A 230,686-nucleotide genomic window follows, 5' to 3' on the forward strand; every position below is an offset into this window, starting at 1 on the left:
TCTTGTCACCAAAGCCGACATTGCCGGGATTGATGCGATATTTGCCCAGCGCCTCGGCGCAGGCGGGGTGATCTGCCAGCAGCTTGTGGCCGATATAGTGGAAATCACCCACCAGCGGCACATCGATGCCCATGGCCAGCAGCTTTTCATGAACATGCGGCACGGCGGCTGCGGATTCATCGCGATCCACCGTGATGCGGACAATCTCCGAGCCTGCCCGGGCGAGGGCGGCCACCTGTTTCACGGTGGCGATAATGTCCGCCGTATCGGTATTGGTCATGGACTGGACCACGACCGGCGCACCACCGCCCACCATCACCTGACCCACCGGCACACCCACCGTGACCTTTCGCGCGGCGGGGCCGGCCTCCAGCAATTCTACCGGCACCACGGGGGCAGGGGCAGCAGTGGCGGAAGGGCTGTGGTCGGTCATGAAGGATCCTCGTGGAGGAAATGTCGGGCGGCTGCGATCTGGCGCCACATGCTTTCGAGGTAGGACGCGGATGCGGCAAGGTCAATGGCAAGCTGCAGCATTTGCGCCGGGTGCAGGGCACGGCGCTTGTGGCGCAAGAGGTGCCCGGAGCCTTCTGCACATATAAGAGCTGCTGTTGGAGCAGGTGCGGCCCATCGCCGGGAGACATTCCCTCGCAGGACGAGAGCCTCCCCATTGCCGCCCATGTTTTTGACCCGGATCCGGGCTTGCGCAACCAGTTTCACGCGTTCGATTGCAAGAGGCGGGGCCGGTATGGGATCTGCGATGACGCGCCCCGGCACAGGGCCACCCGCTCGGGTGAGCGGGGGGCGGCAAGGTGCGGCAAAATGCAAAACGCGCCACCCCGTGCGGGGCGGCGCGTGAGATCGCGCGTGGTGCAAGCCGTCCCGGCTCACAGACCTTCAAACAAAGCGGTGGAGAGATAGCGCTCGGCGAAGGAGGGCACGATCACCACGATCTGCTTGCCAGCCATGTCCTCGCGTGAGGCAATCTCGATGGCGGCGGCCACAGCCGCGCCGGAAGAAATGCCACCGGCGATGCCCTCATAGCGAGCCAGGGCGCGGGCGGTATCGAAGGCGGTCTGGTTGCCCACGGTCACCACCTCATCAATGATGGAGCGTTCCAGAACGGCGGGCACGAAGCCTGCGCCAATGCCCTGGATCTTGTGTGGGCCGGGTGCGCCGCCGGAAAGCACCGGGGAATCCTCCGGCTCCACGGCCACCATGCGCAGGCTGGGCTTGCGCGGCTTCAGCACCTGCCCGATGCCGGTGATGGTGCCGCCGGTGCCGACGCCGGAAACCACGACATCAACCTTGCCGTCCGTGTCGTTCCAGATTTCCTCGGCGGTGGTGTTGCGGTGGGCCTCAGGGTTGGCCTTGTTGCGGAACTGCTGCGGCATCACCGCCTTGGGCAGTTCCTGAATCAGCTGCTCGGCCTTGGCCACCGCGCCCTTCATGCCCAGATTGGCGGGGGTGAGGATCAGCTCGGCGCCCAGCAGCGCCAGCATCTTGCGGCGTTCCACGGACATGCTCTCGGGCATCACCAGAATGAGGCGATAGCCGCGCGCCGCCGCAACGAAGGCCAGCGCAATGCCGGTATTGCCGGAGGTGGGCTCCACCAGAACCGTGTCGGCATCCAGGGCGCCCTCACGCTCCATCGCTTCGATCATCGCGACGCCGATACGGTCCTTCACGCTGTTGAGCGGGTTGAAGAACTCGAGCTTGGCGAGAATCTCGGCCTTTGCGCCGCGCAGGGCGGGCAGGCGTTTCAGGCGCACCAGCGGCGTGTTGCCAACCGTTTCGGTGATGGAATCATAAATCCGGCCACGGCCCGGACGAGGGGCCAGAGAGGATGTCGTGTCGGCCATCGGTATTCTCCTGAGGATGCTCTGCCCTGCGCCATTCTCCCCTTCAGCGGGGGGCGGTGGCGGTTTCAAATGGTGAAATCGATACGCTCATGGTCGGAGCCATGGCCCTGATTGTCCGCCGCACGGCACAGATCCTCAAGGGTCACCGTATCGAGGGCGGTGTCGAAGGTGTTCTCGGCGGCGGCGACAGCAGGCTGCACCACTTCGGTGACGAGGGTGGGCAGGATGATGTCCTTTTCCTCTTCCGCCCCTTCGGCCACCCGCACGATCTGCGCCACGGAAACCCGGCGGCGCTCGCGTGCAAGCTCATAGCCCCCGCGCGGGCCACGCACGCCCTTGAGAACGCCGGCATGCACCAGCGCCTGCAGGACAGGCTCCAGCCGGCGCGGCGGCAGCCCGTGGCGGGCCGCCAGGGCCTTGGCGGCAACAGGTGCTCCGCGGGAGTGAATCGCCACATCCACAACGGCGGCAATGGCGAGAAGGCTCTTGTCGGATAAACGCGGCATGGGCTGTAGCTGCTTATAGAAATTACAGTCCGGTAAGTCCTGTTGAACCAAAACCACCGGCTCCGCGTGCAGTTTGGTCCAGATCTCCAGATTTTTCCAGCATTATTTGCGTCACGGGTGCGACCACAAGCTGTGCGATGCGCATGCCTCGCGTGATGGGAAAGACTTCCGGCCCGTGATTGATGAGGATGACCTTGATCTCGCCGCGATAGTCGGCATCCACGGTGCCCGGAGCGTTGAGCACGGTGACCCCATGCTTCAGCGCCAGCCCGGAGCGCGGGCGCACCTGCCCCTCAAATCCCGTGGGCAGCGCCAGGGCAAGGCCGGTGGGGACGGCCAGAAAGCGGCCCGGCTCCAGCAGCAGGGTTTCACCCTCGGCAAGGGCGGCGGCCAGATCCAGCCCCGCGGCCCCGGCCGAAGCCTGCGCCGGCAGGGGCAGCCCCTCGCCATGCGGCAGAAGGCGGACGGGGACGGTGAGAGGGGAGGTGCTCATCAGGCTTGTCCTTCCAGCAGGGTGGCGATGCGGGCGGCCAGACGGCGGGCGACCTCCGCCTTGGAGGCGGTGGGCCAGTCCTCGACCTGCGCCGGGCTCACCAGATGCACGGTATTGGTGTCGCCCCCCATCACCCCATGGGCGGGGGATACATCATTGGCGACGATGAGATCGCAGCCCTTGCGGGCCAGCTTGGCGCGGGCATGCTCCACCACCTTTTCCGTTTCGGCCGCAAAGCCGATGACCAGATGCGGGCGCAAGGTGGGGTGGCGGGAAATGGTGGCGAGAATGTCCGGATTTTCGACCAGATGCAGGGCCGGGGTGCCCTGTGGCCCCTTCTTGATCTTCTGGTCGGCGGCATCGGCCACGCGCCAGTCGGCCACCGCGGCGGTGAAGATGGCGACATCCACGGGCAGGTTGCCTTCCACGGCGGCGAGCATCTCGCGGGCGCTTTCCACATGAATGGTGTGGACATTTGGAGGGTCCGGCAGATCGACCGGGCCGGACACCAGAACCACCTGCGCGCCCGCCGCCGCCGCCGCCGCCGCAATGGCGTGGCCCTGCTTGCCGGAGGAGCGGTTGGCGATATAGCGCACCGGATCGATCGGCTCATGGGTGGGGCCGGAGGTGACCAGAATGCGCCGCCCTGTCAGCGTGGCGGAACCCACATGGGTGAAATGGCCCTCGATCGCCGCCAGAATTTCCATCGGTTCGGCCATGCGCCCCTCGCCAAACTCGTCCCGCTCGGCCATGGCGCCGGCATTGGGGCCGATGCGGGTGATGCCATCCGCCTCCAGAATCGCCAGATTGCGGCGGGTGGCCGGATGCGCCCACATGCGCGGATTCATGGCGGGCGCGATCAGCACCGGCTTGTCTGTGGCGATGAGGGCGGTGGAGGCCAGATCATCGGCGATCCCGTGCGCCATGCGGGCCATGAGGTCTGCTGTTGCCGGGGCCACCACCACCAGATCAGCCTCGCGCGAAAGGCGGATATGGCCGATATCATGCTCGGCGGTCAGGTCGAACAGATCGGTGAAAACCCGCTCGCCCGTGAGCGCGCCGACCGTGAGCGGGGTGACGAACTGCTGGGCGGCGGGGGTGAGAATCGCCCGCACGCTGGCGCCGCGCTCTTTCAGCCGGCGCACCAGCTCCAGACATTTGTAAGCGGCGATGCCACCGCCAATGATGAGGAGGATGCGTTTGTTGCGCAGCATCTGTCTGGCTCCTGCTGAGGATTGGCGGGCATGCCCGATGGTCCGGTTTCGCCATATAGCCATGCGCGGGCGCTGAGGCCAGCACGGAACAGCGCCATGCGTCCACCGCCGGATGCGGGGCGGGGCAGGATGAAGGCGGGTTCCGCCCCTTCGCGGGATATGAGGCTGATTCCCGAAGGCGGGCGCAAAAGGCTGTGGAGTGAAAGGCCGTGGGCTGCCGGAATGGGGCGCGGGGCTGCGCCGAGGCGGGCATGTTCATCTGTCCGGCATTGGTGCACGGGCGGGGCGGGTGCAGATGAGGGCGCGGGGTGTCGTTTCAGCCGGATGATGGGAGCAGGCGTGCTGCTCCCATCCTGTTCTCACCAGAAGCCGGGGCCGTAGGGGCCGCCCCAGGGACCCATGTCATAGGAGTCCTGGTTCATCATGGCGGTCATTTCTTCCTGGTTCGCGATATTCTGCTGGAACCGCATCTGCTGATAGGCCTGGAAGTTGGCCTCATTGCCATAATAGAGGCACTGGCAGCCCTTCGGGTCCGCATAGAAGTAGCGCGGCTGGCCACCCTTGGAGAGTGCGAAGATCTGGTTCGGCGGGTATTTCTGCAGGGCAGCAAGCTGCTGCGGCGTGGTTGCCTGGCGCATGTTGAAGCCGGCCGCGGCGAGCATGTTCTCTTTGCTCTGGGTGGCCGTGACGCAGGCGCCCAGACCAATGCTCAGGACCGCCAGCGCAGCGATGGTAGCTGATTTCACGCGGATTTCTCCTCTCTGCGGTCAACCCTGACCGAATGGTAAAACTCTGCCCCTTCTCCGGCGCCGAAGCAACTGTAATGGCGCGCTGCAGACGGGAAAACTCTGCTTTGGAGCGGATATAACCAGCCTGTTCTGGCAGAAGCAGCGTATCGGCCAGAAACCCCGGTTCTTTTTACCATGCATTGATCTCGGGCATATTCAGCCGTGGCGTTGCCCATTGCGTGTGTCACAATGGGCCGCCGAATACCCAGCCGCGAGATGGAAGGGGCGAAGTATTTCTGGCATGAGGAAGATCAGCGCGGGATGGAACATCTCACATGAGACCAGTAGTGGATTCGGGTGCACTGCGGTTGACCAGATGGGGTCGTGAATTCGACGATTCCGGCACCGAATCCATGTTCCGGGCGAACCGTCTCGACGAGAACCGGCTTCAGGCGCGCAACCTGTTCCGGGCGGTCACCGTGCTCAGCCTTGTGGGGCTGGCCATGCTGGCGGTGTTCCGCGTCACGTTTCCCCATGTTCACCCGCTCGCCATTGTCGGTCTGGCGCTGGCTCTCGCGGTTTCCCTCGCCGGCATGTACGGGCAGGGCCGGGCGCAAACACCCGCGCAGATGGAGTGGGTGTGCGTGGGCTGGGAGTGGGGCATGGCGCTGGCTGTCGTGCTTCTCATCCAGTCCCATGACATGCGCGCGCTGTTCCTCGTCCTGCTGTTGCCGACACTGGTCTATATGGCCTTGCAGACCCGGTTCCGGCTGTGCGTGGGGTGCGGTGTCGGCATCAGTCTTCTCCTGCTTTATGCCTATCAGGGCACGCCATGGGCCGGGCAGTGGCAATGGGGCGTGGCGCTGACTGTCCTGCTGCTGAACATCTCGCTCATCTATTGCGCCGCCCGCACCAACCAGTTGCAGCGCTTGCGCTGGGCCTCGCTGGAGGCGGAATGCTGGGCGCGGCAGCGCCAGCGGGAAAGCGAGCGCCAGCTTCAGGCGGTCTTTCAGGCCGTGCCCTTGCCGCTGGTGGTGACCCGGCTCTCGGACGGGCAGATCCTGCGGTTCAACGAGGCGACGCTCAGCTTCTATGGAGGCAGCGCCTCGGCCCTGCGCAGCCTGAACGCCTGCCACACCTATGTGGATCAGGGCCGGCGCGCCGCCCTCATGGCCCGGCTTGAGGAATTCGGGCGGATCACCGATTTCGAGCTCTCGCTCAAGCGGGCGGATGGACAGGTGCGCAATGTTGTCATTGCCGCCGCCCCGGTCGAGCTGAATGACGAGGGCTGCCTCGTCTCGGCCCTGATCGATGTGACCGAGCGCGTGGCCGTGGAACAGCAGGTGCGCCATGCCGCCCAGCATGATTCCCTCACCGGCCTGCCCAACCGGGCCGCTTTTCAGGAGCGCCTGCAGGCGGTGCTGGCCAACCGGGGCGGCGCATGCGGGGTCTGCCTGCTGCTGGTGGATCTGGACGGGCTGAAGGATGCCAATGACTCCCTTGGCCATGATGCCGGAGACGCCGTGCTGTGCGAGATTGCCCGCCGTCTTGTCCGGCTGGCGGGCGAGGGGGCGCTGGTGGCGCGGCTGGGCGGGGATGAGTTCGTCATCATGCTGGAGGCGCGCGATGCCCTGCGGCAGGGCCAGCGGCTGGCGCATGCGATCGTCAGTGACCTGCGTCGGCCCTTTGCCTATGCCCGCCACCATGTCTCAACCCGCGCCAGTATCGGCATCGCCTCCTGCCCGGAGCATGATTGCAGCTATCGCGAGCTGATGAAGGGCGCGGATCTGGCGCTTTACGCGGCCAAGCAGCAGGGACGGAACCGCTATATGGTCTACACGCCGGATATGCGCCAGGCGGTGCAGGCGCGTATCAACCTGCTGCGCGCCATGGTCGAGGCGCTGGAGCGCGACGAGATCCAGCCCTATTACCAGCCCAAGATCAATCTCGCGACCGGCCGGCTGGAGGGCTTCGAGGCGCTGGTGCGCTGGCGGCGCAGCAAGACCAATGTGCTGACCCCGGCCTCCTTTGAGCTGGCGCTCAGCGACCCGGAAATGTCAGTTCTGCTCAGCGAGCGGATTGTGGAGCGGGTGACACAGGATGTGAGCGGCTGGATCAGCGCGGGTTATCCATGCGGGCGCATCGCCATCAATCTGGCCGCCGCCCAGTTCTCCCAACGGGATCTGGCCGCCAGTCTGCTCGGGCGGTTTCGCGCCGGGGGGGTGGACCCTTCCTGCTTCGATGTGGAAATCACCGAAACCGTGTTTCTCGGCCGCGATATCGGGCAGGTGCGGGCCACGCTGCATGCCCTGCGGATGATGGGCGTGGGCGTGTCCTTCGATGATTTCGGCACCGGTTATGCCGCTCTTGTCCATCTCAAGCAGTTGCCGATCGATGTCATCAAGATCGACCGCGGCTTCGTGAAGGATATCGAGCGCGATCCGTTTGATACGGCCATTGTGCGTGCGGTGATCGACCTTGCGCGCGAACTGAGGATGGCGGTGGTGGCAGAGGGGGTGGAAACGGCCGGGCAGGCGCGCTTCCTCGAGGATTGCGGATGCGATGTGGCGCAGGGCTATCTGTTCTACAGGCCCATGCCCGCCGCCGATGTGGTGGCCCTGTTGATGCAGGAAGGGGAGGCGGCGGCGCGGACCCGCCGGGCCCTGTTTGCCTGAAATTCCGGCCGGCGGAACAGATGCGTGCCCGGAAAGCATGAGTGCACTTGATTTTTACTGCCGTGCCTCCGATATCCAGCCGGAACGTCTTCGAGCGAAGCGGGCATCGGTTGCGTGAGAGGGCGTGACCATGGGGCATGCGGGCATCTTCCGGCCATATGGTATTGGGGATGCCTGATCGATGACACGGAATGCAATGCTTCCCGGTGCGGGAAGCTGAAACAAGCCAAGGGGAAAACCGGATGAGCGACCAGACGAGCGCGACCCAGACCGGCAATGCGGCGGAGGCAGCCGCCAGGCCGTCCGAACAGGTTGCCCAGGCCGAGGCCGCCACCGAAACGCAGGCTCCTGTGGAGGAACTGCATCCGGCCGAGCTGGAAAGGGCGCGGCTGGAGGAAGAGGTGGCCAGCCTCAAGGACAAGTGCCTGCGCGCATTGGCCGAGGTGGAGAATGTGCGGCGCCGTGCCGAGCGTGAGGTGGCTGACGCCAAGACCTATGGCATCGCCTCCTTCGCGCGCGATGTGCTGACCGTGGCGGATGATCTGGCACGGGCGCTGTCCGCTGTGGATGATGATGCCAAGGCCAATGCCGAAGGCCCGCTGAAGGGGCTGATCGAGGGGATCGAGCTGACCGAGCGCGGTCTGGGCCGGGCACTGGAAAAGCAGGGTGTGCGCAAGGTGGACCCGAAGGGCGAAAAGTTCGATCCCAATCTCCATCAGGCCATGTTCGAGGTGCCGGACCAGAGTGTGCCGAATGGCACGGTGGTGCAGGTTGTGCAGTCCGGCTATCTCATTGGCGAGCGGGTGCTGCGCCCGGCCATGGTCGGTGTCTCGCGCGGCGGGCCCAAGGCCGAGGCGCCCAAGCCTGAAGCCCCTAGGACCGACGCGCCCGGCGCCGATGCCTTCAAGCCCGATGCGCCGGCCGATGGTGCCAGCGGGGAAAACGAAGGCAAGGTCTGATCCTGGCGCCTTCAGGGCCCTGGAGTTCCGGCTGTTTTCAGGCAGCCTTGTCGATGATGCAGACGGGCCGGCTCACCGGCCCGTTTTTCTTTGGCGCCCTCAATCGTGCCGGTCCCTTGTCTTGACCCCCGCCGGTGCAGACCCGACATAAGTCAAGGCGCGCCACACAGCATCGCGGCCCGCCCAGCACAGGAGCGAAGACATGACCGGTTCGTCCGCTTACACAGTTCCGAAGGTCTGGACATGGGAGAAGCCCAGTGGCGGGCATTTCGCCAGCATCAACCGCCCTGTCGCCGGCCCTACCCACGAGAAGGACTTGCCGGTCGGCAGGCATCCGCTCCAGCTTTATTCCTTGGCGACGCCGAACGGGCAGAAGGTCACCATTCTGCTGGAAGAGCTGCTGGCGCTGGGCCATGCCGGGGCGGAATATGATGCCTGGCTCATCGATATTGGCAAGGGCGACCAGTTTTCCAGCGGCTTTGTGGAGGTGAATCCCAATTCCAAGATCCCGGCGCTGATGGACCGCTCGGGTGAAAAGCCGGTACGGGTGTTCGAATCCGGCGCGATCCTGCTGTATCTGGCGGAAAAGTTCGGTGCATTCGTGCCCACTGACCCGGCGGTACGGGCCGAGTGCCTCTCATGGCTGTTCTGGCAGATGGGCAGTGCGCCTTATATTGGCGGCGGGTTTGGCCATTTCTTTGCCTATGCGCCGGAGAAGTTCGAATATCCGATCAACCGTTTCTCCATGGAGGCCAAACGGTTGCTGGATGTGCTGGACCGGCGGCTGGCGGAAAGCCCCTATCTTGCGGGCACCGATTACAGCATTGCCGATATTGCCGCCTTCCCCTGGTATGGCGGGCTGGTGAAGGGCTGGCTCTATGAAGGCTCGGCCGAATTCCTTTCGGTGCAGGACTACACCCATGTGCTGCGCTGGGCGGATGCCATAGCCGAACGCCCCGCCGTGCAGCGCGGGCGCATGGTCAATCGCACATCCGGCCCGCTGGAGCGCCAGTTGCGGGAGCGTCACGACGCCAGCGATTTTGAGACCCGCACGCAGGACAAGCTGGAAAAAGCGCGGGACTGAACGGAAAAAGCCCCGGCATACGGCATGCCGGGGCTTCCATGTTCAGGCGGGCACGGCTTCCCAGGCCGGGAAGGGGTCTGGCAGATATTTCAGGGCTTCCGGATCAAACCGGGCCGGTTCATCCGGGCCGATGAGGCAGGCATCAAGCGCGGCGCGCATGGCGGCCTCATCCAGGGCGATGCCGATGAACACCAGTTCCTGCCGTCTGTCACCATAGCCGGGCACCCACTGGGAGCGCAGCCAGGAGCGCCAGTCCGGGTGGGTTGGCCAGTGCTCCTGCGGAATGCTCGCCCACCAGCGGCCGATATGGCCCGTCTGGCAAATGGCGCCGGCAAGGCTCATTTCACCCACGCCCTTCGGGCGGGTGGCCAGCCAGAACAGGCCCTTGGCGCGCACCAGACCGGGCCATGTGCGTGCCAGAAAAGCGTGGAACCGGTCCGGATGGAAGGGCCGGCGGGCGCGATAGACGAAGGAGGAAATGCCATATTCCTCCGTCTCGGGCACATGGTCCCGGAAGCCGTTCAGCTCCTTGAACCAGAGCGGATGGGTACTGGCGCGCTCGGGGTCGAACAGCCCGGTGCCCAGCACATCTCCCAGCTCCACCCTGGAATAGTCCGTCTCGATGAGGCGGGCATCCGGGTTCAGGGATTTCACCACCCCACGCACCGTGGCCCGCTGTTCCGGCGCAACCCCGGAAACCTTGTTCAGCACGATGACATCGGCAAACTCGATCTGGTCGGTCAGCAGGTCCACCAGCGTGCGCTCATCCTCTTCCCCCGCCACCTCGCCCCGGTCGCGCAGGAAATCGCGCGAGCCGAAGTCCTTCAGCAGGTTGGCGGCATCCACCACGCTCACCATGGTGTCGAGGCGGGCAATGTCGGAGAGGGAGAAGCCCTCCTCATCGCGAAAGTCGAAGGTCGCGGCCACGGGCAGCGGCTCGGCGATGCCGGTGGATTCGATGAGCAGATAATCGAAACGCCCTTCAGCGGCGAGGCGCTTCACTTCGGTCAGCAGGTCATCGCGCAGGGTGCAGCAGATACAGCCATTGGTCATCTCCACCAGCTTTTCCTGGGTGTGGGAGAGATTGGCCCCGCCGGAGCGCACCAGCTCCGCATCAATATTCACCTCGCTCATGTCATTGACGATGACCGCCACCTTCATCCCCGCGCGATTGGAGAGGATATGGTTGAGCAGGGTGGTTTTTCCTGAACCGAGAAAGCCGGACAGCACTGTCACAGGCAGGCGGGTATCCCGCATCATACATCCTCCGGGCCATGATGAGCCGGAGCATGCGGCAAGGGTCATCAGCGCCCGCGCCCGCTCCGGCGATAGCAAATGATATAATGTATCATTATGGAATTCGTAAAGTCCTGAACTGAAGGTGCGGGATGCTCCAGCCCTTCTGGCTGCATGTCAGAGGAAAAGTGCCGGGATATGGAGACAGGCGCGGGTTCAGGGCTTCCGGCGGGCGGCGGCTGGCCGGAAGGCGTGCCCTGAAACCGGATGGGGAGGATCAGGCTTCCGGTGCCTCGGCGAAGATGCGGTCCACCAGTGCCTGCACCCGGGCGAAGGCGGCCTCGGCCCCTGCGGCGACCCGGGCCTCGCTCGGGCTATCGATCTCCGGTCCATCGAGCGCGGCCGTGAAGGTGCGCCAGTGCAGCCCGCGCCCTTCCGGAGCGGCGGCCAGATGGCGGGCACCCATGGTTTCCGAAAGCCCGAGCCCCGCCGCCGCCTTCAGCAGGAAAGCCGCGCCAAGATTGGAGCCTTCCGCCACATACAGCCAGCCCAGGGCGGTGGGAATATCCACCTGCTGGCCATCGAAGCGGGGCGGGCCATCGGCCTCGGGCAGGGGGATGCCGAGATCAGCCAGATCCTGCGCGATCAGCGCAAGACGGCGGCGACCGTCCAGATCCGGCAGGATGCCGTCCAGTTCCCGGTTGGAATAGAGCGCATCAATGTCGCGATGGAACAGATACTGCACCTGGAGGAACAGGCCATAGCGCGCGCGGCTCTCGAACGGCCGGCCGGCCATGATGGACTTGTCGAGCCTTGAATGCGTGTCATGGGTCAGCTTCTTGAGCGCCAGTGCACGCTGCGTGGAGGGCTGTTCGAGGGTTTCGGTGGTCATGAGGCAATCCTCGTCATCTCGGGGCAGGCCGTTGCAAAAAGGATCAGACTGACCGTGAAACATGTTCAGATCAGGTGGCGTTCGGATGGGACCGATGGCTGCGTCTGAGTATCGACAAGGGGATACAGGCCTTTTCATGGATGGGCAACATGGCTGGCCATGTTGTCCATCCGGCTGCGGCGGGAGAGGATCCTAAAAGCGCGGAGCGCTTCAGAAACCCAGGCGCTTTGAGAGCTTGTGCGCATAGCGGATGACATCGGCACCCAGCTTGTCGATCTGGGCATCATCGAGATGCGGCGCCAGAACCGAGATGGCGAAGCCGCCAATGGCCCGCTCGCCCGAAAAATCGAAAATGGGTGCGCCGATGCACACCATGCCATCGCGCACCTGCTGGTCATCCACGGAAAAGCCGCGCGCACGCACCTGATCCAGCTCGCGCTCCAGCGTGTCGAAGTCGCTCACGGTGCGTGCGGTCAGCGGGGCGGGCAGGCCGCGGGGATAGAGCGCGCGCACCTCCTCATGCTCCATCGTGCTCAGCATGGCCTTGCCGGTGGCGGTGAAGGCGGCGGGCAGGCGCATGCCGATTCGGAAGGTGATTCCCAATGGATCATCACCATGACGCGATGCAATATAAACAACATCCGCACCGTCGAGGATCGTCAGGGTCAGTGTTTCGACGCGCAGTTCCGGTGTCTCTTCCCAGAGTCTCGAAAACTCATCGACAATATCGGAGCGGGAAGCAAAAGCATTCGCCCACCGCATCACATGGCTGCCGAGCACGAAACCTGAATCGCGCCGTCGCAAAAGGCCGAGATTGACGAGGGTCGAGCACAGGCCGTGCGCCGAACTCTTGGGAATATCGAGAGAGCGGGCGATGTCCGCCAGCCCGACAGGGGAGCTGCTGCGTGCAATCAGGTCCAGGATAGTCACAGCCCTGCTGACGGCCGGAACATCCTTGGCGGCGCTTTTGTTTGGTGTTGGCACGCTTCACCTCCAATGGCGTCCCTCCCAGCTTTTTGAGCGGAGGGGGATGGCTTTTGCATTCTTCTCGATACATAATACAGAACGTCATTCAGTATATCGAATGACAACAATATAAATGTGGATTCCAGACGCATATCAGGGTGTGGAAATCTAGGAGGACGTTCATGCGCCTAACTTATCTCATGTCATCCTTGGCGTGTGCCGCCATTGTGGCGGCAACCCCCGCCCTTGCACAGAATGCGGCTGAGAAGCCGTTCAAGATCGGCGTTCCCACCTTCCTTTCCGGCGCTGCCGCCGGCCCCTTCGGCATTCCCGCAAAGCATGCGGCTGAAGTGTTCGCCGCCGCCGCCAATGCCGGCCAGCTGCCTGCCCCCTATGACAAGCTGGGTTTTGGTGGCCGTCCCGTCGAGCTGGTCGTGATCGATGAGGCCGGCGGCACCACCAAGCAGGTGTCCGAGTTCCGCAACCTGGTGGAACAGCAAGGCGTTGACATGGTGGTGGGCTACACCTCTTCCGGTGACTGCCTGGCCGTTGCCCCCGTTGCCGAAGAGATGAAGACCCTGACCCTGCTGTTCGATTGCGGCACCCCCCGTATCTTCGAAACGGCAGACTATGAATATGTCTTCCGCCCCGTCGCCACCGCCACCATGGATAATGTCGGCGCGGCTCTCTACGTCTCCGAGAAGCTGCCCGAGTTCAAGACCTACGCTGGTATCAATCAGAACTATGCCTGGGGTCATGACGCCTGGGCCGACTTCGAGGGGACGCTGAAGTCCACCAAGGAGGGCACCAAGCTCACCACCTCGCAGATGCCCAAGCTGGGCGCCGGCCAGTACAATGCGGAAATCTCCGCCGTGCTCGGCTCCAAGCCCGATGTGGTGCATTCCAGCTTCTGGGGTGGCGATCTGGAGGGTCTGATTCTCCAGGGCGCGCCGCGCGGCCTGTTCAAGAATTCCGTGGTGGTGCTCACCTCCGGTGAAACCGCCCTGCACCGTCAGGCCAAGCAGATTCCCGATGGCACCATCATCGGCGCGCGTGGCCCCAACGGCATCTTTGCCCCGGACAATGCCTATAACCAGTGGTTCCGCAAGGCCTACAACGAAAAGACCAAGGAACTGCCGAGCTATCCTTCCTACCACATGGTGCAGTCCCTGATGGCCGCGAAGCTGGCCTATGAGAAGGCCCAGGGTGGTGACGCCTCCAAGGTGCCCACCAGGGAAGAAGTGGCGCAGGCGCTGAAGGGCCTGTCCTTCGAGGGGCCCTCCGGCAAGGTGGAGATGAGCCTCGGCAAGGGCCATCAGGCCGTGCAGGAAATGGTCTATGGCCGCGTCAAGAAGGACGATGCCGGCAACATCACCTTCGTGGATGTCGTGCGTTATCCCCCGGAGCGGGTGAACCCCCCGGAAGGCGTGACCTCCGCGGACTGGATCAAGGGCGGCCTGAAGGCTCCCAACTGATCGTCCCGGCTTGAAGTTCCTGCCTTCCCGGTCTCCGGCCGGGAGGGCAGGCCCGGAGCGTTCCAATATGTCAGGATCATCGTGAAACGATGACAGGTCCGCGTCACGGCGCGTGCCCTCCCAGCAGATCGAAGCTTTGCCGCCATCAGGCGGAAATCACTTCACGGCTGCACAGCCCGTGCTGCGGGGCGCCTTGCGCCCGGCGCTCACCGCACTCCCGAACGAGCAGGACATGAACGGACTTCTCGGCGCCGTCATAGACGGTATCCTTTATTCGGCCTGGCTTTTCATTATCGCCGTGGGCCTGACGCTGATCTATGGCGTCATGAAAATTCTCAACATGGCGCATGGCACCTTCTATGCCATCGGCGCCTATGTTGCGGTTACCTTTCTGGGCTGGTGGTTCGCGCAGGACCTGCCGGCACTGGGCATCATTCCGGTGATGCTGCTGTCCGCCCTTGGCGCGGGCCTGGTGCTGGGGCTGGTGGTGGAGCGTGGCTTCCTCAAGCATTTCTCCGGGCGCGACCCGGTGGTGCTGCTGCTGGTGACCTATGCGCTCTTCCTCATTCTGGAAGATGTGATCAAGCTCATCTGGGGCGTTGACCCCTGGATTGCCTCCGAGCCGCTGTGGATCTTCGGACAGGTGGATATCGGCGACCTGACCTATCCCACCTACAATCTCTTCATCGTGGCCGTGGCCGCGGTGGTCGGCATCCTGCTCACCTGGTTCCTGCAGTTCACCGCCAGGGGCAAGATGCTGCGCGCGGTGATCCATGATCCCGAGGTGTCCCGTTCCATGGGCATCAATGTCGGGCGCTGGAACCTTGTGGCCTTTGTCACCGGCTCGATCCTTGCGGCCCTGGGCGGGGCCTTCACCGCGCCCACCATTTCCGTGGTGCCCGGCATGGGTGTCGAGGTGGTGGTGATGATGTTCGCCGTGGTGGTGATCGGCGGTCTGGGGTCCATTCCCGGCACCGTGGCTGGTGCGCTCATCGTGGGCTTTGTGCGCTCCTTCGCCGTTCACTACTGGCCGGAAGTCGAAGTCTTCAGCGTTTATGCCGTCATGGCGCTGGTGCTGGCGATCCGCCCGCAAGGTCTGTTCTCGGGCGTGGAGTTGCGCAAGATATGAACCGCACATTCACTTTCCTGCCCCCGCTCATCGGATGCGGGGTCCTGCTCGCGGTCATTGCCTGGCTGCTGCCGAGCTGGAATTTTGTTCTGGCCATCGGCATGGCCAAGGGCCTGCCGGTGCTGGGTCTGGTGCTGCTGATGCGTGGCGGCCTCGTCTCCTTCGGGCAGGGGCTCTATTATGCGCTGGGCGGCTATACCGTCGGCCTCGCCTCCCAGTTCTGGGGCGTCAAGGATGCCGCGGTGCTGCTGGTGTGCGCTGTCGTGTTCGCCGCTGTGGTGGCCTTCATCATCGGCCTGCTGCTGTCGCGCTACCGTGACATCTTCTTCGCCATGCTCAGCCTGGCCTTCTCCATGCTGCTCTACGGCATTCTGGTGAAGAGCACCGATCTGGGCGGCACCGACGGCTTCAACATTCATGGCGTGACCCTGTTCGGCCTGCCCCTGACCGGCGCGGACCGGATGAACGGCTTCCTCCTGCTCATCGTCATCGGCGTGCTTGGGGCCATCAATCTGGGCCTGTTCGCCTCCACCGCCTTCGGGCGGCTGCTCTCCGGCGTGCGTGACAACGAGATCCGCGTGGAATATCTGGGCGCCTCCGCCAACCGCGCCGTGCTCATCGCCTATATTCTGGCGGCTGTCATGGCGGCGCTGGGTGGCGCCATGAGCGGCATCATCGTGGGCCATATCGACCCTGAAATGGCGTTCTGGGCAACCTCCGGCGAGTTTGTGGTGATTGCCATTCTGGCCGGCACGGGTGGCGTGATCGCGCCCTTCCTGGCCGCCGTGGTTCTCGAGGTGGTGCGCTCCTTCGCCTATCAGTATGCCCCCAATACGTGGCAGCTGGTTCTGGGGCTCATCATTCTCGCCCTCATCCTGTTCCTGCCCCAGGGCCTTTCCGGCCTGATGCGGCGTGGCCCGCGGGCGGCCAATGCGGGAGAGAAGTCATGACAAGCCCCATCATTGCCGCCAAGGGCCTGCGCAAGCGCTTCGGCGCGGTGGTCGCAGCCAATGACGTGAATGTGGACATCATGCCCGGCACCATTTCCGGGCTCATCGGCACCAATGGCGCCGGCAAGACCACCTTCATCAACATGATCACCGGCTATCTCCAGCCGGATGAGGGCTCCATCCTGCTGAACGGCCAGGAAATCGTCGGGCGCTCCCCGCGCGAGATCACCCGTCTTGGCGTGGCGCGCTCGTTCCAGATTCCCCAGCTGTTCGACTCTCTCACGGCGATCGAGAATCTCGCGCTTGCCGAGTCCGCGCTGGAGAGCAAGGGGATTGGCGGCTTCGCCATCCTCTCGGACAAGGCGCTGGAGAAGAAGGCCGGCGAGACACTGGAGCGGTTCGGTCTGGAACGGTTCGGCCATGCGCTGGCCGGCACCATGCCGGAAGGCGTCCGCAAGCTGCTGGACATCGCGGTGGCGATGGTCGGCAGCCCGAGCGTGCTGTTTCTGGATGAGCCCACCAGCGGCGTGTCCAGCGAGGAGAAGTTCCCGATCATGGACCGCGTCATTGCGGCCACGCGGGCAGACAATGTCAGCGTGCTGTTCGTGGAACACGACATGGAGATCGTGCGGCGCTATTCGGATCGCGTGCTGGCCTTCTTTGAAGGGCGCGTGCTGATCGATGACAAGCCGGACGTGGTGATGAACGATGAGCAGGTGCGCACCCTCATCATCGGCGAGGACAAGACCCATGGCTGAGGCGACCCCCCTGCTTGAAGTCAAGGATATCGACGTCGCCATCGGGCAGGTGCAGATTCTGCGCAAGGTTTCCCTTGCCGTGCCGCAGGGCGCGATGGTGGGGATCATCGGCCGCAATGGCGCGGGCAAGACCACCATCATGCGCGCCATCATGGGCCTGCTGCCGCTTCTGTCGGGCAGTGTGCGCTTTGAGGGCACCGAGATCTCCGGCGAGCCGGCCCACAAGCGTGCCGGGCGCGCCATAGGCTTCGCCCCGGAAGACCGCCGCCTCATTCCCGAGCTGACGGTGGAGGAAAACCTGCTCCTGCCATCCTGGGCCAACCACCACAAGGATGCGCAGGAGCGGCTGGAAGACACCTTCCGCCTCATTCCCGAGGCGCGCGAGTTCCGTCACCGGCGCGCCCTCCAGCTTTCGGGCGGCCAGCAGAAGCTGGTGGCCATCGGCCGCGCCCATATGGTGGGCACCAAGCTGCTGATGCTGGATGAACCGTTCGAGGGCGTGGCTCCGGCCCTGTCCAAGCGCATCGCCGAGGTGGTTGCATCCCTGCGTCCGCTGGGGCTTTCCGTGCTGCTCTCCGGCGCGGATCTCCAGCATGCGGGCGGCAATCTGGATCGGGTGTATCGTATAGATCGCGGACAGGTCGAATCCGGGTCCGGGAGCTGAGGTCATCCCGGCTCTTCCGGCCGTTTCCCCGGTTGCATGATCAGGGAAACGGCTCACATTTCAGGTTGTCGCATTGGAATGACGGGAGCGTTTGTGTCCCCCGCCTGAAAATGCGCCGGCCATTTTCCCAGGATGCAGTTCTGAACGGATACGGACATGAACGATTTCATCTTCAGCACGACAAAGACCATCATTTCCCGCGTCGGCGCCGCAGCGCAGATCGGCGAAATCGTGAAGCCGGTTCTGGGTGCGCGGATCGTGCTGGTGACCGATGCCGGCCTGCGCCGGGCCGGTCTGCTGGATGCAGCTCTGGCCTCCCTCGCCGCCCACAATATCGCTGTCGAGATCTTCGATGACGTGGTGGCGGACCCGCCGGAGAAGAATGTCCTGTCCCTCATCCAGATCATCAGGGACCACAAGGCGAGCGGTGTTCTGGCCATTGGTGGCGGCTCGCCCATGGATGTGGCCAAGGTGGCGGCTCTTGTGGCCGGCAGCGGCGAGGCGCTCGCCGATGTCTATGGGGTGAACAAGGCGAAGGGCCCGCGCCTGCCGCTGGTTCTGGTGCCGACGACAGCCGGAACGGGCTCGGAAGTCACGCCGGTTGCCATCATCACCACCGGTGAGACCACCAAGTCCGGCGTTGTCTCGCCCCTGCTGCTGCCGGATATCGCGGTGCTGGATGCCGAGCTGACCGTCGGTCTGCCCCCGGCTGTCACCGCCGCCACCGGCATCGACGCGATGGTGCATGCCATCGAATCCTACGCTTCCGCCTCGCCGAACAACAATCCGGTGTCGCAGGGGCTGGCCCGTCAGGCGCTGCGTCTTCTGGGCGCGAATATCCGCGAGGCCACCTTCAACGGCCAGAACCGCGACGCCCGTGCCGCCATGCTGCTTGGCGCGCTGTTCGCCGGGCAGGCTTTCGGCAATTCCCCGGTCGCGGCGGTGCATGCGCTGGCCTATCCCATTGGCGGGCATTTCCATGTGCCGCACGGTCTTTCCAATGCCCTGGTCCTGGCCCCGGTGCTGCGCTTCAACCTGCCCAAGGCCGCCCATGTCTATGCCGAGATCGCGGCAGATGCCTTCCCGGAGCTGGCGGATGTGAGCTTCGACAATCGCGGTGAGGCTTTTGTCGAAAAGCTGGCCGAGCTGGGCCGTGAGCTGAAGGTGCCGCAGGGCCTGCATGAAGTGCAGATTCCGCGTGATGCCCTGCCCATGATGGCGCGGGACGCCATGAAGCAGACCCGCCTTCTGGTGAACAACCCGCGCGAGATGACGGAAGCCGATGTGCTCGCCATCTATGAAGAGGCATTCTGAGGCGACACCATCGCCCCAGCCCTGAAACCCGAGACTGATCATTGCGCCCCGGCGCTCGTCTTGGCCGTCGCGACGCCGCGCCGACCGTAACCAGGACATGACACATGACCGCTAGTGCCAGAAATGAGTTTCTCCGCGAAGCTGTACTGATTGACGGCGTATGGAGCGGGGCCGATAACGGCGCGACGATCCCTGTGAGCGATCCGGCCACAGGGGCCAGCCTTGGCACCATTCCCAATGCCGGTGGTGCGGAGACCGAACGCGCCATTGCCGCCGCACAGGCCGCCTTTCCCGCATGGTCCAGCCTGCTGGCGGGGGAGAGGGCGGCACGGCTTCAGGCCATGGCCGAGGCCATTCGCGCCAACCGCGATGCGCTGGCCAGCCTGCTGACCAGCGAACAGGGCAAGCCGCTGAAGGAGGCCGTGGGCGAGGTGATGATCGCCGCCGCCTATATCCAGTGGTTCGCCGAAGAGGCCCGCCGGGTCTATGGCGAGGTCATCCCCTCTCCCTGGCAGGACCGCAGGATTCTGGTGACGCGGGAGCCGGTGGGTGTGGTGGGCGCCATCACGCCGTGGAACTTCCCCTTCTCCATGATCGCCCGCAAGATGGGCGCGGCGCTGGCGGCGGGCTGCACCATTGTGGTGAAGCCTTCCGAGTTCACGCCCTATTGCGGTCTGGCCTGGGGTGTGCTGGCCGAAATGGCGGGCATTCCCAAGGGGGTAGTCAATATCCTCACGGGTGATGCGAAAGCCATTGGCGAGGCGCTCACCTCGAACCCCATCGTGAAGAAGATCACCTTCACCGGCTCCACCCGCGTCGGCAAGCTGCTGATGGCGCAGGCCGCCGGCACCGTGAAGCGCGTATCCATGGAGCTGGGCGGCAATGCCCCCTTCCTGGTGTTTGACGACAGTGATCTGGACCGGGCGGTGGAAGGTGCGATTGCCGCCAAATACCGCAATTCCGGCCAGACCTGCGTGTGCACCAACCGCTTCTATATACAGGCCGGCATCTATGACGCCTTCGCCGAGAAGCTGGCGGCGCGCGTGCAGCAGATGAAGGTGGGCAACGGTTTCGATGAGGGGGTCGAGCAGGGCCCGCTCATCAATGAGGCCGCTGTCGAGAAGGTGGAGCGCCATATCGCCGATGCCGTCGCCAAGGGTGGACGGGTTCTGGTGGGCGGCAAGCGCGATGCGCTGGGCGGCACCTTCTTCCAGCCCACGGTGGTGGCGGATGTGAAGCCCGGCATGAGCGTGCTGAAGGAGGAAACCTTCGGCCCGCTTTCCGCGCTCGTCCGGTTCGAGACGGAAGAGGAGGCCATTGCCGCGGCCAATGACACCGAGTTCGGCCTGGCGGCCTATCTCTATACCCGCGACCTGGCCCGCGCCTTCCGCGTGAGCGAGGCTCTTCAGTATGGGATGGTGGGCATCAATGAGGGCATCATCACCACCGAGGTTGCCCCCTTTGGCGGCGTGAAGGAAAGCGGCATGGGCCGCGAAGGCTCGCTTCACGGCCTGGATGACTATCTGAACATGAAATATCTCAGCATTGGCCTGTGATACCGGATGCGCCGGCCTGAACGCCGGCGCATCCGGTATCCGGCGCGCTCATGCCGTGTTCTGCGCGATGGCATGAGATGGCGCCAAGCAGAAGGCGTTTCTCCGGTGCCCTGATGCGGAGAAACGCCTTTTTCTTGTCCGGGCCTTCCGGGCCCCTCCCGGCCCCCTGCCGCATCTTCTGGCTGGCATGATCTTTCACCGGCCGGATGGTGAATGCAGGAGGGCTGTGCCGGCATTTGCGGGCAAGCCGGCACGCGGCGTATGTCGCTAGATGCCCGGATCGAAACGCCTCTCGCCCGCGCGCCGCTCCTCGCCGTTCCAGTCTGTGGAAGCTGCGGAACAGACGCGGTTGCGCCCGCTCTTCTTGGCCTCATAACACGCCGCATCGGCGCGTTTCAGGGCGGCGTGAAGATCCTCGTCCGGCGCGATCTCGGCGACGCCGAAGCTGGCCGTGATCCTGCGCTCATCCAGCCCCTCGAAGGACATGGCGGCAAGCTGCATGCGCAGATGCTCGGCAAACCGGGTGGCGCTGAACAGGTTCTGGCGTTCCAGCAGCAGCACAAATTCCTCGCCGCCGAAACGGGCGACCACTCCCGGTCGATCCAGAATCCTGGAGGCCAGCCGGGCAAAATCGCGCAGGACCAGATCGCCCGCCGCATGCCCGAAATCATCATTCACCGACTTGAAATGATCGAGATCACAGAAAACCAGCGTTAGCGGCCAGGCGCGGCGACGGCACATGAGCATGTCTGCCCGGGTCTCGAAAGCGCGCCGGTTGGCAAGGCCCGTCAGCGCATCCGTTTCGCCTTCACGCCGGAACTCCTCGATGATGTCCGCCGCAAGGGCGGCCAGAAACGTGAGGGCAAGAGCAAAGCCGGAGATGAGAATGGAGAAGTTCAGGATCTGCCAGAAAGGAGATTGTTTGAACAGCACAGTCAGAAGGGAGACATCCGCGCCATCCTGCCGCAACTGGTCAAGGCGCAGGAGATCTTCCGAAATGGGGACCGTCAGCGCCGTGCGGATGAAGAAATGCACGCCGAACAGCAAGACCGCCCAAAACAAGATTTTGTCGATCAACCGGCCTGTTTCATGCCGGCGCATGCGCGCGGCCACAAGCAGCAGGATGAAGCCATAGCCGAAATTCTGCGCATAGATGCGCACAATCAGGTTTCGGTCCACATAGAAGAAATACCATGTCAAAAACAGGATGAGGCCGAGAATAAGGTAGAAAATGACATAATTTATGCTTTGTCCGGACCTGACGAATATACCGCGGATCATCAGGAGAACGGAGAATGCATAGACTGACCCTGAAATGAGGGTGTTGGGCCCCGGAGCTTTGGGAATGCCGATGATTTGTATCAGTGCGGCTATGGCATAGGTAAAGAAGGCGCCGGCAAAGAACAGCGCATAATGGTGCCGACGCTGGTATATCCATGCCACCAGAAAAACCGTAGCCACAATTATGGCAACAGCCGGTCCTGTGAAGATATAAAGCTGTTCCTGCTCCTGCGTCATGCCCGCCTGGCCCCCAACAGCTCGGTACCACCTCTTGGACTTCCCGCCCGGCATTGTCTGCGGCTTTAATTGACTATCCTGAAAAGTCAACCGGATGAAAAGCGCGGGCCGCCTTCCTGAAGCCGGAGTGGGGCTGATTTCATTCGTGCACAGAAATGGTTGTCATATTTCTGTGCCCTTCTGTGGTTTGGCGAGATTTTTGGAGGGGTGGAAAGCATTCGGGAGGTATTCATATGTAGCTATATCCGGCAATATAGCTGTGCCCCCAAACCATCCTGCTGAGGGTAGGGCTGAATCTGCCGCTCATGGCGATTCAGGAGAGGCAGATGGCTGGATCCGGGCTGCCTTGTCCAGGGGGCAAAACCGGGCGCGGCCAGACAGGGCAGGGGCGGTGCCATGCGCAGGCTGCGCACAAAATGTGAAGCAACTGGTGCGTGGCCGTGGTGGCGGCTTTTGCAGGGCCGTGCATCCCGCACGCGGATGCCCATATGGAGTCGTGCAGGGCAAGCACCAGTGGGCTGATAGGGATCCGGCCCTGATTATGCAGATGGCGATCCTCGCCCCTCTCATGGGCGGCAGGGCGCCATAGGGCGGACGGCCTCTGGGTCAGGCGGCTTCTCTATCGATTGGGGAGTTTGGTCAGCCTGTTTCGGGATCGCCCACCAGCGGCTTCAGCAGGGGGACTCGAACAGGTGGCCAAAGAAAGCGGCCTCTTGCATTGCATGCCGCGCTCGGGCTTGTAGCGAGATCTGCTGGCTGGCGATGGGCCGGAATAACCTGACCTCATCCATATGCTCCGAAGGAGCTTTAGCACTTTTCTGATGATGATCCACAGATCACCGAAGTGATGGTGGGCACACTAGGGCTCGAACCTAGGAACTTCTGATTAAGAGACACAGGCTCATCTGATTTTTCGCATTCTGCGGAACCGGGAATAGCTAATGACATGCGTATCTACATTGAATAATCACATATAATTATATATCACCTGTTTATTGAGGTTGGGGGCATCGGAAGAAACCTGCTCGTATCTTTCCAGATTCCCAAGCGGGTTCCCATGCGATTTACGGAAAAAACGCTGAGCTCTTTTGCTCTGCCAGATGGCGTTACAAGCAAGATCTGGTTCGATGATGAGCTCCAACAGGCGTAGTTTCCGTATGTAGTTCAAAAGTCCTATGTGGATCACTCCAGTCTCCCTATTGCTCAAGGCGTATGGGGAAGGACACACATAGGCCAACTCTCAATGGAAATACCCATCCAATCCGGATCACTTCTCAGCGGAAATCAGCAATCATACATTAAGCGGCTGAAAAAATTGATGAGGAGTAGCGACATAGCGGCGACGCATGATAGCCGCCCGCTCCTCAACCTTTGATGCCGAAGCCTGAATGTGATCTCGCAATGCCAGTTCTGCACCGATCTCGTCTCTGGCTCTTATCCGAAGGAAAATGCGGATATGCTCCTGCATGAACGGCTCATATTCCGGCATGTCGATACGAATGCCCATGATCTGCTTGCTCAATGCCAGCAGGCACTGGGTTCGGCGCAGCACATCCACAAAAGTCGTGTTCGAGCAGAAATCCAGACAGCGCACATGCAGGTCCAGCTCCAGCTCATACAGCTCTCCAGCAGTAATGGCGGGATAGCGGTCCAGCACTGTTTCATGCCGTTTAATCATCGCATCAACCAGCAATGGGGGAATATGCGGCACAGCCAGCCGCAATGCTTCCGGCTCAAGCAGTTCACGCAGGCGGTAGAGTTCCAGAATACGCTGCGTGCTCAACGGCACCACAATCCAGCGTAGGCTGGAGTCCTTTTCCACAAGACCCAGAGGTTCCAGATGCAGAAGCGCATCGCGCGCGCTGCTGCGGCTGACCCCATAATGGCGTGCCAGTTCAACCTCATTGATGCGGACCGCACCAAAGAAGGCCTGATAGATAATGGTCGCCTCAAGCTCGTTGATGAAGGTTTGCCAGGAAAATGCCACATGGCTTTCAGGCAGGTCGATCAGATCCAGAACCTGATCCAGCAGCGTCCGGTCTGGCAGGGTTCCGACGGGGCCAACAATCAGGCCGCGCCCACCAAAACGATGGGCCAGACCGTCTTTTTCGATCATAGCCAGTGCCTGCCGCACCGGAGCGCGCGAAACGTTCAGCCGTCCGGCAACCGGCCCTTCAAGGATAACCGTTCCGGGAGGAAATACCGAGCTGCGGATCGCACGCGCCAATGTCTCGTGAACTATTTCATACAGTTTTTTTTTACGACACATCGCCCTGTTCCAGCATCACTGCTTCAAGCCTCACATGAAATACTGCGGTGCATGCGCACCGAAAAACAGGGCCTGAAGGTTTTTTCCGTACCGGTATCCGGCCCTGAAAACACGCTTCTACCACCGCGAAAAAGCTGAAACCTTGCCGGAAAATGCAAGGGCCCGCTCCTGTCCCGGCTTTCTACAGGACCACGCTTGGCCTGGCACATGTGTTCCATACGGCTGAAACATCTTTTTTGCCAGACCTCGGCCTGCAACATAAGCGTTCCTCAAAAAGCAAAATACGGGCAATGACCGATCATCTGGTGTCAGGGAGGCAGGCCTTCCGGCAGGCTGACAGCCGCTGCAGAAAAAGGCAACGGCTGTCAAAAGCGGCTCAGGGCTGTGTCATGCTGCCATCAATCCGCCGCCAGATATGAAGCGGGTTTGCATCTGCAAGAGATTCGGGCAGAAGGTCTTGCGGCATATCCTGATAGCAGACTGGACGCAGGAAGCGGTTGATGGCCAACGTGCCGACAGAGGTGGTGCGGCTGTCGGATGTGGCGGGGTAAGGGCCGCCATGCACCATGGCGTGACACACCTCCACACCTGTTGGCCAACCATTGAACAGGATACGACCCACCCGGCGCTCCAGCGTGGGCAGCAGTTGGCGCACGTCTTCATGGTCTTCCGGCTCGACATGGACGGTGGCGGTGAGCTGGCCTTCCAGATTGGCAATGCTCTGGCGCAGCTCCTCAAGGCTGGCGCAGCGCACGAGCATCGAGGCCGGGCCGAAGACTTCCTCCTGAAGACCACGATCGGCCGCAAAATCGGCGGCATGGGTTTCAAAGAGTGCACCCTGTGCCTGATTGGGACCCGAGGGCGACTGCCCGCGCGCAACGAGCCTGGCTGAGGAGTTCTCTTCCAGCCTTGCAACGCCACCTGCATAGGCCGCATGAATGCTGGGGGTGAGCATGGTGGTGGCTGGAGCTGCCGCCAGGGTTTCCACCGAAGATTCAAGGAAGCGCTCCAGATCAGGTCCATCCACGGCCAGCACAAGGCCGGGATTGGTGCAGAACTGCCCAGACCCCATGGTGAGCGAGCCGATGAAACCCTTGCCCAGAGCCTCGGCCCGCTGCGCAAGTGCGCCCGGCATAAGGATGGTAGGGTTGATGCTGCTCATTTCGGCATAAACCGGGATCGGTTCCGGCCGGGCTGCGGCAGCCGCCATCAGGGCCGTGCCACCCCGCTGCGAGCCGGTAAAGCCCACGGCCTTGATGCGTGGATCCTCAACCAGCGCCGTGCCAATGGCATTGCCATTGCCGAACAGCAGCGAGAAAACGCCCTCCGGCAGACCACAGGCTGCAACAGCATCGCGGATCGCCAAACCGACCAGCTCGGACGTGCCGGGATGGGCGCTATGGCCCTTCACCACCACCGGGCAACCGGCAGCAAAAGCAGAGGCGGTATCGCCGCCGGCAACAGAGAAGGCCAGCGGGAAATTGCTGGCCCCGAATACAGCCACAGGCCCAAGGGCAATGTGACGCTGGCGCAGGTCTGCACGCGGCAAGGGCTGGCGTTCCGGCATGGCGGGATCAATCTGCGCCACCAGCCAGCTTCCCTCACGCACCACATTGGCAAACAGGCGCAACTGACCAACGGTGCGTCCGCGCTCGCCTTCCAGACGCGCACGCGGCAGGCCGGTTTCCTGCATCGCACGCACAATCAGCTCATCGCCGGTCTTCAGGATATTTTCGGCAATAGTTTCCAGGAAAACCGCGCGTGCCTCAGGCGTGGTCTCGCGATAGATATCAAAGGCAGCATCGGCCAGTGCACAGGCCTGCTCCACTTCAGCCTTGCAGCCACCGCCAAAGACCGGCTCCAGCTCCTCGCCAGTGGCCGGATTGATCGCATGAATGGCGCTGTGCGTGCCACGCACACGGCGCGCACCAATCAGCATTTCCCCTGTCAGTATGGACATGACGTTCTCCTCAGCGGCCCCAGCGCAGCACCAGCGGATCAAGCCCGCGCGCGATCTCGAGAAGTCCCTTGCGGACTTCAGGAGAAACCGCCGGGAAGGGCGCGCGGATCGCATCTGAGGCAATCACGCCGCCTTCCTTCATCAGGATCTTGGCTGTGGCAAAACCGGCCTGCCGGTTCTCATAATTGATAAGAGGCAGCCAGCGCGCATAGGCCGTCACGGCCTCATCCCCGCGCCCCTCACGATAGGCATCGACAATGGAGCGCATGCCATCAGGATAACCACCGCCTGTCATTGCACCGTTGATTCCGGCATCCAGATCCGCCATCAGCGTGATGCCTTCCTCGCCATCCCACGGCCCAACAATGGCATCACCACCCGCCGCGATCAGGGCGCGCAGCTTGTTGGCAGACTGGGGCACCTCGATCTTGAAATAGGAAACCTGCTCGATCTCCCGCGCCATGCGCGCCAGCAGCGCCACGCTCATATTGGTGCCGGACATCGGCGCATCCTGGATCATGATCGGGATATTGATCGCGTCCGAAATGGCCTTGAAATAGGTATAGATGCCCTCATCATTCACGCGCAGCGTGGCGCCGTGATAGGGCGGCATGATCATGACCATGGCCGCACCGGCATCCTGAGCGGCCTTGCTGCGGGCCGCACAAACCGCGGTGGAATAATGGGAGGTGGTGACTATCACAGGCACCCGACCTGCCGCCGCACCCAGAACGGTGTGCATCACCTCATCACGCTCGGCATCCGAAAGCGCAAACTGCTCGGAATAATTGGCGAGCGCACACAAGCCGTTGGAGCCGGCATCAATCATGAATTCAACGCAACGGCGCTGGCCCTCCGGGTCGAAGCGACCATCTTCATGAAAAATTGTGGGAACGACAGGGAAAACTCCCGTGTACGGGGTCGTCATGACAGTATTATCCTCCCGAGAATATCAGTCATTGCTGCGCACTCACGGCGCATTTCCAAAACAGGTAGAAACACCGTATCCACACCAGCCGGCATGAAGCACGTGTGCGACATGGCTTCACTGTCCGCAGGGACAGAATCGGGGGCGTTTCACTGCAAATGGCTTGAAGGCGTATTCAGCATTGTTTCCGGGATGTCCCGGAAACAATGCTCATGTCACAGCGCCAATCTGCCAGGGCACAAACTCGTTGTCGCCATAGTCAAACTGTTCTGACAATGTCTTCTGCCCCGATGCGACAGAAAGGATCATGTCGAATATGCGTTTCCCGGCGGCATTTATGGTGTCTGTACCACCAACAATGTCACCACAGTTGATGTCCATATCTTCCTTCATGTGCTCATACATGACGGTATTGGTGGCAATCTTGATTGTCGGCGATGGCTTCCAGCCAGAGACCGACCCGCGCCCGGTTGTGAAGCAGACGATATTGCAGCCGCCCGCCACCTGGCCTGTCACCGCCACCGGGTCGTAACCGGGGGTGTCCATGAAGACGAAGCCCTGCTCCGTCACAGGCTCGGCATATTCATAGACCGCATTCAGTGGCATGGAGCCGCCCTTGGCCACCGCACCGAGTGACTTTTCAAGAATGGTGGTCAGTCCACCCTCCTTGTTGCCATGCGAGGGATTGTTGTTCAGCTCCGCCTTGTTGCGGGATGTATAATCACGCCACCACTCAATGCGCTGAAGCAGCTTTTCCGCCACTTCGGGGGAGCGGGCACGGCGGGTCAGCAGATGCTCGGCCCCGTAAATCTCGGGGGTTTCAGACAAGACGGTTGTCGCCCCGTTCCGTACCAGGAGATCTGATGCCACCCCCAGCGCCGGATTGGCGGTGATACCTGAATAGCCATCAGAGCCGCCGCATTCGAGCGCCACCCTGAGCCGTGACAGCGGCAGAGGAACACGACGTGCGGCATTCACCTCCGGCAGCATTTCGCGAATGATATTGCAGGCGGCCTCAATGGTTTTACGGGTGCCGCCAAGCTGCTGGATTGTCATGGTGCGAAAGCGGTTTCCTTCCTCAAGCCTGTAGTGCTCGACGATGGGGCGGATCTGGTTTGTCTCGCAGCCCAGACCAATCATCAGGATGCCGCCAAAGTTTGGATGGGTCGCATAGCCCTTGATGACCCGCGTCAGATATTCGTAGCCCTCACCCTTGGTATTGATGGCGCAACCGCCGCCATGAGTCAGCGCCACCACGCCATCCACATTGTCAAAGCCATTCAGTCCGCCCTCGCGGTTGAAATGCTCGGCGATGTAGCGCGAGACCGTGGCCGAGCAGTTCACCGTGGAGATGATGCCGATATAATTGCGCGTGCCGCCGCCACCAATGCCGCGATCATAGCCCATGAAGGTGGCGCGTTCGGCTTCCGGCAAGAGCGATGGACCCTGACCATCCACGCAAAATTGATGTGCCTGATGGCTTTCCACCATGGCAAGATTTTGCAGGTGAATGTGCTGGCCGGGCGCAATATCGCGGCTGGCCACACCAATCACCTGCCCGAATTTACGGACCTCCTCGCCTTCGCTGATGTGTCGCAGGGCAATCTTGTGGCCGCGCGGAATCATATCGGCCGCCATGATGCCCGCAACGCCAATAGCTTCACCGGCCTTTATGGTGCGGCGTGCAACACCCACGCTGTCGGCGGCGTTCAGGAGGATGACGGAATTATCCTCTGGTGACATTTCGAGCCTTTTAAAATGACTATTGTGGGCACTATACAATCATGTTAAAAAGGGCTCGTCAAGGCTATCTCATTGACATATATCGCCTGAACTCCGGCGCAAAATAAAAAACGGGAGGAGAGGGACCTGTGCAATACGACTTCGATTTCAGTTTCATTGCCAATTTTTGGCCCGAACTGGCGCGTGGTGCGCTGAAAACACTGCTTTTGTCGGGTGTATCGATCGTTTTTGGCTTTCTCTTTGGAACAGGCGTTGCCGTTGCCAGAGTTCACGGAAATCGTACATTGTCGACGATAGCCACATGCTATGTGGAGCTGATCCGGAACACGCCGCTTGTCGTTCAGGCCTTCTGGCTGTTCTTCGGGCTGGCCGCGCTGGGCCTGCATGTCCCCGCCTTTCAGGCCGCGATCATCACTCTGGTCATCAATGTCTCGGCCTATACGGCTGAAATCAGCCGCGCGGGGCTGGAATCAATCCCCAAGGGCCAGCGTGAGGCTGCCGATTGTCTCGCCCTCAGCCGCAGGCAGGTTCTGTTCCATATCGAGCTGCCGCAGGCGATCGAGCGTGTTTATCCGGCGCTGATCAGCCAGTTTGTGCTGATGATGCTTGCCAGCTCGATCCTGTCACAGATTTCCGTCGAAGAGCTGACAGGTTCAGCCTATGGGATTCAGTCCATTACATTCCGGGGTTTCGAAATATACATCGTTGTGGCTGTGATCTACCTGATCCTGTCGATCCTGATGCGTCTGGCAATGGAGATCGGGGCGAATGTCGTCTTCACCCGTCGCCGTCGCCTTGGCACCTACCTTTGAGCGGCAGGAAAATATCATGGGTGCTTCTCTCTCCTTCGCTCATTACCTCCTGATCCTCGAAGGCGCAGGCTGGACCATCGTGCTGTCGCTGATGGGTTTTATCGGCGGCACCATTGTGGGCCTCCCGGTTGCTGTCGGCCGCATCTCGGACAACAGGATCCTGCGTCGCATTCTGGCTGGCTGGATCGCGCTGATACAGGGCATTCCGCTGCCGGTGCTGATGTTTCTGTGCTATTTCGGAATCTCGGTCGCGGGCTACAATGTACCGGCCCTGATTGCCGCAGGCGTGGCCATGACCACCTATTCAAGCGCCTATCTGGCCGAAATCTGGCGGGGCGCACTGCAATCTGTACCGACCGCGCAATGGGAAGCGGCAGAATGTCTGGCCATGACACGCCTGCAGCGCATGATACATGTCATCCTGCCCCAGGCTGTCAAAATATCGATCCCGCCAACCATCGGATTTCTTGTCCAGATCGTTAAAAACACATCCTATGCTGTAGTCATCGGATTTGCGGAGCTGACCTATACAGCGCGCCTTATAAACAACTCTACATTCAAACCGTTCATTGTATTCAGCGTAATCGCCGCGATCTATTTTGTGATCTGCTATCCGCTGTCACATTATTCACGTCGCCTAGAGCGCAACCTGAAACGCGCCTGATAGGAAACCGGTCATGGCCAGCACTGCCAACTCCAACATTGTTGAATTCCACAATGTCCGCAAACTCTATGGCGAGCTTGAGGTGCTGAAAGGCGTCTCATTCTCGGTTCCCAAAGGCAGCGTGGTGGCGCTGATCGGACGCTCCGGCTCCGGCAAATCCACCGCCTTGCGTTGTGTGAACGGGCTCGAGGCTATTCAGGGCGGAGAACTGCATGTCTGCGGTCGCCGTCTGCATGAGCCGAACGTGGACCTGCGCGCCCTGCGCAAGGATGTCGGCATCGTTTTCCAATCCTATAATCTGTTTCCGCACAAAACAGTTGAAGAGAACATCACCCTCTCGCCCCGCCTGACAAAGCGCCTGTCAAAAGCTCATGCCCGTGAAATTGCCGAGCGCGTACTGGCGGAAGTGGGTCTTTCCGACAAGGCGAAAAGCTACCCGGAGCAGCTTTCGGGTGGCCAGCAGCAGCGCGTCGCTATTGCGCGCTCGCTGGCGATGGAGCCTGAACTGATGCTCTTTGACGAGGTGACTTCAGCACTTGATCCCGAACTGACAGGCGAAGTGCTGAAGACCATCGAGTCACTGGCGAAGGCTGGCATGACAATGATTCTTGTCACGCACGAAATGTCCTTCGCCAAGCGCGTCGCCAATCAAATCATCTTCATGCATCAGGGCGTCATCTGGGAAACAGGCGACGGCACGATGTTTGACGCCCCGCGGACACCGGAACTGCGGAACTTTGTCTCAAACGGCCTTTGACCGTTCATACAAGAATATAAACGGAGGATACCAATGAGGACCTTTTTTGTCGCGACCGTTCTTGCCGCAACAACCATGCTGAGCCAAACCGCCATGGCCGATGCCCTGGCAGACATCAAGGAGCGCGGCACCATCCGCATTGCCATTGATCTTGGCGCACCACCCTATGGGCAGCTTGATGCCTCGGCCAAGCCGTCCGGTTCAGATGTTGAAGCCGCCAACATGCTGGCCAGGGACCTTGGCGTTGCCCTTGAAATTGTGCCGGTGACCGGCCCGAACCGTGTGCCTTTTCTTTTGACGAACAAGGCAGATGTTGTCATGGCCTCGTTCTCCATCACGGATGAGCGCAAGAAGGTTATTGATTATTCGGCTCCCTATGGCGTGGTCCCAACCGTTATTGGTGCACCAAAATCCATGGATGTTCCTGACTTCGCTGCGCTTTCAGGAAAAACCGTCGCCGTGGCCCGAGGCACCACCTCTGATCAGGCTCTTTCCGCGGGCGCTGCAAAGGTCAAGGGCGTCAACATTGTGCGCTATGAGGACGATGCCACCACCAATACCGCTGTCGCCACGGGCCAGCAGGATCTGATCGCGGCGGCGGCCTCAGTTATCGGGCAGGTGAATATCGCTAATCCTTCGCGCAATCTGGAAATCAAGTACATCATGAGCTCGGCTCCTTATGCCATCGGCATTCGCAAGAATGAGCCGGAGCTGAAGAACTGGCTGGACAAATGGGTCTCTGAAAAGACCAGGTCGGGAGAGATCAACGAGGTCTACAAGCGCCACTTCGGCATTGATCTTCCAGAAGAATATCGCGCAAATTGATTTTTATTGGAGCGTTTCTCTACATGAATAAGAAAAAGAAACGCTCCAAGTTATTATGACATGTTGATAAATGTCGTAGACAGATACTAGTGCAGTCGACATCTACAGATATGGGATTTCCGCGGTTTTTTCGCAGCCAGTTTCCAGATGATGACTGTTCTTGATCTTGTTGAGGCGCCGCTCGACCATGTTGCACAAAGTGTAGATGGTCATGTCGATGGACAGGGCACGCAAGAGCGCTGCACCATATCACCCCTGTTTCGCGATCATGGTGAAAAATCCTTTCGCAAACTGATCTAGCGCGGCAGGATTGCGCTCCAGCTTGGCGCGGAGCACTGCTCCCTCCCAACCAATCCAGAAAAAAGCGGCGAGACGCGCGCAATCGGCATGTGCGTCAATCTCCCCTGCATCCCTTGCATCCTCCAGACAGCGGGCGGTTCTCGCCTCCCAATCGGAAAAAACCGCGGCCAGACGATCGCGGAACATATCCGGAAGAGTGGCGATCTCCTGTCCGAGATTACCCACCAGGCAGCCCCTGCGATAATCAAAACGCGCCATGCCGGTGCGCGCATCCTCGATAAAGGCGCGTAATCGGGCGAGAGGTGGCAGGCTCTCATCCAGAAACCAGCGATCAAGCTTCCGTGCAAAATAAGCGGCATAGGCATCCACCAGTGCCAGGCCAAACTCCGCCTTGCCGTTGAAATAGTGGTAGAATGAGCCCTTCGGAACGCTTGTGACATTCAGGATTTCATCGACACCCACAGTGTGAAAGCCCCGCTCCGTCAGCATTGCGAGGCCTTCGCGCAGCAGCCGCTCGCGCGCATCCGCCATCAGGGTCTCACCACGTGGCGGCCGGCCGCGCCGGCGAGGACGATCCTGAGGGGTGGGGATGGCGCGAGGGCTCATGAATGTCTCAGGCTTTCCGGCTCGGCATCAACCACGCCCCATGGTGTAGAATTCCGCATTCGGCCGCATGCTGGTGACGTTTGCAAGCCGGTTCGACAGGCCAAAGAAGGCGGAGATGGCGGCAATGTCCCAGACATCCTCCTCATCAAAGCCATGTGCCCTGAGCGTCTCGATATCGGCATCGCCGACCAGTTGGGCGGATTGGCTGACTTTCATCGCAAAGTCCAGCATGGCCTTCTGCCGTGCCGTGATATCGGCCTTGCGATAGTTGATGGCAACCTGATCAGCGATCAGCGGGTCTTTGGCGCGGATGCGCAGGATGGCACCATGCGCGACCACGCAATACTGACACTGGTTCACATTGGAGGTGGCCACAACGATCATTTCGCGCTCGGCCTTGGTCAGATTACCCGGCTTGTCCATCAGGGCGTCATGATAGGCGAAGAAGGCGCGGAACTCATCCGGACGGTGCGCCAGAGTGAGAAACACGTTGGGGATGAAGCCGGACTTCTCCTGTACAGCCTCGATCCGCTCGCGGATATCGGCCGGCATATCGGCAAGGCTGGGAACAGGAAAGCGGCTGACGGGAAAATCCTCTGACATGTGCAATCTCCTGGAATGACGCGCTTTTTTTCACTCGATGAGGCGACTGGATAAAAGAGTGCTGGTAGTTGTGGTGCTGCTTATTCCCCCGCCATCAAGGGAACAATGATCCGGATAAGGATATGCCCTTCCAGCAGGTGGTCCATCGCAGGAATGCATCATCGGGCACCTCCCACACACGAGGCATCTGTCCGGCCTCGCTTTTCTCGATCAGGATCGCTTCGAACATCAGCGGCCCCATTCTGCCTTGACGGAGGCGCTGACAATGGCTCCTGCATGGAATGAATTAATAGACTTACCGGTCTATTAATTCAACAGATCGGATAGGACCTTTGGTCTGGCGCCCCTGTGTGACGTGGAGGGCAACTGGATCCGATACGTATTTTCAGGGTCGGTGGAGAATGCATTCAGAAGAGCGGTTATTTTTATCGAGCTCTTGATAATTGCGCCGCGCGCCAGGCCAGCGGCACAAGGATGAAAGCGACGGCGGGCAAAACAAGCCAGTTCACCGTGTTCCATCCAGAATTGTGAAGCAGTGAACCTGCAAAAAATGAGGCGTAGGCCACTGTGCCGAAAGCCATGAAATCATTTGTACCCTGCGCCGTGTTGCGTTCATCTGCTGAACGGCAATCCGCCACCATCGCGGTTGCGCCAATGAAACCGAAATTCCAGCCGATACCAAGCAGGATCAAGGATCTCCAGAAATGCGCGATGTCGAGCCCACCGAGTGCCATGCCGGCAGGGATGCCGATCAGCAAAAGCCCGATACTCAACCGGCAGGTGGTGCGCGATATTCGCGCTTAACAGGCGCATAGTCGCTTTCTGTCCTCTGCGGCCATCTGGGCCACGGAGTTTGAGCCTCCGTGGGACTGGCGCAGGAAGAGGCGGAAGTGACAAGGAAGACGCTGCCTCACTGGTGCCGGGCCATAGGGTAGCCGTCCTGATCGCTATAGGCGTGATTCTTGCCGCGCTGCCATTCCTGCCGCTGGTTGCCCAGATATGGCGGGCAATCGTGGAAGGCCGTTTCAGGCTTGGTGCGCCACGCATTTGCTCCCATCACATCGAAGGGTGACAGGGTGCTCAATCTGACCAGGGAAGAGGTATTGGGAGTGTTTGCCTGTTTGTCCGGGCAATATCCGGTCAGCCAATTTGGCGAGGCTTCAAAATGTGACGGATATTTCCGTCCAAGTCATTTCCACACATCACTGAAGTGATGGTGGGCGCACTAGGGCTCGAACCTAGGACCCGCTGATTAAGAGTCAGCTGCTCTACCAACTGAGCTATGCGCCCATCACCCCAGCACAGAGGCTTGCCGAAGCAGTTCCGGTGCCGGGAGATGTGTTCTTCAGGTCGCCCCGAAGAGGGTGCTCATGTAACAAGCCGTTTCCCGGCTGGCAAGGGGGTGGGAAAAGTTTTCCACACCCCGATGAAAAAATCAGCGCGGCTTCTTTTCGTCCTTCAGGCTGCCGGGAATGATGAGGCTTTCCACGCGCCCGCCCTGAAAGCGCGAGACGCCGGTTTCAAGGTTCACCACCAGCTTGCGGCCGCGAATGACATTGGGCCCCTGTGTGAGCACCACGGGGTTGCCATCCATGGTCACTGTATTGGTCTTCATTTCAAAGATGCCGGTATCGCCGCTGGCGGTCTGGTCCTTGGTGCGCACCACGACGCCGCCCTTGGCCTCCAGCTTGCGAATCTGGCCGGACTGCATCGGCTTGCCATCCTCGGGCTTGGCGGCATCGCCGTCATAATAGACCACGAGATCCTTTGTCCGCAGCGTGGTATCGCCCTGCTGCACCACCACATTGCCGGAGAAGACCGCCATCTTGCTCTTGTCCTGCACCTCGAGCCGGTCGGCATTGATGCGCACCGGAGCATCGCGGTTCTGCGCAAAGCCCTGAAGGGCATTGGGCACATTGCTGCCCTGCTGGGCAAAGGCCGGGGCGGCCATGACAAGGCAGGAGAATGTTGCCGCAAGGGCCATCATGCCGCGATAGGAAGAGATGCTCATGGGTACGGCACCGGTTTTAGGGGTGGAAGGGGAGCATAAGCCAGGGGAGGGACATCTGCCTCGGACTCGGGCGCAGGCTTGCGTGGGGGAAGGGGCACCATGGCCATGTCGTGGGGTGCCGCGCTTTCCATCATGTCAGGCTCCATGGCGGCGGGAAGGCCGGAGAAAGCCGCATGGGGCAGGGCCGCCATGGCGGGTGCAGATGACGCCGGGGGCGGGGCATTCATCGCGCCGTCGGAAGAGCCGGCTGGCCCGGGCGCGGCCGGTGCCGGGGCGGAAGATGGCGCGGAAGGAGCAGGGGAGGCGGCCGGGGCGGAAGGCTTCTGCCCGGCCCCGGTCGTTGCGGGTTTGCCGGAGGAGGTGTCGGAGGCGGCCTCACGCAATTTGGAGGGCACGAAATCCACCTGCACATGGCCCTCGAAAATGGCCTTGTCTCCACTTTCCAGAACGGTGAGGGAGTCTGCCGTCAGCTTGGCATCGTCAAGATAGGTGAAGGTCACCGGCATGTCGGATTCCAGCTGCCCCTTCTTGACATTGATGGTGGCGCGCCGCAGCAGCCCGCCATAGCCGCCATTCATCGCCACCTTGATATTGTGGGAGAGATAGATGACCTGCGACTTGATGTTCACCGTTCCATAATCGGCCGCGAGCGTGGCCCAGCCATCGTCGGCCAGATCCATGCGGGCCTCGAGGCCGGAGAGCTTGAGATGGTCCGGCTTTTCCAGATCCTGCGAGGCGGTCTTCGCGGTGACGCTGTAGCCGCGCTCATCATCCGTGAAGCCGGAGAGATTCGGAAGCTCCATGGTGAGGCTGGTGCCGGCCAGAGTCAGGCGGCCGATATCAACAGAGGGGAGTTCATCGGTCGAGACATTGGAGATCACGGCATTTGCGCCGATGCCCAGTGCGGTCACGATCACGATGACAGGAAGCGCGCGCTTGATCCAGCGCACCCGCGTGCCATGGCGGGTGGCAGCCTGGAAATCCGGTTGCGAGCTGGAGGCGAAGCGCAGATCGGCTTCCTGATGCGTTTCAAGTTCTGGCGGCACGTGTCGGTTCAAGACCTCTGTTCTGGTGGCCGCGGGCTGCACTGAACCCTTGAGCCGCGTGGCAAGCTCCAACAGCAGGCTGGCATGTCCCCACGCCCCTTGCGCGCAACTTGTCCGAAAGCCCCGTCTGGCGCAAGGGCCTGTTTCCCTCATCGCGCCCAAAGGCTGATGGCGTGGCGCGCCGGCCTTGTGCCGTCTCCAGGCGGATGATGCCATTATATGGGGCGGCTTATGTCATGCTCAAGGCGGCGGGCGCAGGCGGGGCCTATTGCCCGTCCAGCAGGCGTTCGAGATAGTCCAGCTCCTGCCGGGGGCGTCCGGCATCCTCCAGCCGGCGGCGCAGTTCCTCCAGAACGCGACGGGCGCGCTGGGCATCCACCTCATCGGGAACCTTCACGGTAAAATCGTCGCCCATGCCGGCCTGTCCGCCAAGGGGGCGGCCCATGGGGTCTGTCTGCCCGCCGGCGCTGCCGCCACCGCCCTGCTGGCCTTGCGCCATGGCCTGTGCACCGCGCCGCAGGGCCTGAAGGGCGCGGCCCTCGGCCTCCAGCGCTCCGCGTCCATCGCTTTCGCCCAGCGCATCCTCGGCATCCTGCATGGCCTCGGCAGCCCGGTCCAGCGCCTCGGCGGCCTGGCCCATGGCCTCGCGGTTGGCCTCGCTCTCCGCGCCATCGGGAATCTGCTGGTGGCGACGCAGGGCTTCACGCAACTGGCCCAGCCGCTCACGCAGGCCCTGTTGTTCCTGCTGGAGTTGCTGGAAGTTCTCGCCTTCGCCCGCGCCCTGTTCAGGCTCGCCGCTGCGCCGCTGGTGGCGCCATGTGCGGTCCCGCAGCTTCTGCTGCTCCTGAATCATCTTGCCCAGCTCGCCCTGCTGCTGGCCCTGCTGGCCACCGGCCTGCGGATTGCCGGCGCGCAGGTTTTCCATCATCGCCTGAAGCTGGTCCAGCAGCTGGCGGGCCGCCTCGCGATTGCCGGAACGGGCGAGATTTTCCATCTGCTCCAGCATGCGCTGAAGCTCCTGCGGGGTGACGACGCGGCTGTTCTGGTCCAGCGGCCGGTCGGTCCCATCCCCGCGCTGGGCCTGCTGGGCCAGCTGGCTGAGCATGCGGGCCATGGCCTGCCGCAGATCTTCGGTGAGCCGGCCGATTTCCTCTTCGCCCGCCCCGCGCTCCAGCGCCTCGCGCAAGGCTTGCTGCGCCGCCTGAAGGGCGCGTTCGGCATCGCTCAGGCGGCCATCCTCGATCTGGACCGCGACATCCCACAAATAATCGACCAGCGCGCGCAGGTCGTCATCATTGCGGGCCAGCTTGGCGCGGGCAAGGGCGGTGCGAAGCCCCAGATATTCGCCGGCCCCCGGCTCGAACTGGTCGGGTGCGGTGGTGAGGGCATGGAGAACCGCCACCAGCCGGCGGCGATTGGCCGGATCGAGCGCCAGACGGCGCCGCTCGTCCACCAGCGCACGGGCGAGGGGCTGGGTGAAGCGCCGTTCCGGCAGGGCCAGCTCATGGGCATCGCTGCGGGCATCCTGCCCGGCCTCATCGCGGGCGTGCAGGCTCATCCGCACCTTCGCGCCGGCCCATGGATGCGCGGTGAGATCCTTGTTCATCTGCACCGATCCGGTGCGTCCGCCCGGCGGCAGGGTCAGGGCGAAATCCGGCGGCTCCACCAGCGGCTTGCCGGGGGGGAGGGGCGCGCTGGAACCGGGGCGGGGAAAGAGCGGCGGCTCGGGCGGCAGGGCGGTGAAGTGGGCCGTGGCCTCCTTCACCCCGTAATCATCCTCCACCCGATAGGCGAGGGCGAGCGCATTGCGCTGTCCACTCGCCGGGGGCTTGAGGAAGCTGATGGCCGGGGGCAGATCGGCCAGTGCGTTGAAACGCCATGTCAGGCTCTGGCGGTTGGGCGCGCGCAGGGTGAGGGAGCCCTCTCCCCTGATGGCGAAACGCAGTTCACCTTCAGCCGGTGGCGGTGCATGCGCGCCAGCTTCCGGCACGTCCAGAACGATATTGCCGGAGAGGCGGGCGGAGGACGGGTCAAGGCCAGCCCCGCGCACCACCAATATGCTGCCCTCCGGCACGTCCAGCACCGTGTTCATCACCGCCGCGGAAGGCGGGGGCGCATCCGGGCGCAGGCCGGGGAGCACGATGGGCGGCCGGCCGGTATATCGGGGCGGATCGACCCAGGCATCCAGCCGGTAGGGGGCGGGGGTGGACAGGTTCTGCCAGTCAAAGGCCGCGCGGATGCGGGCGAGATGGTCGCCCGGAGCCATGAAGAAGCTGGCCACCAGTGCAAGGCCGGCCAGAGCGCGCAGGGCATAGGGATCGCGCCGGGCCGTATCGGAGCGGGGCAGGCCGGGCCTCAGGCGATGCGCCACGCCGCGCGCCCGCGCCAGATGCGCCCGCCAGAGTGCGGCGGAAACCGGGTCTTCCGGGCGGGAGGCCAGCTGATCGGCCAGAGCCGTGGCCGGGCGATGGGACAGGGCGCTGTGCGTATCCAGCCGCGCCAGGGCATCTGCCCGCGTGGGCAGGCGGAGGGGAAAGAGACCGCGTCCGGCAAGGACCAGCCCGCCGGCGAAAACCAGCAGGGCGATGATGCGCGCAAATCCCGGCAGCACCTCCCACAGCCCGAGGAAGGAGAAGGCCAGAAAGGCCGCCACCACCGCCAGCATGATGGCCAGCGCCGGCCAGATCCGCTCCCACAGCAGCACAAGGCGCGCGCGCGCCACGGCGCGTTCCAGCAGCGTCCGGGCATGGCGTTCCGCTTCGGTCTGGGGCGGGGTGGGCAGGGTCACGCGGTCTTCATTCCTATAGATTCACGGGCATGGCGCGCCCCATCTGGCCACAGGCGGGTGAACAAACACATACCAGCCGGGATACGCGGCCCGCGGCCGGGCCTCATGCCGAAAGGGGCGCCCCATGGGCGCTGTCCGCCACATCCGCCCTTGTACCGATCTCCTGCGCCGAGAGGGACAGCAATTCAAGCGTGGCGCACATATGCGGCGGCAAAGGGGCGCTGACGGCAACGGGCGACTTGCCATGCACAAGCGGCACCTCCACCCGGCGGGCATGCAGATGCAGGCGCGGCCCGCCCGGCAGGCGCGAGGCCCCGCCATAGATGGAATCACCCAGAATCGGGCAGCCCAGATGTGCCAGATGGGCCCGCAGCTGATGGGTGCGCCCGGTGCGCGGCCACAGCGCCACCACGCTCAGGCCGGCCGGCCCTTCCCCGCGCGCCAGCACGCGATAATCCGTAATGGCTTCCTGCGCGCCCGCACTGCCCTTCGGCACGGTCTGCATCCACCAGCCGCGATGGGGCGAGCGCTTGGCGAGCGGCTGGTCTATGCGCCCCTCATCCGCCTTCGGGGCGCCCTGTGTCACCGCAATATAGGTTTTCTGCACCGCGCCCGAGGCGAACAGCTTGCCCAGAAGGGCCAGCGCCTTGCCATGCCGGCCCAGCACCAGGCAGCCGGAGGTGTCCTTGTCCAGCCTGTGGGCCAGTTCCGGCGCACGCGGCAGGCCGAAGCGCAGGCTTTCGAGATGGTCGGTCAGGGTTTCCCCGCCCTTCGGCCCGGCATGAACCGGCAGGCCGGAGGGCTTGTTGATGATGAGCATCATGGCGTCGCGGTGCAGAAGCTCCAGCTCCGGCGGCCGCGACGATGCATCAGAGGGGGTGGAGGCGGTCTTCTCTGGCGAGGGCTTCATGATGCAACTTTGCTGATGGGGAGGAAAAGCAGCAGAATATGATCCGGTCCACGCCCCGCGCGCCCCGGCCTGTCTGTTCCAGATGGTCGAGAACCACCCGGGTCACCAGCGGTGCGGCGCGTTCCGGGGGAAATCCGTAAATGCCGGTGGAAATCGCGGGAAAGGCAATGGAGGAAAAGCCGTTCTGCGCGGCAAGCCTCAGGCTTCCGGCATAACAGGCGGCCAGAAGCTCGTCCTCATCCGCCCCGCCTCCGGCCCAGATGGGGCCAACCGTGTGGATGATATGGCGCGCGGGCAGATTGAAGCCGGGCGAAAGCCGCACCTCGCCCGTGGGGCATCCGCCCAGCGTGCGGCAATAGGTCCGCAGTTCCGGCCCGGCGGCGGCATGTATCGCGCCATCCACGCCGCCGCCGCCCAGAAGGGAGCTGTTGGCGGCATTGACGATGGCATCCACCTGAAGGGTGGTGATGTCGCCCTGGAGAACCTCCAGCCGCGCCGTGCCAAGGCTGAAGACGGGTTCAAGACAGAAGTGGCTGCTCATGCGCTCTGGCTCCGGCGTGCTGGCGAGGGGCTTCACTTCGTCATACGCTCTCCTTTTTTATAGTGATAGCGTGTTCAGGTGATTTGAATTTTCCAGGGAGAACCGAGATGGCCCATACGCGCAAGAACGAACGACGCGTGCTCTCCAATGATGAACTGGAGTTCGTGGAAAAGACGCGGCATCCGGTTCTGCCCGCGCTTTCAGATGGGGACCTGAACCAGCTCGTCAGTAATCTGCGCGAGCGGCGGGACAGGGCTCTGGGCATTGCCAATGCACAGCGCCGGGCGCTGCGTGGCAAGGGCGGTGTGGGCAAGACCACCTATGACAAGGCCGATCTCGGCAACCGCCAGAAGGCTTCGGTGCTGACCGACGCGCTCACCCGCGCCCGCCGCGAGGCGGCCCGCCGCCGCACCGAGGCGGCCCGTGAAGAGCTGATCGCCAATGCCCACAAGGCGCTGGATCTCAAGCGCAACTCCAAGCTGGCCACCCGCCCGGCCACCCTGCCGCGCCCGAACAAGGGCATGCGCCGCAAGGAGAACCAGCGTCCTGAGGATATTGGCGCGGCGAGCGAGGCGGGCCGGGTACAGAAGTTCGTGGCCGTGGCCCAGGCCAAGAAGGATGCCCGTGGCGCCTGAGCAGGTCGCCATTGAGCAGGTCGCGATGACAGGCTGAGGGCGTGGCCCCGGCCTGCAGGTCGGCCGCATGAGGCGAATGATGGGGAGCCGGTCTGGGCCAATGGCCTGTCCGGCTCCTTTTTCATTTCAGGCGATGTCAGGACTTCCTGAGGGCCGGGCACGCCAGCCGGGTGGGCGGTGGTCATGGCCGCCCGCCATATTGTCCTGCTGCACTGCGCCTGTGCGGAACGGCGCGGTGCAGATCCCATCCCCGCCTGCCCGGATGGGGCGGGAGGGGATGGCCCCATCCGCTTTAGTCGTCCGCCAGCTCGGCCCGCAGGTCGAGGGTGGAGCGCTGGCCCAGATCATCGAAATGCGTCTTCAGGAAGGTGTGCGCGGCCTCCCGCCCCATGTCGCGCAGATGCTGGAGGAAGGGCCATTCCGCATTCAGCTTGGAGGTGGCGTCCAGCTTGGCGAATTCGTCATCCCCGCCGATCCGGTGGAGATGAACCGGGCGAAAGGCGGCATGGGTGCGGGCCCGGCGGTTCAGGAAGCCCTCATCCATCAGCAAGGCGGCGCGATCCACCGCGCGCATCTGTGCCACCAGCGAGGCATTGAAGGTGATCTCGTTGATCCGGGTCTGGATTTCCATGGCGGTGCGCGGGGTGGTGCGCCGGACCACCGGGTTGATCTGCACCAGCAGGATGTCCTGCGCCTCGGCCTTCTCATACAGGGGCAGCAGGGGCGGATTGCCCATATAGCCGCCATCCCAATAGGGCACGCCATCAATCTCCACCGCCTGGAACAGGAAGGGCAGGCAGGCGGAGGCCATGATGGCATCGGCGCTCATCTCCTCCTTGGTGAAGATGCGTGCGCGGCCGGTATGCACATTGGTGGCGGAGATGAACAGCTCCACCGGGGAGGCGCGAATGGCCCCGAAATCGGCATGCGCCTCGACAATCTCGCGCAGCGGATTGATGTTCAGCGGGTTGAAATCATAGGGCGAGAAGAAGCGCGAGGCGACTTCCAGCGCCATATAGGCGGGACTGCGCGCCAGCGACCAGCTGCCCATCAGCCGGTCGAACACCGTGCGCTGGAGCGGGGACATGCGCCCATCGCGCGAGACATCGCGCCAGAACTGGGTCAGGCAGTGGCGGGCTTCCGCATGGCTGCCATGGGCGAGGCCGGAGGCCAGAACCATGGCGTTCATGGCGCCGGCGCTGGTGCCGGAAATACCGGTGATCCGGAGGCGGTCATCCTGGAGCAGGGCATCCAGCACTCCCCAGGTGAAGGCGCCATGTGCACCGCCACCCTGAAGGGCCAGGCTGAGGCTTTTCACGTCACTGCGCGGCGCTGTGGTCGCCTTGGACTGGAACTCGGCCATGGATCAGCCTCCGGGTTCGGCCGGGGTGATCCGGCCAGAAACATACTGCGCCAGATAGCATGCGGATGAAGGCCGGACCGGGGCGATCCCCGGTCCGGTATCAGATATGGATCACTCGGCGACCCAGCCACCGTCGATCTGCTGCATGGAGCCGGTGATGGAGCGGGCATCATCGGAAGCCAGGAACACGGCCAGCGCGGCCACTTCCTGAACGGTGATGAATTCCTTCGTCGGCTGGGCGGCGAGGATCACATCCTTCTTCACCTGCTCCTCGGTCATGCCGCGGGCCTTGGCGGTGTCGGGGATCTGCTTCTCGACCAGCGGGGTCCAGACATAGCCGGGGCAGATGGCGTTGACGGTGATGCCATGCTCGGCATTCTCGAGCGCGGCGGTCTTGGTCAGGCCGGCAATGCCGTGCTTGGCCGCGACATAGGCCGATTTGAAGGGCGAGGCCACCAGCGCATGGGCGGAGGCGGTGTTGATGATGCGGCCCCACTTGCGGGCCTTCATGCCCGGAATGGCCGCGCGCATGGCGAAGAAGGCCGACGACAGGTTGATGCCGATGATCTTGTTCCAGGTGTCGATCGGGAACGTCTCGATCGGCTCCACATGCTGGATGCCGGCATTGTTGACGAGGATGTCACAGGAACCGAGCTCGGTCTCGGCCAGCTTGATCATGCCGGCGATTTCTTCCGGGTCCAGCATGTTGGCCGGGGAGTAGAGGCACTTCACGCCATAGGTGCTCTCGATCTTGGCGCGCTCGGCCTCGATGGCCGCCGCATCGCCAAGGCCGTTGATCACGACATTCGCGCCCTTTTCCGCGAAGGCGTGTGCGTAGGCAAGACCAATCCCGCTGGTGGACCCGGTAATGACAGCGACCTTACCTTTGAACATGGTATATCCCCACATGAATGCATCGGACCCGGCAAGATTGCGGCGGATCCCGTATCGCGGAACAGTATGACATCGCCATTACGACAGATTGGCAATTTGCAATCAGAAGGCGCAGTCCGTTGTCCGCTGGGGGGAGATTGCCCGGTTGAAAGGTGGCATGCAACACCAAGAGTGGAGTAAATTGTCCCGGCACGGTTGTTCTCCGGCTCCCCTTTCCGGCAGGCAGGCCCGCCAGCCCGCAGGCCGGCGCCTCATGCCGCGCGGAAGGGATGGGCGGGGCATTGTGGCGGCAGAAGCGAGGTGTTGAGGTGAAAGTTCCAGAGCAGGCTCCCGCCCCGCATCTGCATGATCACGATCATGCAAGATGTATCGCCTCGACCATGACGCGGATCGAGGAGATCTGCGCCGGCAAGGGCATGCGCCTCACCCCCCTGCGGCGAAAGGTGGCGCGTATTCTGGCGGAAACCCACAGCCCGCTCGGCGCCTACGAGATTGTGGAGCGACTGGCGCGTGATGGCGAGCAGACCCCGCCCATGTCGGTCTATCGGGTGCTGGATTTTCTGGTGGCCGAGGGGCTGGCCCACCGCATCGAGAGCCGCAATGCCTATCTGGCCTGCACCCATTCCCATGGAGATGAGGATGTGGTCGTCTTCCTCATCTGCGAGCAGTGCGGGCTCACGCAGGAGGTCTCCTCCCATGCGGTGGGGCGGGATCTGGCCTGGGCGGCGCGCGCTGTCGGCTTTGTGCCGCGCCAGCGGGTGCTGGAAATCGCCGGTTTCTGCACCCATTGCCGCGGGGCGGAATCACCTGAGGCGAAATAGGGCCGCGCCCTGTCCGGCGTCACAGGCCGCCTCACCCGCGCGGGAGGGGGCAGGCCGGGGGCGGGATTGGGGTGAGGAGAGGGATTCGCGCGCCAGCCTGACAAGCGCGGCATGGCGGGCCGGGTCATAATGGGTGCGCAACCCCATGGCCGCCTTGCGTGAGTCGCGCAGGGCGCGGGCAATATCCTGCGGGGCGCTGAGAAAGCAGCCCAGCCGTGCCCTGTGCTCCTGCACCATCTGCTCCTGATCCATCGTGCGGAAGGCGCGAAGCCTGCGTCGCGCGGGGGCTGACGCGGGGGCGGACCCGCAGTTCTTTCGGGTGGCGCGGCGCGGGGTATGTGAAGGCGATGACATGGCGTTCTCCGTGAAAGCCACATGCTGAACCTGTCGCTGTCATGGGGGATAAATTCCTTTCATGCACAGGCGCTCCGGTCGGTTCCAGATCTGTATAGTCAATTGAAATATTTTATGAAAATTGGTTATCCCGATATGGGTCTGCCCTGCGTCAGGCGGGCCTTGTCCCCCGGGCTTGGCAGGGAGGCAAGATGAGTTTAGGAATAAATACCTAAACAAGAGGTTTCAGCCCATGTTCGAGGCTCTTCCCGGCCAAAGCGCCGCTCTCCATGCTCTTCCGGCCCGGGCGGCCCGCCCCGTGCAGGGTGAGGGGGGTGGTGCCCCGGCCTGCCCTCTGCCCTGCCGCGCGGCCCTGAGCATCGCGGCGGCGGAAACCGGCCTCGGGGTCGATGAGCTTCTGTCCAGCAGGCGCTGTGTGGCCCGGGTGGCGCAGGCGCGCCAGCTTGCCATGTATCTGGCCCATGTGGCGCTGGGCCTGCCGCAGACGGAAGTGGCCCGCGCCTTCCAGCGCGACAGGACCACTGTGGCCCATGCCTGCCGCCGGATCGAGGACATGCGTGATGTTGCGGCCTTTGATGCCGCGGTGAGCCGCATGGAAAACGGCGTGCGCTGGATCGTGAAAGGCTGAGGCATGACGAAAACATCTCCTTCCGCCCACAGCCGCCCGCACGCCTCCTCCTCTTCCGCGACTCGTCGCCAGCATGTCCGGGCCGGGAACAAGGTGGTGCGGCGAAACCTGAATGAGAGCCCTCTCACCTGGCTGGCCCGCCGCAAGGGGCGGGATGGACGGGCGATGGTGGATGAGGTGCAGCTTGCGGCCGGGGAGAGGCTGCGGGCGGATTTCACCCGTGCCGGCCTGACCCCGCAGGTCACCAGCCGCTGGTCATCCATGCCCGGTGGCGGGCCGGGCAATGGGCCGGAAGCCTTCAGCGATATGGTGCTCAGCGCGCGCCAGCGGATGAATGCCGCACTGGGCGCGGTGGGGCCGGAACTCTCCGGTGTGCTGCTGGATGTGTGCTGTTTCCTGAAGGGCCTTGAGGAGGTGGAGGGCACGCGCGGCTGGCCGGCCCGCACGGCAAAGGTGGTGCTGTGTCTCGCGCTGGATCGTCTTGCCGCCCACTATGGGTGGAGCGCGGCCGCAACCGGGCGCAGCCAGGGGCGCATGCAGGCGTGGCACGCACCGGCAGGAGAGCAGCCTATGGATGCGGCCTTTCCGGAAGACAGCCAGGATCACTGAGCGGGGCTGCCGCATGCGGCCCTGCCTGAAACCCTGCCCGATTCCGCGATCGGGCAGGCGCCTCAGCCTGTGCGCCCCGCTTTGAGGAGGCGTGTCAGGCGGGTGCCCAGCAGCAGCGCGGCAATCACCATATAGGCGACAGGTTCCGCCGTGACCGATTTCAGCGACAGCACATAATGCAGCACGGCCGCCACAAGCGCGGGATAGGCCAGCATGTGGAGCCTGATCCATCCGCGCCCCAGCCGGCGGATGGACCAGAAATTCGAGGTGAGGGCCAGCGGCGTGAGCAGGACCAGCGCCGCCATGCCAAGCATGAGATAGGGGCGCCTGAGCAGGTCATCGGCGATAATGGACAGGTTCAGCCCGCGATCGAGCAGCAGATAGACCGCGAAATGTGCCAGCGCATACCAGAAGGCCAGCAGGCCGAGGGCGCGGCGATAGGCGATGAGATGCACGCCAAGATACCGGCGCAGCGGCGTGATGGCCAGCGTCAGGCACAGGAAGCGCAGTGCCCACAGGCCGAGCAGATGCTCGAACACCCGCACCGGGTCCCCGATGATCTGCCCGCTGGCGCCCAGATGGAAGCCCCACAGGCCGGGGGCGAAACCGGCCAGATAGAGCAGCCAGATGGTGGCGGCCCGCCCGCGCGGGGAAAGGCGGAACCGGTTGTTCATGCCACCTGCCGGATGCCGGGATGCATCAGTAATGCGCTTTCAGGTCCATGCCCGCATAGAGCTGCGCCACCTCTTCCCCATAGCCGTTGAAGGGCAGGGTGGGGCGATGTTCCGAACCGGAGAGGAAACCGCCCCCGGAAATGCGGCGCTCGCGCGCCTGGCTCCAGCGCGGATGGTCCACCGCCGGGTTCACATTGGCATAGAAGCCATATTCCTCCGGCTGCATCATGTTCCAGCTCGAGGGCGGCTGATGCTCGGTGAGGGCGATGCGGGTGATGGCCTTGATGCCCTTGAAGCCATATTTCCATGGCACCACAAGGCGGATGGGCGCGCCATTCTGCCGGGGCAGGGTTTCGCCATAAACGCCGGTGGCCAGAATCGTGAGGGGATGGCGGGCCTCGTCCAGCCGCAGTCCCTCCACATAAGGCCAGCGCATGGGCTGGAACATGCCGCGCTGGCCCGGCATTTCCTCGGGGCGCTTCAGGCCGACAAAGGCGACATGCTTCGCGCTGCCCAGCGGCTCCACCTTGTCCAGCAGCGCCCTGAGCGGAAAGCCGGCCCAGGGAATGACCATCGACCAGGCTTCCACGCAGCGCATGCGATAGATGCGCTCTTCCAGCGGAAAGCTGCGCATCAGTTCATCCATGTCGAAAGTCTGCGGGCGGGCGACCAGCCCGTCCACGGTCAGGGTCCATGGCTCGGGCCTGTATGCGCCGGAACGGTTGAGCGGATCACTCTTGCCGGTGCCGAACTCATAGAAATTGTTGTAGGAGGTGACGATATCCTTCGGCGTCAGCGGCTCATCGGTGCCGTGGGGGCCGGGAATGGTCTGTAGTGCAGCCGCCCGGGCCGGTGCGCCGAAAAGGCCGGCACCCACCAGCAGACCCGCCGCCCCACCCAGAAAATGCCGCCGGCTCAGATACACATCCCGCGCGGTGATGTGCGAGGGGGTGATGCGGGGCGGGTGGTAAACCGGCATGTGGCTCTCCTGCACGCGGCCCGGTCCGGACGGGTTTCAGGCTGCACATCATATGCCGAAATGGGCCGGAAGCGTGGTGGGGCAAGGCTCCGCCCGCGGATTTTCCCCGCTCCGCCCGCGGACATTCCCTTCCGTCCGGTGGGCGCAAGGACGGCACTCCGGAATTTTCTCAATTCCATGACAGGTTACAATGATCTAGAACAATGGGTAGACAAGACTTTGCGCGCAGGCTGGAATGCTCATAAACTGCGCCGCCTTCTCACGAGACTGAAGAATCACCATGCCCCAGTATCGCTCCCGCACATCCACCCATGGCCGCAACATGGCCGGCGCCCGTGGCCTCTGGCGCGCCACCGGCATGAAGGATGGGGATTTCGGCAAGCCCATCATTGCCATCGTCAACAGCTTCACCCAGTTCGTGCCGGGCCACGTGCACCTGAAGGATCTGGGCCAGCTTGTCGCGCGCGAGGTGGAAAAGGCCGGCGGGGTCGCCAAGGAATTCAACACCATCGCGGTGGATGACGGCATCGCCATGGGCCATGACGGCATGCTCTATTCCCTGCCCTCGCGCGAGGTCATCGCCGACAGCGTGGAATATATGGTCAATGCCCATTGCGCCGACGCGATGGTGTGCATCTCCAATTGCGACAAGATCACCCCCGGCATGCTGATGGCCGCCATGCGCCTCAACATTCCGGCCGTGTTCGTCTCCGGCGGGCCGATGGAAGCCGGCAAGGTGCTGCTCTCCACCGGCGCGAAGAAGGTCGATCTGGTCGACGCCATGGTGTCTGCCGCCGATGACAAGGTGAGCGATGATGATGTCGCCGCCCTTGAGCGCTCCGCATGCCCCACCTGCGGTTCGTGCTCGGGCATGTTCACCGCCAATTCCATGAACTGCCTCACCGAGGCGCTGGGCCTTTCCTTGCCCGGCAACGGCTCCACTCTGGCCACCCATGCCGACCGCAAGCGCCTGTTCGTGGAAGCCGGCCACCTCATCGTCGATCTGGCCCGCCGTTATTATGAGCAGGACGATGCCAGCGTGCTGCCGCGCTCCATCGCCAGCTTCAAGGCGTTCGAGAATGCCATGACGCTGGACATCTCCATGGGTGGCTCCACCAATACGGTGCTGCATCTGCTGGCTGCGGCCAATGAGGGCGATGTGCCCTTCACCATGGAAGATATCGACCGCCTCTCGCGCAAGGTGCCGGTGCTGTGCAAGGTGGCGCCCGCGGTCGCCGACATCCACATGGAAGACGTGCATCGCGCCGGCGGCATCATGGCCATTCTGGGTGAGCTGGACCGTGGCGGGCTGATCCATACCGATCTGCCCACCGTCCACGCGCCCACCCTGAAGGATGCGCTGGACCGCTGGGACGTGAAGCGCACCGGAGCCGATACCGTCACCACCTTCTTCCGCGCCGCCCCCGGTGGTGTGCCGACACAGGTGGCCTTCAGCCAGTCCAGCCGCTGGGGCGAGCTGGATCTGGACCGCGAGAAGGGCGTCATCCGCAATGTGGAGCACGCCTATTCAAGGGATGGCGGCCTTGCGGTGCTGTTCGGTAATATCGCGCTGGATGGCTGCATCGTGAAGACAGCGGGCGTGGATGACTCCATCCTCACCTTCAAGGGCCCGGCCCGCATCTTCGAAAGCCAGGATGCCTCGGTGGAGGCCATTCTCTCCACCGGCAAGATCAAGGCCGGCGATGTGGTGCTGATCCGCTATGAAGGTCCGCGTGGCGGCCCCGGCATGCAGGAAATGCTCTATCCCACCTCCTATCTGAAATCGAAGGGGCTGGGCAAGGTGTGCGCGCTCATCACCGATGGCCGCTTCTCGGGTGGTTCCTCCGGCCTGTCCATCGGCCATATCTCGCCGGAAGCGGCGGAAGGCGGCGCGATCGGTCTGGTGGAAGAGGGGGATATCATCGAGATCGACATCCCCAACCGCAAGATCAATGTGGCCGTGAGCGACGAGGTGCTGGAGCAGCGCCGCGCCGCCATGGAGGCGAAGGGTGACAAGGCATGGCAGCCGGAGAACCGCAAGCGCGTCGTCTCCCAGGCCCTGCAGGCCTATGCGGCCCTCACCACCTCCGCCTCCCGCGGTGCGGTGCGTGATGTGCGCAGCCTGAAGCGCTGAGGGCGGGTTTCCCCTTCAGCCTGACCTGAATAGAGAAGCCCCGGTCGTCTGGCCGGGGCTTTTCAGTTTGTCCGTGCTGTCGGGGGAGGTTTGGCCGTTCATGGCCGCGGATCATTCGGGCCCGCCGCCGCCATGCTCATTGGCATATTCGATGCCGGAACGGGTTTCCTCGATGGCCTGCTGGATCAGCTGCATCGCCTTGATCCGGTGCCCGCCCTTGTTGGATGACGCCTCGCGAAGAGAGGCCAGCGCATCATAAAGGGAGGACAGGGCGCGCTCCATATCGCCCTGATAGGCCTGCGCGCCTGTGGTTGGGCCCACAAGGCCGATTGCGGCCGCCCCCGCCGCCATGAGTGCAAGGCGGCGACGGTTCATCAGATGCATGTCTTCCATGAAACTCTCCCGCTGGTTCCAGAATGGGCCGGGCTGGAACACGGGCTGACGGGCAGGGGTATCGAGCGGTGCCGAACCCGCCGGGGCATCAGGACCTGAACCGGGGTCCGGCTTTCCGCCGAATGAGGGGCTCAAGGTCCCTCACAGCCAAACTGATCATGCTTCATGCTGTGGGAGAAGGGGCCTGTGTGCCGCAGGGGCCGGATGCCCGGATCAACACAGCGTGATGTCGTATCACCCGCATCCTTGCGGGCAGTTCTGCAAGGGTGATGCGCCCCACCGCATGATGGGGCGCAGGCCGGCGGGCCGGGTTCCGGCCATGCCCGGAAGGCTCAGCGGGAGAGCAGATTGGCTTTCGCGAGGTCGAGAACCTCATCGCCGCGCCCGCTCATCACCGCGCGCAGGGCCCACAGGCCGAAGCCCTTCACCTGCTCGATATTGATGGTGGGCGGCATGGAGAGCTCCTGCTTGGCCGTCACCACATCCAGAACCGCAGGGCCATCATGGGCCAGAATGTCCTTGATGGCGCCATCCAGCTCGCCCGGGTCTTCCACCCGCACGCCATGAATGCCCATGGCCCGCGCCATGGCGGCAAAGTCCGGGTTGTCGAGATCGGTGCCGATCTCGACAAAGCCGTTGGCCTTCATCTCCAGCGCCACGAAGCCGAGCACGCCATTGTTGAAGATGACGACCTTCACCGGCAGCTTTTCCTGGCTCAGGGTGATGAGGTCTCCCATCAGCATGGTGAAGCCGCCATCGCCGGAAAGGGAAATGACCTGCCGCTTCGGCTGCGCCGCCTGAATGCCCAGGGCCTGCGGCATGGCATTGGCCATGGAGCCATGGACCAGAGAGCCGGTCATGCGCCGCTTGCCATTCATCTTGAGATAGCGCGCCGCCCAGATGGTGGGCGTGCCGACATCAAAGGTGAAGGCCGCATCCTCGGCGGCATTCTCGCTGACCAGACGGGCGAGATATTGCGGATGGATGATCTTCGAGCCGGCCTTGCCCTCGGCCAGGTCATCCAGCCCGGCGCGCACCTTTTTGTAGCGGGCGAGGGCCTCATCCAGATGCTTGCTGTCGGTCTTCTGCTCCAGCTTCGGCAGCAGGGCCTCCAGCGTTGCGCCCACATCGCCCACAAGCCCCAGCTCAAGCGCGCAACGCCGGCCGAGCTGCTCGGGGCGGATGTCGATCTGCGCGATCCGGATGCCGGTGGGCAGGAACTGCTTGTAGGGGAAATCGGTTCCCAGCAGCACCAGCGTGTCACAGGCATGCATCGCCTCATAGCCGGAGGCGAAGCCGATGAGGCCGGTCATGCCCACATCATAGGGGTTGTCATATTCCACATGCTCCTTGCCGCCGAGCGCGTGGACGATGGGGCTTTTCAGCTTCTCCGCGAAGGCCAGAAGCGGGGCATGCGCCCCCGCGCAACCGCGTCCGCAGAACAGGGTGACGCGTTTGGCATCATTCAGAAGCTGCGCCAGCGCATCCAGATCCGTCTCGCAGGGGCGCACGACAGGGGTGGGCGGCAGCAGGCCGGCGACGCTGGAAAGCGCATGGGCCGGTGCTTCCTTCAGCGCGATATCCCCGGGAATGACGATGACCGCAACGCCCCGCTTGCCCACCGCGGCGCGGATGGCGTTTTCCAGCACGAACGGCATCTGCGCCGGGTCTGAAACCAGCTCGCAATAGACGCTGCATTCCTGAAACAGGTTCTGCGGGTGGGTTTCCTGAAAATAGCCGCCGCCGATCTCGCCGGAGGGAATCTGCGCGGCAATGGCCAGAACCGGAGTGCGGCTGCGCTGGGCATCGAACAGGCCGTTGATGAGGTGCAGGTTGCCCGGCCCGCAGGAGCCCGCGCACACGGCCAGCTTGCCCGTGACCTGGGATTCGCCCGCCGCCGCAAAGGCCGCGACTTCCTCATGGCGCGTGTGGACCCAGCGGATGGTGCCGGTGCTGCGGATGGCTTCCGTCAGCCCGTTCAGGCTGTCGCCCACCACGCCGTAAATGCGTTCCACGCCTGCTGTCTGCAGGGTGGAGACAATCAGGTCCGCAACGTTCTTTGCCATAGTTCTCGCCTTGTTTTTCGTGTGTTGCACGCGCGCAGGATGAAACATGGACGCGACCACACTGTGACCTGTCGCCCGCAGGCGCGGATGCCGCAGCCCGCTTTGACTCAGAGCGGAGCCGTGGCCTGGTGCAGCCATTCCCGGGCGGACCCGTCCTCCACGAGGGGGCCGACCTCCAGCCGGATGCGCAGATGATAGGCATCCACCATCGCCCGTTCGGCCGGGGTGAGGAGGGCGGTGTCGATCAGCCGGCGGTCATAGGGGGCAAGGGTCAGCGTCCCGAAGCCGAGGCAGGGCTTTTCCGCGCCTTCCACCGTGCGTGGCTCCACCAGCAGGAGGTTCTCGATGCGGATGCCATAGGCCCCGGTGCGGTAATAGCCCGGCTCGTTGGAGAGGATCATGCCGGCCTTCAGCGGCACATGGCCCAGCTGGGAGATGCGCGCGGGCCCTTCATGCACGGAAAGCCCGGCACCCACGCCATGGCCGGTGCCATGGGCAAAATCCAGCCCCGCCGCCCACAGGAACTGCCGTGCCAGCGGGTCCAGCTGCGCGCCGGTTGCGCCCTGCGGGAAAATGGCGGCGCCAAGTGCCAGATGTCCCTTCAGCACCAGCGTGTAATGGCGGCGCATGTCGGCCGTTGGCGTGCCCACCGCCATGGTGCGGGTCACATCGGTGGTGCCATCGGGATATTGCGCGCCGGAATCGAGCAGGAACAGCTCATGGGGATGCAGGGCGCGATTGGTGGCGCGGGTCACGCGATAATGGACAATGGCGCCATTCTCACCCGCCCCGGCAATGGTGGGGAAGGAGACGTCCCGCAGCTCTCCGGTGTCGCGGCGAAAGGTTTCCAGCGCCTCCACCACATCAATCTCGGTGAGGGTGCCCTTGCCGGATTCGCTGTCGAACCACGCCAGAAAGCGCACCAGCGCCACGCCATCGCGCAGATGGGCGGCGCGCATGCCGGCAATCTCGGCCGGGTTCTTCACAGCCTTGAGATGGGTGATGACATCCTCGCCCTTCTGGGCGGTGCCGCCCGCGGCGGAGATGATGTCGGCCAGCGCCACGGGAGCGGTTGCCGCATCCACGCGGATGGTGCGGCCTTCGGCAAATTGCGCCAGATGCGGCTGAAGGGCGCTCACCGGGTGGATGCCGGCAAAGGGGGCAAGGGCATGGGCCACATGGGCCGGCAGCTTGGCCTCTTCCACGAACAGGTCCGCCTTGCCCTCCCGCGGCACGATGCACCAGGCCAGCGGCAGTGGCGTGTGGGCCACATCCGCCCCGCGAATATTGAACAGCCATGCCGTGCAGTGCGGGTCTGAAAGCAGCAGGCCATCCAGCTTCTGGCGTTCCATCTCCTCGCGGACGATGCGCAGCTTGGCGCTGCTGTCTTCCCCCGCTATGGCGAGGTCCTGCAGGCGGATGGGCGCGCAGGGCGGGGCGGGGCGATCGGTCCAGATGGCGGCGACAGGATCATCCGGCGCGGCCAGCAGGGTGGCCTGCGCCTGTTCGGCCGCGCGGGCAAGGCGGGCGCGGCCATCCAGCGTGGTGCGCCAGGGGTCGAAACCCATGCGGGCGCCCTTGGGCAGATGGGTGGCGAGCCATTCTTCCGGGCGCATGTCCGCCAGCGGCACCACCTCATACGCGCCGGTATCGACCTGCGCGGGCGCCTGAAGCGTATAGCGCCCGTCCACGAACAGTGCCGTGCGGTCCTTCAGCACCACCAGCATGCCGGCAGAGCCGGTGAAGCCGGTGAGCCAGGCCAGGCGTTCCTCGCAGGGGGGCACATATTCGTTCTGGTGGGCATCGGCGCGGGGCACCACATAGCCATCCAGCCCCCGCGCGGCCAGTGCTCCGCGCAGGGCCGCAAGCCGGGCGGGGCCGGCTGCGCCATCGGCAAGGTCTTCAAAGGTCTGGAAAACCGCCTTGAAGCGGTGGGGGGCATGCGCGCTCATGGGGGGCCTGTTCTGGCGGGACAAATCGTTCGCCGAACATAGACCGGAAAGCGCGACGAGGGGTACCGGGGGCAGGCGGAAAGTTGAAAATACAGGCTCTTTTCAGCCCGCGCCGGTTCCATCCGGCATTCCGGTGCCCCATGGCGCGCGAGGGCTGCGCCATGGGGCGGGAACTTCAGCTGTGGGAGAAGATGTCCTGGTCTTCCCAGCCTGCCAGATCCAGCGTGGCGCGGGCGGGCAGGAAGGCGAAGCAGGCGGCGGCAAGCCCGGTGCGCCCCTCGCGCGCCAGCATCACTTCCAGCTTCTCCTTCAGCGCATGCAGATAGAGCACGTCGGAGGCGGCATAGGCGAGCTGGGCATCGGTGAGCTTGTCATTGCCCCAGTCCGAGCTTTGCTGCTGCTTGGAGATGTCGACGCTCAGCAGCTCGCGCAGAAGCTCCTTCAGGCCGTGGCGGTCGGTATAGGTGCGCACGAGCCGCGAGGCGATCTTGGTGCACCACACCGGCTGCGGCATCACCCGGAAGGTCTGCTGGAGAACGGCGATGTCAAACCGTCCGAAGTGGAACAGCTTGGTCACGTTCGGGTCGGCCAGCAGGCGGGTCAGGTTCGGCGCGCTCTGGGCATTGGCACCCTGCGGAATCTGCACCAGATCCGCCGTGCCATCGCCATTGGAGAGCTGCACCAGACACAGCCGGTCGCGGAAAGGGTTGAGGCCCATGGTCTCGGTGTCGATGGCGACGATGGGGGCGGCAACGAAATCATCGGGCAGATCGCCCTGATGCAGGCGGATGGTCATGCGCGTTCTGTCTTTTTCCGCAGGAAGGAGAGGGGGAAGCTATGCGCGCACCACGGCAAAGCGCAAGTGCCGCGGGCCACACGGCATACATTTCCTGCATCCGCGCGGCCTATTCATCCAGAAGCAGGGTCTTCTGGCGCACGGGGGCGAAGGAATGGCGGTGGTGCGGGCAGGGGCCATGCGCCCGCAGGGCCGCCAGATGCGCGGGCGTGCCATAACCCATATGTCGCTCGAACCCATAGGCGGGGAACTGCGCCCCGAGACGGGTCATCAGCCTGTCCCGCACCACTTTGGCAACAATGGAGGCCGCAGCGATGGAGGCGACGAGATTGTCTCCGCCCACAATGGTTTCAACCCTGCAGGCCGCCGGGGGCGGGTCATTGCCATCCACCAGAACCAGCGCCGGCGCGCGCGGCAGGGCGGCGATCGCCTGCGCCAGCGCCCACAGGGTGGCCTGGCGGATATTGTCCCGGTCGATCCGCGCGGGCGGGGCGAGGGCGATGCCAATGTCCGCATGGGCGCAGATCTCCGCATAGAGGATATCGCGGCGCCGGGCGCTGAGCTTCTTGGAATCGGCCAGTCCCTGCGGCACATGCGCGGGGTCGAGAATCACCGCGGCGGCCACCACCGGCCCGGCCAGTGGCCCGCGCCCCACCTCATCCGCGCCGGCGATCGGGGCATGGAGCGGATCGAGCACAGGCTGGGCATAGAGGGCCTGCTCACGGGTGAAGTCCAGCCCGGGCGCGGTGATTCTGGAACGGGGGCGGGTGGCCATGAAAGCTCCGGCAGGGGAATGAGAGAGGTTCCATAGCATGGGCGCTGCATGGATGCAGGGGGTCAGGATGCTGCCGTCTCACCGGGTCCAGTGGCCTGGGGCATCAGCAGGGCGCGGTTCTTCTGCACGGCTTCCACGATGAAATCCGCCGCCACGCGGATGCGCGCCAGATCGCGCGTATCGGCATGGGTGAGCAGCCAGAAGCTGCGTGTGAGCTGCACCTCCTGCGCCAGCACCGGCACCAGTGCGTCATCCTCCTTTCCCGCGAACAGGTCTCCCATGAAGCAGGGCAGCACGCAGATGCCCGCGCCGCCGCGCGTGGCGGTGAGCTGGGCCACCAGGCTGGAGCTTTTCACCCGCACCCGCAGATCGCGCGCCACCAGCGGCGCATAGTCCAGCTCCGGCGTATAGATCAGGTCATCCACATAGCCGATGAAGGGATGGCGGGAGAGCTGGGCGCGGCTGGTGATCGCGTCATGGCGGGCAAGATAGCCCCGCGCCGCATACAGGCGCAGGCGATAATCGGTGAGCTTGCGGGCATGAAGCCGCCCGGTGGCGGGGCGGTTCAGCGAGATGGCGATATCCGCCTCGCGTCTTGAAAGGGAAAACAGGCGTGGCATGGCCAGAAGCTGGATGTCGAGATCCGGATGCGCCATGGCCAGCCCGGCGATGCGTGGGGCAAGGAAGAAGATGCCCAGCCCATCCGGCACGCCGATGCGCACCGTGCCTGAAGCGCCCAGATCCGCCCCGCCAATGGCGCCCTGCGCCGCCAGCGCCAGACTTTCCATGCCCTCGGCCGCAACCAGAAGCCGCTCACCCGCGCGGGTGAGATCATAGCCGCGCGGGCTGCGGTCAAACAGTTTCGCCCCGAGGCGGGTTTCCAGAATGGCGATGCGCCGGCTCACCGTGGAATGCTCGACACCCAGCCGGCTGGCTGCCACGGTGAGCCGGCCGGCCCGCGCCACGCCCAGAAAGAAGCGCAGGTCCGACCAGTCGAAGTCTCCGGGCGGGGATGAATGGGCCGCATGGGCCGGGGGCGTTGGAGCATCAGGCATGGGTGGATGTTCTGTCTGTCAATTTTTGCACATTGTCAGTGCGAAAATTGCCGTATCTGTGCGCGGAAAGATAGAGCATCCTCTCTCTCAAGGCTCCATGCGCGCTCAACCACAGCGCGCGAGCGTGAGCCGGCACACAAGACGGCAGCCTGTTGCCAGCCGTTATGGAAGCGCGAAGAGGAGAGAAGTCCATGCGTGAGATCGGTCATTTCATTGGCGGCAAGCATGTGCGCGGCACATCCGGTCGCAAGGCGGATGTCTTCGAGCCGATGACCGGCGATGTGATCGCGACCGTGGATCTGGCCACCAAGGCCGAGTTGCGGGCCGCGGTGGAGAATGCCAAGGCCGCCCAGCCGGCATGGGGCGCCACCAATCCGCAGCGCCGCGCCCGCGTGCTGATGAAATTCCTTGAGCTGGTGCAGCGCGATTATGACGCGCTGGCCGAGCTGCTCGCCCGCGAGCATGGCAAGACCATTCCCGATGCCAAGGGCGATATCCAGCGCGGGCTGGAAGTTGTCGAATTCTCCCTCGGCATTCCCCATCTGATGAAGGGCGAATATACGGAAGGCGCCGGCCCGGGCATCGATATCTATTCCATGCGCCAGCCGCTCGGCGTGGTGGCCGGCATTACCCCGTTCAACTTCCCGGCCATGATTCCCATGTGGAAGTTCGGCCCGGCCATTGCCGCCGGCAATGCCTTCATCCTCAAGCCTTCCGAGCGTGACCCGGGCGTGCCCATGCGTCTGGCCGAGCTGATGATCGAGGCAGGCCTGCCGGCCGGCATCCTCAATGTGGTGAATGGCGACAAGGATGTCGTGGATGCCATCATCGATGATCCGGACGTGAAGGCCATCGGCTTTGTCGGCTCCTCGCCGATCGCCGAATATATCTATGGCCGCGGCTGCGCCAACGGCAAGCGCGTGCAGGCTTTCGGCGGCGCCAAGAACCACATGATCATCATGCCGGACGCCGACATGAACCAGGTGGCGGATGCCCTTATCGGCGCGGGCTATGGCTCGGCGGGCGAGCGCTGCATGGCCATCTCGGTCGCGGTTCCGGTGGGCGAGGATACCGCCAACCGGCTGGTGGAAGCGCTGGTGCCGCGCGTGGAAGCGCTCAAGATCGGCCCCTCCACCGATGTGAACGCCGATTTCGGCCCGCTGGTGACGCGTGAGGCGCTCAACCGCGTGAAGTCCTATGTGGAGGCCGGTGTCTCCGAGGGTGCCAAGCTGCTGGTCGATGGCCGCAACTTCACCATGCAGGGCTATGAGAACGGCTTCTATATGGGCGGCTGCCTGTTCGACCATGTGACGACAGACATGCGCATCTACAAGGAAGAGATCTTCGGCCCGGTGCTCTCGATCGTCCGCGCGAAGGACTATCAGGAAGCCCTGCGCCTGCCCACCGAGCATGAATATGGCAATGGCGTTGCGATCTATACCCGCGATGGTGATGCGGCCCGCGATTTCGCGGCCAAGGTGGATGTGGGCATGGTGGGTGTGAACGTGCCGATCCCGGTTCCGATTGCCTATTACACCTTCGGCGGCTGGAAGCGCTCTGGTTTCGGCGATCTCAACCAGCATGGCGCGGATGGTATCCGCTTCTATACCAAGACCAAGACGGTCACCTCGCGCTGGCCTTCCGGCATCAAGGATGGTGCGGACTTCGTGATCCCCACCATGGGCTGAGCCGCTTCAGGCACAGGCCTGCCGGCTCTGCGGAGCCGGCAGGCCGCCTGAGGGTGGCAGGGTGGGAAGAGGTGTGGTGCGCACCTCCTGGCTCTCTCACGCCTCTTTCCACCCCCCTTTCATGTGTCCTGAACGAGGTTGCACGGCCGGGCCCTCCGCCCCGCCGATGCCGGCCTCGATATGACCCGTGCGGCCCTGTGGCCGCAGCTTGGGCAGGACGATCTGGCGAAGACGGGATCGGGAAGATCATGCGCGATCTGCGCCTGCGCCGGATTCCCGAGGCTTCCAACGCAATCGGGCCGCCCATCATTTCCCGCGCGCTGATCGCGCGGGGCCGGGCGCCGCCTGAGGGAAGCTTGGTGCAAGGCGACGCAAGGACGCCGGCGCCAGACAGGCGCAATGACACGCAACTCCAGTGTTTCTGGGAGGAAACAGCATGGCACATATCGCTTTTATCGGCCTTGGGAACATGGGTGGACCCATGGCCGGAAATCTCGTCAAGGCCGGCCATCAGGTGAGCGGCTTCGATCTCTCGCCCGCCGCGATTGAAGCGGCGCAGGCGCGTGGGGTCTCCATTGCTGAAAGTGCCGCGGCAGCGGTGGGGCAGGCGGATGTGGTGGTCACCATGCTGCCCTCCGGCCGCCATGTCCTGGGGGCGCTCACGGGCGAGAACGGACTGCTCTCCAAGGCACCGGCGGGCACGCTGTTCATTGATTCCTCCACCATTGACGTGGCCTCGGCCCGCGCTTTCCACGAGGCGGCGCAAAAGGCCGGCCACAAAAGCGTGGATGCTCCGGTTTCCGGGGGCGTGGGTGGCGCGGAAGCGGCAACCCTCACCTTCATGGCGGGCGGCGCAGATGCCGATTTCGCCGGGGCCCGCCCCTATCTGGAACTGATGGGCAAGAAGATCGTCCATTGCGGCGGAGCCGGTGCCGGGCAGGCGGCGAAGATCTGCAACAACATGATCCTCGGCATTTCGATGATCGCCGTTTCCGAGGCCTTCGTGCTGGGCGAGAAGCTCGGCCTGTCGCATCAGGCGCTGTTTGATGTGGCGTCCACCTCATCCGGCCAGTGCTGGTCTCTCAATACCTATTGCCCGGTACCGGGCCCGGTGCCCACCAGCCCGGCCAACCGGGATTATGTGCCGGGCTTTGCCGCCGCGCTCATGCTGAAGGATCTGCGCCTGTCGCAGGATGCGGCGGGTGAGGCCGGCGCCGCCACCCCGCTCGGCGCCGCCGCCACAGAGCTCTATACCCGCTTTGCGGAAAGTGGACATGAAGGCACGGATTTCTCCGGCATCGTCCGCTGGCTGCGCGAGAACAAGGGTGAGTGACATCACCCCTTCCCGGCGGGGCTGTCTCCGCCGGGAAGGGGGTCACAGTTCCTGATACATCACCAGCGCATCCACATATCCGCGCTGCGGGTGGAGAAAGGCGCGGGGCAGACGGCCGGCTGTTTCAAACCCGCAGGCCTGCCACAGCTTCACGGCCTGCACATTGGTGCTCACCACCAGATTGAACTGCATCGCCCTGTAGCCGCGTGCCCGGGCTTGCGCGAGGGCATGCTGGCACATGCGCCGGCCAATGCCGCGCCCGCCCGCCTGTGCGCCAACCATGAAGCCGCAATTGCACACATGCCCGCCACCGCCACCCCGCGGCTGGTTCGGACGCAGATAATATGTGCCGAGCACCGGGCTTGCGGCCTGCTCCTCATCCTGCGCGACAAAAACCTCATTTTCCGCACCCAGCCAGTAGGCCAGCGCATCATCCCGGCCCATGTCCCGTGGCAGGGGATAGCTTTCGCCCGCCCGGATGACGGGGGCGAGGATGCACCATATGGCATCGCAATCTTCGGCGCGGGCAGGGCGGATCAGCATCTGGGTTCCATGCGGCAGGTGGCAGGCACGGGCAGGCTGCCACAGGCCGGGACGCAAGCCTAGGGGATGCGGGATGCTATAGCGCAAAATATGTGATTCGAAATATCCCGGCCCGCGGATCCGGAAAAGGCGGGCACAGGGAAACATGGTAGCAGCGGGCGGACTTGAACCGCCGACCTCCGGGTTATGAATCCGGCGCTCTCACCAACTGAGCTACGCTGCCAAACCGGTGCCGAAGCACTGTTGTGCATCAGCAGAGGCGGCATATAGGAACGGGAACGCGCTCCTGTCAAGAAAGCAGAAGCTTGTTCACACCGCGTTCTTGCGAATGCGCACAAGCTTGAAGAAGCCGACCGGGAAAACCGGGGAAATCTCGATCACTTCCATGTCGTCATACTTGGCGGCCCAGTTGCGCAGGCGGCTGGCCTTGAAGGCGATGGACCAGCCCACCTTCTTCACCAGCGGGGCAAGCGCCTGCTCGATATGCATCACCGGGCCGTCATCGGCGCCCAGCTTGGAGGCGACGATGATCTCTCCGCCGGGCTTGAGCACACGGTGCATCTCATCCAGCGCCCCTTCCGGGTCCGGCACAAGGGTGATGACGAAGGGGACAGTCACGGCATCGAAGCTGTGGTCCGCAAAGCCAAGATTGCAGGCATCCATGGCGGCCAGCAGGCCCACCTGCCCGAGATGGCGCGCGACCTTCTTGTCAACGGCCTTGCGCAGCATGTCGGCGGAAAGATCGATGCCGGTCACGCGGCAGTGGTGCGGATAATAGGGCAGCACAAGACCGGTGCCGACACCCACCTCAAGAATGTTCGGGCCGCATCGGGCGGCGGTGGCGGCAGCCTTGCGCTGGGCATCCGCGAGCAGCTTCACATAGACCTTGTCATAGATCGGGGCCCATTTGGCATAAGCCCGCTTCTGGCCTTCAAGATCGTACTGAACCGCCATTTTCATCTCTCTCCGCCCTGTCCCTGCGGCCCCGCGCGTGCGCGCTGCATGGGGCCGGAATCATCTCCGGCTCTGACACAGTGCCTATAGCCGGCAGCCCTTGCCGATATGTTTCAGGCCACCCGCGCAATGTCATTCATCATGCGTTGTGCCCGGAAAATGGTGCCGCCTCCCAGAAGGCGCGCGCCGGGGCCGAGCCTTTCATAGAACACGCAGGCCTGGCCGGGGGCGACGCCCTCCTCGCCACTGGCCAGATGCACCAGCGCCGTTCCATCCTCTCCCATGCCCAGCTGGGCGGGAACAGGGGGACGGGTGGAGCGCACCTTCACATAAACCTCGTCACCCGCCCTGCAGGCCACCTCGAAAGGCAGGTCGCCGATCCAGTTCACATCCCGGATCGCGATGGTGCGCACGGCCAGAGCCTCTCGCGGGCCGACGCGGACCTCCTGCCGGGCCGCATCGATCCCCACCACATAAAGCGGCTCGGGCGCGGCGATGCCCAGACCCTTGCGCTGGCCGATGGTGTAATGCACCACGCCGCGATGGCGGCCCAGCACGCGTCCGTCCATATGCACAATGTCGCCGGGCTCCACGGCCTCGGGGCGCAGGCGCTCCACCACCTCGGCATAATTGCCGCCGGGTACGAAGCAGATGTCCTGGCTGTCCGGCTTGTCGGCCACGTCCAGTCCCATGGAAAGGGCGAGGGCGCGTACATCCGGCTTGCTCATGTGGCCCAGCGGAAAGCGGACCCGCTGCAACTGGGCGGCCGTGGTGGCATAGAGGAAATAGCTCTGGTCGCGGTTTTCATCCGCGCCGCGATAGAGGGCGCGCCGCCCGTCCGGCAAGGCGCGGGTTTCCACATAGTGGCCGGTGGCCAGAACCTGTGCGCCCAGATCCTCGGCGGTGGCCAGCAGGTCGCGGAACTTCACGGTGCGGTTGCAGTCCACACAGGGAATGGGGGTGATGCCGGAGGCGTAGCTGTCGGCGAAGCGGTTGATGACCTCCTCGCGGAAGCGGCTCTCATAATCCAGCACATAGTGGGGAATGCCCAGCGTGCGCGCGACCTCGGAGGCGTCATAGATGTCCTGCCCCGCACAGCAGGCCCCGCGCTTCTGCGCCATCTCGCCATGGTCATAAAGCTGGAGGGTGACGCCGATGACATCGTAGCCCGCTTTGGCCAGCAGCCCGGCCACCACGGAGGAATCCACCCCGCCGGACATGGCCACCACCACGCGGATGGAAGCCGGGTCTCCAGCAAGGTCGAGAAGGCCGGGGCCCGGAGGGGGCGGGGCAGAATGGGTCGGGTCCAGGGTCATGCTTGGGTCTTCAGGCGCCAGAGCTGCGGCGTGTTCTTTCTGGTTGCACCCTTCATGACCACCGGGCAAGGCGAAAATGAAAGATGACGACATATGACGGGCCGGAAAGGCCCTTTTGCGGCGGTTCCGGGTTTATAGCAGCAAGAATCCCGCCCGCGTGGGAGAAATGGCGCACTGCCCCCTCAGCCCGGCGGTTTTTGGCACCCGAGGGCGCAGCTGTTACCTGCGGGCCACATTCCGGGTCGACTCCGCCTCATCCCCTCCACCCTCGAACACCGCCACCAGTGCGCGGCGAATGGCGGACTGGCGCGCGGCGGCCGTGATCTTCGCCCCCATCAGGTCGGTGACATAGAACACGTCCACCGCCCGTTCGCCAAATGTGGCGATATGGGCCGAGGCGATATTCAGATTGAGCTTTGAAAGCCGGGTTGTCAGCTCGAACAGCAAGCCGGGCCGGTCCAGCCCTGTCACCTCCACCACGGTGTGGCGGTTGGACCAGGCATTGTTGACCGTCACTTCCGGCTCCACAGAGAAGGTCTTGCGGCCCTTGGGCAGCTTGCGGGCGATCATCTCCGGCAGGCGCACCTGTCCGGCCAGCGCCTGCTCCACCGCCTCGCACACCTTGTGGGCACGGCGCTCCTCGTCCTCATCCTGCTCGAAAGTGCGGCGGATAGCGATGGTATCCAGCGCAAAGCCATTGGTGGTGGTGGAAATATGGGCGTCCACAATATTCGCCCCGGCCATGGCGCAAGCCCCGGCAATGACCGAGAGCAGCTTGGGATGGTCCGGCGCCAGCACGGTGAGAATGGTGACCCCGCGCTCCGGCTCCAGAGTGGACTGGGTGGAGATGGTCTTTTCCGCCTCCTCCGCCTCGGCAATGAAGCGGGCATGGCGAATGCGGGTGTCCAGATCTGTGCGCAGCCAGTAGGGCGGGTAATGCCGCTCCATATAGATGTCGAGCTTCTGCGCCGGCCACTCGGCCTCCAGTGCATGGCGCAACTGGCTTTGCGAGGCGGCAACGCGCTTGGCCCGGTCCACCTCCGAGAAGCCGCCGGTGAGCACCGGCTCGGTTTCATAATAGAGGGTGCGGATGAGTTCGGCCTTCCAGCCATTCCATGTGCCGGGGCCGACCGCACGAATATCCGCAGTGGTGAGGATGGTCAGCAGCTTCAGCCGCTCCAGCGATTGCACGACGGCGGCAAATTTCTCAATCGTCTTGCGGTCGGACAGGTCGCGGGACTGGGCGACGGTGGACATGACGAGATGCTCTTCCACCAGCCATGCGACCGTCTCCGTTTCCGAGGCGCTGAGGCCGAAACGCGGGCACAGGCGGCGCGCGATGCGCGCGCCGGCAATGGAATGGTCCTCCGGCCGGCCCTTGGCGATGTCATGCAGCAGCAGCGCCACATAGAGCAGGGTGCGGTTCTTCACCGTGCCCATCAGCTCATGGGCCAGATCGGTTTCCGGGTTATCCCCCCGCTCGATCTCCGAAAGAATGCCGATGCAGCGCAGCAGATGCTCGTCCACCGTATAATGGTGGTACATGTTGAACTGCATCATGGCCACGACCTTGCCGAACTCGGGCACGAAGCGCCCCAGAACGCCGGTCTCGTTCATGCGGCGCAGCACGGTTTCCGGCGCGTTCCTGGAGGAGAGGATCTCCAGGAACAGGCGGTTGGCCTCCGGGTTTTCCCGCAGGCGGGCATCGATCAGGGACAGCGAGCGCGCGGCAAGGCGCATCACATCCGGATGCAGGGCCAGATTGCGCTTGTCGGCAATGTGGAACATCCGCAGCAGATTGACCGGATCGCGCTGGAACACATCCTGATCGACCGCATTCAGCCGGTTGTTGTCCAGCACGAAGTCCGGGCATTCCTTCAGCACGGTGCGGCGTGAGCCGGGGCGCAGGCGCTGCACAAGGCCGCGCAGGCCGGGCACCTGCTTGTCATGCCGGGCTTCCAGCGCGGCGGAGAGCAGGGCGGTGAGGTCGCCCACATCCTTCGCCACGAGGAAATAGTGCTTCATGAAGCGTTCCACGTCGCGCTGGCCGGGATGTTCGGTATAGCCGAGGCGGCGGGCCATTTCCCGTTGCAGGTCGAAGGAGAGGCGGTCCTCTCCCCGGCCGGTGAGGAAATGCAGGTGGCAGCGCACGGACCACAGGAAGTCCTCGCAGCGGGTGAACAGGCGCGCTTCCTCGCGGGTGAAGACCTCCTTCGCCACGAGCTGGCTGGCTGTCTGGACGCGATAGACATATTTGGCGATCCAGAACAGCGTGTGCAGGTCCCGCAGCCCGCCCTTGCCATCCTTCACATTCGGCTCGACCCGGTAGCGGGACTGGCCGGCCCGGCGCAGGCGCTCCTCGCGCTCGGCCATCTTGGCGGCGACGAATTCGGCGGCGGTGCCATCCACCACCTCCTTGTCAAAGCGGGTCGCCAGATCGTCGAACAGCGCCCGGTCGCCCACCAGATAACGCGCCTCCAGAATCGAGGTGCGGATGGTGAAGTCCGCCCGCGCCTGCCGCAGGCACTCATCCACCGAGCGGGTGGCATGCCCCACCTTCAGCCCCAGATCCCACAGCATGTAGAGAATGGCTTCGGTGACACTCTCGCCCCATGCCGTCTGCTTGTAGGGCAGCAGGAAGAGGATATCGGTATCCGAGCCCGGCGCCAGCATGCCCCGGCCATAGCCACCCACCGCCGCAATCGCCATGCGCTCGGAGCGGGAGGGGTTGTCGGCAGGGTAGAGATAGGTGGTGGCGACCTCATAGGCGCCGGCGATCATCGCATCCTGAAAGGCCGAAAGCCGCATGGAGCAGCAGCGACCGCAGCCATCCTCGAACAACAGCCGCTCCGCCTCATCCCGCGCCTCCTGCATCGCCACCTTCAGATGCGCGACAATGGCATTGCGCAGATCCAGTATCCGTCCCTGATGGGCCTGGGCGATGGCGTGCATGTCCGCCTTGAGCCGGGTGCCCAGAAAGGGCTCGGTGATGGTGCGGTTGGGCTTGCGGGAGCGGGCAACAGGCATGTGGGGCGGTTCCGACCGCTGAGAACAGGAATCCGATGAATAGCGCAAAGCCGGCGCTGCCGCGAGAGGCGGAGCCGCGGCCGGGGATGAAATGCTGCACATGGAGTGGGCGTCTGGTGGGCATTCACCCCCATTGTGCCTGTTGAACGGGCATTGGGAGGCGCGGACATGAAAAAGGCGGCATTTCTGCCGCCTTGTCTCATGGAGCTGATGCCCAATCTCCCGCCATCCTCAGTTGTCGAGGAAGGAGCGCAGCTTGCGCGAGCGGGAGGGGTGCTTCAGCTTGCGCAGGGCCTTGGCCTCGATCTGGCGGATACGCTCACGCGTCACCGAGAACTGCTGGCCCACTTCCTCCAGCGTGTGGTCGGTGTTCATGCCGATGCCGAAGCGCATGCGCAGCACACGCTCCTCACGCGGGGTGAGGGAGGCAAGCACGCGGGTGGTGGTCTCGCGCAGATTGGACTGGATGGCCGCATCGATGGGCAGAACGGCGTTCTTGTCCTCGATGAAGTCGCCCAGATGCGAATCCTCCTCGTCGCCGATCGGCGTTTCGAGGGAGATCGGCTCCTTGGCGATCTTGAGCACCTTGCGCACCTTCTCCAGCGGCATGCCGAGCTTTTCGGCCAGCTCTTCCGGGGTCGGCTCGCGGCCGATCTCGTGGAGCATCTGGCGCGAGGTGCGCACGATCTTGTTGATCGTCTCGATCATGTGCACCGGGATGCGGATGGTGCGGGCCTGATCCGCGATGGAGCGGGTGATGGCCTGCCGGATCCACCAGGTGGCATAGGTCGAGAACTTGTAGCCGCGCCGGTACTCGAACTTGTCGACCGCCTTCATCAGGCCGATATTGCCTTCCTGGATGAGGTCCAGGAACTGCAGGCCGCGGTTCGTGTACTTCTTGGCGATGGAGATGACGAGGCGCAGATTGGCCTCCACCATTTCCTTCTTTGCCTGCCGGGCTTCCTTCTCGCCCTTCTGCACCATCTGGACGATCTTGCGGTACTCGGCGATTTCGAGGCCCGTTTCGGTCGCCAGCGCGTGGATGTCCCCGCGCAGGTTCTTGATGGTGTCCTTCTCGTGGGCGACGAAATTCTTCCACCCGCGCGTGCCCAGCTTGGAGACGCGCAGCAGCCATTTGGGATCGAGTTCCGAACCCAGATAGTTCTTCAGGAAGTCATCGCGCTTCACCCCATAGCTGTCGGCAAGGCGCAGCAGGCGGCCTTCCAGCGAGACGAGGCGCTTGTTGATCTCGTAGAGATGCTCCACCAGCGTGTCGATACGGGTCTGGTTGAGCGAGAGGCTCTTCATGTCGGCCACCAGCTCTTCCTTGAGCTTGCGGGCCTTGCGCTCCTGCGCCGGGGAGAGGGTCTCGTTCTTCAGCCGGGATTCGACATTCTGGTCCTGAAGGCGGCGCAGCTTGGTGTAGGACGAGGCGATGCGGTCGAAGGTTTCCAGCACCTTCGGCTTGATCTCCGCCTCCATTGCGGCGAGCGACAGGGAGTTTTCCATGTCGTCATCGTCATTGTCCGCATTGGCGTCCTCGCCCAGCTCGGCATCCTCGCCCTCTTCGCCACCGGGGGCGACGGGGGCTTTCGCCTCCGGGCCGGCATAGGTGGCCTCAAGGTCGATGATGTCGCGCAGCAGCACGCGCCCCTCGGTCAGCTCATCACGCCAGATGATGATGGCCTGGAAGGTCAGCGGGCTTTCGCACAGGCCGGCGATCATCGCCTCGCGGCCGGCCTCGATGCGCTTGGCGATGGCGATCTCGCCCTCGCGCGAGAGCAGCTCCACCGAACCCATCTCGCGCAGATACATGCGCACCGGGTCATCCGTGCGGTCAGCCGGCTCGGCCTTGGTCTCGCTCTTGGCAACAGCGCGTGAGGCGGCCGGGGCAATCTCGCCGCCCTCGACCTCCTCGGCCTCCTCGCCCTCGGCGTCCTCGGCGTTCTCCTCGCTGTCCTCGGCCTCGATGACATTGATGCCCATGTCATTGAGCAGGGCCAGAATATCCTCGATCTGTTCGGATGAGGTCACATCGGAAGGCATCACCGCATTGAGCTGCTCATGGGTGACATAGCCACGGCGCTTGGCGGTGTTGATCATCTTCCGGACGGTTGCGACCGAGAGGTCGAGCAACGGCCCGTCGGGGGCGTCGTTCTCCTTCTCGGGAGCTTCTGTCGTCTCGGCAGATTGTTTCGCCATGGACTTCTCCTGCTGATCTCACTGCCATCAGGCAGCGCAATGGCGGCGCGGTGCCGAGCCGTCGTCGCCCTGTCTTTCCCGGGCCGGGCGCTATTTCGCCACATGCCTTAAACGTCAAATGGTTAAGCCCGCCTGAACAGGCGGACAAAATCACGCAAAATCACCCGTCTAACAGATGCGGGCAGCATCCTGTCGAGACGTCACCTTCCACCCGCCCCGGCATCTGTATCGCCGCGGGCCCGGGTCAAACCGATTGGGCGCCATTGCGCCCGGAGGACAGACCGAAACCTTCCACCAGGGCCTCGGTTCCATCCAGCGTCGAAAGACGGCGCTGCACATCGCACAGCCACGCAAAATTCGCCTCACTGGGATCTTCCCCAAGGCTGCGTTCCGCATCCTTCAGTTCTCTAGATAGCGCGTGAGCCTTGTGATGCAAGGCCATGCGCTGCTGCCACCATATACGAGTGTCCTCCGGAGAGGTGTTCGGGTAGGCTGGCCAGTCCATTCTGGGGTTTGAGAGGGTGCCGACCCGTTTCGCCAGAGCCTCCAGCTCGGGATCAGCCCGCCAGGGGGCAGCTGATTCGCCCTGTTCGAGATGTCCTTCCAGATGGGCGGCCAGAAGTGCCTGCCGCAGCCGGTCCGCCTCCGGGTTCACGAAGGGCAGGGTGGCGATCTCCTCGCTGAACTCTTCCAGCAGGAAGGGGTGATTGAGCAGGCAGAAGAGCAGCAGGGCCTCATTGCGCGGCAGATCCGCCATCGGGCCGCGAATGAGCGCGCTCTGGCCGATGCCGCTGCCACGGGAAACATGCGTGCCCGCATGTGTGCGCGCCTCGCCCCCCGGTCGGGCGCGGCCTTGCCGTCCGCCCCCTTGCCATCCACCTCCCTGCCAGCCTGAACCCTGCCCGCCGCCGCCCTGCCAGCTTCCGCGCCCGCCATCGCGCCCGCCGGAAGGGGAGAACAGGGCCCGCATGCGCCCCATCAGGTCCTGACGATAATGCCGGCGCACGGTTTCATCCGTGATGCTGTTCACCACCTCCTGAAGGCGGTTCTCGAAGGCGGCGCGACGCTCCGGCGTATCCAGCGTGGCGCCCTCGCTTTCCCGGGTCCACAATTCGGTGGCGAGCGGGCGGGCCTGGGCCAGAATCTCCTCGATCCCCTCACGCCCGGAACGGCGGATGAGGTCATCGGGGTCCTGCCCTTCCGGAAGGGTGGCGAAGGAGAGGCTGCGCCCGGCCCGGATATGGGGCAGGGCCACATCAATCGCCCGGTAAGCCGCCCGGCGCCCGGCCTTGTCGCCATCGAACAGCAGAAGCGGCTCATCGCTCATGCGCCAGAGCAGCTGGAGCTGTTCTTCCGTGAGTGCCGTGCCGAGCGGGGCGACAGCGCCGGTAAAGCCGGCCTCCACCATGGCGATGACATCCACATAGCCTTCCACCACGATGATGCGCGCGCCATTATGCGCGGCGGTGCGGGCCTGAAAGCCATTGTAGAGCAGCGATCCCTTGTGGAAGAGCGGGGTTTCCGGGGAATTGAGATATTTTGCCGGCGCATCCTTTTCCAGCGCCCGCCCGCCAAAGGCCACCACCCGCCCGCGCAGATCGGTGATGGGAAACATCACCCGGTCCCGGAAACGGTCATAGGGCACGGGAATGTCATCGCCCGCGATGAGCAGGCCGCATTCCACCATATCGGCGACAGGAATGCCGGCCTTGCCCAGCGCTTCCTTCAGATGAAAGCGCTCGCCCGCCGCATAGCCCATGTGAAAGCGCTGCTGGGTGGCCGGGCCAAGACCGCGATCCTGCAGATAGCCGCGCGCCTTGGCCCCGGCCCGGGTTTGCAATGTATCCTCGAAATGGCGGGCCGCCAGCGCCATCACCTCATGCAGGGTGCGCCGGCGCTGTTCCCTGGCGTTGGCCTCGGGCGTCACCGTCGGCAGGGGGAGGCCGGCCATGGAGGCCAGCCGCTCCACCGCCTCCCCAAAGGGCAGGCCCTCCGTCTCCATCAGGAAGGCAAACACATCCCCATGCTTGCCGGAGGAGAAGCAGTGGTAAAATCCCTTCTGGTCATTGACGAAGAAGGAGGGGGTTTTTTCCGCATTGAAGGGAGAGAGCCCGGCAAACTCACGCCCCTGCTTGCGCAGCTTCACGCGACGGCCGACAACCTCCGACACCGGAAGCCGGGCGCGGATTTCATCGAGAAAGTCGGGCGGGAAGCGCATGGCCGTCAGGGTCACAAGTCCGGTTCAGGGGGCAGAAGCAAGATTCATCTGGTTTGCCGCGCAGAAGCTGGCAAGGGCGGTTGTGGCCGGGTGGGCCGGCGCTGTTGCCGGATACATCCTCTCCATGCACGGCTCCGTGTGTCAGGGCATGTCCGGCCCGGCAAGGCGGAAAGGCAGAAGGGGCGGCGCGGCGCTATCGTCATCACAGCACCCTTGGCGGTTCGCCCGGGGCGGCATGATCCTGTCTGTCTGGCTCACATCACCGGCAGGAGCCGGTTGCCGTTCGCCCCCGCGCTCCTGACACAAGCCGGGCTTCATCCTGATCACTCACAGGTGGAAATGCAACAGGGGCGGCTTGGGCCACCCCTGTTCTGCTTTTCTCATGCGGCGCGGCGGCCGTGCCGGGCAGCTCAGTCGCCGCTGCTGACATTGGTGCTGAAGCCGGTTTCACCCAGCGTCCGCAGGCCGATACGCACCATCACCTTGTCCACCCGCTTTCCATCCGGGCCATCCAGCGAGTAGTCCGAGATATAGTTCATGGCGAGGGTGAAGCAGTCATCGCTATAGGCAAGGCCAATCAGCGAATAGTCGACACCCGATTCCACCAGATCGTAACGCACCGCACCGCGGACAGACCATGTGTCTGTCAGCTTGTAGGTGGCGCTGGTGAACACGCCCTCGCGCCGGTCATAATAACCGATCAGCGGCTGGGCATCATAGCGGCCATAAGTGGCAGAGAAGCTGAGCGCACCCACGCGGCCGCGGCCCTGCACTTCCACACGGCGCAGGTCGAAATCGTCCTGGTCGAAGCGGAAGCGGGTCACTACATCGAAATTGTTCGAGGGGACATAGGCAAAGCTGGCGATATAATCGGAAGGATTGGTCTGCAGGCCGGATTCAAGGCCGGTATTGGCCATGTCGCCATAAGCGAAGGAGTTGCGGCCGAACAGGTGATAGGACTGGCCGACCAGCGCGCTGATGGAGCCGCCATTGTTGAGCGCGGCATTATAGGACACGCCAAGATTCAGGCGGCCGCCACCCTCGACACGGTCATAGCCGGAATATTTGTTCACCTCGAACAGGTTGGTGTCATCAAACACCAGACTCTGGGCATCCTCGTTCGGGAAGCGGCCGATATCGGTCTCGTTCGGGCGGACAATGACCTGCGCGCGGGGCGTGATGGTCTGGGTGCCCCAATCCTGCACGGAGATGAACGGGTACTGATAGTCCAGACCGATGACGGGCATGACCCGCGCCATGCTGTCATTGCCCGAATGCATCGGGTTCTGCCCGGAGAAGGTGGAGCCATACTGGTAGCTGAAGGGCAGCGAATCGACATTCACAGCCGCAACATCCACCCGGGCGGACATGAACGGGGTCCACATCTGGCCGGCATCGTCGATGACGGTCTTGCGCCAGGAGAGTTCCGCCGAGGCGCGGGTATAGTCACCCGGAATGCCGCTCAGCAGGCACTCTTCCGGGTTCGGATTGGTGAGGGCGCAGGAGCCGGTGGGAATGCCCACGGCGCCGCCACGGGAGGTGTTCTCCCACATGCCGACGAAATCTGCCTGATCGCGCGTGAGGCTGGTGACATTCACGTTCAGCCGGGTGGAACCGCCCCAGAGGGTGTTGCTGAAGACGCGGTCATAATTGAGCGTGCCAACAAAAGGCAGGAGCTTTTCATTGTCCGTGACCGTCATGCCCAGGAAGTAGAGGGCGCGCAGGTCGAAATAGGACTGGTCCTTCTGCCCCGTCAGATAGGCGGTGGAGACGCGGGTCAGATCATTGACCCCGGCCAGGCTGTAGTCCCGCAGGAAGGTCCGGTCCGAGAGCAGGGTCGCATCCCAGCCATAGTTCCAGAAGCGGTTGATCATGAACGAGCCGGATGTCTCGATCGCGCCACGCGCGTTGCGATAGCCGGGCAGGACGTAATTGTCGTTGAGGAAGGCGTCCTTGTCGTTCTGCATGATGCCGGCAGCGCGGATGGAGTAGCTGCCATTGATCAGGCGCTGACGCCATTCGCCACGCATCAGGAAGCCCTGCTTGGACACATAGCCGGGCGAGAGCGTGATGTCGCGGTCCGGCGCAATGTTCCAGAAGAAGGGCAGGCTCACGCCCGTGCCGACATTGCTGGAGGAGAAGAGTTCCGGCATCAGGAAGCCGGTCTTGCGCTTCACCGTCGGGTCCGGGGTGGACATGAACGGGAAATAGGCAATCGGCAGGCCGAAAAATTCCAGCTTGGCGTCTTCGTAATAGATCATCCGTTCCTGCTGGTCGTGGATGATCTTCTTGGCCTTCACCTGCCACAGCGGCGGCTTTTCAGGCTGTTCCTTGCACGGTTCGCAGGCGGTGTAGACGCCGTTCTGGAAGACGGTGACATTGCCTTCGGTACGGTCCGCGCGCGCGGCGGCGAAATGGGTGTTGTCCGGCGTGTCGAGGCGCAGGGAATCGATGAAGCCCTCGCGGAAGTCCTGTGTCAGCTCCATGCGGTCGGAGGTGACGACCTTCCCGTCCTTGTCCTTCAGATGCACATCGCCAATGGCGCGCAGCAGGTTGGCCTTGCGGTCGAGCTCGACACGCTTGGCCGACAGCGCAGCGCCATCATAGTAGATCTGGACATTGCCGACGGCGGCAACGGTGTCATTCTTGTAGTCATATTCGAGCTGGTCGGCCGTCACGAGCATGCGCTGGTTGGGGTCGACCTCGCGGGTGGAGATGGCGTTGGTGGGCATGTTGCTGACGGGCGCTGCGCCCTGCGCATGCGCGGTACCAGCGGCACCCAGCAGCAGGCCGAGCGCCAGCGCGGCCACCGAGCCCGAAAGCCTGGCAGACAAAGCCGGAAAGCGCTTGACCATTACGGATGCGGCCATGACTCCACCATTCCCGTCCACCTTGGGGTGACGGGTTTTTTCAACAGTCCCAGAGCTGGGGCGCGGCGCGGCCGTCATCCGTCCTCCCGATTCAACAGAACGAGAACCCCCACGATAATCCCAACAGCTGCTGGAAACCAAGCTGCCGCAACGGGATGAACAATACCAGCTTCGCCGAGGTCTTCAGCAAGCTTGGTGGCAACATAAAGCAGAAAGCCGGCCGCCACGCCACCGAGAATCGTCTGCCCCACACCGCCAAAGCGGAAAACGCGCAGGCCGACCACAGCCGCGATGAGCACCATGGCGACCAGAAGGAAAGGCCGCGCAAGCAGACTCTGGAGCTGGAGGCGGTATCTTTCTGCTCCAAAACCGGTCTGCTCGGCGCTGTGAATTGCGTTCGGCAGTTGCCAGAAAGGCACGGTTTCAGCCGAGACCAGAGCGTCCTGAATCCGCATGGGATCAAGATTCGTGGCGATGAGATAGGTCTCGTAGGTTTCCAGATCGAGGCCGGGAACGAGGACGCGGGCATCGGAGAGAACCCACACGCCATCCTCCAGACGCGCACTGCGTGCTTCCACCCGTTCCGTCAACTTGTCCGCGTGGTCGAATTCATAAACCACAACCGAGGAAAGCTGCCGCCCACTGTCGCTCGACGCCGCCGCCTGGATGATCGCCTGCCCGTCGATGCTTTGCTGGCGAATCCAGAATTCATTGCGGGCAGCACTCAGGAAGTTGCCGGATGAGCCGAACATCTGGCTTTCGAGTTGATTCGCCCGTTCCTTGAAGTTCGCGGAGAGCGGATTGAAGACGGTGGTGGCGAAAACGCCGATGAGAAAGGCGATGATGAGGGCCGGGGTGATGAACTGCCAGGCCGAAAGGCCAGCGGCCCGCGCCACCACCAGTTCCAGATTGCGCGAGAGCACCACGAAGGTCGCCATGGCCCCGAACAGCACCGCGAAGGGCAGCAGCTGCTCGGTGAAAGCGGGGGCGCGGTAGAGCGTGACCAGGGCCACCATGGAGGTGGTCACATGGTCCTTGTCCGCCGTGCGGCGCGCCATCTCCAGAAAGTCCACCAGCATGATGAGGCCGACGCAGGAGAGGAAAATCAGCGCGACGGCAGAGGCGAAGCGCCGGGCAAAATAAAAGCCGAGGATGCGTCCGATCATGAGCGTGTGTGCGTCCTGCCGCGGTTCAGGAGGGTCGCGCCGCGGGCGGGCGGGTGAAGCGCTGACGCAGAGTCTCGGCAGCATTGGTCAGCCATGCCGGCACCGACGGGCGCAGCCAGCCCTGCAGCACCATGGCGCAGATGATGACCGTCACGATCGGCAGCAGATAGATCAGCGGCACGGCGGCCGCATGGGCGCGCAACTGCCCGGCAATGGCGAAATTGCCGATCTGCACGATGGCCATGGCGGGAATGATGGCCAGCAGCGCCATGCCCCGGCTCTGCCGCGTGGTGCGCGGGCGGGCAAGGGCGGCGGCGGCAATGGCGAAATAGGCCAGCGGGTACAGGCCCGCCGAAAGGCGCTTGTGCAGCTCCTCCCTGTAGCGGCCCGGCTGGGAGAACTGGAAGAAGTCGTTCGCCGGCGGGTTCAGCACATGGGACAAGGGCTGTTCCCCGGGCATCTGCAGCTCGGTCTGGCTGTCGGGCGCAAGGCTGCTCAGGTCAAAGGCGTAGCGCTTGAACTTCACCACGGATGTGCCGTTGTCCTTCTCCGTGCCGCGCCGGTGGATGGAGCCATCCTCCAAGATCAGGAAGGTGCCGGCATCGGTATCGACGATATTGCCGCGATCGGCGAGATAGGTGGAGGTGTTGTTGTCGCGCGCATCGTTGATGAGAATGCCGCGCATGGTGCCGTTCTGGTCACGCTCGCGCACATGGAAGACCAGCCCCTGGGAGAGGCTGACGAAGCGGCCGGGCTGGGCGACAAAGGACACCACATCCGCGCGCACCTGCGTGACCTGCGCCCGAAAGATGCGCAGGGAGGTGGGCACCAGATGAATGGCAAGCGCCGTGCAGAAGGCGGACACCAGCAGCGCCAGGAAAATCATCGAGCGGATCACCCGCCATGGCCCCATGCCGGCGGAGGCCATGACCACGATCTCGCTGTCTCCATTCAGCTTCAGCAGGGCATAGGCGGTGGCGATGAACAGCGAGGCCGGCGCGATGACCAGCACCAGCATCGGCAGGGTCAGGCCGGTGATGGCCAGAAAGGCAAGGATGGTCTGTCCCTGGCTGGTCACCAGATCCAGTTGGCGCAGGGCCTGGGTCGACCAGATCATACCGGCAAGAACCACAACCACACTGAGAAATGCAGTTGCAGTCATGGAGAAGATGTAGCGATCGAGACGACCCATCGATCCTCGGAAGATGCGGGCAGGCATCGCGGGCGATGCCCCCTGTTATGTGCGCTGTGGCGGTTCGAGATACCCGCTGTCGCAACAATGCACAAATTCATATATTGGCCGGATCGCTCCGGCCGGTTGATCTTGGGGCCGTTCAGGCGCGTCTGGCGAAGGCCTCTTCATAGGCTTCGGGCTTGAAGCCGACCAGAAGCGTGCCATCCAGATCCAGAACCGGACGCTTGATGAGAGAGGGGTGGGCCTGCATGAGGGCGATGGCTTTCGCCTCGTCCAGATCCGTCTTTTCCGCCTCGTCCAGCTTGCGGAATGTGGTGCCGGCGCGATTCAGCAGCACGCTCCAGCCCAGCTGTGCGGCCCAGCCTTCGAGCTGACCGGCGCTGATGCCGGCACTCTTGTAGTCATGAAAGCTGTAGGTCACCGCATGGGCGTCCAGCCATGCGCGCGCCTTCTTCATGGTGTCGCAGGCCCTGATGCCATAGATGGTGACAGCCATCCTCTCCCCCTCCGGCCGAATTTGCTGATCTTGCGGGCGATGCGCCGCCTCGGATCGGCATAGGTGCGCATGAACATGTGAACGGCACCGGCAACCACCTTGTCGGTATGGTTGCTGTCCGCGGAGTCTTCCGAGCCCAGCAGGATCGGCAAGGTGATGCCATCCTTGCACAGGGACAGAAACTGGCTTGCCGCCAGCTCGACATCATCGATCGCCAGCGCGCCCTGATCGACCTTCTGCTGGAGATATTCCGCCAGCCGCCGCACGCCCACACAGGGGCCGGCCTCGAAGAAGCGCACGCCGATGTCGGGAAAGCGCGAGCCGATGGCGATCACCGTGCGCAGGGTGGCGATATGTTCGGGCCGCACCATCGCCTCGATGAAGGAGGTGCCAAGGCGGGTGAGCACCTTGGCAATATCGGGCTCATTGGAATCCAGCACGAAGAGAAGTTCGGCAGTCACGCCGCACTCGTTGGAAACGAGGGCGGAAAACAGGTCTTCCTTGTCCTGGAAATAGACATAGAGCGTGCCCTTCGACACACCGGCCGCGCGTGCAATATCACCCATGCTGGCAGCGTCGAAGCCGCGCTCGAGAAACATCTGCCGTGCGCCGGCCAGAATCTGCCTGCGCTTTTCGGGGTCCTGTCCCGCGCCGGAATGCGAGGATGTCGCAGCACCGGCCCCGTCGAGATTTTCTGTGACGTCACGCGCCACGGGAGAGCTCGCCACGGGAATGTTTGCCATGTGCGTCATCGCGCCATGTTTCTCCTTCAGCCCCGGCATCGCCCCGATCTGAATCCGATGCGGGTGCGCATATGCGGAAGCGGTATCCAGCATCTGTCTTCCTGAGTTTCCCACCCTGTAACATGCCAGCAGGGCAGATGAGAAGAAGAGCAGGAACTGTACCGCATTCTTGCAATGGCACCTTGGCATGGCGCAATTCAGAAAAAATTGACCGAACCGTTTGGTTCCCTCTTGCCGTATCCGATCTGATGGTTTAAGTCAAAACATACCGACCGAACCGTTCGGTCAAAGCCCATGGTCCGCAACCCGTGGGTGGTCGGGTTTGAGGGAGGAGGGCATCGCCCCCGCTCTCCTCCCTCTTCATTTTCCTGACATCCCGTTTCCTGTCCTGTGCCCCTTGGAGGGGCGCAGCGCGTCTGCATTTCTGCGCGGGCAGGCCATGCCCGCCGGACTGCGCGCAAGCCTGTGTTCGGCTCAGCGCACGGCGCGGATCCCTGTTGTTGCAAGCGGTTCGCACATGGGTGCGTCAGGATGCCGCATCGGTAAAACCTTGGGTTTGCCACGATGCGCTTTAATCTGGAGACCTGATCCGGGCCCCTCTGGCGCGACTAACGACGCGTGATGTCGGATCATCAAGCGTCGTTAAGCATTTGCGCCCGCATCATCCGTCCTCACTTATCTCCGGTTGTGATTCTGTCCGGCCGGTTTTCGTGAGTCAGGGCGGCAGGATGGGGTCATTCGGGATCAGGACCCATGAAAGCCCATTGTCCGGCATCGCACTGTCAGCGCGACCGGCACCCTTCCTTTTTCCCCATGCGCCGGGATGAGGGCTTCGGATGCGCGTGCATCATCCATATTTCGGAAATCCGCTGCAGGCCGGGTGAAGAGGCCCGGCTCTGCCATGGCCATCTGCCGGCATGGTGGCGCGCCTGTCGCGACATGCGCGGACGGGGCCCTCCATGAGGTCGGCCCCTGCCGGACCGGGCGCCCGCGCGGGCGCTGACACGGGCCGGCTGCACCCGTGGTGCGCATATCGCTTTTTCCCAGACCTGTTTATTGAAAGTCCTGTCAGATGACGGAGTATCTGCTGCAACTGGCCGCCGATCCGGCCGCCTGGGTGGCCCTTGTCACGCTGATCGCCATGGAAGTGGTGCTCGGCATCGACAATCTCATCTTCATTTCCATTCTCACCAACAAGCTGCCAGCCCAGTTCCGCGCCAAGGCCCGGCGCATCGGAATCGGGCTGGCGCTGATCATGCGGCTGGCCCTTCTGGGCACGGTGGCCATCATCGTCACCCTGACGACGCCGGTCATTCATCTGTTCGGCCATGGCTTTTCCTGGCGTGACATCATTCTCATCGCCGGTGGCCTGTTCCTCGTGTGGAAGGCGACCAAGGAAATCCACCACAATGTGGACCCGGACCATGGCGAGGGGGACATGTTCGATGCGCCGGCGGCGGTGGCCGTGGGCTTTTCGGCCGCCATCGTGCAGATCATCCTGCTGGATCTGGTGTTCTCCATCGACAGCATCATCACGGCCGTGGGCATGACCGAGCATATCCCGATCATGGTCATCGCGGTGGTGGTGGCGGTGAGCTGCATGCTGCTGGCAGCCGGCCCGCTGGCGCGGTTCATCGAGGCCAATCCCACCGTGGTCATGCTGGCGCTGGGCTTCCTCATCATGATCGGCATGACGCTGATCGCCGAAGGCTTCGGAGCCCATGTGCCGAAGGGCTATGTCTATGCCGCCATGGGCTTCTCGGCCGCGATCGAGGGGCTGAACATGATGGCGCGCCGCCGCCACCAGAAGGCCGAGCGCAAATAGCGCGCGGGGCGATCCGGGATCGGGGGGGGGGCTGCATGATGTGGATGCAGCCCCGTCGGCCATGTTCCCCATGGAGTGCGCGGCCCGCTCTGCCGGGGCGCAGGAGTGAGGGGCGCCGGTGCGCCGCCCGGTCTGCCATTTGCCTTCCATGCCCCCAATAACGAAAAGGCCCGCGATGAGGAGACATCGCGGGCCTTTTCGTTTGTCAGATTGTTCAGCGACGGCTGCCAACCACCTGCGGCACGATCCGTTCGCCGAGGGAGACCCAGCTGGAGGGGTCGAGGCGGGACTGGCGCTTCACGAAGCGGTAGCCGGTTTCCTTCCAGGAGAGAATGCGGTCCTCCTGATTGTCGAGGATCAGGTCGCCCTGATCGGTCACGACGGTGAGAACGGCATGGCCATCGCCATTATGGTCGCGCACGACCGTGATGAGCAGGACAGAGGCCGGCCAGCCAAGCTGGATGAGCGCGCGGCGCTTTTCCAGCACATAGTCCTCGCAGTCGCCCTTGCCGCTGTCGGCATAGGTCCAGCGGTCCGTCTCGCCATACTGTTCCAGATCGGTCACCGGCTCGATGGCGACATTGAAGGCGTAGTTGATGCGCTCAAGCTGGGCGCGGTGCTCCGGTTCCAGACGGATGGCGGCAACGATATTGCCGCTCGGCACGCATTCCTCGGGAAGCTGCTGGCAGAAACGCACATAACCGCGCGGGGCGATCGTGGCGCCGCCTTCAGGCAGGTGACGGGGCGCAAAGGCTGCTGTCAGGCTGGCGAAACGCAGCTCCTGTGCACCGGCATAGGATGATGCCGTGAGCAGCAGGCTGGTCAACAGGATCTGAAGGAAGCGTTTGGTCATCTCGATCACCGCACCTCGGTTAATGAAATGATAATGCCCGAGATTGGCCGCAATTGCTCTGTCAACCTTCTGTTAACCTTAACGCGTCCGGCCCTTGTGCGTGCTGGATTCAGGATGGCGGCGCAGGGGGAGGGGCAGGCAAATCTAGTGCCCATGCGCCATGGCGGTGCCTCTTAACCCTGTTGCCCGGAAGGGCCGGACGGCGCGGCGCGCATTCCCCTTCCGGTCGCATTGGGCCCGCCTTTTCAGGGGGGCAGCCTTTTCACTTGAAGCGGGCCGTGGGGGTGGTATCACTCCGACGTGTCTGACTTTCCGCCCATACCCCGCGCGCCGAGACGGCAACCCGTCTTCAATCTGCCCGGCTGCGTGCTCGCCATCGCCGCCCTGCTGGTGCTGGTGCATATGGTGCGCGAGTGGGTGCTGAGCGCGGAGCAGGACATTGATGTCCTCACGCTCTTCGCCTTCATTCCCGTGCGCTATCACCTGCCGGAGTTCGGCTTCTTCTCCGAGACCGGTCTTGGCCCGCGCCTGTGGACGCCGGTCACCTATGGCCTGCTGCATGGAGACTGGGCGCATCTGGGCATCAATCTGATCTGGCTCGCGGCCTTTGGCACGCCCCTGGGGCGGCGCTTCGGCGCGGTGCGCTTTGCCCTGTTCTATGCGGTGACGGCGGCCGGCGGTGCTGCCGCCCACTATATAACCTACCCGGAGGGGATGGTGCCGCTCATCGGGGCATCGGGCGCGGTGTCCGGCATCATGGCGGGGGCGGTGCGCTTCACCTTCGCGCCCGGCGGTCCGCTGTCCGGCCAGTCACGCGGGGGCTCCAGCGCACACCAGCCCGCCCATACGCTGCGGCAGGGGCTGGGGGACAGGCGCGTGCTGATGTTCGTCATCCTGTGGATGGGCCTGAACCTGCTGTTTGGCCTGGGGCTGGACATGCCGGGCATGGAGGGCGTGCAGGTGGCCTGGCAGGCGCATCTGGGTGGCTTCATGGCCGGCTTTCTCCTGTTCGGCCTGTTCGATCCTATCCCGCGGGCGGCATACCGGCCCTGATTTTCAACATGAATCTGCCGCAAGGGCAGGTCGCGCATCCACGCGCCACCCGGACCTGTGGCGATTGTGACGCGAAATCTGCGGATGTGCTCTTGTCTGGGGTGCCGGATCGGTCAATTCTTGAGGGGTCGATCAGGCCATCCCCCACAGACATCGGGGCAACCGGGGGCGGGGATGGCAGGCAAGGGAGCGTGCCATGACTGTCAAGACGATGCTGGCTGCCAAGGGCAGAGACGTTGTATTCCTTTCACCCGGAGCCACGGTGGGCGAGGCCGTGAACTGCCTTGCGGAACATCGCATCGGCGCGCTGGTGCTGGTGGATGAGGAGATGGGTGTGAAGGGCATCTTCTCCGAGCGGGACGTGATGCGCCTGCTGGCGGAACGGGGCACCGCCGTGCTGGAGGAGAAGCTGGAGGGTGTGATGACCCGCGTGGTCGTCACCTGCACGGAGGACGAGGACATCGTCACCATCATGGAGCGGATGACGCGCGGGCGTTTCCGCCATGTGCCGGTGGTTTCGGGCAACCGCCTGTGCGGGATCATCTCCATCGGCGATGTGGTGAAGCATCGCGTCGAGGAAATGCAGCGCGAGCATGATGAGCTGCGCACCTATATCATGACCGCCTGAGGAAAGGCCGGCCGGCAGAAGCCGGCCGGAAGTCCGGGAGGAGAACTCATGGGCGGGAACCGGGCGCTTGCAGGCAGGCGTCCGGGCAGAACCGGGCCATAGGGCCCGGAGAACGGGCGCGGAGTTGGGCTGCCTCCAGGGGGAGCAGCCCGGCAGGGGCCTACAGGCCCGGCTGCTTCACCACGCGCAGATAGGGCTTCACGGTCTTCCAGCCTTCCGGGAACTTCTCCTGTGCCACCTCGTCGGAGATGGAAGGCACGATGATGACATCATCGCCATTGGTCCAGTCCACGGGCGTGGCCACGGAATGCTTCGCGGTGAGCTGGAGCGAATCCACCACGCGCAGGATTTCCGCGAAATTGCGACCGGTGGAGGCCGGATAGGTCAGGGTCAGCTTCAGCTTCTTGTCCGGGCCGATGATGAAGACGGCGCGCACCGTCAGCGTGTCATTCGCATTGGGGTGAATGAGGTCATACAGATCCGAGACCTCGCGCCCGGAATCGGCGATCAGCGGAAAATTGAGCTCGGCGCCGGTGGCGTCCTTGATATCGGCGACCCATTGCGGGTGGTTCTCGATGGTATCCACCGAAAGGCCGATGACCTTCACGCCGCGCTTGTCGAACTCCTTTTTCAGATGGGCGACCTGACCCAGCTCGGTGGTGCACACCGGGGTGAAGTTCTTGGGGTGTGAGAACAGGATGCCCCAGTCATCGCCAAGCCATTCATGAAAGCGGACCTCGCCTTCCGTGCTCTGGGCGGTGAAGTCGGGAACGGTATCTCCAAGACGCAGCGACATCACAATCTCCACACTTCAAAACAAACCTTATACATAGACATAGTGCATTAAAATCGCGACTTGTGAAGGTGTGGTGTGATTTTTATTTCTGCACACTTTATATGTGTGAAATCCGGGCGCGCTGCTTCCGCTCCCTGAGCATTGCCCGCATCTGGCCCGCAAAAGAAAAAAGCCCCGGTTTTCCGGGGCTTTCCGTTCCTGTCCCTGGGGTGGTGTCGCTCAGGAGAGCGTGCCCGCCAGCGCCCTGGCAATGAGCGCACGGGTTTCGGGCACCCCGTAAATCTCCACGAAAGACCCGAAGCGCGGCCCCTTCTCCAGCCCCAGCAGCACCTGATACAGCGTGTTGAACCACTGCACGGAGACGCCGGGGCGCTCGGGCGTTGCACCCTTGGCCTTGAAGTCCTGATAGCGCTCGATCGGCCGGGCGACATCATAAAGCGCGGTCTGGATGTCCTCGGCGCTTGCGCCTTCCGGCAGGGCGGCGAGGGCTTCATCCAGCTTCACCAGTGCCGCGCGCTCCACCTCATCCGGGGTGCGGAACACCTTGCCCGGCTTCACGAAATCCTGGAAATAGCGCACCGCATAGCCCACCAGCTCGTCGAGCTTGGGGTGGGTTTGCGGTGATATGCCAGGCACATGGCGGCGCAGGAAGCCCCACAGCGTCTCCTTCTCCTCGGTGTTGGACGCCGAGGCGAGGTTGAGCAGCATGGTGAAGGAGACAGGCATGTCCAGCTTGGGCGGATTGCCGGCATGGATGTGCCACACCGGATTGTTCAGCCTGAGCTTCCAGTCCTGCGTCTCATAGCGGGCGAGGAAGTTGAAATACTCGTCCACCGCCTTCGGGATGACATCGAAATGCAGCTTCTTGGCCGAGCGGGGGGACTGGAACATATAAAGCGCAAGGCTCTCCGGGCTGGCATAGGTCAGCCATTCGTCAATGGTGAGGCCATTACCCTTGGACTTGGAGATCTTCTGCCCGTTCTGGTCGAGGAACAGCTCATAGACGAAATGCTCCGGCGCGATGCCGCCGAGCGTGTCGCAGATCCGGTCATAGATCGGCGCATTGGTCTGGTGGTCCTTGCCGAACATCTCGAAATCGACATCGAGCGCCGCCCAGCGGGCGCCGAAATCGGGCTTCCACTGCAGCTTCACATGGCCGCCGGTCACGGGAATGGTCTTGTCCACCCCGTCCTCGTCGGTGAAGGTGATGGTGCCGGCCTTTGCGTCCACGCCCTTGAGCGGCACATAGAGAATGCGGCCGGTGGTGGGGGAGATGGGCAGGAAGGGGCTGTAGGTGGCCTGCCGCTCCTCGCCCAGCGTGGGCAGCATGATGGCCATGATGTCATCATACTTTTCCGCCGCCTTCAGCAGAATGGCGTCGAGCCTGCCGGAGAAATAATAGTCCGTGGCGCTGGCGAACTCATAGTCGAACCCGAAGGTGTCGAGGAAGCGGCGCAGCATCGCGTTATTGTGGTGGCCAAAGCTCTCGTATCCCCCGCCAAAGGGGTTGGGCACCTTGGTCAGGGGCAGCTGGAGATAGGGCTTCAGCGCCTCCGGGTCCGGCACATTGTCCGGCACCTTGCGCATGCCGTCCATGTCATCGGAGAAGCACAGCAGGCGGGTGGGGATCTTGTCCTCGGTCAGCACGCGGAAGGCATGGCGCACCATGGTGGTGCGCGCCACCTCGCCAAAGGTGCCGATATGCGGCAGGCCGGAGGGGCCATAGCCGGTTTCAAACAGAACCTCGTCTTTCGGTTTCCGCTTCAGCCGCTCCACAATCTTGCGCGCTTCCTCGAACGGCCAGGCTGTGGCCGTTTCGGCAAGCTGGCGCAGTTCGGCGGCAAGTTCGGCCGGAACAACAGGGACGGACGAGGTTTCAGTCATTTCAGGCTCCAAGAGTGGAGCGCGGAACTTAGGAAGGTCCGAGGGACGCGTCAACGCATGCTTGGGGCCTGTTGCGCCTTTCCTGTCCGGAATCGAATCGGGTGCAGTGTGACGCAGCGGAATAGTGGGGGTGGAAAGGGGGGTGAAGCGGCCTGAATACGGGTTTCCTCCGGCCTGTGGGGCAGGGAAGCATGGCTGTCGGGCGCAGAAAAACCCCTGACGGGACAGTATAGATCAGTCATTTCTACCTATAGATGTGTTTATTGATCTTTACATCCACGGATGGATGGCATGCCACATGCCTGTTGCTTATCCGGTTGCCTGAATATGCCGCGCCTGTCCTGTGGTGCCGGTCGTATTCAGATGGTGCGGCAAGGGATATGGCAAAGCGTATCGACAGGTCCGGGCAGCAAGGACCGCCTCCACGGGAACCGCATGAAGGGTCGGGGCAGGGCGGGCCGGCTGGCGGGCGCGTGCAGGGGCTGGCGCTTCCTGTCGAGGCGCGGGCTTTTGCGGGCATCCTGCCCGAGCCTGTGCTGCTGGCCGCGGTGGAGCGTGCACGGCGGCTGGGTGTGGGCGCGGATCAGGTGCTGATCGCCCAGGGCCATGTCTCGCCGGATGAGGCCGTGCGGATTCTTGCCGGCCATCTTGGGGTGCGGGTGGCCGATCCCGACAGGCTCGACCTGCCCCGGACACTGGACATGGCGCGGATGGCGCTGCGGGTGGGCGCCATGCCCCAGCCTCAGGAGGATGGGCGCACCGATTTCATTCTGGCGATCGAGGGGCGCGAGATCCGCCATCTCGCCCGCGCCCTCAGGCAGGATGTGGAGCTGGCGCACAGGGTGCATCTCATCGCGCCGGCCACCTTGCGCCGGGGATTGCTGGCGCAGGCTGGCCCGGCATTGGCCCATGCGGCCGTGTTCGGACGTCTGGAAACCAGCCCGCAGACATCCGCCGGCGGGCTTTCGCAGAAGCGGGTGATGAGCGGGCTGGCGCTGTCGATCCTTGTGCCCGTGCTGCTGGCGATCTGCCTGCCGCCGCTGTTCGGCCAGTCCGTGGCGCTGGGGCTGCTGATCCTGCAAACGCTCCTGTCCCTGGTGTTTCTGGGCTGGATCGCGCTGCGTCTGGCCGGATGCTTCTATGCGGGCGGGGGCGCGGTGCGCCCGACCGCCTGGGGCGCCGGGCCGGGAAACGCCGCACGCATGGAAGAGGGCGCAAGCCTGAGCGACAGGGACCTTCCGGTCTATTCCGTGCTGGTGCCGCTGTATCGCGAGGCCGCGGTGGTGCCGCATCTGGTGGAGGCGCTCAAGGGGCTGGACTATCCCGCCGAGAAACTGGACATCAAGCTGGTGGTTGAGGCGGATGACAGCATAACCCGCGCCGCCATCGCGGCTGTGGACCTGCCCTCCTGCATCGAGGAAATCGCGGTGCCGGCCATTGGCCCGCGCACCAAGCCCAAGGCGCTGGATCTGGCCCTGGCCTTCACGCGCGGCAGCCATGTCTGCATTTTCGATGCCGAGGACCATCCCGAGCCAGACCAGCTGCGCCGTGCGCTGATGGCGTTTCGCACGGATGCGCGGGTGGGCTGCGTGCAGGCGCGCCTGTGCGTGGACAATGGGGGCGAGAGCTGGATCAGCGGGCAGTTCGCCGCCGAATATGCCGGCCAGTTCGATGTGCTTCTGCCCATATTGAGCGCGCTTGATCTGCCGATCCTTCTGGGAGGCACCTCGAACCATTTCCGGCGTGACGTTCTGGAGAAGGTCGGGGCGTGGGATCCATTCAATGTCACCGAGGATGCCGATCTTGGAATCCGGCTTGCCCGGGCGGGGTGGCGCACGCACATCATCTCGGCCTCCACCTTCGAGGAGGCCCCGATCACATGGAAGGCCTGGCTGGGCCAGCGGACGCGCTGGATGAAGGGCTGGGCGCAGACCCTGCTGGTGCATGCCCGCGCGCCGCAGGCGCTGGTGCGCGAAATGGGGCTGCGCGCCACACTGGCCCTGCTGCTGCTGACGGCCGGGCCCTTCGCGGCCGCGCTCACCCATCCCCTGTTCATGGGGCTGCTCCTGCGCGATATCGCGCGGGGCGAGATCGGCCTGCCCTGTGAGACATGGCCGGAGGTGCTGGTTTCCGCCATTTCCTACAGCACGCTGGTCGCCGGCCTTCTGGGGGCGGGGCTGACCATCGCGACAGGCCTGCGCCGGCGGGGGCAGAAGCTGGACTGGCGCATCATCTCGACCATTCCCTTCTACTGGCTGCTGTCCTCGGTCGCGACCTGCAACGCACTGGTCGATCTGGTCTGGCGGCCCTTTTACTGGAAGAAGACCGAGCACGGCCTGTCCCGCGCCCGCCACCGGCCAGTTCCGGCAGCCGTGCCGCAGGAAAGTGCCGGCTCCGGTGCATCGGTGTGGCGCGGTGCTGCGGAGGCGTGAGGGCAAGACGCATCCGGCAGGATGAGACCCTCCGGTGGGGCAGGGGTGCCTCTGGCTGGAAAGGGCTTCAGCGCGGCGCACAAAAAAACCGGCCGGGATGTCCGGCCGGTTGAAGACTGTCCTGTCCGGGCAGGGCGCGGCTTCAGCGCTGCACGATCACCCGCGCGCCGGTGGGGACGCGCTCATAGAGATCGATGATGTCCTGGTTCAGCAGGCGGATGCAGCCGGAGGAGACTTGCTTGCCGATGCTCCACGGTTCGGTGGTGCCATGAATGCGGAACAGCGTGTCGCGGTTGCCCTGATAGAGATAGAGCGCGCGCGGGCCGAGCGGGTTGTTCTCGCCACCCGGCAGGCCGCCGGCATAGGGGCCATAGCGCTTGGGCTCGCGGCGGATCATGTTGGGGGTGGGGGTCCAGCTCGGCCATTCAGCCTTGCGGCCAACCGTGGCATTGCCACGGAACATGTAGCCTTCCTTGCCCACGCCCACGCCATAGCGCAGCGCCTTGCCATCCTTCTGGACCAGATAGAGATGGCGGTTGTTGATATCGATCACCACCGTGCCGGGCGCGTGGGGGGATTTGTAATCCACCACCTGCCGGCGATATTTGGGATCGACCTCGGACAGGTCGATCGCCTCGACAGGGAAGCGCTCTCCGGGAATCGCGCCATAGCGCGGGTCATGAATGGCTGTGCCCAGAGGGGGATTCTGATCCGTGGTCACGCAAGCGGCCAGAGCCAAGGGTGCGCCCAGCATGAACAGCCGGCGCGTCAGAATGCTGCTTTTCGTCGCTTCAGTTGCCATGATCTGCCCAACACGAAAATGCGAATTAAAACTGCCTTCGCGGATTCCGCGTGGCAGGGGCGGGGACCGCCTCTCTGGCAACGCATTCAATCGCGGTAAGGTGTCATTAAGGTTAACGCCGCGAAAAGGTTTGAAATTTTGCGCAGGCACAAAGCCTTTACCATGGGCTCGCAATGCTGCGGGTTGCACATGTGCAACAGTGTGACGTGAAAGAGACTCTTTTTCCTCACCGGACCTGGCCGGCCGGTTTCGGATTGGTGCTATCCAGTTGGATAATATGATGAATTCCGGATCTGAGAGGCGTGTTCCGCCGCCTCTTTCAGTCTAATTCCAGCTTATGCCCGGCATGTCATGGCGCAGTGCGACATGTTCGCCACAGGGCGTGTCGCGGTCGCCACATCAGGCCGGTTGCACGAGACCGGGCAGCACGGTGAAATGCTCGATCTGCTCAAGCTGGCTGAAGGCGCTGCTGTCCGCCCCGGTCATCCAGACCTGAGCCCCCAGAGCCGTGAGCGCGCTGAACAGCCCGGCCCGGCGCTCCGAATCCAGATAGGCGACGACATCATCCAGCAGCAGAACGGGTGAGACGCCCTGCATGGCTGCCACCAGACGGGCATGGGAGAGGGTGAGGCCAATGAGGAGGGATTTCTGCTCCCCGGTCGAGCAGCGCGCGGCGGGCAGATGCTTTCCCCCGTGGCTCACCAGCAGATCGCACAGATGGGGCCCCTCCAGCGTGCGCCCGGCAGCGCGGTCCCGGGCGCGATTGTCGCGCAGCAGGGCGCGATAACGGTCCTCCACCTCCACCGCGGGCGCGGATGCGAGCATGCGCTCAACCGTGCCCTCCAGCGCAATTTCCGCGAAGGGGAAGGGGGAGGATGCATCATGGCGCGTCGCAATCTCGGCCCCCAGCCGTGCGACCGTTTCCACACGGGCAGCGGAAACCGCAATGGCAAGATCTGCCAGCTCATGTTCCACCGCATCCAGAAAACGCGGTGCGCCATTGTCCTCCAGCAGGCGGTTGCGGGCGCGAAGGGCCCGTTCCAGCGCATTCACCCGGCTGCCATGGCTGGCATCCACCGCCAGCACCAGCCGGTCCAGATAGCGGCGGCGATCGGAGGGCGGGCCGGTGAACAGGCCATCCATCTCCGGTGTCAGCCACACCACCTTGAGGTGATCCAGAAAGGCATTGGCGCTGCCGGCCGGCTCGCCATCCACCCGGCAGCGCCGCTGGGTGGATTCGGCATTCTCGACACCGGTGCCGAGCCGCACATCTCCCAGCGCGCCATCCACCATGGCCGAGACGGCCCAGGGGTGCAGTCCATCCTGCACCAAAGGGGAGGAATGGGCCTCCTGCTGGCCGATATCGGCCAGTTGCGCCCGTCGCAGTCCGCGCCCGGGGGTGAGAAAGGAGATGGCCTCCAGCACATTGGTCTTGCCCGCGCCATTCGGGCCGGTGAGCACGACAGGGCCGGCACCCACCTGCAAGCGCGCCGCCGCATAGGAGCGAAAGCGCGACAGGGAGAGGGTGCGGATGCGGGCATGCTGCATGGGCTGAAATGGAGCCGGGGGTGGGAGAAATGCCGAATGGCGGATGCCGGGCCGCTTTCGCGTGAACCCGATGCCGGGGCAGCCGGTATCCGCCCGGCCTGTTCAGGGCGGCGGACGCAAGGCTGAAGCAAGACCCCTGCAAGGAAATGGCCTGCCGCAAGCGACAGGCCATATCGGGTTCAGGCCGTTCCGCGCGCCTCACACCCGCATGGGCATGAGCACATAGAGCGAATCTGCCTTGCTGGCATCATGGACCAGAGTGGGAGAGCCAGAATCGGCGAACTGCAATTCCGCCAGATCGCCCTCAAGCTGGCTGGTGATGTCCAGCAGATAGCGGGCATTGAAGCCGATCTCCAGCGGATCGGCGCTGTAGTCCACTTCCAGCTCTTCGGTCGCGCTGCCCGAATCGGGATTGCTGACGGAGAGGGTCAGCCGGCCTTCCGCCAGCGCCAGCTTCACGGCGCGGCCGCGCTCGCTGGAAACGGTGGAGACACGGTCCACCGCCGCGGCGAAGGCGTCCTTGTCCACCTTCAGCAGCTTGTCATTGCCCTGCGGAATCACCCGCCCATAATCGGGGAAGGTGCCGTCGATCAGCTTGGAGGTGAGCACGATGGCCCCCACCTGAACGCGGATCTTGGTGGAAGAGATGGAGATGGCGGCTTCCGCCTCCTTGTCTTCCAGCAGTTTCTGCACTTCGGCCACGGTCTTGCGCGGCACGATCACGCCGGGCAAACCCTCCGCGCCCACGGGGGCGGGCAGTTCCGCCTGGGCGAGGCGATGGCCATCGGTGGCGACAGCGCGCAGGGTGGGGGAGCCGGCATTTTCCGCCACATGCAGATAGATGCCGTTGAGATAATAGCGCGTCTCCTCGGTGGAGATGGCGAACTGGGTCTTGTCCACCAGCCGGCGGAACTCCAGCGCCTTCACCCTGAAGCTGTGGGCGAACTCACCGGCGGCCAGATCCGGAAAATCGGTTTCCGGCAGGGTCTGGAGGGAGAAGCGGGCGCGCGAGGCCCGCACGGTGAGCGTGCCCTGCTCGCCATTGGTCTCAAGCTGCACCTGCGCGCCATCAGGCAGCTTGCGCACGATGTCATAGAGCACATGGGCGGGAACGGTGGTTCCGCCCTGCTGCGAGACTTCGGCGGGCAGGCTTTCCACCACCTCGAGGTCAAGGTCCGTGGCCTTCAGCTCCAGCCCGGAGCCTGTGGCGCGGATGAGCACATTGGCGAGAATCGGAATGGTGTTGCGCCGTTCGACGACGCGGTGCACGTGGCTGAGCGACTTGAGAAGCTCGGCGCGCTCGACGGTAACCTTCATGGCCCGTAGACTCTCTCGCTCTGGAGCCCGCAGGGCCTGCTGCGGCCCGGCGCGGTCGCCTCCAAATTCAGGGATGGAACATGAGATTCGCCACAGGCGGCATGTTCCCTTTGGTGATGCGCATGCAGGCCGCTTGTGCCATCAGCAGCCCCATGCCATGGCCTCCGCCGAAGCAGAAGCCGGGGCGGGCACATTGCCGCCAGCCCGCGCTCATGGCAAGGCCGGATCTGAAATTGGCCTGTGCCCGATCGCCCGCAGGGGGGAGTGGAAGCCGGATCAGGCTTCCATCACAAGGCGCTTGAGCAGCTCGATCTCGTCCGCCAGCGAGCGGTCGGTGGCGAGCAGGCGGTCGATCTTGCGCACGGCATGCAGAACGGTGGTGTGGTCCCGCCCGCCAAAGCGCCGGCCGATTTCCGGCAGGGAGCGCAGCGTCAGCGTCTTGGCCAGATACATCGCCACCTGGCGCGGCTTCACCACATTGGCGGTGCGGCGCTGCGAGAGCAGATCGGCCCGGGTGACATTGTAGTGCTTGGCGACGATGCGCAGGATGTCATCCACCCGCACCCGCTTGGGATCGCACGGGCGGATCAGGTCCTTGACCGCGTTTTCGGCCATCTCCAGCGTCACCGGCTCGCCGGTCAGCTGGTTGAAGGCGAGCAGCTTGTTCAGCGCGCCTTCCAGATCCCGGCCGCTCTGGCCGACGGAACGGGCGAGGAATTCAAGCACCGGCAGCGGCACGGTGAAGCCGGGATGCTGCTCGGTCAGGGTCTGGTAGCGGCTCTTGAGAATCTGCAGGCGCAGCTCTTCCTCCAACGGGCCAAGCTCCACCACGAGGCCGCCGGCGAGGCGCGAGCGCACCCGCTCGTCCAGATGCTCAAGATCGGAGGGCAGGCAGTCCGCCGCCACCACCACCTGCCGCCCGCCATCCAGCAGGGCGTTGAGGGTATGGCAGAATTCCTGCTGCAGATTGTTGCCCTTCAGGAACTGGAGATCATCGATCACCAGCGTGTCGATGGAGCGCAGCGCATCCTTGAAGGCGATGGCGGAGTGGGTCTTCAGCGCGGCCACGAAGCCATACATGAAGCGCTCGGCCGTGAGATAGGTGGTGCGGCGGCCATGCTGCTCGCCGGCCCATGCAATGGCCTGCAGGAGATGGGTCTTGCCCAGCCCGACGGCGGCATGGAGATAGAGCGGGTTGAAGACCGGGGCTGCGCCGCTTGCGGCCGCGGCCACCTGGCGGGCTGCCGCGGCAGCCAGGGAATTGGATTTGCCGACCACGAAGGTCTCGAAGGTCAGGCGCGGGTCCAGCGGCGAGCCGGACGACATGTCGGAGGCAGCCAGCGTATTGGCATTGGTGGAGGCGGAAGAGGCCGGGCTGCTGGCGGCCTGGGGGGCGGATGTCGCCCCGGCGCCGACAGCGCGCAGGCGGGGGGCCGCAGCACGTTCCGCCACCGGAGCCTCACGGCGCACGGCGGTCTTCACCGCCACCGGACGGGCCACGGCCGAGCGGACGGACAGGTCCACACGCCGGCGGGCGCCACTTTCCTCGGTGAACAGCTCGGAAATCCGCGGCAGATAGTTTTCCTGGATCCAGCTCTTGAGAAAGCGGGTGGGGACGGACAGATGCACCGACTCACCTGTCATGGCGTCCACTTCCATCCGGGCGAACCAGCTGGAGAACTTCTCTTCGCCAATCTCCTCGCGCAGACGCTCGCGCACCCGCTGCCAGGGAGAAGCATCATCCGCCATGTCCGTACCCGTGTCAGCATCCATGTGCGCCTGAGCGGGCATGCCGACCCGGAAGGCGGCGCCGTTCGATGTGGCTTCATGAGGCTGGGGCTTGAGCATGGCTGTTCTGCCGCGCATGGCGCGTTCCTTATTGGGACACCTCACCCTTGCACGCTCCGGGGGGTGGGGCGCGCATCTGGCAGTGTCTATGATTCTGAAGACAAGAAAAACGAAAACGTAATCGGACGATGGTCTCAGCCGGAGGTTATGCCGGGATCGCGCTCAGGCCAGCTGTCCCGCGCGGGAAAGAAGGCTCTGGCCGGATGAGGGGGCTTGTCGCTCACCCCGAACGCGCACAGGCAGGTCCCGGATTGCGGGAGCGATCTGGAATGTGCTGCATCCGGTGTTGAAACTGAGTGAGAAGTCATCGCCGCCCCATCTGCCGCTGGCGTCCGTGCCAGGGCTTTCCAAAAGAAACAGATATCCCCTGATTCCTATATCAGCCGGATGTTGAGGGTCATGTACATCTCCAGCAGAGGTGCAGCAGAGTCGGTCTGCTGTTCTGTGGAGGTGCGGCTGACAACTGGAGTGCGCTGCAGAAGTAAAGTCACAATACACCCCTCCTCATCCACGAAGAGCACTGAACACTTCGATCTGTCAGTGGAGTTCCGGGGCCGCGCCCGGAGTAAGAGAGACCATACACAGCCGCTCCGGGGGGTGCAACGCCTTTCCCTGAGCAAGGGGGATTACGGGGGCAAGCCAGAATTGCAAACCTTTCCACATTGTCTTTCGATCAGTCGGCAAACCGCTGGTGGAACAGTGAGAATCCAGAAAGCGGCAGGGCAGGGGCATTTTCAGGTCCGCATGGAAGCGAAGGCCGGAGCTTGCCCGCACGGTCCGCATTCCCGGTGGCGCTTCTCGTGCTTACCCTCTATCCGATTGAAATACATCCTCTTTTTCTGTGCGATTGAGAGTCGCGGAAAAGCGGTATGATGCGGAGGCACATGGCCCGCAAGCTTGACTCCCGTTGCCTCTCACGGCAGGCCGGCCCGATTCTCGCCTGTGCCGGCTTCACCGGAAGAGGCAAAGAAAAAGGCCCGGAGAACCGGACCTTTCTACACTATACTTTCTATCAGAAAGTAAATATCAGGCGCTGAGCTTGCGCACACGCGCTGCAAGGCGGGAAACCTTGCGGGACGCTGTGTTCTTGTGCAGCACACCCTTGGTGACTGCGCGCATGATCTCGGGCTCGGCGGCCTTGAAGGCTGCGGTCGCGGCGGCGACATCACCGCTGCTGATCGCGCTCTCGACATTGCGCAGATAGGTGCGCACGCGCGAACGACGGGCGCGGTTGACATCCGTACGACGCGCGATCTTGCGAACCGCCTTTTTGGCGGAGGGCGTATTGGCCATCGGCCGTCCTTGCTTTGGTTTGCGTGCACGGCGCGCATCTCGAGAGAGATGATTCCGGGCGATCGCTGAAATGGCTGACCTGCGGGCGACGGCTGTCGCTCGCTGAGTGCCCGGGCTTATAGGGGTGAAGCGCGCTTGCGTCAATATGGAAGGCGGCTTTGTGTTGCGCGCTTTTGTCATTCCCTGCTTCTGGAAGCTGGACCCTGCGCGCGCCTTCGCGTATGTGCACTCTATATTTATTATATAAACAGGCCCTCCCGTGCCGGGAGGATGATCTGGGGGTTCTGGCATGAGCGATGTGGCGGTAAGCGATCGTCCGGTGAGCGGCAGCCTTGTCACGGTGTTCGGCGGTTCGGGCTTCCTCGGCCGTCATGTGGTGCGCGCGCTGGCACAGCGCGGCTACCGGATTCGCGTGGCCGTGCGCCGTCCGCAGCTGGCCGGTTTCCTGCGCACCATGGGCGCGGTGGGGCAGATCGAGCCGATCCAGGCCAATCTGCGGTTTCCTGATTCCATCACCCGCGCGGTGGCTGGGGCAGATGTTGTGGTGAACCTTGTGGGCATTCTGGCCCAGGGTGGCCGGCAGCAGTTCGATTCCGTGCATGTGGAGGGCGCCAGGGCCGTGGCGAAGGCGGCGGCCGCCGCCGGCGTGCGCATGGTGCATGTTTCGGCCATCGGCGCTGATTCCTCTTCTCCTTCCGGCTATGGCCGCAGCAAGGGAGAGGGTGAGGCGGCGGTGCGCGCGGCGATGCCGGATGCGGTGATTCTGCGGCCCTCGCTGATGTATGGCCCGGATGACCGCTTCTTCAACCGCTTTGCCTCCATGGCGCGGATGTCGCCCCTCCTGCCGCTGGTCGGCGGCGGGGTCACCAAATTCCAGCCGGTCTTTGTGGGGGATGTCGCCAGCGTCGTGCAGCGCGTGGTGGATGGGGATGCGCGCCCCGGCACCATTTATGAGCTGGGCGGGCCGGAAGTGCGCAGCTTCCGTGAGCTGATGGATCTGCTCCAGCGCGAGATCGGCACCGATCGCGGCTATCTCAACCTTCCCTTCGGGCTGGCAAGCTTCGTTGCGGGCCTCACCCAGTGGATTCCGGGCGCGCCCCTGACCACCGATCAGGTGGCCATGCTGCGCAAGGACAATGTCGTTTCGGAAGCTGCCCGCGCGGAAGGGCGTGACCTTTCCGCTTTCGGCATCACGCCGGCGGCCGTGTCCATCGTGCTGCCCACCTATATCTGGCGCTTCCGCAAGGCCGGGCAGTTCACCCAGCTTGAAGCCTGATCCATTCCGGACAATGATCCGGGATGGAAAATGTGACGGGACGGGGGAGCGGAATGGCGCTGGAGGTGAAGATCTGCGGCCTGAAGACAGCCGGGGCCGTGGATGCGGCGCTGGATGCGGGGGCGGATCTTCTCGGCTTCGTCTTCTTTCCCAGAAGTCCGCGCCACCTGCCTCTTGAGGCCGCGCCTGAACTGGTGGCGCGGGTCGCGGGGCGGGCGCGCAAGGTGGCGCTGACAGTGAATGCGGATGATGCCCTGCTGGCGCAGGTCATCGCCGCCTATGCGCCGGACATCCTCCAGCTTCATGGTTCTGAAAGCCCGGAACGGGTGGGCGAGGTGCGCGCGCGCTTCGGCCTTCCGGTGATGAAGGCGATTGCCGTCGCCACGCGGGACGACCTGCTGGTGGTGCCCGCCTATGCGGCGGTGGCGGACCGGCTGCTGTTCGATGCCAAACCCCCGCCGGATGCGGCTCTTCCAGGTGGCAATGGCGTGGCCTTCAACTGGGATGTGCTGGCTGGCCTTGACGCCGGCCGCCCCGTCATGCTTTCCGGTGGTCTGGATACCGGCAATGTGTCGCAGGCCCTTGCCGCCGTCCGTGTGGATGGCGTGGATGTATCTTCCGGTGTGGAGGATGCGCCCGGCATGAAATCGCCTGAGCGGATTCGCGCTTTCGTGGCTGCGGTCCGGCAGGCGGTGGCTCAACCCTCGCATTGAAAGTGCAGGCTTCGTGAACGCTCTCAATTCCTATCGCAACGGCCCGGACGAGCGCGGCCATTTCGGCATTCATGGCGGGCGCTTCGTCGCTGAAACGCTGATGCCGCTCATTCTGGAACTGGAGCAGGCCTACAAGGCCGCGAAGGCTGATCCATCCTTCCATGCCGACATGGCCGATTATCTCGCCCATTATGTCGGCCGGCCCTCGCCGCTTTATTATGCGGAGCGGCTGAGCACGCATCTGGGCGGGGCGAAGATCTTTCTCAAGCGCGAGGAGCTGAACCACACCGGCTCCCACAAGGTGAACAATGTGCTGGGGCAGATCCTGCTTGCCCGGCGCATGGGCAAGGAGCGCATCATCGCCGAGACCGGCGCCGGCCAGCATGGTGTGGCCACCGCCACCCTTTGCGCGCGCTTCGGGCTGAAATGCGTGGTCTATATGGGCGCGGTGGATGTGGAGCGGCAGGCGCCCAACGTGTTCCGCATGAAGCTTCTGGGGGCCGAGGTGGTGCCGGTGGAATCCGGCTCGCGCACCCTGAAGGACGCAATGAACGAGGCATTGCGTGACTGGGTCACCAATGTGCATGACACCTTCTATTGCATCGGCACCGTGGCCGGCCCCCATCCCTATCCGGGCATGGTGCGCGATTTCCAGTCCATCATCGGCCGCGAGACACGCGCGCAGATGATGGAGATGGAAGGGCGCCTGCCGGATTCGCTGGTCGCGGCGGTGGGTGGCGGTTCCAACGCCATGGGCCTGTTCCATGAATTCCTGGATGAGCCGGAGGTCGAGATCTTCGGCGTGGAGGCGGCCGGGCGCGGGATCGAGACGGGTGAGCATGCCGCTTCCCTCGCCGGTGGCCGCCCCGGCGTGCTGCATGGCAACCGCACCTATCTGCTCATGAATGATGACGGGCAGATCACCGAGGCGCATTCCATCTCGGCCGGTCTGGATTATCCCGGCATCGGTCCCGAGCACAGCTATCTGCATGATGTCGGCCGTGTCACCTATCTGCCCTGCACGGATATGGAGGCGCTGGAGGCTTTCCAGGTTCTGACCCGGCTTGAGGGCATCATCCCGGCGCTGGAATCGGCCCATGCGGTGGCCAAGGCCATCGAACTGGCGCCGACGCGGGACAAGAACCATCTCATGGTGGTCAATCTGTCCGGCCGGGGCGACAAGGATGTGCCGCAGGTGGCCGAGATCCTCGGGGATCGTTTGTGATGCCAGAACGCGCCGGGCTTTCTTTCCCACGCCTGATCGGGGCCGGTGCGGCCCTGATGGCCTTCAGCCTTGCCGGTGCGGCGGGCGCGGGGGCCGGCGTGGGGCAGAACCAGCTCACGCTCACCTCCCAGGGGGTGGAGACGGATGAGGCCGGCGCGTTCATTTCCGTTTCGGTGCAGAACGCAACCCCGAAGGAGCAGAATGAGGTTGTCGTGCGGTGCGTCTTCCTGAACAGGGGCAGAACCCTCGGCAGCGCCTCCACCCCGCTTTACGCCATTCCCTCCGGCAAGACCGGCTATGGTCAGGTGCGCCTGCTGGGCGCAACATCGGCCACCTCCGCCGCCTGTACTATCACCAGCGCCGAATGAGCGCGCCTCCCTGGAGACAGGGAGCAACCACGGCTTTGAGATTGATGACCACCCGTATCGCCACCCGTTTCGCCGCTCTTGCTCAGGAGGGCCGCCCGGGGCTCGTCACCTTCGTGACAGCCGGTGACCCGGATGGAGACACCTTCCTCACCCTGCTGAAGGGCCTGCCGGAGGCCGGGGCAGACATCATCGAGCTTGGCGTGCCCTTCACCGATCCGATGGCCGATGGTCCCGCCATTCAGGCCGCCGGCCTGCGCGCCCTGGCCGCCGGCCAGTCCCTGGCGAAGACGCTGGCCATGGTGAAGGCGTTCCGCGCCGGGGAGAATGAGACCCCCATCGTGCTGATGGGCTATTTCAACCCCATCTATGTCTATGGGGTGGAGCGCTTCCTTGCCGATGCGCGCGCCGCGGGGGTGGACGGGCTGATCGTGGTGGATCTGCCGCCGGAGGAGGATGACGAGCTGTGCCTGCCGGCGCTGAAGGCCGGGCTGGACTTCATCCGCCTCGCGACCCCGACGACGGATGAGAAGCGTCTGCCGGTGGTGCTGAAGAATACGGCCGGATTCGTCTATTATGTCTCCATCACCGGAATCACCGGTTCGGCGACGCCGGATGCGGATGTGGTGGGCGCGGCCGTTTCGCGCATCAAGACCCATACGGACCTGCCGGTGGCGGTCGGTTTCGGCGTAAAGACCCCCGAGCAGGCGCGGGCGATTGCCGCCGGTGCGGATGCGGTGGTAGTGGGCTCCGCTCTGGTGGAAACCGTGCGCCACACGCTGGATGGCGAGGGGCGGGCAACCGAGAAGACCGTGCCTTCGGTTCTGGCACTGGTGAAAGAGCTGGCGACAGCCGTGCGCAGTGTGAAGCGCTGATATTTTATACACCTCTTCGCCGCACTTTTGCCGTCTCGGACTTGTCAATGGTGCGGTTTCGGGCGATGGGATCGCCTGACACACGCGGGCTGGCCGTTGCAGGCCTGCCGCGCTGATAGATCAAGTCTGGGGGTTCGTTCCGCTTGCGCAGTGCTGCTGGCGGCGGGAAGGCTCCAGAAGGCCGAAGTTGGAAGGGTGTGGCTGTTGGCCCGCACATTCCGCTCGCCGCCGGAGAAAAGCCTGTGAACTGGATTTCCAACGTCGTCCGCCCCAAGATCCGCGATTTCCTGGCCCGCCGTGAAGTGCCGGAAAATCTCTGGGTGAAATGCCCGGAGACCGGGCAGATGGTGTTCCACAAGGATCTGGAGGCGAATCTCTACGTCATTCCCTCATCCGGCTATCACATGCGCATGGATGCGGTGCGCCGGCTGAAGGCCACCTTCGATGACGGCGCCTATGAGGAGGTGCCGCTGCCGGAAGTGGTGACCGATCCGCTGAAGTTCCGCGACGAGCGCCGCTATATCGACCGCCTGAAGGATGCCCGCACCAAGACCGGCTCCCAGGATGCCGTGAAGGTGGCCACCGGCCTGCTGGAAGAGCTGCCGGTGACCATTGCCGTGCAGGACTTCTCCTTCATGGGCGGCTCGCTGGGCATGGCGGCCGGTGAGGCTGTGGTGACAGGGCTGGAGACCGCGGCCGAGCGGGGCACCCCCTTCATCATGTTCGCGGCCTCGGGCGGGGCGCGCATGCAGGAGGGCATTCTCTCCCTCATGCAGATGCCGCGCACCACAGCCGCCATTCAGGAACTGCGCGAGACGAGGAAGCCCTATATCGTCGTGCTCACCAACCCCACCACCGGCGGTGTCACGGCTTCCTATGCCATGCTGGGCGATGTGCAGATTTCCGAACCGGGCGCGCTCATCGGCTTTGCCGGCCCGCGCGTGATCGAGCAGACCATCCGCGAAAAGCTGCCGGATGGCTTCCAGCGCGCCGAATATCTTTATGAGCATGGCATGCTCGATATGGTGGTGCACCGCCACCAGATGCGCGAGACGCTGGGCCGCCTGTGCCGGCTGATGATGAAGGCCCCGGCGCTGCCGCCGCAGGGCCGGCTCACGGGCCCCGCGCCCTCCGGAAATGTTGCGCAGGACGATGCGTGAGATGCGCTGGCCCGGCCACACCGCCCATGGGCGGCAGGGCCGGGACTGACCTGTGGATCATGGGCCGGGATGGGCGACATCCCGGTCTTTTTGTATCTTGCCCGCCCCCTGAATCCTGATGCGCCCGGCGCTGAAAGCGCGCTCTTTCCGCCCGGCCCGAAATCTGGTCTGCCATGCTGAACCCCGATGACATCCTGAGCCGTCTCACGAATCTGCACCCCCGCAAGATCGACCTGTCTCTGGGGCGCACCGAGAATCTGCTGGCCGCGCTGGGGCATCCCGAAAAGCGCCTGCCGCCGGTGGTGCATGTGGCGGGCAGCAATGGCAAGGGGTCGACCATTGCCTTCATGCGGGCGATGCTGGAGGCTGCCGGCCAGCGCGTGCATGTCTATACCTCCCCGCATCTGGTGCGCTTCAATGAGCGCATTCGCCTTGGCGGCACGCTGGTGAACGATGAGGTGCTGGCGGATGCGCTGCGCCGGGTGGAGGAGGTGAATGCGGGTGCGCCCATCACCCTGTTCGAGATCACCACCGTCACCGCCTTCCTGCTGTTTGCCGAGCATCCGGCAGATGTGCTGCTGCTGGAGGTGGGGCTGGGCGGGCGCTATGATTCCACCAATGTGGTGGAGGCTCCGGCCGTCAGTGTCATCACCCCCGTCTCCATTGATCATGTGGAGTTTCTGGGCGGCACCATAGAGGCGATAGCGAACGAGAAGGCGGGCATCATCAAGCCCCGCGTGCCGGTCGTCATCGGCGCGCAGCCGCCCGAGGCGCTGGCTGTTCTGGAGCGGGTGGCCCGGCGCAATCATGCGCCGCTGTTCGTGCGCGATGAGCATTGGCATGTGCAGGAGGAGGGGGGGCGGCTTGTCTATTCCGATGAGGATGGACTGCTGGACCTGCCCCGTCCGCGCCTGATGGGGCCACACCAGATCGAGAATGCCGGGCTGGCTGTGGCCGCGCTGCGCCATCTCAGGGTGCCGGGCGTGGCGATGGAGGCCGGCATTCCGGCCGCCGAATGGCCGGCGCGCATGCAGCGCCTTTCCACAGGCCGGCTGGTGGCGCGGGCGCCGGAAGGGGCCGAGGTGTGGCTGGATGGCGGTCATAATGTTGCTGGCGGGGCCGCCCTCGCCCATGCCCTGTGTGAGCTGGAGGAGCGTGCGCCCCGGCCTCTGGTGCTGGTTCTGGGCATGCTCACCACCAAGGATTCGGAGGCTTTTCTGGCCTCCTTCCGGGGGCTGGCGCGGGAGGTCATCGCCGTGCCGATGCCGGCGGAGCATTCCGGCCGCCCGGCCGAAGAGGTGGCAGGGATTGCCGCCCATCTGGGCATTCCCGTGCGGGTGGCCGCCGGGGTTGGCGAGGCCCTGGGCAGCCTGACGGTGGCCCCGGGAACATTGCCGCCGCGCGTGCTGATCTGCGGTTCGCTTTATCTGGCCGGTGCCGTGCTGGAGGCCAATGGCACCCCGGTGAGGTAAGAGTGTTTCCGCTGGGGCACAGGGCACCATCCCTTCGTCGCGGTGCAACATGAGCCTCGTCCCACCCCTTCAACCGATTCTGTCCCTCCGCTACAGTCCGGGTGATTCGGGGGCCGGGGTATCATTGTGAGGCCGGCTGCACATGGGGGCACCGGGCGCATGATGGAGCAGGTGAACACGATGGGCGGTCAGCCAGGCCCGCAGGCTGTGGTGTGGCGGCGCAGGCTGGCCCGTCTCATGGCGTCCACTGTTCTGGCCCCGGTATTCGGCATTGGCCCGGCCCTTGCGCAGGCGCCGGGTGCGTCTGTCCCCTCTGCCCTCGCCATCACGGATGTGTCCATGGGGACATGGGCCGTGCTCGCGGCCTTTGGCATTGCGGTCGCGGCCGCCGGTGTGCTGCTCCAGCGCGTGCGGCTGGCCGATGCCGCGCGCCGGTCTGCCGAGGAGCGGGCCGAGGAAGCCGGAGACATGGCCGCGCGCATGCGTGCGCAAGCCCATGACATGCGCGCCCTGCTCACCCGCAGCGCCCCCTGCGTGCTGCTCTGGATGAAGAGCCAGCAGGATGTGCTGGCCTTTGGAGACCAGGCGGAAGCGCGCGCCGCATGGCTCGGAGCCGAAGCCGCGGCACAGGTTGATGCCGCGCTGGGGCGGCTGCGGGATGATGGCCGCGATATCGACATGCAGGTGCGCGGCGCGGACGGGCGGCTCTTTCAGCTGGCCGGGCGTGCGCTGAACGGTTCCGGCGTCCTGCTCATCTATCCTGCCGCCACACAGGCGGCTCTGCCGGAGCGTGAGGCCGGCCCCCTGCTTGCCGGGCTGCGCACGGTGCTTGATGCCGCGCCGACCCCGGCCTGGCTGCGGGATGAGGCTGGCGCGCTTTCCTATGCCAACAGGGCTTTCCTTGAGGCGGTGGGCGTTGCCACGCTGGAGGAGGCCCGCGAGCAGGGGCTCGATCTGCTGGACAGCAAGACCCGCGCCGCCGCCACCAGCGCGGAAAGCGGGTCCGGGGCCTTCCGTGGCCGGGTGCGGGCCGTGGCGCGGGGCCAGCGCCACCAGCTCGATGTGGTGGAGATGGCCGGCCCCTTTGGCCTTGCCGGCCTTGCGGTGGATGTGACCGAGGAGGCTGCCGCGCGGGCGGAAATGGCCCGTGTCGTCGCGGCCCATCGCAATACGCTCGATCACCTGACGACCGCCGTCGCCATTTTCGGCGCGGATGAGCGGCTGGTTTTCCATAATGCCGCCTATGAGCGGCTGTTCGATTTTTCCCCGGCCTTCCTCGACCAGAAACCGTCCGACAACGAGATTCTGGATCATCTGCGCACCCGCCGGAAAATTCCCGAGCAAACCAATTTCCGGGCCTGGCGGGCCGAGCTGCGCGAGGCCTATCGTGCGGTGGAGCCGGTGAATGACTGGTGGCACCTGCCTGATGGCACCATCTTGCGGGTGGTGCTCACGCCCAATGCGGAAGGTGGCGTCACCTATCTGTTCGATGACCTGTCCGAGCATGTCTCGCTGGAGAGCCGCTATAACAGCCTCATCCGCATGCAGGGCGAGACGCTGGACGGGCTGGCGGAAGCGGTGGCAGTGTTTGGCGGTGATGGCCGGCTCGGCCTTTATAACCACGCCTTCCTTACCCTGTGGAATCTCGATGCGGCAACGCTGGGGGACAAGCCGCATATCGATACGGTGGCTGCCCTGTGCCGGCCGCTGCATGGGGAAAGCTCGGCCTTTTCGCGCATCCGCGCGGTGGTGACGGCGATGGAGCATCGCGAGACGCAAACCCTGCGCATCGAGCGGCCGGACGGGCGGGTGCTGGATGGCGCGGCCCAGCCCTTGCCGGATGGCGGCACCATGGTGACCTTCCGCGATGTGACCGACAGCGTGAAGGTGGAGCGCGCGCTGATCGAGCGGGCCGAGGCGCTGGAGGCGGCGGACCGGCTGAAGAACGCCTTTGTGGGGCATGTCTCCTATCATCTGCGCACGCCTCTCAACACGCTGGTGGGCTATGCCGACATGCTGCGCGAGGGCATGGCCGGGCCACTGAGCGAACGCCAGCGTGATTATCTCGACCATATGCACCATTCCTCGGATCTGTTGCGGGCGCTGATCGACGACATTCTGGATCTGGCCACCATCGATGCCGGCTCCATGGAGCTGGACATGGTGGAGGTGGATGTGCGCGAGATGCTGGAAGGGGTGGCGGATGCCATTCAGGACCAGATCAAGGCCGCGCAGGTGCGCCTCACGCTGAATGTGCCGGCACAGGCCGGGAGCTTCACGGCCGATCCGCGCCGCATGCGGCAGGTGCTCTTCAACCTGCTTTCAAACGCCATCACCGCCTCGCCGCAGGGCGGCACGGTCACGCTGTCGGCCATGCGGGATGCGGACAGCCTGGTGCTGAGCGTGCGCGATGAAGGCCCCGGCATTGCGCCGGAACTGGCGGAAACCCTGTTCCAGCGGTTTGAGAGCCGCAGCGCCAATCTGGACAAGCGCGGCGTCGGGCTGGGCCTTTCCATCGTCCGCTCTTTCGTCACCCTGCATGGCGGCACGGTGCGTCTTGTGCCGGCGGGCTCCGGCAATGTGAGGGAAACGGGCACAACTGCCACGGGGACCCTTGCTATCTGTGTCTTTCCCCTCAAGGGTAAGCCGGATAAACGGGAGGTCGCCGCATGAGTGCCTTCATCCAGCGTGTGCCGGGCCTGAACACTGCCTGGCAGGTGGTTCTGCCGGACCTTGCCGCCACGAGGCGGCTGGGAATGGTGATCGCTTCCTGGTTCGGGGTGCGGGATGTCATCACCCTGACGGGTGATCTGGGGGCCGGCAAGACGGAGCTGGCCCGCGCCATTGTGCGCGCGGCGGCGGGCGATGACCGCACGGATGTGCCAAGCCCCACCTTTCCCATTGTCATCACCTATGATTTCCCCCGTGCCCGTGTGGTGCACGCAGACCTCTACCGCATTGTCGAGGAAGAGGAGCTGGACGAGCTGGGGTGGGACGAGCTGGCCGATGATGCGCTCGTTCTGGTGGAATGGGCCGACAGGGCGGGGGAGCGCCTGCCGGTGTCGCATCTCGACATCACGCTCGGGCTTGCGCCGGATCTGGGGGAGGAGGTGCGCATTGCCATTCTCTCCGCCCATGGTGCCATGGCCGACCGGCTGAACCGGATGTGCCTGGCCGAGGTGCTGATCGAATCCGCCGGCTTCGGGGAGGCGGACCGCGTCTTCATGCAGGGCGATGCCTCCACGCGCGCCTATACCCGGCTGGTTCTGCCGGACCGTTCCGCGGTTCTGATGAATGCCCCGGCCCGGGGTGATGGCCCACCCGTGCGGCAGGGGCTGCCCTATAGCCGGCTGGTGCATCTGGCCGAGGATGTGAAGCCTTTCGTGGCGATGGACCGGGCCTTGCTGGCACAGGGCTTTTCCGCCCCACAGATCTATGCCGCCGATATTGATGCCGGCCTGCTGGTGATCGAGGATCTGGGGCAGGAAGGGGTTCTGGCGGGAGATCCGCCCGCGCCCATGCCGGAGCGTTATGAGGCGGCGGTACAGGTGCTGGCCGCGCTGCATGCGCGCACCCTGCCGCATACGCTGCATGTGGCCCCGCGCGTGGAACGCACCCTGCCGCCCTATGACATGCCGGCCTTTCTGGCCGAGCTGGACCTGATGCTGGACTGGTATCTGCCGGCCTTCGGCATCGAGGTGGACGGAGTGATGCGGGAGGAATTCCACCTGCACTGGCGCGCCGCGCTCAAGCCGGTTCTGGCCGAGCCGCAGACCTGGGTGCTGCGTGATTACCACTCCCCCAATCTCCTGTGGCTGCCGCACCGTGCGGGCCTGAAGAAGGTGGGGCTGATCGACTTCCAGGATGCGGTCATCGGCCCTTGCGCCTATGATGTCGCCTCGCTGGCGCAGGATGCGCGGGTGGATGTGCCCGAGCGGCTGGAACTGCATCTGGTGGGCCAGTATGTGCGGGCCCGCCGGGCGCAGGATTCCTATTTCGATGTCCGCGCCTTCGCCCGCTCCTATGCCCTGATGGGCGCCCAGCGCGCCACCAAGATCCTGGGCATCTTCAGCCGTCTCGATCGCAGGGATGGCAAGCCGCACTATCTGCGCCACCTGCCGCGCATGCGCCGCTATCTGGCCCGTTGCCTCGGGCATCAGGATCTGGGCGCGCTGAGGGGCTGGTATGAGGCTATTTTGCCGGCGCAGGATATTCCGCCGAGAGACCATTCAAACAGGGAAGCGCGTTCGTGACCCGAGTGAAGAAAGCCATGGTGCTGGCCGCGGGGCTCGGCACCCGCATGCGTCCTCTCACCGATAAAGTGCCGAAGCCTCTGGTGAATGTGAGCGGACGGCCGCTGCTGGACCATGTGCTGGACCGGCTGGCCCAGGCCGGTGTGGAGGAGGCGGTGGTGAATGTGCACCACCATGCCAGCCAGATCGAGCGCCATGTGGCGGAACGCTCCGGCCCGCCCCGCATCATCATTTCCGATGAGCGTGACGCCCTGCTGGAAACCGGTGGCGGTGTGCGCCGGGCCCTGCCCCTGCTGGGGGACGAGCCCTTCCTCACCATCAATTCCGACACCATCTGGGTGGAGGGGGCGCAGCCCAATCTCGACCGGCTCATCGCCGGTTTCGATCCCGAAAGGATGGATGTCCTGCTGCTGCTGGCGCCTGCCGCGCTGTCCGTGGGCTATGACGGGCTGGGCGATTTCCGCATGGACCCGGATGGGCGCCTGCTGCGCCGGGTGGAGCGTCAGGTGGTGCCCTTCGTCTATGCGGGTGCGGCTATTATGAAGCCGGCTTTGTTTCAGGATTCCCCGGAGGGTGCCTTTTCCCTCAACCGGATTTTCGACAAGGCGCTGGAAGCCGGCCGCCTGTTCGGCGTGAGGCTGGACGGGGTGTGGATGCATGTAGGCACGCCGGATGCCATTGCCCTGGCCGAGGATGCGCTGGAAAAATCCGCGGAATAGGGGTTGCCCCGCTTTCGGTGTGGGCTGACAGGGGCATGATCCGCCAGCCCGCAATTGAGGAGCACCCGGCCATGTGCCCGCCCGCTTCCGGCTTTGTGCATATCCGGCGCGCCACCTGCGATGATCAGGGCGTCATCGAGGGCATCATAAGCGCGGCTTTCAGCCCCTATATCACCCGCATCGGGCGCAAGCCCGCACCCATGCTGGCGGACTATGGCGCATTGATTGATGCGCGATCTGTCCATGTGGTCGAGTGCGAGGAGCAGGTGCCGGGGATGCGCGTGCAGGGGGCGTGCTTGCAGGGTGTGATCGTGCTTGTGCCCCAGCCGGAGGCGATGCTGCTCGATACTGTTGCTGTCGCACCTGTCGCGCAAGGTCGCGGTATTGGCCGCCGCATGCTGGCTTTTGCGGAGCAGGAGGCGCGTGCGGCCGGGTATGGCGTCATCACGCTCTACACCCATGAAGCGATGACGGAGAATCTCTCGCTCTATCGGCACTGCGGTTATGTCGAGACCCGGCGTGCACAAGAGAACGGGTTCAGTCGGGTTTATATGCGCAAGGTCTTGAGCCAAGGCTGAAACCTGCTCTGATGACAGCATTGCAAGACGTGCGCTCCGCCCGGCACTATGCTGGGCCAAACAGATTCTGCACCCCCGCTGCCTTGCATCGGACAGGGGCGCATCCGAGAGGAACCCGCATGCCGCGCGTGCTGACCATTCCACCTTCCGCCCGGTTTCTGCCGGTACTGGCGCGGGCGTTTCTGGATGGCACGCTGGTGCCGGGCTTTGCGCCGGGCGCCGATCCGCTTGCGCTGGCCTCGGCCACGGTCTTTCTCCCCACCCGCCGGGCCGGGCGCATGTTTGCCGATGCCTTGCTGGAAGCGGCCGGCACCACCGCCATTCTGCTGCCGAAAATCGTGCCATTGGGCGATGTGGATGAGGATGCGCTGGCTTTCTCGGAAGATGCGCCGATGCTGGCTGCCCCACATGCCATTTCGCCGGTGCATCGGCGCGTGGTTCTGGCGCGGCTGGTGGCGGCATGGCGGGATGCCTTGCGTGAAGGCGAGGGGCGGGCGGCTGTCGCGGCCGGCCCTGCGGCGACCCTCGCCCTGGCGGATGAGCTGTCCCACCTGTTCGATGACCTGACCACCGCAAATGTGCCGATCAGCCGGCTGGACAGTCTCGTGCCACAGGATCTGGACCCCTATTTCCAGATCAGCCTTGAGTTTTTGCGCATTGCCCGCACCGCCTTCAGCGGCTTTCTGGAGGAAAAGGGGCTGGTGGAGCCCGCCGTGCGGCGCGACCGGCTGATGGATGCAGAAGGCCAGCGCCTTGCCGCACTGGGGCGACAGCAGGGCGCGGCCATGGGGCCGGTCATCGCTGCCGGCTCCACGGGCTCCATGCCCGCCACGGCGCGTCTGTTGCGTGTCATCTCCCGCCTGCCAAATGGCGCCGTGGTTCTGCCGGGGCTGGATCAGGTGATGGAGGATTCAGCCTTCGCCCTCATCACGGACAAGGCCACCAGCGCGCCGGATCATCCCCAGTATGGCATGGCGCGCCTGCTCCATACGCTGGAGGTGACGCGCGCCGATGTGGTGCCGCTGGCCGCCCCCGCCGCCCATGGCCGCGAGCAGCTCATCAGCGAGGTGATGCGCCCGGCGGAAACGTCGGATCTGTGGGCCAGCCTGCATGAGCGCATGCCGGATGAAGCGCTCCTGCGCGCCATGGAGCTGGTGAGTGTGGTGGCGGCGGATGATCCCCGGCAGGAGGCGCTCGCCATTGCCCTTCTGCTGCGCGAGACACTGGAGCGGGCGGATGAAACCGTGGCGCTGGTGACACCGGACCGCGATCTGGCCCGCCGGGTGGCGGCGGAGCTGGCGCGGTTCAATGTGCGGGTGGACGATTCCTCCGGCGCTCCGCTGGGCGAGACGGAGCCGGGGCGTCTGGCGCGTCTGGCGGTGCAGGTGGCGGCGGAGCAATGCGCGCCGGTGCCTCTGTTCGCGCTGCTCTCCATGCCGCTGGCCAGCTTCGGGCTGGAGCCGCGCGAGAAGGCGCTGGCGCTGTCCGCGCTGGAACTCGTCGCCTTGCGCGGCCCGCGCCCCCGGGGCGGGGTGGGGGGGCTGCGGGCGGCGCTGGATGCCTTCGACCGGGACAAGCTGCGCGGCAATGATCCGCGTCGCCGGGTGGATGGCGCAGCTCTTGCCGCCGCGCGGGAGCTGGTGGAGCGGCTGGGAGCGGGGCTGGGCGGCCTGCTGGATCTGGGCCAGCGCCATATGGCCGTGCCGCTCGCAGATCTTGTCGCCGCGCACAAGGTGGCTCTGGAGGCGATGATCGGCCCGCTGGACCTGCAGGCCCCGGATGCCGCGGTGGCAACCCTCGCCAGCACCTTCCGCGCGGTGGAGGCAGCGGCGCAGGATGGGCCGGAATTTTCCCTGACGGATTATGCCGATGTTGCCGGCCTGCTGATTGCCGATGCCGTGGTGCGACCGGAGACCAGCCCCGGCATTTCACGCGTGCGTATTCTCGGCCCGCTGGAATCGCGCATGGTGCATCTGGATCGCATCGTGATGGGGGGACTGGTGGAAGGGGTGTGGCCGCAGCAGGGGGAAAGCGACCCATGGCTCTCGCGCCCCATGCGGGCCGAGCTGGGGCTGGCCCTGCCGGAGCGGCGCACCGGCCTTTCGGCCCATGATTTCGCGCAGGGCTTCGGTGCGCGCGAGGTGGTGCTGACCTTCGCCGCCAAGGTGGGCGGGGCGCAGAGCGTGCCCTCGCGCTTTCTCAAGCGGCTGGAAACCGTGGCCGGGCCGGGCCTGTGGGCGGATGCGCGCCGGCGCGGTGCGCGCTGGAAGGCGGCGGCGCTGGCGCTGGATGCGCGCGCGCCCGTGCCGCGTGTGCAGCGTCCGGCGCCCGCCCCACCCCTGGCCCTGCGCCCGCGCCGCTTGACGGTGACGGAGATCGAGACCTTCCTGCGGGATCCCTATTCGATCTTTGCCCGGCATGTGCTGCGTCTGCAACCGCTTGAGCCGCTGGACGCCGCCCCCGGCGGGGCAGAGCGCGGCACGGCGCTGCATGAGGCCGTGGGCAATTTCACCCGTGATTTCCCCAAGGAGCTGCCGCCTGATGCCTATGAGCAACTGATCGCCCACGGCCGCAAGGCTTTCGCCCCGCTCACCATCTTCCCGGCGGAACATGCGCTGTGGTGGGCGCGGTTCGAGCGGGTCGCCGCTTTCCTCGTGGGTTTCGAGCAGGAGCGGCGCAAGAGGTTGCATGCGGTGGTGGCGGAAACCTCGGGCCAGATCGAGCTGCCCGTGGGGGCCGAAGGTTTCCGCCTTGCCGGCCGGGCAGACCGGATCGAGATCAGGACCGATGGCACGCTGGCCATTCTGGATTTCAAGACCGGCGCCGCGCCCACCTCCAAACAGGTGGCCTCCCTCTCGCCCCAGCTTCTGCTGGAGGCGGCAATGGCCAAGCGCGGTGGGTTCAGGGATGTGCCGGCCGCCGAGGTTTCGGAACTGGCCTATGTGGAACTGAAGGGCGGTGCGCAGGGCGGCGCGGAAAAGCCCGTAAGCTGGAAGGACCGCACGCCGATGGAGGTGGCGGAAGCCGCGCTCACCGGCCTGATGGGGCTGTTGCAGGCGTTCGAGGATGAAGGACAGGGGTACCGCGCGCTGGCGGCGCCGCAATGGCGCGGCCGGTTCGGGGATTATGACCATCTGGCGCGGGTGCGCGAATGGGCTCTGGGCGGGGATGAGGACGAATGAGCGGCACCGTGCAGGATACCTCCCCTGAAACCTCCTCGCCCAAGGCGGAGGCCACCCGCCGGCAGGGCATCGCCTCGGACCCGGCCCATTCCGCATGGGTTTCGGCCAATGCCGGTTCCGGCAAGACGCATGTGCTGGCGCGGCGTGTCATCCGCCTCCTGCTGGCCGGAACCCCGCCCGCGCGCATTCTGTGCCTGACCTATACCAAGGCGGCGGCGGCCAATATGTCGAACCGCGTGCTGGCCATTCTCGGGCGCTGGGTGAGCTATTCGGATGACGAGCTGGACGCCGCCCTGCGCGAGACCGATGGCGGCCCGGTGACAGGCGAGCTGCGCGCCCGCGCCCGCCGCCTCTTCGCCTCTGCGCTGGAAACGCCGGGCGGGCTGAAGATCCAGACCATCCATGCCTTCTGTGGCGGCCTGCTGCACCGCTTTCCGTTCGAGGCCGGGGTGGCGGCAGGCTTCCGGGAGCTGGACGAGGTGGGCCGCGCGGAGCTGATGGCGCGCATCCGCGAGCGGATCATCATTGATGCAACGGCGGATCTTGAGGCGCCGCTCGGGCAGGCGCTGGCGCGCATGCTGGAGGACCGTTCCGATCAGGGGCTGACAGACATGCTGGAAGCCGCCATCGCGGTGCGCGAGAAGATCGAGCGTCTGGGCCCGGACGCCGCGCCGCGCCGGGAAGCGCTGGCCGAGGCGCTGGGCGTGCTGCCGGGCATTTCGCCGGATGCCATCCGCAGGCAGATGATGGACGGGCCGAACATTCCTGCCCATTCATGGGAGGAGGTTGCGGCGACCCTTGCCACATCGGACAAGAAGACCGACCGCGACCGCGCCGCCGCCCTGCTGGCCGCCCATGGGGCGGATACGCGCGAAGAGGCTCTGGCGCACTATTGCGATGTCTTCCTCACCAAGGAGCGTGAGCCGCGATCCGACCGGGCCTTCCTCACCAAATTCATTCAGACCAACCATCCGGGCCTGTATGAAAGCATGGTGGAGGAGCGCGAGCGCATCGCCGCCCTTGAATATGAACTGCGCGCCGCCATGATTCTGGAACGCACCGAGGCGGCGCTGATGCTGGGCGCGGAAGCCTGTGCGCGGTATGAGGCGGAAAAGGCCGCGCGGGGCCTGCTGGATTTTGATGATCTGATTGCCCGCGCCTCCGGTCTGCTGAATGCGGTGCCCTCCAGCTTCGTGCATTACAAGCTGGATCAGGGCATCGACCATGTGCTGGTGGATGAGGCGCAGGATACCAGCCCTGCCCAGTGGCAGGTGGTGCATGGGCTGACCTCTGATTTCTTCTCGGGCGAGGGCGCGCGTGAGGGCGTGACCCGCACCATCTTCGTGGTGGGCGATGAAAAGCAGTCCATCTTCTCCTTTCAGGGGGCGGACCCGCGCGCCTTTGGCGGCATGCGGGCCGAATTCACCGCGCGGGCGAGCGGGCAGGGCTTCCGCAAGGTGGAGCTGCCCCATTCCTTCCGCTCCGCGCCCGGCGTGCTGGAGGCGGTGGACCGGATTTTCGCCGCCGATGCCGCCAAGGCGGGCCTGACGCTGGATGACACCGCCCCCGCCCATGCCGCCATCCGCGCCGATGCGCCGGCGCTGGTGGAAATCTGGTCCACCACCTGCCCGGCCGAGGTGGAGGAGGTGGATGACTGGCGTCGCCCGCTGGATGAGGTGCCTGCCGATGACCCGGTGAACCAGCTTGCCCGGCGCATCGCGGCCTTTGTGCAGGCCGGGATAGAGGCCGGCCTGCCGGTGCCCTCGCGCGGCGGGCGGGCCATGCAGGCCGGCGATGTGCTCATTCTGGTGCGTCGTCGCGGCAAGGCGTTCGAGGCCATCATCCGTGCGCTGAAAGAGCTGAAGACTGTCGCGGTGGCGGGGGCGGACCGGCTGGTCGTGGCCGAGCACATCGCCGCGCTGGACCTGATGGCGCTGGGTGATGCGCTGCTCTCGCCGGATGATGATCTGGCGCTGGCCTGCGTGCTGAAAAGCCCGCTGTTCGGCTACACGGATGAGGATCTCATCGCCTTGTGTCCCGCCCGCCCCGGGCGGCTGATGGCGGCGCTGGAGAAGGCGGGGGAGAGCGTGCCGCGCCATGAGGCCACGGCGGCCCGGCTGAAAGGCTGGCGCTCTGATGCGCGCGCCCTGCGCCCGTTCGATTTCTACGCCCGGGTGATGGGGCGCGATGGCGGGCGGGCGGCCATGCTGGCCCGCCTTGGCCCGGAAGCGGCCGATGTGCTGGATGAGTTCATGACACTGGCCCGCACCTATGAAGGCAGTGAACCGGCCAGCCTCGCCGGCTTTCTCGCCTTTCTGCGTCGCGGCGGGGCCGAGACCAAGCGCGACATGGAAAGCGGGCGCGATGAAGTGCGCGTGATGACCGTGCATGGCGCCAAGGGGCTGGAAGCGCCCATCGTCATTCTGGCTGATACGGTGGATGTGCCGCGCTCCCGCACCGATGGCGGCTTTATGGTCGTGCCGGACGGGCAGGGCCGCGAGGTGCCGCTGCTGGCCCCGGGCAAGAAGGGGGAGACGCCCGCCCTTGCCGAGGCGCGCGCCGCCGGCATGGAGCGCGAGCGGGCCGAATATCGCCGCCTGCTCTATGTGGCGCTCACCCGCGCGGAAGATGCGGTGATTGTCTGTGGTGCGGAAAACCGCGCGCCGGGCAAGGACAAGGACCATGCCCGGCCCGAAGGCAACTGGTATGACCTCGTTCTGGATGCGCTGGAGGGCGAGGCCGAGCGTGTGCCCGCTCTGGGTTTTGAGGGCGAGGTGTTGCGCTGGCGCAATAAACGCGGCCTCGGCATGGCTGCGCGCGCATCCCTGAGCCGGGCTGAAACGGCGCCGGCGGACCCTGCGCCGGAAGCGGTGGTGCTGTCGCAGCTTCTGCCGCCCGAAACCCCCGTGCGGATACTGCGCCCTTCCCAGGCCGGCCATGCCGCGGCGCTGGAAATGGAAGGCCGGGCAGCCGAAATGCTGGCCGACATGCCCTCACAGGCCCTCGATGCGGGGCGGGTTGCGGATGCCCTGCCGCCTCTGGTGCGGGGAGATCTGGTGCATCGCCTGCTCAATGGCCTGCCGGATGTGCCGCCCGCAGGACGTGAGGACGCGGGCATGCGCCTGCTGCGCCATGCGGCCGACGGGGTGGAGGAGGCGGTGCACCGCGCCATTCTGGATGAGGCTCTGGGCGTGCTGAACCATGCCCCGCTGGCAGACCTGTTCGGGCCGGGCAGCCGGGGGGAAGTCGGGGTTGCCGGGCAGTTCCGGGACCGCGATGGCGCGATCCTCCACCTCACCGGACGGGTGGACCGGCTGGCGGTTTTCGACAATCGTGTGGTGGTGGCGGACTTCAAGACCGACCGGGAGGTGCCGCGCGCGGATGGAATCGCCCCCGCTTATCTCGCCCAGCTTGCGCTTTATGGCGCGGCCCTTGGCCATGTTTTTCCCGGCCGTGCACTGGAGGCATGGCTGGTCTACACTGCCGGCCCTGTCCTGTTTCGCCTTGATAGCGCACAGCTTGCACAGGCAACGGCGGGTCTGGAGCCCCTCACGAGAAGGTGAGCCACCTTGACGAAAGGGGGAGGGGGTTCTTACGTTCCGGTTCCATAGATTGGGGTTAAATCCCCCTTGAGAGGTGTGAAATGGCCGTCGAGAAGGTGACCGATCAGAATTTCGAGGCTGAAGTCGTCAACTCCGCAACGCCGGTTGTGGTCGATTTCTGGGCGGAATGGTGCGGCCCCTGCCGCATGGTGGCGCCGATTCTCGATGAGGTCTCCAGCGAGCTGGGAGACAAGGTCCGCATCGTGAAGCTGAATGTGGATGAGAACCCGGAAGTGGCGGGCAAGCTGGGCATCATGTCCATTCCCACCCTGCTGCTTTACAAGAATGGCCAGATCGCCGCCCGCCAGGTGGGCGCGGCCCCCAAGGCCAAGCTGGTGCAGTGGATCAACGCCGCGATCTGATCGTGCGCATGTGAGGGAAAGACGGGGCGACATGATGGATGTTGCCCCGCCTTCATGTCTGGCCGGGGCCCTTGCCCTGCGCGCCGATGGCGCACTTGCCAGACTGCGACTTTCGCTGTAAAAAACACCCTGCATCAAGAGTTGGGATGGCACCCAACGCCAACCTGCCGTATCCGGGCAAGGTGGCGCTTCCGCAAGGAAGGATGTGGCCCAGGCCGGCAATGGAACGGATAACAGCCACGGTGTCAGTCCCTGCAAGTTGTAGTTTGCACCCGAACGGACTGTCAGCCGAATGCCCATCAAGATTCCAGATGATCTGCCCGCCCGACGCATTCTCGAGGAAGAGGGCGTTGTGGTGATGCGTGAGGCGGATGCGGTGCGGCAGGATATCCGCCCGCTCAAGATCGGCCTTCTCAACCTGATGCCGAACAAGATCTGCACGGAAACGCAGTTCGCCCGGCTCATCGGCGCAACGCCGCTGCAGGTGGAGCTGACGCTGGTGTGCATGACAGACCATGTCGCGCGCCACACGCCGGCAGAGCATATGGCCTCCTTCTACCGTCCCTGGGCGGATGTGCGCGCCGAGCGGTTCGACGGCTTCATCATCACTGGCGCGCCGGTGGAGAAGCTGCCGTTCGAGGCCGTGACCTATTGGGATGAGCTGCGCACCATCTTTGACTGGACGCAGGAACATGTGCACCGCTGTTTCACCATCTGCTGGGCGGCGCAGGCGGCGGTGCACCATTTCCACGGCATGCCCAAATACGAGCTGCCGCAGAAGGCGTTCGGGGTGTTTCCCCATCGCAATCTTGCGCCCTGTTCGCCCTGGCTGCGTGGCATGTCGGATCTCTTCCCCGTGCCGGTCTCGCGCTGGACGGAGGTGCGGGTCGAGGACATTCCCGCCAGCTCCGGCCTGCGCATCCTTGCGGACAATGAGGAGAGCGGGCTGTGCCTGCTCGATGATCCGAACCACCGCATGCTGCACATGTTCAACCATCTGGAGTATGACACCGGGCTTCTTGCGGCGGAATATGAGCGCGATATCGCCAACGGGAAGGAGATCCTTCTCCCGCGCAACTATTTCCCCGGTGACGATCCGCAACGCCCGCCGCGGAACAGCTGGCGCAGCCATGCGCACCTGCTGTTCGGCAACTGGATCAACGAGATCTACCAGACCACGCCGTTCGAGCTTCAGGAGATCGGGCAGGCGGCCTGACATGAGATCCGGGCGGACAGGGGTTCCGCCCGGAACCGTTTTCAGAAGAAGCCCTTCTCGGGCAGGGGCTCACCCTTCACCAGCAGCGCGCCAATGGCCCGGGCCTTCAGGCTGGCCGGATTGTGGGATGCAATGGTGCGGGCATTGCGCCAGTGCCTGTCCAGATTGACAGTGCGTTCCGTGGCGGAAGCCCCGCCCGCTTCATAGAGCAGGGTGCTGGAGCGCAAGGTGAGCTGATCCACCACCAGCTTGGCCTGTGCCGCGGCCCGCGCTGCCGCCGCAGCCAGAATATCTGCCGACTGCCCGTTCTCCCGCGCGATGCTCTTGCGGTCCAGCGCATCGGCGGCGGCCAGCACGGTTGCCCGCGCGGCAAAGGCATTGGCCGCCAGTTCGCCGATCGTCTGCTGGATCAGCGGATCATCGGCAGGCAGGGGGGCCAGCGCATAGTAGAAGCTGCGCTTGCGTCGGTTGACCAGCGCAAGGGCATCCTGAAGCACGCCCTGGGCGATGCCGGCCACCACGGTGGTGAGGAAAAGCTGCGCCTGTGTATTGGCATAGGCAATGCCATAGCCCTGATCCGGCCCATCGAAGACGGCCTCCGAGGGTTCCACCCACACATCGTTGAAACGGGTGGTGCCAGAGCCGGTGAGGCGCTGTCCGGCCCCATCCCAGTCATCAAGCACCTCCACCCCTTCCCGCGTGGTGGGGATGATGACCGCCGCCATGCGCCCGTCTTCCGTGCCGGCTCTCACCAGCACATAATCCGAATAGAGCGTGCCGGTGCAGTAATATTTGACGCCATGGAGGCGGAAGCCCTTTCCATCAGGCACCAGCCGGGTGTCCGGGCGGGTGCCGCCGGCCGGGGCCGCATTCGCCTCGCCATTGGCAAGGCCGAACAGCGCGCCTTCCGCCGCCGCCTTGCGCCAGGCCTGGCCCTGCGCATCCGTTGCACGGCGTGTGAACTGTTCCACCACAGTGAAGTGGTTGCGGAAAATATGCGCCACATTGGGATCAGCTGCCGCAAGATCCAGCGTCAATGCATAAAGCTGGCGAAAGCTTGCCCCCGCGCCGCCATCCGCAGGCGCCAGGCGCAGGGCGCCGAACCGCGCCTGCCGCAGAAGATCCACCGCCTCGAAGGGCAGGGTGCGCGTGCGCTCGCGTTCAGAGGCGCCGCGGGCGATCTCGTCAAACAGGTGCTTCCAGTCATCCTCATCAGAGCTGAGAGGTGTGTGCGGTGTGGGCCGTATTTTTGCTGCGGAATAGGTCATGATATGTCCTGACGGATTTCAGTATTTCAAAGCAGAGCGAGATGTTCGGAGACAGTAATGCGCTCTGGCAGGATCCTGCGTTCCGAGAGCCAGTCTGCCGCCTTCTGCAAATCGGCGACGAAAGCGGTGTCGGATGGCGCGATCAGCTTGAACTGGCGCTTGCGTGCAATGAACTGGTCGCGAATTTCATCGCTGTATCCGGCCCGGTTCTGCACGATATGCTCGGCCTCGGGCACATTCTCATTGGCCCACCGGGCTTCAGCCTCATAGGCACTGGAGAGTGCATCGACGATCTGGGCATTATCGCGCGCAAAGTCCCGGTGTGTGACATATGAGCTGTAGTCGATGAAGAAATCGAGATCGCGACCTTCAATAAAGATGTCGCGGGCATTGTAGTTCTGGCGGGCAATATCCACGCCCGGGCTCCACATCGACCATGCATCGACTTTGCCGGATGCCAGTGCAGGCGCGGCATCATGCGGATTGAGATAGACGAAATTGACCTTGTCGCGGTCCACCCCATGCTTTTCAAGGGCCGCCACCAGCAGGAACTCGCCAAGGCCGGAACGGTTGATGGCGACAGATTTGCCGACCAGATCCTCCACCTTCTCGATGCCGGAACCATCGCGCGCGATGATCGCGGTGGTGCGGGGCTCATAAAGAACGAATTGGGAGAAGACGAGCGGGGAACCAGCAATCATGGCTGCAAGAGCCGGGGTGGTTGAGCCGCCAAAACCAAAATCGGCGCTGCGCCCGGTGACAGCCTGAAGGGTTGGGGCATGATTGGGGAAGGGGCCGAGCCACTCCACCTTGATGCCCTGATCCGCCAGTGTTTTCTCAAACGCCCCGCGCTCCTTGGCGATCAGGGTCAGGCCATTGAAGCCCCAGGTGAGGCGAACCGTATCGGTATTGCGGGTGCCGGCCTTTGCGGGAGCCTCGGCTTTCCCTTCCGCGGGGGCATTGGCAAGCGCGGGCAGCAGCCCCGCTCCGGCCAGCCCGGCCCCGGCAAGGGCGGTGGAGAGAAACTGACGGCGTGTGGGCGTGAAGCGGGAGGTCATGACAGGTCTCGTATCCGGGGTGATCGCGGGAAAAGGCTGGAGAGAGGGTCAGTGCCGGGCCGGGATGTCCTGCACGCCGAGTTCCGTGAAAAGCTGTTCGCGCCGCGCGGCCGGCTCGCCGGGGGCGGGGGAGCGGTATTCGGCGGCGATCACCCCCTGCCGCATCACCAGAATGCGGTCCGCCAATGCGATGGCCTCATCGACATCATGGGTGACGATGAGCACGCCGGGCTGATGGCGGGCCACAAGCTGCTTCACCAGAATGTGCATGCGGATACGGGTCAGGGCATCCAGAGCGGCAAAGGGTTCATCGAGCAGCAGGAGCCGCGGTTCCTGCACCAGCGCCCGCGCCAGTGCCACCCGCTGGGACTGGCCGCCCGAGAGATTGCGGGGCCAGTCATCCAGCCGGTCTCCCAGCCCCACCTCGCCAAGGGCCGCTGCGGCCAGTTCCCGCGCGCCCTTTTCCGGCAGGCCGAGTGTCACGTTTCGCCACAGGCTCTCCCATGGCAGCAGGCGATGTTCCTGAAACACCACGGCCGGGCGGCCCGGAGCCTCGATATGCCCGGCCTGCACAGGGTCCAGCCCGGCCAGTGCGCGCAGCAAGGTGGTTTTGCCGCAACCGCTCTCCCCCAGAAGAGCCACGAACTCTCCCCGGCTGATGTCCAGATCCAGCTTGTCGATGATGGTGCGCGCCCCGTAATCGCGGCGCAGGCCGCGCACCCGTACCGCAACCGTTTCATCCGATGCCGGCATGAAGGCGGAAGGAGGGGGGCTCACAGGAGTGGTGGAAAGAGGAGGCGTCAGGGTCATCGGCCCGCCCCGCTATAGTTCGGGTGCCAGGCCAGCATCCGGCGTTCAAGGGCGCGGGCGATCGAATCTGCCGCAACACCGATGAGCGCATAGATGACGATGGTCAGGACCACCACATCGGTTCGCAGGAATTCACGCGCATCCATGGCCAGGAAGCCGATGCCCGCCTGCGCGCCAATGGTTTCCGCCACAACCAGCGCCAGCCAGGCGGTCGCGAGGGAAAAGCGCACACCCGTGAGAATGGAGGGCAGGGCACCGGGCAGGATGATCCGCCGCACCATCTGCCAGTGCGAAAGGCCCTGCACGCGTCCCAGCTCCAGCAGCTTGGGGTCCACCTGGCGGATGCCGAGTGTCGTGTTGATATAGATGGGGAAGGCGACGCCAAGGGCGACAAGGAAAATCTTCTGCTCCTCGCCCACGCCGAACCAGACGATCACCAGCGGCAGCAAAGCGAGAAACGGGATGGCGCGCACCATCTGCACGGTCCGGTCCACCAGCGCCTCGGCAAGCTGGGAAAAGCCCACCAGAATGCCCAGCGAAAAGGCGATGCTGGCCCCGATGACAAAGCCGATGGCCGCGCGCAGCAGACTGGTGCCCAGATCCTCCAGAAGGGAGCCGGAGACCGCCAGCTTCCAGGCCGTGGCGAGTACCCGGGTGGGGGCCGGCAGCACATGGGGGGAGACAAGGCCATTGCGCGCCAGCAGTTCCCACAGCACGACGATGGAAACCGGCGCGGCCCAGGAGAGAATGAAATAGGTCCGGTCGGTCAATGCCACAGGGCGCCGGGCCGGTTTGGGCGAGGTGCTGCGCGACGCGGAAGGCGCCAGCGGCAGGGCAAGGGAGGGGCCTGTATTGCTCACGATGACGGGCTCGCAATCATGTCAGGGGTTGATGCTGTGCAAAGCGGGGCGGGCCTCTGCCCGCTGGGCCTGCACGGCGCCGGGAGCGGGCGCTTCACGCCCGAGCCGCGGGAAAAGCTCATGGGCAAACCGGGCAAGCTCGGTATGCAGCGGCTGGAACTGCAGCATGAACAGATCAATTCCGGCCTTGTGGAATGCCCATATCCGCTCGGCCACCTGATCATAACTGCCCACCAGCCCGGCCGCCGTGCCGCCATTGCTGCCAATGCGGGCAGATTTCGCGAAATTGCGGACCATCACGACATTCCTGTCGGTGCGGGAGGCGACCTCCGCACGCATGCCTGCATCCTTTTCGGCAAGGGCGGCGAGATGGCGGTAGTTTTCCTGCGCCTCACGCTCCGTTTCGCGGGCAATGACGAAAGCCGCCAGCCCGAACGAAATCGGCTCACCCTTGCGCGGGCGGCGGCGGATATCGCTGATGAAAGCCTGCACATCTTCCAGCGGCTGCCCGTTCAGGAAGAAGGTGTCGGCAAAATCCACCGCCAATGCGCGGGCCGGTTCGGACTCCCCGCCCAGATAGATGCGCGGCCGGTCCCGGACAGGGCTTTTCGGGGTGAGCTGATAGTCTGAAATGTGGAAATTCTCGCCCTGATGGGAGACACGCTCGCCACGGATGAGGCGCTCGACCACCTCGATCCACTCCCGGCCATAGGCATAGCGCGCATCATGCTCGCCAAACGGAATGCCGGCCTTTTCAAACTCCGCCCGGTTCCACGCATTCACCAGATTGAAGCCGAAGCGGCCGCGGGAAATGTTCTCGATCTGAAGCGCCATCTTCGCCAGCACAACCGGGTGATAGAGATAGGGCTTGATCGCGGTGATGATCTCGATCCGGCTGGTGAGCGCGGCAAGGGCAGCAGACGCGGTCCATGCCTCAAGCTGGTCCTTGTCGGCCACATACGGATTGACCGTGTGAAGCGCCACCAGCGTTGAATCATAACCCAGGGCCTCGGCTGCAAGGACGATATCCCTGTTGTGCTCCCAGGATGCGTTGAAGGGCTCCTCAGGGTCCTGCCACGCTGCGCGCGGGCCGTGAACGGGTGACCAGACACCGAACCGCAGGCGTGAACTCATTGGGGCTCTCCAAAACATGATTTAATCTATAAAAATAGTCTATATAAGATTCTGTCAAATGGTATTTTGCCCATCTGCCATATGTGGGATTGAAAACCGTTTTGTAACAATGGGATGGATGTGTTTTGCCACCCTGCCACCATGGTGGGCAAGGCTGTGGGGGGCGCTTGGCTCTCTCAGCTCACGGGGCGCACAGACACCTGCTTGCCCCAGCCGGAAGCGCGCAGGGCAAGGGCGGCCGAGGCGGGCCACAGGGGGGCCGGCCTATGGTGCGCCCAAACGGAAAAAGCCGCAGGCTCATCACCTGCGGCTTTCCATGTTCAGAACAGAATGTGCGCGGGGCTCAGCGCTCCGGGGCAAACACCGGAACCGGGCTGGTGCCGGAGATTTCCGCACCCACGCTCTCGCGCACCGGGCGGGCGGCCTCTTCCACAATCGCGTAGTTGGCGCGATCGGACAGCAGCGCGGCCACCATGGCGGCATTCAGCTTGTGGCCACCGCGATAGGAGCTGTAGCGGGCGAGAAGCGGCAGGCCGGCAAGGGCCAGATCACCCACCGCATCCAGAGCCTTGTGGCGCACGAACTCGTCGGCATAACGCAGGCCGTCCTCGTTCATCACGCCGTTCTCATCGAGGCACACGGTGTTTTCCAGCGCCGCGCCGCGGGCATAGCCGGCAGCACGCAGACGCTCCACATCGCTCAGGAAGCCGAAGGTGCGCGCGGCGGAAAGCTCACGGCGGAACACGGAAGGCGTCATAGTGGCGGCGAAACGCTGACGGCCGATCGCCTCATGGGCGAAGTCGATCTCCACCTCAAGGCGGAAGCCGGCATCATAGGGGCGCAGCTCACCGAAGGAGGCGCCATTCTCGACACGAACGGGCTTCAGGACCTTGATATATTTGCGACGCGAGGCAAGGACGGCGAGACCGGCCTGATCCACCGCCTCGACAAAGCGGGCGGCGCTGCCGTCGAGGATCGGAACCTCGGGGCCATCAATCTCCACCAGCACATTGTCCACGCCAAGGCCGGACAGGGCGGAGAGGAGATGCTCGACAGTGGAGACCAGAGCGCCGGAACGGTCACCCAGCACGGTGGCCAGATCGGTTGCCTGCACGGACTTCCAGTTGACGGCCGCCTTGCGCGGGGCGCTGTCGGCGAAGGTGCGGGAAAAGACGATACCGGTATTCGCGGCGGCAGGCTTCAAGGTGATGGTCGCCTCGACGCCAGCGTGTACACCCACGCCTTTCAGAGCCACTTCGCGTGCCAGAGTCGTCTGCATGATCCGTGTCGTCCCAATTTCGGAAGGCTTGCCTTGATACGGCCACTCCTTCCGGAAAACCTGTTCCCGAACCGCCTGGCCAGAGCCCCTGGAAAGGGCGCGGCCGTCATGCGGCAACTGCGAGATGTGGGCACACTAGTCTGCGGACCGGCTCACGCCAAATCACGCTTGCTTACGTCCTGTTACCAAAATGAAATTCATATTTCATTATATATAACAAAAAGTTAGGGCCAGCGCGAGGCTGGCCCTGAACAGTTTGCAACACAGCATGTGAGCGGGGGGAAAGATCGAATCGTGGCCGGTCCGGTCTTTCCCTTTTGATCCTCAGTTGGCCTGGCGACGCAGGAAAGCCGGGATCTCGAGCTGGTCATCCTCATCGTGACGCTGCGGTGCGGGACGGGAGGGCACCTCGGACATGGGGCGGCCCTGGGGGCGCTTGCCATATTCGGCGTGGGCGTCGGGCCGGCCAAGGGTGGGGCGGGCATCGGCGCGGTAACCCTGGTCGTGCGCCTCGGGGGCACGCATGGAGGGCTGCTCGCGATGCACGGGCTCCGGCGCGGGCTCTTCCTCGCGGCGGCCGACATTGGCCAGACGCTGGAGAAGGGTCATGCGCTTCTTGTCCGGCTGCGGCTGGGGAACCGGGGGCTCGCCACGCTGGGCGCGGATCTGGTTCTGGGCCGGCAGCGGCAGCTCATCCACACGCGGCATGCGCGGGGTGCGCGGACGCTGGCTCTGCGGGGGAATATAGGGCGCGAACTCGTCTTCCTCGGCAATCGGGGCGGGGGCAGCGGGCTGCTCCGGCTCGGAATAGAAGGAGGGCTTGGGCGCGGCGGCGCGGATGGTCACATCGTCAATGGCCACGGCCTGGTGGTGATGCTCCGCTGCGGGCGGGGCATAGGTGGGCGTGGGGGCATAGGCGGCGTGGGCCGGCTGCTGGGCCACGGGGGCGAAATCGTCAAGACCGATGAGGTCCTCGGCCGAGATGCTGTCCACCGCGGCACGGATCTGGGCTTCGCGCGCGCCTTCCACCGCCATGCGGCCGGCGTTCGACATCTTGCGGCCCTGCAGGTCGGTGGCCGGCTGCATCTGGTCGGGGATGACTTCCGGGTCGATGCCGGTGGCCACCACGGAGACGCGGATGATGCCTTCCAGCATGTCGTCGAAGGTTGCGCCGAGAATGATGTTGGCGTCCGGGTCCACTTCCTCGCGGATGCGGGTGGCGGCCTCGTCCACCTCGAACAGGGTCATGTCCTTGCCGCCGGTGATGGAGATCAGCAGGCCCCGCGAACCCTGCATGGACACATCGTCCAGCAGCGGGTTGGCGATGGCCGCCTCAGCCGCCTGAAGGGCGCGCTTCTCGCCGGAGGCCTCGCCCGTGCCCATCATCGCCTTGCCCATGTCGCGCATCACGGCGCGCACGTCGGCGAAGTCGAGATTGATGAGGCCTTCCTTCACCATCAGGTCGGTGATGCAGGCCACGCCCGAATAGAGCACCTGGTCGGCCATCGCGAAGGCGTCGGCGAAGGTGGTCTTCTCGTTGGCCACACGGAACAGGTTCTGGTTCGGAATGACGATGAGGGTGTCAACGCTCTTCTGCAGCTCGGTGATGCCGTGCTCGGCAACGCGCATGCGGCGCTGGCCCTCGAAGTGGAACGGCTTGGTGACCACGCCCACGGTGAGGATGCCCAGCTCGCGGGCGGCCTTGGCCACCACGGCGGCAGCGCCCGTGCCGGTGCCGCCGCCCATGCCGGCGGTGATGAACACCATGTGCGAACCGGACAGGTGATCACGGATCTCGTCGATCACCTCTTCAGCGGCAGCGCGCCCGACTTCAGGCTGGGAGCCGGCGCCCAGACCCTCGGTCACGGCCACGCCCATCTGCACAACCCGGTCGGCCTTGGTCAGGGCCAGAGCCTGTGCGTCGGTGTTCGCCACCACAAACTCGACGCCGGACAGGCCCGAGGAAATCATGTTGTTGACAGCGTTGCCACCGGCACCGCCCACACCGAACACCGTAATCCGCGGGCGGAGCTCACGAATATCGGGCATCTGAAGGTTGATCGTCATGCTGTTGCTCCGTGGAACCCGCTCGGCTCAATGCGTCTCAAGAAGAAGTTGGCTGTAGGAATGGATAACGCTGATTTGGTTAATCTTGTCTAAAAGCTATCCTTCAACCAGCGGCCGACCCGCCCAAAATATCCCTGGCCCTCGGCCCCTGCCGCCTGCCGGCGACGCGGCTCAAAGTGTTCAAGTCCAGCGACTTGCGGGTAAACCAGCAGGCCGGCGGTGACCGCGAAGGCCGAACCGCGCGCCGCTTCAGGCAAACGAGAAACTCCTAACGGACGGCCAATTCTCACCTGTGGAGCGATGGCTTTCACCACCAGATCGGCCAATCCCTGCAACTGTGCCGCGCCGCCGGTGAGCACTACACGCCGTCCGGCATCGCCCGCATGGCCGGAGGCCTTCAGGCGTTCGCGAATCAGTTCGACGATTTCCTCCGCGCGCGGACGCACGATGGTGACGAGGCGGGATTTGGGCACCATGTTCGGCTGGTCGCGCGGGTCGCCCGAGAGGGGGGGCACGGTGAGCATGTCATGCTCATCGGCCGAAACGGCGACAACGGCGCCATGCAGCGCCTTCAGGCGCTCGGCATCATTCAGGCGGGCGGGCAGGCCGCGCGCCACATCATTGGTGATGTGCTGGCCGCCCAGCGCCACGCCATCCATATAGACGCAGTGCCCGCCGGCGACGATGGAGAAGGTGGTGGTGCCCGCGCCCATGTCGATCATGGTCACGCCCAGTTCCATCTCGTCATCGGTGAGGGAGGAGAGCGCCGCCGCATAGGGGGCCGCCACCATCGCCTCGATGGAGAGATGGCAACGCTCCACGCACAGCACCAGATTCTTCAGCGCGGTGAGATCCGCGGTCACGACATGCATGTTGGCGCCCAGCTCATGGCCCAGCATGCCGCGCGGCTCGCCAATGCCGAAGCGGCCATCCAGCGAATAGCCCACCGGCAGGGCATGGACCACGGCGCGCCCGTCGCCCACACCATAGGTGGAGGCGGCTTCCAGCACGCGGCGGATGTCGGACTCCTCAACCGAGGGAGAGGTGAGGCGTACGCTGGCCTCATAATGCTGGGAGGCCAGACGGCCGCCCGAAACGCCCACCACCACGGAGGCGATCTGCACGCCCGAGGCGCGCTCGGCCATGTCCACGGCCTGGCGAATGGCCAGCTCCGCCTTGGCCATATCCACCACCGTGCCGCCCTTGATGCCATAGGCGCGGGTATGGCCGATGCCGAGAACATCGATGGAATGGGTGCGCCGGCGCAGGACATCCGATGGGCCGCGCGGCTTCAGGCGGGCGATCGCGCACACCACCTTGGAAGTGCCGATATCCAGAACGCCGACAATGCCGCTCTTGCGTGGGGGGAGCGGGCGCATCTTCGGCGCAAAGCCCTGAGCGAGCCGGGACCTCATGCGGGGCCTCCTTTCCTGTTCTTCTTAGCCTTCAGCGCTTCGGCGCGGGCGGCGGCGGCCTCATCGGAAAGGCGCACCGCGACCCTGTCGGGCAGACGCAGGTCAATGATGGTGATGTCACGGGTGAGAATCTGCTTGTCGCGGTCCAGCTCCGCGAGCTGCATCAGCGCCTCGTCCAGCCCCTGTTCGGGCAGGCGCACATCGATGCCATTGGTCATTTTCAGGGTCCAGCGCCGCTCGGCCACGAGAATGGCCGCGCGCACCTGGTCGCGCAGGCCGGGCAGACGGGCGAGGGCATCGACGATCTCGCCGACACGCTTCTGCGCCCCCTCACCCACAACGATGGGCAGATGCACATAGCGCGGGTCATCGGAATAGGGCGCAATGGGGGTGCCATCACGCGAGATGACGTGAATTTCGCCATTGATCTGCCACAGGGCGAAGGACTGCCGCTCGGTGATGCGGATCTCGATCCTGTCCGGGAACAGCTTGCGCACGGTGGCGGACTGGATCCACGGCAGATCCTCCAGCCGGGCGCGCATGTCATCGGCATTCACGAACAGGATGGAGGTGGAGGACTTGATGCCGGCCGTTTTCAAAATCTCGGCCGGGGTCACATGATTATAGCCGGAGAGCTTGACCTCCTTCACCTGGAAGCCGGCGGCATTGGCCGCGGCATCGGCGAAATCGAAGCCGATGGTCCGGGTATCCTCCACATGGTCACCAAGCCCGACGCCCAGCGCCACGAACCCGCCAATGACCACGGCGGTGAGAATGCCGGAACCGTGCCGGCCGAGGCGGGAGGCGGAGAGCCGCACCATCAGCCGCCGCCACAAAAGGGCGGTGCGGCTGGCGGGGCGCGGCGGGGGCGGCAGGCGTTTGTGCCGCCCCGGCGGGGGCTGGGGCGTCATCTTCAGCCGGGAAGGCCCGCCTTGGGGCCCTACCGTTTCAGGGAAGCGTCCTCCACCATCCATGTCACAAGCTCGCCGAATGATATGCCCGCATGGGCAGCCAGATCAGGCACCAGCGAGGTTTCGGTCATGCCGGGTTGGGTATTCACTTCCAGACAGATGAGGCCAGAGCCGTCCGTGCGGGACGGATCATAGCGAAAATCCGACCGTGATACCCCCCGGCACCCCAAAGCCCGGTGCGCCGTTAGGCTTAACATCCGCACTTTCTCGTAAACGTCAGGTAAAATGCGGGCCGGAAGAATGTGGGAAGAGCCGCCAGCCGAATATTTGCTCTCATAATCATAGAAGGGCTGGGTGGCCTCGATCTCAATGACGCCAAGGGCCTGGTCGCCCATCACGGCGCAGGTCAGCTCCAGTCCGGGGATGAACTCTTCCACAAGAAGCGTCTCGCCGAAGGACCAGTCCGCCCGGTTCAGCTCCTGCGGGGGATGGGTCTGGTCCTCGCGCACGATGAACACGCCGACCGATGAGCCCTCCGCGATGGGCTTGAGCACATAGGGCGGCTCCATCACATGGGCGCGCGCCGCCTCGCTGCGCGAAACCGGGCCGCCGCGCGCCACCGGAACGCCGGCCGCGGCGAGCGTGATGCGCGCCTGCGCCTTGTCCATCGCCAGCGCCGAGGCCAGCACGCCGGAATGGGAATAGGGGATCTGCATCACTTCGAGGATGCCCTGGATGATGCCATCCTCGCCCGGTGTGCCATGCAGCACATTGAGCGCCACATCCGGCTTCAGGCGGGCCAGAACGGTGGCGACATCGCGATCCACATCCACGCGCGTCACCCGGTATCCGGCTGTCTCCAGCGCATCGGCACAGGCTGCCCCGGAGCGCAGCGACACCTCGCGTTCAGAGGACCAGCCGCCCATCAGCACTGCAACATGTCTTGCCATTTGCGCCTTCCCGATACTGGAACATGGGCCCCGGCCGGGCACCCATGCCATTTTGCCAATGTGTCATGCGCCGGATGGGCCGGGCCCGCCGATGCGCCTGCCCGCAATGCGGACAGCTTCACCATGAAGGGTGCGTCTTGCACTTTTGCTAATGCCGGCCCGAAGTCCCGCTACTGCTCCCGCTACCGTGCGGGGCAGTTTCCGGCAAAAGAGATGCCGGAACAGGCCTTGCGTCTCAGGCCGGAAGAGGAATGCCGATGCGCTTGATCTCCCACATCAGCTCGATGCCGGAATTGTCCTTTACCCGGCGGCGCACTTCCTCGCCCAGCCCCTCTATATCGGCAGCGGTGGCATGGCCGAGATTGACGAGGAAATTGGTGTGCAGTTCGGAGACCTGCGCCCCGCCCATGGTGAAACCGCGCAGGCCCGCCCCATCCACCAGCCTCCAGGCATTGGTGCCGGGCGGATTGCGGAAGGTGGAGCCGCCGGTGCGGCTCTTGATGGGCTGTGTCGCCTCGCGGCTTTCGGTGATGCGGTTCATCGCGGCGGCGATCCGTTCCGGGTCGCCCGGTGTGCCCCTGAAGATGGCGCGGGTGAAGATCACATCATCCGGCACATCGCAATGGCGATAGGAAAAGCCCATCTGCGCATTGGAAAAGCTGAGTTTCTCACCGGTGCGGGAGATCGCGTCGGCGCGCACCAGCACGTCTTTCGTCTCTCCGCCATAGGCGCCGCCATTCATGCGCAGCGCCCCGCCAATGGCGCCGGGAATGCCGCGCAGGAAGGAAAAGCCGGCAAGGGCTGCATCGCCCGCCGCCCGGGCAACCTTCACATCGGGAACGCCCGCGCCGGCGGTGATGGTGTCGCCTTCCACCACGATCTCGTTGAAGCCCTTGCCCAGACGAATCACCAGACCGGGCACGCCGCCATCCCGCACGATGAGATTGGAGCCGAGGCCGATCACCGTCACCGGCACATCCGCGGGCAGGCAGGAGAGCAGCAGGGCGAGGTCTTCCTCATCGGCCGGAATGAACAGGGCCTGTGCCGGGCCGCCCACGCGGAACCATGTGAAGGGGGCGAGGGGGGCATTGGCGGTGAGAGAGCCGCGCAGGCCGGGAGCGGCGGCGCGCAATGCGGGGGTCATATCCGCGAAGGGCGCGGGCTGGAGGCTCTCGGCTCGGGTCATGCTGTCTCGTCCGGGGTGCGGCGCGCAAGGCCCGCACCCTTCTTGCTGTGGGCTGGCGGTTTCTGCCTCTCCCATATGCAGCGGGCAAGAGCAAGGCAGGCCGCTGCAAAACAGGCCGCTGCAAGCCATGAGCCGCCGGGATGGAGCCATCCCGGCGCGCATCTGCCGCAGGGCAGGCAGGAGCGCACATCTTGCCGTGCCGCCCCGCCTGCCGGCGCGTTCCCCCGGCGGGATCAGGCGTGCGTCAGCGCCTGTTCCAGATCGGCGATCAGGTCATCGGGATGCTCCAGCCCCACGGAGAGGCGCAGCAGGCCATCATCAATGCCCATTTCCGCCCGCGCTTCCGGGGTGAAACGCTGGTGGGTGGTGGTGGCCGGATGGGTGATGAGGCTTTTCGCATCGCCCAGATTGTTGGAAATGCGGATGACGCGCAGGGCATTCATGAAGCGGAAGGCCGCCTCCTTGCCCCCCTTCACCGAGAAGGTCACCAGCGTGCCGCCACCGGACATCTGCCGCCGGGCCAGTTCCACCTGCGGATGATCGTCCCGGAAGGGATAGAGCGCGCGGGCAACCTTTGGGTTGGCCGCCAGCGTATCGGCAATGCGGGCCGCGCTGGCCTGCATGCGGTCCACCCGCAGGCCCAGTGTCTCCAGCCCCTTGAGCTGCACCCAGGCATTGAAGGGGGAGATGGAGGGACCGGTCTGCCTCAGATAGGTCTGCAGATGCTCATCCATGAAGGCGCGGGAGGTGAGGATGATGCCGCCAAGACAGCGGCCCTGCCCATCCACATGCTTGGTGGTGGAATAGACCACCACATCCGCGCCCAGCTTCAGCGGATGCTGGAGCAGCGGGGTGGCGAACACATTGTCGACAATCACGGTGGCGCCCACCCCACGGGCAATCTCCGCCACGGCCCCGATGTCGATGATGTCGAGCGTGGGGTTGGTGGGGCTCTCCAGCAGCACGGCCCTGGTATTGGGGCGGATGCCCTTGCGCCAGGCCTCGATGTCGGTGCCGTTCACCAGCGTCACATCCACGCCGAAGCGCGGCAGGAATTCATCCAGAATCCAGCGGCTGGAGCCGAACAGGGCATGGGCGGCCAGCACATGGTCTCCCGCCTTGAGCTGGCAGATGAGCGCGGCCTGCACGGCGGCCATGCCGGAGGCGGTGGCGCGCGCGGCTTCCGCCCCTTCCAGCAGGGCCATGCGCTGCTCGAACATTTCGGTGGTGGGGTTGGCGTAGCGCGAATAGACGAAACCGGGCTCTTCATTCTTGAAGCGCGCCTCGCAGGATTGCGCGCTCTCATAAACAAAGCCCTGCGTGAGAAACAGGGCCTCGGAGGTTTCGCCAAAGCCGGAACGCAGCGTGCCGCCATGCACGAGGCGCGTTTCGGGATGGAGTGTCGCAGGATCTGCCGGCACGAATGAGGGAGTCTTGGATGCCGATGACATATGTGCCTCCAGAAGCCGGACCAGGATGGCGCCAGTGATACAAAGAATTTACCCCTATCAGGGCAGATACTTGGTCTGACTTGCCTGTTCCGGCCTTGCACTCTCGAATATAGACGGGATGGAGTGCCTTCAGGCACCGATCCATCTTGAGCGGGGTCAGATAAGTCCGCCATTCCGGCGGCGTCAAGGATTTCGTTCGGTAAAACGAACAGCGGGACCGGGATAACGGCAAAAGGGATGCGCTGATGGGAACGCGAGTGGCGGAATTTTCCAGGCCAGGCATTCTGCCGGCGGAGGCGATTGCAGCCCTGAAGGCTGATGGCGCGATCACCTGCCGGCGCCTTTTCGATGCCGACCAGATCCAGCCCGCCAGCCTCGACCTTCGCCTTGGCCGCACGGCCTGGCGGATCCGGGCCAGCTTCCTGCCCGGCGAGGGTGTCCCGGTCAAGGCACGTCTGGATGATCTGGTGCTGCACAAGCTCGATCTCACCGGCGGCGCGGTGCTGGAAACCGGATGCGTCTATCTGGTGGAACTGTTCGAGCATCTCAGGCTGCCGGCTGATCTTGCGGCCTCCACCAACCCGAAAAGCTCCACCGGGCGGCTGGATGTGTTCGTGCGCGTCATCACCGATGGCGGACGTTCCTTCGATACGATTCCGGCAGGTTACAAGGGCCCGCTCTATCTGGAAATCTCCCCGCGCACCTTCCCCATTCTGGTGCGCACCGGCTCGCGCCTGTCGCAGATCCGGTTCCGGCGCGGCGTGGCCCGGCTGAATGATCTGGAGCTGCTGAGCCTGCAGGCCGCCGAGCGGCTGGTGGACATGGACCCGCCGGATGTCGCGGCGGGCGGTATCGCACTGGGCGTGGATCTGGCCGGCGATGCCTGGGGCGGGCTTCAGGGCTTTCGAGCCAAGCGCCATAGCGGCGTGGTGGATGTGGATGTCTCCGGCGCGCTGGCGATCGAGGATTTCTGGGAGCCCATCCATGTGCGCCCCGGCAGCAAGGGGCAGCTGGTGCTGGACCCGGACGCCTTCTATATCCTCGCCTCGCGCGAGAGCGTACATGTGCCGCCGGACTATGCCGCCGAAATGGTCCCCTTCGATCCGCTGGTGGGGGAATTCCGGGTGCATTATGCCGGCTTCTTCGATCCCGGCTTTGGCCATGCGGGGGCCGGCGGGCTGGGCGCGCGCGCGGTGCTGGAAGTACGCTCGCGCGAGGTGCCGTTCATCCTCGAGCATGGGCAGACCGTGGGCCGCCTTGTCTATGAGCGCATGGCCAGCCGTCCCGAGGCTCTGTATGGGGCGGACCTGAAGTCCAACTATCAGGGGCAGGGGCTGAAACTCTCCAAGCATTTCAGGCCGCTCAGCGCCGGGTGAGGCCGGCCGTCTGAAACCATGTGAGGCGCCGGAAGAGCTCTGCCCCGCAATCGGCGGGGCGGGATTTCCAGTGCGGACATGCCAGAGACCCGCTTATCCGGCGGCGCGCGTGCCGCATGACGCACAGCCATGGATGCCGGGCCCATCCACCCCGACATGCCACCCTGCGGGGCTGGCCGGTGCAAGGCCGGGTGCAGTGCGGAGGATGGTCTGCGCCTGCCTGTTCCTGTGCATTCACAGCGGATGACCTTCATCGCACCCATTGGCGTATGGGGGGGCTCTTTCCCTCTTTGCCTGTGCCGGCCTGTCTGCCCTTGGGACAGGCGAGGCGGCTCTCCTGAACCACTTTCGCCGCGATGATCTCAGGAATGGGGTGGGCGGTCTGCCGAGATGGCATGCTCGCGCCACCAGGGAGACTGGTCCTGTATGCTGGAGCGCAGTTCCCGCAGCGGGCGCAGAAGACTGTCCGAATAGGCCAGATAATCCGCCACCAGTGGCAGTGTACCCTGCACCTCGGGGTCATCGGCCATGCTCAGGGCGGTGGAGATCGCCGCATCCAGCGCCGGGGCTGCCGCAGCCGCGCCGGCATCCGCCGTTTCCGCACGGCCCTGATTGCCGGCCGCGGCATAGGCCAGCTCGAAGGCCGTGAGCGTGCGGGAGCGGGCCGCCTCCACCACCGGAAGTACCTGCTCATTCACATGGGTGTGCTCAAGCCGGGTCGCCGTATCTTCCAGCAAAGCGAGATAGGTGAGCACCACATCCAGCGTGGAGATGAGGTTGGCCGCATCACCCGCCGAATGGCCGAAAATGTGCTCGGCGCCCAGATTGGGCAGGCGCTCGCCGAATTCCTGCACGGTCTGCGCCAGGGGCGAGATGCTCTTTGTCGGTCCGTAATGGGGCCACCATGTCGCCAGCACATTGTGGCAGCGCTTGAGAATGTCATGCAGCTGCGGGCGGAGCTGGTCGGTCAGATAGACGGGCAGGACGAGGAAGGAGACGGTCAGCGCCGTCACCGCGCCAATGGCGGTTTCATAGATGCGGGCGAGCATGCCGTCCGTGCCCAGCCCGCTGATGAGATGCAGCCCCAGCACCACCGAAAAGCCGACCGCGGCCGAGGACACATCGTAGCGGTCCTTCTGGGTGATGAGGGCGATGACCTGTGCGGCCATGCAGGCGCAGGCGATGAACAGCATGTGCTCGCCCAGTGTGAGAAACACGCCCATGCCCAGTAGCACGCCGATAATGGTGCCGAGCGTGCGGTAGCGCACCCGCATATAGGTTTCGCCCAGACTGTTGCCGAGCACGAAGATGACGGTCATCGTCGCCCAATAGGCATGGTCGAGGCCGATGAGGACATCCAGGCCGGTGGTGAGGCCGGTGGCCAGAAAGCCCTGAACCGCCACCTTCATGGGGTTGGACAGCACGCGCCGGCCCCGGGCATCCTCCACCATGATGGGAATGCGGGCGGGCCATGTATTGGGGCCCTGTCCATGATGCAGGCGGCGGATGGGAAAGGGCTTGTTCTCGGTCTCGGCTATGGTATCCACCAGATGCAGCAGGCGCTCGAATGCCGTCAGCGCGCGCAGCAGGGCAAAGCGGGCCTCCGCCGGCAAGGCGGGTGAGAAGGCGCAGGCGCGCAGCAGGCCAATCGCGCGGATGAAGCGCTCCTGCCCCTGCACATCATGGATGTTCATCGCCTCAAGGCGGCGGGCCAGATAATCGGCCGCCGAGGCGAAGGGGCGTCTCCAGTCCACAGCATCGTCCGGCTGTGCCGGCGGGGTATCGGGAATGCAGCTGGCCAGAAGCTCCACCCCCACCCGCAGGCGATACAGCTTGGCGCGCAGCGCCTCGAACTCCTCCATGGCCTCGGGGGCCTCGGCATTGGCATTGGCAAGGGCCGCCCATACCCGCCCGCGCAGGGCCTCCAGCGGCTCGGCATCCTCTTCGGAAAAGGGCAGGCCCTCGCGCACCGCCTCCGACATGCTGCGCAGATAGGCGGCGACGGCGGCTTCCATGTCATGGGTCGTGCGCACATAGGAGGCCACAGCCGAGGGACGCCAGGGCGAAAGGCGCACCAGAGCGGCAATGAACGCGCCCTGGCAATAGGCCGCCAGCAGCCATGCGGCCTCCTCATGCCCCGGGCTGAGCACCGTGCCGACAGTGGCGATGACGGTGACAGCCATGCCCAGCCGCTGCCCCGGCATGCCCCAGCTGCGCAGAAACAGGGCGCAGGCCAGAAGGGGAATGAGCAGCAGTTTCTGGATCAGTGCATTGGTTGCCCCGTCTCCCGGCCCCACCAGCACCATCAGCGCCAGAAACATGGCGCACAGGCTGAACACGCGCAGCATGTTCTGCGCTTCCGCCAGACGGCTGGCGGCGGGGGTGAAGGAGATCATGGACAGCGCACCCGCACCCGCCATCAGCGGAAAGGTGGTGTACATGCCGGCCGGCAGGCCGAAGCTCAGCGCCGTGCCATAGCCGATGAAGATCACCATGGTGAAGCACAGGGCCAGATGCAAGGCGCGGGTGGTATCGATCGCACCGGGGTCGTGATGGGCACGCCATTGCGCCAGACGCTCCATGAGGGGGCGCCTTCGGGACATGAACTGTGGCGGGTGCAGGGGCATGGCGTCGGGCAGATCTCCGGCGTCGTCACTGCCTGATGTCATGCCGGGCGGGGCATGTCCAGAGTGACGCGGGCCATCATCGGGCAGAGAGGTGAACAGGCAGCGAAAACGGGGTGGAAAAGCGGCTTTCGGGTGCGTTGCATCCTCGGCGCGGCGTGTGTTGCAGGGGTTAGTGGCAATATGTTGATCACGCCGCGTCTGTTCTCCGGCATTCCCGTTCCGGAACGGCAGGACCGGCCGGGAAGGGTGTTCTGGCCCAGAGTTGCACCCCATGGCTTCAAACTTGGCGGCAGATGCTCTAAGCCGGGGCCTGACGAGAGGGACGCGCCGCACCTTGGCCGCGCCCGGAACGCGGGGCAGGGGAAGCAGATGCCGAACGAGAAAACGGCGCGGGTGAGCGAACTCTATGCGGCGCGGCTGGCGTCGGGAGACATCAACCAGGATGCCGCCCAGGCCGCCGTGGTCCGGGAGTTCGCCCGGCTGGAACTGGAGCTGCGCCAGCATGTGATGGCGCACAAGTCATCCGCGCTCGGCTGGCTGTTCCAGCGCAAGACACCGCAAGTGAGCACCCCGCAGGGGCTCTATATCTATGGCGAGGTGGGCCGCGGCAAATCCATGCTGATGGACCTCTTCTTCGAGGCGCTGCCCCCCAAATCCAAGCGCCGCGCGCATTTCCATGCCTTCATGGGCGATGTGCACGAGCGCATCTACAAGGAACGCGAGGCGCAGAAGACCAATCCCCGCAAGAATGCCGATCCCATCGCGGTGGTGGGGGCGGAGCTGGCGAGCGAGGCCCGGGTGCTGTGCTTCGACGAATTCTCTGTGACCGATATTGCCGACGCCATGATCCTCGGCCGCCTGTTCGAGAAGCTGTTCGCTGATGGGGTGGTGGTGGTGGCCACCTCCAATGTCGCCCCGAAGAATCTGTATCTCAACGGGCTGAACCGCGCACTCTTCCTGCCCTTCATCGGTGAGATCACCAAACGGATGAAGGTGCTCAACCTTGATTCTCCCACCGATTACCGGATGGAGAAGCTGGAGGGGGTCCATGTCTGGCACACCCCGCTCGGGCCTGAGGCCGATGCGGCGGTGAATGCGGCATGGAGCAGCATTGTCGGCAAGCTGGGCAGCACCCCCGGGGCGCTGCAACTGAAGGGGCGCACCCTCACCATTCCGCAAATGGGCCATGGCGCGGCGCGCTTCACCTTCTCCGACCTGTGCGAGAAGCCGCTGGGGCCGAACCCGGACTATCTGGCCATTGCCCGCCAGTTCCACACCGTGGTGGTGGAGCACATTCCCGTGCTGACCCCGGGGCAGCGCAATGAGGCCAAGCGCTTCATCTCGCTCATCGACACACTCTATGATGCCAATGTGAAGCTCATCGCTTCCGCCGCCGCCATGCCGGAAGAGCTGTATGTGGGGGCTGATGGCACGGAGGCGTTCGAGTTCGCGCGCACCGTCTCCCGTCTCACCGAGATGCGCTCCAGCGAATATATGGCCCGCCCCCATGGCCGGCGTGATTCCGAAGTGCCGGGAGAGATCAAGCCTCCCGCCCCCCAATAGGGCTGAACAGGAGAGCTGACGGGAACAGGCATGGGCCGGCCTCCCATCCGGGGCCGGCCCATGCAAGCCAGTGTCGCGCCCTGCCAAAGCCGGGCCACGCGGGAGCAGGCGGGCAGGATGTTCCGCTCCGGCTGACCCCGCCCCGACCGCCGGCCCGGGCAGATCGTGTCTCAGGCCGGCTCGCCCATCCGGCGGCGGGCGGCGGTGAGCGTGTTTTGCAGCAGGCAGGCAATGGTCATCGGCCCCACGCCACCGGGCACCGGGGTGATGGCCCCGGCCACGGCCCGGGCTTCCTCATAGGCGACATCGCCAACCAGCCGCCCCTTGCCCGCCCCTTCAGCCGGGGGCAGGCGGTTGATGCCGACATCGATAACGATCGCGCCGGGCTTCACCCAGTCCCCCCTCACCAGTTCGGGAACGCCCACGGCGGCAACCAGAATATCGGCGCCGCGGCACACTGCCGGCAGGTCCTGTGTGCGTGAATGGGCCATGGTGACGGTGGCATTGGCCGCCAGAAGCATCTGTGCGATGGGCTTGCCCACCAGAACCGAACGGCCGATCACCACCGCATTCAGGCCGGCAATGTCCTTCCGCACGCTCTCGATCAGCAGCATGGAGCCGAGCGGCGTGCAGGGAACAAGGCCGGGCAGGCCAGCCATGAGGCGGCCGGCATTTTCCGGGTGCAGGCCATCGACATCCTTGGCCGGATCGATGGCGAGGATGACCTTGCCGGAATCGATATGGCGCGGCAGGGGCAGCTGCACCAGAATGCCATCCACCAGATCATCCGCATTCAGCCTGCGCACGAGCGCGAGCAGCTCCGCCTCCGGCGTATCGGCGGGCAGGCGGTATTCGAAACTCTTCATCTCCGCCTCGCGGGTGAGGCGCACCTTTGAGCCGACATAGACCTCGCTGGCCGGGTCATTGCCCACCAGAATGACGGCGAGGCCGGGGCGGCGGCCCTGTTTTCCGGTAAAGGAGATGGCGCCCTTGGCGACATCCGCGCGCAGGGCGGCGGCTGCGGCCTTGCCGTCAATGATCGTCGTGCTGCTGGGGGTGGTCATGAATGGCCTCGTCCTGAATCTGTGACATGTGTGGAGAAAGAGGGCCGGTGCGTCCTGCACATCGCGCGGGTGGCTCAGGCCCGTGGATGGGGAGGGGCGCGGCGGGCATCCCGCCCTGGTTCGTGCGGGATGCCGTCTGGCGGAGGCATCTCCCGTCCGGCAGGGCAGGGGGAAGATGCGCCGGCGGCGCGCACGCCGCGCCGGCATGTCATCAGGCAGGAGGGGGAGGCTTCAGCCCGCTTTTCGCAGGCCGAACTCGGCGGCGCTTTCCGACAGCCAGTGCCAGAAGCTGCCGGCAAAGGAGCGGAACACCGCAATGTCATAGGCCGGCGCCTCGTGCGGCCTGTCGTCCGCGTCCTGCCAGAGGATGATGCCGATATGGGATGCCAGCGTCACCGCCGCATCATCCGGGCCGAAAGCCGCGGGGTGCAGGTCCACCGGCACACCCTTGGCCAGCACGCGCCGGGCGGCGGGGCCGGACAGGCGCACCACGCCATAGCCGGAAGACTGGTCCGCCACCGCGGCAAGGCCGGAGAGATGCGCCGCCAGCCCTTTCGCAAAAGCCCAGCCGCCGCCCTCCTGTATCGCCAGCCAGCTGTCCGGCCCGGTGCCCACCAGCACAAGCCCGTTGCCGCGCGAGACTTTCGCCCCCGCGCGCAGCTCCAGCCCGTAATGGGTGGCGAGCGCGGCTTTCAGCGCCTCATGCCGGCCCCGGCGCACCGTGAGGGTGGCCATGCCCAGCCCGGTGCGCTCGCGGATGACCACCTCTCCGCTTTCGGAAAAACGGGTCTGGCTGATGGGGCCGGCAAAGGCGGAGATGGGGGCGAGAGGGGTGATGATATGCTCAGCCATGGAGCCTGCTCCCTTCAGGATCGAGGAAGACGGGGGAGCACAGCTCCACTTCCACCTCTGTATTGCGCAGAAGATCGACCACCCGCATCCGCTCGCCGATGCGCTCCGGCCCGCGTTTCACCAGCGCCAGCCCCAGCCAGCTTTTCAGGTTGGGAGACCAGGTGATGGAGGTGACATAGCCCTGATCATTCGCGGTGGTGGGGGCGGCGCCCTTTTCCAGCAGATGCGCCCCGCCCGCGAGAGGCTTTCCGGCCTCCACCGGGCGCAGGCCCACAAGCCGCTGGCGGTTCGGGTCCACCATCGCCTCGCGATAGGCCAGCGCCTTGCCCACGAAGTCCTTTTTCGGGGACATCATGCGCCCGAGGCCGACATCCTCCGCCGTGGTGCCCACCATTTCCGGCCCGCCCACATGGCCCTTCTCGATGCGCATGACGCCCAGCGCCTCGGTGCCGTAGAAGCAGGCGCCCAGTGGTTGTCCAGCCGCCTCAAGGGCGCGCGCGAGGGCCTCGCCATAATGGGCCGGCACCGCGATCTCATAGGCTAGCTCGCCGGAGAAGGAGATGCGGAACAGGCGCACCGGCACGCCGGCCCACTCAAATTCCGCCACGCCCATGAAGGGGAAGGCGGTGTTTGAAAGATCGAACGTTTCGCCCAGCAGCTTCTGCAACAGCTCGCGCGAGCGGGGGCCCGCCACCGCATATTGCGCCCAGGCTTCGGAGATCGAGGCGATCTGCACATCCAGCTCCGGCCACAGCACCTGCGCGCAAAAGTTCAGATGCTTCATGATGCGCCCGGCATTGGCGGTGGTGGTGGAGACCACGAACTGCTCCTCGCCGAACCGCGCCACCGTGCCGTCATCGAGGATGAAGCCATCCTCGCGCAGCATCACCCCGTAACGCGCCTTGCCCACGGGCAGCTTGGCGAAGGCATTGATATAGATGCGGTTGAGGAATTCCGCTGCATCCGGCCCCTGCACATCGATCTTGCCCAGCGTGGAGACATCGCAGATGCCGGCCGCCGTGCGGGTGGTGAGCACCTCCCGGTTCACCGTATCGCGCCATTCGGTTTCTCCCGGGCGGGCATACCATTGCGGGCGCAGCCACTGGCCGGTTTCGATGAAGGTGGCGTTCAGTTCCCGCGCATGGGCATGGCCGGAGATCAGCCGGGTGGGCTTGAATTCCATGCCGCGCGCATGGCCGGCAAACGCGCCGATGGCCACGGGCACGGAAGGCGCGCGCGCCACCGTTGTGCCCACCTGCTCCATGGGCTTGCCCGCAAGCGCGGCCATGATGGCCTGGCCATTGATATTGGAGAGCTTGCCCTGATCGGTCGCCATGCCCAGCGTGGTGTAGCGCTTGAGCAGTTCCACCGAGCGATAGCCCTCGCGATGGGCAAGGGTGATGTCTGCCGCCGTCACATCATGCTGGAAATCGACAAAAGCCTTCCGGGCGCCGTCCACGGGCCAGACAGGCGAGACACCATAGACCTCATCCGCCGCCTGAGGGGCCGGGCCCGGTGCGCCATGGTGGCCGGCATCCGCCGCGGCCTCAAGCCCGGCCGCATGGCCGCCCTTCAGGGCCGCGCCAAGGCCGAAAGCCCCCCCCGCCGCGCCGACAGCCACCATGCCGCTGGGCAGGCCGCCGGGAAGAAAGGTTGCCAGCGCCTCGTTCCACACCGGTCGTGCGCCCGTATGGGTGGAGAGCGCCAGAAGGGGATTGAACCCGCCAGACATGGCCAGCCCATCCGCCCGCACGCTCTGCTTCCGGCCTGAGGCATCGGTGAAGGTCACCTCGCGCAGGGCCTTGCCGCCATGGGTGGCGATGACCTGCCCGCCCGTGATGACATGCAGCCCCGCCGCCTTGCCGCGCGCGGTGAGGCCGGCATCCACATCATCGCGCGCATCAATCAGGGCAGGGACATGTGCCCCTGCCGCCGCCAGATCGAGGGCGGTGCGCCAGCCATTGTCATTATTGGTGAAAACCACCAGCTCCCGTCCGGCCAGAACGCCAAAGCGGTGGGCATAGGCGCGCATGGCGCCGGCCATCATCACGCCCGGCCTGTCATTGCCGTTGAACACCAGCGGCCGCTCCAGCGCGCCGGTGGCCAGAATGGAGCGGCGGGCCACGATCTGCCACAGGCGCTGGCGCGGCTGGTGGGCGGCAGGGTGGGGCAGATGGTCGGCCACCTTCTCGATCGCGCCATAGGTGCCGCTGTCATACACGCCAAAGATGGCGGTGCGCGGCATCAGCGTCACATGCGGCAGGCTGGCGAGTTCATCGAGGGCGGCGCTGTGCCAGTGGCGGGCGCTGTGCCCGTCTATCTCCGTATCCTTTTCCGCCAGCAGACGGCCGCCCAGGCGAAAATCCTCATCGCACAGGATCACCCGCGCGCCGGCCCGCCCGGCCGCCAGCGCCGCCGCCAGCCCTGCCGGGCCGGAGCCGATGACCAGCACATCGCAGAAGGCAAAAGCCTTTTCATAGGAATCCGGGTCAGGCAGGCCGGCAGAGCGCCCAAGGCCGGCCGCCCGGCGGATCGCGGGTTCATATATCTTTTCCCAGAAGGCGGAGGGCCATTTGAAGGTCTTGTAGTAGAAGCCCGCGACGAATACGGGCGAGAACAGGCCGTTTATGGCCCCCACATCATGTTCAAGGCTTGGCCAGCGGTTCTGGCTGCGGGCGAGCAGGCCCTCATACAGCTCAACCGTGGTGGCCTTGCAGTTGGGCTCGCGCCGCGCGCCCTCGCGCAGTTCCACCAGAGCGTTCGGCTCCTCGGAACCGGCCGTGAGGATGCCGCGCGGGCGGTGATACTTGAAGGAGCGGCCCACCAGCCTCACCCCGTTGGCCAGCAAAGCGGAGGCCAGCGTGTCGCCCGCATGGCCCTCATAGGCGCGGCCGTCGAAGCTGAAGGAGATGCGCCGGGTGTAATCGATGGCGGGCGCGCCCGTGATACGGTTGGTCTGGCCCATCACACGGCCTCCTTCCGGGCAGGAACATTGCGGGCAAGGGTAACGCTGTGGATCTCGTGGGTCCGGGTATCGCGCTCCACCAGCAGCCAGGAGCGGCAGCCATTGTCGTGGTACCACCAGCCCTTGTGGCGGCCGAACGGATTGGTGCGCAGATAGGTGCGCTCGAAGGCATCGCCCGTGGCCTCGGCATCGCCCTGATAGGTGAACTCACGCAGATCACGGGATCCGCAATAGGGGCATGGAATGCGCATGATGATCTCTCGTCATCTGGAGTTCAGTGCAGGTTGGGCTGGGCGCCCTGCGCCTTTTCATCAATCATCGCCCCGCGGGCGAAGCGGTCGAGCCGGTAGGCGGCGGCCTCCGGTGCGGGCTGCCCGGTGGCGATCAGATGGGCGAAGCAATGGCCGGAAGCCGGCGTGGCCTTGAAGCCGCCATAGCACCAGCCGGCATTCATATAGAGACCCTCGACGGGTGAACGGTCGATGATGGGCGAGCCATCCATGGTCATGTCCATGATGCCGCCCCATGAGCGCAGGATGCGCACGCGGCCGATGGCGGGCATGAGGGCCATGCCGCCCTCGCACACATCCTCCACCGTTGGCAGGTTGCCGCGCTGGGCATAGGAATTGTAGCCGTCAATATCGCCACCGAACACAAGGCCGCCCTTGTCGGATTGCGAGACATAGAAATGCCCCGCCCCGAAGGTGACCACCGTATCCAGAAGCGGCTTGATGGCTTCTGTCACGAAGGCTTGCAGCACATAGCTCTCGATCGGCAGGCGCAGATCCGCCATGGCGGCGACGCGTGAGGAATTGCCGGCCACCGCCATGCCCACCTTGCCGGCGCGGATGGCGCCGCGCGTGGTCTCCACCCCGGTGATGGCGCCTGTCGCATCGCGCCGGAAGCCGGTGACCTCGCAATTCTGGATGATATCCACCCCGCGCCGGTCCGCCGCGCGGGCATAGCCCCACACCACGGCATCATGGCGCGCCGTGCCGCCGCGTCGCTGGATGAGGCCGCCCCTGATGGGAAAGCGGGCATTGTCGAAGGCGAGGAAGGGGACCATCTGCCTCACCTGATCGAGCGAGAGCAGCTCCGCATCGATACCTTCAAGGCGCATGGCGTTGCCACGCCGCACGAAGGCATCGCGCTGGGCATCGGAGTGGATGAGGTTCAGCACGCCGCGCTGGGAGACCATGGTGTTGTAATTGAGGTCCTGCTCCATGCCCTCCCACAGTTTCATGGAGAGTTCATAGAAGGCGGAATTGCCCGGAAGCATGTAGTTGGAGCGGATGATGGTGGTGTTGCGCCCGGCATTGCCGGAGCCGATCCAGCCCTTTTCTATCACTGCGACATTAGTGATGCCGTGGTTTCTGGCCAGATAATAGGCCGTGGCCAGGCCGTGACCGCCGCCACCAATGATGATGACATCATAGGCGGCCTTGGGTGCGGCATCGCGCCAGGCCGGCTTCCATGTGCGGTGGCCGGTGAGGGCATGGGCGGCGAGGGAGAGAAAGTTGTAGCGCATGGGAAGCCATTTGCCTTGCTGACAGGCGGCAGTTCCTGCCGGCTGTGTCGTCTGAACCGGGCGCATGCGCCCTGCCTGAAGGACCATGCCGGCTGACCGGCGTTGTTTTGAGCATGATGGAATTTCAGGCGCACTCTTGCCCTTGAGCGACGTTTGCATGATCCTCAGAGACATGATGCAGAAAGTTTCCCGGATCGGTTTCGTCCTGTTGCCCGGCTTTGCGATGATGTCCTGCTCATCCGCGCTGGAGCCTCTGCGCGCGGCCAATATCCTTGCCGGAGAAGAGCTTTATGGCTGGCGCCTCCTCTCGCTGGATGGCGCGCCGGTTGTGGCCTCAAACCGCCTGCGGGTGGAGGTGGATGGTGCGCTGGATGATGTGGAGGGGCTGGACACCATCATCGTGTGCGCGGGCGGAAATCCGGCTGAGTTTGATGATGCGCGCCTGTGGCGCTGGCTGCGGGCGGTGGCGCGGCGCGGCCTCACGCTCGGGGGCGTTTCCGCCGGGCCCTATCTGCTGGCGCGCGCCGGGGTGCTGGATGGCTATCGCGCCACGGTGCACTGGGAGCATGCGGCCGCGTTCGCCGAGGAGTTCACCCGTGTGGAGCTGCGCTCATCCCTGTTCGAGGCGGACCGCAACCGGCTCACCTGCGCCGGGGGCGTGGCGGCACTGGACATGATGCATCATGTGATTGGCGAGGCACACGGATTTGCCCTTGCACGGGCGGTGGGAGACTGGTTCCTGCAAGCCCATGTGCGCCCCGGCGAGGGGGAGCAGCGCCTTGGCCTGCCGGAGCGGCTGGGAGTGCGCAATGCCAGGCTGGAGCGCATCATCGACATGATGGAAAGCCGCATAGAAAGCCCCGCCACCCGCGAGGAGCTGGCGCAGGCCGCGCAGATCTCCCTGCGCCAGATCGACCGGCTTTTCGCCGAACATCTCGGCATGGGCGCGGAGGCCTATTACCAGAATATCCGCCTCACCCGTGCCCGGGAGCTGCTGCGCCAGACCAATCTGCCCATCACCGAAGTGGCAATGGCGACAGGCTTTTCCAGCGCCAGCCATTTTTCGCGCGCCTACAGGCGCAAATATGCCCGCGCCCCGCGAGAGGAACGGGTGTGAAACGACACTGCCGGCGCGGGGCCGGCAGTGCGCAGGATGCAGGCTTTCTGGCGCAAGGCCCTCAGGCGCGCGGGCGCTCCTTCTTCGGGTCATAATAGGGAAAGGGCGCGATGGTGGCCGCGATCCGCTTGATATGGCCATCCAGCCGCCCCACCTCCACCGCCGTGCCGGGCTCGGCATGGGCGACATCCACCCGCGCCAGGGCGATGAGCTGGCCATCACGCGGGGTGCGCATGGCGGAACAGATCTCGCCCACCTGTGCGCGGCCGATGCGGATACAGTCGCCATGGGCAACCGGATCCTGCCCCTCCACCAGCAGGCCGACAAATTTTCGCGATGGATGCTCCTTGCGCCGCACCAGCGCCGCGCGCCCCACAAAATCGGCGGTCTTGGATTTCAGCGGCACGGTAAAGCCGATGCCCGCCTCATAGGGGTCTGTCTGGTCGGAAAAATCATAACCGGCGAAAATGAGCCCGGCCTCGATACGCACCAGATCCAGCCCCGCCAGGCCCATGGGCCTCAAGCCCAGCGGCTGGCCGGCGGCCCAGACCGCATCGAACACCACATCCCCATCCCGGGGGTGGCAGAAGACTTCATAGCCCAGCTCGCCCGTATAGCCGGTGCGCGAGACCACCACCGGCGCGCCATCCGCCCCGCCAATGCGCCCCACGGTGAAGCGGAACCAGCCCAGCTCCGCGAGCGCGGGCTGATGCGGCGGCGTCCAGATGATCTCCTGCAGGAGATCGCGGGATTTCGGCCCCTGCACCGCGAGATTGTGAAGCTGATCGGTCGAGGAGCGGATCGTGACATTGAGCCCGAGACGGGCAGCCTCCTCGCGCATCCACACACCGCCTTCATCGCTGCCGCCAATCCAGCGGAAATTGTGCGGGCCAAGGCGGAACAGCGTGCCGTCATCCATCATGCCGCCATGGGGATAGCACATGGCGGAATAGACCACCTGCCCCTGTCCCAGCTTGCTGACATCGCGCGTGAGCACCCAGTTCATCAGCGCCTCGGAATCCGGCCCGGTGACCTCAAACTTGCGCAGGGCGGAAAGGTCCATCACCACCACGCCCTCGCGGCAGGCCCAGTAGCTTTCCACCGGGTCGCATGCGGGGAAGGCATTGGGCAGCCAGAAGCCGCGATATTCCACCATATCGCGGGTGAGGGCGGCGAACTTCTCGTGGAAGGCGGTCTGGCGCGTCATGATCGGCTCCGCATCGGGCAAAGGGCGCCAGGCGGTGGCGCGCTGGAAACGCTCTTGCCCCGCATAGGTGCGCACATGAATATCTGTGGGATTCCAGCCATTTGCGGCCGAGGTGTCATCCGGGCAGGCGGAAGAGACGCAGACGAGATCTGTCAGCGCCCGCAGCAGCACATAATCCCCCGGACGCGACCATGGCTCATCGGCATACATCACCCCATGGGCATCAATGCCGGTATTGAAGAAGAAGTTGGCCGCCATCCACCCCTTCCGGGCGGGAATGCCATGGGGTGCAATCGCCATGTTGAAGTTGTCAGAGCAGTTGATATGGCCGGGATAGCCAATGTCGTCATAATATTTGGGGTGGCAGGCAAGGGCGAAGGCATCATGCCGCCCGCATGTATCCTGCACCACCTCCACCAGAGCTGTATAATCATGGTCGAAATATTTCGCATGCAGGCCGGGCATGGGGTAGGCATGGCCCTGAATGGTGCGGGTGGTGGTGACATCCAGCGGGTGGAAGATGCCGTGATCCACCTTGCGGGCGTCAAAACACTGGAAATCCGTGCACTGGCGGCCATCGACATCAATGATCTGGATATAGTCCCCGGCCTTCACCAGATAGGCTCCGGCGGTGCGGCTGTGGATGCGGATATCCTGCAGCGGATCCGCCAGGGGATCAGGCAGGGCAAAGCTGCCGGCAGGGCGGGCTTTGGCGCGGGTGATGCGCACGGTGAGGGGGGTGGCGGTATTCTGCCGCTCGGGGTCCATCGGCCCGCCGGGGGCGGCGATGATGAGCCAGCCTTCCCCCTGTGCGGTGAGGCGGGCCGTGTCACCGGGGCGGGATGTTTCGCCAAAGGCCGAGAGGGCGCGCGCACCGTGCAGGGCAATGTGCCGGGCCGCAAGGCTGTCTGCCAGCCGCTTCAGGCTGGCATTGCCGGAGGCGAGCAGGGTGCGCAGGCCATCTGCCGGGCTATCAGCCACCATGCCCAGCAAAGCGGGGTCAAGGCGGCCATCCAGATGCGCGCCCAGGATTTCCGCCCGCTGGCCACCCTCGTCATTGATGATTTCAATCTGATCGCCCGCATGAATCTGGAGCGATATGGCCCCGGCGCCGGGCACAGTGTAGCGCTCCTGTGCGGGGGCAAGGGAAAAGGCCGCGGCCCGGCGCGCGAAAGTGGGGCGGGGCGGGCCGGGACGCAGCAGGCCCGGCGGAAGCAGCACCATAGACATCTCCCGGAAAGGACCGGGCACCTGCCGGAGACGATCCCGGAAGGCCCGGCAGGGCAGGCGAAACCGCCGGCATGGGTGGTTCATGGAAAGCCCCCCGGCCGAAGATGCGCGCCGGGATGGCCTGTTCAGATCCGCATGATGGACACGCAGGGCGTGGCCGGCATGTTCAGTTGGTCAGATAGGCTTCCATTGAATCATCCAGCGCATCCTTCCAAGGCGTGTGATGTATGGGGGCCATGGTGCCGGTGATGATGGACTTGTAGCAATTGTTGCGGAAGCCCATGATATCTTCCGTCTTGTGCTTCTTCCACTTGTAGAAGGCCTCGCACGCCCCATCCACATCGAAGCTGGGATAGTCGGTTTCGGCGATCAGTTCCTTCACATAGTCGCCCTGATACTTGATGGCGTATTTCACGTCATCCGAGGCCTCCTCGCGGGCGATGCGCTCGGCCACGTCGGCAAGCAGGACCTGCTTGTCCTGCGGCACCTGGATGCGGCCCAGAATGATGTCGCGCACATACCAGGCCTGGGCGTCGAACATGTTGAAGGTGAACCACTGGTCCTGCATGCCCAGATAGAAGAGCGCCGGATTGTGAACCCAGACGACCCCCTTGTAGAGATCCGCCGTTGCCAGCCGGTTGGCCGTCTTCAGCCGCAGGTCATCCGGCAGGAAGGGGAAATGGTGCTTGTAGCCGGTGCACAGGATGATGGCGTCTATGTTCCGGCTGGAGCCATCGGCGAAATGGGCGGTCTTGCCGCTGACCCGCACAAGGGCGGGCTTCTCCTCCCAGTTGTCCGGCCAGTTGAAGCCCATGGGGGCCGAGCGATAGCAGGTGGTGACAGAACGGGCTCCATATTTCCAGCATTGGGAGCCAATATCCTCCGCGGAATAGGAGGAGCCCATGAGAAGAACGTCACGTCCCTCGAATTCGCGGGCGTCACGGAAGTCATGGGCATGGACGATGCGACCGCTGAAGCTTTCAAAACCTTCATATTCTGGAACATTCGGGGTGGAGAAGTGGCCGGATGCGACGATCACATGATCGAACCGCTCCTTGTACACCCTGTCCTGCGCCAGATCATGGACGGTGACGGTGAAGTCTTTGGCATCCCTGTCATATTCGACATAGCGCACCACAGTGGAAAAGCGGATCATGTCGCGCACGCCGGCCTTGAGAACGCGCCCCTCAATATAGTCGAACATGACAGCGCGGGGGGGATAGGAGGCAATCTGCTTGCCGAAATGCTCCTCGAAGGAGTAATCGGCAAATTCAAGACCCTCTTTCGGGCCGTTGGTCCACAAATAGCGGTACATGGAACAGTGAACCGGCTCTCCATTCTCGTCCAGACCGGTTCTCCATGTATAGTTCCACAATCCTCCCCAGTTTGACTGCTTTTCAAAGCAGACGATCTCCGGAACCTGCGCCCCTTTGTTTGCCGCAGACTGAAAGGCCCGCAATTGGGCAAGTCCTGAAGGGCCTGCACCGATAATGGCGACACGCTTGCTCATGTTTCTGAAACTCTCTCATCTTGTGGAGGAAAGATGGAAGCCGGCCGTTCCGATAGAACAGAGCTAGCCGCATTTTGAGCTTCAGGGTCAACAATATTTCTTATGCGGAATTAAATTTGACAATATTTCAGCACCATGCCTTTTTGCGCGGCAGGGTGTGTGCGCATGAAACGGGCGAAGAGGGGCAGTTGAGCGCAGTTTCCATGCGTCTGCCGCGCAGTATGGCGTCCTGATATCCCGCATTAGGGCGCAGAGGCGTGTCCGAATCGAGTAAAGGGAATGGTTTTGAGGGTGGTTTCGCCCCGTAACCATACCCTGATTGTTTGCATATACTTCAGGCTTTCCGTCATCGCGCAGGACAATGCCAGATGCCCCGCGCGCCGGGGTGGCGTGCAGGGCGGGCGCGGGAAAGGGAAATGGCTGAAAGCTCAGCCCAGTCGTTCGGAGGCGTAACTGCCGGGGCTGGCGGGGAAGATCACGGTGCGGTCCTTGTTCAGGAACACGCGGTGGTGGATATGGGCATGAATGGCCCGCGCCAGCACCTGCGCCTCCACATCCCGTCCGATGGAGACATAGTCCGCCGCATTCTGGGCATGGGTGATGCGCGCGACATCCTGCTCGATGATCGGCCCTTCATCCAGATCGGCGGTCACATAGTGGGCAGTTGCGCCAATCAGCTTCACGCCGCGCCCGTAAGCCTGCTTGTAGGGGTTCGCGCCCTTGAAGCTGGGCAGGAAGGAGTGATGGATATTGATGATGCGCCCGGACATGGTCTGGCACATGTCATCGGAAAGAATCTGCATGTAGCGCGCCAGAACGATCAGCTCCGCGCCTGTCTGGCGCACAATGTCCATGATGCGCGCCTCCGCTTCCGGCTTGTTGGCCTTGGTCACGGGAATATGGTGGAAGGGAATGTCATGGTTCACCACCAGCTTCTGATAATCGAAGTGGTTGGAGATGACCGCGACGATATCAATCGGCAATGCGCCGATCTTCCAGCGATAGAGCAGGTCGTTCAGGCAGTGGCCGAAGCGCGAGACCATGATGACAACCTTCATCCGCTCGGCGGTGTCATGGAAGGCGAAGTCCATGTCGAACGGGGCGGCCACTTCCCCAAAGCCGGCGCGAATATCCTCCAGCCCGACCTTGTCCTGGGAGTTGAAACCCACGCGCATGAAGAAGCGGTCGGTTTCCATGTCATCGAACTGGGCGCTGTCCACGATATTGCAGCCCTTGGCCGCAAGATAGGTGGAAATGGCCGCAACAATACCGCGCCGCGTGGGACAGGTGACAGTGAGAACGAACTGGCTCATGGGTCAGCTTTCCTGAAATAAGGCTCATCACGCCGGCCATGTGCGCTGGTGTTATGGCGCAGACGGATGCAAGGTAAGAACAGCCGGTACGGCCCGTTGGGCTCCCCATGCCGGAGAGCATCAAATGTGTCAATGGCTTGCGCGGGCTGGCGCACAGTCCGCGCGGTTCGGTCACACATCCAGCGTGGTTTCGCGCTCCCAGCTGGTGAAGTGGTTGCAGAAGCTCTGCCACTCGCCCGATTTCAGCTTGACGAAGGCATCGGAGAATTCCTGCCCCATGGCGCTCACCAGCCCTTCGTCCTGCTCATAGGCGCGCAGGGCGTCCAGCAGGTTGAGCGGCAGCTTGGGTGCGCCGGTGATCCTGTGGCCATCCCGATACATGTCGATGTCATGATGCGGGCCGGGGTCGGCCTGCGTGCGGATGCCATCGAGCCCGGCGGCGATCACCACCGCCTGGAGCAGATAGGGGTTCACCGCTCCGTCCGGCAGGCGCAGCTCGAAACGGCCGGGGCCGGGCACGCGCACCATGTGGGTGCGGTTGTTGCCGGTCCATGTCACGGAATTGGGCGCCCATGTCGCCCCGGATGTGGTGCGCGGGGCGTTGATGCGCTTGTAGGAGTTCACCGTCGGGTTGGTGATGGCCGCCAGCGCCGAGGCATGTTTCATGATGCCGCCGAGAAAATGCCGGCCCTGCGCGGAGAGGCTGAAGGGCATGGATTTGTCGGCAAAGGCATTCTGGCTGCCATCCAGATTCCACACGGAAATATGCACATGGCAGCCATTGCCGGTGAGCCCCTTGAAAGGCTTGGGCATGAAGGTGGCGCGCAGCCCGTGCTTCTCGGCAATGGACTTGACCATGAACTTGAAGAAGGAATGCTTGTCGGCCGTTGTGAGGGCGTCATCATATTCCCAGTTCATCTCGAACTGGCCGTTCGCGTCCTCATGGTCGTTCTGGTAGGGCTTCCAGCCCAGTTCCAGCATGCAATCGCAGATCTCGGCGATCACATCATAGCGCCGCATCACCGCCTGCTGGTCATAACAGGGCTTTTCATGGGTGTCGTGCGGGTCGGAGATGCGCTCGCCATCGGGAGTGGTGAGGAAGAATTCGGGCTCCACGCCGGTTTTCACCCGCAGCCCCTCGGCGGCGGCCTCCTCGACCAGCCGCTTGAGCACCACACGGGGCGCCTGCTGGACGGGCTTGTCCTCCATCACGCAGTCTGCCGCCACCCAGGCCACCCCGGGTTTCCATGTGAGGGGAAAGACGGCGGAGGAATCCGGCACGGCGAACAGGTCCGGGTGGGCCGGGGTCAGGTCCAGCCATGTGGCGAAGCCGGCAAAGCCCGCGCCATTTTCCTGCATGTCCGCAATGGCGGCGGCGGGAACCAGCTTGGCCCGCTGGCCACCCAGCAGGTCCGTATAGCTAATCATGAAATATTTGATGCCGTTTTCTGCGGCATAAGCAGACAGATCCATGGTCATGACGGCCTCTGCTTGGAAGAGGGTGGGGCGCGGTGCGCAGGGCATTCGGTCTCGTTCCCGCGCAGGAGCCTGCGCGGGGGGTGCTGGTGTCAGGAGGGTCAAACCTGTGGTGCGCCGTGCAGGGCTGGCGCGGTTTCATGGAAGGTTCAGGCAAATCCCGGGCCAGCCGGTTGCATCTGCGCCTGTCTTCCGGGGCCGGAGCGACCTTTCAGGCCGCGCCGGTCCATGCGTCGGGAGGCTCAGAAACCGGCCTTTCCGGGAATCCAGCCTGTGCCCGCCAGCGGCACCTGCGCCATGGCGGAGGCTTCGAGCGTGAGGGCCACGAGGTCCTCCGGCTCCAGATTGTGCAGATTGTTGTGGCCGCAGGCGCGGGCGATGGTCTGCGCCTCCAGCGTCATCACCTTCAGGTAGTTGGCAAGGCGGCGACCGGCGAGGATCGGGTCCAGCCGCTTGGCCAGCTCCGGGTCCTGCGTGGTGATGCCGGCCGGGTCCTTGCCCTCGTGCCAGTCATCATAGGCCCCGGCGGTGGTGCCGAGCTTGTGGTATTCCTCTTCCCAGTGCGGATCGTTGTCACCCAGAGCCACAAGGGCGGCGGTGCCGATGGCCACCGCATCCGCGCCCAGCGCCAGGGCTTTCGCCACATCCGCGCCCGAGCGGATGCCGCCGGAGACGATGAGCTGAACCTTGCGATGCATGCCAAGATCCTGAAGCGCCTGCACGGCAGGGCGGATGCAGGCGAGGGTGGGCATGCCCACATGCTCGATGAACACATCCTGCGTGGCGGCGGTGCCGCCCTGCATGCCGTCCACCACCACCACGTCCGCGCCGGCCTTCACCGCAAGGGCGGTGTCGTAATAGGGGCGCGCGCCACCCACCTTGATATAGATGGGCTTCTCCCAGTCCGTGATCTCGCGCAGTTCAAGGATCTTGATTTCAAGATCGTCCGGCCCGGTCCAGTCCGGGTGGCGACAGGATGAGCGCTGGTCGATGCCCTTGGGCAGGGTGCGCATCTGGGCCACGCGGTCGGAGATCTTCTGGCCCAGCAGCATGCCGCCGCCGCCGGGCTTGGCGCCCTGGCCGATGACGATCTCGATCGCATCCGCCCGGCGCAGGTCTTTCGGGTTCATGCCATAGCGCGAGGGCAGATACTGGTAGACCAGCGTTTCTGAATGGCCGCGTTCCTCGTCCGTCATGCCGCCATCACCGGTGGTGGTGGAGGTGCCGGCAAGGGTCGCCCCGCGCCCCAGCGCCTCCTTGGCCGCGCCGGAGAGCGCGCCGAAGCTCATGCCGGCGATGGTGATGGGCGTGGCGAGCCTGATCGGCTTCTTGGCATGGCGCGTGCCCAGCGTCACCGAGGTGTCGCAGCGCTCGCGGTAGCCCTCCAGCGGATAGCGCGACATGGATGCGCCAAGGAACAGCAGGTCATCGAAGTGCGGCACCTTGCGCTTCGCGCCGCCGCCACGGATGTCATAGATGCCGGTGGCCGCCGCGCGCCGGATTTCAGCGAGCGTGTAGTCATCGAAGGTCGCGGACTTGCGCGGCGGCGTCACGGGGTTCGAGTAGCTCATGGCCTGTCTCCGCGCTCAGTAGGCGTCTGCATTGTCGATGTTGAAGTTGTAGAGTTTGCGGGCGGAGCCGTAGCGCCTGAACTCTTCCGGCTTCACATCGCCCACATCCGCTTTTGCCAGAAGATCGGCGAGAATCTCCAGATGTTCCGGCCGCATTTCCTTCTCGATACAGTCCGCGCCGAGGCTCTTTACGGAACCGCGCACGAACAGGCGGGCCTCATACAGGCTGTCGCCCAGCGCATCGCCCGCATCGCCCAGCACGACAAGATTGCCGGACTGCGCCATGAAGGCGGACATGTGGCCGATATTGCCGTGCACGACGATATTGATGCCCTTCATCGAAATGCCGCATCGCGAGGCGGCATTGCCCTTGATGACGAGCAGCCCGCCGCGCCCGGTGGCGCCCGCATATTGCGAGGCGTCACCCTCGATGATGACGGTGCCGGACATCATGTTCTCCGCCACGCCGGGACCGGCGGAGCCATTGACGGTAACCGTTCCGCCATCATTCATCCCGGCGCAGTAATAGCCGACAGGGCCTTTCACCTCGACCGTGAGCGGACCTTCGATGCCGACAGCCACCGCATGGCTGCCGCGTGGATTTGTAACCTCGAAAACCGTGTCATTACTGCCCGCTGGCACGGTGTGCAGCGCCGCATTGAGCGCGCGCAGGGGCGTGGTGGCAAGATCGAAGACAGGCATGGAAATGGCCTTCCGGATTGAAGATGCAGGCAGGCTCACGCGGCCTTTTCGTGGTCCCAGAAATAGACGGTGGCCGGCTCCGGCTCCCACACGCGCGCGGTCTCGATGCCGGGCAGGTTGGCCAGTGCGCGATATTCCGAGCCGAAGGCCACATACTGGTCGGTCTCTGCCATCACCGCGGGCTTGCAGGCGATGGGATCGCGCACCACCCCGAAACCGGATTTCGTGCCCACCACGAAGGTGAAGAAGCCGTCGAGATCATTGAGCGCGCTGTCCAGCGCCGCGCCGAGATCCTTTCCGGCATTCATCTGGTCGGTGAGATAGGCGGCGGCGACCTCGGAGTCGTTCTGCGTCTCGAAGGACATGCCGCGCTTCTTCAGCTCGCGCCGCAGATTGTTGTGATTGGACAGCGAGCCATTGTGCACCAGGCACTGGTCCGTTCCCGTGGAGAAGGGATGCGCGCCCATGGTGGTGACGGCGGACTCGGTGGCCATGCGGGTGTGGCCGATGCCGTGGCTGCCGGACATGGCGGGAATGTTGAAGCGCGCCACCACATCCTTCGGCAGGCCCACTTCCTTGAAGATCTCGACACTCTCGCCAATCCCCATCACGCGGATGGTGGGGGAGATCGCTTCAAGCGCGGCGCGCACCTCGCCGGTCTTGTCAGCCGGAACGGTGAGCACGGCATGGGTGCTCTTCACCGCGATGGCGATGCCGGGAAAGCCGGCAGTGGCGAGCTTGTCTGAAAGACCGGCGAAATCCGCCTCCGGGGTGGGCGACTGGATGGTGATCTTGGCGGCGCCATCGCTGGCCCCGCCATAAATGGCGATGCCTGCTGAATCCGGTCCGCGATCGGTCATGGTCACCAGCATTTCAGACAGCAGCGCCCCGAGCTGAGGCTCCAGCGCCCTGTCCTTCAAAAACAGCCCAACGATGCCGCACATGGGTCACGCCTTTCATCGGAAGATCGATGAATCCTGTATGCGCCCGGGGCGAAACAAATTCAACTGTAAAGAAACTTATTTTCCTCTGTGGCATATATTTGCGCAGAAAGGACAATTTGGCGGCAGTGTTTGCTGCATTGCTGGGCAAAGGAGGGGCGCTGGATGGGTGGCTGAGGGGTGGCTTGTGTCCTCCAACTATATTGATTTATTCTATGAACTTGATAAACATTTGAATCGGGCACGCACAGCGCATGTCCGGCCCGGCATGGCCGGCAATCGGCCGACAACGGCGCGGTTCTTTCAAATGATTGATGGAGTTGGGGTTCTGATGTCCGCGAGACTGGAAAAGCTGTCTTTCAAGCGTGCCGTTCCCGCCCTGCTTCTGGGCATGGCGACATCATCCGCGGCCCTTGCCGCCGAGACGCCAACGCCCGGCGGCGCGGTGGTCTTCGGGGTCACGACAGAACCGATCTGCTTCAATCCCCACCGCTCGACCCAGCAGAATTCCTATATCCTCATCCGCAATTACATCGACTCGCTGGTTGGCAAGGCGGAAGGAGGCCGGTTCGTGCCATGGCTGGCGCGGGAATGGACCGTCTCGCCCGATGGCAAGACCTATGTCTTCACCTTGCGGGATGATGTGACGTTCCATGATGGCGCGCCCTTCAATGCCGAGGCCGTGAAGTTCAATATCGATTTCGTGAAGGACCCGGCCAATACCAATGCGGCCGGCGAGCTTCTCAAGGCAGTGGAAAGCGTGGAGGTGATCTCGCCCACGACGGTGCAGATCAATCTGGGCCGGCCGGATTCCGCCTTGCTGGAATCCCTGTCCAGCATCCGTCTCGGGCTTGTGTCGCCCAGGTCGCTCCAGTCGGGTGATGGCCTGTGCGCTGGCGGCCCCGCTCTGGCGGGCTCCGGCCCGTTCGTGTTCGAGAACTATACGCGTGGCCAGTCCGCCACCTTCGCCAGAAACCCGGATTACAACTGGGGCCCCGGCTATGCCGCCCATCAGGGGCCGGCCCATCTCGACAAGGTGACGGCGCGCTTCCTGCCGGAATATGCGGTGCGCGCGGGGGCGCTCTCATCGGGGCAGGTGGATGTGATCGAGGGGGTGCAGCCCACCGATATCGGCCTGTTCAAGGACCAGCCGGGCTTCCAGTTCCTGGTCGGCCCCTCGGGCGCGCAGACCTCCTTCACGCTGAACATCAACTACACCGTGCCCCCGGCGGATGATGTGCGGGTGCGGCGGGCCCTGCGCGATGGCGCCGATATCAGCGCTATCGTGGAAAGTGTGTATCAGGGGGCCTATCCGCGGGCCTATTCCAATATCGGCCGGGATAATTTCTTTTACAACAAGGCCCTGAACGAAGCCTGGGGCAACAGGGTTGCCGAGGCGAACCGCCTTCTGGACGAAGCCGGCTGGACCGGGCGCGATGCCGAGGGCTTCCGCACGAAGGACGGCAAGCGCCTCACCATAGAGGTGGGCTATCCGCAGCCCTATGTGCGGGACAATCGCGATGTGCTCATTCAGGGCCTTCAGGCGCAGCTGCGCAAGAATATCGGGCTGGACCTGAGCCTGCGCTTCATCAGCGGCGGGGAGTGGGCGCAGCAGGTGAAGGATGGCACCTGGAGCATCTATCCCAACACCTATCTGCCGGCCGATGCCGCGCAGATGCTTCAGGGCAATATCGGCCAGCTCGGCTTCATCCGCGCGGTGGCGGACAAGGGCGACAAGCATCTGTTCGGGCTGATCAATGGTGCGCTGGCCTCAACCGATCCGGCGGAGAAGAAGAAGCTGGTGGATGAGGCGCAGGCCTATGCGGTGGACCAGGGCATCATCGTGCCGCTGTTCTCCGCCAACTACCAGCTTGCCGCAAAGGACAAGGTGCGCGGCCTCTCCTTCGAGACCCAGCTCGATTCCCCGTCGAATTTCTACGACGTGTGGATCGCGCGGGATTGAGGAGGCGGGCATGTGGCGTCAGGTGCTTGCGCGTCTTGCCTCCAGCCTGCTGGTGGCGTGGGGCAGCATAACGGTTGCGTTTCTGGCGCTGCATGCTCTGCCGGGGCGGATCGAGGATATTCTGGCCGGTGATCTCGACTATCCGGGCCTGCGGGAGTCGATCGCGGCCGAGTGGGGGCTCGACCGCAGCCTGTGGGAGCAATATCTCGCCTTTGTCTGGCGCATTGCGCAGGGGGATTTCGGAACCTCCTACGCATTGCGCCAGCCGGTGACGGATGTGGTCTCCTCCCAGCTCATGCCCACCGTTTATCTGGCTGGCGCGGCGGGGGTGCTGGCTTTCGCGATCGCCATCATTCTGGCCGTGCTCACCTCCGGTCGAGGCAGGCTGGCACGGCGGGTGGCCTCGCTTGTCGAGCTCACCTTCGCCTCCACCCCGGTCTTCTGGATCGGCATTCTGCTGCTGATGGTGTTCTCCTTCCATCTGCGCTGGTTTCCGGTTTCGGGGGCGGAGGGCTGGCGCTCGCTGGTGCTGCCCGCCATCACCCTTGCCCTGCCCACGGCGGGCCTGCTGACGCAGGTGCTGCGGGATGCCATCGAGAAGACGCTGGACCAGCCTTTCGTCACCACATTGCGGGCTCGCGGGCTGGGAGAACGGCAGATCCGGGTGCGCCATGTGCTGCGCCATGCCGCCCTGCCGGTGGTAACGCTGGGCGGATGGATCATTGGCGGCCTGCTGGGCGGGGCGGTGATTACCGAGAAGGTGTTCGGCCGGCCCGGCCTTGGCACCACCACGCTGAATGCGGTGCTCTCCCACGATGTGCCGGTGGTGCTCGCTGTCGTGCTGCTGGCGGCCTTCATCTATGTGGCCGCCTCCACCCTGCTTGATCTCCTCTATGTGGTCATAGATCCCCGGCTGAAGGTGCAGTGATGACGGATATGGCGCAGGTTTCCGGGGTACTGGGGCATTTTCGGGCGAAATGGGCGCCGGTGCGGGGCAAGGTGAGCCTCCTTCCCGCGTCACACGCGGGAGGCCTCGACAGCATCCATGGCGGACAGGATGCGCTGGAGCCGGAGCGGCCCCTTGCCACTGGCGGAAAGCGGCGCCACTGGCCGCCGGCGGGTGTTCTGGCCTCCGCCCTTTTCATCGCCCTTCTGGCCCTTGCGGTGGCCGTGCCGGGCCTGTTCTCCAGCTATGATCCGCTGGAGGGGGATTTTCTCGCCATCCTGAAACCGCCGAGCATGGAGCATCTGTTCGGCACCGACAGGCTGGGGCGCGATGTGTTCGCCCGCACCATTCACGGTGCGCGCTACTCGCTGTTCATCGGTCTTGGCGCCGCGGCGGTTTCCGTAGTGTTCGGCGTGCTGCTGGGGGTTCTGGCCGGGCAGAGGAACCGCTTTCTGGATGAAGCCAATTCGCGCCTGTTCGATGTGGTGTCGTCCTTTCCAGCGGTGCTTCTGGCCATGCTGGTGGTGACCTTTCTGGGACAGGGCATGCTCAATATCGCCATTGCGGTGGGCATTTCCGGCATTCCCAAATTCGGCCGCGTGGTGCGCGCCCAGACCCAGCTCGTGCGCGATGCCGATTATGTCACCCATTCCTACATCTATGGCCGGGGCCATCTGGCCGTCTTCTTCCGCCACATGCTGCCCAATGTGCTGGTGGCGGTGCCCGTGACGGCGACGGTCTTTATCGGCTCGGCCATTCTGGCTGTCTCCGGCCTCAGCTTTCTGGGGCTCGGCCCCCAGCCGCCGACCCCGGAATGGGGGGTGATGCTGGCCGAGAGCCGCGACACGCTGCGCGTGGCCTGGTGGCCCGGCGTGTTCCCCGGTGTGGCCATCACCCTCACCGTCATCTCCTTCACGGTGTTGGGGAACTATTTGCAAAACCTGTTCGAGAGGCGGGAGCCGGCATGAGCGTGCAACCAGCTTTCCAGTCATTCGGCACGCAGGGTGAACCTGCATCCCCGCTGGTGGAGATAGAGGGGCTCACCATCCGCTTCCATGGCGCCGCCCCGGTGGTGCAGGGCGTGGACCTGACCATCCATCCGGGGGAGTGCGTGGCGCTGGTCGGGGAATCCGGTTCCGGCAAGAGTGTCACCGCCCGCAGCCTTCTCAACCTGTCGGGGGCGGGTGCGCAGGTGGAGGCCCGCCATTTCCGCATTGGCGGACAGGATGCCTCCGGTTTCGATGCCGCGGACTGGCGCCGGGTGCGGGGCCGCCAGATCGGCCTTGTGATGCAGGATGCGCTGGTCTCGCTCGATCCCCTGCGCCCCATTGCGCAGGAAGTGGGCGAGGTGCTGTCCCACCATGGTCTGCTGCGGCGGGGAGAGATCCGCGCCAGGGTTCTGGAAACGCTTGCGCGGGTGGGTATTCCCGATCCGGACCTGCGGGCCGGCCAGTATGCCCATGAGCTTTCCGGCGGCTTGCGCCAGCGCGCGCTGATTGCCGCCGCCATTGCCGCGGGGCCGCGTCTGGTCATTGCCGATGAGCCGACCACGGCACTGGATGCCACCGTGCAGAAACAGGTGATTGATGTGCTGCGCGCCCGCGTGCGGGATGAGGGCATGGGCTTGCTGCTCATCAGCCATGACCTTGCGGTGGTGGCGGGCATTGCCGACAGGGTGCATGTGATGCGGGCCGGCCGGGTGGTGGAAAGCGGGCCGACGGCGCAGGTTCTCAGCCGTCCGTCCCACCCCTATACGCGCCAGCTGCTTGCCGCCGTGCCGTCCGCCTCCTCGCGTGGCACGCGCCTGTCCTCCTCGCGGATCGAGAAGGAACCAGGGCATCCGGATGGCTCTATCCGTATCGTGCGCGAGCCGCTGCCGCCCCGCACGGCACCCGGTGGAGATGCGGTGCTGGAGGTGGAGGCCATCGCCAAGCGCTATCTGCGCCGGGCGGGAACAGGCGTGCGCGAGAGCTTCACCGCCGCCGAGGATGTCTCCTTCACCATCCGGGCGGGTGAGGTGGTGGGGCTGGTGGGAGAGTCCGGTTCGGGAAAGTCCACCTGCGCCAAAATCGTTCTGGGCCTGTTGCGGCCGGATGCCGGCGCGGTGCGGTTGCTGGGACGGCCATGGTCCGGCATCAGCGAGCGCGGGCGCCGCTCCCTGCGCGCGAAGCTGCAATATATCCCGCAGGACCCGCTCAGCAGTTTTGATCCGCGCTACCGCGTGCGGGACATCATTGCCGAAAACCTTTCCGTCCTTCCGCCCGCGCAGCGGCCCGCCCGCATTGCCGCCCTGCTGGAACAGGTGGGGCTGGATACCGGGCTGCTCGACCGCTCGCCCCGCGCCCTGTCCGGTGGGCAGCGCCAGCGCGTGGCCATTGCCCGGGCGCTGGCGGCGGAACCGGCGCTGATCGTCTGCGATGAGCCGGTTTCAGCGCTCGACATCTCCATTCAGGCACAGGTGATCGACCTGATCGGCGAGCTGCAGGCGCGCCTTGGCACGGCGCTGCTCTTCATCTCCCACGATCTGGGGCTGGTGCATCATGTGGCTGACCGGGTGCTGGTGATGCAGGGTGGCCGGGTGGTGGAGGAAGGGGCGGTGGATGACGTGTTCTTCCGCCCCGCACATGCCTATACGCGCCAGCTTCTGGATGCGGTGCCCAAACCCTTCGCCTCTGTTGCCGCGCCCTTTGGCGGGGCCGCGGCATGACGCGTTTTCCCATTCCCGAGCCGGATGCACTGCTGTGCGTCACATCCGCCCCGCACCGGAGAACTGCCCCTGGCAGGAATGCGGGGGCAATTTCTGGAGCCTGCCATGTCGTCCTCTTCCGCACAGCCTCTGGCCGCCCATGCGTCAGAACATGATGATTTCCACCGCATTCGCGGCCCGCTGGATTTTCCCGAAAGCCCGCTGGCGCAGGCCGCCCGCCAGCCCCTGATGCTGGGGCTGTTCCTGAACCTTCAGGATATCAGCGTTTCCTCATACCCCACCAGCAACAGCTGGACCTTCGATTATAATGCGCAGATCGTCCGCCAGGGCGAGGCGCTGGGGTTCGAGCTGGCCTTCAGCCGCACCCAGTGGCTGCCCAAGGGCGGCTATGATGGCGAGGCCTCGCTCGATGCCTTCATCGCCCTTGGCGCCATGGCCGCCATCACCCGCAAGATGCTGCTCATCTCCACCATCCATGTGCTCTATGGCCCCTGGCACCCCCTGCATCTGGCCAAGTTCGGCGCGACGCTCGACCATATCAGCAAGGGGCGCTGGGGCATCAATATCGTCACGGGGCACCGGGCGGTGGAGCATGAGATGTTCGGCTGGCAGCGCATCGAGCATGACAAGCGCTACACCATGGCGGGGGAGCTGTTCGATACGCTCAACCATTTGTGGACGGAGCCGGAGAACTATTCCTGCGAGAGCGTGCATTCGAGCTGGAAGGTTTCAAACGGCTGGATCACCCCCAAGCCGCTTTATGGCCGCCCCGTTCTGGTCACGGCCACAGGCTCGCCCGCGGGGCTGGATTTCGGCGCGCGCTTTTCCGACATCCTTTTCATCACCTCGCCCGGTGGTGCTCATATCGAGAGCGCGCTGGAAACCCTGCCGGCCCATATCGCCACAGTGCACCGCCATGCCCATGCCGTGCGCCGGCAGGTGAAGACGCTCATCAACCCGGTCATCATCAGCCGCAACAGCGAAAAGGAAACCCGGGCCTATCTGGATGCCCTGCTGAGCCATCCGCCGCGTGCGGAGAAGACCTCCTTCACGAAGGTGCATCAGGACAGTGACGCCCATGCCTGGCGCGGACGCAAGGATGTGACACAGAAGCAGGGCCATGGGCTGGGCGGAAACATCGAGCTGATCGGCACGCCGGAACAGGTGGTGGAACAGATGATCGCCCTGAAGAAGGCCGGCATCGACGGATTGCAGCTCTCCTTTGCGGACTTCCGCGAGGATCTGGCCCATTTCGGCGAGAATATCCTGCCGCTGATGAAGCAGGCCGGGCTGCGGCTGTGATGCCGTGATGCAGATGCCGTGACAAGGCGGGCCCGGGCGCGGGAAGGTTATCCCCGCGCCGGCGCCTCACTCGTTTTCCGAGCGCCCCTGCGGATAGCAGATGATGGAGAGATAGGTCGCCGGCAGGCTGACCAGTTCTTCCGGGCCATGAGGGGCATCGGCATCAAAATACAGGCTGTCGCCGGGCTGCATGTGGAAGGTGTTGTCGCCATGGCGATACACCACCTCACCTGTCAGCATGTAGAGAAACTCCATGCCCGAATGCTGGAAGGTGGGAAAGATGTCCGAATCCTGCGACAGGGTGATGAGATAGGGCTCGACAGTCACCCCGCTGGTGTTGCCCCCGATATGGCCGAGCAGGTTATATTGATGGCCGGCCCGTGTGCCGCGCCGCTCCATCTGCACCCCTTCCCCCGCCTTGACGAAAACCGCGCTGCGCTGGTCCTCGAACCGCTGGAACAGGGCGGTGATGGGCACGCCCAGCGCCTTGGAAAGCGCCTGCAGGGTGGTGAGCGAGGGGGAGATGTTGCCATTCTCGATCTTGGAGAGCATGCCGGCGGAAAGCTCCGTCGCCGCTGCAAGTTCTGCAACAGTAATGCCGAGCTTCTTGCGCAGCGTGCGCACCTCATAGCCGATGGCCAGCTCCAGATTGTTCACCCGCGCCTCGCGCACCGCATGCGGGTTCTGCTGGAGGCTGGCCTTGGCGGCAATCTCGGCCGCCGGCTTGTGCGCTGTCGCGGCCTTGCGCGCGGTTTTGGCCCGGCCGGCGCTCTCCTGCCCTGATGCCTTGCCCGGGGGCGCAGGTGTGGCAGAGGGTTTCGCCTTCTTGGTCGTGCTGTCGCGCATCGGGCCATCCTGTTTGGTCTGTTGCCAGACTAACTGTGCCGCGCATCGCATTCAACGCATCAGCGGGGGCAGTTTCATGCAGATTCTGCCACTTTTGTGGTCAGCCGCGTCTGCTTGTCTGCTTTCTGCCCAGGGCTGATGCAAAGGAGCGGCGCATTTGCAGGCAGGGTGCTTCCAAATAATGCACTGAAAAGAAAAATAGTTTCTGGTAGATAAAATGTTTTGACAAAGCCCCCGGTGCTGCACATCATTCAAATCCAGATGCAGCCGGTGCCTCATCTCATGACATGCGGGGCGGATACTTTCCTCTTCCACTTTGTACATGAAACGGGGTGCGTTCCGGCCGGGCATGTCGCGTATCCATTCCGATCTATTTCGCTCTTCCTGGAATGTGATTGCCAATGCTGTCGTCGTCCGCCCTTCCGGGGTGGGCGGAGCGTGGAAACACGGTTCTGTCTGGAGGCTGGACATGACTATGTCCCCCATCACAAGTCGGCCGCGCCATGGCCGCCTTGCACCGCACCAGTGCGCCAAACGCCATATCGTCATCACGCATGGAGCGGGGCTGGCCGCGTTTGAAGAGGCTTTTGGCGGGCACAGGGAAAGCCTGCGAAGCACCACCCTGATTCATGTGTGCGCGCCGCAACAGGCCGGGCAACTGGAACGGCTGGGCGTGGATGCGCTGCATCTTGCCCCTACCCGGGAAACCGGGCTGGTGAAGTTGCGTGCCGTGCTTTCGGGCGCGGATATGGGCGCGCGTCTCTATATTGCCGGGGAGGAGGATTTCATCGGCCAGGCGCAGGCTGTTGCGCTGGCGGCGGGTATGCTGGGGCAGGCCATTTTCACCGAGCATCGCGGCTCGCCCGCCCGCCTTGTGCAATGCGTGCACTGCAAGGGCTTCACGGATGATGTGATGGAAAGTCCCGTCATCTGTCGCCATTGCGGCACCCATCTTCTGGTGCGCGATCATTATTCGCGCCGTCTTGGCGCCTTCATGGGCGTGGTGATCGATGCCGAGACACCCGGTCTGGTGCCGCCGGCCGAAGCGCTGCCTCCGGTGCCGCAGTCCTGTGCGGAGGCGCGGTCATGAGCGGCGCCGGCATGGAGGTGGTGGTGAGCGCCGCGCAAATGGTTGCCACCGGCATCAGGAAGCTGCGGCTGGCCCGGGTGGATGGGGCGGCTCTGCCCCCCTATTCCGCCGGGGCCCATGTGGTGCTCACCCTGAAGGGGCCGGAGCGGACCTGTCGCAATGCCTATTCGCTGCTCGGCACCACGCTTGCCGGCGGGGTTTATGAGGTCGCCGTGCAGCGCGCGCCCGCCTCACGCGGGGGCTCTGCCTTTGTGCATGAGGGGCTGGAGGTTGGGGCGCGGCTCACCATGTCTGCCCCGCTCAACCTCTTTTCCATCAATCGCACCGGGCGGCATCACGTGCTGGTGGCAGGGGGGATCGGCATTACCGCCATCCACGCCATGGCTGCGGAGCTCGCCGCGCAGGGCGGCTCCTTCGAACTGCATTACGCCATGCGCGATGTCGCGCACGGAGCATTCGCGCAGGAGCTGGTGGCTCGCCATGGCAGCCGGGTGCGCCTGTATGTGAGCGCGCGGGGAGAGCGTTTCAGCGTTCCGCAGGCGCTGCGCCATCAGCCGCTGGGCACCCATCTTTATGTGTGCGGGCCGGAGCGGATGATCGAGGGGGTTCTGGCGGATGCTCGCGCCGAAGGCTGGCCGGAAGCGGCCTTGCATGCCGAGCGCTTTCAGGCTCCGGCCGGTGGCGAACCCTTTCTCGTGCGCCTTGCCCGCTCGGGCCTCACGCTGGAGGTGGGCGCGGACCAGAGCCTGCTGGAGGCCATGGAGGAGGCCGGCGTGGATGCCCCCTGCCTGTGCCGGGGCGGGGCCTGCGGCCAGTGCGAAACCACGGTTCTGGCCGCGGATGGCGAGCTTGTGCACCGGGACCATTACCTCACCGCCGAACAGCGCCGGAGCGGCAAGAGGATCATGACCTGCATGTCGCGCCTGCGCGGGCGTGAACTTGTGCTGGACCTGTGAGTGGAGAGCCTGTCATGACCATCCCCTTCAAGGCCGAAAGCTTTCGCGGAGACTACAGTTTTCGCAACAGTCCTGAAGCCGTAAACCGCTTTCCGTTTCCGTTCGAACGTGACGAATACATGTATTCGGTCAATATCGAGCAGCACAATCCCGGTCCCGCCAATGCGGTGACGGAATTTCCCATCGACATTGACGAGCATTATGTCGCCGAGATGCAGGACCGGGCCATCGTGCTGAAGGAAGATCCTCTGCGCTGCCAGTCTCTTCCCCACATGATGACGGCGGAGTGGGATCTGGTGGAGCTGCTGATGACCTCCATGGCGCAGCACTATCCGGAACATTTCACCCTCAACCGCGATGGTGACCACTGGCACTGGATCAACCGCCCGCTCGTTATCGAGCAGCGCTTCATCTTTGGCGAGGCGGCAACGCTGCCCTGCGGGCCGATGGAATACATCACCCGTCAGTGCCAGGGTGATTTTGCCCTGCTCGACCAGCGCGACAACACGCTCTGGATGGATGCCGGCATGGTCACCACCCAGGCGGACTGGTCGCTGGATTTCAATATCGGCATGAACTTCATGGAATGGCACGCCCCCGTGCCCATGGCCCATGAGCTGGGTGTCTTCGAGCGCGCGCTCAAGTTTCTGCTGAATGTGCAGCAGGGCCAGCCGGTGCGCCGCCTGAACTGGACGATGACTGTCAATCCGCGGCTCGACACCAGCCCGGAGAACTACACCCGCTGGGGCATCGAGAAAGCTTCCGTAACGCCTGAGAATGTGGGCGAGAAACTGCATCTGCGGGTGGAGTTGCAGGCCATGTGGCGCCTGCCGCGCTCCAATGCGCTGCTCTTCTCCATCCGCTGCTATCTCATCCGGCTGGATGAGCTGGTGACGAAGCCGAAATGGGCCCGCCGCCTGCACCGCGTGCTGCGCGATCTGCCCCAGCCACTGGCCGATTACAAGGGCATCAGCGGCAACCGCGCCAGTATTGTGAGCTGGCTCTCCCGTTATGACGATGGTGCGCCGACATCTCCCGGCTGCGCACCGGAGTGAAGCCTTCCTCCGCCAGAACCTCCAAAAGACGGATACTATGAATGACTGCAATCTGGAGATTTTCCGCCCTTGCCGAGCGGCACCGCGCACTGGGCTCCGCCCTCGAGGACTGGAGCGGGATGGGCACGGCCTGGACCTATGACAAGGATCAGGAGGAAGAATATCTGGCCATCCGCACCAAAGCCGGCCTGATGGATGTTTCCGGCCTGAAGAAGGTGCACATCACCGGCGCCCATGCCGCGCATGTGATCGATCTGGCCACCACGCGCGATGTGGAGAAGATCTATCCCGGAAAATCCGCCTATGCCTGCATGTTGAACGAGGCGGGCAAGTTCGTGGATGACTGCATCATCTACCGTATCAGCACCAATAGCTGGATGATCGTGCATGGCGCCGGCGCCGGCCATGAACAGTTGCAGAAGGCAGCCATCGGGCGTGATGTCTCCATCCGCTTTGATGACAATCTGCATGATCTTTCCCTGCAGGGCCCGCTGGCGGTGGACTTTCTGGCCCGCCATGTGCCCGGTATCCGCGATCTTCCCTATTTTCACCACATGCAGACACGCCTGTTCGGCTATGGCGTGATGATTTCGCGCACCGGATATACGGGCGAGCGGGGCTACGAGATCTTCTGCCGTGCGCAGGATGCGGTGGCGATCTGGGATAAAATTCTGGAAGAGGGTGCGGATCTGGGCATCATTGCCTGCCGTTTCACCACGCTGGACCTGTTGCGGGTGGAAAGCTACCTGCTGTTCTTCCCCTATGACAATTCGGAGAAATATCCCTTCCCCGATGAAGGGCCGGGCGACACGTTGTGGGAACTGGGCCTCGATTTCACGGTCAGCCCCGGCAAGACCGGCTTTCGCGGGGCGGAAGAACATGCCCGGCTGAAGGGGCGGGAGAGGTTCAGGATTTTCGGCCTGCTGCTGGAAGGTTCCGAGCCGGCAGATGAGGGTGCGCCGGTCTATTGCGGAGAAAAACAGGTGGGTGTGGCCACCTGCGGCATGTATTCGCCTCTCGCAAAGGCCTCCATGGCCATTGCCCGCCTTGATGTCGACTGCGCCGTTCCCGGCACCGCCCTGGAGGTGCGCAATGCCTCTGGCCCTGTAAAGGCGCAGGCCCATACGCTCCCGTTTGATGATCCGGAAAAGAAGAAGCGCACCGCAAAGGGGTGATGCCATGTCATGGCTGGCCCTTTCCGGGCCCGTCACTGTTTCCAGAGGTTCACATAACAAGATGTCATGGGTGGTCTGCGCCGTGGAATGCGTGCTGGATGATCTTGTCTCCTGAAAGGGAAGGGGGTTCTATGAGCAAATACTGGAAATCTGCCCTGATCGCGTCTGCCGTGCTGCTGCCGTTGCCGGCCATGGCGCAGGAGGCCGCGCCCGCACCCACGCTGAGCGTGGCGGATACTGTCTTTGTCACCATGTGCGCCTTGTTCGTCATGCTGATGATGGTGCCGGGGCTTGCCCTGTTCTATGCCGGTCTTGGACGGGCGAAGAATGTGCTCTCGGTGATGACGCAGGTGGTGGCGACATCCGCCATGGTGGGGGTGTTGTGGATCTTCGCCGGCTACAGCCTCACCTTTGTCGAAAGTCCGTTCCAGGCTGTTATCGGTGGCACCTCGAAGCTGTTCCTCATGGGGGTGGGGCAGAACAGTCTGGTGGGTGAGCTGCCTGAATATCTGTTCATCATGTTCATGATGATGTTCGCCGCCATCACCCCGGCCATCATCATTGGCGGCTTTGCGGAGCGGATGCGCTTTTCGGCCGTGCTGCTGTTCATGGCCATATGGCTGTTCATCAATTATGTGCCCATGGCCCACATGGCCTGGGGTGGCGGCTGGGTGTTCGACATGGAGCCGCAGGATTTCGCCGGTGGCAATGTGGTGCATCTCAATGCCGGCATCGCGGCGCTGCTGGCGGCGCTGATGCTGGGCCCGCGCCTTGGCTACCGCACCACCATGATGGCCCCGCACAACATGACCATGACAACCATGGGCGGATGCATGCTCTGGGTGGGCTGGCTGGCGTTTTGTGGCGGATGTGCGCTGGCGGCCAACGGCTTTTCCATGATGGTGATGCTGAACACCTTCCTCGGCGGAGCGGCCGGCGCCATGGGGTGGATGGCCACGGAATGGCTGCACCGGGGCCGGCCCAGCACGCTGGGGCTCATGTCCGGCGTCATTGCCGGCCTTGTCGCGGTGACGCCGGCCTGTGGCTTCGTCAGCCCCGTGGGTGCGATCGTCATCGCCTTTATTGCCGCGCCGCCCTGCGTCTGGGCGGTGGAATATCTCAAGCACCGCTTCGGCTATGATGACAGCTTCGATGTGTTCGGCATTCACGGCATCGCGGCGGTGGTGGGCGGTGTGCTCACCGTGGTGTTCGCCGCCGAGTGGCTGGGCGGAACCGGCTTTCCGGAAGGGCGCAACATGGGCTCCCAGATGGTGGTGCAGGTGGGGCTCATTCTCTTCAGCATCGTCTATTCGCTCATCAGCTCCTTCATCGCCCTGAAGGTGACGGATGTCGTGGTGGGGTTGCGGGTTGAGCCGGATGACGAAATGGTGGGGCTGGATATCGCCGCGCATGGGGAAAGCGGCTACCGGCTGGATGATGGTGTGGGCGGCGAGCGCCTCTACACCATGGCAACACAGGGCCATGGGCCTGTTTCCGCAGCGGCGATGGCTCCCGCCAAACCGGAACCGGCCAGCCGCTGAAGGGTGCCGCCCCGCCGGGCCTGAAACACCGCCTCCCGCCATTCTGGCAGAAAGCGGGATGCGGACCCAGACCGGAGGGGAAGGGTGGACAGGGTTTCAAACCCTTCAGCGCACATGGAACAGGGGAGCGTGGCAGGCGCTCCCCTGTTTTATTTCCCCATCCATCCTTGAGCCTTGCACCAGAGTGCGCGGATCGTTCTGGGGCAAGCGGATATACCTGTCCTGTCTGACAGGCCGCTGAACCGCCATCCTGAAGTCGTCACCCATGATGCCCCCGTTGCGGCAGCAAGATCCAGGATCGGCCCAAACAAAAACCCCGCCGGCATGCACCGGCGGGGTTTTTGTTTGTCCAGTCCTGAAGCGTGTCAGCGCGGCAGCACCGTCTCGCCCATCAAATCCCTGTCAATGGCGTGGGCGGCCTGACGGCCCTCGCGGATGGCCCACACCACCAGAGACTGGCCGCGCCGCATATCACCCGCCGCATAGAGCTTGGGCACAGAGGTGGCATAGCCCAGATCATCGGCCAGCACGTTCCGCCGCTTGTCCAGCGCCACGCCGGACTGTTCCACCAGTCCCTCGAACAGCGGGTGGGCAAAGCCGATGGCGAGGAAGACCAGATCCGCGCGCAGCACAAATTCCGTGCCGGGCACGGGCTGGCGCTTGGCATCCACCCGGGCGCACTTCACTCCGGTCACACGACCGTTGCGGCCCTCAATGCCGAGGGTCGCGCAGGCGAATTCGCGCTCGGCCCCTTCCGCCTGTGAGGAGGAGGTGCGGAACTTGGTGGGCCAGTAGGGCCATACCGCCAGCTTGTCTTCCTTTACCGGGGCAATGGGGCGGATGTCGAGCTGGTGCACGGAAAGCGCGCCCTGGCGGAAAGCCGTGCCCACACAGTCGGATGCGGTATCGCCGCCGCCCACCACCACCACATGCTTGCTGGTGGCCAGAATGGGGTTTTCCTGCTCGGCCTCGCCACCATTGCGACGGTTCTGCTGCACCAGATAGGGCATGGCATAATGCACGCCCGCCAGTTCCTGCCCGGGCAGGGCGGGATCCCGCGGAGCCTCCGAGCCGCCGGCCATCAGCACGGCATCATGGCCATCCAGCAGCTCCTGAAGCGGTGTGGAGACGCCGACATTCACCCCATAATGGAAGATGACGCCCTCGGCCTCCATCTGCGCCACCCGGCGGTCGATGAGGTGCTTCTCCATCTTGAAATCGGGAATGCCATAGCGCAGCAGGCCGCCGGCCTTGGGCTCGCGCTCATAGACATGCACCTCATGGCCGGCGCGGGCGAGCTGCTGGGCAGCGGCCATGCCGGCCGGGCCGGAGCCGATGATGGCCACGGTCTTGCCGGTCTTCTGGGCGGCGATTTCGGGCTTGATGAAGCCCTTCTTCCAGCCGCGATCGGCAATCGCCTGCTCCACCGTCTTGATGGTGACGGGCATGTCCTCAAGGTTCAGCGTGCAGGCTTCCTCGCACGGGGCGGGGCAGATGCGGCCGGTGAATTCGGGGAAGTTGTTGGTGGAGTGGAGATTGCGGATCGCCTCTTCCCACTCGCCGCGATAGACCAGATCGTTCCAGTCCGGAATCTGGTTGTGCACCGGGCAGCCGGTGGGGCCGTGGCAGAAGGGCACGCCGCAATCCATGCAGCGCGAGGCCTGCTCCACCACCTCGGATTCCGGCAGCGGAAGGGTGAATTCGCGGAAATGGCGGATACGATCGGAGGCGGGCTGATACTTCTGCTCGCGCCGATCAATCTCCAGAAAGCCTGTGACCTTGCCCATGCGAAGATCCTCGCTGAGGGAGCCGTCGCACCGCGTGCGCCGTGGGCTCCATAAGAAATGGAATAATGTGAAGGCATCATGGCGGCACAGCCGTGCCTGTTTGCCATGCCCGCGCCGTGTCACCTTGCGGCCCGCGCGGGGGGCCTGTTTCCGAACCGGAGTGGCGTGCCTCCCCCGCGCCGGGCAGGGGAGGCTGGCTGTGAGGACTTACTCGGCCGCCTGAAGGCCGCGCAGTTTTTCGAGTTCGCGCAAGGCGCGACGGTACTCCACGGGCATGACCTTCACGAAGCGGGAGCGATACTCGGCCCAGTTGTCGAGGATCGTCTGCCCGCGGGCGGAACCGGTGTGGTGCACATGCATGGCGATGAGCTGGTGCAGGCGCTCCTCGTCATGGCGCGACATGTCGGAATGCACGTCGATGCGGCCCTTGAACTCCAGATCGCCGCCATGGTGGTGCAGGCGTTCCAGCAGGTCCTCTTCCTCTTCCACCGGTTCGAGATCGACCATGGAGAGGTTGCAGCGCTTGGCGAAGGTCTTGTCCTCGTCCAGCACATAGGCCACGCCGCCAGACATGCCCGCCGCGAAATTGCGCCCGGTGGGGCCGATGACCACGACAACGCCGCCGGTCATATATTCGCAGCCATGGTCGCCGGTGCCCTCAACCACCGCGATCGCGCCGGAATTGCGCACCGCGAAACGCTCGCCCGCCACACCGCGGAAGAAGCATTCGCCCTCGGTTGCGCCATACATCACGGTGTTGCCGACGATGATGGAGTTTTCCGGCACGATGGCGCTGTTCTCCGGCGGCCGCACGATGATGCGCCCACCTGACAGGCCCTTGCCCACATAGTCATTCGCCTCACCCACCAGATCGAAGGTGACGCCGGCTGCGAGGAAGGCGCCGAAAGCCTGACCCGCCGTGCCCTTCAGCGACACATGGATGGTGTCATCCGGCAGGCCGGCATGGCCATAGCGCTTGGCGACCTGGCCGGAGAGCATCGCGCCCGCGGAACGGTCCACCGAGCAGATCGGCGTCTCGATCTCCACGCGCTCGCCCTTTTCCAGCGCCGGCATGGCCTTGGCGATGAGGGTGCGGTCCAGCACCTTCTCGATGGGGTGATGCTGGCGTTCGGTGTGGCGGATGCCCACCTCCGGGCCCACATCGGCCTTCACGAACAGCTTCGAGAAGTCCAGCCCCTTGGCCTTCCAGTGGTCAATGGCGTGGTGCTGGTCCAGCACATCCATGCGGCCCACCATCTCATGCACGGTGCGGAAGCCGAGCTGGGCCATGTACTCGCGCACTTCCTCCGCAACGAAGAAGAAGTAGTTGATGATGTGCTCGGGCGTGCCCTTGAAGCGCTTGCGCAGAACGGGGTCCTGCGTCGCCACGCCCACCGGGCAGGTGTTGAGATGGCACTTGCGCATCATGATGCAGCCCGCCGCAATGAGCGGGGCGGTGGCAAAGCCGAACTCGTCCGCGCCCAGCAGTGCGCCGATCACCACATCGCGGCCCGTGCGGAAGCCGCCATCGACCTGAAGGGCGACGCGCGAGCGCAGATGGTTCGCCACCAGCGTCTGCTGGGTTTCGGCAAGGCCCATTTCCCACGGCGAGCCGGCATGCTTGATGGAGGTGAGCGGGGATGCGCCCGTGCCGCCCTCGAAGCCGGAGATGGTGATATGGTCCGCGCGCGCCTTTGCGACACCGGCCGCGACCGTGCCCACGCCGACTTCCGACACCAGCTTGACCGAGACATCGGCATCGGGATTGACGTTCTTCAGGTCATAGATGAGCTGCGCCAGATCCTCGATGGAATAGATGTCGTGGTGCGGGGGCGGGGAGATGAGGCCCACGCCCGGAGTGGAGTGGCGCACCTTGGCGACAACCGCATCCACCTTGTGGCCGGGCAGCTGGCCCCCCTCGCCGGGCTTGGCGCCCTGCGCGACCTTGATCTGCATCACGTCGGAATTGACGAGATACTCCGCCGTCACGCCAAAGCGGCCGGAGGCGATCTGCTTGATGGCGGAACGCATGGAATCGCCATTGGGCAGGGGCTTGTAGCGCTCCGGCTCCTCGCCGCCCTCACCGGTATTGGACTTGCCGCCAATGCGGTTCATCGCAATCGCCATGGTGGTGTGCGCTTCACGCGAGATGGAGCCGAAGGACATCGCGCCGGTGGAGAAGCGCTTCACGATCTCTGCGGCAGGCTCCACCTCACTGATATCAATGGGGTTCTGGCCGATTTCCTCCGCCTCGCGGATGCGGAACAGGGCGCGCAGGGTCAGCAGCTTCCTGTCATGCGCATTCACCGAGCTGGCGAAGGCGCGATACTGGTCCTGCGCATTGCCGCGCACCGCATGCTGAAGCTGGGCCACCGTGTCTGGTGTCCAGGCATGGTCCTCACCGCGCATGCGGTAGGCATAATCGCCGCCCACATCCAGCGCCATCCGGTAAACCGGTGCATCGGAGAAGGCGAGCCGGTGGCGGCGCACGGTCTCTTCCGCGATTTCGGCAAGGCCGATGCCCTCAATGGTGGTGGCGGTGCCGAAGAAATACTTGTTCACCAGCTCCGAGGAGAGGCCGACAGCATCGAAGATCTGCGCGCCGCAATAGGACTGGTAGGTGGAGATGCCCATCTTGGACATCACCTTCAGCAGCCCCTTGTCGATGGCCTTGATGTAGCGCTTCACCACCTCCTTCTCGTCGACCTCCTCGGGAATGTCGTCACGCATGGCAACGAGCGTCTCGAAGGCGAGATAGGGGTTGATGGCTTCCGCGCCATAGCCGGCAAGGCAGGCGAAGTGGTGCACTTCGCGTGCTTCACCCGTCTCCACCACAAGGCCCACGGAGGTGCGCAAGCCCTTGCGGATGAGGTGGTGATGCACCGCCGCCGTGGCCAGCAAAGTGGGGATGTCGATCCGGTCCGGCCCGACCATGCGGTCGGAAAGGATGATGATGTTGTAGCCGCCATGCACCGCCGCTTCCGCACGGTCACACAGATGCTGCACGGCCTCTTCCATGCCCGCCGCGCCCTTGTCGGCGGGGTAGGTGATGTCGAGCGTGCGGGTGTCGAACCGCTCTTCCATCATGCCGATGGAGCGGATCTTCTCCAGATCCTCATTGGTGAGGATGGGCTGGCGCACTTCCAGCCGCTTGCGCCGGGCGGTGCCTTCCAGATCGAAGATATTGGGGCGCGGGCCGATGAACGACACGAGGCTCATGACCAGTTCCTCGCGGATCGGGTCGATGGGCGGGTTCGTCACCTGCGCGAAATTCTGCTGGAAATAGCTGTAGAGCAGCTTGGGCTTGTCGGAGAGCACCGGCACGGGCGTGTCCGTGCCCATGGAGCCGACAGCCTCCTGCCCGGTGATGGCCATGGGGGCCATCAGCAGCTTCAGGTCTTCCTGCGTGTAGCCGAAGGCCTGCTGGCGGTCGAGCAGGGACACATCCGTGCGCACGGCGCGGGCATCCACATTGCGCAGTTCCTCCAGCACCAGCTGGGTGCGCTTCAGCCACTCCTTGTAGGGATGGGCCTTGGCCAGTTCGGTCTTGATCTCCTCGTCCGGCACGAGGCGGCCTTCCTCAAGGTCCACCAGCAGCATCTTGCCGGGCTGGAGCCGCCACTTGGTGACGATCTTCTCCTCGGGGATGGTCAGCACGCCCATTTCGGAGGCCAGCACGATGGTGTCGTCGCTGGTCACCAGATAGCGGGCCGGGCGCAGGCCGTTGCGGTCGAGCGTTGCAACGATCTGGCGGCCATCAGTGGCGCAGATGGCGGCGGGGCCGTCCCACGGCTCCATGATGGCAGCGTGGTACTGGTAGAAGGCGCGGCGCTCTTCATCCATCAGCGGATTGCCGGCCCATGCCTCGGGCACCAGCATCATGGCGGCATGCGGCAGCGAGTAGCCACCCTGCACAAGGAATTCGAGTGCATTGTCGAAGCAGGCGGTATCCGACTGGCCTTCATAAGAGATGGGCCAGAGCTTGGAGATGTCCGCGCCCAGCGCCTCGGAATCCACCGAGGCCTGCCGTGCCGCCATCCAGTTCACATTGCCGCGCAGGGTGTTGATCTCGCCATTGTGTGCCACCATCCGGTAGGGGTGGGCCAGCGGCCATGCGGGGAAGGTGTTGGTGGAGAAGCGCTGGTGCACGAGAGCGAGCGCGCTCTCGAAATCCTCGTCATGCAGGTCCGGGTAATAGGCGCCGAGCTGGTCGGCCAGGAACATGCCCTTGTAGACCAGCGTGCGGCAGGAGAGCGAGACGGGGTAGTAGTCGCTCGTGCGTGGGTCCTGCTCATTATAGATGAGGTTGGAGATGACCTTGCGCAGCACGAACAGGCGGCGCTCGAAATCATCCTCATTGGTGATGGATTCTCCGCGCCCGATGAAGACCTGAACATGGTCCGGTTCGGTGGGCAGCACACTCACGCCGAGGGAGGAATTGTCGGTGGGCACATCGCGCCAGCCCAGCAGCACGAGATTCTCGTCGGCGATCGCCTTCGCATAGGTCTGGCGGATGATCTCCTGCCCGTCCTTGTCGCGGGGCATGAAGATATGGCCGACAGCATATGCGCCACGCTCGGGCAGCTCGAAACCGAGGCGGGCGGCCTCCTTCTGGAAGAACCGGTGTGGAATCTGCACCAGCATGCCGGCGCCATCACCCGCGCGCGGGTCTGCACCCACCGCGCCGCGATGTTCCAGATTCATGACGATCTTCAGGCCGTCCTGCACGATGCGGTGAGAGGCACGCCCCTTGATGTCGGCAATGAAGCCGACACCGCAGGAGTCTTTCTCCTGTGCGGGGTCAAACAGGCCGAACGGGGCCGGGCGGCCAGCAATGGTTGCGCCTTTGGTGGCGGTTGATGCTGCGGACCGGGACACGTGAGTGTTCAGACCGTCCGTGCGATCTGTTCCTGCCATGGTATCGTCTCTCTATGTTCGTCCGGCACGGATTGGCTGAAGCCGCCCCGCAATGCCCGTGTCTCGCCCCTTTCCCCCGGCATGTGCTCACACCTGAGGCGTGAACATAATGCAATTTTCGTGCCAGCATGCGCCGGCCGGCGCGCAATCTCTCCTGCTGCATGCAGGTGAATTCAGGTTTTGCGCTTCGGGGGATAGGGCAGTATGGCTTCCCTATCTCTCGGAACATGACAGAAAACAGTCCGGGCGACAAGCGTCTGTAAGGGTTCAAAAGGGGCGGAAAGTGAAAAAATTTCGTTCCGGCCCTCTCAAACGCAACAAGAGAATGGCAAAGAGTGTTGTAACGTAACGGAGTTTCAAGATGTCGACAGGTGGGGCTCTGGCGGCTCTGTCGCACCCCTGCCGCATTGCTGCGCTTCCCTCGGATGCGAAAACTCGGGCTGTTTTTTAGGCAGGTGCACATGAAACAGGCAGTAAAAGGCGCGGGGCTGGGCTGTGTTGCCCTGTGCGCAGGCGTGCTGCTCATGCCCGGGTCGGTGTTCGCCCAATATTATGACGATCCGATCCGGCCGGGCCGCCCCGTCTATGGCGGGCCGCCGCCCACATCATCCGGCCGGGCTGTCCGCCTGTCGCAATATGAGGTGCGGGATCTGGTGCGCGGGCTGGGCTACCGGCGCGTTTCAGAGCCGGTGCTGAACGGCCGCCACTATGTGGTGACAGCCACCGAGGATGGTGCACCTGTCGCCATTCGGGTCGATGCCTATAGTGGCCGGGTCGTGGATGTGCAGCCCTTGATCTATGGGCGCGGCGCGCCTGAGGGCTATTATCCGCCGGAAGCGGTGCCGCCCGCGCAGGGGCGTGGCCGCGGGCAGGGACAGGGACAAGGGCAGGGACAGTGGCAGTCCGGGCGCGGGCCGGTTCCCCTGCCGCCCGCCCGGCCGGAAGCCCTGCCATATGAAGGCGATGTCGCCGTCCCCGCACAACCCGGCGCGGTCTCTCCCGATCCTGGGGGGTATGTGCCGGAAATCGCGGCGGACCCTGCCCATGGAGAGCCTCCGCATATTTCCACCATGCAGCCGCAGGAGCAGGTAGAACGACCCGTTGAACAGGCGCAGCCCCAAGCTGTCCCGCAGGTGACGCCTGCCGCACCGGCAAGGACGGTGGCGGCCGCCCAGCCGCCAGCTCCCGCAGTGCCGCAGGATATCGGCGCGGGGGTGGGCACGCCGGCCACCGGCTCCGCAGGCACGGCCTCTGTTCTTTCCCGCCCGGTCACCGGGCGCTGAGCCGGCCCGGTAACCGGGGAAAGACCGGGTTCCCCTTGACGAACAAACAGGGAACATACATTCTGCGCCCATGGCACAGATGTCCGTTCAGCAGAAACTCGCCATCCTTTCGGATGCCGCCAAATATGATGCCTCCTGCGCCTCCAGCGGGGGAGAGAAGCGCGATTCCCGCTCCGGCGGCCTCGGATCCTCGGGCGGTGCGGGCATCTGTCATGCCTATACGCCGGATGGACGCTGCATCTCGCTGCTGAAAATCCTGATGACGAATTTCTGCATTTTCGATTGCGCCTATTGCATCAACCGCGTCAGCTCGAATGTGGAGCGTGCGCGTTTCAGCGTGGATGAGGTGGTCTCCCTCACGCTGGAATTCTACCGGCGCAATTATATCGAGGGCCTGTTCCTGTCCTCCGGCATCATCCGCTCGCCGGATCAGACCATGGAAGACATGGTCCGCATTGCCCGCACCCTGCGGCAGGTGCACCGGTTCAAGGGCTATATCCATCTCAAGACCATTCCCGACGCCGCGCCGGAGCTGATCCGCCAGGCCGGGCTGTGGGCGGACAGGCTATCCATCAATGTCGAGCTGCCGCAGGACGGGAGCGTGCGGACTTTCGCGCCGGAAAAGCGGCCCGAAACCATTCGCGCCACCATGGCGCAGGTGCGCCTTGAGGGGGAAAGCGCGCAGGAGCGCAGCTACAAGGGGCGCAAGGCCGCCCGTTTCGCCCCCGCCGGGCAGAGCACGCAGATGATCATCGGGGCTGATGCATCCGATGATGTCACCATCCTCAACAGCGCCACCCGGCTCTATACGGGCTACCGTCTGCGGCGGGTCTATTATTCGGCGTTCAGCCCCATACCGGATGCCTCCTCCGCCCTGCCGCTCATCAAGCCGCCCCTGATGCGCGAGCACAGGCTGTATCAGGCCGACTGGTTGCTGCGCTTCTACGGCTTCAGCGCGGAGGAGATCGCAACCGGCGCGCGGAAGGGGCATCTCGATCTGGAGATCGACCCCAAGCTGGCCTGGGCCTTGCAGCATCGCGGCCTGTTTCCTCTCGATGTGAATATGGCCCCGCGTGAAATGCTGTTGCGGGTGCCGGGGTTCGGCGTGCGCACGGTGGATCGCATCATCGCCGCGCGGCGTGCGCGCAGCTTGCGGTTCGAGGATCTCTCCCGCATCGGGGCGCAGATGAAGAAGGCGCGCCCCTTCATCTGCGCCCCAGGCTGGACCCCGCGCAAGCTGACAGACAGCCCGGACCTGCGCGCCCGCTTCACCCGACCGCCCGAACAGTTGAGCCTGCTGTGACCATCGGCATTCATCTGCCCGAAACCGGCACCTTTGCCGCATGGCGCGCTGCCGCCCGGCGGGCCATCAGCCATGGTTTGCCGCCACAGGCGCTGGACTGGGATGGAGGGGACGGCCTGTTCCCGGCAGCATCCCTGCCGGACAGGGATGGGGCATGTGAGGTGCGTGTGCCGCAGGCTTTCCTGCATCTGGCGCAGCAGGTGGTCTGGCACCGGGAACCGGGTCGCTTCGCCCGGCTCTATGAGGCTCTCTGGCGGCTGCACCGGCATGAGGGAGATCCCGTTTCGCCCACGGACGAACTGGGGCGCCGGCTGCATCTCATGGCCAAAGCGGTGGGGCGCGACATTCACAAGATGCACGCTTTTGTCCGTTTCCGGGAGGTGGAGGCGCAAGGTCCACGCCGCAGCTTCGCGGCATGGTTCGAGCCGGAGCATCACAGCCTTGAGCCGGGCAGCGCCTTTTTCACCCGGCGCTTTGCCGATATGGACTGGCTGATCGTCACCCCGCGCCTGAGCGCCCGGTTCGTGGACGGGTGTCTGGAGTTCGAGGCCGGCGGGCAAAGGCCGGATCTGCCGGAAGATGCCACGGAGGATCTCTGGCAGACCTATTTCGCCAATATCTTCAATCCTGCGCGGATCAAGCTGGATGCCATGCGCGCGGAAATGCCGAAGAAATACTGGAAAAACCTGCCAGAAACCCGGCTGATCCCCAATATGCTTCAGGATGCGGAGCAACGTGTCGCGCGCATGCAGGCGGCCGGGGCCAGCGTGCCGCGGGCCGGGGCGCAGCCTGTTTCCACCCGCTATCGCGCCAGCATGCCCCAGCCTGCCGAACAGCCGCAGGCACTGGAGGAGGCGCAGGCCGCCGCACAGCATTGCCGTCGTTGCGGCCTGTGCGAGGCGGCAACCCGGACCGTGTGGGGAGAGGGGGCCGGTGATGCCGCGGTGATGATTGTCGGCGAGCAGCCCGGGGACAGGGAGGATCTGGCCGGTCGTCCCTTTGTCGGCCCTGCCGGCCAGCTTCTGCGCACCGCCATGGCGGAGAGCGGCGTGGAGGCGGACAGGCTCTGGCTGACCAATGCCGTGAAGCATTTCAAGTTCACCCCGCGTGGACAGCATCGGCTGCATGTCAGCCCCAATCGCGGTGAGATCGCGGCCTGCCGCTGGTGGCTGGAGCTTGAGCTGTCCTTCATCCGGCCACGGCTGACGGTGGCGCTCGGCGCTTCCGCCGCACTGGCGCTGACGGGCCGGGAAGGGCAGATGCAGGCGCGCCGGGGCATGGTCGAGACAGGGCTGCATGGCGGCCCGGTGCTCATCACATGGCACCCGTCCTATATTCTGCGGGTGCAGGATGCGGAGCGAAAGGCACAGGCCCGCCGCGAGCTTGGGCAGGACCTCGGGGCCATGCGTGCGCAGCTTGCGCCGGCGGGGTGAGGGCGCATCTGCCGCCCGGCTTTTCCCGGCGGATGGAACCGGATGGGCGCACCCGCGTTGTGGGTGTGATGGCCTTAACGAAACTGGAGCTGAACATGGCTGATGATATCCGTTCTGATCTTGAGCAACAGGTTTCCGAACTTCGCAAGGAAATGGAGAAGATCAGCAAGTCATTGTCTGCCCGTGTTTCGGATGCCGTCGATCAGGCCGGCAGTGTGAAGGAGGAGGCGCACCAGCATGCCGCCGGCCTCGTCAACCGTGTGCGCGACCAGGCGCATGCCGTATCGGATGCGGCGCGGGAGCATCCGGGCACGGCCCTGACCCTGGCGACATCCATCGGCATGATGGGGCTGGCCGCCGGGGTGGTGATCGGCGCGCTGTGCGCGCGCAATCTCAATGGACGTTGAAACAGGTTTCATGACCGGTCAGGGATGAAGTCGCGGGCGCGGCGCAGTTACATGTGCCGCGCCCGTGGCATGTTCATCCAAGGGAGGGCGCCATTGTGCCCTCCCGTGCCGGTGCGCGTGCTGAAGGGTTTCTGGATTCGTGCTGAAATTCATCCGGCAACGGTTTGTGCGCTTCCGCAAGGAGGCGGTGGTGCTGTGGTTCGCCATGCGCGATCCGCAAACCCCGCGCAGCCTCCGGATCGCCTCGATCGCCGTCGCCCTCTATCTGCTCAGCCCGCTGGATCTCATTCCCTTCACCATCCCCGTCCTGGGCGTGGTGGATGACCTGATCATCGTGCCGCTGGCGGTGGCGTGGATCTGTCGTCGCCTGCCGATGCCAGTGCAGGCGCGCGCGCAGGGGCAGGCCAGTCTGTTCATCACCCGCTGGTTTAAATATCCCCTTCTGGCGCTGGCAGTTATTGTCATCGCTCTGGTGCTGGTCTGGGCGGGACTGCTCTGGCTGCTCTGGCGCTGGTGGGGAGGCTGAGATGGGAGTGGTTGAAGGCGGCCTTGTGGCCCTGCGGGACCGGGCAAGGCTGGCCGAGATGACCGGCATCGCGCTGCGTTTCGGGCTGGGGGATATTCTTGCGCGGCTGGGGCTGCGGCATCTGTTCGCCGGCCAGAAAACCCAGCCCGAGGCCACGACGCCGGAGCGGCTGCGGCAGGCGCTGGAAGAGCTTGGCCCCTGCTTTATCAAGCTGGGGCAGATTCTCTCCACCCGTTCCGACATGCTGGGCCCGGACTGGATCGCCGAACTGGAGAAGCTGCAAAGCGGCGTGCCGCCCGAGCCATGGGAGACCGTGCGCGCCGAGCTTGTGGCCGCATTGGGAGAAGCACCGGAAGAGATTTTCGCCCATATCGAGACAGAGGCGCTGGCGGCCGGCTCCATCGCGCAGGTGCACCGGGCCCGGCTGAAGAGCGGCGAGGATGTCGTCGTCAAGGTCCGCCGCACCGGGCTGCGTGCAAAGGTTGAGGCGGATCTGCGCCTCATTTCCGCCCTTGCCCAGTTTGCCGAGAAAAGCTGGCCGGATCTGAGCCGTTATCGTCCGCAGGAGGTGATCCACCAGCTGGGGCAGGCGCTTTCGGAGGAGCTGGATCTCGCGTCCGAGGGGCGTAATTGTGAAACCATCGCCGCCAATCTGCGCGCCATGGACGGGATCGAGGTGCCGCGCATCTTCACCGCCTTCAGCACGGAGCGCACGCTCGTGCAGGGTTTCATGGCCGGCCTCTCCCCAACCGACAAGGCAGGCCTTGCCGCACAGGGGCTGGATGGCCGCGTTCTGGCCCAGCGCGGCGCAACGGCTTTTCTGCATATGGCGCTGGTGGATGGGGTGTTCCATGCCGATCCGCATCCGGGAAACCTGCGGGCCTTGCCGCAGAACCGGGTCGGCTTCATTGATTTCGGCATGGTGGGCCGCCTTGGTGGACGACGGCGTGAGCAGTTGCTGGACCTGCTGATGGCGATTGTCGAAGGGCAGGGCAGCGCGGTGGCCCTGTTGCTGCTGGACTGGTCCGGGCAGGCGCCGGCGCGCTTCTCCCAGCTTGAGGCCGGATGCGAGGCCTTTGTTGCACGGCATGGCACCCCGCCCTTGCGGCTGGCCGATGCGGTGCATGATTTCATGGCTCTTGCGCGCGATCATCAGCTGGTGCTGCCATCGGATCTGGCGCTGCTGTTCAAGGCCCTGATCACGGCAGATGGCGTGATGCGCCAGCTTGACCCGGATTTCGATGCCATCACCGTGGCGAAGCCGCTGGTTTATGCGGAAATGAAGCAGCGCTATTCCCCCTCCGCCCTGCTGGGGCAAGGCGGGATATTGGCGCGCGAGGCGGTGGAGGTGGTGCGGGGCCTGCCGGCCATGGTGCGGCTGTTGACGCGGCATCTGCGTCAGGGGCGCCTTTCAGCGGAAGTGGAGCTGAAGGGGCTGGAGCGGATTGGCGGCGATATACGCTGGGCCGCCACACGCCTTGCCGTGGCTATCGTCACCGCAGCCTTCGCGCTCGGGCTTGCGCCTCGCCTCACAGCCTATGGGCCGATGGTGCTGGGGGTGCCGGCCGGCACATGGGCAGGTCTGGCCCTGATCGCCGCCGGCCTGTTGTGGATCATCGCCCCCGGACGGCGCACCTGATACGGATGCAGCCGTCCGTGTCAGGCATCACCGCTCCTACATCACATAGAGCGCGACAACGAAGCCCAGCACCACCACGGCGGCAAGGCCGAAGGTGACAAGCCCGAGACGCTTCTCGATGAATTCGCGCGCCATCGGCCCGAAATAGTGCAGCAGGCCCGCCAGCAGGAAGAAGCGCGCCCCACGGGTGATGATCGACAAGGCGAGGAACCACCAGATATTGTAATGGGCAAAGCCGGAGGTGATGGTCACCAGCTTGTAGGGGATGGGCGTGATGCCCTTCAGCAGGATGACCCAGTGGCCATAATGGTCATAAGCCTCGCGAAAGGCATCGGCCTTCTGCCCGTAGCCATACAGGTCGATCAGGAACTTGCCGACGCTTTCATAAAGCAGCGCGCCGATGGCATAGCCCACCAGCCCGCCCAGCACCGAGGCGATGGTGGCGATGAGGGCATAGCGCCAGGCCCGCTCCGGCCGCGCCAGGGTCATGGGCACCTGAAGCACATCGGGCGGAATGGGAAAGACGGAGCTCTCCGCAAAGGAAACGAGCGCCAGCGCCCAGGGAGCCGAGGGCTTCGCGGAATAGGCGATCACCCAGTCATAAAGTTTGCGCAGCATGGGCACCGTTGGTTTCTGGCCGTCTGGCCCATGCTGGGACTGAAGGGCGGCGGCCGGATGCGCGCCGTTTCCTGGCGCAGGACTGTCGTGATTCTCCTGCCGGACAGCCTGCCTTGGCGCGCGCACGGCTTGCACCGCGCCTCCGCCATTGCAGTCGCCCCAGGCCGCAGCCCTGAGGCAGGGCCCGACCGGATGTCACGGGCCGTGCTCTAGGACGGTCTTTCGCCTGAGTAAAGGCACAAGATGTCACCCAGGAGTTGCTCATGTCACGGTCAGGGTGCCACCATGATGGGCAGGGGCGATGTCAAAGCAAATTGACCCTGCGTAAGTCTGAATACCTTCCTGCGACAGGAGAGTTGCGATTATGCAACGTTGATGGTTTCATATCACCGGTAGATTCTTATATGACAGACAGATCGATATCTTCTGGATCTGTTTTTACGTGCATGTCGATCATGGAGTGGGGGTAATTCTTCGTGGCATCTGCTTGCTTTCGAAAGAATTGATATCAGACTTGTACAGAGCGGAGTCGGCCGATGGAGCGGTTGCTCGAAAACCTTCTCAAGCGTGTCATGCAGCATGGCACATTGACGATGATCCTGGCATCAGGGGCCCGGATCACGGCTGGTGACGGCAATGCGCCACATGTCACGGCGCGTTTCACCACCCAGGCCGCACAGCGGGCCGTGTTCCTCGATCCCGAGCTTTGCCTCGGGGAAGCCTATATGGATGGCACTCTGGTGATGGAGGAAGGCACCATCACCGACCTGCTGGATGTGCTGATGTCCCAGCCCGGTGTCAACAGCGCGTCCCTTTCCGGGCGGGCGCTGGCGCTGGCGCGCCATGCTTGGCGGCGGGTGGACCAGTTCAACCCGCGCGGGCGCTCTCAGCGCAATGTGGCGCACCATTATGATATCGACAAGAAGATCTATGATCTCTTCCTCGATCCGGACCGCCAGTACAGCTGCGCCTATTTCGAGCATCCCGGGCAGAGCCTTGAGGAGGCGCAGCTGGCCAAGAAACGGCATCTGGCCGCCAAGATGGTGTTCTCGCGCGAGGACATGAAGGTGCTGGATATCGGCTGCGGCTGGGGAGGGCTTGGTCTCTATCTGGCGCAGATCGCGCAGGGGCAGGTCACCGGGGTCACCCTTTCGAAGGAGCAGCTGGAGATTGCCCGCCAGCGTGCCGAAACGGCCGGACTTGCGCGCCGCGCCGACTTCCGCTTTCAGGATTATCGCGACGTGCAGGGCCCGTTCGACCGGATCGTGTCGGTCGGCATGTTCGAGCATGTGGGCGTGGACCATTATGGCGAGTTTTTCCGCAAGGTCCGCGAGCTGCTGGATGAAGATGGCGTGATGGTGCTGCACGCCATTGGCCGCTCGGACCCGCCGGGCATCACCAATCCGTTCATCGCGAAGTATATTTTCCCGGGCGGCTATATTCCCGCCCTGTCAGAGGTCTTCCCCCATATCGAGCGGGCGGGGCTGGTGGTGACGGATGTGGAGCTGCTGCGCCTGCATTATGCCGAAACGCTCAGAATATGGCGCGAGCGTTTTCTGGCGCGCCGCGATGAGGCCGTGCGGATCATGGATGAGCGCTTTTGCCGGATGTGGGAATTCTATCTTGCCGGCAGCGAGATGGGTTTTCGCCATCAGGGGCTGAATGTCTTCCAGATCCAGATCGCCCGCCGGCAGGAAGCCGTGCCGCTGACGCGCGGTTATATTGAGAAGGAAGAAGGTCGTCTGCGCAGAATCGAGGAGCAGATCTTGTCTCCCATGCGCCTGGCCGGTGAGTGAAGCCTTTCATCTCTACTCCGGGACAGCCCGTCGCATTCTGGTGCGGCGGGCTTTTTTACATCAGCCGGTGCATATGGACCGATGGCGGCCTGCCCCGCCGGTGGCGGGAAAAGGGCGGTATCGGCGGGCCGATCCGGGCCTTATATCCGGCCCGGAGAATCACCCTGTGCCTAATCAGTGATAAGGAAAATGTGCAAATCTGACGGCAGGCGAATATTTTTTTCATCTTCCATTCTGAAGGGGCGGATGGTGCGTCGCGGGGTGCGGCCGGGCCTTTTCATGATGTCTTCCCCTTGCGGTGGGCGACACGGCTCACACCCTGGTCAAGGGCTGCGCAAATGCCTCTCATGTGTGCAATTTCATGGGGTTGCCGGTGTGCAACTGTTGTGCAACACATGACGCCGATGCGGGCATGTGGTCCGTTTTTTCATCATCGCCATCGCCTCTCCTTCCCCCCGGTCATGCCGCTTTTGCGGGTGTTAAACGAGCGTTTCCGGTGCCTTGTGTCGCAGGGAAGAGAGGGGCGGCGGTCTTGACGAGGCGGGTCCGGCACGATCTTTTCCACGCACAATTGCTAGTCACACCTGAAACGGGGATATGATGTCGGAAGAAAGCCTTCTCGATAACGCGCTCGTCCGCCTTGATGCTGCCGCGGCACATCTCAACATCGATCCTGATGTGATCGAGAAGCTGAAGTTCCCGCGCGAGACCACCAAGGTCCGCCTGATGATCCGCATGGATGATGGCTCGCGCAAATCGTTCCTCGCCTGGCGTTGCCGCTATGACGACACCCGCGGCCCCACCAAGGGCGGCATCCGCTTCCACCCCGAGGCCGATGTGGACGAGGTGGAGACGCTCGCCTTCTGGATGACCTTCAAGTGCGCCGTGATGAATCTGCCCTATGGCGGTGGCAAGGGCGCCGTGCAGGTGGACCCGCGCACGCTTTCCAAGGCCGAGCTGGAGCGCCTCTCGCGCGCCTATATGCAGGCCTTTGCCCGCATCATCGGGCCGGATCGCGATATTCCCGCGCCCGACGTCTACACCAACTCCATGATCATGGGCTGGATGGCTGACGAATATGCGCAGATCGTCGGTCGCGCAGAGCCTGCCGTGATCACCGGCAAGCCGATTGCGCTGGGCGGTTCGCTCGGCCGTGGTGATGCCACTGCCCGCGGCGGCTTCTATCTGGTGCGTCATCTGGCGGAAGATCTGGGCCTGTCCAAGTCCATGCGCGTGGCCGTGCAGGGCTTCGGCAATGCCGGCCAGCACATTGCCCGCCTGCTGGTGGGCGATGGCCACAAGGTGGTGGCGGTGTCTGATTCCTCGGGCGCGGTCTATTCCAAGGAAGGCCTGCATGTGGATGTGCTGCTGGAGGCCAAGGCCAATGGCAAGCCCGTCAGCAGCACCGCCGGGCAGGGCGGCCATGAGCTGATCGACGCGAAGGATCTGGTGGGCGTGGACTGCGACCTGCTGGTGCCGGCCGCCCTCGAGAACATGATCCACTCCAAGAACGCCAAGACCGTGAAGGCCAAGCTGGTTCTGGAACTGGCCAACGGCCCGGTGACCCCGGAAGCCGATGCCCTTCTGGCCGAGAGTGGCGTGGTGGTTCTGCCCGATATTCTGGCCAATGCCGGCGGTGTCACCGTCTCCTATTTCGAGTGGGTGCAGAACCGTCAGGGCTATTACTGGACGGAAGAGGAAATCCACGATCGCCTGCGCACCATCACCGAGCGTGAGGGCCGGGCCATCTGGAATGTCTCGCGCGAGAAGGATGTGACCATGCGCACGGCGGCCTATGTCCATGCGCTGGGCCGCCTGGCCGAAGCCATCGAGGCCCACGGAACGCAGAGCTTCTTCACCAGCTGAAAGCGAAAGGCGCAAGCCGGGTGAAACAGGCAACTGGATCATCATGACAATCGGGCGTCCCATCCTCGTGGTGGGGCGCCCGTTTCGTTCCGGGCAGCAGCTTTATCGGCCCGAATGCTGTTTGCCGCCGCGAAACCGATTGTATTTTGACGCAGGACGGATATAAAGCGGCCTTCACCTGTTGCAGGTTACATCTGCTGGTTGGGGAGGACGCCTTGTCTTATGACGCCCTCTTCCAATTGGGGATGGGCTCAGTCCAGCTGGATGCCACCCAAACGGAAGACTTTTTCGCCGCGCGTGCGCTGATGTCCCGCGCGAAGGTTTCTGGTGGTTTTCATCCGCGCACAGGCCTGCGGTGTATTCACTCCCCTATGGGAATTCCGCCGCGCCACTTTGCGGCGCACATGCAGGCGAGCACCCTGAAAGCATAGACGCAGCCGCCGGTTCCCCCGGCAGGCGCGCTTCGCCCGTGCCATGGTCCGGGCCCGCCCGCTCCGTCACACAGGTTTTTCCCTTATCTGTCACCGTCCCTCCATCTCCGGGGAAACATGTTCCCCCAATTCAGGGCCGGCAGGATCAACTGAAGATGCAGACCCCTTATTACCTCATCGACAAGAGCGCTCTTCTTCGCAATCTGGAGAAGATCGCCCTCGTGCAGGAGCGTTCCGGTGCAAAGGCCCTGCTGGCACTGAAATGCTTCGCCACATGGTCGGTGTTCGACCTGATGCGCGAATACATGTCCGGCACCACCTCCTCCTCGCTCTATGAGGTGCGGCTGGGGCGCGAGAAGTTTGGCGGGGAAACCCATGCCTATAGCGTCGCCTATGCCGATCACGAGATCGATGAGGTGGTGCGCCATGCCGACAAGATCATCTTCAATTCCATCGGCCAGTTGCAGCGCTTTTCCGGGCGCACCGGTTCCATCGCGCGCGGACTGCGGCTGAACCCCGGCGTCAGCTCCTCGGATTTCGATCTTGCCGATCCGGCGCGTCCCTTCTCGCGGCTTGGCGAGTGGAATGCGGAGCAGGTGGCGGCGGTGGCCGGCCAGGTCACCGGCTATATGGTGCACAACAATTGCGAGAATGGCGATTTCGCCCTGTTCGATCGCCTGCTGGGTCAGGTGGAGGACAGGTTCGGCGCGCTGTTTGGCGCGGCGAAGTGGGTGAGCCTTGGCGGCGGCATCCATTTCACCGGCGAGGGCTATGATCTCGATGCCTTCTGCGACCGTCTCAAGGCGTTTTCGGACAAGCACGGCGTGCAGGTCTATCTGGAGCCGGGCGAGGCCGCGATCACCAAAAGCACGACGCTGGAGGTGAGCGTGCTCGACACGCTCTATAACGGCAAGAATCTCGCCATCGTCGACAGCTCGGTCGAGGCCCATATGCTCGATCTCCTGATCTATCGCCAGAGTGCGAAGATGCTCCCCGATGAGGGGGCGCACCGCTACCAGATCTGCGGCAAGTCCTGTCTTGCGGGGGATGTGTTCGGCGATTTCGCCTTCCCGCATGAGCTGAAGGTGGGCGATCGCCTCTCCATTCAGGATGCGGCCGGCTACACCATGGTGAAGAAGAACTGGTTCAACGGCGTGAAAATGCCGTCCATCGCCATCCGCGAGCTGGATGGCACCGTGCGTCTGGTGCGTGAATTCACCTATGACGATTTTTCATCGAACCTGTCCTGAGGTTTGTTCTTCTCTCTTGCATCTGAAAAGGAGGCCCTGGCCCAAATGAAGAGGAATGTCCTGATCATCGGCGCCGGTGGCGTGGGTCAAGTGGTGGCCCATAAAGCTGCCCAGAACAATGATGTTCTGGGTGACATCCATATTGCTTCGCGCACGCTCGCGAAGTGCGAGGAGATCATCCGCTCCGTCGAGGAGAAGAAGAGCCTCAAGGTGCCGGGCAAGCTGCAGGCCCATGCGCTCGATGCGCTCGATATCGAGGCGACGGCAAAGCTCATCCGCGAGACGGGCAGCCAGATCGTCATCAATGTCGGTTCGGCCTTCCTCAACATGTCGGTGCTTTCCGCCTGCATCCAGACCGGCGCGGCCTATATCGACACCGCCATTCACGAGGATCCGCTCAAGATCTGCGAGGATCCGCCATGGTATGGCAATTATGAGTGGCCGCGCCGCGAGGAATGCGAGAAGGCCGGTGTCACCGCCATTCTGGGTGCCGGGTTCGATCCCGGTGTGGTGAACGCCTATGCGCGCCTCGCCAAGGATGAGTATTTCGACAAGATCGAGTCCATTGATATCGTCGATATCAATGCGGGCAGCCATGGCCGCTATTTCGCGACCAATTTCGATCCTGAAATCAACTTCCGCGAATTCACCGGCCGTGTCTGGTCATGGCAGAACCGGCAGTGGACGCAGAACAAGATGTTCGAGATCCGCAAGGAATGGGATCTGCCGGTCGTCGGCACCCAGACCGCCTATATGACCGGCCATGACGAGATCCACTCGCTTTCGCGCAATCTCGATGTGCCGGACATCCGCTTCTGGATGGGCTTTGGTGAGCATTACATCAATGTGTTCACCGTGCTGAAGAATCTCGGCCTTCTGTCCGAGCAGCCGGTGCGCCTGCACAATGGGCAGGAAGTGGTGCCGCTGAAGGTGGTGAAGGCGCTGCTGCCGGACCCGGCCTCGCTCGCCCCCGGCTATACCGGCAAGACCTGCATCGGCGATGTGGTGAAGGGCACGAAGGACGGCAAGCCGCGTGAGGTCTTCATCTACAATGTGGCCGACCATGCGGAAGCCTATGCGGAAGTGGGCAGCCAGGGCATTTCCTACACCGCCGGCGTGCCGCCGGTGGCCGCCGCGCTTCTGGTGGCCAATGGCAAGTGGGATGCAAAGACCATGGTGAATGTGGAAGAGCTGCCCGCCCAGCCCTTCCTCGCGCTGCTCAATGTGATGGGTCTGCCCACCTCCATCCGCGATGAGAACGGGGAGCGTCCGCTGCATTTCGATGCGTGAATGGCTCTGATCCCTCCTGTGGACATGTGAAAAGGCCCGGCAGATCAACTGCCGGGCCTTTTTCATGCGTCCATTTTCCCGCTGCCTCCGGACCGCCTCCTAGAGGAAGGACATCCAGGTGATGAGCGCAAAGCAGGGCAACAGGAACAGGATCGACCAGCCCATATAGCCAAAGAAGCTGGGCATCTTCACCCCGCGGGAGCGGGCGATGGAGAGCACCATGAAGTTCGGGGCATTGCCGATATAGGTCATCGCCCCCATGAACACCGCGCCGGCGGAGATCGCCTGCAGGGTCACGGCCAGCGGGCCCATCAGGGCATGGGGATCACCCCCTGCCAGATTGAAGAAGACCAGATAGGTCGGCGCATTGTCGAGGAAGGATGAGAGCGCCCCGGTCAGCCAGAAATACCAGACATTCACGGGCGACCCATCCGGCGCTGTCACCAGCTCCGCCAGCGGGGAGAAGGCGCCATTCGTGCCGGCGCGCAGAATGGCGATGACCGGAATGATGGTGAGGAAAATGGCGGCGAACAGCTTGGCCACCTCGATGATGGGCTCCCAGTCAAAGCCGTTGCGCTCGCGGATCAGCTTGGGCGTGATGGCGAGGGAGAGCAGCGCCAGCAGCAGAAGCAGCACATCGCGCACGATCCATTGCAGTTCCACCCGCGTGCCGAAAATCTCGAAGACAATGCCGGGCTTCCACAATGCGCTCAGCAGGATGGCGCCGATGATGCCGGCGAGAATCGGCAGGTTCTGCATGCCGCGCAGGCCGATGCCATCGGTATCCGGGGTCGGGTCGGGCAGGGGCGGCATGCTCTTCTCGCGGGCGTGGAAGAAGCTGTCCATCAGGAAAAAGGCGAACAGCAGCAGCGCGGACACCACCAGCATGTCCGGCAGAAGATGGGTGGTGGTCCAGAAGAAGTTCACCCCCTTGAGGAAGCCGAGAAACAGCGGCGGGTCTCCGAGCGGGGTGAGCGAGCCGCCGATATTCGACACCAGGAAGATGAAGAAGATGACGGTGTGCACATTGTAGCGCCGGTTGTCATTGGCGCGCAGCAGCGGGCGGATGAGCACCATCGAGGCGCCGGTGGTGCCGATGAAGCTGGCCAGCACCGTGCCCAGGGTGAGCAGGGCCGTGTTCACCAGCGGGCTGCCGCGCAGATTGCCAGTCACCAATATGCCGCCGGACACGGTGAACAGGGCATAGAGCAGGATGATGAAGGGCAGATATTCCAGCAACCCGGTATGCACCACCTCATGCACCGTGGCGCTCGCGCCATATTGGGCGGTGAAGGGCAGCAGGAAGGCCAGCGCCCAGAACAGCGCCACTTTTCCATAATGATGGTGCCAGAACTGTGTGGCCAGAAGCGGCATCAGCGCCAGGGAAAGCAGCATGCCCACAAAGGGAATGCCCCACAGGGCGGAAAGGGCCGCGCCATCCAGAACCGGCAGGTCGGAAGCTGTTGCCGCGAGCGCGGCGGCGGGGGCAAGTGGAATGGACAGGATTGAAACAAGGGCGGCGCGGAACCCTGCGCCTGCCCATTTGAAACCAGCCATATCCATCCTCCTGTTATCATCTGGCCCGTGTGATGGACTAAAGTCGTATGCCTGCGCAAGGAAAACCGATGGCACCCGCGCACAATGGTTGACCCGGACGCCGGTTTCTGCCCTAGTCCCCGCCATATTCTGACCCCTTGACGGCACCATGACTGAAGAACGCACCGTGGAGCAGGGCTCCGACCGCTATAACGCCCGTGAAGTCGAACCGCGCTGGCAGAAGGCCTGGGCCGAAACCGGCACCTTCCGCACGCGCAATGACGACCCGCGACCGAAATTCTTCGTGATGGAGATGTTCCCCTATCCTTCCGGGCGCATCCATATCGGTCACGGCCGCAACTATGTAATGGGCGACGTGCTGGCGCGCTACAAGCGCATGCGCGGTTTCAACGTTCTGCACCCCATGGGCTGGGACGCTTTCGGCCTGCCGGCGGAAAATGCCGCCATCGAGCGCAACACCCATCCCAAGGCATGGACCTACGAGAACATCGCCTCCATGCGCGAGCAGCTTCAGCTGCTGGGCCTTTCGCTCGACTGGAGCCGTGAGCTCGCGACCTGCGACCCCTCCTATTATGTCGAGCAGCAGCGCATCTTCCTGGATTTCCTTGAGAATGGCCTGGCCTATCGCAAGGAAAGCGAGGTCAACTGGGACCCGGTGGACAACACCGTGCTCGCCAATGAGCAGGTGATTGACGGGCGCGGCTGGCGTTCGGGCGCGATCGTGGAGCGGCGCAAGCTCTCGCAGTGGTTCCTGCGCATCACCGATTTTGCGCAGGAGCTGCTGGAAGGGCTGGATACGCTGGACCGCTGGCCGGAAAAGGTGCGCCTGATGCAGCGCAACTGGATCGGCCGCTCGGAAGGCATGGAAGTGCTGTTCGAGTTTGCCCGCGGCTTCGCCCCGCAGGATGCGCAGAGCGTGAAGGTCTACACCACACGCCCCGATACGCTGTTCGGAGCGGCCTTCCTCGCCCTTTCGCCGGACCATCCCCTGGCGCGCACGCTGGCGCAGCAGGATGACAAGCTCGCCACCTTCATTGCCGAATGCAAGAAGGGCGGCACCTCGGCCGAGGAAATCGAGACCCAGGAAAAGCAGGGTTATAATACCGGCCTGAAGGTGGTGCATCCGCTGGATGCCGAGCGTACCGTGCCGGTCTATGTCGCCAATTTCGTGCTGATGGATTATGGCACCGGCGCGATTTTCGGCTGCCCGGCGCATGACCAGCGCGATCTGGACTTTGCCCGCAAATACAAGCTGCCGGTGGTGCCGGTGGTGCTGCCGCCAAATACCGATCCGGGCAGCTTCGCCATTGATGATGAGGCCTATGACGGCGATGGCACGCTATTCAATTCCGGCTTCATGGATGGCATGAGCGTGCCGGATGCGAAGGAGGCCGTGGCCCGGCAGCTGGAGCGCTTCCGGGTGGGTGATGCGCCGCAGGGCACGCGCAAGGTGAATTTCCGCCTGCGGGACTGGGGCATCTCGCGCCAGCGCTATTGGGGCTGCCCCATCCCGATCATCCATTGCGAAAGCTGCGGCCCGGTGGGTGTGCCGCGCGAGCAGCTTCCCGTCACCCTGCCGGATGATGTGACTTTCGACCGTCCCGGCAATCCGCTGGACCGCAATGCCGCATGGCGCAATGTGCCGTGCCCCAAATGCGGCGCGCCGGCCAAGCGCGAGACGGACACGATGGACACCTTCGTGGATTCGTCCTGGTATTATCTGCGCTATGCCTCGGACAATGCCGAAAAGCCGCTGGACAAGGACGCCGTGGCCCACTGGCTGCCGGTGGACCAGTATATTGGCGGCATCGAGCACGCCATTCTGCATCTGCTCTATTCGCGCTTCTTCACCCGCGCGCTGAAGAAGTGCGGGCGGGTGAATGTGACGGAGCCGTTTGCCGGCCTGTTCACCCAGGGCATGATTGTCCATGAGTCGTACAAGGACGTGCAGGGCCGCTGGCTCTTCCCCGAAGAGGTGCGGCGCGAGGCCGATGGCCGCACGGTGAAGATTGATGATGGCACCCCCGTCACTGTTCTGCCGCCGGAGAAGATGTCCAAGTCCAAGCGCAATGTGGTGGCCCCGGAAGTGGTGGCCGATACATATGGCGTGGATTGCGCCCGCTGGTTCATGCTTTCCGATACGCCGCCCGAGCGCGACAGCGAGTGGACGCAGGGCGGTATCGAGGGGGCATGGCGCTTCGTGCAGCGCGTGTGGCGTCTGGTGAACGAGGCGGTGGCGCTGGGTGCGCCGGTCGGCAGCGACCGGCCCGGGGCCTTCGGGGATGTCGCCCTTGACCTGCGGCGTGCCGCCCATGCGCTGGTTGCCAGGGTGGCCGAGGATGTGGAGCGCCTGCGCTTCAATGTGGCCGTGGCGCATGTGCATGAATTCGCCAATGAGTTCGGCGCGGCCATTGCCCATGCCCGCAAGGCGGGCGAGGTGCCGGCGGATCTGGCCTTCGCCCTGCGCGAGGCCGCGGAAATGCTGGCCTGTGTCGTCGCGCCGATGATCCCGCATCTGGCGGAGGAGTGCTGGAAGCGCCTTGGGCATGATACGCTCATGGCCGAGGCATCCTGGCCGGCCACGGATGCGGCACTGTTGCAGAACGATTCGGTGACCCTGCCGGTGCAGATCAATGGCAAGAAGCGCGATGACATCATCGTCTCGCGCGAGGCGACGGTGGCGGAGATTGAAGCCGCCGTGCTGGAGCTGGAAAATGTGCAGCGGGCGCTTGAAGGGCGCACGCCCAAGCGTATTATCGTGGTGCCGCAGAGGATCGTGAATGTCGTCGTCTGACACAGCCCGCAACGGCGCCGCTCGTCCGGTGTCTTCCCAGTTTTCCGCCACCCGCCCGGCGCGCCAGCGCGCCGCCGGCTGGGTGGTGGCAGCCCGTCTTGCGTTTGTCGGGGTCGCCTCCGCCGCGCTGGCAGGGTGTTTCCAGCCCATGTACGCCGCCGGCAACACCGCGACCGGTGGCCTGGATGTGCGCGAGAAATTGCAGGAGGTCAACGTCCTTGCCATTCAGGGCCGGACCGGCCATGAGCTGCGCAATGACCTGATCTACGCCTTCCAGGGCGGTGGGTCGAACCCTGAGGATGGGCCGCTCCAGCTCTTCGTCAAGGTCACCCCCTCCAAGTCGAGCGCCATCGTCAACAAGCGCTCCGGCCTGCCCGAGAACGAGATCATCCGTCTCAAGGCGGAATGGAGACTGGTGCGGGCGGATGATGACAAGAAGATTCCGCTGGTGAAGGGTACGGCCAATGGCACGGCCACCATTGATGCCAGCTATCAGCGCTTCGCCAATTACAGTGCATCGCAGGATGCGGAAATCCGTGCCGCGCGTATCGTGACCGAGGCGATCAAGACCCAGCTCGTCGGCTATTTCCTGCGCCCGGCGCCTACGGGCAAATAGCCCATGGTTGCCGTGCGCCCCGGCGATGCCGAGGCGGTTCTTGCCCGGCGTGATCCGGGCAAGAATGTCGTGCTCCTTTTCGGCCCGGATATCGGCCTTGTGCGTGAGCGCGCCGATGCGCTGGTGCGCGCTGTCGTGACGGATGCCAGCGATCCCTTCGCCCTTGTGCGTCTGGAGGGGGATGAGCTGTCAGCCGATCCGCGCCGGCTGATTGACGAAACCAGCACCATCGGCCTGTTTGGCGGCGAACGGGTCATCCGGGTTCGGGCTGGCGCGCGCAATATCGTGCCGGCGCTCAAGCCCGTGCTGGAGGGGCCGCCCGGTGCGCTGGTGGTGGTGGAGGCCGCAGACCTCAAGCGGGGCGCGCCCCTGCGCAATCTGTGCGAATCCGCTTCCAACGCGCTCGCCATCGCCTGCTATGCCGATACCCAGCGTGACCTTGCCCGGCTGGTGGACAGCATGCTGGCGGAAGCCGGCCTGACCATAGACCGGGATGCGCGCGAGCTTCTCGTCTCCCTCATCGGGGGGGACAGGCTGGCCTCGCGCGGGGAAATCGCCAAGCTGGCCCTTTATGCCATGGGCAATGGCCGCGTGACGCTGGAGGATGTGCGCGTCATCATCGGTGATGCCTCCGCCCTTGCGCTGGATGATGTCGTCGACTCGGCCCTTTCCGGTGACACGAAAGGCGCGGTGGTGGCGCTGGCAAAGGCCTTTGGCGCTGCCACCCGGCCGGATGCGGTGCTGGGTGCCCTTTTGCGCGGGCTTTCCGCGCTTCACCACATGGCATTGCAGATGGAAGGCGGCCTGAGTGCGGACCGGGTGGTGGAGAAAGCGCGCCCGCAGATCCACTTTTCCCGCCGCCCCAAAATCGAGAAGGCCTTGCGCGCCTTTGGTGCGGAGCGGTGCCTGAAGGCCATGCTGGCGGTGGATGAGGCCATTCTTGCCGCCCGTCGCAATGCCGCTCTCGCCCCCGCGATTTGCGAGCGCACAGTCCTGCAGGTGGCGCAACAGGCGGCCCACCGCCGCGTCTAGCGCCTCTGCGGCAAGACTGCCCTTGCCGCCAGCCATCATGACATGAGATAATGCGGTTTCGGCCTGGGGTGCCGCACCGCGCGGCTGAGATCATACCCATCGAACCTGTCTGGATCATGCCAGCGTAGGGAGGTTGCCGATGAGCGCCAGCTTGTCGTCCCATTCAATATCGTCCCCCCTCTCCGCCCGGAAGGCGCGTCCGCGTGTCGCCATTGTCGGAGCCGGGGTCATGGGCTTGTCCATCGGCTGGCGTCTGGCCCAGGCTGGCTGTGCGGTGGAAATCTTCGATGCCGGCGTGGCCGGCCAGGGCGCCAGCCATGCAGCGGCCGGCATGCTGGCCGCCTGCGCGGAAGTGGAGCCGGGTGAGGAGCGGTTGCTGGATCTGAACCGCGCCAGCCAGAAGCTGTGGCCGCAATTTGCGGCGGATCTGGAAGCCGCCTCCGGCGAAAGCGTCGATCTGCGCACCGAGGGCATCATCACCGTGGGGCTGACTGCGGATGATGGCGCGAAGCTGCGCCACCTCTATACGCTTCAGCAGGCGCTGGGGCTGCCGGTGGAGTGGCTCAATCCGGCCGAGGCCCGTCGCCGTGAGCCGCATCTGGCCACGCGCCTTTCCGGGGCCATTCTCACGCTTGAGGATCATCAGGTCGATAACCGCAAGGTGGTGATCGCCCTGAAGGCGGCCCTCGGGAAGGCCGGCGTGGCACTGCATGAGCATTGCCCGGTGAGCCGGGTGGAGACGGAAGGGGGCCGGGTGCGCGGCATCATTGCCGGGGAACGGCAGGTTGCGGCGGATGTGGTGGTGCTGGCGGCCGGGGCATGGAGCCGGGGCGTGGAGATTGCCCCCGCGCCCGCATTGCCCGTGCGCCCGGTCAAGGGGCAGATGCTGGCGGTGCAGATGGACCCTGAGGCCCCCCTGCTGAACCATGTGGTCTGGGGGCCGGGCATCTATCTCACCCCGCGTCGTGATGGCCGCCTCATTCTGGGCGCGACGACGGAGGAGAAGGGCTTTGACACGCAGATCACGGCCGGCGGGCAGCTGGCCCTGCTGACCCATGCCTGGCGTGTGCTGCCCACCATCGAGGAACTGCCGATCATCGAGCAATGGGTCGGCTTCCGCCCGGGCAGCCGGGATGATGCCCCCATATTGGGGCCAAGCGCGGAGGTGGACGGGCTGGTCTATGCCACGGGCCACCATCGCAATGGCATTCTGCTGCTGCCGGTCACGGCGCAGGCCATTGCCCGTTTCGTGCTGGATGGCGTGCTGGATGATGTGGTGCAGCCCTTTGGCGCGGCCCGTTTCAACCGGCCGGCCGCGGCGGAATGCGTGTGAAGGGAATGTGAAATGGTGTCGCTGAAGGTGAATGGAGCCGAAGAGCAGCTTCAGGTGGCCACGGTGGCAGAGCTGCTTGAGCTGAAGGGCATGTCGCTGGACCAGAAGGGCATCGCCGTGGCGCTGAACAGCGCCGTGGTGCCGCGCCGGACATGGCGCGAGACCCGACTGAAGAATGGCGATGAAATCGAGATCATTACGGCCCGCCAGGGCGGTTGAGACAGGGCAGGACAAAACGTGAGCACGCAGAACGACCCGCTCGTGATTGCCGGGCGGACCTTCAATTCCCGCCTGTTTCTGGGCACGGCGGGCTATCCCAACCAGCAGGTGTTTCTGGATGCGCTGGAGGCTTCGGGAGCGCAGATGGCGACAGCCTCCATCCGCCGCATCTCCCTCTCCGGCTATGAGGAGAGCCTGACGGATCTTCTCACCGGCCGGGTGCATATCCTGCCCAATACCGCCGGCTGCCAGACCGCGAAGGACGCCATCCTCACCGCGGAACTTGCCCGCGAGGCGCTGGAGACGGACTGGGTGAAGCTGGAGGTGATCGGCGATCGCGAGCTGCTCTACCCGAATGTGGAAGAGCTGCTGAAGGCGACGGAAGAGCTGGTCAATCGCGGCTTTGTGGTGCTGCCCTATTGCAATGATGACCCGGTGACCTGCCAGAAGCTGGCGGATCTGGGGGCGGCGACCGTGATGCCGCTGGGGTCGATGATCGGCACGGGGCTGGGCATTGCCAATCCGCACATGATCGAGCTCATCTGCGCCCGCTCGCCGGTTCCGGTGGTGCTGGATGCGGGTCTGGGCACGGCTTCCGATGCCGCGCAGGCCATGGAACTGGGCTGTTCCGCCGTGCTGCTGAATACCGCCGTTTCCAAGGCGCTGGACCCGGTGAACATGGCCCGCGCCTTCCGTTTCGGGGTTGAGGCCGGGCGGCTGGCGCATCTGTCCGGGCGCATTCCGAAGAAGCTGCATGCGGAAGCATCCAGCCCCGAATTCGGGCTGATCGGCGGCTGAGCATGGACCGGAGCCTGCCTTGCCCGCCATTGCTGCTGATTACAGACCGCACACAGGTGCGGGGTGATCTTGCGGCGGTGGTGGAGGCGGCCTGTGCGGGGGGCTGCCGCTGGGTGAGCATCCGCGAGAAGGATCTGCCGGAGGCTGAGATTGCGGCGCTCTTCTCCCGCCTGCGCGCCGTGACAGCGCCCTGTGGCGCGGTGCTCACTTTGCATGGCGCGGCCGCACAGGCGCAGGCTGTGGGAGCGGATGGCGTGCATCTGCCCGCCGGTTCTGATGCTGGTGCGGCACGCGCCCTGCTGGGCCCGGGGGCGCTGATCGGTCTTTCCGTCCATGGCGCGGATGAAGCGCGGACGGTGCAGGCGGGCAGCGTGGATTATATCACCGCCAGCCCGGTTTTCCTCACCCGTTCCAAGCCCGGTTATGGGCCAGCCCTGGGGCCGGAAGGGTTGCAGCGCTTCGTTCTGGCCTCACCCGTTCCGGTGCTGGCGCTGGGCGGCGTGTCTATCGGGACGCTTGCAGGCTGCATGGAGGCGGGGGCTCAGGGCGTTGCCGTCATGGGTGAGATGATGCGTGCAGACCAGCCCCAGGACATGATGGCGCAATTGCTGAGCCAGCTTCCGCCGCCACAGGGCTGAGAGGTTTTCCGCTGCGTTCATGCCTCGTCTGGTGCGGCTGTGCCGGTGAAGGTCCACGCGCCGGTGCCGAGGGCAGGGCCGGCCTTGTCCAGAACCAGCGGGCTGCGGGAAAAGGTGAGGGGGGTGCGCAGGCCGGGAATGCCTTCCGGCGCGATCACCATACCGCGCGCCGCGATCTGCGGGTCGCCAATCGCCTCCGCCACCGTATTGATGGGCCCGGCCGGTACGCCGGCTTTCTCAAGGGCCTCAAGCAGATCGGTGCGGGTGCGGGCCATGGTCTTTCCGGCAATGCGGGCGCATAGGGTTTCGCGCTCCGCCACACGCTGCGGATTGGTGGCATAGGCCGGGTTGGCCGCCATATCCGGCAGGTCCAGCGTCTGGCACAGGGCGGTGAATTGCCGGTCATTGCCGCAGGCGATGATGAGATGGCCATCTGAAGCCGGAAAAAGCTGGTAAGGCACAATGCTGGGATGGGCATTGCCCATGCGGTGCGGCACCCCGCCCCCTGCCAGAAAGCTCATGGCCTGATTGGCCAGCACGCCGACCCCGGTATCCAGCAGGGACAGATCAATCCTCTGCCCCAGCCCGGAGCGGGCCCGCTCGGCCAGCGCGGCCTGAATGCCGATGACACCATAAAGCCCGGTGAAGATGTCAATCCAGGCAACGCCCACCTTCTGCGGCTCGCGCCCGGGCTCTCCCGTCAGGTCCATGATGCCGGACATGCCCTGAATCATGAAATCATATCCCGGGCTCAGGGCGCGCGGGCCATTCTGGCCAAAGCCGGTGATGGAGACATAAATGGCGCGCGGGTTCAGCGCGGCGACACTCTCATAATCAAGGCCAAACCTGGCCAGCGCCCCGACCCGGAAATTCTCCACCACCACATCGGCCTCTGCGATCAGGGCCTTCACCCGGGCCAGATCTTCAGGCCGGGAGAAGTCGCAGGTCACCGAGCTTTTGCCCCGGTTGGCGGCGTGGAAATAGGCGGCCACCTTCTCCGTGCCGCCCTTGCCATCCGGCCGCTCGATGAAGGGCGGGCCCCATGTGCGGGTGTCATCCCCGCCGGGCGCTTCCACCTTGATGACGCTGGCCCCCAGATCCGCCAGCGTCTGGCCAATCCACGGGCCGGCCAGAATGCGGGCCAGCTCCACCACCCTGAGGCCATGGAGAGGAGGCAAGGCGGAATCTGTCATCGGGAAAGGTCCGGGGCTTGGGCGGGGAATCAGCGCCAGCATAGACATGTGCGGCAGGTTCTGCCTGCTGTTGCAGGTTGCAAAAGAAAAGGGCCGGTTTGCACCGGCCCTTTCCAGATCAGAGTCCTGAAAGACGATCAGTCTTCCTTGGAGTCGCCGTCAGCTTCGCGCTGCTTGAGCGCGGCGCCCAAAATGTCACCCAGCGAAGCGCCGGAATCCTGGGAACCGTACTGCGCCACGGCTTCCTTCTCCTCGGCGATTTCCATCGCCTTGACGGAAACCTGCACCTTGCGCGCCTTGCGGTCGAACAGGGTGACGCGGGCGTCCAGCTTGTCGCCAACAGAGAAGCGCTCGGGGCGCTGGTCGTTGCGGTCGCGGGCGAGTTCCGAACGCTTGATGAAGGAGGACAGGTCGGTGCCGGTGAGCTTCACCTCGATGCCGCCATCCTTCACGTCGGTCACTTCGCAGGTCACGACAGCGCCCTTGCGGACGTCGCCGGCCTCGGCGAAGGGATCGCCGGAGAGCTGCTTGATGCCGAGCGAGATGCGCTCCTTCTCGACGTCCACGTCGAGCACCACGGCCTTGACCATGTCACCCTTGCGGTACTCGTCGATGACCTGCTCGCCCGGACGGTTCCAGTCGAGGTCGGAGAGATGGACCATGCCGTCCACATCGCCGTCGAGGCCGAGGAACAGGCCGAACTCGGTCTTGTTCTTGACTTCGCCTTCGACAACCGCGCCGGGAGCATACTTCTCGGCGAAGGCTTCCCAGGGGTTCTGCAGGGTCTGCTTGAGACCGAGCGAGATGCGACGCTTGGCGCTGTCCACTTCCAGAACCTGCACTTCCACTTCCTGGGAGGTGGAAACGATCTTGCCGGGGTGAACGTTCTTCTTGGTCCACGACATTTCGGAAACGTGGATCAGGCCTTCGATGCCCGGCTCCAGTTCCACGAACGCGCCGTAGTCGGTGATGTTGGTGACGCGACCCTTGAAGCGGGCCTGCACCGGATACTTGGCCTCGATGCCTTCCCACGGATCGCCGAGGAGCTGCTTCATGCCAAGCGAGATGCGGTGCGTCTCGTGGTTGATCTTGATGATCTTCACCTGCACCGTCTGGCCGATGGACAGCACTTCGGTGGGGTGGTTCACGCGGCGCCATGCGATGTCGGTGACATGCAGCAGGCCGTCAATGCCGCCCAGATCAACGAACGCACCGTAATCGGTGATGTTCTTGACCACGCCCTCGATGGCCTGACCCTCTTCGAGGTTCTGGACCAGCTCGTGGCGCTGCTCGGCGCGGGTCTCTTCCAGCACGGTGCGGCGGGAGACCACGATGTTGCCGCGGCGGCGATCCATCTTCAGGATCTGGAAGGGCTGCTGCGTGTGCATCAGCGGAGCGACGTCGCGGATCGGACGGATGTCGACCTGCGAACGCGGCAGGAAGGCCACTGCGCCGTCGAGGTCGACGGTGAAGCCACCCTTGACCTGGTTGAAGATGACGCCGTTGACCTTCTCGTTGGCGGTGAACGCCTTTTCGAGCTTGACCCAGCTCTCTTCGCGGCGCGCCTTGTCGCGCGAGAGAACGGCTTCGCCCATGGCGTTTTCAACGCGCTCGAGATAGACCTCGACCTCGTCGCCCACCTGAATGGTGTTCTCGCGGTTCGGGCCGGCGAACTCGCGCAGGGCCACGCGACCTTCGGTCTTCAGACCGATGTCGATGATCGCCAGATCCTTTTCGATCGCGACCACGGTGCCCTTGACAACGCTACCTTCCTGAAGGTCAACGCGGCCGAAGCTTTCGTCGAGAAGAGCGGCAAAATCTTCGCGGGTGGTTTCTACGGACATTCGTACTCCGAATTCTGTGCGCCAGCGTCTGGTGTTGCATGGCCTGAACCATCCGGATGTTCGGCACTCTCGCGGAAGAGTGCAAAACAACCACCGGGAAACCGGCGGGCCAGCGCGAAGGCCGGACGGAACAGACATTTCAGATGAAATGCTCTGGTGAACAGAGCGTGTCGATGCGCGCTGAAGTGAAAGCCAGGCGGGCTGCCTCCGATGATCCGGGCCGCGTATCCCGCGGAAACCCTTGCCCGCCAAAGACGGCTCTCCCTTTCTGGAAGAGCGCAGCTTCGAACGGGGGCACCATTAAGCGAAAAATCCCCCCCATGCAAGGCGCGCACAGGCTTTCGGCACAAGAAAACCGGCAGTTTCGGCTGCCGGTTTACTTAATCTCTGCAAGATGAAGGGCCTGTGCCCCGTTCAGCGGCGCGCGGCCTCCACCTTGTCGCGCAGGGCGCGGGCGGCGGCCTGCGGGTCATCCGCGCCGCAAAGGGCTGAAACAACAGCGATTCCATTGGCGCCGGCACGGATCACGTCCGGCACGCAGGCCCCGTCCACCCCGCCAATGGCGACGATCGGCAGGGTGGTGAGGGCGCGCATGGCGGCAATGCCTTCCGCCCCGATCGCGGCTCCGGCATCGGCCTTGGTGCCGGTGGCCTTGATGGGGCCGGTGCCGAGATAATCCACGCCGGTGAGGTCGGAAGCGGCAAATTCCTGCGGGCTGCCGACCGAAAGGCCGATGATGCGGTCCGGCCCCAGCAGGGCGCGGGCATCCTGCGGGCTCATGTCATCCTGCCCCACATGCACGCCATCGGCCTGCGCCGCCAGCGCCACATCCACCCTGTCATTCACCAGCAGGGGAATCCCGTGCGGGGCGAGCAGCGCCCGGAGCGCACGCGCCTGTTCCACCAGAGCGCGGCCATGGGCGTGCGGATCCCGCAATTGCACCAGGGTGACGCCGCCCCGCACAGCCGCCGCAACCGTCTCCTCCAGTCCGCGCTCCGCGGTCAGGCGTGGATCGGTCACGAGATACAGGGAGAGATCGAAAGAGCGAGCCAAGGCATTGCCTCCGGTAGGAAAAAGCTGAAAGGCCACAGGAGCGTGCCCGCCCGCGGAGGCAGGGTCAAGAGCCGCCCGCTCCGGGGTGCGTGGGGTGATGCAGGGGAGGCACGCTGGGCGCATGTCGGCAGTTTCTGCGGCCAAATCCCTGTGCGCGCATTGATCTGAGGCGCTGTGTGTGTCATTTGCAGCGCACAAATCCTGTCCCGCCGGGCTTGCCTTCGCCTGCCCGCACCATCGCGTTGGACCCCTAATGAAGTTGCGCAATATCGCCATTATCGCCCACGTTGACCACGGCAAGACCACGCTGGTTGACGAACTCCTCAAGCAGTCGGGGGCGTTTCGAGAAAACCAGCGCGTCGCCGAGCGCATCATGGATTCAGGCGATATCGAAAAGGAACGCGGCATCACCATCCTTGCCAAGGCCACTTCGGTGGTGTGGAAGGATGTCCGCATCAATATCGTCGATACCCCCGGCCACGCCGACTTTGGCGGTGAGGTTGAGCGTATCCTGAACATGGTGGATGGCGCCATCGTGCTGGTGGACGCCGCCGAAGGCCCCATGCCCCAGACCAAGTTCGTGGTGGGCAAGGCGCTCAAGATCGGCCTCAAGCCCATCGTCGCCATCAACAAGGTGGACCGTGCGGACGCCCGCCCCGCCGAGGTCATCAATGAGGTGTTTGACCTGTTCGCGGCGCTGGACGCCACTGACGAGCAGCTCGACTTCCCCATCCTCTACGGCTCCGGCCGCTCCGGCTGGATGGCCGAGAGCCCGGAAGGCCCGATGGACCAGGGCATGGCCCCGCTGTTCGATCTGGTGCTCAAGCATGTGCCGGAACCGACCGTGGAGGAAGGCCCCTTCCGCATGATCGGCACCATTCTGGAAGCCAACCCCTTCCTCGGCCGCATCATCACCGGGCGCATCTCCTCCGGTTCGGTGAAGCCGAACCAGACCATCAAGGTGCTCTCCGGCGACGGTTCGCTGCTGGAGCAGGGGCGCGTCTCGAAGATCCTGGCTTTCCGTGGCATCGAGCGCCAGCCGATCGAGGAAGGCGTGGCCGGGGACATCGTCGCCATTGCCGGCCTGTCCAAGGGTACCGTGGCCGACACCTTCTGCGCCCCGGAAGTGACCGAGCCGATGGTCGCCCAACCGATCGATCCGCCCACCGTGACCATGACCTTCATCGTGAACGACTCGCCGCTGGCGGGCACGGAAGGCGACAAGGTCACCAGCCGCGTCATCCGCGACCGTCTGCTCAAGGAAGCCGAAGGCTCCGTGGCGCTGAAGATCGAGGAAAGCCCGGACAAGGACAGCTTCTTCGTCTCCGGCCGTGGCGAGCTTCAGCTGGCCGTGCTGATCGAGACCATGCGCCGCGAGGGCTTCGAGCTGGCCGTCTCGCGTCCGCGCGTGGTGTTCCAGAAGGACGAGGATGGCACCATTCTCGAGCCAATCGAGGAAGTCCTCATCGACGTGGATGAGGAATATTCCGGCACCGTCGTGCAGAAGATGAGCGAGCGCCGGGCCGAGATGGTGGAGATGCGCCCCTCCGGTGGCAATCGCCAGCGTCTTGTGTTCTACGCGCCCACCCGTGGCCTCATCGGCTATCAGTCCGAACTGCTGACGGATACGCGCGGCACCGCCATCATGAACCGCCTGTTCCACGAATATGCCCCCTACAAGGGCGAGGTGGCCGGGCGCGTCAATGGCGTGCTGATCGCCAACGAGCCGGGCGAGGCCGTGGCCTATGCGCTGTGGAACCTCGAGGATCGCGGCCCGATGATGATCGAGCCGGGCTGGAAGGTCTATCAGGGCATGATCGTGGGCATCCACAACCGCGACAATGACCTTGAGATCAACGTGCTGAAGGGCAAGAAGCTCTCCAACATCCGCACCACCTCCAAGGATGAGGCCGTGCGCCTCACCCCGCCGATCCGCATGACGCTGGAACGCGCCCTGGCCTGGATTCAGGATGACGAGCTGGTGGAGGTCACGCCCAAGTCCATCCGCGTGCGCAAGCGCCTGCTGGACCCGAATGACCGCAAGCGTGAAGAGCGCCGCCGCGAGGCCGAGGGCGTTTGATCCGCATATTCCCGGCTCTCGCGCGGAGCCGGGGTTCGCAACAGGAAAAGGGCCGCCTCTCATCCGGGCGGCCCTTTTTCATGCGCGGCTTTTACAGGCGGGTGACGCTTTGCGCGGCGGGAACAAGGCCCATCTCATGGGCGATGCGTCGGCGAATCTCGTCCTGCCGCGCACGCACCATCCCGGGAATGAGAAACAGGTCGGCCAGCACCCACAGAACCCCGACCAGCAGAAGACAGGTGATGATCTGCAACACCGCGCTGCCCGGGCGGCCGAGATAAAAGCGGTGCGCCCCCAGCAGGCCGAGGAAGAACCAGAAGACATAGGCAAGCAGCATGCTCGGCCCCTCATTGGTGAGGCGCGCCTCGATATAGGCCTGCTGCTGAAGATCCATCGACATGAGTGTGTTCCAGTGCGGAAGAGCGGTGCGGGGGCCGCCATATGTGGTGCCTGCTGTTTTGACCTGTTGCCGACATCGGGGCAAGCTGGCTGAAAGACTGGGGCCCGGCCCGGAATGAGCAGACATGTTTGCCCTTTGTGAGGCCGGATGCCGGGAGGGATGCGATGAGCCATCTGAGCGATGAACACATGCCGGCAGACAGGGCTGTGGAAATGGTGCTGCCGCCCCGCACCCGGGATATTGGCGGCATGCGGGTGGGGCGCATTCTGCCTTCCGCGCGCGGGCAGATGATTGGCCCCTTCATATTTTTCGACACTCTTGGCCCTGTGCGCCTCGCGCCCGGCGCGGCGGAAGATGTGCTGCCCCATCCCCATATCGGCCTTGCCACAGTGACCTATCTGTTCGATGGCCACCTCACCCATCGCGACAGTCTGGGTTCCGAGCAGGTGATCGTGCCCGGAGCGGTCAATCTCATGTCGGCGGGGCGGGGCATCGTGCATTCCGAGCGGCATGGGGAGGCCGTAAAGGCGCGGGGCGGGGTCTTGGCCGGGGTGCAGACATGGCTGGCCCTGCCGCAGGGGGCGGAGGAAAGTGCGCCGGCCTTTCATCATGTCGGCGCTGAAACCCTGCCGGAGATCGAGGATGGAGGGCTAAGGCTTCGCGTCATTCTGGGGGAGGCCCATGGCCTGCGCGCGCCGGTGCCTCTGGCCTCGCCAACCCTGTATCTGGAAGCCATCCTGAAGCCCGGCGCCAGCCTGCCCGTGGATGCGACCCATGAGGAACGCGCCGTCTTCATCTTCTCCGGGGAGGTGGAGATTGATGGCATGACATTTCCGCCCGGCCAGCTCGCGCTGATCCGTCCCGGTCTCTCCACCCGGTTGCGCGCCCATACCGATGCCCGGCTGCTGGTGCTGGGCGGCGCCAGTCTGGATGGGCCACGCTATATCTGGTGGAATTTCGTCTCTTCGGATGTCGAGCGCGTGCGGGCGGCCGCAGAGGACTGGAGACAAGGGCGCTTTAATGGACGATTTGCGCCCATTCCCTGCGATCATGACAGCTTCATTCCCGCGCCTGCTGACGGGCCGGGCCGCCCGCGGGCACAACGGCCCCGCACCTGAAAACACCCCGCACCTGAAACGAGGCAGGCCACGCCGCCTCGTTTGCTTCATGAGGGTCAGATCGGCACGGGCCGGCAGATCCGCAGCAGGTGCCTATTCCTTCTTCGGGTTCTCCGGTGGCTCATCCTCTCGGGCGCACAGCTCCGGTGGGTCACGCAGGAACGAGGGAGGGTCACTGGCGGGAAAGCTTTGCTCCAGCTCCTCGTCCAGCCGGTCATTGACCGCGCGCGGGGTGAGGCAGCTTTCCGGCTCCGGTGCCTTCTGGCCTTGTGTTTTCCTGTCTTCAGGATGGGTCTGCGGTTTTGTCATCGCGCACCTCCTTGAAGAGACAACGTGGCGGAGGCCATCCGGTTCCCGTCCGGCCTTCAGCGGCTCCCCGCCTTGCGCAGCAGCACCGCCACCGGGCTTCTGGCCAGGGCGTCGGAGCATTCCACCCGGCCCAGACGGCTGTCCACCTCGCGCCCGCTGAGAAGGTCCTCGAACGGGCCATGCATGCCTGTCGGCAGCACCACGGCGGTGTCAGCCCAGCGCAGGGGAGGAATGCGGGGCAGGGGATTGCGCGCCTCCAGCAGGCGGAAGGCCAGCCGGCTCACCAGCACGATGAGTTCCTGCTCCTGATGCCGCCGGATAAAGGCGAGCACATTGTTTTCCTGCCGCCCCTCGGTGACCAGCGGGGCATAATCTGCCTGTGCAAACAGGGCTGGGCAGGTGGCGCGGGCCTGAAGCAGGCGGGTGATGAGGGCGTGCTTCACGCGCCCATCCTGCCAGTTCTCCAGCAGCAGATCCGGCGGCAGGCTTTCTCCTCCCGCATGGGGCAGGCTGTGGGCGGCGGGGGCCGAACCCAGCGCAAAGTCCCAGCCCATGCGCTGGTGCTCCAGCGCCGGAATGCCGGGTATGGTCAATTTCAGCACACATTGCGTGAGCGCATTGAGCGCTCCTGCAGGGGCGATGCGGCTGGCGAGGGTGGCCATGAGCTGGCGGGCCTCCGCCCCTGCCGCCCCTTCCATGAGGGTGGCGAGGAAATCGGTGCAGCCGCGTTCGTAATCCGTATTGGGAAAGGCGTGGCTGGTGCGCAGGCCGGCGGAGCGGATGGTGTTGCGCAGCCAGAGCCGGGCCATGTCATGCAATTCACCCAGCGCCAGCGGGTCGGCGGCGCGCGGGGGCAGGGGCCAGCTGGCCAGAAGGGCCTGATAGAGAAGGATCTCGTCACAGGAATCAGGGGCCGCGCCATCCATGAGACGGGTGCGGAAGGGAGCGGTGAGCTGCTGAAGCGTGCGCACCAGCTCTCCCCATTCGCGCGGGGTCTCGCTCAGCACCGCAAGGCGCATGCGGGCATCCTCGCCCAGAAGGGGGGCCGGGCCGGAGGTGGCGACAGGGGCAAGCGGGCTGCGCCCGGCCCGCGCGGACATGCGTTCATGAAAGCCGGATGGCCGCAGGCCCATCAGGGTCGGGTCGCTCCCCGCCTCATTGCGGGACAGCAGGCGGCCATAGCGGCGGGGCAGGGCCTCTTCCACAGCCGCCAGATGAACGGCGGCGGTGAGCTGCTCGAAGCGGGCCAGCGCCCCGGCCCGCGCGCCGCTGATCTCGATATCGGCAAGGTCCCGGCTGGTGCGTCCGTCAAGCCAGGCGGCAACATGGTCGGCGGCGGGCTGGTCGAGCGGATGGATGCGGTGTCTGGCCCGCATCATGGCATCCGCAAACTGCCGGCTGCTGCCCTCGCCGGGGCCGGAGATGCCGCCATTCATGCGCGGCACGCGGAAGGCGATGACGAGTTCCTCGATGACCCGCCGGAGGGCGGCAAGGCAGAGATCGCGCGTGGCAAGGTCCGCGCTTGCAACATCATGCAGGGTGCGGGCGAGGGCGTTCAGCTCCGGGGCCAGCCGCTGGCGCAGCACTTCGCGCCGGGCCTGCATGTATTTGTCATCGAAACGCTGGCGGTCTCCGGTGGCGGCCATCCATATATCCGAAAGCGCGCCGCTGGCGACCGCATCATGCAGCACGGCGCCAATGGCCTCCTGCGCATCGGCGCCGGTGCTGCCGGCAAGGTCGGCGCAGTGCGGCATGGCCGCGCCCGGAGGAAGGGCGCAATCCGCCAGCATGAAGGCGGGGCCCTGCGGGGCCTCTTCCGGCCGGCGCCCGGCAAGGCTGCCCAGTTTCAGGCGCAGACGGCCGGCATAGGCTTCAGGGTCGGCCAGCAGATCCCATCCGATGATGGAAAAACCATCAATATGGCCCTCTGCATAGAGATTGAGCAATGTGGAGTGGGTGGCGTCAAACACATCCGGGCGTTCCACCCGCACGGCGACAAGGTCCGGCGCATCGAGCCGGCAGCGCCAGTTCAGCTCGTCACGGGCGGTGCGCCACCAGGCCAGCCGATAGGACTGGCGCTCCAGCAGATCATGCAGCCGGGCGCGGCCTTCCTGTTCATGGCCATCAAACGCCGCGAGCGAAAGGGCGATGGCACGCCGTCCCTCGGCCGTGCCGGCCTGAAGGCTCAGCTCCCGGCGTACGGCGCGAATGGCCTCAAGGTCCGGCCGCAGGCGGGAGAGGCCCTTGAACAGGGTGCTCATCACGCTGGCGGCAGGCAGGTGGCAGGCTTCCAGAATGCGCGGATAATCCAGCGGACAGACCGGGAAGCTATGGTTGCGATGGCGCAGCACAAAGCGCCCGGGCCCGCTTTCAAAGGCCAGCGTCAGCGCCCCTTCGGCCAGTGCCGCCCCATAGGGCCGGTCCAGAAAGGGGGCCAGAAGCTTGTGGCGCAGATGCCCCTCGCCGGAGCGCCAGTCGATATCGAACCAGTTGGCGTAAACGCTGTCGCGCCCCCATTCCAGCACATCCTGCCAGACAGGATTGTCCGCCCCGCCCGCTGCCATGTGACCGGGCGCGATGTCGGCAATCAGGCCCATGCCCCGCCGGTGCAGGGCGCCCGCAAGGCGGCGCAGGGCGCTTTCCCCGCCGATTTCCGGGTCTATGACAGCGTGATTGACCACGCCAATCCGGCCGGGAATGCCCGCCCGGGCGGAAAGAAGAGGCGAGGTGCGCACATGGCTGACGCCAAGTTCCGCCAGCCGTTCCACCAGCGGCAGGGCGGCATCGAGCGGAAAGTCCTTGTGAAAATCGAGATGGGCAAGGGCGCGCGGTGCTGTCACGGCTGGCCCCGCTTGTGGCCGGGCATGGCGCATGCACAGGCAGGTCTTCCCGCATCCTTCATGCCAGGGAGAGCCGGAAAGGCGGAAGAGCACACATTATAATAAGGGCAGCCCTGTGGCCGGCCGTTCATTCTGCCTGGGCCAAGCCGGCCCGGCGCATCCTTGCGCACGCTGTTCCCTTCCCCAGTCGCCCCGTCGGCCATGAAACAGGGCCCTCCCTCCGCCATGTGGTGACGCGCGGAAGGCATTGCCGCCAGCATAAGCGGGCCCCTTGTTTCCCAGCCGCGCGAGTGTAACGGCCTTCCTTGCCGGAGAGAATATTGTTTCGTCTCCGCAGGGGTTTTCACTGTGGTATTTGCATCTTTCCGCGGCATCAATGGCACAGTTCATGCACCTGATCGCGCGAATTTGGCCACAGATTCGCCTTTTCAGGGGTGCGCGAATCAAAATTGGTATTAAAATAAGGCGAGCCAGCCGGATGCCGGTGCGGGCGGCTTGCGAGGGGCCGTTTTCTCTCGTAGCCTTTAGTATATGACGCTTGGTCAATCAGCTTTGCAAGGCGGCTTTCTGGTGAAACAGAAGGCATAAAACAGTCGGTTCATGCTTTGGCGCGGCCTGTGCCTGTGGCAAAGCGGGGGATAAGTCAGGGTGGATGGCGACATTCCGCCGCAGCGCGCGTGAGTCACGTCCCCCTTTGTAGTTTTGATATGTATCAAGGCTAAATTAGGCTTCGGGCGCATGGTGCGCGCGAAGCTCCGTAGGTGCAGCTTTACGCCTCGGCGCAAGGGGTTCTGCAATGTCGACAATTCAAGATCCAATCCAGACCCCGGCGAAGTCCATGCGGTTTGGTGAGGTGGGTCTTCTGGTGGTGTTCGCCGCCCTGGCCTTCTTCTCCATCATCGTCGCCGCCAAGGCCTATACGCCGGAATATGGGTTCCACGCCTATCTGTTCGCGGCCTTCAGCATTGCGGCAGTGTTTGTCATTGGTAACCGGTACATGGACCGTCCCGCGGAGCCGATTCCGCAGGTTATCAATGGCAAGCCGAACTACAATTTCGATGTGGTGAAGGTTGGCACAATCTTCGCCGTTGCCTGGGGCATCGCCGGCTTCCTCATCGGTGTGTGGGCTGCGCTCCAGCTGGCCTTCCCGGCCTTCAACTTCGATACGGAATGGGTGTCTTTCGGGCGTCTGCGTCCGCTGCACACCTCCGCGGTGATCTTCGCCTTCGGCGGCAACGTCCTGATCGCCACCTCATTCTATGTGGTGCAGCGCACGTCCCAGGCCCGCCTTGCCGGTGAACTGGCGCCGTGGTTCGTGATCTGGGGCTACAACTTCTTCATCGTCATTGCCGGTACGGGCTACCTGCTGGGCATCACCCAGTCCAAGGAATATGCCGAGCCGGAATGGTATGCGGACCTGTTCCTGGCGGTGATCTGGGTCACCTATCTGCTGGTGTTCGTCGCCACGCTGTGGAAGCGTCGCGAGCCGCACATCTATGTGGCGAACTGGTTCTATCTGGCCTTCATCATCACCATTGCGATGCTGCATATCGGCAACAACCTCTCGGTGCCGGTCTCCATCTTCTCGCACAAGTCCTACATTCTGTGGGCCGGCGTGCAGGATGCGATGTTCCAGTGGTGGTATGGCCATAATGCGGTGGGCTTCTTCCTGACCGCCGGCTTCCTTGCGCTGATGTACTATTACATCCCCAAGCGCGCGAACCGCCCGGTCTACTCCTACCGCCTGTCGATCGTGCACTTCTGGTCGCTGATCTTCATCTATATCTGGGCCGGCCCGCACCATCTGCACTACACGGCGCTGCCGGACTGGGCGCAGACTCTGGGCATGACCTTCTCGATCATCCTGTGGATGCCGTCCTGGGGTGGCATGATCAACGGCCTGATGACCCTCTCCGGCGCGTGGGACAAGCTGCGCACCGACCCGGTCATCCGCATGATGGTGGTGGCTGTGGCCTTCTACGGCATGTCCACCTTCGAGGGCCCGATGATGTCGGTGAAGGCTGTGAACTCCCTCAGCCACTACACCGAGTGGACCGTTGGCCACGTGCATTCCGGTGCGCTGGGCTGGGTGGCCTACATCTCCTTCGGCGCCATCTACACCATGGTTCCCTGGCTGTGGAACAAGAAGGACATGTACTCGCTGCGCGCGGTTTCCTGGCACTTCTGGGTCTCCACCCTCGGCATCGTGCTCTACATCTCGTCGATGTGGGTGGCGGGCATCCTGCAGGGTCTGATGTGGCGCGCCTACACGCCGCTGGGCTTCCTGGAGTATTCCTTCATCGAGTCGGTGGAAGCCGTGCATCCGCTGTACGTGATCCGCGCTATTGGCGGCATTCTGTTCCTCACCGGTGGTCTGATCATGGCCTGGAACGTGTGGAAGACCATTACTGTCCCGCAGACCGAGGAAGAGCGTCAGCTCGCCCTCGCGGCCGCGGAATGAGGAGGACCAAATGGCTGCTAAGGGTTCGTCCATCTGGTCCAAGCACGGGATCTTCGAGAAGCACTCCTACTGGCTGATGCTCGGTATCCTGCTGGTGGTGTCCATCGGTGGTCTCGTCGAGATCGCACCCCTGTTCTATCTCAAGAACACCATCGAGAAGGTGGAGGGCATGCGGCCCTACACCCCTCTCGAACTGGCGGGGCGCAACATCTATGTGCGTGAGGGCTGCTACAACTGCCACTCGCAGATGATCCGTCCGCTGCGTGACGAGATCGAGCGCTATGGTCATTACTCCCTGGCTGCAGAGAGCATGTATGACCATCCCTTCCAGTGGGGCTCCAAGCGTACCGGCCCGGATCTTGCCCGCGTTGGCGGCAAATATTCCGACCAGTGGCATCTGGAGCATCTGAAGAACCCGCGCGCCGTGGTGCCGGCTTCCATCATGCCCGCCTATCCCTGGCTGGCGAAGACGAAGCTGAACACCAAGCACATCGCGGAAGACATGCGGGTGCTCGCTCTCATGGGCGTGCCCTACACGGAAGAGATGATCGAGCACGCTGAAGAGGACCTGAAGACCCAGGCCACCACGGATGCGGACTCCGAAGGTCTGGATCAGCGCTACCCCAAGGCGCAGGTGCGCAACTTCGATGGCAATGCCGAGGATATCACCGAAGCTGACGCCATCATTGCCTATCTGCAGATGCTGGGCACGCTCGTGGACTTCAAGCTCTACGACAACAAAGCCAATGTGAGGTGATGATGAACGAGACCTATTCGTTTTTCTCCTCGCTGGCGCAGACCTGGGGTTTGCTGCTCTTCGTCTTCGCCTTCCTGCTGGTGCTGGCCTATGTCTTCTGGCCATCCCGCAAGCGCAAGAAGGACTTCGAGGACGCGGCCAACATTCCGCTCAAAGAGGATTGATCCCGTGAGCTCGACAGACAATTCTTCTCATCAGGGACGTCTCGACGTCGCCACGGGTGTGCGGACCACAGGCCATGAGTGGGACGGCATCGAGGAACTGAACAATCCGCTGCCGCGCTGGTGGCTGTGGGTGTGGTATGCCTGTATCGTCTGGGCAGTCGGCTACTGGATCGTGTATCCGGCATGGCCGCTGCTGAATGGTCCCACTCCGGGTATCTGGGGCTGGAACCAGCGGGCGCAGATCCAGACCGAAATGGACCAGCTGCATGCGCTGCGTGCGGCTTCCATCTCCAAGCTGGCGGACGCCTCGCTTCAGGAGATCGAGTCCACTCCGGCGCTGCTCACTCTGGCGCGCGCCCAGGGCCGTGTGGCCTTCGCCGACAACTGCGCCCCGTGCCATGGCTCGGGCGGCGGCGGCGCGGTGGGCTATCCGAACCTGAACGATGATGACTGGCTGTGGGGCGGCACGCTCGAGCAGATCAACCAGACCATCAAATATGGTGCGCGTTCGGGTGATGATCAGGCCCATGTGGGCGACATGCCGGCTTTCGGGCGTGATGGCATCCTGAGCCGTCAGGAAATCTCGACCGTTGCGGACTATGTCCTCTTCCTGGCCGGTCGCCAGCCGGATGCCGGTGAGCGGACGGAGAAGGGCAAGGAGCTGTACATGGCCAACTGCGCGAGCTGCCATGGTGACGAAGGCAAGGGCAATATGGAGCTGGGCGCTCCGAACCTGACCGACGACATCTGGCTCTATGGCTCGGACAAGGCAGTGATCGAGTATGGCATCTATAATGGCCGCGGCAATGTGATGCCTGCCTGGATCCATCGTCTGGATCCGATCACCATCAAGGCGCTGACCGTGTATGTGCATACTCTGGGTGGCGGCCGCTGACCTGCGGCTCCGCTTCAGGACATAATGACGCAAAAGCCCCCGGAGCCAGCTCTCCGGGGGCTTTTGTTTTGAAGGGCTTACAAAAGGTCGCGCGACAGAACGTCAGGGGTGGCTACGCACGGTGCCCGAGATGTGACATTGTAGGACTGTAATGATTCCAACTCTTTCCTGATATGATGATATCAGGGTGAGGTGAGGTACAGGCCCCCCGGATGCTGATGCGCCGCCGGGTCTGGAGGTCAGGATCACGGATCATCATGTGCGGGCCGGCGCTTTTTTCAGGAAGAGCGTGGCGGATGCACAGTTACAATGCACCCTGATGGACAATGGCAGCGCGTCTATGAAGCCCGAAGCTCACACAGCCAGTTCAGACATCGGATCGGATGATGACATCCCGCTTTATGAAGCGAGAAAGCAGATTTATCCGCAGAAGATCCGTGGTCGTTTCCGCTCCATCAAGTCGGCGATGGCTTTCATCGCGCTTGGCATTTTCTACCTGCTGCCCTTCGTGCGCTGGGATCGCGGTCCGGATGCGCCGGGTCAGGCTGTTCTGATCGATTTCGTTTCCAAGCGGTTCTATTTCTTCTTTCTGGAGATCTGGCCGCAGGAATTCTACTATGTCGCAGGCCTTCTCATCCTTGCCGCGCTCATCCTGTTCCTGATGACAGCCTTGGCGGGCCGTGTCTGGTGTGGCTATATGTGCCCGCAGACCATCTGGACCGATTTGTACATGATGGTGGAGCGCCTCGTGCAGGGCGACCGGCGCGAGCGGATGCAGCTTGATGCGGCCCCGATGAGCCTCAACAAGTTCGTCCGCAAGTCCCTCACCCATACCATCTGGCTGGTGATCGCGGTCGCTACCGGCGTCTCGTTCGTGCTCTATTTCGCCAATGCTCCCACCCTGCTGTGGGAGATGGCGACCCTGCAGGCACCTGCGGCGGCCTATATCACCGTGGGCATCCTGACCTTCACCACCTATGCGCTGGCCGGCCTCATGCGTGAGCAGGTGTGCACCTATATGTGCCCCTGGCCGCGTATCCAGGCCGCGCTGACCGATGAATATGCGCTGAATGTCACCTATGCCTATGACCGTGGCGAACCGCGCGCCTCGATGAAGAAGGCGGCCGCCGCGCGCGCCGCCGGCAAGCCGGCAGGGGACTGCATCGATTGCGGCCAGTGCGTGAATGTGTGCCCCACCGGCGTGGATATCCGCCTCGGCATGCAGCTCTCCTGCATCCAGTGCGGCCTGTGCATCGATGCCTGTAATGCCGTGATGGACAAGGTGGGCCGCCCGCGTGACCTCATCATGTATGACAGCGAGGCCAATCTGGAGGCCCGCGTCGAGGGCAAGCCGCATGTGCGCCGCATCATCCGCGCGCGTACGGTGCTCTATACGGTACTCATCCTGTTTGTGAGCGGGCTGATGCTGGCCACCCTTGTCAACCGCTCGACCGAGGGCGTGGCCGCCATTCATGACCGCAACCCGCTGTTTGTCCGGCTTTCGGATGGTTCGGTGCGCAATGCCTATACGCTGCGCCTGACCAACAAGCAGTTGCAGGAGCGCACATTCGGCCTCTCCATCGCGGGTGTGCCGGGGGCGACGCTGCAGGTCATCGGCGATGATGCCGGCGCCCTGACCGTGGATCCGGACCAGACCCGCGAGATCCGCGTCCTTGTGACCACACCGGAGAAGTTGCCTGCCAAGGCATCCTTGCCTATCACATTCCAGATCCGCGACGTTGCAACCGGCGTGGAAGCGAAGGTGAAGGACCACTTCATCGGGCCATGAGGCCGTGACCATCGGATGACAGGAACGACGCCGGAACGCGCAAGCGCTGGCGTCGTTCCGGCTTGCAGGAAGGTATGAGACATATGGCCAAATCAGCCAGCGCGCCGCGTGCGCCCCGTCAGATCACGGGCCGTATGGTGCTCATTGCCATATGCCTGTTCTTTCTGGTGATCTTCACGGTGAATTTCATCATGGCGCGCTTCGCGATCACCACCTTTGCGGGGGTGGAGACGGAAAGCTCCTACAAGGCCGGGCTTCAGTTCTCGCAGGAATATGCAGCCGCCGAGCGGCAGAACGATCAGCACTGGACGGTGGATGTCGAGATGATCAATCCCGGCGGCACCGCACGCAAGCTGGATGTCACGGTGCTGGATGCGGAAGGGGTGCCGCTGACGGGGCTTGTCGCTCTCGGTCGCTTTGCCCACCCCACGGACCGGCGCAAGGATGTGGAACTGGATATGGAGCCGCTGGGTAACGGGCATTATCAGGTTTCGACCGATGCAGCCCCCGGCCAGTGGGTTCTGGTGATCGATTTCATGAAAGGGGACGAGCGCGTGTTTCGCTCGCGCAACAGGATTTACCTGCCCTGATGGTGGCCCGGTGGAAGGGGCTGCCTTCCGCCGGTCGCGTGTCTGGCCATGTCTCCAGACTTCGGATTGCGGATAGACATATCATCTGGCTCTCATGGCGGGCCGGTCACAGGCGGGGCACTCCAACCGGGTTTGCAGATGTCGGAAGCGGTCGATTATTCCCTGTTCGTGATGCGTGATGGCGATGGGCTATCGCATATGAGCCTCGCCATTGACGGGATTGATTGCGCCGCCTGCATCGGGGAAATCGAGGATGGCGTGAAAAGCCTGCCCGGCGTTGTCCGTGCCCGGCTGAACTATACCACCCATCGCCTCACCGTGGCCTGGGGAGATGAGGGTACGCCCACCCAGGTGGTCCAGCGGCTGGAGCAACTGGGATACCGCGCCCACCCCTTCGCCGGCCGGGTGGAGGACGAGGAGGCAAGGCGCGCCCACTGGCTGCTGCGCTGCCTTGGTGTTTCCGGCTTTGCGGCCATGAACATCATGCTGCTCTCGGTCTCTGTCTGGTCCGGCAAGGTGAGTGACATCACCCCGGAAACGCGGGACTTCTTCCACTGGATTTCCGCGCTCATCGCCCTGCCGGCGGCGGCCTATGCCGGCCTTCCATTCTATCAGAGCGCCTATCGGGCCTTGCGCAACGGCTCGGTGAACATGGATGTGCCGATCACCATCGGCATCATGCTCGCGCTTGGCATGAGCGTGGTGGAAACCGCTCTCAGCCAGTCCGATGCCTATTTCGACAGCGCCGTCATGTTGCTGTTCTTCCTGCTGGCGGGGCGGTATTTCGACCATGAGGCGCGCCGGCGCACGCGCGCTCTGGCGGGCAATATTGCCGCCCTGCGGGGCGAAATGGCCCAGCGGCTGGATGCGCAGGGCACGCCCATTCTGGTGCCGGTGCAGGCCCTTCAGCCAGGCGATACCATTCTGGTGGCCCCGGGTGGGCGCATCGGCGCGGATGGCGTGGTGCTCTCCGGCCGCTCCAGCGTGGATGAAAGCCTGGTGACGGGTGAGACGCTCGCCCGCCCGCTGCATGCCGGGGAAAGTGTCTATGCCGGCAGCCTGAATGGCGAGGGGGCGCTGCATGTGCGCGTCACGGCCGGGGGCGAGAACACGCTGGTGGATGATGTCCAGCGCCTGCTGGACGGGGCGCTCGCCGAGAAGGGGGCCTATGTGCGGCTCGCTGACCGGGTCTCGCGCTATTATTCGCCCATGGTGCATTTCACGGCCCTGTGCTCGGCCATTGGCTGGCTGCTGTATGGGGCGGGGTGGCATCAGTCCATCCTGATCGCGGTGGCGGTGCTGATCATCACCTGCCCCTGCGCGCTGGCCCTGGCGGTGCCCACGGTGCAGGTCACGGCCATGGGGCGCATGTTCCGCTCCGGGCTGCTGGTGAATGCCGGTGATGTGCTGGAGCGGCTTGCCCCTGTCGATACGGTGGTTTTCGACAAGACCGGAACACTCACCTTGCCCGAGCCGAGCCTGCGTGTGCCGGCCGGAGCACTGGCGGCAGATGTCGAGCTTGCCGGGCGTCTGGCCCTTTCCAGCCATCATCCGCTGGCCCGCGCCGTGACCCACAAGGCCAAAGGCGGGCCGCTGGAGCAGGTGACCGAAACGCCGGGAGCGGGTGTCAGCGCCATATATGAGGGGGAGGAGGTGCGCCTTGGCAGCCTCTCCTTCTGTGATGCGCGACTGCCGGAAGACATGCCGCCGACCGCTTCCCTCATCGCCTTCCGGCGGGGGGATCGGGCCATCGTGCTCGGGGTGGAGCAGGCGCTGCGCCCGGATGCACGCGCTGTGGTGGATACGCTGAAGGCGCGCGGGCTCGATATCTGGATCCTTTCGGGCGACCGGCCCGAGGCTGTCGCCCCCGTGGCGCAGGTGCTGGGCATTGCCAATGCGGTTGGCGGCCTCAAGCCCGCCGACAAGATTGCCATGCTGGAAAGCATGAAGGGCGAGGGGCACGGCGTCTTCATGGTGGGAGACGGGCTGAATGATGCCCCCGCGCTTGCCGCCGCCACGGCCTCGCTTTCCCCCGCCACCGGCGCGGCGGTGACACAGGCCCATGCGGATGCGGTGTTCCTTGGCCGTAATCTCGCCCCGGTTCTGGAGATGGTGGATGTCTCCCGAAGGGCGGCTCATCTCATGCGGCAGAATCTGACACTGGCCATTCTCTATAATGTGATCGCGGTTCCCCTGGCCGTGGCCGGGCTTGTCACGCCTCTGGTGGCGGCGCTGGCCATGTCCGGCTCGTCCATCATCGTCACGGTAAATGCCTTGCGTGCGGCGCGGCGAGGGCGCAAGGATGGAGCCCCTGTCGTGACCGGATTGAAGGAGGCCGTGGCATGAACGTCCTCGTCTATCTTATTCCTGCGGCCCTGTTTCTGGGCTTTCTCGGCCTGCTCGGCTTTTTGTGGAGCATGAAGAGCGGGCAGTATGATGATCTGGACGGGGCAGCCGTGCGTGTCCTTTCCGATGATGACCTGAAGAAAGACGAATGAACCGCCCCGTGCCTGCGGCACCGCCCCGGGCGGGCATGCTGGTCTGCATCTGCGATCCGCAGTTCGACCCGCCCGCCAATGACAATGGAAACAAGAGTGTTTCCACCCTGGCGCTTGCGCTGGGCTTTGCCTTTGCGGTGCTGGCGCAGACGGTGGCTTCCGCGGCCCTGCCGCTGGCGGGCGCACAGCTCGCATCCCGCCCGGATATGGCCACATGGCCGTTTGCCGCCATGCTCGCGGGTGCGGCGCTGGCCTCTTTCCCGGCGTCCTTCCTGCGCGATACATTCGGGCGGCGGGCCGGCTTTGCCCTTGGCGCATCGCTGGGCATTGCCGGAGGGGCGCTGCTGGTGGCGGCACTCATCCAGCGCCAGTTCGCATGGGCCTGCCTTGGCGCCTTGTGGCTGGGCATGGCGCAGGGCTTCTCCTTCTTCTATCGGCATGAGGCGGCCGCCGCGAGCGGGCGGCCCACGGCCGCCAGCGCGGGTGTGCTGACAGGGGGCGTGCTGGCGGCACTGGCCGGCCCCACCCTTGCAAGTTTCGCCGAGGATCTCGTTGCCCCCTTCTTCCTTGTGGGCGCGGCGGGGCTGGCGGCGGTGGCACATGCGCTTTCGCTCGGGGTGGCCGTGTCCCTCGCGCCGGACCCGCCCCCCATCTTCCGGCCAAAGGAAACCGCACCCCTGAGCGCCATTCTCTGGCCGACAGCCTTGGGGGCACTGGCATGGTTCGGCATGAACGCCATCATGTCCGGTGCGCCTCTGGCGCTGGTGGCCTGTGGCATTGGCGAGGCGGCGGTCTTCGGCTTCATTGCCCTGCATGTGGCGGCCATGTATGCGCCGGCCATTCCGCTGGCCTTTCTGGGTGAGCGGGTGAAGCCGGTGTTTCTGGCGCTGGGCGGGCTGGCGCTGGTGGCGCTGGCGGTGCCGCTGCAATATGCCGGAACGCCGGAGACGATCACGGCGGCCCTCATCATTGTGGGGGCGGGCTGGTCTGTTGCCACGGTCGGTGCAACCGGCTGGATCTACCGTGCCGGCACACCAAGCCGCACGGCGCTGGCGGTGCATGATGGCAGCCTGTTCCTGTTCGCCATCATTGGTGCGGGGCTCGGGGGCGTTCTGTTCTGAACCCGTGCGAGACGCTTTCGCGGGCGGGAGACAGAATCGCTCCAACCTGCGTGTTTTCCATGTGAATTAGGCTTTTGCCGCTCGAAATGGCAGGCCGACGCGTGCCATGTTAGGCGCCGCGGCCGGTCCCTGTTGCCCGGTGTGCCGCCAGAGTGGAGATGCTGCCTTGAAACACCCCTTTTCGCTTTCCGGCTCCACCGCGCTGGTCACGGGTTCCGTGGCTGGGCTGGGCTTTGAAATTGCGCGGGGTCTGGCGCAGGCCGGGGCGCATGTGCTGGTGAATGGCCGGCATGGGGAACGGGTCGAGGCGGCGGTGGAGGTCATCCGCGCCGAGGGCGGGGAAGCTTCCGCCCTTGTGCTGGATGTGTTCAATGCCGATGCGGTGCGTCGCGCGCTGATGCAGGCGCCGCCGCTGCACATTCTTGTCAACAATGCCGGCGCGCGGGACAGGCGCAGCCTGCTCGACATGGAGATGGCGGATTTCCGCACCCTGGTGGAGCGCAGCCTTCTGGCGCCGGTGGAACTCACCCAGCAGGTGGCGCTGGGCATGGTGACGCGCGGCGTGGCCGGGCGCATCATCAATATCACCTCCATTGCCGGCCATATCTCGCGGGCGGATGATACGGCCTACACCACGGCCAAGGGGGCGCTGACATCCTTCACCAAGGCGCTGGCGGCGGATCTCGGTCCGCATGGCATCACGGTGAACGCCATCGCGCCGGGCTATTTCCTCACCGAGCCGAATATGGCCATGGGGCAGGACAAGGGCGTGCGGGAATGGCTTGCCCGCCGCACCTCCCTGGGGCGCTGGGGCAAGCCGGAGGAGGTGGCCGGGGCGGCGGTGTTCCTGGCCTCGCCGGCGGCATCCTATGTCACCGGCCATGTGCTGGCGGTGGATGGCGGCTATCTCTCCCATTTCTGAGAGGGGCAAGCTGAACAGGCGGGCTCAGCGGGTCCAGAAGCGCGGTTGCAGCAGCACCAGCGCGGTGAGGATTTCCAGCCGTCCAAGCATCATGGCCAGCGTCAGCACCCAGATGGCGGGGTCCGGCAGACTGACATAATTGGATGAGGGCCCCACCACCGGCCCCAGGGCCGGGCCCACATTGGCCACGCTGGCGATGGAGGCGGTAAAGGCGGTCACGGTGTCCAGCCCCATCACATTCAGCGTGATGGCCACTACCGCGATGGTGAACAGATACAGGAACACGAAATTCAGCACCGAGGCGACGACATCGTCCTCCACGATCGAGCCGCCATAGTGCAGCGGAAACACCCCGCTGCGAAAGCAGATGCGCTTGAGATGCTGGCGAATGGCCTTGGCGGTGATGGCCACGCGCATCGCCTTCAGGCCACCGGAGGTGGAGCCGGTGCACCCGCCGATGAACAGCAGCACGAAGAACAGGGCATCGGAAGCCGCGCCCCAATGGGTATAGTCCACCGCCATGAAGCCGGTGGTGGAGATAATGGAGGAGACGGTGAACAGCGCGCCGCGAAAGGCGGTCTCCCCCTGCGCCACGCCCTGCCATGTCTGCTGGAGGAAGGAGGCGAAGGTGAAGACCAGCACGATGAGGAAGAACACCCGCACTTCCGGGTTGGTATAAAGCCGGCGCACATCCCCGTTCATGGCCCGCACATAAAGGGTGAAGGGCAGCGCCGCGATCAGCATGAAGACAATGGCGACATATTCCACCGAGGGATTGTTGAACACCATGATCGAATAGTCGGAATTGGAAAACCCGCCGCTGGAGACCGTGGAAAGCGCCAGTGTCACCGCATCGAACCCGCCCAGGCCGGCGATGGAATAGCTGGCGATGCAGACGAGAGTGAGCAGCACATAGACGGTGAGCAGCCCCTTGGCGATGGCGTCCGTGCGCGGCAGGAACTTCTCGGATTTATCGGATGATTCCGTGCGGAAGAGCTGCATGCCGCCGATGGACAGCATGGGCATGATGGCGATGGCGATGGCGATGATGCCAATGCCGCCAAACCATTGCAGCAGCACCCGCCACAGCAGGATGCCGGGGGGCTGGGAATCCAGCCCCGACATGACGCTGGAGCCGGTGGCCGTAAGGCCCGACATGCTCTCGAAGACCGCATTGGTGAAGGAAAGCTGGGAGCGGCCCCACATGAAGGGCAGGGCGGCGAACAGCGCCAGCACCACCCAGACGCTGCCGGTAAGCAGGAAAGCCTGTCGCAGGTCCAGCTTGCGGGTGGCGCTGGAGCGCCCGCTCATCCACATCAGCACCCCCACGAACAGGGTGATGGCCGATGAGGCGAAGAAGGCGCCATGGCCGCCGGAGTGCGAGATGAAATCCACCACCGCCGGCAGCAGCATGCTGATGCCCAGAATGGAGAGCAGGATACCAAGGGTCGCCACCACGGGCCGCGGGTCCAGCACCGATTTGGTCTGGGCCTCGATGCTGGGCAGGGGGGTCGAATGCACCCGCATGCGTGATGTCGCTCAGTTCAGGGTGCGTCTTGCATCGGGCAGGTCCAGCGAGAAGGCGGGTACCTCCACGCTGAAGCGCTCCCCGCTCTCGCAGATCATATCATAGCTTCCGTGCATGATCCCCGTGGCCGTGGAGAGGGGCACGCCGCTGGTATATTCGAAATGCCCGCCCGAAGGGAGCACGGGCTCCTCGCCCACCACGCCCGCGCCATGCACTTCCTCCACACGCCCCAGGGCATCGGTGATGATCCAGTGGCGGGCCTTGAGCTGCACGGTGGTGGTTCCCAGATTCACCACCTCGATCGTATAGGCCCAGAAATAGCGGTTCTGTTCGGGCGCAGAGCGTTCCGCCACATAACGCGGCGTGACCGTGACCTGAATATGCCGGGTGGTGGCGCGGTACATGCCCGATCCGTCTCCTTCACGGCGGGCGGCAAGGGCCGCCCGTCCGGGACGCAAGATGAAAGCCATACGGGCGCAGGATTTGCGCGCCGGATGATGCGAAATGCCGCGGACCATAGCACAGTGCAGGCACGAAAGGCATGGGGCGCAGGGGGCTCAGCTCTGGCGGGTGGCGACGTAGCGGGCTGTTTCCACAAGCGTCCCGGCGCGGGCGCCGAGGGGGGCGAGTGCCGCTTCGGCCTGCTCTACGCACAGGGCAAGGCGTGCGCGGGCCCCTTCCAGCCCAAGGGTGGAGACCAGCGTGCCCTTGCCGGCCGCTTCATCCTTGCCCACCTTCTTGCCCATGGCTTCGGCCGAGCCTTCCACATCCAGAATGTCATCGGCGATCTGGAAGGCGGCGCCCAGCGCCTGCCCATAGGCCACCAGCGCGGCGCGCTCCTGCGGGGCGGCCTCGCCCAGTATGGCCCCGGCCTCACAGGAAACGGTGAGAAGGGCTCCGGTTTTCATCGCCTGAAGCGCAATGATCTCCTCAGGGGAAAGGGGCAGGGGCATGCCATTGGCGAAGCGGCCCTCCGCCGTCAGGTCCAGCATCTGTCCCCCCACCATGCCGCCCATGCCGGCGGCCCGGGCCAGCGCCCGCACCAGGGAAATGCGGACCCGGGGGCTGGGGTGGGCCTCCTCGTCGCAGAGCAGGTCGAAGGCAAGGGTGAGCAGGGCATCGCCGGCCAGAATCGCGGTGGCCTCGTCAAAAGCCTTGTGAACAGTGGGCTGGCCGCGGCGCAGGTCATCATTGTCCATGGCCGGAAGATCATCATGCACCAGTGAATAGCAGTGCACGCATTCCACCGCGCAGGCCGCCGCAAGGGCGCGAGACTGCGGCACGCCAAACAGGGCCGCGCTTTCCAGCACCAGAAAGGGCCGCAGCCGCTTGCCACCGGCCAACGCCCCATGGCGCATGGCTGCCATCAGCCGCTCCGGGCGCTGTTGCTCACCGGGCAGGGGGGTATCGGCCAGGGCGCGGGCAAGGCGGTTTTCGGTTGCGGCGGCGGCGGCTTCAAGCCGGGCGGTCAATGCGTGGGTCACGGACAGATCCCGCTTCACGAGGACTGGACCCATGGCAGGCATGCCATGGGCGGTTCGATCCGCAAGGCTTTAACACGCCTGTGCGGGGCGGGGCCAATGGTTCCGCTGCGTGCCGATATGCAGGCAGCGGGTTATGTCGCCGGGCTTGTCATGTTACAGCCCATCTTCATCCGATAGTGGCAAGGAACCGGCCTTGGTTTACACTCCACAGGCAAGGCAAGGAGGGATGAGAGGCATGGGCAAGGTGCTGCTCCGCATTCTGTGCGTCATCATCCTTGTGCCCATGGTGCTGTCCGTTCTCTACAACTGGGTGAATCCTGTCTCCACGCTGATGATCGCGCGCTGGGTGAGCGGCCAGCCGGTGGAGCGCATCTGGACCCCGCTCAAGGACATCTCGCCGGTCGCGATCCGCACGGTGGTGGCCTCGGAGGATTCCGCCTTCTGCACGCACTGGGGCATCGATATCGCCGAAATCCGCCGGATGATGCAGCGGGCGGACAGTTTGAGCGACATGCGCGGCACCTCCACCATCTCCATGCAGGTGGTGAAGAACCTGTTCCTGTGGCAGAAGCCGGAAATTCCCCGTAAATTGCTGGAAATACCGCTGACCTTCTGGCTCGATCTGGTGATGAGCAAGGAGCGGATTCTCGAAATTTATCTCAATATTGCCGAATGGGGGCCGGAGGGGCAGTTCGGCATCGCTGCCGGGGCGAAAAAGGCGTTCTCCGTGCCTCCCGAAAGGTTGAGCGCGCGGCAGGCGGCCCTTTTGGCCGTGATGCTGCCGAACCCGAAGCACCGGCGGGCGGAGGCCCCCTCCACGGTGGTTGCCCGCCTCGCCACACGCCTTCAGAACCGGGTGGTGCGGGCGGGTCCTCAGGCGGCATCCTGCGTCACCCCGAACAGGTGATCCTGAAACTGGCACTTGATTGAAATGATTACAGGGGCCAGATGTGGAGGCAGAATTGTTCCACCGCTTTCGGGAGCATCCCCCGAGCATCGCTGAACCGGCCCCTGGGCGGGGAGACGCCAACCGATGAATGACGTGCCGCATGTCTGATGACCGTAAAGCCGCGACCACCGCACCGGCCCACCGCAAGCTTTCCCCCGCCCTGAAGCTGGGGCTGGAGCTGGGGCCGCTGGTGATCTTCTTCCTCGCCAATTCCTATGCCGGCATCTATATGGCAACCGGCATCTTCATGGTGGCGACGCTGGTCGCGCTCTTCATCATGTGGGTGCTGGCGCGCCGTGTGGCCATCATGCCGCTGGTTTCGGCGGTGCTGGTGTTCGTGTTTGGCGGATTGACCCTGTGGCTGCAGGATGACCACTTCATCAAGCTCAAGCCGACGCTGATCTATCTGGCGCTCGGCGTGGTGCTTCTCGGCGGGCTGGCCTTCCGCAAGCCGCTGATGCCCTATGTGTTCGATGGCATGATGAAGCTGACGGATGAGGGCTGGCACAAGCTGACCCTGCGCTGGGGCATCTTCTTTCTGGTGATGGCGGTGCTGAACGAGGTCGTCGCCCGCTCTGTCTCCACCGATACATGGGTGGCCTTCAAGACCTTCGGCTTCCTGCCCTTGACGGTGATTTTCGCCATGTTGCAGGCTCCCCTGATGGCCCGCAGCGAGCTGAAGGGTGAAGCCGGAGAGTAAGGCGCAAGACACCTGTCCCGTTCCGGACTTGACAGGCACCAACCCGACCACCCACAAGCACCCCCAGAGGGTTAGGAATGCTGACGAAAAAGGGCAAATACGGCTTGAAGGCCGCAGTTCATCTGGCGCGGTTGCCTCCGGGCGCCTCCACCCAGGTGGCGGAGATTGCCGAGACCAACCAGATCCCGAAAAAGTTTCTGGACGTGATTCTGGGCGAACTGCGCAATGCCGGCTTTCTGGCCAGCAAGAAGGGCAAGATGGGCGGCTATCGCCTGGCCAAGCCGGCGGAGGAGATCATCGTCGGTGAGATGATCCGTGCGCTGGATGGCCCGCTTGCGCCTTTCCCCTGCGCCAGCCGCAACTCCTACGAGCCGTGCGAGGATTGCGACGTGGACAATTGCGAGGTCCGCATCCTCATGGTGCGCATTCGCGATGCCATGGGCACGGTGCTGGATGCCTACACGCTGGCCCAGATGCGGGACCTCTCGCAGGAGCAGCTCGCCTCCTTCGTCGATTATATCTGATCCGTCCGGCCCGCCTTCCCGGCCTCACTGCTGAGAGGCCAGGAAGGAACGGAAGCGGGCAAGGGCGAAGACGAAGAACAGCGCGCCCACCGCAAAGATGGCGAGCAGGTGCGGCCAGACAATATCCAGACCCGCCCCGCGATAGAGAATCGCCTGCGCCAGCGCCACGAACTGGGTGGAGGGCGAGACCTGCATCACGTTCTGCAGCCAGTAGGGCATGCTTTCGAGCGGGGTATAGCCGCCGGAAAGCATGTTCATGGGCAGAACCACAAGGATGAACAGCAGCCCGAACTGCGACATGGAGCCGGCCATGGTGCCCAGAAAGATGCCGAGCGCGGCGGTGAAGAACAGGTAGAGCGCCGTTCCGAACAGGAACAGGGTCACCGAGCCTGCAATATGCATCTCCATCCAGAGTTGCAGCACCACCAGCACCGCAAAGATCACGCACAGCAGGATGACCGAGCCATTGGCGAGAATCTTCGCCAGCATGATCTGCGATGGCCGCAGCGGCAGCACCAGCAGATGTTCCAGCGTGCCATGCTCGCGCTCGCGGATGAGCGCCGCGCCGGCCAGAAGGACGGAGAGCATGGTGATGTTGGAAATGAGCCCCATCGTGCCCGTGAACCAGGATGATTCCAGCCCCTGATTGAAGGCGGCGCGGATCTGGAGTTCCACCGGGTTTTCTATCGTGCCCCCATTTCGGGCGACGAAATTGTTCACCTCCTGCTGGAAGATGGCGGAAAGCTCTCCCGCGCCGAGGCCGGCCTGCATCAGGGCGGTGGCATCAATCAGCAACTGGGCGGTGGGGGAGCGTCCGGCCAGCACATCCGCCTGGAAGTTCGGCGGAATGTTCAGCACGAATGTATAGCGGGCCGCGTCCATCTCCTTGTCCACCTCCCCGGGCGCGAGCGCGGTGGGGGGCTGGAAGCGGGGCGGCAGGAGGGCATCCAGCAACACCTGCGAAAGGGGGGAGTTGTCCTCGTCCACCACGGCGATGGCCGCATGATTCAGGTCATGGGTCATGCCCTTGGCCTGGATATAGATGGCCAGCGAGAAGGCATAGATCACCAGAATCAGCAGGGCGCTGTCACGCCACAGGCTGAGCAGTTCCTTCCCGAACAGGTGGCGGATATTGGCCGCACTGGAATTGCGGTGCATGGTGACAGTGCCGGCGCCATGGCCGGGTGTGGGCTGTTGCGCCATCTCAGGTCTCCTGTTTGCGCAGGATGAGGTGGGCGGCCAGCAGCAGGACCGGCCAGAACGCCAGCGTGGAGAGGATGAAGGGCAGAAGTTCCATGAAGGACAGCCCCTTGGTGAAGGCGCCGATGCTGATGCGCAGGAAATAGGTGGTGGGGAAGAGAATGCCGATCACCCATCCCATTCCGCTCAGCGTGGCTACCGGCTGAAGCAGGCCGGAAAACTGGCTGGCCGGCATCATGGTGCCGATGGCGGTGCCGAACAGGGCGGAAACCTGCGTATTGGTGAGGGTGGAGGCAAACAGGCCTATGGCGGTGGTGGCCAGCACATAGGCCAGCGCGCCCAGCGCCAGCCCGGCGAAGGAGCCCTTCAGCGGCACGCCAAAGACAAACAGCGCCATCAGCGTCATCATGAGGAAGTTGAAAAAGGCCAGCCCCACATAGGGGATCTGCTTGCCCAGCAGGAATTCCAGCTTGGTGACGGGGGTGACATAGAGATTGGTGATGGAGCCCAGCTCCTTCTCCGTCACCACCCCGAGCGCCGTCAGCACGGCGGGAATGAAGATGAGCAGCAGGCCGATCACCGCCGGCACCATGGCATCCACGCTCTGGAAGGCCTGGTTATAGCGGTACCGCACCTCCAGCGTCGCCGGAACGGGGATGGCAATGCCCGCTTCCTTCGCCTTCTCTTGCACAAAAAGCGTATGCACCGCCTGCACATAGCCCTGAATGGTCTCGGCCCGGAAGGGCATTGCGCCATCCAGGGTCACCAGCACCTCCGTCGGGCGGCCGGAGCGCAGATTCGCTCCGAATTCCGGCGGTATCTCTATGGCGAAGGTGATGTCATTGGAGGCGAGTCCGCGCTCCAGATCCGCCGGACTGTGAAGCGGGGGCTGGACGATGAAATAGGGCGAGTGCGCATATTCATCAATATAGGAGCGGCTTTCCGGGGTCTGGTCCCGGTCCAGCACGGCAAAGCGCAGATTGTCGACATCCAGCGTGATGCCGAAACCGAAAATCAGCATCAGCAGGGCAGTGCCCAGCAGTGCGAAGGACAGGCGCACCGGGTCTCGCTGCAGCTCCAGTGCCTCGCGCCAGGCATAGGCGCCCACGCGACCGGGAGAGAAGAGGCGGCGCTTGTGGGGCTTGGCATCGGCCGGGGGTGGCGGCGTGGCATGGGTCTCTGCCTCGCGCCCGCCCATTTCCATGTAGGAAATGAAGGCTTCCTCCAGCGAGGCGGCCTTCTTGGCGTCCTTCAGCTCCTGCGGCGTGCCGGTGGCGATGACACGCCCGGCATGCATGAAGGAGATGCGGTCGCAGCGCTCCGCCTCGGTCATGAAGTGGGTGGAGACGAAGATCGTCACCTTCTCCTCGCGCGAGAGACGCTGGAGATGGTCCCAGAAATTGTCACGCGCCACCGGGTCCACGCCGGAGGTGGGCTCGTCCAGAATGAGGATTTCAGGCCGGTGCAGGATCGCCACTGCCAGCGAGAGGCGCTGGCGCACGCCAAGGGGCAGCCCCGAGGAGAGCGCATCCATATAGGGTGAAAGGTCGAAATCCTTTTCCAGCGTGGCGAGGCGTGCTGTCGCGTCCGCCGGTTCCAGCCCGAACAGGCGGGCATGCAGCTCCATGTTCTGCCGCACCGTGAGCTCGCCATAGAGCGAGAAGGCCTGGGACATGTAGCCGACACGCCGGCGTGTCTCGATATCCTTCGGGTTCACCTTCACGCCGAAGAGGCTGGCCTGACCCTCGCTCGCCGGCAGCAGGCCGGTGAGCATCTTCATGGTGGTGGATTTTCCGCAGCCATTGGAGCCGAGAAAGCCGAAAATCTCGCCCTGGCGGATGTCGAAATTCACATCGTCCACCGCCACGAAGCTGCCGAAACGGCGGGTGAGACCGCGCGCGGCGATGGCGATGGGCGCATCGGGGGGAATGGGAGCGGCGGGGGCGTCAGTCGTCGGCTGTCCGCGCTGGTCTTCCGGCAGAAGGGCGATGAAGGCGCGTTCCAGATTGCTCTCGCCCGTGCGCTCCAGCAGCTGGGCGGGCGAACCATCGGCCAGGATGCGGCCGGAATCCATCATCACCACCCGTTCGAAGCGGGCAGCCTCGTCCATATCCGATGTCGCGACCAGAAGGGTCAGGCCGGGGCGCTGGGCGCGGATGATGTCGATAAAGTCCCAGAACTGGCGGCGCGAGAGCGGATCGACACCGGTGGTCGGCTCATCCAGCACCAGCAGGTCGGGGTCATGTACCAGCGAGCAGCACAGGCCCAGCTTCTGCTTCATGCCGCCGGAGAGCTTGCGCATCAGCCGGTCGGTAAAGGGGGTGAGGCCGGTGGCGGCCAGAAGGGGGGCCACGCGCTCGCCACCAATATCGGCATTCTCACCGAACAGGCGGGCGAAGAAGGCGATATTCTCGGCGACGGTGAGATTGGGATAGAGATTGCGCCCCAGCCCCTGCGGCATGAAGGCGATGCGGGCCTGCGCCTCCTCCCGGGGGTAGCGCTGGGCCATATCCTTCTCCAGCACCTCGACAGTGCCTGTCTGGATACGCTTGGCGCCGCAGATGAGGCCCAGCAGGGTGGATTTGCCCACCCCGTCCGGCCCCACCAGCGCAACGGATGCGCCGGTGGGAATGGTGAGGTCCACCCCGTCCACCGCCATCTGGCGGCCATAGCGGTGGTGAATGCCGGTGAGGTTCAGGGCAAGAGACGCCTGAACCTTGGACGCCCGGGCCCCCCCGCCGGCACCTGCGGTTGCCTGTGTTCCCTGCTGCCCCCCGGTGGCGGAGTGGGTCACTGCACAACCTCTCTGTCTTTCTTCACATCGCCCTCAGCCGGTGCGGGGGCAGGCGCCTTGTCGGATTCGGCGGGAATGGCGGCCAGTCCCGCATCCAGCCATGCGGGCCACTGGGCATCGGGATCGACCCGCACATAGCCCTCACCCGTCACACCGGTCTTGGCCTGCTCCAGATGCGCATTCACCAGCGCCTGCGGCACGCGCAGCTTGACGCGGAACATCATGCGGTCACGCTCGGAGCGGGTTTCAACCTGCTTGGGCGTGAACTGCGCGCGGGCGGAGACGAAGGACACCGTGGCAGGCAGCACCCGGTCCGGCAGCGGCTCCAGCACAAGGCGGGCCTCACTGCCAATGGCCAGTCGCCCGGCATCGGCCGCCGGCAGGAAGACGGTCATGTAAACATTGGACAGATCGAGCAGGGTGAACACCTTGCCGCCTGCCGCAAGCACCTCGCCCGGCTCAGCCAGACGGTAGATCACGCGCCCGGAAACCGTGGCGACAAGCGTGCCGTCATCCACCAGCCGCCGCAGCCGGTCCACTTCCGCATCCGCGGCGCGGATGGCGGCCTCATTGGCGGCAAGGCTGCTTTCCGCCGCGGCCAGGGCGGCCTGCGCGGTGGTGTGGCTGGTGCGATACTGGTCCACCTTCTGCTCGGTCGCAAAGCCCTTGACGACGAGGGCCTCCTGCCGGCCCAGCTCCTTGGCGGCCAGCTCCATCTCGCCCTTGCGCTGCTCGATGACATGGGTGGCCTGGTCGCGTGCCTTGCGCGCCTGCGCGGCCTGCGCCTCGGCGCTGCGCAGGGCGGCCACGGTCTCCGCAACGTCCATCTGCGCGACGATCTGCCCCTTGGTGACGAAGTCACCTTCTTCCACGAGCACGCTCTCCACCCGGCCGGGGGCCTTGGTGGCGACATCAACCTGCGTGGCCTCCATGCGCCCGTTGCTCGAGGCGAAGCCCGGCGGCAGGGTGCGCGCATACATGGTGTAATAAATATAGACGCCTGCGCCGCACAGCAGGGCAAGAACGACCACAAGGATAATGGCGAGCAGGGAGCGCTTCATGGGCTTTGAACTCTCCGGAAATGGCAAGTCTCGCCCAAGAAAGGACGATCGAACCATTCAGTCAATGCGCGAAACGGAAGAAAAGCACAAGAGCGGGTTTACCACACGCTTTATGGTGCAGGGCTTCGCTCAAGGCTGAAACATGCCCGGCCTGATGCGGTAAACCCCGTCTGTGTCCCATAAGCAGCGCGGAAGAGCCGGGTCTGGCGGGAAGGAGCGGGAGGGCAGTTGTGCACAATGGGTGCCTGCGGCAAAGGGCATCGCCCTCAGTGCCCATGCGGTCGCGGTCGCAGGGGTGGGCCGGTTGCCGGCATCACAAGAAGCCCCATCTGCCGGGTGGCGGCGGGGCCGGCCGATGATGGGCCGGCCCCGCATGGTGCGGTCAGTACAGGGCGCTGTTGGCGGACCGGTTGGCCGCATATGGCGTGGGGCGGATGGAGGTGGTGGTCACCGTCCGCGGGGAAAGGTCCGAGGCGGGGCGCTGGGCCGCCGCAGGCTGGGGCGCGCGCTCCACCGGCTGGTGCCTGGCAACGGCGCGCGGGGCCTGCGCAACGGGCGCCGGAGCGGCTGCGGACTTCGCCGCCCGGGCCGTGGCCATTTTCCCGTTGCTTGCCTTGTCCATCTCCACCATCTGGGAGAGGGTGCCGAAGCGGTAGCCCTTGGCGGCAAGATCATCCAGCACCTGCGGCATGGCGTCCACCGTGGTGGGGTGAATGTCATGCGCCAGCACGATCGCCCCGGGGGTGGCCTGTTCCACGATACGCTGATGCACCAGCTTGGGGTCGCGGTTCTTCCAGTCCAGCGGGTCGATGCTCCAGTAGATGAAGCTGATGCCCAGCGTCTTGTTCAGGTGATCCTGAAGCGGGCCGCGCATCGCGCCATAGGGCGGGCGCATATAGACCGCATGCTGGCCGGTGGCGTTGAAGATGGCGTCATCCGTATCGGTAATCTGCTTTTCGGCAGCCGCAACGGTCAGCTTGGGAAGCTGGGGGTGGTTCCACGAGTGGTTGGCGATCTCGTGGCCTTCCTCGGCAATCCGGCGCAGCAGCTCCGGGTGCTGGGCGGCGCGGCTGCCCAGCACGAAGAAGGTGGCGCGCACCCCGCGTTCCTTCAGGATATCGAGCAGGCGCGGGGTCGTGGAAGGGTTCGGCCCATCATCGAAGGTGAGCGCGATATAGGGCTCGTCCACCTGGAAGGAGCGATAGGCCGGCAGGCGCTTGTGGGCCACGCTTTCCGCTGTCGCATTCTCGATGGCTTCGCGGCGGATGCGGGCGGCCTCGCGCACCTCCACGGCGGCGAGCAGGATGGCACGTTCCTTTTCGCGCTCGGCCTCGGCCGCGCGGGCCTCACGCGCCGCCTCCGGTGAGGGAGGCTGGACGATGAAGGTCTTGTGCGCAAGGGCCACGGCCTTGGGCGAGGAGTGCGCCTCGGCGTGGGCCTGCCCGCCGATGAAGGGCAGGGAGGGCCCGAAGGCATAGGCCGCTCCGGCGACACCGAGCGCCAGACAGCCGGAAAGAAGCAGGAGCGGTTTCACTTGGCGACTTTCTGTACTGCTAAAAAGATCTGTTCCAAGCATTCAGCAAAGTCATGGATAAATCGTGAAGCTGTCCCGGCGTCATCACACAGGATGATGAAAAAACGCGCCGGGCGGGGCCGGGCTGGAGATTGCGGGGCGAATCGGAAAGAATGGGGGCGGGTGTCCATTGCATGGTGCAGTGCGGCAGGTTTTCTCAGCGCTGGTCGGGCCGCCGCGCGGAGAACACGTGCCCATGGACAAACCCTCTTCCCGGCAGAAGCCGCCGCGCGCCCATATTCTGGCCGCTCGCGCCTTCGAGGCTCTGGACCGTTTCCTTCATGTCGAGGCTGCCAGCGGCATCGTGCTGCTGCTCGCCGCGCTGTTTGCGCTGGCCTGGGCCAATTCCCCGGCGGCGGAAAGTTATCATCATCTCTGGCACATGCCTTTTTCCATCGGGCTGGGGGATTTCGTCTTTCAGCGCCCGCTCCATTTCTGGATCAATGATGCGCTGATGACCGTGTTTTTCCTTGTCGTCGGCATGGAAATCAGGCGTGAGATGCATGAGGGGGCCTTGAAAGACCTGCGGCAGGCCGCCTTGCCCATCGCCGCGGCGCTGGGGGGCGTGGCCGTGCCGGCGCTGGTCTATCTGGCGCTGAACCCCTCAGGCCCCGGTGCATCCGGATGGGCGGTGCCGACGGCGACGGATATCGCCTTTGCTGTCGGTGTTCTGGCGCTGCTGGGGCGCTCCATTCCCGGCAATATCCGCGTGTTTCTTCTGGCTCTGGCCATTATTGATGACATCATTGCAGTGCTCATCATCGCCTTTTTCTATTCCGGGGGGCTGGATTATGGCGGTTTTTTCATTGCCGCCGCCGGAATCGTCCTCATTCTTGGTCTGCAGGGGCTCGGCATCGGTTCCGCCCTTGCCTATGTGGCACCGGGCGCGCTCCTGTGGTTCGGGCTGCTGATGACCGGCGCGCATCCGACCCTCGCCGGTGTGGTTCTGGGCCTGATGACGCCGGTGCGTCCCCTGCGTCTGGGCGAGGCGCCGGCAGACCTTCTGGCCCGGACGGTGCAGGCCCTGACCGGGCGCGGCGGGACGGCGGACCCGCACCATATGGCCGCTCCCCTGCGCCAGATCCGGCGGGCCCAGCGTGAAATGCTGCCGCCGGTGACGCGGGTGCAGATGGCGCTGCATCCCTGGGTGGCCTTTGGGATCATGCCGCTGTTCGCCCTGGCCAATGCCGGGGTCAGTATCGGCGGGGTGGATCTTTCGGACCCGGCCCCGCAGGGGGTGATGCTGGCGATCGGCATCGCGCTGGTGCTTGGCAAGCCGGTGGGCGTTGTCGGGGTGAGCTGGCTGATGGTGCGCCTTGGCCTGTGCCGCCTGCCGCCGGGCGTGACATGGGGCGGCATCGTGCTGATCGGCCTTCTGGCGGGGATCGGCTTCACCATGTCGATCTTCATCGCCATGCTGGCCTTCGGCGATGCGAGCCTGTTGGGCGCGGCCAAGCTGGGCGTGCTTCTGGGATCGGTGATCGCGGCGGTGGCCGGCCTGTCCTGGGGCGTTCTTGTGGTGCGGAAGGCGGGCTGAAAAAAACTCCCGGCAAGAGACCTGCCGGGAGTTCATATCTGCTTAGTTCAGGGGCACGACCTTGGGTGTGCTCGATGTCTCCTGCCGGCGGGCGGCTTCCCTGAACACCGTCAGCATTTCCTGCAGGCGGGACTGTTCCTGCTCTGTCGGCTTTGCGCCAACCGTATCGAACAGCTCGATGATGCGGGTCACCTCGCGGATATCCTGTGCGCTGGCGCGGGCCAGCAGGGCAGGCATGGCGGCAAGGGCGGCATCCTGCGCCGTCATCATGATGACGGCCTGTCGGCGAATGATGTCGCGGAAGGTTTCCGGTGACAGGTCGCGCAGATTGGGGCGCAGTTCAAAGGCCAGATTGTACTGGCACTCATCCACCCTCAGGCTGTCCGCATTGATATAGGAGAGGGCGCGGATGCCCGCTTCCAGCAGCCCGCCTTCTTCCGCCTCGGCGTGCAGGGCCTCCAGCTCGCGGGCGACAAAGGCCCGGTATTCCGGGGAAACACCCGGATGCGGCCGCACCGCCTGCCCGGGATGGGCGTCAAGGCCGGAAAGGGCCGTGACGATCGGAGAACTGTAGATGATCTCGAACCAGCGTTCGCAGGCATTGTCCCGCATGTCCCGCCAGCTATCCAGCGCGCTGGAGATCAGCTCGGACATATCCTCCTGCACCTTCACGAACAGATTGTCCTCCCCGACAGGGCGACGGTTCTCGCGGACATGCTGTGCGGCCTGCTCGTTCAGGCGCGCCATTGGATTCTGCGAAGACCAGTATTCATAGGAAATGCGCAGCGGGTGCAGCTTCTGCATGATCTGGGCGGTCTGGGATGTCACCATCATCCGCACCCAGGGCTGCATGAAATTGCGG

Annotated in this window: 184 protein-coding genes, 2 tRNA genes, 2 pseudogenes and 2 riboswitches (2 of these 190 only partly in view); of the genes and pseudogenes, 88 read left to right on the top strand and 100 right to left on the bottom strand. The window is 64.3% G+C overall.

The window, feature by feature from the left end; genetic code table 11:
- The 6 genes from ispG to ACT6QG_RS14835 form a co-directional block, all read right to left on the bottom strand.
- A protein-coding gene (gene ispG, locus ACT6QG_RS14810; RefSeq protein ID WP_444978359.1) for a flavodoxin-dependent (E)-4-hydroxy-3-methylbut-2-enyl-diphosphate synthase crosses the window boundary here: on the bottom strand, window positions 1-433 show its 5' end (the start). 929 nt of this gene lie to the left of the window's left edge; only the first 433 of its 1,362 coding nucleotides appear in the window; it begins with the start codon at window positions 431-433; its stop codon lies beyond the left edge, outside the window.
- 451 nt (window positions 434-884) lie between these two features.
- A complete protein-coding gene (cysK, locus tag ACT6QG_RS14815; protein WP_444978360.1) occupies window positions 885-1,859 on the bottom strand; it encodes a cysteine synthase A in 975 nt (324 codons plus the stop codon).
- 65 nt (window positions 1,860-1,924) lie between these two features.
- Window positions 1,925-2,365: an RrF2 family transcriptional regulator gene (locus tag ACT6QG_RS14820; protein WP_444978361.1), complete on the bottom strand. Its 441-nt coding sequence runs from the start codon at window positions 2,363-2,365 to the stop codon at window positions 1,925-1,927.
- Between the two features lie 22 nt (window positions 2,366-2,387).
- Window positions 2,388-2,858, bottom strand: a complete 471-nt coding sequence (gene dut, locus ACT6QG_RS14825) for a dUTP diphosphatase (protein ID WP_444978362.1) — start codon at window positions 2,856-2,858, stop codon at window positions 2,388-2,390.
- Window positions 2,858-4,072, bottom strand: coding sequence for a bifunctional phosphopantothenoylcysteine decarboxylase/phosphopantothenate--cysteine ligase CoaBC (gene coaBC / locus ACT6QG_RS14830; protein WP_444978363.1), 1,215 nt, complete (start codon window positions 4,070-4,072; stop codon window positions 2,858-2,860). Before coaBC ends, dut begins: the two co-directional genes overlap by 1 nt.
- A gap of 359 nt (window positions 4,073-4,431) precedes the next feature.
- The gene (locus ACT6QG_RS14835) at window positions 4,432-4,818 is read right to left on the bottom strand and encodes a hypothetical protein (protein WP_444978364.1); all 387 of its coding nucleotides are present in this window, start codon (window positions 4,816-4,818) and stop codon (window positions 4,432-4,434) included.
- A 317-nt stretch (window positions 4,819-5,135) separates the two neighbouring features.
- Here ACT6QG_RS14835 and ACT6QG_RS14840 point away from each other — a divergent pair, with 317 nt between their 5' ends.
- The 3 genes from ACT6QG_RS14840 (at window position 5,136) to yghU (ending at window position 9,518) form a co-directional block, all read left to right on the top strand.
- Window positions 5,136-7,475, top strand: a complete 2,340-nt coding sequence (locus tag ACT6QG_RS14840; RefSeq protein ID WP_444978365.1) for a putative bifunctional diguanylate cyclase/phosphodiesterase — start codon at window positions 5,136-5,138, stop codon at window positions 7,473-7,475.
- A 242-nt stretch (window positions 7,476-7,717) separates the two neighbouring features.
- Window positions 7,718-8,434 carry a nucleotide exchange factor GrpE gene (gene grpE, locus ACT6QG_RS14845; RefSeq protein ID WP_444978366.1) on the top strand — a complete coding sequence of 239 codons (717 nt, stop codon included), beginning with the start codon at window positions 7,718-7,720 and terminating at the stop codon, window positions 8,432-8,434.
- Between the two features lie 202 nt (window positions 8,435-8,636).
- Window positions 8,637-9,518, top strand: a complete 882-nt coding sequence (gene yghU, locus ACT6QG_RS14850; RefSeq protein ID WP_444978367.1) for a glutathione-dependent disulfide-bond oxidoreductase — start codon at window positions 8,637-8,639, stop codon at window positions 9,516-9,518.
- Between the two features lie 42 nt (window positions 9,519-9,560).
- Here yghU and zigA read toward each other — a convergent pair whose 3' ends face one another.
- The 3 genes from zigA to ACT6QG_RS14865 form a co-directional block, all read right to left on the bottom strand.
- On the bottom strand, window positions 9,561-10,775 hold the full coding sequence (gene zigA / locus ACT6QG_RS14855; protein WP_444978588.1) for a zinc metallochaperone GTPase ZigA: 1,215 nt from the start codon (window positions 10,773-10,775) through the stop codon (window positions 9,561-9,563).
- Window positions 10,776-11,031: 256 nt separating this feature from the next.
- Window positions 11,032-11,646 carry a biliverdin-producing heme oxygenase gene (locus tag ACT6QG_RS14860; RefSeq protein ID WP_444978368.1) on the bottom strand — a complete coding sequence of 205 codons (615 nt, stop codon included), beginning with the start codon at window positions 11,644-11,646 and terminating at the stop codon, window positions 11,032-11,034.
- 210 nt (window positions 11,647-11,856) lie between these two features.
- On the bottom strand, window positions 11,857-12,630 hold the full coding sequence (locus tag ACT6QG_RS14865; RefSeq protein ID WP_444978369.1) for an IclR family transcriptional regulator: 774 nt from the start codon (window positions 12,628-12,630) through the stop codon (window positions 11,857-11,859).
- A 164-nt stretch (window positions 12,631-12,794) separates the two neighbouring features.
- Between ACT6QG_RS14865 and ACT6QG_RS14870 the strand changes: the two genes are divergently transcribed.
- From ACT6QG_RS14870 to ACT6QG_RS14900, 7 genes are all read left to right on the top strand, one after another.
- The gene (locus ACT6QG_RS14870; protein WP_444978370.1) at window positions 12,795-14,087 is read left to right on the top strand and encodes an ABC transporter substrate-binding protein; all 1,293 of its coding nucleotides are present in this window, start codon (window positions 12,795-12,797) and stop codon (window positions 14,085-14,087) included.
- A 232-nt stretch (window positions 14,088-14,319) separates the two neighbouring features.
- On the top strand, window positions 14,320-15,216 hold the full coding sequence (locus tag ACT6QG_RS14875; RefSeq protein WP_444978371.1) for a branched-chain amino acid ABC transporter permease: 897 nt from the start codon (window positions 14,320-14,322) through the stop codon (window positions 15,214-15,216).
- Window positions 15,213-16,166 (top strand): branched-chain amino acid ABC transporter permease, encoded by a 954-nt coding sequence (locus ACT6QG_RS14880; RefSeq protein ID WP_444978372.1) that lies wholly within the window; start codon window positions 15,213-15,215, stop codon window positions 16,164-16,166. Before ACT6QG_RS14875 ends, ACT6QG_RS14880 begins: the two co-directional genes overlap by 4 nt.
- Complete coding sequence (locus ACT6QG_RS14885) at window positions 16,163-16,924, top strand: ABC transporter ATP-binding protein (protein WP_444978373.1); 762 nt, start codon at window positions 16,163-16,165, stop codon at window positions 16,922-16,924. The genes ACT6QG_RS14880 and ACT6QG_RS14885 overlap by 4 nt, the downstream gene beginning before the upstream one ends.
- Window positions 16,917-17,588, top strand: coding sequence for an ABC transporter ATP-binding protein (locus ACT6QG_RS14890; protein WP_444978374.1), 672 nt, complete (start codon window positions 16,917-16,919; stop codon window positions 17,586-17,588). The genes ACT6QG_RS14885 and ACT6QG_RS14890 overlap by 8 nt, the downstream gene beginning before the upstream one ends.
- 156 nt (window positions 17,589-17,744) lie before the next feature.
- On the top strand, window positions 17,745-18,902 hold the full coding sequence (locus tag ACT6QG_RS14895) for an iron-containing alcohol dehydrogenase (RefSeq protein WP_444978375.1): 1,158 nt from the start codon (window positions 17,745-17,747) through the stop codon (window positions 18,900-18,902).
- Window positions 18,903-19,006: 104 nt separating this feature from the next.
- A complete protein-coding gene (locus tag ACT6QG_RS14900; RefSeq protein ID WP_444978376.1) occupies window positions 19,007-20,458 on the top strand; it encodes an NAD-dependent succinate-semialdehyde dehydrogenase in 1,452 nt (483 codons plus the stop codon).
- A 267-nt stretch (window positions 20,459-20,725) separates the two neighbouring features.
- Here ACT6QG_RS14900 and ACT6QG_RS14905 read toward each other — a convergent pair whose 3' ends face one another.
- The 5 genes from ACT6QG_RS14905 to ACT6QG_RS14925 all read right to left on the bottom strand — a co-directional run bounded on the left by ACT6QG_RS14905 (window position 20,726) and on the right by ACT6QG_RS14925 (window position 28,876).
- Entirely contained in the window at window positions 20,726-21,976 is a 1,251-nt protein-coding gene (locus tag ACT6QG_RS14905; RefSeq protein ID WP_444978377.1) for a GGDEF domain-containing protein, read from the bottom strand.
- 1,291 nt (window positions 21,977-23,267) lie between these two features.
- Window positions 23,268-24,245, bottom strand: coding sequence for a GntR family transcriptional regulator (locus ACT6QG_RS14910; protein WP_444978378.1), 978 nt, complete (start codon window positions 24,243-24,245; stop codon window positions 23,268-23,270).
- A gap of 376 nt (window positions 24,246-24,621) precedes the next feature.
- On the bottom strand, window positions 24,622-26,205 hold the full coding sequence (locus ACT6QG_RS14915; protein ID WP_444978379.1) for an aldehyde dehydrogenase (NADP(+)): 1,584 nt from the start codon (window positions 26,203-26,205) through the stop codon (window positions 24,622-24,624).
- A 10-nt stretch (window positions 26,206-26,215) separates the two neighbouring features.
- A complete protein-coding gene (locus ACT6QG_RS14920) occupies window positions 26,216-27,133 on the bottom strand; it encodes a dihydrodipicolinate synthase family protein (RefSeq protein WP_444978380.1) in 918 nt (305 codons plus the stop codon).
- Between the two features lie 210 nt (window positions 27,134-27,343).
- Window positions 27,344-28,876: a UxaA family hydrolase gene (locus ACT6QG_RS14925; RefSeq protein WP_444978381.1), complete on the bottom strand. Its 1,533-nt coding sequence runs from the start codon at window positions 28,874-28,876 to the stop codon at window positions 27,344-27,346.
- A 128-nt stretch (window positions 28,877-29,004) separates the two neighbouring features.
- Between ACT6QG_RS14925 and ACT6QG_RS14930 the strand changes: the two genes are divergently transcribed.
- Genes ACT6QG_RS14930 through ACT6QG_RS14945 form a run of 4 tightly spaced genes read left to right on the top strand, consistent with a single transcriptional unit; the run spans window position 29,005 to window position 31,934 of the window.
- Window positions 29,005-29,688: an amino acid ABC transporter permease gene (locus tag ACT6QG_RS14930; RefSeq protein WP_444978382.1), complete on the top strand. Its 684-nt coding sequence runs from the start codon at window positions 29,005-29,007 to the stop codon at window positions 29,686-29,688.
- On the top strand, window positions 29,645-30,352 hold the full coding sequence (locus ACT6QG_RS14935; RefSeq protein ID WP_444978383.1) for an amino acid ABC transporter permease: 708 nt from the start codon (window positions 29,645-29,647) through the stop codon (window positions 30,350-30,352). Before ACT6QG_RS14930 ends, ACT6QG_RS14935 begins: the two co-directional genes overlap by 44 nt.
- Before the next feature lie 13 nt (window positions 30,353-30,365).
- On the top strand, window positions 30,366-31,109 hold the full coding sequence (locus ACT6QG_RS14940; protein ID WP_444978384.1) for an amino acid ABC transporter ATP-binding protein: 744 nt from the start codon (window positions 30,366-30,368) through the stop codon (window positions 31,107-31,109).
- A gap of 33 nt (window positions 31,110-31,142) precedes the next feature.
- Entirely contained in the window at window positions 31,143-31,934 is a 792-nt protein-coding gene (locus tag ACT6QG_RS14945; protein ID WP_444978385.1) for a transporter substrate-binding domain-containing protein, read from the top strand.
- Window positions 31,935-31,953: 19 nt separating this feature from the next.
- Here the strand turns inward: ACT6QG_RS14945 and ACT6QG_RS14950 are convergent.
- The 11 genes and pseudogenes from ACT6QG_RS14950 to ACT6QG_RS15000 form a co-directional block, all read right to left on the bottom strand.
- Window positions 31,954-32,156, bottom strand: a pseudogene (locus ACT6QG_RS14950) (hypothetical protein); the annotation flags it as partial.
- Window positions 32,157-32,183: 27 nt separating this feature from the next.
- Entirely contained in the window at window positions 32,184-32,840 is a 657-nt protein-coding gene (gene acuR / locus ACT6QG_RS14955) for an acrylate utilization transcriptional regulator AcuR (protein WP_444978386.1), read from the bottom strand.
- Window positions 32,841-32,867: 27 nt separating this feature from the next.
- A complete protein-coding gene (locus tag ACT6QG_RS14960) occupies window positions 32,868-33,443 on the bottom strand; it encodes a peroxidase-related enzyme (protein WP_444978387.1) in 576 nt (191 codons plus the stop codon).
- Between the two features lie 425 nt (window positions 33,444-33,868).
- Window positions 33,869-34,213, bottom strand: a pseudogene (locus tag ACT6QG_RS14965) (MFS transporter); the annotation flags it as partial.
- 140 nt (window positions 34,214-34,353) lie between these two features.
- Window positions 34,354-34,527, bottom strand: coding sequence for a hypothetical protein (locus ACT6QG_RS14970; RefSeq protein WP_444978388.1), 174 nt, complete (start codon window positions 34,525-34,527; stop codon window positions 34,354-34,356).
- 130 nt (window positions 34,528-34,657) lie between these two features.
- A tRNA-Lys gene (locus tag ACT6QG_RS14975) sits at window positions 34,658-34,733 on the bottom strand.
- A 145-nt stretch (window positions 34,734-34,878) separates the two neighbouring features.
- Window positions 34,879-35,454 (bottom strand): LptA/OstA family protein, encoded by a 576-nt coding sequence (locus ACT6QG_RS14980; protein WP_444978389.1) that lies wholly within the window; start codon window positions 35,452-35,454, stop codon window positions 34,879-34,881.
- Window positions 35,451-36,500 carry a hypothetical protein gene (locus tag ACT6QG_RS14985; protein ID WP_444978390.1) on the bottom strand — a complete coding sequence of 350 codons (1,050 nt, stop codon included), beginning with the start codon at window positions 36,498-36,500 and terminating at the stop codon, window positions 35,451-35,453. The genes ACT6QG_RS14980 and ACT6QG_RS14985 overlap by 4 nt, the downstream gene beginning before the upstream one ends.
- 265 nt (window positions 36,501-36,765) lie before the next feature.
- Complete coding sequence (locus tag ACT6QG_RS14990; protein WP_444978391.1) at window positions 36,766-39,288, bottom strand: TIGR02302 family protein; 2,523 nt, start codon at window positions 39,286-39,288, stop codon at window positions 36,766-36,768.
- A gap of 103 nt (window positions 39,289-39,391) precedes the next feature.
- The gene (locus ACT6QG_RS14995; RefSeq protein WP_444978392.1) at window positions 39,392-40,198 is read right to left on the bottom strand and encodes an RluA family pseudouridine synthase; all 807 of its coding nucleotides are present in this window, start codon (window positions 40,196-40,198) and stop codon (window positions 39,392-39,394) included.
- The gene (locus tag ACT6QG_RS15000) at window positions 40,158-40,739 is read right to left on the bottom strand and encodes an O-acetyl-ADP-ribose deacetylase (RefSeq protein WP_444978393.1); all 582 of its coding nucleotides are present in this window, start codon (window positions 40,737-40,739) and stop codon (window positions 40,158-40,160) included. Before ACT6QG_RS15000 ends, ACT6QG_RS14995 begins: the two co-directional genes overlap by 41 nt.
- A 107-nt stretch (window positions 40,740-40,846) precedes the next feature.
- On the opposite strand from ACT6QG_RS15000, the gene ACT6QG_RS15005 reads away from it, so the two are divergent.
- Window positions 40,847-41,374 (top strand): hypothetical protein, encoded by a 528-nt coding sequence (locus ACT6QG_RS15005; RefSeq protein WP_444978394.1) that lies wholly within the window; start codon window positions 40,847-40,849, stop codon window positions 41,372-41,374.
- Between the two features lie 292 nt (window positions 41,375-41,666).
- Here the strand turns inward: ACT6QG_RS15005 and ACT6QG_RS15010 are convergent, their stop codons facing one another.
- On the bottom strand, window positions 41,667-42,737 hold the full coding sequence (locus tag ACT6QG_RS15010; RefSeq protein ID WP_444978395.1) for a patatin-like phospholipase family protein: 1,071 nt from the start codon (window positions 42,735-42,737) through the stop codon (window positions 41,667-41,669).
- Between the two features lie 111 nt (window positions 42,738-42,848).
- A complete protein-coding gene (locus ACT6QG_RS15015) occupies window positions 42,849-43,631 on the bottom strand; it encodes a 3-hydroxybutyrate dehydrogenase (protein WP_444978396.1) in 783 nt (260 codons plus the stop codon).
- Window positions 43,632-44,011: 380 nt separating this feature from the next.
- Here ACT6QG_RS15015 and ACT6QG_RS15020 point away from each other — a divergent pair, with 380 nt between their 5' ends.
- A complete protein-coding gene (locus ACT6QG_RS15020) occupies window positions 44,012-44,452 on the top strand; it encodes a Fur family transcriptional regulator (protein ID WP_444978397.1) in 441 nt (146 codons plus the stop codon).
- Here ACT6QG_RS15020 and ACT6QG_RS15025 read toward each other — a convergent pair.
- Window positions 44,435-44,806 carry a hypothetical protein gene (locus tag ACT6QG_RS15025; protein ID WP_444978398.1) on the bottom strand — a complete coding sequence of 124 codons (372 nt, stop codon included), beginning with the start codon at window positions 44,804-44,806 and terminating at the stop codon, window positions 44,435-44,437. The genes ACT6QG_RS15020 and ACT6QG_RS15025 overlap by 18 nt on opposite strands.
- Before the next feature lie 232 nt (window positions 44,807-45,038).
- Here ACT6QG_RS15025 and ACT6QG_RS15030 point away from each other — a divergent pair, with 232 nt between their 5' ends.
- Both ACT6QG_RS15030 and ACT6QG_RS15035 read left to right on the top strand, forming a co-directional pair.
- Complete coding sequence (locus tag ACT6QG_RS15030) at window positions 45,039-45,434, top strand: helix-turn-helix domain-containing protein (protein ID WP_444978399.1); 396 nt, start codon at window positions 45,039-45,041, stop codon at window positions 45,432-45,434.
- A gap of 3 nt (window positions 45,435-45,437) precedes the next feature.
- A complete protein-coding gene (locus tag ACT6QG_RS15035) occupies window positions 45,438-46,043 on the top strand; it encodes a DUF6456 domain-containing protein (protein WP_444978400.1) in 606 nt (201 codons plus the stop codon).
- Window positions 46,044-46,105: 62 nt separating this feature from the next.
- On the opposite strand, the gene msrQ is transcribed toward ACT6QG_RS15035, so the two are convergent.
- Together msrQ and msrP are read right to left on the bottom strand one after the other, a co-directional pair.
- Window positions 46,106-46,717: a protein-methionine-sulfoxide reductase heme-binding subunit MsrQ gene (gene msrQ / locus ACT6QG_RS15040; protein WP_444978401.1), complete on the bottom strand. Its 612-nt coding sequence runs from the start codon at window positions 46,715-46,717 to the stop codon at window positions 46,106-46,108.
- Between the two features lie 25 nt (window positions 46,718-46,742).
- Window positions 46,743-47,696, bottom strand: coding sequence for a protein-methionine-sulfoxide reductase catalytic subunit MsrP (gene msrP, locus ACT6QG_RS15045; RefSeq protein ID WP_444978402.1), 954 nt, complete (start codon window positions 47,694-47,696; stop codon window positions 46,743-46,745).
- 280 nt (window positions 47,697-47,976) lie between these two features.
- Here msrP and ilvD point away from each other — a divergent pair, with 280 nt between their 5' ends.
- Entirely contained in the window at window positions 47,977-49,830 is a 1,854-nt protein-coding gene (gene ilvD / locus ACT6QG_RS15050) for a dihydroxy-acid dehydratase (protein WP_444978403.1), read from the top strand.
- A 111-nt stretch (window positions 49,831-49,941) separates the two neighbouring features.
- Here the strand turns inward: ilvD and ACT6QG_RS15055 are convergent, their stop codons facing one another.
- From ACT6QG_RS15055 to ACT6QG_RS15080, 6 genes are all read right to left on the bottom strand, one after another.
- Window positions 49,942-50,358: a hypothetical protein gene (locus ACT6QG_RS15055; protein WP_444978404.1), complete on the bottom strand. Its 417-nt coding sequence runs from the start codon at window positions 50,356-50,358 to the stop codon at window positions 49,942-49,944.
- Window positions 50,359-50,555: 197 nt separating this feature from the next.
- Complete coding sequence (gene poxB, locus ACT6QG_RS15060; protein WP_444978405.1) at window positions 50,556-52,289, bottom strand: ubiquinone-dependent pyruvate dehydrogenase; 1,734 nt, start codon at window positions 52,287-52,289, stop codon at window positions 50,556-50,558.
- A gap of 107 nt (window positions 52,290-52,396) precedes the next feature.
- On the bottom strand, window positions 52,397-54,241 hold the full coding sequence (locus tag ACT6QG_RS15065; RefSeq protein ID WP_444978406.1) for an aminopeptidase P family protein: 1,845 nt from the start codon (window positions 54,239-54,241) through the stop codon (window positions 52,397-52,399).
- A 175-nt stretch (window positions 54,242-54,416) separates the two neighbouring features.
- Window positions 54,417-55,037 carry a ribonuclease D gene (locus tag ACT6QG_RS15070; RefSeq protein ID WP_444978407.1) on the bottom strand — a complete coding sequence of 207 codons (621 nt, stop codon included), beginning with the start codon at window positions 55,035-55,037 and terminating at the stop codon, window positions 54,417-54,419.
- 109 nt (window positions 55,038-55,146) lie between these two features.
- The gene (gene rnhB / locus ACT6QG_RS15075) at window positions 55,147-55,812 is read right to left on the bottom strand and encodes a ribonuclease HII (protein ID WP_444978408.1); all 666 of its coding nucleotides are present in this window, start codon (window positions 55,810-55,812) and stop codon (window positions 55,147-55,149) included.
- A gap of 62 nt (window positions 55,813-55,874) precedes the next feature.
- Window positions 55,875-56,867, bottom strand: a complete 993-nt coding sequence (locus ACT6QG_RS15080; RefSeq protein WP_444978409.1) for a LysR family transcriptional regulator — start codon at window positions 56,865-56,867, stop codon at window positions 55,875-55,877.
- 191 nt (window positions 56,868-57,058) lie between these two features.
- On the opposite strand from ACT6QG_RS15080, the gene ACT6QG_RS15085 reads away from it, so the two are divergent.
- Together ACT6QG_RS15085 and mmsB are read left to right on the top strand one after the other, a co-directional pair.
- Window positions 57,059-58,555 carry a CoA-acylating methylmalonate-semialdehyde dehydrogenase gene (locus tag ACT6QG_RS15085; protein WP_444978410.1) on the top strand — a complete coding sequence of 499 codons (1,497 nt, stop codon included), beginning with the start codon at window positions 57,059-57,061 and terminating at the stop codon, window positions 58,553-58,555.
- A gap of 436 nt (window positions 58,556-58,991) precedes the next feature.
- Complete coding sequence (gene mmsB, locus ACT6QG_RS15090; RefSeq protein WP_444978411.1) at window positions 58,992-59,888, top strand: 3-hydroxyisobutyrate dehydrogenase; 897 nt, start codon at window positions 58,992-58,994, stop codon at window positions 59,886-59,888.
- Between the two features lie 42 nt (window positions 59,889-59,930).
- Here mmsB and ACT6QG_RS15095 read toward each other — a convergent pair whose 3' ends face one another.
- From ACT6QG_RS15095 to ACT6QG_RS15150, 12 genes are all read right to left on the bottom strand, one after another.
- A complete protein-coding gene (locus ACT6QG_RS15095) occupies window positions 59,931-60,431 on the bottom strand; it encodes a GNAT family N-acetyltransferase (RefSeq protein ID WP_444978412.1) in 501 nt (166 codons plus the stop codon).
- Window positions 60,432-60,577: 146 nt separating this feature from the next.
- Window positions 60,578-60,654, bottom strand: a tRNA-Met gene (locus tag ACT6QG_RS15100).
- 86 nt (window positions 60,655-60,740) lie between these two features.
- Window positions 60,741-61,385 (bottom strand): class I SAM-dependent methyltransferase, encoded by a 645-nt coding sequence (locus tag ACT6QG_RS15105; protein ID WP_444978413.1) that lies wholly within the window; start codon window positions 61,383-61,385, stop codon window positions 60,741-60,743.
- A gap of 113 nt (window positions 61,386-61,498) precedes the next feature.
- Window positions 61,499-62,701 carry a tRNA 2-thiouridine(34) synthase MnmA gene (gene mnmA, locus ACT6QG_RS15110; protein WP_444978414.1) on the bottom strand — a complete coding sequence of 401 codons (1,203 nt, stop codon included), beginning with the start codon at window positions 62,699-62,701 and terminating at the stop codon, window positions 61,499-61,501.
- Window positions 62,702-62,920: 219 nt separating this feature from the next.
- A complete protein-coding gene (locus ACT6QG_RS15115) occupies window positions 62,921-65,728 on the bottom strand; it encodes a [protein-PII] uridylyltransferase (protein ID WP_444978415.1) in 2,808 nt (935 codons plus the stop codon).
- 231 nt (window positions 65,729-65,959) lie between these two features.
- A complete protein-coding gene (rpoD, locus tag ACT6QG_RS15120; protein WP_444978416.1) occupies window positions 65,960-67,930 on the bottom strand; it encodes an RNA polymerase sigma factor RpoD in 1,971 nt (656 codons plus the stop codon).
- A 244-nt stretch (window positions 67,931-68,174) separates the two neighbouring features.
- Entirely contained in the window at window positions 68,175-70,148 is a 1,974-nt protein-coding gene (dnaG, locus tag ACT6QG_RS15125) for a DNA primase (RefSeq protein WP_444978589.1), read from the bottom strand.
- Between the two features lie 410 nt (window positions 70,149-70,558).
- Window positions 70,559-73,018, bottom strand: coding sequence for an LPS-assembly protein LptD (locus ACT6QG_RS15130; protein WP_444978417.1), 2,460 nt, complete (start codon window positions 73,016-73,018; stop codon window positions 70,559-70,561).
- Window positions 73,019-73,092: 74 nt separating this feature from the next.
- Window positions 73,093-74,184 carry an LPS export ABC transporter permease LptG gene (gene lptG, locus ACT6QG_RS15135; protein ID WP_444978418.1) on the bottom strand — a complete coding sequence of 364 codons (1,092 nt, stop codon included), beginning with the start codon at window positions 74,182-74,184 and terminating at the stop codon, window positions 73,093-73,095.
- A gap of 25 nt (window positions 74,185-74,209) precedes the next feature.
- The gene (gene lptF, locus ACT6QG_RS15140) at window positions 74,210-75,376 is read right to left on the bottom strand and encodes an LPS export ABC transporter permease LptF (RefSeq protein WP_444978419.1); all 1,167 of its coding nucleotides are present in this window, start codon (window positions 75,374-75,376) and stop codon (window positions 74,210-74,212) included.
- 142 nt (window positions 75,377-75,518) lie between these two features.
- Window positions 75,519-75,875: an ArsC family reductase gene (locus ACT6QG_RS15145; protein WP_444978420.1), complete on the bottom strand. Its 357-nt coding sequence runs from the start codon at window positions 75,873-75,875 to the stop codon at window positions 75,519-75,521.
- Window positions 75,833-76,627: a TetR/AcrR family transcriptional regulator gene (locus ACT6QG_RS15150; protein ID WP_444978421.1), complete on the bottom strand. Its 795-nt coding sequence runs from the start codon at window positions 76,625-76,627 to the stop codon at window positions 75,833-75,835. The genes ACT6QG_RS15145 and ACT6QG_RS15150 overlap by 43 nt, the downstream gene beginning before the upstream one ends.
- 1,063 nt (window positions 76,628-77,690) lie before the next feature.
- Between ACT6QG_RS15150 and ACT6QG_RS15155 the strand changes: the two genes are divergently transcribed.
- On the top strand, window positions 77,691-78,443 hold the full coding sequence (locus ACT6QG_RS15155) for a TerC family protein (RefSeq protein ID WP_444978422.1): 753 nt from the start codon (window positions 77,691-77,693) through the stop codon (window positions 78,441-78,443).
- A gap of 214 nt (window positions 78,444-78,657) precedes the next feature.
- Here the strand turns inward: ACT6QG_RS15155 and ACT6QG_RS15160 are convergent, their stop codons facing one another.
- On the bottom strand, window positions 78,658-79,296 hold the full coding sequence (locus tag ACT6QG_RS15160) for a transglutaminase-like cysteine peptidase (RefSeq protein ID WP_444978423.1): 639 nt from the start codon (window positions 79,294-79,296) through the stop codon (window positions 78,658-78,660).
- Between the two features lie 300 nt (window positions 79,297-79,596).
- Here ACT6QG_RS15160 and ACT6QG_RS15165 point away from each other — a divergent pair, with 300 nt between their 5' ends.
- Window positions 79,597-80,349: a rhomboid family intramembrane serine protease gene (locus ACT6QG_RS15165; protein ID WP_444978424.1), complete on the top strand. Its 753-nt coding sequence runs from the start codon at window positions 79,597-79,599 to the stop codon at window positions 80,347-80,349.
- 196 nt (window positions 80,350-80,545) lie between these two features.
- Window positions 80,546-80,977: a CBS domain-containing protein gene (locus ACT6QG_RS15170; protein ID WP_444978425.1), complete on the top strand. Its 432-nt coding sequence runs from the start codon at window positions 80,546-80,548 to the stop codon at window positions 80,975-80,977.
- A 160-nt stretch (window positions 80,978-81,137) separates the two neighbouring features.
- Here ACT6QG_RS15170 and ACT6QG_RS15175 read toward each other — a convergent pair whose 3' ends face one another.
- Window positions 81,138-81,773 (bottom strand): peroxiredoxin, encoded by a 636-nt coding sequence (locus ACT6QG_RS15175; protein ID WP_444978426.1) that lies wholly within the window; start codon window positions 81,771-81,773, stop codon window positions 81,138-81,140.
- A gap of 219 nt (window positions 81,774-81,992) precedes the next feature.
- Entirely contained in the window at window positions 81,993-83,657 is a 1,665-nt protein-coding gene (locus tag ACT6QG_RS15180) for a lysine--tRNA ligase (protein WP_444978427.1), read from the bottom strand.
- Window positions 83,658-84,037: 380 nt separating this feature from the next.
- Between ACT6QG_RS15180 and ACT6QG_RS15185 the strand changes: the two genes are divergently transcribed.
- Window positions 84,038-86,089 (top strand): glycosyltransferase family 2 protein, encoded by a 2,052-nt coding sequence (locus ACT6QG_RS15185; RefSeq protein WP_444978428.1) that lies wholly within the window; start codon window positions 84,038-84,040, stop codon window positions 86,087-86,089.
- Window positions 86,090-86,231: 142 nt separating this feature from the next.
- Here ACT6QG_RS15185 and ACT6QG_RS15190 read toward each other — a convergent pair whose 3' ends face one another.
- The 5 genes from ACT6QG_RS15190 to rpsT form a co-directional block, all read right to left on the bottom strand.
- Entirely contained in the window at window positions 86,232-86,891 is a 660-nt protein-coding gene (locus ACT6QG_RS15190) for a L,D-transpeptidase (RefSeq protein ID WP_444978429.1), read from the bottom strand.
- Window positions 86,892-87,290: 399 nt separating this feature from the next.
- Entirely contained in the window at window positions 87,291-88,439 is a 1,149-nt protein-coding gene (recF, locus tag ACT6QG_RS15195; protein WP_444978430.1) for a DNA replication/repair protein RecF, read from the bottom strand.
- A 198-nt stretch (window positions 88,440-88,637) separates the two neighbouring features.
- Window positions 88,638-89,756 (bottom strand): DNA polymerase III subunit beta, encoded by a 1,119-nt coding sequence (dnaN, locus tag ACT6QG_RS15200; RefSeq protein WP_444978431.1) that lies wholly within the window; start codon window positions 89,754-89,756, stop codon window positions 88,638-88,640.
- Window positions 89,757-90,032: 276 nt separating this feature from the next.
- Window positions 90,033-91,505: a chromosomal replication initiator protein DnaA gene (dnaA, locus tag ACT6QG_RS15205; RefSeq protein ID WP_444978590.1), complete on the bottom strand. Its 1,473-nt coding sequence runs from the start codon at window positions 91,503-91,505 to the stop codon at window positions 90,033-90,035.
- A 1,125-nt stretch (window positions 91,506-92,630) separates the two neighbouring features.
- Window positions 92,631-92,897, bottom strand: a complete 267-nt coding sequence (gene rpsT / locus ACT6QG_RS15210; RefSeq protein WP_444978432.1) for a 30S ribosomal protein S20 — start codon at window positions 92,895-92,897, stop codon at window positions 92,631-92,633.
- A gap of 289 nt (window positions 92,898-93,186) precedes the next feature.
- Here rpsT and ACT6QG_RS15215 point away from each other — a divergent pair, with 289 nt between their 5' ends.
- The 15 genes from ACT6QG_RS15215 to ACT6QG_RS15285 all read left to right on the top strand — a co-directional run bounded on the left by ACT6QG_RS15215 (window position 93,187) and on the right by ACT6QG_RS15285 (window position 113,895).
- On the top strand, window positions 93,187-94,173 hold the full coding sequence (locus tag ACT6QG_RS15215) for a complex I NDUFA9 subunit family protein (protein WP_444978433.1): 987 nt from the start codon (window positions 93,187-93,189) through the stop codon (window positions 94,171-94,173).
- 53 nt (window positions 94,174-94,226) lie between these two features.
- The gene (locus tag ACT6QG_RS15220; RefSeq protein WP_444978434.1) at window positions 94,227-94,886 is read left to right on the top strand and encodes a phosphoribosylanthranilate isomerase; all 660 of its coding nucleotides are present in this window, start codon (window positions 94,227-94,229) and stop codon (window positions 94,884-94,886) included.
- A gap of 13 nt (window positions 94,887-94,899) precedes the next feature.
- The gene (gene trpB, locus ACT6QG_RS15225; protein WP_444978435.1) at window positions 94,900-96,111 is read left to right on the top strand and encodes a tryptophan synthase subunit beta; all 1,212 of its coding nucleotides are present in this window, start codon (window positions 94,900-94,902) and stop codon (window positions 96,109-96,111) included.
- The gene (locus ACT6QG_RS15230; protein ID WP_444978436.1) at window positions 96,111-96,479 is read left to right on the top strand and encodes a hypothetical protein; all 369 of its coding nucleotides are present in this window, start codon (window positions 96,111-96,113) and stop codon (window positions 96,477-96,479) included. The genes trpB and ACT6QG_RS15230 overlap by 1 nt, the downstream gene beginning before the upstream one ends.
- 44 nt (window positions 96,480-96,523) lie before the next feature.
- Window positions 96,524-97,351: a tryptophan synthase subunit alpha gene (trpA, locus tag ACT6QG_RS15235; protein ID WP_444978437.1), complete on the top strand. Its 828-nt coding sequence runs from the start codon at window positions 96,524-96,526 to the stop codon at window positions 97,349-97,351.
- 242 nt (window positions 97,352-97,593) lie between these two features.
- A complete protein-coding gene (gene accD, locus ACT6QG_RS15240; protein ID WP_444978438.1) occupies window positions 97,594-98,511 on the top strand; it encodes an acetyl-CoA carboxylase, carboxyltransferase subunit beta in 918 nt (305 codons plus the stop codon).
- Between the two features lie 173 nt (window positions 98,512-98,684).
- On the top strand, window positions 98,685-99,983 hold the full coding sequence (locus ACT6QG_RS15245) for a bifunctional folylpolyglutamate synthase/dihydrofolate synthase (RefSeq protein ID WP_444978439.1): 1,299 nt from the start codon (window positions 98,685-98,687) through the stop codon (window positions 99,981-99,983).
- Window positions 99,984-100,163: 180 nt separating this feature from the next.
- Window positions 100,164-102,656 carry a PAS domain-containing sensor histidine kinase gene (locus ACT6QG_RS15250; RefSeq protein WP_444978440.1) on the top strand — a complete coding sequence of 831 codons (2,493 nt, stop codon included), beginning with the start codon at window positions 100,164-100,166 and terminating at the stop codon, window positions 102,654-102,656.
- Window positions 102,653-104,236 carry a tRNA (adenosine(37)-N6)-threonylcarbamoyltransferase complex ATPase subunit type 1 TsaE gene (gene tsaE, locus ACT6QG_RS15255; protein ID WP_444978441.1) on the top strand — a complete coding sequence of 528 codons (1,584 nt, stop codon included), beginning with the start codon at window positions 102,653-102,655 and terminating at the stop codon, window positions 104,234-104,236. Before ACT6QG_RS15250 ends, tsaE begins: the two co-directional genes overlap by 4 nt.
- A 17-nt stretch (window positions 104,237-104,253) precedes the next feature.
- A complete protein-coding gene (locus ACT6QG_RS15260) occupies window positions 104,254-104,955 on the top strand; it encodes a nucleotidyltransferase family protein (protein ID WP_444978591.1) in 702 nt (233 codons plus the stop codon).
- A gap of 71 nt (window positions 104,956-105,026) precedes the next feature.
- Entirely contained in the window at window positions 105,027-105,533 is a 507-nt protein-coding gene (locus ACT6QG_RS15265; protein WP_444978442.1) for a GNAT family N-acetyltransferase, read from the top strand.
- A 119-nt stretch (window positions 105,534-105,652) separates the two neighbouring features.
- Window positions 105,653-108,715 (top strand): double-strand break repair protein AddB, encoded by a 3,063-nt coding sequence (addB, locus tag ACT6QG_RS15270; protein ID WP_444978443.1) that lies wholly within the window; start codon window positions 105,653-105,655, stop codon window positions 108,713-108,715.
- Window positions 108,712-112,278, top strand: coding sequence for a double-strand break repair helicase AddA (addA, locus tag ACT6QG_RS15275; RefSeq protein WP_444978444.1), 3,567 nt, complete (start codon window positions 108,712-108,714; stop codon window positions 112,276-112,278). The genes addB and addA overlap by 4 nt, the downstream gene beginning before the upstream one ends.
- A gap of 80 nt (window positions 112,279-112,358) precedes the next feature.
- Window positions 112,359-112,679, top strand: coding sequence for a thioredoxin (gene trxA / locus ACT6QG_RS15280; RefSeq protein ID WP_444978445.1), 321 nt, complete (start codon window positions 112,359-112,361; stop codon window positions 112,677-112,679).
- A 126-nt stretch (window positions 112,680-112,805) separates the two neighbouring features.
- Window positions 112,806-112,915, top strand: a riboswitch (SAM-I-IV-variant riboswitch).
- Window positions 112,916-112,971: 56 nt separating this feature from the next.
- On the top strand, window positions 112,972-113,895 hold the full coding sequence (locus ACT6QG_RS15285; protein ID WP_444978446.1) for a homoserine O-succinyltransferase: 924 nt from the start codon (window positions 112,972-112,974) through the stop codon (window positions 113,893-113,895).
- A 41-nt stretch (window positions 113,896-113,936) separates the two neighbouring features.
- On the opposite strand, the gene ACT6QG_RS15290 is transcribed toward ACT6QG_RS15285, so the two are convergent.
- The 12 genes from ACT6QG_RS15290 to ACT6QG_RS15345 form a co-directional block, all read right to left on the bottom strand.
- Window positions 113,937-115,163, bottom strand: coding sequence for an acyl-CoA dehydrogenase family protein (locus ACT6QG_RS15290; protein ID WP_444978447.1), 1,227 nt, complete (start codon window positions 115,161-115,163; stop codon window positions 113,937-113,939).
- A 26-nt stretch (window positions 115,164-115,189) separates the two neighbouring features.
- Window positions 115,190-116,221, bottom strand: a complete 1,032-nt coding sequence (locus ACT6QG_RS15295) for an NrtA/SsuA/CpmA family ABC transporter substrate-binding protein (RefSeq protein WP_444978448.1) — start codon at window positions 116,219-116,221, stop codon at window positions 115,190-115,192.
- 48 nt (window positions 116,222-116,269) lie between these two features.
- Entirely contained in the window at window positions 116,270-116,974 is a 705-nt protein-coding gene (locus ACT6QG_RS15300) for an ABC transporter ATP-binding protein (protein ID WP_444978592.1), read from the bottom strand.
- Window positions 116,975-117,027: 53 nt separating this feature from the next.
- Window positions 117,028-117,891: an ABC transporter permease subunit gene (locus tag ACT6QG_RS15305; RefSeq protein WP_444978449.1), complete on the bottom strand. Its 864-nt coding sequence runs from the start codon at window positions 117,889-117,891 to the stop codon at window positions 117,028-117,030.
- A 21-nt stretch (window positions 117,892-117,912) separates the two neighbouring features.
- The gene (locus ACT6QG_RS15310) at window positions 117,913-119,025 is read right to left on the bottom strand and encodes an LLM class flavin-dependent oxidoreductase (protein WP_444978450.1); all 1,113 of its coding nucleotides are present in this window, start codon (window positions 119,023-119,025) and stop codon (window positions 117,913-117,915) included.
- Window positions 119,026-119,368: 343 nt separating this feature from the next.
- Complete coding sequence (gene lpxC, locus ACT6QG_RS15315) at window positions 119,369-120,304, bottom strand: UDP-3-O-acyl-N-acetylglucosamine deacetylase (protein WP_444978451.1); 936 nt, start codon at window positions 120,302-120,304, stop codon at window positions 119,369-119,371.
- Window positions 120,305-120,628: 324 nt separating this feature from the next.
- A complete protein-coding gene (gene ftsZ / locus ACT6QG_RS15320; RefSeq protein WP_444978452.1) occupies window positions 120,629-122,371 on the bottom strand; it encodes a cell division protein FtsZ in 1,743 nt (580 codons plus the stop codon).
- 89 nt (window positions 122,372-122,460) lie between these two features.
- Entirely contained in the window at window positions 122,461-123,786 is a 1,326-nt protein-coding gene (gene ftsA / locus ACT6QG_RS15325; protein WP_444978453.1) for a cell division protein FtsA, read from the bottom strand.
- Window positions 123,783-124,697, bottom strand: a complete 915-nt coding sequence (locus ACT6QG_RS15330; RefSeq protein WP_444978454.1) for a cell division protein FtsQ/DivIB — start codon at window positions 124,695-124,697, stop codon at window positions 123,783-123,785. Before ACT6QG_RS15330 ends, ftsA begins: the two co-directional genes overlap by 4 nt.
- A gap of 29 nt (window positions 124,698-124,726) precedes the next feature.
- Window positions 124,727-125,647, bottom strand: coding sequence for a D-alanine--D-alanine ligase (locus ACT6QG_RS15335; RefSeq protein ID WP_444978455.1), 921 nt, complete (start codon window positions 125,645-125,647; stop codon window positions 124,727-124,729).
- 235 nt (window positions 125,648-125,882) lie between these two features.
- Entirely contained in the window at window positions 125,883-126,833 is a 951-nt protein-coding gene (gene murB, locus ACT6QG_RS15340) for a UDP-N-acetylmuramate dehydrogenase (protein WP_444978456.1), read from the bottom strand.
- Window positions 126,834-127,066: 233 nt separating this feature from the next.
- Window positions 127,067-128,284, bottom strand: coding sequence for an O-succinylhomoserine sulfhydrylase (locus ACT6QG_RS15345; RefSeq protein WP_444978457.1), 1,218 nt, complete (start codon window positions 128,282-128,284; stop codon window positions 127,067-127,069).
- Window positions 128,285-128,541: 257 nt separating this feature from the next.
- On the opposite strand from ACT6QG_RS15345, the gene ACT6QG_RS15350 reads away from it, so the two are divergent.
- A complete protein-coding gene (locus ACT6QG_RS15350) occupies window positions 128,542-129,660 on the top strand; it encodes a 2'-deoxycytidine 5'-triphosphate deaminase (protein ID WP_444978458.1) in 1,119 nt (372 codons plus the stop codon).
- Window positions 129,661-130,022: 362 nt separating this feature from the next.
- Here the strand turns inward: ACT6QG_RS15350 and ACT6QG_RS15355 are convergent, their stop codons facing one another.
- Window positions 130,023-132,242: an FUSC family protein gene (locus ACT6QG_RS15355; protein WP_444978459.1), complete on the bottom strand. Its 2,220-nt coding sequence runs from the start codon at window positions 132,240-132,242 to the stop codon at window positions 130,023-130,025.
- A gap of 414 nt (window positions 132,243-132,656) precedes the next feature.
- On the opposite strand from ACT6QG_RS15355, the gene zapE reads away from it, so the two are divergent.
- Complete coding sequence (gene zapE, locus ACT6QG_RS15360) at window positions 132,657-133,850, top strand: cell division protein ZapE (protein WP_444978460.1); 1,194 nt, start codon at window positions 132,657-132,659, stop codon at window positions 133,848-133,850.
- Between the two features lie 170 nt (window positions 133,851-134,020).
- On the opposite strand, the gene folD is transcribed toward zapE, so the two are convergent.
- The 5 genes from folD to ACT6QG_RS15385 all read right to left on the bottom strand — a co-directional run bounded on the left by folD (window position 134,021) and on the right by ACT6QG_RS15385 (window position 140,259).
- Complete coding sequence (gene folD / locus ACT6QG_RS15365; RefSeq protein WP_444978461.1) at window positions 134,021-134,914, bottom strand: bifunctional methylenetetrahydrofolate dehydrogenase/methenyltetrahydrofolate cyclohydrolase FolD; 894 nt, start codon at window positions 134,912-134,914, stop codon at window positions 134,021-134,023.
- A 231-nt stretch (window positions 134,915-135,145) separates the two neighbouring features.
- The gene (locus ACT6QG_RS15370) at window positions 135,146-135,766 is read right to left on the bottom strand and encodes a sarcosine oxidase subunit gamma (RefSeq protein ID WP_444978462.1); all 621 of its coding nucleotides are present in this window, start codon (window positions 135,764-135,766) and stop codon (window positions 135,146-135,148) included.
- Entirely contained in the window at window positions 135,759-138,731 is a 2,973-nt protein-coding gene (locus ACT6QG_RS15375; protein WP_444978463.1) for a sarcosine oxidase subunit alpha family protein, read from the bottom strand. The genes ACT6QG_RS15370 and ACT6QG_RS15375 overlap by 8 nt, the downstream gene beginning before the upstream one ends.
- Window positions 138,731-138,982 (bottom strand): sarcosine oxidase subunit delta, encoded by a 252-nt coding sequence (locus tag ACT6QG_RS15380; RefSeq protein WP_444978464.1) that lies wholly within the window; start codon window positions 138,980-138,982, stop codon window positions 138,731-138,733. Before ACT6QG_RS15380 ends, ACT6QG_RS15375 begins: the two co-directional genes overlap by 1 nt.
- A 23-nt stretch (window positions 138,983-139,005) precedes the next feature.
- Window positions 139,006-140,259, bottom strand: a complete 1,254-nt coding sequence (locus tag ACT6QG_RS15385) for a sarcosine oxidase subunit beta family protein (RefSeq protein WP_444978465.1) — start codon at window positions 140,257-140,259, stop codon at window positions 139,006-139,008.
- A gap of 172 nt (window positions 140,260-140,431) precedes the next feature.
- On the opposite strand from ACT6QG_RS15385, the gene ACT6QG_RS15390 reads away from it, so the two are divergent.
- On the top strand, window positions 140,432-141,376 hold the full coding sequence (locus tag ACT6QG_RS15390; RefSeq protein ID WP_444978466.1) for a GlxA family transcriptional regulator: 945 nt from the start codon (window positions 140,432-140,434) through the stop codon (window positions 141,374-141,376).
- 61 nt (window positions 141,377-141,437) lie between these two features.
- Here the strand turns inward: ACT6QG_RS15390 and ACT6QG_RS15395 are convergent, their stop codons facing one another.
- The 7 genes from ACT6QG_RS15395 to ACT6QG_RS15425 form a co-directional block, all read right to left on the bottom strand.
- Window positions 141,438-143,807, bottom strand: a complete 2,370-nt coding sequence (locus tag ACT6QG_RS15395) for a trimethylamine N-oxide demethylase (protein WP_444978467.1) — start codon at window positions 143,805-143,807, stop codon at window positions 141,438-141,440.
- 172 nt (window positions 143,808-143,979) lie between these two features.
- Entirely contained in the window at window positions 143,980-145,323 is a 1,344-nt protein-coding gene (locus ACT6QG_RS15400; protein WP_444978468.1) for a trimethylamine monooxygenase, read from the bottom strand.
- A 428-nt stretch (window positions 145,324-145,751) separates the two neighbouring features.
- Window positions 145,752-146,636 carry a formyltetrahydrofolate deformylase gene (gene purU / locus ACT6QG_RS15405; protein ID WP_444978469.1) on the bottom strand — a complete coding sequence of 295 codons (885 nt, stop codon included), beginning with the start codon at window positions 146,634-146,636 and terminating at the stop codon, window positions 145,752-145,754.
- 171 nt (window positions 146,637-146,807) lie between these two features.
- Window positions 146,808-148,115 carry a type III glutamate--ammonia ligase gene (gene glnT / locus ACT6QG_RS15410; protein WP_444978470.1) on the bottom strand — a complete coding sequence of 436 codons (1,308 nt, stop codon included), beginning with the start codon at window positions 148,113-148,115 and terminating at the stop codon, window positions 146,808-146,810.
- Window positions 148,116-148,354: 239 nt separating this feature from the next.
- The gene (locus tag ACT6QG_RS15415; protein WP_444978471.1) at window positions 148,355-149,683 is read right to left on the bottom strand and encodes an FMN-binding glutamate synthase family protein; all 1,329 of its coding nucleotides are present in this window, start codon (window positions 149,681-149,683) and stop codon (window positions 148,355-148,357) included.
- A gap of 15 nt (window positions 149,684-149,698) precedes the next feature.
- Window positions 149,699-150,385, bottom strand: coding sequence for a GltB/FmdC/FwdC-like GXGXG domain-containing protein (locus ACT6QG_RS15420; protein ID WP_444978472.1), 687 nt, complete (start codon window positions 150,383-150,385; stop codon window positions 149,699-149,701).
- Window positions 150,386-150,420: 35 nt separating this feature from the next.
- Window positions 150,421-151,329 (bottom strand): class II glutamine amidotransferase, encoded by a 909-nt coding sequence (locus ACT6QG_RS15425; RefSeq protein WP_444978473.1) that lies wholly within the window; start codon window positions 151,327-151,329, stop codon window positions 150,421-150,423.
- Window positions 151,330-151,657: 328 nt separating this feature from the next.
- Between ACT6QG_RS15425 and ACT6QG_RS15430 the strand changes: the two genes are divergently transcribed.
- The 5 genes from ACT6QG_RS15430 to ACT6QG_RS15450 all read left to right on the top strand — a co-directional run bounded on the left by ACT6QG_RS15430 (window position 151,658) and on the right by ACT6QG_RS15450 (window position 158,244).
- Complete coding sequence (locus tag ACT6QG_RS15430; RefSeq protein WP_444978474.1) at window positions 151,658-153,289, top strand: ABC transporter substrate-binding protein; 1,632 nt, start codon at window positions 151,658-151,660, stop codon at window positions 153,287-153,289.
- A 10-nt stretch (window positions 153,290-153,299) separates the two neighbouring features.
- Entirely contained in the window at window positions 153,300-154,217 is a 918-nt protein-coding gene (locus ACT6QG_RS15435) for an ABC transporter permease (RefSeq protein WP_444978475.1), read from the top strand.
- The gene (locus ACT6QG_RS15440; RefSeq protein WP_444978476.1) at window positions 154,217-155,203 is read left to right on the top strand and encodes an ABC transporter permease; all 987 of its coding nucleotides are present in this window, start codon (window positions 154,217-154,219) and stop codon (window positions 155,201-155,203) included. Before ACT6QG_RS15435 ends, ACT6QG_RS15440 begins: the two co-directional genes overlap by 1 nt.
- On the top strand, window positions 155,200-156,942 hold the full coding sequence (locus tag ACT6QG_RS15445; RefSeq protein ID WP_444978477.1) for a dipeptide ABC transporter ATP-binding protein: 1,743 nt from the start codon (window positions 155,200-155,202) through the stop codon (window positions 156,940-156,942). Before ACT6QG_RS15440 ends, ACT6QG_RS15445 begins: the two co-directional genes overlap by 4 nt.
- Before the next feature lie 105 nt (window positions 156,943-157,047).
- Entirely contained in the window at window positions 157,048-158,244 is a 1,197-nt protein-coding gene (locus tag ACT6QG_RS15450; protein ID WP_444978478.1) for an LLM class flavin-dependent oxidoreductase, read from the top strand.
- A gap of 66 nt (window positions 158,245-158,310) precedes the next feature.
- On the opposite strand, the gene ACT6QG_RS15455 is transcribed toward ACT6QG_RS15450, so the two are convergent.
- Entirely contained in the window at window positions 158,311-159,090 is a 780-nt protein-coding gene (locus tag ACT6QG_RS15455; RefSeq protein ID WP_444978479.1) for a helix-turn-helix domain-containing protein, read from the bottom strand.
- A gap of 469 nt (window positions 159,091-159,559) precedes the next feature.
- On the opposite strand from ACT6QG_RS15455, the gene ACT6QG_RS15460 reads away from it, so the two are divergent.
- From ACT6QG_RS15460 to ACT6QG_RS15480, 5 genes are all read left to right on the top strand, one after another.
- Window positions 159,560-160,180 carry a dimethylamine monooxygenase subunit DmmA family protein gene (locus ACT6QG_RS15460; RefSeq protein ID WP_444978480.1) on the top strand — a complete coding sequence of 207 codons (621 nt, stop codon included), beginning with the start codon at window positions 159,560-159,562 and terminating at the stop codon, window positions 160,178-160,180.
- On the top strand, window positions 160,177-161,136 hold the full coding sequence (locus ACT6QG_RS15465) for a PDR/VanB family oxidoreductase (RefSeq protein ID WP_444978481.1): 960 nt from the start codon (window positions 160,177-160,179) through the stop codon (window positions 161,134-161,136). Before ACT6QG_RS15460 ends, ACT6QG_RS15465 begins: the two co-directional genes overlap by 4 nt.
- A gap of 14 nt (window positions 161,137-161,150) precedes the next feature.
- Window positions 161,151-162,191: a heme-dependent oxidative N-demethylase family protein gene (locus ACT6QG_RS15470; RefSeq protein WP_444978482.1), complete on the top strand. Its 1,041-nt coding sequence runs from the start codon at window positions 161,151-161,153 to the stop codon at window positions 162,189-162,191.
- 41 nt (window positions 162,192-162,232) lie between these two features.
- Window positions 162,233-163,366, top strand: a complete 1,134-nt coding sequence (locus tag ACT6QG_RS15475) for an aminomethyl transferase family protein (RefSeq protein WP_444978483.1) — start codon at window positions 162,233-162,235, stop codon at window positions 163,364-163,366.
- A 131-nt stretch (window positions 163,367-163,497) separates the two neighbouring features.
- Window positions 163,498-164,907, top strand: coding sequence for an ammonium transporter (locus ACT6QG_RS15480; protein ID WP_444978484.1), 1,410 nt, complete (start codon window positions 163,498-163,500; stop codon window positions 164,905-164,907).
- Window positions 164,908-165,272: 365 nt separating this feature from the next.
- Here the strand turns inward: ACT6QG_RS15480 and ACT6QG_RS15485 are convergent, their stop codons facing one another.
- Both ACT6QG_RS15485 and gltB read right to left on the bottom strand, forming a co-directional pair.
- On the bottom strand, window positions 165,273-166,694 hold the full coding sequence (locus tag ACT6QG_RS15485; RefSeq protein ID WP_444978485.1) for a glutamate synthase subunit beta: 1,422 nt from the start codon (window positions 166,692-166,694) through the stop codon (window positions 165,273-165,275).
- A gap of 207 nt (window positions 166,695-166,901) precedes the next feature.
- Entirely contained in the window at window positions 166,902-171,611 is a 4,710-nt protein-coding gene (gene gltB / locus ACT6QG_RS15490; protein WP_444978486.1) for a glutamate synthase large subunit, read from the bottom strand.
- Window positions 171,612-172,072: 461 nt separating this feature from the next.
- Here gltB and ACT6QG_RS15495 point away from each other — a divergent pair, with 461 nt between their 5' ends.
- The 6 genes from ACT6QG_RS15495 (at window position 172,073) to ACT6QG_RS15520 (ending at window position 178,202) form a co-directional block, all read left to right on the top strand.
- Complete coding sequence (locus ACT6QG_RS15495; RefSeq protein WP_444978487.1) at window positions 172,073-172,894, top strand: hypothetical protein; 822 nt, start codon at window positions 172,073-172,075, stop codon at window positions 172,892-172,894.
- Between the two features lie 79 nt (window positions 172,895-172,973).
- Entirely contained in the window at window positions 172,974-174,197 is a 1,224-nt protein-coding gene (locus ACT6QG_RS15500; RefSeq protein WP_444978593.1) for a putative DNA modification/repair radical SAM protein, read from the top strand.
- On the top strand, window positions 174,194-175,630 hold the full coding sequence (locus tag ACT6QG_RS15505) for a UdgX family uracil-DNA binding protein (RefSeq protein WP_444978488.1): 1,437 nt from the start codon (window positions 174,194-174,196) through the stop codon (window positions 175,628-175,630). Before ACT6QG_RS15500 ends, ACT6QG_RS15505 begins: the two co-directional genes overlap by 4 nt.
- Before the next feature lie 95 nt (window positions 175,631-175,725).
- Window positions 175,726-176,037 (top strand): hypothetical protein, encoded by a 312-nt coding sequence (locus ACT6QG_RS15510; RefSeq protein WP_444978489.1) that lies wholly within the window; start codon window positions 175,726-175,728, stop codon window positions 176,035-176,037.
- Window positions 176,038-176,176: 139 nt separating this feature from the next.
- Window positions 176,177-176,563, top strand: a complete 387-nt coding sequence (locus tag ACT6QG_RS15515) for a YkvA family protein (RefSeq protein WP_444978490.1) — start codon at window positions 176,177-176,179, stop codon at window positions 176,561-176,563.
- 1 nt (window position 176,564) lies between these two features.
- The gene (locus ACT6QG_RS15520) at window positions 176,565-178,202 is read left to right on the top strand and encodes an ABC1 kinase family protein (protein ID WP_444978491.1); all 1,638 of its coding nucleotides are present in this window, start codon (window positions 176,565-176,567) and stop codon (window positions 178,200-178,202) included.
- 36 nt (window positions 178,203-178,238) lie between these two features.
- On the opposite strand, the gene ACT6QG_RS15525 is transcribed toward ACT6QG_RS15520, so the two are convergent.
- Entirely contained in the window at window positions 178,239-178,820 is a 582-nt protein-coding gene (locus ACT6QG_RS15525; RefSeq protein ID WP_444978492.1) for a YqaA family protein, read from the bottom strand.
- A gap of 536 nt (window positions 178,821-179,356) precedes the next feature.
- On the opposite strand from ACT6QG_RS15525, the gene ACT6QG_RS15530 reads away from it, so the two are divergent.
- From ACT6QG_RS15530 to ACT6QG_RS15550, 5 genes are all read left to right on the top strand, one after another.
- Window positions 179,357-180,616, top strand: a complete 1,260-nt coding sequence (locus ACT6QG_RS15530; protein WP_444978493.1) for a cyclopropane fatty acid synthase — start codon at window positions 179,357-179,359, stop codon at window positions 180,614-180,616.
- A gap of 600 nt (window positions 180,617-181,216) precedes the next feature.
- Window positions 181,217-182,482, top strand: coding sequence for a Glu/Leu/Phe/Val family dehydrogenase (locus ACT6QG_RS15535; protein WP_444978594.1), 1,266 nt, complete (start codon window positions 181,217-181,219; stop codon window positions 182,480-182,482).
- Window positions 182,483-182,697: 215 nt separating this feature from the next.
- On the top strand, window positions 182,698-182,913 hold the full coding sequence (locus tag ACT6QG_RS15540) for a hypothetical protein (RefSeq protein ID WP_444978494.1): 216 nt from the start codon (window positions 182,698-182,700) through the stop codon (window positions 182,911-182,913).
- 155 nt (window positions 182,914-183,068) lie between these two features.
- Entirely contained in the window at window positions 183,069-184,163 is a 1,095-nt protein-coding gene (gene nspC / locus ACT6QG_RS15545) for a carboxynorspermidine decarboxylase (RefSeq protein WP_444978495.1), read from the top strand.
- A gap of 45 nt (window positions 184,164-184,208) precedes the next feature.
- Window positions 184,209-185,453, top strand: a complete 1,245-nt coding sequence (locus ACT6QG_RS15550) for a saccharopine dehydrogenase family protein (protein WP_444978496.1) — start codon at window positions 184,209-184,211, stop codon at window positions 185,451-185,453.
- A gap of 99 nt (window positions 185,454-185,552) precedes the next feature.
- Here the strand turns inward: ACT6QG_RS15550 and ACT6QG_RS15555 are convergent, their stop codons facing one another.
- Window positions 185,553-187,010: a sodium:proton antiporter gene (locus ACT6QG_RS15555; RefSeq protein WP_444978497.1), complete on the bottom strand. Its 1,458-nt coding sequence runs from the start codon at window positions 187,008-187,010 to the stop codon at window positions 185,553-185,555.
- 148 nt (window positions 187,011-187,158) lie between these two features.
- Between ACT6QG_RS15555 and leuS the strand changes: the two genes are divergently transcribed.
- From leuS to ACT6QG_RS15590, 7 genes are all read left to right on the top strand, one after another.
- Window positions 187,159-189,804 (top strand): leucine--tRNA ligase, encoded by a 2,646-nt coding sequence (gene leuS / locus ACT6QG_RS15560; protein ID WP_444978498.1) that lies wholly within the window; start codon window positions 187,159-187,161, stop codon window positions 189,802-189,804.
- Window positions 189,791-190,420: an LPS assembly lipoprotein LptE gene (lptE, locus tag ACT6QG_RS15565; protein WP_444978499.1), complete on the top strand. Its 630-nt coding sequence runs from the start codon at window positions 189,791-189,793 to the stop codon at window positions 190,418-190,420. Before leuS ends, lptE begins: the two co-directional genes overlap by 14 nt.
- 3 nt (window positions 190,421-190,423) lie before the next feature.
- Window positions 190,424-191,452, top strand: coding sequence for a DNA polymerase III subunit delta (holA, locus tag ACT6QG_RS15570; RefSeq protein ID WP_444978500.1), 1,029 nt, complete (start codon window positions 190,424-190,426; stop codon window positions 191,450-191,452).
- Window positions 191,453-191,506: 54 nt separating this feature from the next.
- Window positions 191,507-191,600, top strand: a riboswitch (TPP riboswitch).
- Entirely contained in the window at window positions 191,592-192,785 is a 1,194-nt protein-coding gene (thiO, locus tag ACT6QG_RS15575; protein WP_444978501.1) for a glycine oxidase ThiO, read from the top strand. (Overlaps the previous riboswitch by 9 nt.)
- Before the next feature lie 12 nt (window positions 192,786-192,797).
- Window positions 192,798-193,004 carry a sulfur carrier protein ThiS gene (gene thiS, locus ACT6QG_RS15580; protein WP_444978502.1) on the top strand — a complete coding sequence of 69 codons (207 nt, stop codon included), beginning with the start codon at window positions 192,798-192,800 and terminating at the stop codon, window positions 193,002-193,004.
- An 18-nt stretch (window positions 193,005-193,022) separates the two neighbouring features.
- Window positions 193,023-193,802 carry a thiazole synthase gene (locus ACT6QG_RS15585; protein ID WP_444978503.1) on the top strand — a complete coding sequence of 260 codons (780 nt, stop codon included), beginning with the start codon at window positions 193,023-193,025 and terminating at the stop codon, window positions 193,800-193,802.
- 2 nt (window positions 193,803-193,804) lie between these two features.
- Window positions 193,805-194,440, top strand: coding sequence for a thiamine phosphate synthase (locus tag ACT6QG_RS15590; RefSeq protein ID WP_444978504.1), 636 nt, complete (start codon window positions 193,805-193,807; stop codon window positions 194,438-194,440).
- Between the two features lie 17 nt (window positions 194,441-194,457).
- Here ACT6QG_RS15590 and ACT6QG_RS15595 read toward each other — a convergent pair whose 3' ends face one another.
- The 3 genes from ACT6QG_RS15595 to thiE all read right to left on the bottom strand — a co-directional run bounded on the left by ACT6QG_RS15595 (window position 194,458) and on the right by thiE (window position 198,530).
- Entirely contained in the window at window positions 194,458-195,633 is a 1,176-nt protein-coding gene (locus ACT6QG_RS15595) for a CaiB/BaiF CoA transferase family protein (protein ID WP_444978505.1), read from the bottom strand.
- A 137-nt stretch (window positions 195,634-195,770) separates the two neighbouring features.
- A complete protein-coding gene (gene rpsA, locus ACT6QG_RS15600; RefSeq protein ID WP_444978506.1) occupies window positions 195,771-197,477 on the bottom strand; it encodes a 30S ribosomal protein S1 in 1,707 nt (568 codons plus the stop codon).
- Between the two features lie 414 nt (window positions 197,478-197,891).
- A complete protein-coding gene (gene thiE, locus ACT6QG_RS15605; RefSeq protein ID WP_444978507.1) occupies window positions 197,892-198,530 on the bottom strand; it encodes a thiamine phosphate synthase in 639 nt (212 codons plus the stop codon).
- 253 nt (window positions 198,531-198,783) lie between these two features.
- Between thiE and typA the strand changes: the two genes are divergently transcribed.
- Window positions 198,784-200,610, top strand: a complete 1,827-nt coding sequence (gene typA / locus ACT6QG_RS15610; protein ID WP_444978508.1) for a translational GTPase TypA — start codon at window positions 198,784-198,786, stop codon at window positions 200,608-200,610.
- Window positions 200,611-200,701: 91 nt separating this feature from the next.
- On the opposite strand, the gene ACT6QG_RS15615 is transcribed toward typA, so the two are convergent.
- Window positions 200,702-201,010 carry a TM2 domain-containing protein gene (locus tag ACT6QG_RS15615; RefSeq protein WP_444978509.1) on the bottom strand — a complete coding sequence of 103 codons (309 nt, stop codon included), beginning with the start codon at window positions 201,008-201,010 and terminating at the stop codon, window positions 200,702-200,704.
- Window positions 201,011-201,174: 164 nt separating this feature from the next.
- Between ACT6QG_RS15615 and ACT6QG_RS15620 the strand changes: the two genes are divergently transcribed.
- Window positions 201,175-202,128: a pirin family protein gene (locus ACT6QG_RS15620; RefSeq protein WP_444978510.1), complete on the top strand. Its 954-nt coding sequence runs from the start codon at window positions 201,175-201,177 to the stop codon at window positions 202,126-202,128.
- A gap of 93 nt (window positions 202,129-202,221) precedes the next feature.
- On the opposite strand, the gene ACT6QG_RS15625 is transcribed toward ACT6QG_RS15620, so the two are convergent.
- Both ACT6QG_RS15625 and treY read right to left on the bottom strand, forming a co-directional pair.
- On the bottom strand, window positions 202,222-202,437 hold the full coding sequence (locus ACT6QG_RS15625; RefSeq protein WP_444978511.1) for a hypothetical protein: 216 nt from the start codon (window positions 202,435-202,437) through the stop codon (window positions 202,222-202,224).
- Between the two features lie 56 nt (window positions 202,438-202,493).
- Complete coding sequence (gene treY, locus ACT6QG_RS15630; protein WP_444978512.1) at window positions 202,494-205,277, bottom strand: malto-oligosyltrehalose synthase; 2,784 nt, start codon at window positions 205,275-205,277, stop codon at window positions 202,494-202,496.
- Window positions 205,278-206,073: 796 nt separating this feature from the next.
- Here treY and ccoN point away from each other — a divergent pair.
- From ccoN to ACT6QG_RS15680, 10 genes are all read left to right on the top strand, one after another.
- On the top strand, window positions 206,074-207,738 hold the full coding sequence (gene ccoN, locus ACT6QG_RS15635; RefSeq protein WP_444978513.1) for a cytochrome-c oxidase, cbb3-type subunit I: 1,665 nt from the start codon (window positions 206,074-206,076) through the stop codon (window positions 207,736-207,738).
- Window positions 207,739-207,748: 10 nt separating this feature from the next.
- Complete coding sequence (ccoO, locus tag ACT6QG_RS15640) at window positions 207,749-208,495, top strand: cytochrome-c oxidase, cbb3-type subunit II (RefSeq protein WP_444978514.1); 747 nt, start codon at window positions 207,749-207,751, stop codon at window positions 208,493-208,495.
- The gene (locus ACT6QG_RS15645; protein ID WP_444978515.1) at window positions 208,495-208,659 is read left to right on the top strand and encodes a cbb3-type cytochrome c oxidase subunit 3; all 165 of its coding nucleotides are present in this window, start codon (window positions 208,495-208,497) and stop codon (window positions 208,657-208,659) included. Before ccoO ends, ACT6QG_RS15645 begins: the two co-directional genes overlap by 1 nt.
- 4 nt (window positions 208,660-208,663) lie before the next feature.
- Window positions 208,664-209,554, top strand: a complete 891-nt coding sequence (gene ccoP / locus ACT6QG_RS15650; protein WP_444978516.1) for a cytochrome-c oxidase, cbb3-type subunit III — start codon at window positions 208,664-208,666, stop codon at window positions 209,552-209,554.
- A gap of 340 nt (window positions 209,555-209,894) precedes the next feature.
- Window positions 209,895-211,343, top strand: coding sequence for a cytochrome c oxidase accessory protein CcoG (ccoG, locus tag ACT6QG_RS15655; protein WP_444978517.1), 1,449 nt, complete (start codon window positions 209,895-209,897; stop codon window positions 211,341-211,343).
- A gap of 83 nt (window positions 211,344-211,426) precedes the next feature.
- On the top strand, window positions 211,427-211,933 hold the full coding sequence (locus ACT6QG_RS15660) for a FixH family protein (protein ID WP_444978518.1): 507 nt from the start codon (window positions 211,427-211,429) through the stop codon (window positions 211,931-211,933).
- Between the two features lie 138 nt (window positions 211,934-212,071).
- Window positions 212,072-214,279, top strand: coding sequence for a heavy metal translocating P-type ATPase (locus tag ACT6QG_RS15665; RefSeq protein WP_444978519.1), 2,208 nt, complete (start codon window positions 212,072-212,074; stop codon window positions 214,277-214,279).
- Entirely contained in the window at window positions 214,276-214,431 is a 156-nt protein-coding gene (gene ccoS / locus ACT6QG_RS15670; protein WP_444978520.1) for a cbb3-type cytochrome oxidase assembly protein CcoS, read from the top strand. The genes ACT6QG_RS15665 and ccoS overlap by 4 nt, the downstream gene beginning before the upstream one ends.
- Window positions 214,428-215,552 carry an MFS transporter gene (locus ACT6QG_RS15675; protein ID WP_444978521.1) on the top strand — a complete coding sequence of 375 codons (1,125 nt, stop codon included), beginning with the start codon at window positions 214,428-214,430 and terminating at the stop codon, window positions 215,550-215,552. The genes ccoS and ACT6QG_RS15675 overlap by 4 nt, the downstream gene beginning before the upstream one ends.
- 166 nt (window positions 215,553-215,718) lie before the next feature.
- On the top strand, window positions 215,719-216,474 hold the full coding sequence (locus ACT6QG_RS15680; protein ID WP_444978522.1) for an SDR family oxidoreductase: 756 nt from the start codon (window positions 215,719-215,721) through the stop codon (window positions 216,472-216,474).
- A gap of 24 nt (window positions 216,475-216,498) precedes the next feature.
- Here the strand turns inward: ACT6QG_RS15680 and ACT6QG_RS15685 are convergent, their stop codons facing one another.
- The 3 genes from ACT6QG_RS15685 to ACT6QG_RS15695 form a co-directional block, all read right to left on the bottom strand.
- Entirely contained in the window at window positions 216,499-218,001 is a 1,503-nt protein-coding gene (locus ACT6QG_RS15685) for a TrkH family potassium uptake protein (protein ID WP_444978523.1), read from the bottom strand.
- Window positions 218,002-218,013: 12 nt separating this feature from the next.
- The gene (apaG, locus tag ACT6QG_RS15690; protein WP_444978524.1) at window positions 218,014-218,406 is read right to left on the bottom strand and encodes a Co2+/Mg2+ efflux facilitator ApaG/CorD; all 393 of its coding nucleotides are present in this window, start codon (window positions 218,404-218,406) and stop codon (window positions 218,014-218,016) included.
- A 153-nt stretch (window positions 218,407-218,559) separates the two neighbouring features.
- The gene (locus tag ACT6QG_RS15695; RefSeq protein WP_444978525.1) at window positions 218,560-219,519 is read right to left on the bottom strand and encodes a polyprenyl synthetase family protein; all 960 of its coding nucleotides are present in this window, start codon (window positions 219,517-219,519) and stop codon (window positions 218,560-218,562) included.
- Between the two features lie 202 nt (window positions 219,520-219,721).
- On the opposite strand from ACT6QG_RS15695, the gene ACT6QG_RS15700 reads away from it, so the two are divergent.
- The 3 genes from ACT6QG_RS15700 (at window position 219,722) to ACT6QG_RS15710 (ending at window position 221,659) form a co-directional block, all read left to right on the top strand.
- Complete coding sequence (locus ACT6QG_RS15700; protein ID WP_444978526.1) at window positions 219,722-220,393, top strand: biosynthetic peptidoglycan transglycosylase; 672 nt, start codon at window positions 219,722-219,724, stop codon at window positions 220,391-220,393.
- A 142-nt stretch (window positions 220,394-220,535) separates the two neighbouring features.
- Entirely contained in the window at window positions 220,536-221,135 is a 600-nt protein-coding gene (locus tag ACT6QG_RS15705; RefSeq protein ID WP_444978527.1) for a septation protein A, read from the top strand.
- A gap of 77 nt (window positions 221,136-221,212) precedes the next feature.
- Window positions 221,213-221,659: an RrF2 family transcriptional regulator gene (locus tag ACT6QG_RS15710; RefSeq protein WP_444978528.1), complete on the top strand. Its 447-nt coding sequence runs from the start codon at window positions 221,213-221,215 to the stop codon at window positions 221,657-221,659.
- Window positions 221,660-221,683: 24 nt separating this feature from the next.
- Here ACT6QG_RS15710 and ACT6QG_RS15715 read toward each other — a convergent pair whose 3' ends face one another.
- The 3 genes from ACT6QG_RS15715 to ACT6QG_RS15725 all read right to left on the bottom strand — a co-directional run bounded on the left by ACT6QG_RS15715 (window position 221,684) and on the right by ACT6QG_RS15725 (window position 226,714).
- Window positions 221,684-222,862 carry an ABC transporter permease gene (locus tag ACT6QG_RS15715; protein ID WP_444978529.1) on the bottom strand — a complete coding sequence of 393 codons (1,179 nt, stop codon included), beginning with the start codon at window positions 222,860-222,862 and terminating at the stop codon, window positions 221,684-221,686.
- A gap of 1 nt (window position 222,863) precedes the next feature.
- A complete protein-coding gene (gene rbbA, locus ACT6QG_RS15720) occupies window positions 222,864-225,557 on the bottom strand; it encodes a ribosome-associated ATPase/putative transporter RbbA (protein WP_444978595.1) in 2,694 nt (897 codons plus the stop codon).
- 92 nt (window positions 225,558-225,649) lie between these two features.
- Window positions 225,650-226,714: an HlyD family secretion protein gene (locus ACT6QG_RS15725; RefSeq protein WP_444978530.1), complete on the bottom strand. Its 1,065-nt coding sequence runs from the start codon at window positions 226,712-226,714 to the stop codon at window positions 225,650-225,652.
- On the opposite strand from ACT6QG_RS15725, the gene ACT6QG_RS15730 reads away from it, so the two are divergent.
- Window positions 226,713-226,853 carry a hypothetical protein gene (locus ACT6QG_RS15730; RefSeq protein WP_444978531.1) on the top strand — a complete coding sequence of 47 codons (141 nt, stop codon included), beginning with the start codon at window positions 226,713-226,715 and terminating at the stop codon, window positions 226,851-226,853. The genes ACT6QG_RS15725 and ACT6QG_RS15730 overlap by 2 nt on opposite strands.
- Window positions 226,854-227,096: 243 nt before the next feature.
- On the opposite strand, the gene ACT6QG_RS15735 is transcribed toward ACT6QG_RS15730, so the two are convergent.
- Window positions 227,097-228,248 (bottom strand): polysaccharide deacetylase family protein, encoded by a 1,152-nt coding sequence (locus ACT6QG_RS15735; protein WP_444978532.1) that lies wholly within the window; start codon window positions 228,246-228,248, stop codon window positions 227,097-227,099.
- A gap of 235 nt (window positions 228,249-228,483) precedes the next feature.
- Here ACT6QG_RS15735 and nhaA point away from each other — a divergent pair, with 235 nt between their 5' ends.
- Window positions 228,484-229,824, top strand: coding sequence for a Na+/H+ antiporter NhaA (gene nhaA, locus ACT6QG_RS15740; protein ID WP_444978533.1), 1,341 nt, complete (start codon window positions 228,484-228,486; stop codon window positions 229,822-229,824).
- Between the two features lie 42 nt (window positions 229,825-229,866).
- Here nhaA and ACT6QG_RS15745 read toward each other — a convergent pair whose 3' ends face one another.
- Window positions 229,867-230,686, bottom strand: partial view of a DUF3141 domain-containing protein gene (locus ACT6QG_RS15745; protein WP_444978534.1) — the final stretch only. Its footprint extends 1,409 nt past the window's final position; 820 of the gene's 2,229 nt are visible here — the last part of the coding sequence; its start codon lies beyond the right edge, outside the window; it ends in the stop codon at window positions 229,867-229,869.

This window comes from Haloleucobacter ellipsoideus (assembly GCF_052491725.1).

Coding starts and splice junctions, on each gene's coding strand:
- ACT6QG_RS15425 (WP_444978473.1), bottom strand. CDS start 151,329: ATGTGCGGCATCGTTGGGCTGTTTTTGAAGGACAGGGCGCTGGAGCCT.
- ACT6QG_RS15445 (WP_444978477.1), top strand. CDS start 155,200: ATGAGCGTGCAACCAGCTTTCCAGTCATTCGGCACGCAGGGTGAACCT.
- ACT6QG_RS15430 (WP_444978474.1), top strand. CDS start 151,658: ATGTCCGCGAGACTGGAAAAGCTGTCTTTCAAGCGTGCCGTTCCCGCC.
- zapE (WP_444978460.1), top strand. CDS start 132,657: ATGCCGAACGAGAAAACGGCGCGGGTGAGCGAACTCTATGCGGCGCGG.
- ACT6QG_RS15265 (WP_444978442.1), top strand. CDS start 105,027: ATGTGCCCGCCCGCTTCCGGCTTTGTGCATATCCGGCGCGCCACCTGC.
- ACT6QG_RS15230 (WP_444978436.1), top strand. CDS start 96,111: ATGCCAGAACGCGCCGGGCTTTCTTTCCCACGCCTGATCGGGGCCGGT.
- apaG (WP_444978524.1), bottom strand. CDS start 218,406: ATGTACCGCGCCACCACCCGGCATATTCAGGTCACGGTCACGCCGCGT.
- folD (WP_444978461.1), bottom strand. CDS start 134,914: ATGACCACCCCCAGCAGCACGACGATCATTGACGGCAAGGCCGCAGCC.
- ACT6QG_RS15020 (WP_444978397.1), top strand. CDS start 44,012: ATGACGCGGATCGAGGAGATCTGCGCCGGCAAGGGCATGCGCCTCACC.
- trxA (WP_444978445.1), top strand. CDS start 112,359: ATGGCCGTCGAGAAGGTGACCGATCAGAATTTCGAGGCTGAAGTCGTC.
- ACT6QG_RS15455 (WP_444978479.1), bottom strand. CDS start 159,090: ATGCGCGACAGCACGACCAAGAAGGCGAAACCCTCTGCCACACCTGCG.
- ACT6QG_RS14980 (WP_444978389.1), bottom strand. CDS start 35,454: ATGAGCATCTCTTCCTATCGCGGCATGATGGCCCTTGCGGCAACATTC.
- ACT6QG_RS15170 (WP_444978425.1), top strand. CDS start 80,546: ATGACTGTCAAGACGATGCTGGCTGCCAAGGGCAGAGACGTTGTATTC.
- ACT6QG_RS14920 (WP_444978380.1), bottom strand. CDS start 27,133: ATGACGACCCCGTACACGGGAGTTTTCCCTGTCGTTCCCACAATTTTT.
- ACT6QG_RS15095 (WP_444978412.1), bottom strand. CDS start 60,431: ATGCTGATCCGCCCTGCCCGCGCCGAAGATTGCGATGCCATATGGTGC.
- ACT6QG_RS15660 (WP_444978518.1), top strand. CDS start 211,427: ATGGCCAAATCAGCCAGCGCGCCGCGTGCGCCCCGTCAGATCACGGGC.
- ACT6QG_RS15710 (WP_444978528.1), top strand. CDS start 221,213: ATGCTGACGAAAAAGGGCAAATACGGCTTGAAGGCCGCAGTTCATCTG.
- ACT6QG_RS15625 (WP_444978511.1), bottom strand. CDS start 202,437: ATGACAAAACCGCAGACCCATCCTGAAGACAGGAAAACACAAGGCCAG.
- ACT6QG_RS15250 (WP_444978440.1), top strand. CDS start 100,164: ATGGGCGGTCAGCCAGGCCCGCAGGCTGTGGTGTGGCGGCGCAGGCTG.
- gltB (WP_444978486.1), bottom strand. CDS start 171,611: ATGGCAGGAACAGATCGCACGGACGGTCTGAACACTCACGTGTCCCGG.
- addA (WP_444978444.1), top strand. CDS start 108,712: ATGAGCGGCACCGTGCAGGATACCTCCCCTGAAACCTCCTCGCCCAAG.
- msrP (WP_444978402.1), bottom strand. CDS start 47,696: ATGCCGGTTTACCACCCGCCCCGCATCACCCCCTCGCACATCACCGCG.
- ccoO (WP_444978514.1), top strand. CDS start 207,749: ATGGCTGCTAAGGGTTCGTCCATCTGGTCCAAGCACGGGATCTTCGAG.
- ACT6QG_RS15015 (WP_444978396.1), bottom strand. CDS start 43,631: ATGTTCAAAGGTAAGGTCGCTGTCATTACCGGGTCCACCAGCGGGATT.
- ACT6QG_RS15470 (WP_444978482.1), top strand. CDS start 161,151: ATGACCATCCCCTTCAAGGCCGAAAGCTTTCGCGGAGACTACAGTTTT.
- dnaN (WP_444978431.1), bottom strand. CDS start 89,756: ATGAAGGTTACCGTCGAGCGCGCCGAGCTTCTCAAGTCGCTCAGCCAC.
- mmsB (WP_444978411.1), top strand. CDS start 58,992: ATGGCACATATCGCTTTTATCGGCCTTGGGAACATGGGTGGACCCATG.
- nhaA (WP_444978533.1), top strand. CDS start 228,484: ATGGACAAACCCTCTTCCCGGCAGAAGCCGCCGCGCGCCCATATTCTG.
- ACT6QG_RS15590 (WP_444978504.1), top strand. CDS start 193,805: ATGGACCGGAGCCTGCCTTGCCCGCCATTGCTGCTGATTACAGACCGC.
- ACT6QG_RS15595 (WP_444978505.1), bottom strand. CDS start 195,633: ATGACAGATTCCGCCTTGCCTCCTCTCCATGGCCTCAGGGTGGTGGAG.
- ACT6QG_RS15620 (WP_444978510.1), top strand. CDS start 201,175: ATGAGCCATCTGAGCGATGAACACATGCCGGCAGACAGGGCTGTGGAA.
- recF (WP_444978430.1), bottom strand. CDS start 88,439: ATGCAGCATGCCCGCATCCGCACCCTCTCCCTGTCGCGCTTTCGCTCC.
- ACT6QG_RS15115 (WP_444978415.1), bottom strand. CDS start 65,728: ATGCCTGTTGCCCGCTCCCGCAAGCCCAACCGCACCATCACCGAGCCC.
- ACT6QG_RS14910 (WP_444978378.1), bottom strand. CDS start 24,245: ATGTGTCGTAAAAAAAAACTGTATGAAATAGTTCACGAGACATTGGCG.
- ACT6QG_RS14870 (WP_444978370.1), top strand. CDS start 12,795: ATGCGCCTAACTTATCTCATGTCATCCTTGGCGTGTGCCGCCATTGTG.
- ACT6QG_RS15380 (WP_444978464.1), bottom strand. CDS start 138,982: ATGCGCATTCCATGCCCCTATTGCGGATCCCGTGATCTGCGTGAGTTC.
- ACT6QG_RS14940 (WP_444978384.1), top strand. CDS start 30,366: ATGGCCAGCACTGCCAACTCCAACATTGTTGAATTCCACAATGTCCGC.
- ACT6QG_RS15725 (WP_444978530.1), bottom strand. CDS start 226,714: ATGAAGCGCTCCCTGCTCGCCATTATCCTTGTGGTCGTTCTTGCCCTG.
- ACT6QG_RS14935 (WP_444978383.1), top strand. CDS start 29,645: ATGTCGTCTTCACCCGTCGCCGTCGCCTTGGCACCTACCTTTGAGCGG.
- coaBC (WP_444978363.1), bottom strand. CDS start 4,072: ATGCTGCGCAACAAACGCATCCTCCTCATCATTGGCGGTGGCATCGCC.
- zigA (WP_444978588.1), bottom strand. CDS start 10,775: ATGCGGGATACCCGCCTGCCTGTGACAGTGCTGTCCGGCTTTCTCGGT.
- ACT6QG_RS15175 (WP_444978426.1), bottom strand. CDS start 81,773: ATGTCGCTGCGTCTTGGAGATACCGTTCCCGACTTCACCGCCCAGAGC.
- ACT6QG_RS15375 (WP_444978463.1), bottom strand. CDS start 138,731: ATGGGCCAGACCAACCGTATCACGGGCGCGCCCGCCATCGATTACACC.
- lptE (WP_444978499.1), top strand. CDS start 189,791: ATGTCGTCGTCTGACACAGCCCGCAACGGCGCCGCTCGTCCGGTGTCT.
- ACT6QG_RS15510 (WP_444978489.1), top strand. CDS start 175,726: ATGGCTGATGATATCCGTTCTGATCTTGAGCAACAGGTTTCCGAACTT.
- ACT6QG_RS14960 (WP_444978387.1), bottom strand. CDS start 33,443: ATGTCAGAGGATTTTCCCGTCAGCCGCTTTCCTGTTCCCAGCCTTGCC.
- rpsT (WP_444978432.1), bottom strand. CDS start 92,897: ATGGCCAATACGCCCTCCGCCAAAAAGGCGGTTCGCAAGATCGCGCGT.
- ilvD (WP_444978403.1), top strand. CDS start 47,977: ATGCCCCAGTATCGCTCCCGCACATCCACCCATGGCCGCAACATGGCC.
- ccoG (WP_444978517.1), top strand. CDS start 209,895: ATGAAGCCCGAAGCTCACACAGCCAGTTCAGACATCGGATCGGATGAT.
- ACT6QG_RS15285 (WP_444978446.1), top strand. CDS start 112,972: ATGCCCATCAAGATTCCAGATGATCTGCCCGCCCGACGCATTCTCGAG.
- ACT6QG_RS15715 (WP_444978529.1), bottom strand. CDS start 222,862: ATGGCGCAACAGCCCACACCCGGCCATGGCGCCGGCACTGTCACCATG.
- ftsA (WP_444978453.1), bottom strand. CDS start 123,786: ATGAGGTCCCGGCTCGCTCAGGGCTTTGCGCCGAAGATGCGCCCGCTC.
- ACT6QG_RS15105 (WP_444978413.1), bottom strand. CDS start 61,385: ATGGCGGTTCAGTACGATCTTGAAGGCCAGAAGCGGGCTTATGCCAAA.
- ACT6QG_RS15615 (WP_444978509.1), bottom strand. CDS start 201,010: ATGTCGATGGATCTTCAGCAGCAGGCCTATATCGAGGCGCGCCTCACC.
- ACT6QG_RS15400 (WP_444978468.1), bottom strand. CDS start 145,323: ATGAGCAAGCGTGTCGCCATTATCGGTGCAGGCCCTTCAGGACTTGCC.
- ACT6QG_RS15665 (WP_444978519.1), top strand. CDS start 212,072: ATGTCGGAAGCGGTCGATTATTCCCTGTTCGTGATGCGTGATGGCGAT.
- ACT6QG_RS14900 (WP_444978376.1), top strand. CDS start 19,007: ATGACCGCTAGTGCCAGAAATGAGTTTCTCCGCGAAGCTGTACTGATT.
- ACT6QG_RS15395 (WP_444978467.1), bottom strand. CDS start 143,807: ATGGTGCTGCTTCCGCCGGGCCTGCTGCGTCCCGGCCCGCCCCGCCCC.
- ACT6QG_RS15460 (WP_444978480.1), top strand. CDS start 159,560: ATGACTATGTCCCCCATCACAAGTCGGCCGCGCCATGGCCGCCTTGCA.
- ACT6QG_RS15355 (WP_444978459.1), bottom strand. CDS start 132,242: ATGGAGCGTCTGGCGCAATGGCGTGCCCATCACGACCCCGGTGCGATC.
- ACT6QG_RS14890 (WP_444978374.1), top strand. CDS start 16,917: ATGGCTGAGGCGACCCCCCTGCTTGAAGTCAAGGATATCGACGTCGCC.
- tsaE (WP_444978441.1), top strand. CDS start 102,653: ATGAGTGCCTTCATCCAGCGTGTGCCGGGCCTGAACACTGCCTGGCAG.
- ACT6QG_RS15260 (WP_444978591.1), top strand. CDS start 104,254: ATGGTGCTGGCCGCGGGGCTCGGCACCCGCATGCGTCCTCTCACCGAT.
- dut (WP_444978362.1), bottom strand. CDS start 2,858: ATGAGCACCTCCCCTCTCACCGTCCCCGTCCGCCTTCTGCCGCATGGC.
- ACT6QG_RS15435 (WP_444978475.1), top strand. CDS start 153,300: ATGTGGCGTCAGGTGCTTGCGCGTCTTGCCTCCAGCCTGCTGGTGGCG.
- ACT6QG_RS14880 (WP_444978372.1), top strand. CDS start 15,213: ATGAACCGCACATTCACTTTCCTGCCCCCGCTCATCGGATGCGGGGTC.
- addB (WP_444978443.1), top strand. CDS start 105,653: ATGCCGCGCGTGCTGACCATTCCACCTTCCGCCCGGTTTCTGCCGGTA.
- ACT6QG_RS15215 (WP_444978433.1), top strand. CDS start 93,187: ATGAGCGATGTGGCGGTAAGCGATCGTCCGGTGAGCGGCAGCCTTGTC.
- ACT6QG_RS15550 (WP_444978496.1), top strand. CDS start 184,209: ATGAAGAGGAATGTCCTGATCATCGGCGCCGGTGGCGTGGGTCAAGTG.
- ACT6QG_RS15155 (WP_444978422.1), top strand. CDS start 77,691: ATGACGGAGTATCTGCTGCAACTGGCCGCCGATCCGGCCGCCTGGGTG.
- ACT6QG_RS15420 (WP_444978472.1), bottom strand. CDS start 150,385: ATGCCTGTCTTCGATCTTGCCACCACGCCCCTGCGCGCGCTCAATGCG.
- ACT6QG_RS15530 (WP_444978493.1), top strand. CDS start 179,357: ATGGAGCGGTTGCTCGAAAACCTTCTCAAGCGTGTCATGCAGCATGGC.
- ACT6QG_RS14885 (WP_444978373.1), top strand. CDS start 16,163: ATGACAAGCCCCATCATTGCCGCCAAGGGCCTGCGCAAGCGCTTCGGC.
- ACT6QG_RS15150 (WP_444978421.1), bottom strand. CDS start 76,627: ATGACGCACATGGCAAACATTCCCGTGGCGAGCTCTCCCGTGGCGCGT.
- thiO (WP_444978501.1), top strand. CDS start 191,592: ATGAGCGCCAGCTTGTCGTCCCATTCAATATCGTCCCCCCTCTCCGCC.
- ACT6QG_RS15385 (WP_444978465.1), bottom strand. CDS start 140,259: ATGCGCTACAACTTTCTCTCCCTCGCCGCCCATGCCCTCACCGGCCAC.
- ACT6QG_RS15335 (WP_444978455.1), bottom strand. CDS start 125,647: ATGGCAAGACATGTTGCAGTGCTGATGGGCGGCTGGTCCTCTGAACGC.
- ACT6QG_RS15685 (WP_444978523.1), bottom strand. CDS start 218,001: ATGCGGGTGCATTCGACCCCCCTGCCCAGCATCGAGGCCCAGACCAAA.
- ACT6QG_RS14905 (WP_444978377.1), bottom strand. CDS start 21,976: ATGACGCAGGAGCAGGAACAGCTTTATATCTTCACAGGACCGGCTGTT.
- ACT6QG_RS15065 (WP_444978406.1), bottom strand. CDS start 54,241: ATGAGCGCGCATGCCCCCCACCGCTTCAAGGCGGTTTTCCAGACCTTT.
- acuR (WP_444978386.1), bottom strand. CDS start 32,840: ATGAGCCCTCGCGCCATCCCCACCCCTCAGGATCGTCCTCGCCGGCGC.
- ACT6QG_RS15160 (WP_444978423.1), bottom strand. CDS start 79,296: ATGACCAAACGCTTCCTTCAGATCCTGTTGACCAGCCTGCTGCTCACG.
- ACT6QG_RS15245 (WP_444978439.1), top strand. CDS start 98,685: ATGCTGAACCCCGATGACATCCTGAGCCGTCTCACGAATCTGCACCCC.
- ACT6QG_RS14875 (WP_444978371.1), top strand. CDS start 14,320: ATGAACGGACTTCTCGGCGCCGTCATAGACGGTATCCTTTATTCGGCC.
- ACT6QG_RS15295 (WP_444978448.1), bottom strand. CDS start 116,221: ATGACCTCCCGCTTCACGCCCACACGCCGTCAGTTTCTCTCCACCGCC.
- rpoD (WP_444978416.1), bottom strand. CDS start 67,930: ATGGCGAAACAATCTGCCGAGACGACAGAAGCTCCCGAGAAGGAGAAC.
- ACT6QG_RS15695 (WP_444978525.1), bottom strand. CDS start 219,519: ATGGGTCCAGTCCTCGTGAAGCGGGATCTGTCCGTGACCCACGCATTG.
- ACT6QG_RS15025 (WP_444978398.1), bottom strand. CDS start 44,806: ATGTCATCGCCTTCACATACCCCGCGCCGCGCCACCCGAAAGAACTGC.
- ACT6QG_RS15010 (WP_444978395.1), bottom strand. CDS start 42,737: ATGGCCGAGTTCCAGTCCAAGGCGACCACAGCGCCGCGCAGTGACGTG.
- ccoN (WP_444978513.1), top strand. CDS start 206,074: ATGTCGACAATTCAAGATCCAATCCAGACCCCGGCGAAGTCCATGCGG.
- ACT6QG_RS15145 (WP_444978420.1), bottom strand. CDS start 75,875: ATGGCTGTCACCATCTATGGCATCAGGGCCTGCGACACCATGAAGAAG.
- ACT6QG_RS15390 (WP_444978466.1), top strand. CDS start 140,432: ATGATGCAGAAAGTTTCCCGGATCGGTTTCGTCCTGTTGCCCGGCTTT.
- rnhB (WP_444978408.1), bottom strand. CDS start 55,812: ATGGCCACCCGCCCCCGTTCCAGAATCACCGCGCCCGGGCTGGACTTC.
- holA (WP_444978500.1), top strand. CDS start 190,424: ATGGTTGCCGTGCGCCCCGGCGATGCCGAGGCGGTTCTTGCCCGGCGT.
- ACT6QG_RS15475 (WP_444978483.1), top strand. CDS start 162,233: ATGACTGCAATCTGGAGATTTTCCGCCCTTGCCGAGCGGCACCGCGCA.
- ACT6QG_RS15450 (WP_444978478.1), top strand. CDS start 157,048: ATGTCGTCCTCTTCCGCACAGCCTCTGGCCGCCCATGCGTCAGAACAT.
- ACT6QG_RS15495 (WP_444978487.1), top strand. CDS start 172,073: ATGAAACAGGCAGTAAAAGGCGCGGGGCTGGGCTGTGTTGCCCTGTGC.
- ACT6QG_RS15535 (WP_444978594.1), top strand. CDS start 181,217: ATGTCGGAAGAAAGCCTTCTCGATAACGCGCTCGTCCGCCTTGATGCT.
- ACT6QG_RS15730 (WP_444978531.1), top strand. CDS start 226,713: ATGGGCTTTGAACTCTCCGGAAATGGCAAGTCTCGCCCAAGAAAGGAC.
- ACT6QG_RS15085 (WP_444978410.1), top strand. CDS start 57,059: ATGCGTGAGATCGGTCATTTCATTGGCGGCAAGCATGTGCGCGGCACA.
- murB (WP_444978456.1), bottom strand. CDS start 126,833: ATGACCCGAGCCGAGAGCCTCCAGCCCGCGCCCTTCGCGGATATGACC.
- ACT6QG_RS15440 (WP_444978476.1), top strand. CDS start 154,217: ATGACGGATATGGCGCAGGTTTCCGGGGTACTGGGGCATTTTCGGGCG.
- ACT6QG_RS15370 (WP_444978462.1), bottom strand. CDS start 135,766: ATGGCTGAGCATATCATCACCCCTCTCGCCCCCATCTCCGCCTTTGCC.
- ACT6QG_RS14925 (WP_444978381.1), bottom strand. CDS start 28,876: ATGTCACCAGAGGATAATTCCGTCATCCTCCTGAACGCCGCCGACAGC.
- ACT6QG_RS15555 (WP_444978497.1), bottom strand. CDS start 187,010: ATGGCTGGTTTCAAATGGGCAGGCGCAGGGTTCCGCGCCGCCCTTGTT.
- nspC (WP_444978495.1), top strand. CDS start 183,069: ATGCAGACCCCTTATTACCTCATCGACAAGAGCGCTCTTCTTCGCAAT.
- trpA (WP_444978437.1), top strand. CDS start 96,524: ATGACCACCCGTATCGCCACCCGTTTCGCCGCTCTTGCTCAGGAGGGC.
- ACT6QG_RS14860 (WP_444978368.1), bottom strand. CDS start 11,646: ATGACCACCGAAACCCTCGAACAGCCCTCCACGCAGCGTGCACTGGCG.
- ACT6QG_RS15035 (WP_444978400.1), top strand. CDS start 45,438: ATGACGAAAACATCTCCTTCCGCCCACAGCCGCCCGCACGCCTCCTCC.
- ACT6QG_RS15415 (WP_444978471.1), bottom strand. CDS start 149,683: ATGAGCTACTCGAACCCCGTGACGCCGCCGCGCAAGTCCGCGACCTTC.
- ACT6QG_RS15130 (WP_444978417.1), bottom strand. CDS start 73,018: ATGGCCGCATCCGTAATGGTCAAGCGCTTTCCGGCTTTGTCTGCCAGG.
- purU (WP_444978469.1), bottom strand. CDS start 146,636: ATGAGCCAGTTCGTTCTCACTGTCACCTGTCCCACGCGGCGCGGTATT.
- lptG (WP_444978418.1), bottom strand. CDS start 74,184: ATGATCGGACGCATCCTCGGCTTTTATTTTGCCCGGCGCTTCGCCTCT.
- ACT6QG_RS15310 (WP_444978450.1), bottom strand. CDS start 119,025: ATGAGTTCACGCCTGCGGTTCGGTGTCTGGTCACCCGTTCACGGCCCG.
- ACT6QG_RS15705 (WP_444978527.1), top strand. CDS start 220,536: ATGTCTGATGACCGTAAAGCCGCGACCACCGCACCGGCCCACCGCAAG.
- ccoS (WP_444978520.1), top strand. CDS start 214,276: ATGAACGTCCTCGTCTATCTTATTCCTGCGGCCCTGTTTCTGGGCTTT.
- lpxC (WP_444978451.1), bottom strand. CDS start 120,304: ATGCAGACGACTCTGGCACGCGAAGTGGCTCTGAAAGGCGTGGGTGTA.
- ACT6QG_RS15500 (WP_444978593.1), top strand. CDS start 172,974: ATGTCCGTTCAGCAGAAACTCGCCATCCTTTCGGATGCCGCCAAATAT.
- lptF (WP_444978419.1), bottom strand. CDS start 75,376: ATGGGTCGTCTCGATCGCTACATCTTCTCCATGACTGCAACTGCATTT.
- rpsA (WP_444978506.1), bottom strand. CDS start 197,477: ATGTCCGTAGAAACCACCCGCGAAGATTTTGCCGCTCTTCTCGACGAA.
- ACT6QG_RS15190 (WP_444978429.1), bottom strand. CDS start 86,891: ATGGCAACTGAAGCGACGAAAAGCAGCATTCTGACGCGCCGGCTGTTC.
- yghU (WP_444978367.1), top strand. CDS start 8,637: ATGACCGGTTCGTCCGCTTACACAGTTCCGAAGGTCTGGACATGGGAG.
- thiS (WP_444978502.1), top strand. CDS start 192,798: ATGGTGTCGCTGAAGGTGAATGGAGCCGAAGAGCAGCTTCAGGTGGCC.
- ftsZ (WP_444978452.1), bottom strand. CDS start 122,371: ATGACGATCAACCTTCAGATGCCCGATATTCGTGAGCTCCGCCCGCGG.
- ACT6QG_RS14895 (WP_444978375.1), top strand. CDS start 17,745: ATGAACGATTTCATCTTCAGCACGACAAAGACCATCATTTCCCGCGTC.
- ACT6QG_RS15520 (WP_444978491.1), top strand. CDS start 176,565: ATGGGAGTGGTTGAAGGCGGCCTTGTGGCCCTGCGGGACCGGGCAAGG.
- ACT6QG_RS15485 (WP_444978485.1), bottom strand. CDS start 166,694: ATGGGCAAGGTCACAGGCTTTCTGGAGATTGATCGGCGCGAGCAGAAG.
- ACT6QG_RS15525 (WP_444978492.1), bottom strand. CDS start 178,820: ATGCTGCGCAAACTTTATGACTGGGTGATCGCCTATTCCGCGAAGCCC.
- ACT6QG_RS15675 (WP_444978521.1), top strand. CDS start 214,428: ATGAACCGCCCCGTGCCTGCGGCACCGCCCCGGGCGGGCATGCTGGTC.
- glnT (WP_444978470.1), bottom strand. CDS start 148,115: ATGACCATGGATCTGTCTGCTTATGCCGCAGAAAACGGCATCAAATAT.
- mnmA (WP_444978414.1), bottom strand. CDS start 62,701: ATGACCCTGGACCCGACCCATTCTGCCCCGCCCCCTCCGGGCCCCGGC.
- ACT6QG_RS15185 (WP_444978428.1), top strand. CDS start 84,038: ATGGCAAAGCGTATCGACAGGTCCGGGCAGCAAGGACCGCCTCCACGG.
- leuS (WP_444978498.1), top strand. CDS start 187,159: ATGACTGAAGAACGCACCGTGGAGCAGGGCTCCGACCGCTATAACGCC.
- msrQ (WP_444978401.1), bottom strand. CDS start 46,717: ATGAACAACCGGTTCCGCCTTTCCCCGCGCGGGCGGGCCGCCACCATC.
- cysK (WP_444978360.1), bottom strand. CDS start 1,859: ATGGCCGACACGACATCCTCTCTGGCCCCTCGTCCGGGCCGTGGCCGG.
- ACT6QG_RS14995 (WP_444978392.1), bottom strand. CDS start 40,198: ATGAAGCCCTCGCCAGAGAAGACCGCCTCCACCCCCTCTGATGCATCG.
- typA (WP_444978508.1), top strand. CDS start 198,784: ATGAAGTTGCGCAATATCGCCATTATCGCCCACGTTGACCACGGCAAG.
- ACT6QG_RS15030 (WP_444978399.1), top strand. CDS start 45,039: ATGTTCGAGGCTCTTCCCGGCCAAAGCGCCGCTCTCCATGCTCTTCCG.
- dnaA (WP_444978590.1), bottom strand. CDS start 91,505: ATGGCGGATGATGCTTCTCCCTGGCAGCGGGTGCGCGAGCGTCTGCGC.
- ACT6QG_RS14945 (WP_444978385.1), top strand. CDS start 31,143: ATGAGGACCTTTTTTGTCGCGACCGTTCTTGCCGCAACAACCATGCTG.
- dnaG (WP_444978589.1), bottom strand. CDS start 70,148: ATGCGCTTCCCGCCCGACTTTCTCGATGAAATCCGCGCCCGGCTTCCG.
- ACT6QG_RS14915 (WP_444978379.1), bottom strand. CDS start 26,205: ATGTCCATACTGACAGGGGAAATGCTGATTGGTGCGCGCCGTGTGCGT.
- ACT6QG_RS15290 (WP_444978447.1), bottom strand. CDS start 115,163: ATGACCTATTCCGCAGCAAAAATACGGCCCACACCGCACACACCTCTC.
- grpE (WP_444978366.1), top strand. CDS start 7,718: ATGAGCGACCAGACGAGCGCGACCCAGACCGGCAATGCGGCGGAGGCA.
- ACT6QG_RS15180 (WP_444978427.1), bottom strand. CDS start 83,657: ATGACTGAAACCTCGTCCGTCCCTGTTGTTCCGGCCGAACTTGCCGCC.
- ACT6QG_RS15345 (WP_444978457.1), bottom strand. CDS start 128,284: ATGTCATCGGCATCCAAGACTCCCTCATTCGTGCCGGCAGATCCTGCG.
- ACT6QG_RS15070 (WP_444978407.1), bottom strand. CDS start 55,037: ATGACCATCCGCCTGCATCAGGGCGATCTGCCCGATGATTTCGTTGCC.
- ACT6QG_RS15700 (WP_444978526.1), top strand. CDS start 219,722: ATGGGCAAGGTGCTGCTCCGCATTCTGTGCGTCATCATCCTTGTGCCC.
- ACT6QG_RS14840 (WP_444978365.1), top strand. CDS start 5,136: ATGAGACCAGTAGTGGATTCGGGTGCACTGCGGTTGACCAGATGGGGT.
- ACT6QG_RS15645 (WP_444978515.1), top strand. CDS start 208,495: ATGATGAACGAGACCTATTCGTTTTTCTCCTCGCTGGCGCAGACCTGG.
- ACT6QG_RS15005 (WP_444978394.1), top strand. CDS start 40,847: ATGGCCCATACGCGCAAGAACGAACGACGCGTGCTCTCCAATGATGAA.
- ACT6QG_RS14820 (WP_444978361.1), bottom strand. CDS start 2,365: ATGCCGCGTTTATCCGACAAGAGCCTTCTCGCCATTGCCGCCGTTGTG.
- ACT6QG_RS15330 (WP_444978454.1), bottom strand. CDS start 124,697: ATGACGCCCCAGCCCCCGCCGGGGCGGCACAAACGCCTGCCGCCCCCG.
- poxB (WP_444978405.1), bottom strand. CDS start 52,289: ATGGCAAAGAACGTTGCGGACCTGATTGTCTCCACCCTGCAGACAGCA.
- ACT6QG_RS15300 (WP_444978592.1), bottom strand. CDS start 116,974: ATGCCGGCATCGGATGAAACGGTTGCGGTACGGGTGCGCGGCCTGCGC.
- ACT6QG_RS15000 (WP_444978393.1), bottom strand. CDS start 40,739: ATGAGCAGCCACTTCTGTCTTGAACCCGTCTTCAGCCTTGGCACGGCG.
- ACT6QG_RS15080 (WP_444978409.1), bottom strand. CDS start 56,867: ATGCCTGATGCTCCAACGCCCCCGGCCCATGCGGCCCATTCATCCCCG.
- ACT6QG_RS15220 (WP_444978434.1), top strand. CDS start 94,227: ATGGCGCTGGAGGTGAAGATCTGCGGCCTGAAGACAGCCGGGGCCGTG.
- ACT6QG_RS15465 (WP_444978481.1), top strand. CDS start 160,177: ATGAGCGGCGCCGGCATGGAGGTGGTGGTGAGCGCCGCGCAAATGGTT.
- ACT6QG_RS15480 (WP_444978484.1), top strand. CDS start 163,498: ATGAGCAAATACTGGAAATCTGCCCTGATCGCGTCTGCCGTGCTGCTG.